The sequence below is a fragment of the Prescottella sp. R16 genome, from assembly GCF_030656875.1.
In the GTDB taxonomy this organism is placed as follows: Bacteria; Actinomycetota; Actinomycetes; order Mycobacteriales; family Mycobacteriaceae; genus Prescottella.
The window spans coordinates 3559493-3788941 of record NZ_CP130943.1; the positions used below are offsets into that span (position 1 = coordinate 3559493).

The 229449-nt window shown below is 69.0% G+C and carries 216 protein-coding genes, 4 tRNA genes and 1 riboswitch (2 of these 221 only partly in view); of the genes, 58 read left to right on the top strand and 162 right to left on the bottom strand.

Annotation, left to right across the window (positions count from 1 at the left end; translation table 11 throughout):
• Positions 1 to 15352, bottom strand: the 5' portion of a protein-coding gene (locus Q5696_RS16675) for a non-ribosomal peptide synthase/polyketide synthase (protein ID WP_305092377.1). Its footprint begins 19907 nt before the window's first position; only the first 15352 of its 35259 coding nucleotides appear in the window; its start codon is at positions 15350 to 15352; the stop codon falls past the left edge of the window.
• 417 nt (positions 15353 to 15769) lie between these two features.
• Between Q5696_RS16675 and asnB the strand changes: the two genes are divergently transcribed.
• Complete coding sequence (gene asnB / locus Q5696_RS16680; RefSeq protein WP_305092378.1) at positions 15770 to 17461, top strand: asparagine synthase B; 1692 nt, start codon at positions 15770 to 15772, stop codon at positions 17459 to 17461.
• A gap of 101 nt (positions 17462 to 17562) precedes the next feature.
• Positions 17563 to 17949, top strand: a complete 387-nt coding sequence (locus tag Q5696_RS16685; protein WP_305092379.1) for a VOC family protein — start codon at positions 17563 to 17565, stop codon at positions 17947 to 17949.
• 19 nt (positions 17950 to 17968) lie between these two features.
• Here the strand turns inward: Q5696_RS16685 and Q5696_RS16690 are convergent, their stop codons facing one another.
• From Q5696_RS16690 to Q5696_RS16715, 6 genes are read right to left on the bottom strand one after another with little or no spacing between them, the layout of a single operon-like run.
• Positions 17969 to 19921 carry an acetoacetate--CoA ligase gene (locus Q5696_RS16690; RefSeq protein ID WP_305092380.1) on the bottom strand — a complete coding sequence of 651 codons (1953 nt, stop codon included), beginning with the start codon at positions 19919 to 19921 and terminating at the stop codon, positions 17969 to 17971.
• On the bottom strand, positions 19918 to 20751 hold the full coding sequence (locus Q5696_RS16695; RefSeq protein WP_305092381.1) for an HpcH/HpaI aldolase/citrate lyase family protein: 834 nt from the start codon (positions 20749 to 20751) through the stop codon (positions 19918 to 19920). Before Q5696_RS16695 ends, Q5696_RS16690 begins: the two co-directional genes overlap by 4 nt.
• Entirely contained in the window at positions 20748 to 21218 is a 471-nt protein-coding gene (locus Q5696_RS16700; protein WP_305095344.1) for a MaoC family dehydratase, read from the bottom strand. Before Q5696_RS16700 ends, Q5696_RS16695 begins: the two co-directional genes overlap by 4 nt.
• Before the next feature lie 2 nt (positions 21219 to 21220).
• Positions 21221 to 22390, bottom strand: a complete 1170-nt coding sequence (locus Q5696_RS16705) for an acyl-CoA dehydrogenase family protein (RefSeq protein ID WP_305092382.1) — start codon at positions 22388 to 22390, stop codon at positions 21221 to 21223.
• Positions 22387 to 24447 carry an acetyl/propionyl/methylcrotonyl-CoA carboxylase subunit alpha gene (locus Q5696_RS16710; RefSeq protein WP_305092383.1) on the bottom strand — a complete coding sequence of 687 codons (2061 nt, stop codon included), beginning with the start codon at positions 24445 to 24447 and terminating at the stop codon, positions 22387 to 22389. Before Q5696_RS16710 ends, Q5696_RS16705 begins: the two co-directional genes overlap by 4 nt.
• A gap of 7 nt (positions 24448 to 24454) precedes the next feature.
• Positions 24455 to 26011: a carboxyl transferase domain-containing protein gene (locus tag Q5696_RS16715; protein WP_305092384.1), complete on the bottom strand. Its 1557-nt coding sequence runs from the start codon at positions 26009 to 26011 to the stop codon at positions 24455 to 24457.
• 128 nt (positions 26012 to 26139) lie between these two features.
• On the opposite strand from Q5696_RS16715, the gene Q5696_RS16720 reads away from it, so the two are divergent.
• Positions 26140 to 26751, top strand: coding sequence for an SACE_7040 family transcriptional regulator (locus Q5696_RS16720; RefSeq protein ID WP_305092385.1), 612 nt, complete (start codon positions 26140 to 26142; stop codon positions 26749 to 26751).
• 135 nt (positions 26752 to 26886) lie between these two features.
• On the opposite strand, the gene Q5696_RS16725 is transcribed toward Q5696_RS16720, so the two are convergent.
• The 10 genes from Q5696_RS16725 to mftE all read right to left on the bottom strand — a co-directional run bounded on the left by Q5696_RS16725 (position 26887) and on the right by mftE (position 39535).
• Positions 26887 to 27999: an NDMA-dependent alcohol dehydrogenase gene (locus Q5696_RS16725; RefSeq protein WP_305092386.1), complete on the bottom strand. Its 1113-nt coding sequence runs from the start codon at positions 27997 to 27999 to the stop codon at positions 26887 to 26889.
• A gap of 37 nt (positions 28000 to 28036) precedes the next feature.
• Positions 28037 to 29536, bottom strand: a complete 1500-nt coding sequence (locus tag Q5696_RS16730; protein WP_305092387.1) for an aldehyde dehydrogenase family protein — start codon at positions 29534 to 29536, stop codon at positions 28037 to 28039.
• A gap of 141 nt (positions 29537 to 29677) precedes the next feature.
• Positions 29678 to 30328, bottom strand: a complete 651-nt coding sequence (locus Q5696_RS16735) for a zinc ribbon domain-containing protein (RefSeq protein WP_305092388.1) — start codon at positions 30326 to 30328, stop codon at positions 29678 to 29680.
• A gap of 201 nt (positions 30329 to 30529) precedes the next feature.
• A complete protein-coding gene (locus tag Q5696_RS16740; protein ID WP_305092389.1) occupies positions 30530 to 32188 on the bottom strand; it encodes a sigma-54-dependent Fis family transcriptional regulator in 1659 nt (552 codons plus the stop codon).
• A 15-nt stretch (positions 32189 to 32203) separates the two neighbouring features.
• Positions 32204 to 33844: an AMP-binding protein gene (locus tag Q5696_RS16745; RefSeq protein WP_305092390.1), complete on the bottom strand. Its 1641-nt coding sequence runs from the start codon at positions 33842 to 33844 to the stop codon at positions 32204 to 32206.
• Positions 33845 to 33970: 126 nt separating this feature from the next.
• On the bottom strand, positions 33971 to 34528 hold the full coding sequence (locus Q5696_RS16750) for a hypothetical protein (RefSeq protein ID WP_305092391.1): 558 nt from the start codon (positions 34526 to 34528) through the stop codon (positions 33971 to 33973).
• Between the two features lie 60 nt (positions 34529 to 34588).
• Positions 34589 to 35911, bottom strand: a complete 1323-nt coding sequence (locus Q5696_RS16755) for a GAF domain-containing protein (protein WP_305092393.1) — start codon at positions 35909 to 35911, stop codon at positions 34589 to 34591.
• A 63-nt stretch (positions 35912 to 35974) separates the two neighbouring features.
• A complete protein-coding gene (gene mftG / locus Q5696_RS16760; RefSeq protein ID WP_305092395.1) occupies positions 35975 to 37456 on the bottom strand; it encodes a mycofactocin dehydrogenase MftG in 1482 nt (493 codons plus the stop codon).
• 1 nt (position 37457) lies between these two features.
• Positions 37458 to 38855 carry a mycofactocin biosynthesis glycosyltransferase MftF gene (gene mftF / locus Q5696_RS16765; protein ID WP_305092396.1) on the bottom strand — a complete coding sequence of 466 codons (1398 nt, stop codon included), beginning with the start codon at positions 38853 to 38855 and terminating at the stop codon, positions 37458 to 37460.
• Entirely contained in the window at positions 38855 to 39535 is a 681-nt protein-coding gene (gene mftE / locus Q5696_RS16770) for a mycofactocin biosynthesis peptidyl-dipeptidase MftE (RefSeq protein WP_305092397.1), read from the bottom strand. The genes mftF and mftE overlap by 1 nt, the downstream gene beginning before the upstream one ends.
• A 131-nt stretch (positions 39536 to 39666) precedes the next feature.
• On the opposite strand from mftE, the gene Q5696_RS16775 reads away from it, so the two are divergent.
• Positions 39667 to 40503 (top strand): tyrosine-protein phosphatase, encoded by an 837-nt coding sequence (locus Q5696_RS16775; protein WP_305092398.1) that lies wholly within the window; start codon positions 39667 to 39669, stop codon positions 40501 to 40503.
• Here Q5696_RS16775 and helR read toward each other — a convergent pair.
• The 8 genes from helR to mftA all read right to left on the bottom strand — a co-directional run bounded on the left by helR (position 40481) and on the right by mftA (position 50557).
• Positions 40481 to 42676, bottom strand: coding sequence for an RNA polymerase recycling motor ATPase HelR (gene helR / locus Q5696_RS16780; RefSeq protein ID WP_305092399.1), 2196 nt, complete (start codon positions 42674 to 42676; stop codon positions 40481 to 40483). The two genes, Q5696_RS16775 and helR, sit on opposite strands and share 23 nt — an antisense overlap.
• Positions 42677 to 42855: 179 nt before the next feature.
• Positions 42856 to 44817, bottom strand: a complete 1962-nt coding sequence (locus tag Q5696_RS16785; RefSeq protein ID WP_305092400.1) for a mycofactocin system FadH/OYE family oxidoreductase 2 — start codon at positions 44815 to 44817, stop codon at positions 42856 to 42858.
• A 13-nt stretch (positions 44818 to 44830) separates the two neighbouring features.
• On the bottom strand, positions 44831 to 45643 hold the full coding sequence (locus Q5696_RS16790) for a mycofactocin-coupled SDR family oxidoreductase (RefSeq protein WP_305092401.1): 813 nt from the start codon (positions 45641 to 45643) through the stop codon (positions 44831 to 44833).
• Positions 45644 to 45652: 9 nt separating this feature from the next.
• Positions 45653 to 47542, bottom strand: a complete 1890-nt coding sequence (locus tag Q5696_RS16795) for a mycofactocin system FadH/OYE family oxidoreductase 1 (RefSeq protein WP_305092402.1) — start codon at positions 47540 to 47542, stop codon at positions 45653 to 45655.
• A gap of 13 nt (positions 47543 to 47555) precedes the next feature.
• The gene (gene mftD, locus Q5696_RS16800; RefSeq protein WP_305092403.1) at positions 47556 to 48731 is read right to left on the bottom strand and encodes a pre-mycofactocin synthase MftD; all 1176 of its coding nucleotides are present in this window, start codon (positions 48729 to 48731) and stop codon (positions 47556 to 47558) included.
• A gap of 105 nt (positions 48732 to 48836) precedes the next feature.
• Positions 48837 to 50054, bottom strand: coding sequence for a mycofactocin radical SAM maturase (gene mftC, locus Q5696_RS16805; protein ID WP_305092404.1), 1218 nt, complete (start codon positions 50052 to 50054; stop codon positions 48837 to 48839).
• Positions 50055 to 50159: 105 nt separating this feature from the next.
• Positions 50160 to 50480, bottom strand: a complete 321-nt coding sequence (mftB, locus tag Q5696_RS16810) for a mycofactocin biosynthesis chaperone MftB (protein ID WP_370654812.1) — start codon at positions 50478 to 50480, stop codon at positions 50160 to 50162.
• Positions 50465 to 50557 carry a mycofactocin precursor MftA gene (gene mftA, locus Q5696_RS16815; RefSeq protein WP_305092406.1) on the bottom strand — a complete coding sequence of 31 codons (93 nt, stop codon included), beginning with the start codon at positions 50555 to 50557 and terminating at the stop codon, positions 50465 to 50467. The genes mftB and mftA overlap by 16 nt, the downstream gene beginning before the upstream one ends.
• A gap of 126 nt (positions 50558 to 50683) precedes the next feature.
• Here mftA and mftR point away from each other — a divergent pair, with 126 nt between their 5' ends.
• The 5 genes from mftR to Q5696_RS16840 all read left to right on the top strand — a co-directional run bounded on the left by mftR (position 50684) and on the right by Q5696_RS16840 (position 54445).
• A complete protein-coding gene (mftR, locus tag Q5696_RS16820; protein ID WP_305092407.1) occupies positions 50684 to 51313 on the top strand; it encodes a mycofactocin system transcriptional regulator MftR in 630 nt (209 codons plus the stop codon).
• Positions 51310 to 52119, top strand: coding sequence for a mycofactocin oligosaccharide methyltransferase MftM (mftM, locus tag Q5696_RS16825; RefSeq protein ID WP_305092408.1), 810 nt, complete (start codon positions 51310 to 51312; stop codon positions 52117 to 52119). The genes mftR and mftM overlap by 4 nt, the downstream gene beginning before the upstream one ends.
• Before the next feature lie 147 nt (positions 52120 to 52266).
• Positions 52267 to 53322: a ferredoxin--NADP reductase gene (locus Q5696_RS16830; protein WP_305092409.1), complete on the top strand. Its 1056-nt coding sequence runs from the start codon at positions 52267 to 52269 to the stop codon at positions 53320 to 53322.
• A 216-nt stretch (positions 53323 to 53538) separates the two neighbouring features.
• On the top strand, positions 53539 to 53901 hold the full coding sequence (locus Q5696_RS16835) for an SPW repeat protein (protein WP_305092410.1): 363 nt from the start codon (positions 53539 to 53541) through the stop codon (positions 53899 to 53901).
• Positions 53885 to 54445, top strand: coding sequence for a TetR/AcrR family transcriptional regulator (locus Q5696_RS16840; protein WP_305092411.1), 561 nt, complete (start codon positions 53885 to 53887; stop codon positions 54443 to 54445). The genes Q5696_RS16835 and Q5696_RS16840 overlap by 17 nt, the downstream gene beginning before the upstream one ends.
• A gap of 54 nt (positions 54446 to 54499) precedes the next feature.
• Here Q5696_RS16840 and Q5696_RS16845 read toward each other — a convergent pair whose 3' ends face one another.
• Together Q5696_RS16845 and Q5696_RS16850 are read right to left on the bottom strand one after the other, a co-directional pair.
• Positions 54500 to 55267 (bottom strand): glutamate racemase, encoded by a 768-nt coding sequence (locus tag Q5696_RS16845; protein WP_305092412.1) that lies wholly within the window; start codon positions 55265 to 55267, stop codon positions 54500 to 54502.
• 46 nt (positions 55268 to 55313) lie between these two features.
• A complete protein-coding gene (locus Q5696_RS16850; RefSeq protein WP_305092414.1) occupies positions 55314 to 56510 on the bottom strand; it encodes an NAD(P)/FAD-dependent oxidoreductase in 1197 nt (398 codons plus the stop codon).
• Positions 56511 to 56702: 192 nt separating this feature from the next.
• Here Q5696_RS16850 and Q5696_RS16855 point away from each other — a divergent pair, with 192 nt between their 5' ends.
• From Q5696_RS16855 to Q5696_RS16875, 5 genes are read left to right on the top strand one after another with little or no spacing between them, the layout of a single operon-like run.
• Complete coding sequence (locus Q5696_RS16855) at positions 56703 to 57152, top strand: Asp23/Gls24 family envelope stress response protein (RefSeq protein WP_305092415.1); 450 nt, start codon at positions 56703 to 56705, stop codon at positions 57150 to 57152.
• Positions 57149 to 57472: an Asp23/Gls24 family envelope stress response protein gene (locus tag Q5696_RS16860; RefSeq protein ID WP_305092416.1), complete on the top strand. Its 324-nt coding sequence runs from the start codon at positions 57149 to 57151 to the stop codon at positions 57470 to 57472. The genes Q5696_RS16855 and Q5696_RS16860 overlap by 4 nt, the downstream gene beginning before the upstream one ends.
• Positions 57469 to 57648 carry a DUF2273 domain-containing protein gene (locus Q5696_RS16865; protein ID WP_137724939.1) on the top strand — a complete coding sequence of 60 codons (180 nt, stop codon included), beginning with the start codon at positions 57469 to 57471 and terminating at the stop codon, positions 57646 to 57648. The genes Q5696_RS16860 and Q5696_RS16865 overlap by 4 nt, the downstream gene beginning before the upstream one ends.
• Positions 57641 to 58570, top strand: a complete 930-nt coding sequence (locus tag Q5696_RS16870) for a DUF6286 domain-containing Asp23/Gls24 family envelope stress response protein (RefSeq protein WP_305092417.1) — start codon at positions 57641 to 57643, stop codon at positions 58568 to 58570. The genes Q5696_RS16865 and Q5696_RS16870 overlap by 8 nt, the downstream gene beginning before the upstream one ends.
• Positions 58567 to 59157: an Asp23/Gls24 family envelope stress response protein gene (locus Q5696_RS16875; RefSeq protein WP_305092418.1), complete on the top strand. Its 591-nt coding sequence runs from the start codon at positions 58567 to 58569 to the stop codon at positions 59155 to 59157. Before Q5696_RS16870 ends, Q5696_RS16875 begins: the two co-directional genes overlap by 4 nt.
• 10 nt (positions 59158 to 59167) lie before the next feature.
• Here Q5696_RS16875 and Q5696_RS16880 read toward each other — a convergent pair whose 3' ends face one another.
• Positions 59168 to 59560, bottom strand: a complete 393-nt coding sequence (locus tag Q5696_RS16880; RefSeq protein WP_305092419.1) for a YybH family protein — start codon at positions 59558 to 59560, stop codon at positions 59168 to 59170.
• Between the two features lie 98 nt (positions 59561 to 59658).
• On the opposite strand from Q5696_RS16880, the gene Q5696_RS16885 reads away from it, so the two are divergent.
• Positions 59659 to 60531 carry a LysR family transcriptional regulator gene (locus tag Q5696_RS16885; RefSeq protein WP_305092420.1) on the top strand — a complete coding sequence of 291 codons (873 nt, stop codon included), beginning with the start codon at positions 59659 to 59661 and terminating at the stop codon, positions 60529 to 60531.
• A gap of 80 nt (positions 60532 to 60611) precedes the next feature.
• Here Q5696_RS16885 and tuf read toward each other — a convergent pair whose 3' ends face one another.
• The 5 genes from tuf to Q5696_RS16910 form a co-directional block, all read right to left on the bottom strand.
• Positions 60612 to 61802 carry an elongation factor Tu gene (gene tuf / locus Q5696_RS16890; RefSeq protein ID WP_305092421.1) on the bottom strand — a complete coding sequence of 397 codons (1191 nt, stop codon included), beginning with the start codon at positions 61800 to 61802 and terminating at the stop codon, positions 60612 to 60614.
• An 87-nt stretch (positions 61803 to 61889) separates the two neighbouring features.
• Complete coding sequence (gene fusA, locus Q5696_RS16895; RefSeq protein ID WP_305092422.1) at positions 61890 to 63992, bottom strand: elongation factor G; 2103 nt, start codon at positions 63990 to 63992, stop codon at positions 61890 to 61892.
• Positions 63993 to 64144: 152 nt separating this feature from the next.
• On the bottom strand, positions 64145 to 64615 hold the full coding sequence (gene rpsG, locus Q5696_RS16900) for a 30S ribosomal protein S7 (protein ID WP_305092423.1): 471 nt from the start codon (positions 64613 to 64615) through the stop codon (positions 64145 to 64147).
• A complete protein-coding gene (rpsL, locus tag Q5696_RS16905) occupies positions 64615 to 64989 on the bottom strand; it encodes a 30S ribosomal protein S12 (RefSeq protein WP_127915634.1) in 375 nt (124 codons plus the stop codon). The genes rpsG and rpsL overlap by 1 nt, the downstream gene beginning before the upstream one ends.
• A gap of 364 nt (positions 64990 to 65353) precedes the next feature.
• Positions 65354 to 65977, bottom strand: a complete 624-nt coding sequence (locus tag Q5696_RS16910) for a TetR/AcrR family transcriptional regulator (RefSeq protein ID WP_305092424.1) — start codon at positions 65975 to 65977, stop codon at positions 65354 to 65356.
• Positions 65978 to 66142: 165 nt separating this feature from the next.
• On the opposite strand from Q5696_RS16910, the gene Q5696_RS16915 reads away from it, so the two are divergent.
• Entirely contained in the window at positions 66143 to 66280 is a 138-nt protein-coding gene (locus Q5696_RS16915) for a hypothetical protein (RefSeq protein WP_305092425.1), read from the top strand.
• A gap of 54 nt (positions 66281 to 66334) precedes the next feature.
• On the opposite strand, the gene Q5696_RS16920 is transcribed toward Q5696_RS16915, so the two are convergent.
• The 34 genes from Q5696_RS16920 to rplJ all read right to left on the bottom strand — a co-directional run bounded on the left by Q5696_RS16920 (position 66335) and on the right by rplJ (position 109189).
• The gene (locus Q5696_RS16920; RefSeq protein ID WP_305092426.1) at positions 66335 to 67120 is read right to left on the bottom strand and encodes an enoyl-CoA hydratase family protein; all 786 of its coding nucleotides are present in this window, start codon (positions 67118 to 67120) and stop codon (positions 66335 to 66337) included.
• Positions 67121 to 67130: 10 nt separating this feature from the next.
• A complete protein-coding gene (locus tag Q5696_RS16925) occupies positions 67131 to 68294 on the bottom strand; it encodes an acyl-CoA dehydrogenase family protein (protein WP_305092427.1) in 1164 nt (387 codons plus the stop codon).
• Positions 68291 to 70318, bottom strand: coding sequence for an acetyl/propionyl/methylcrotonyl-CoA carboxylase subunit alpha (locus Q5696_RS16930; protein ID WP_305092428.1), 2028 nt, complete (start codon positions 70316 to 70318; stop codon positions 68291 to 68293). Before Q5696_RS16930 ends, Q5696_RS16925 begins: the two co-directional genes overlap by 4 nt.
• Before the next feature lie 23 nt (positions 70319 to 70341).
• Positions 70342 to 71940 carry an acyl-CoA carboxylase subunit beta gene (locus tag Q5696_RS16935; RefSeq protein WP_305092429.1) on the bottom strand — a complete coding sequence of 533 codons (1599 nt, stop codon included), beginning with the start codon at positions 71938 to 71940 and terminating at the stop codon, positions 70342 to 70344.
• Positions 71937 to 73085: an acyl-CoA dehydrogenase family protein gene (locus Q5696_RS16940; protein ID WP_305092430.1), complete on the bottom strand. Its 1149-nt coding sequence runs from the start codon at positions 73083 to 73085 to the stop codon at positions 71937 to 71939. Before Q5696_RS16940 ends, Q5696_RS16935 begins: the two co-directional genes overlap by 4 nt.
• Positions 73082 to 74830, bottom strand: a complete 1749-nt coding sequence (locus Q5696_RS16945; protein ID WP_305092431.1) for an acyclic terpene utilization AtuA family protein — start codon at positions 74828 to 74830, stop codon at positions 73082 to 73084. The genes Q5696_RS16940 and Q5696_RS16945 overlap by 4 nt, the downstream gene beginning before the upstream one ends.
• A complete protein-coding gene (locus Q5696_RS16950; protein ID WP_370654813.1) occupies positions 74827 to 75660 on the bottom strand; it encodes a TIGR03084 family metal-binding protein in 834 nt (277 codons plus the stop codon). The genes Q5696_RS16945 and Q5696_RS16950 overlap by 4 nt, the downstream gene beginning before the upstream one ends.
• 151 nt (positions 75661 to 75811) lie before the next feature.
• Positions 75812 to 76369 carry a DUF7676 family protein gene (locus Q5696_RS16955; RefSeq protein ID WP_305092433.1) on the bottom strand — a complete coding sequence of 186 codons (558 nt, stop codon included), beginning with the start codon at positions 76367 to 76369 and terminating at the stop codon, positions 75812 to 75814.
• Positions 76366 to 78156: an ATP-binding cassette domain-containing protein gene (locus Q5696_RS16960; RefSeq protein WP_305092434.1), complete on the bottom strand. Its 1791-nt coding sequence runs from the start codon at positions 78154 to 78156 to the stop codon at positions 76366 to 76368. Before Q5696_RS16960 ends, Q5696_RS16955 begins: the two co-directional genes overlap by 4 nt.
• On the bottom strand, positions 78153 to 79280 hold the full coding sequence (locus tag Q5696_RS16965) for an iron chelate uptake ABC transporter family permease subunit (protein ID WP_305092435.1): 1128 nt from the start codon (positions 79278 to 79280) through the stop codon (positions 78153 to 78155). Before Q5696_RS16965 ends, Q5696_RS16960 begins: the two co-directional genes overlap by 4 nt.
• A complete protein-coding gene (locus Q5696_RS16970) occupies positions 79277 to 80476 on the bottom strand; it encodes an ABC transporter substrate-binding protein (protein WP_305092436.1) in 1200 nt (399 codons plus the stop codon). Before Q5696_RS16970 ends, Q5696_RS16965 begins: the two co-directional genes overlap by 4 nt.
• A gap of 240 nt (positions 80477 to 80716) precedes the next feature.
• Positions 80717 to 80911: riboswitch (cobalamin riboswitch) on the bottom strand.
• Between the two features lie 51 nt (positions 80912 to 80962).
• Entirely contained in the window at positions 80963 to 81544 is a 582-nt protein-coding gene (locus tag Q5696_RS16975; protein WP_305092437.1) for a hypothetical protein, read from the bottom strand.
• Positions 81541 to 82353, bottom strand: a complete 813-nt coding sequence (locus Q5696_RS16980) for a MerR family transcriptional regulator (RefSeq protein WP_305092438.1) — start codon at positions 82351 to 82353, stop codon at positions 81541 to 81543. Before Q5696_RS16980 ends, Q5696_RS16975 begins: the two co-directional genes overlap by 4 nt.
• 245 nt (positions 82354 to 82598) lie before the next feature.
• Complete coding sequence (locus Q5696_RS16985; RefSeq protein ID WP_370654814.1) at positions 82599 to 83018, bottom strand: hypothetical protein; 420 nt, start codon at positions 83016 to 83018, stop codon at positions 82599 to 82601.
• Between the two features lie 220 nt (positions 83019 to 83238).
• Positions 83239 to 84759, bottom strand: a complete 1521-nt coding sequence (locus tag Q5696_RS16990) for a DHA2 family efflux MFS transporter permease subunit (protein WP_305092439.1) — start codon at positions 84757 to 84759, stop codon at positions 83239 to 83241.
• Positions 84756 to 85175 (bottom strand): MarR family winged helix-turn-helix transcriptional regulator, encoded by a 420-nt coding sequence (locus tag Q5696_RS16995; RefSeq protein WP_305095346.1) that lies wholly within the window; start codon positions 85173 to 85175, stop codon positions 84756 to 84758. Before Q5696_RS16995 ends, Q5696_RS16990 begins: the two co-directional genes overlap by 4 nt.
• Positions 85176 to 85379: 204 nt before the next feature.
• Entirely contained in the window at positions 85380 to 86345 is a 966-nt protein-coding gene (locus Q5696_RS17000) for an NADPH:quinone oxidoreductase family protein (protein WP_305092440.1), read from the bottom strand.
• A gap of 60 nt (positions 86346 to 86405) precedes the next feature.
• The gene (locus tag Q5696_RS17005; RefSeq protein WP_305092441.1) at positions 86406 to 88112 is read right to left on the bottom strand and encodes an FAD-dependent oxidoreductase; all 1707 of its coding nucleotides are present in this window, start codon (positions 88110 to 88112) and stop codon (positions 86406 to 86408) included.
• Positions 88113 to 88209: 97 nt separating this feature from the next.
• The gene (locus tag Q5696_RS17010) at positions 88210 to 88410 is read right to left on the bottom strand and encodes a hypothetical protein (RefSeq protein ID WP_305092442.1); all 201 of its coding nucleotides are present in this window, start codon (positions 88408 to 88410) and stop codon (positions 88210 to 88212) included.
• A 128-nt stretch (positions 88411 to 88538) separates the two neighbouring features.
• Entirely contained in the window at positions 88539 to 92498 is a 3960-nt protein-coding gene (locus tag Q5696_RS17015; protein WP_305092443.1) for a DNA-directed RNA polymerase subunit beta', read from the bottom strand.
• A 131-nt stretch (positions 92499 to 92629) separates the two neighbouring features.
• Entirely contained in the window at positions 92630 to 96136 is a 3507-nt protein-coding gene (gene rpoB / locus Q5696_RS17020; RefSeq protein ID WP_305092444.1) for a DNA-directed RNA polymerase subunit beta, read from the bottom strand.
• A gap of 384 nt (positions 96137 to 96520) precedes the next feature.
• On the bottom strand, positions 96521 to 97300 hold the full coding sequence (locus Q5696_RS17025; protein WP_305092445.1) for a mammalian cell entry protein: 780 nt from the start codon (positions 97298 to 97300) through the stop codon (positions 96521 to 96523).
• A 29-nt stretch (positions 97301 to 97329) separates the two neighbouring features.
• The gene (locus Q5696_RS17030) at positions 97330 to 97974 is read right to left on the bottom strand and encodes a mammalian cell entry protein (RefSeq protein WP_305092446.1); all 645 of its coding nucleotides are present in this window, start codon (positions 97972 to 97974) and stop codon (positions 97330 to 97332) included.
• A gap of 41 nt (positions 97975 to 98015) precedes the next feature.
• Positions 98016 to 99266 (bottom strand): MCE family protein, encoded by a 1251-nt coding sequence (locus tag Q5696_RS17035; RefSeq protein ID WP_305092447.1) that lies wholly within the window; start codon positions 99264 to 99266, stop codon positions 98016 to 98018.
• The gene (locus Q5696_RS17040) at positions 99266 to 100519 is read right to left on the bottom strand and encodes an MCE family protein (RefSeq protein WP_305092449.1); all 1254 of its coding nucleotides are present in this window, start codon (positions 100517 to 100519) and stop codon (positions 99266 to 99268) included. The genes Q5696_RS17035 and Q5696_RS17040 overlap by 1 nt, the downstream gene beginning before the upstream one ends.
• Positions 100520 to 100524: 5 nt before the next feature.
• On the bottom strand, positions 100525 to 101751 hold the full coding sequence (locus tag Q5696_RS17045; RefSeq protein ID WP_305092450.1) for an MCE family protein: 1227 nt from the start codon (positions 101749 to 101751) through the stop codon (positions 100525 to 100527).
• Positions 101751 to 102746, bottom strand: coding sequence for an MCE family protein (locus Q5696_RS17050; RefSeq protein ID WP_305092451.1), 996 nt, complete (start codon positions 102744 to 102746; stop codon positions 101751 to 101753). Before Q5696_RS17050 ends, Q5696_RS17045 begins: the two co-directional genes overlap by 1 nt.
• Positions 102743 to 103819: an MCE family protein gene (locus Q5696_RS17055; protein WP_305092452.1), complete on the bottom strand. Its 1077-nt coding sequence runs from the start codon at positions 103817 to 103819 to the stop codon at positions 102743 to 102745. The genes Q5696_RS17050 and Q5696_RS17055 overlap by 4 nt, the downstream gene beginning before the upstream one ends.
• Complete coding sequence (locus Q5696_RS17060; protein ID WP_305092453.1) at positions 103816 to 105153, bottom strand: MCE family protein; 1338 nt, start codon at positions 105151 to 105153, stop codon at positions 103816 to 103818. Before Q5696_RS17060 ends, Q5696_RS17055 begins: the two co-directional genes overlap by 4 nt.
• Positions 105150 to 106010, bottom strand: a complete 861-nt coding sequence (locus Q5696_RS17065) for an MlaE family ABC transporter permease (protein ID WP_305092454.1) — start codon at positions 106008 to 106010, stop codon at positions 105150 to 105152. The genes Q5696_RS17060 and Q5696_RS17065 overlap by 4 nt, the downstream gene beginning before the upstream one ends.
• A 4-nt stretch (positions 106011 to 106014) precedes the next feature.
• Entirely contained in the window at positions 106015 to 106809 is a 795-nt protein-coding gene (locus Q5696_RS17070; RefSeq protein WP_305092455.1) for an MlaE family ABC transporter permease, read from the bottom strand.
• Between the two features lie 11 nt (positions 106810 to 106820).
• Positions 106821 to 107867, bottom strand: coding sequence for an ABC transporter ATP-binding protein (locus tag Q5696_RS17075; protein ID WP_305092456.1), 1047 nt, complete (start codon positions 107865 to 107867; stop codon positions 106821 to 106823).
• A gap of 291 nt (positions 107868 to 108158) precedes the next feature.
• A complete protein-coding gene (rplL, locus tag Q5696_RS17080) occupies positions 108159 to 108548 on the bottom strand; it encodes a 50S ribosomal protein L7/L12 (protein WP_305092457.1) in 390 nt (129 codons plus the stop codon).
• 83 nt (positions 108549 to 108631) lie between these two features.
• The gene (gene rplJ, locus Q5696_RS17085; protein WP_305092458.1) at positions 108632 to 109189 is read right to left on the bottom strand and encodes a 50S ribosomal protein L10; all 558 of its coding nucleotides are present in this window, start codon (positions 109187 to 109189) and stop codon (positions 108632 to 108634) included.
• A 405-nt stretch (positions 109190 to 109594) separates the two neighbouring features.
• Here rplJ and Q5696_RS17090 point away from each other — a divergent pair, with 405 nt between their 5' ends.
• The gene (locus Q5696_RS17090; protein WP_305092459.1) at positions 109595 to 111196 is read left to right on the top strand and encodes an MFS transporter; all 1602 of its coding nucleotides are present in this window, start codon (positions 109595 to 109597) and stop codon (positions 111194 to 111196) included.
• Between the two features lie 100 nt (positions 111197 to 111296).
• On the opposite strand, the gene rplA is transcribed toward Q5696_RS17090, so the two are convergent.
• From rplA to Q5696_RS17145, 11 genes are all read right to left on the bottom strand, one after another.
• Positions 111297 to 112010 (bottom strand): 50S ribosomal protein L1, encoded by a 714-nt coding sequence (rplA, locus tag Q5696_RS17095; protein ID WP_305092460.1) that lies wholly within the window; start codon positions 112008 to 112010, stop codon positions 111297 to 111299.
• 115 nt (positions 112011 to 112125) lie between these two features.
• A complete protein-coding gene (gene rplK, locus Q5696_RS17100; protein WP_031937663.1) occupies positions 112126 to 112560 on the bottom strand; it encodes a 50S ribosomal protein L11 in 435 nt (144 codons plus the stop codon).
• Positions 112561 to 112649: 89 nt separating this feature from the next.
• Entirely contained in the window at positions 112650 to 113450 is an 801-nt protein-coding gene (nusG, locus tag Q5696_RS17105; RefSeq protein ID WP_305092461.1) for a transcription termination/antitermination protein NusG, read from the bottom strand.
• Positions 113451 to 113510: 60 nt separating this feature from the next.
• Positions 113511 to 113966, bottom strand: coding sequence for a preprotein translocase subunit SecE (gene secE / locus Q5696_RS17110; RefSeq protein WP_305092462.1), 456 nt, complete (start codon positions 113964 to 113966; stop codon positions 113511 to 113513).
• A 34-nt stretch (positions 113967 to 114000) separates the two neighbouring features.
• A tRNA-Trp gene (locus tag Q5696_RS17115) sits at positions 114001 to 114073 on the bottom strand.
• Between the two features lie 142 nt (positions 114074 to 114215).
• The gene (gene hadB / locus Q5696_RS17120; RefSeq protein ID WP_305092463.1) at positions 114216 to 114641 is read right to left on the bottom strand and encodes a (3R)-hydroxyacyl-ACP dehydratase subunit HadB; all 426 of its coding nucleotides are present in this window, start codon (positions 114639 to 114641) and stop codon (positions 114216 to 114218) included.
• Positions 114628 to 115113, bottom strand: a complete 486-nt coding sequence (gene hadA, locus Q5696_RS17125; protein WP_305095347.1) for a (3R)-hydroxyacyl-ACP dehydratase subunit HadA — start codon at positions 115111 to 115113, stop codon at positions 114628 to 114630. The genes hadB and hadA overlap by 14 nt, the downstream gene beginning before the upstream one ends.
• A gap of 159 nt (positions 115114 to 115272) precedes the next feature.
• The gene (rpmG, locus tag Q5696_RS17130) at positions 115273 to 115440 is read right to left on the bottom strand and encodes a 50S ribosomal protein L33 (RefSeq protein WP_031937658.1); all 168 of its coding nucleotides are present in this window, start codon (positions 115438 to 115440) and stop codon (positions 115273 to 115275) included.
• Positions 115441 to 115503: 63 nt separating this feature from the next.
• A tRNA-Met gene (locus tag Q5696_RS17135) sits at positions 115504 to 115576 on the bottom strand.
• Between the two features lie 45 nt (positions 115577 to 115621).
• Positions 115622 to 115694: transfer RNA gene (locus Q5696_RS17140), tRNA-Thr, on the bottom strand.
• A 326-nt stretch (positions 115695 to 116020) separates the two neighbouring features.
• Positions 116021 to 116103, bottom strand: a tRNA-Tyr gene (locus Q5696_RS17145).
• Between the two features lie 168 nt (positions 116104 to 116271).
• Here Q5696_RS17145 and Q5696_RS17150 point away from each other — a divergent pair.
• A complete protein-coding gene (locus Q5696_RS17150) occupies positions 116272 to 116763 on the top strand; it encodes a YajQ family cyclic di-GMP-binding protein (RefSeq protein WP_305092464.1) in 492 nt (163 codons plus the stop codon).
• A 103-nt stretch (positions 116764 to 116866) separates the two neighbouring features.
• On the opposite strand, the gene htpX is transcribed toward Q5696_RS17150, so the two are convergent.
• Positions 116867 to 117772 carry a zinc metalloprotease HtpX gene (htpX, locus tag Q5696_RS17155; RefSeq protein WP_305092465.1) on the bottom strand — a complete coding sequence of 302 codons (906 nt, stop codon included), beginning with the start codon at positions 117770 to 117772 and terminating at the stop codon, positions 116867 to 116869.
• Between the two features lie 116 nt (positions 117773 to 117888).
• On the bottom strand, positions 117889 to 118917 hold the full coding sequence (locus Q5696_RS17160) for a polyprenyl synthetase family protein (RefSeq protein ID WP_305092466.1): 1029 nt from the start codon (positions 118915 to 118917) through the stop codon (positions 117889 to 117891).
• Positions 118918 to 119048: 131 nt separating this feature from the next.
• On the opposite strand from Q5696_RS17160, the gene Q5696_RS17165 reads away from it, so the two are divergent.
• Complete coding sequence (locus Q5696_RS17165; protein ID WP_370654815.1) at positions 119049 to 120311, top strand: geranylgeranyl reductase family protein; 1263 nt, start codon at positions 119049 to 119051, stop codon at positions 120309 to 120311.
• Positions 120312 to 120317: 6 nt separating this feature from the next.
• On the opposite strand, the gene Q5696_RS17170 is transcribed toward Q5696_RS17165, so the two are convergent.
• Genes Q5696_RS17170 through menD form a run of 4 tightly spaced genes read right to left on the bottom strand, consistent with a single transcriptional unit; the run spans position 120318 to position 123829 of the window.
• Complete coding sequence (locus Q5696_RS17170; protein WP_305092468.1) at positions 120318 to 121016, bottom strand: demethylmenaquinone methyltransferase; 699 nt, start codon at positions 121014 to 121016, stop codon at positions 120318 to 120320.
• Positions 121017 to 121039: 23 nt separating this feature from the next.
• Entirely contained in the window at positions 121040 to 121699 is a 660-nt protein-coding gene (locus Q5696_RS17175) for a phosphatase PAP2 family protein (protein ID WP_305092469.1), read from the bottom strand.
• Positions 121700 to 121734: 35 nt separating this feature from the next.
• Positions 121735 to 122181, bottom strand: a complete 447-nt coding sequence (locus Q5696_RS17180; RefSeq protein ID WP_305092470.1) for a DUF3592 domain-containing protein — start codon at positions 122179 to 122181, stop codon at positions 121735 to 121737.
• A 7-nt stretch (positions 122182 to 122188) separates the two neighbouring features.
• The gene (gene menD / locus Q5696_RS17185) at positions 122189 to 123829 is read right to left on the bottom strand and encodes a 2-succinyl-5-enolpyruvyl-6-hydroxy-3-cyclohexene-1-carboxylic-acid synthase (RefSeq protein WP_305095348.1); all 1641 of its coding nucleotides are present in this window, start codon (positions 123827 to 123829) and stop codon (positions 122189 to 122191) included.
• Between the two features lie 120 nt (positions 123830 to 123949).
• On the opposite strand from menD, the gene Q5696_RS17190 reads away from it, so the two are divergent.
• Positions 123950 to 124777 (top strand): siderophore-interacting protein, encoded by an 828-nt coding sequence (locus Q5696_RS17190; protein ID WP_305092471.1) that lies wholly within the window; start codon positions 123950 to 123952, stop codon positions 124775 to 124777.
• A gap of 54 nt (positions 124778 to 124831) precedes the next feature.
• Here Q5696_RS17190 and Q5696_RS17195 read toward each other — a convergent pair whose 3' ends face one another.
• From Q5696_RS17195 to Q5696_RS17205, 3 genes are read right to left on the bottom strand one after another with little or no spacing between them, the layout of a single operon-like run.
• Positions 124832 to 125278, bottom strand: a complete 447-nt coding sequence (locus tag Q5696_RS17195; protein WP_305092472.1) for a DUF6918 family protein — start codon at positions 125276 to 125278, stop codon at positions 124832 to 124834.
• Positions 125279 to 125325: 47 nt separating this feature from the next.
• Positions 125326 to 126327: an o-succinylbenzoate synthase gene (locus Q5696_RS17200; protein ID WP_305092473.1), complete on the bottom strand. Its 1002-nt coding sequence runs from the start codon at positions 126325 to 126327 to the stop codon at positions 125326 to 125328.
• The gene (locus tag Q5696_RS17205; RefSeq protein WP_305092474.1) at positions 126324 to 126944 is read right to left on the bottom strand and encodes a PaaI family thioesterase; all 621 of its coding nucleotides are present in this window, start codon (positions 126942 to 126944) and stop codon (positions 126324 to 126326) included. Before Q5696_RS17205 ends, Q5696_RS17200 begins: the two co-directional genes overlap by 4 nt.
• Positions 126945 to 126995: 51 nt before the next feature.
• Here Q5696_RS17205 and Q5696_RS17210 point away from each other — a divergent pair, with 51 nt between their 5' ends.
• Positions 126996 to 127889: a 1,4-dihydroxy-2-naphthoyl-CoA synthase gene (locus tag Q5696_RS17210; RefSeq protein WP_305092475.1), complete on the top strand. Its 894-nt coding sequence runs from the start codon at positions 126996 to 126998 to the stop codon at positions 127887 to 127889.
• Between the two features lie 81 nt (positions 127890 to 127970).
• On the opposite strand, the gene Q5696_RS17215 is transcribed toward Q5696_RS17210, so the two are convergent.
• The gene (locus tag Q5696_RS17215) at positions 127971 to 129074 is read right to left on the bottom strand and encodes a lipid II:glycine glycyltransferase FemX (protein ID WP_305092477.1); all 1104 of its coding nucleotides are present in this window, start codon (positions 129072 to 129074) and stop codon (positions 127971 to 127973) included.
• Between the two features lie 161 nt (positions 129075 to 129235).
• On the opposite strand from Q5696_RS17215, the gene Q5696_RS17220 reads away from it, so the two are divergent.
• The 10 genes from Q5696_RS17220 (at position 129236) to Q5696_RS17265 (ending at position 136840) form a co-directional block, all read left to right on the top strand.
• Positions 129236 to 130411, top strand: a complete 1176-nt coding sequence (locus Q5696_RS17220) for an alkane 1-monooxygenase (RefSeq protein WP_305095349.1) — start codon at positions 129236 to 129238, stop codon at positions 130409 to 130411.
• A gap of 69 nt (positions 130412 to 130480) precedes the next feature.
• Complete coding sequence (locus tag Q5696_RS17225) at positions 130481 to 130915, top strand: hypothetical protein (RefSeq protein WP_305092478.1); 435 nt, start codon at positions 130481 to 130483, stop codon at positions 130913 to 130915.
• Positions 130916 to 130933: 18 nt separating this feature from the next.
• Complete coding sequence (locus Q5696_RS17230; RefSeq protein ID WP_305092479.1) at positions 130934 to 131314, top strand: VOC family protein; 381 nt, start codon at positions 130934 to 130936, stop codon at positions 131312 to 131314.
• Between the two features lie 189 nt (positions 131315 to 131503).
• Positions 131504 to 132733, top strand: coding sequence for an inorganic phosphate transporter (locus Q5696_RS17235; RefSeq protein WP_305092480.1), 1230 nt, complete (start codon positions 131504 to 131506; stop codon positions 132731 to 132733).
• A gap of 13 nt (positions 132734 to 132746) precedes the next feature.
• A complete protein-coding gene (locus Q5696_RS17240; RefSeq protein WP_305092481.1) occupies positions 132747 to 133013 on the top strand; it encodes a hypothetical protein in 267 nt (88 codons plus the stop codon).
• Positions 133014 to 133056: 43 nt separating this feature from the next.
• Positions 133057 to 133425: a DUF3349 domain-containing protein gene (locus Q5696_RS17245; protein ID WP_305092482.1), complete on the top strand. Its 369-nt coding sequence runs from the start codon at positions 133057 to 133059 to the stop codon at positions 133423 to 133425.
• A 23-nt stretch (positions 133426 to 133448) separates the two neighbouring features.
• Positions 133449 to 133748, top strand: a complete 300-nt coding sequence (locus tag Q5696_RS17250; RefSeq protein ID WP_305092483.1) for a DUF3349 domain-containing protein — start codon at positions 133449 to 133451, stop codon at positions 133746 to 133748.
• A gap of 21 nt (positions 133749 to 133769) precedes the next feature.
• Positions 133770 to 134957 carry an o-succinylbenzoate--CoA ligase gene (gene menE / locus Q5696_RS17255; protein WP_305092484.1) on the top strand — a complete coding sequence of 396 codons (1188 nt, stop codon included), beginning with the start codon at positions 133770 to 133772 and terminating at the stop codon, positions 134955 to 134957.
• An 81-nt stretch (positions 134958 to 135038) separates the two neighbouring features.
• On the top strand, positions 135039 to 136013 hold the full coding sequence (locus tag Q5696_RS17260) for an efflux ABC transporter ATPase subunit, DrrA-related (RefSeq protein WP_305092485.1): 975 nt from the start codon (positions 135039 to 135041) through the stop codon (positions 136011 to 136013).
• Positions 136010 to 136840 (top strand): ABC transporter permease, encoded by an 831-nt coding sequence (locus tag Q5696_RS17265; protein WP_305092486.1) that lies wholly within the window; start codon positions 136010 to 136012, stop codon positions 136838 to 136840. The genes Q5696_RS17260 and Q5696_RS17265 overlap by 4 nt, the downstream gene beginning before the upstream one ends.
• Positions 136841 to 136844: 4 nt before the next feature.
• Here the strand turns inward: Q5696_RS17265 and Q5696_RS17270 are convergent, their stop codons facing one another.
• Positions 136845 to 140141 (bottom strand): ATP-binding protein, encoded by a 3297-nt coding sequence (locus tag Q5696_RS17270; protein ID WP_305092487.1) that lies wholly within the window; start codon positions 140139 to 140141, stop codon positions 136845 to 136847.
• A gap of 78 nt (positions 140142 to 140219) precedes the next feature.
• Between Q5696_RS17270 and Q5696_RS17275 the strand changes: the two genes are divergently transcribed.
• Positions 140220 to 141089, top strand: coding sequence for a 1,4-dihydroxy-2-naphthoate polyprenyltransferase (locus Q5696_RS17275; protein WP_305092488.1), 870 nt, complete (start codon positions 140220 to 140222; stop codon positions 141087 to 141089).
• Positions 141090 to 141138: 49 nt separating this feature from the next.
• On the opposite strand, the gene Q5696_RS17280 is transcribed toward Q5696_RS17275, so the two are convergent.
• On the bottom strand, positions 141139 to 141489 hold the full coding sequence (locus tag Q5696_RS17280; protein WP_305092489.1) for a VOC family protein: 351 nt from the start codon (positions 141487 to 141489) through the stop codon (positions 141139 to 141141).
• Position 141490: 1 nt separating this feature from the next.
• Entirely contained in the window at positions 141491 to 141871 is a 381-nt protein-coding gene (locus tag Q5696_RS17285; protein WP_305092490.1) for a phage holin family protein, read from the bottom strand.
• A gap of 92 nt (positions 141872 to 141963) precedes the next feature.
• Between Q5696_RS17285 and Q5696_RS17290 the strand changes: the two genes are divergently transcribed.
• A complete protein-coding gene (locus tag Q5696_RS17290; RefSeq protein ID WP_305092492.1) occupies positions 141964 to 142296 on the top strand; it encodes a succinate dehydrogenase in 333 nt (110 codons plus the stop codon).
• 9 nt (positions 142297 to 142305) lie between these two features.
• Here the strand turns inward: Q5696_RS17290 and Q5696_RS17295 are convergent, their stop codons facing one another.
• The 3 genes from Q5696_RS17295 to Q5696_RS17305 all read right to left on the bottom strand — a co-directional run bounded on the left by Q5696_RS17295 (position 142306) and on the right by Q5696_RS17305 (position 144182).
• Positions 142306 to 143043 (bottom strand): lysophospholipid acyltransferase family protein, encoded by a 738-nt coding sequence (locus Q5696_RS17295; protein WP_305092493.1) that lies wholly within the window; start codon positions 143041 to 143043, stop codon positions 142306 to 142308.
• A 66-nt stretch (positions 143044 to 143109) separates the two neighbouring features.
• A complete protein-coding gene (locus tag Q5696_RS17300) occupies positions 143110 to 143943 on the bottom strand; it encodes an SDR family NAD(P)-dependent oxidoreductase (RefSeq protein WP_305092494.1) in 834 nt (277 codons plus the stop codon).
• A 77-nt stretch (positions 143944 to 144020) separates the two neighbouring features.
• Positions 144021 to 144182, bottom strand: a complete 162-nt coding sequence (locus tag Q5696_RS17305) for a hypothetical protein (protein WP_305092495.1) — start codon at positions 144180 to 144182, stop codon at positions 144021 to 144023.
• On the opposite strand from Q5696_RS17305, the gene Q5696_RS17310 reads away from it, so the two are divergent.
• Together Q5696_RS17310 and Q5696_RS17315 are read left to right on the top strand one after the other, a co-directional pair.
• Entirely contained in the window at positions 144172 to 144471 is a 300-nt protein-coding gene (locus Q5696_RS17310) for a hypothetical protein (protein ID WP_305092496.1), read from the top strand. The genes Q5696_RS17305 and Q5696_RS17310 overlap by 11 nt on opposite strands.
• 14 nt (positions 144472 to 144485) lie before the next feature.
• Positions 144486 to 145013 (top strand): GNAT family N-acetyltransferase, encoded by a 528-nt coding sequence (locus Q5696_RS17315; protein ID WP_305092497.1) that lies wholly within the window; start codon positions 144486 to 144488, stop codon positions 145011 to 145013.
• Positions 145014 to 145019: 6 nt separating this feature from the next.
• Here Q5696_RS17315 and cds1 read toward each other — a convergent pair whose 3' ends face one another.
• Positions 145020 to 146114 (bottom strand): L-cysteine desulfhydrase Cds1, encoded by a 1095-nt coding sequence (gene cds1 / locus Q5696_RS17320; RefSeq protein WP_305092498.1) that lies wholly within the window; start codon positions 146112 to 146114, stop codon positions 145020 to 145022.
• Positions 146111 to 146458, bottom strand: coding sequence for a DUF4229 domain-containing protein (locus Q5696_RS17325; RefSeq protein ID WP_305092499.1), 348 nt, complete (start codon positions 146456 to 146458; stop codon positions 146111 to 146113). The genes cds1 and Q5696_RS17325 overlap by 4 nt, the downstream gene beginning before the upstream one ends.
• Positions 146459 to 146727: 269 nt before the next feature.
• On the opposite strand from Q5696_RS17325, the gene Q5696_RS17330 reads away from it, so the two are divergent.
• Together Q5696_RS17330 and Q5696_RS17335 are read left to right on the top strand one after the other, a co-directional pair.
• Positions 146728 to 146940: a BldC family transcriptional regulator gene (locus Q5696_RS17330; RefSeq protein ID WP_005518137.1), complete on the top strand. Its 213-nt coding sequence runs from the start codon at positions 146728 to 146730 to the stop codon at positions 146938 to 146940.
• Between the two features lie 66 nt (positions 146941 to 147006).
• A complete protein-coding gene (locus tag Q5696_RS17335; RefSeq protein WP_305092500.1) occupies positions 147007 to 147231 on the top strand; it encodes a hypothetical protein in 225 nt (74 codons plus the stop codon).
• Between the two features lie 143 nt (positions 147232 to 147374).
• On the opposite strand, the gene ccsB is transcribed toward Q5696_RS17335, so the two are convergent.
• Genes ccsB through hemL form a run of 6 tightly spaced genes read right to left on the bottom strand, consistent with a single transcriptional unit; the run spans position 147375 to position 153552 of the window.
• Positions 147375 to 148349, bottom strand: coding sequence for a c-type cytochrome biogenesis protein CcsB (gene ccsB, locus Q5696_RS17340; RefSeq protein WP_305092501.1), 975 nt, complete (start codon positions 148347 to 148349; stop codon positions 147375 to 147377).
• 38 nt (positions 148350 to 148387) lie between these two features.
• Positions 148388 to 150067, bottom strand: a complete 1680-nt coding sequence (resB, locus tag Q5696_RS17345) for a cytochrome c biogenesis protein ResB (protein WP_305092502.1) — start codon at positions 150065 to 150067, stop codon at positions 148388 to 148390.
• A complete protein-coding gene (locus Q5696_RS17350) occupies positions 150064 to 150891 on the bottom strand; it encodes a cytochrome c biogenesis CcdA family protein (RefSeq protein WP_305092503.1) in 828 nt (275 codons plus the stop codon). Before Q5696_RS17350 ends, resB begins: the two co-directional genes overlap by 4 nt.
• Positions 150888 to 151508, bottom strand: coding sequence for a TlpA disulfide reductase family protein (locus tag Q5696_RS17355; RefSeq protein ID WP_305092504.1), 621 nt, complete (start codon positions 151506 to 151508; stop codon positions 150888 to 150890). The genes Q5696_RS17350 and Q5696_RS17355 overlap by 4 nt, the downstream gene beginning before the upstream one ends.
• Positions 151505 to 152170, bottom strand: a complete 666-nt coding sequence (locus Q5696_RS17360) for a histidine phosphatase family protein (protein ID WP_305095350.1) — start codon at positions 152168 to 152170, stop codon at positions 151505 to 151507. Before Q5696_RS17360 ends, Q5696_RS17355 begins: the two co-directional genes overlap by 4 nt.
• Before the next feature lie 44 nt (positions 152171 to 152214).
• Positions 152215 to 153552 (bottom strand): glutamate-1-semialdehyde 2,1-aminomutase, encoded by a 1338-nt coding sequence (gene hemL, locus Q5696_RS17365; protein ID WP_370654816.1) that lies wholly within the window; start codon positions 153550 to 153552, stop codon positions 152215 to 152217.
• Positions 153553 to 153699: 147 nt separating this feature from the next.
• On the opposite strand from hemL, the gene Q5696_RS17370 reads away from it, so the two are divergent.
• Entirely contained in the window at positions 153700 to 155619 is a 1920-nt protein-coding gene (locus Q5696_RS17370; protein WP_305092505.1) for an acyl-CoA dehydrogenase family protein, read from the top strand.
• A 4-nt stretch (positions 155620 to 155623) separates the two neighbouring features.
• Here the strand turns inward: Q5696_RS17370 and Q5696_RS17375 are convergent, their stop codons facing one another.
• Complete coding sequence (locus tag Q5696_RS17375; protein WP_305095352.1) at positions 155624 to 156793, bottom strand: PQQ-dependent sugar dehydrogenase; 1170 nt, start codon at positions 156791 to 156793, stop codon at positions 155624 to 155626.
• 162 nt (positions 156794 to 156955) lie between these two features.
• Between Q5696_RS17375 and Q5696_RS17380 the strand changes: the two genes are divergently transcribed.
• Entirely contained in the window at positions 156956 to 157921 is a 966-nt protein-coding gene (locus Q5696_RS17380) for a LolA family protein (RefSeq protein WP_305092506.1), read from the top strand.
• On the opposite strand, the gene Q5696_RS17385 is transcribed toward Q5696_RS17380, so the two are convergent.
• The 12 genes from Q5696_RS17385 to Q5696_RS17440 all read right to left on the bottom strand — a co-directional run bounded on the left by Q5696_RS17385 (position 157903) and on the right by Q5696_RS17440 (position 166571).
• Positions 157903 to 158079: a heavy-metal-associated domain-containing protein gene (locus Q5696_RS17385; protein WP_305095353.1), complete on the bottom strand. Its 177-nt coding sequence runs from the start codon at positions 158077 to 158079 to the stop codon at positions 157903 to 157905. The two genes, Q5696_RS17380 and Q5696_RS17385, sit on opposite strands and share 19 nt — an antisense overlap.
• 78 nt (positions 158080 to 158157) lie before the next feature.
• Complete coding sequence (locus Q5696_RS17390) at positions 158158 to 158439, bottom strand: metal-sensitive transcriptional regulator (RefSeq protein WP_305092507.1); 282 nt, start codon at positions 158437 to 158439, stop codon at positions 158158 to 158160.
• Complete coding sequence (locus tag Q5696_RS17395; protein ID WP_305092508.1) at positions 158436 to 158696, bottom strand: hypothetical protein; 261 nt, start codon at positions 158694 to 158696, stop codon at positions 158436 to 158438. Before Q5696_RS17395 ends, Q5696_RS17390 begins: the two co-directional genes overlap by 4 nt.
• Positions 158693 to 159184: a transport-regulating membrane protein Mce1N gene (gene mce1N, locus Q5696_RS17400; RefSeq protein ID WP_305092509.1), complete on the bottom strand. Its 492-nt coding sequence runs from the start codon at positions 159182 to 159184 to the stop codon at positions 158693 to 158695. Before mce1N ends, Q5696_RS17395 begins: the two co-directional genes overlap by 4 nt.
• Positions 159156 to 159587, bottom strand: a complete 432-nt coding sequence (locus Q5696_RS17405) for a hypothetical protein (protein ID WP_305092510.1) — start codon at positions 159585 to 159587, stop codon at positions 159156 to 159158. The genes mce1N and Q5696_RS17405 overlap by 29 nt, the downstream gene beginning before the upstream one ends.
• A 66-nt stretch (positions 159588 to 159653) precedes the next feature.
• Positions 159654 to 160271 carry a hypothetical protein gene (locus Q5696_RS17410; RefSeq protein ID WP_305092511.1) on the bottom strand — a complete coding sequence of 206 codons (618 nt, stop codon included), beginning with the start codon at positions 160269 to 160271 and terminating at the stop codon, positions 159654 to 159656.
• Positions 160268 to 161245 (bottom strand): porphobilinogen synthase, encoded by a 978-nt coding sequence (hemB, locus tag Q5696_RS17415; protein ID WP_305092512.1) that lies wholly within the window; start codon positions 161243 to 161245, stop codon positions 160268 to 160270. The genes Q5696_RS17410 and hemB overlap by 4 nt, the downstream gene beginning before the upstream one ends.
• Positions 161246 to 161326: 81 nt before the next feature.
• Positions 161327 to 162892 carry a bifunctional uroporphyrinogen-III C-methyltransferase/uroporphyrinogen-III synthase gene (locus Q5696_RS17420; RefSeq protein WP_305092514.1) on the bottom strand — a complete coding sequence of 522 codons (1566 nt, stop codon included), beginning with the start codon at positions 162890 to 162892 and terminating at the stop codon, positions 161327 to 161329.
• 72 nt (positions 162893 to 162964) lie between these two features.
• Complete coding sequence (gene hemC, locus Q5696_RS17425) at positions 162965 to 163915, bottom strand: hydroxymethylbilane synthase (RefSeq protein WP_305092515.1); 951 nt, start codon at positions 163913 to 163915, stop codon at positions 162965 to 162967.
• A complete protein-coding gene (locus Q5696_RS17430; RefSeq protein WP_305092516.1) occupies positions 163912 to 165282 on the bottom strand; it encodes a glutamyl-tRNA reductase in 1371 nt (456 codons plus the stop codon). The genes hemC and Q5696_RS17430 overlap by 4 nt, the downstream gene beginning before the upstream one ends.
• Entirely contained in the window at positions 165279 to 166097 is an 819-nt protein-coding gene (locus tag Q5696_RS17435; protein WP_305092517.1) for a redox-sensing transcriptional repressor Rex, read from the bottom strand. The genes Q5696_RS17430 and Q5696_RS17435 overlap by 4 nt, the downstream gene beginning before the upstream one ends.
• A 210-nt stretch (positions 166098 to 166307) precedes the next feature.
• Positions 166308 to 166571, bottom strand: a complete 264-nt coding sequence (locus Q5696_RS17440) for a glutaredoxin family protein (protein WP_305092518.1) — start codon at positions 166569 to 166571, stop codon at positions 166308 to 166310.
• Positions 166572 to 166752: 181 nt separating this feature from the next.
• Between Q5696_RS17440 and Q5696_RS17445 the strand changes: the two genes are divergently transcribed.
• Positions 166753 to 167874, top strand: a complete 1122-nt coding sequence (locus tag Q5696_RS17445) for an HAD family hydrolase (RefSeq protein ID WP_305092519.1) — start codon at positions 166753 to 166755, stop codon at positions 167872 to 167874.
• Between the two features lie 27 nt (positions 167875 to 167901).
• Here Q5696_RS17445 and Q5696_RS17450 read toward each other — a convergent pair whose 3' ends face one another.
• The 7 genes from Q5696_RS17450 to Q5696_RS17480 form a co-directional block, all read right to left on the bottom strand.
• Complete coding sequence (locus tag Q5696_RS17450; RefSeq protein ID WP_305092520.1) at positions 167902 to 168891, bottom strand: lysophospholipid acyltransferase family protein; 990 nt, start codon at positions 168889 to 168891, stop codon at positions 167902 to 167904.
• Positions 168888 to 169940, bottom strand: a complete 1053-nt coding sequence (locus Q5696_RS17455) for an NAD-dependent epimerase/dehydratase family protein (protein WP_305095354.1) — start codon at positions 169938 to 169940, stop codon at positions 168888 to 168890. The genes Q5696_RS17450 and Q5696_RS17455 overlap by 4 nt, the downstream gene beginning before the upstream one ends.
• 197 nt (positions 169941 to 170137) lie before the next feature.
• The gene (locus tag Q5696_RS17460) at positions 170138 to 170239 is read right to left on the bottom strand and encodes a 30S ribosomal protein bS22 (RefSeq protein ID WP_003402602.1); all 102 of its coding nucleotides are present in this window, start codon (positions 170237 to 170239) and stop codon (positions 170138 to 170140) included.
• A 207-nt stretch (positions 170240 to 170446) separates the two neighbouring features.
• Positions 170447 to 170707, bottom strand: coding sequence for a helix-turn-helix domain-containing protein (locus Q5696_RS17465; RefSeq protein ID WP_305092522.1), 261 nt, complete (start codon positions 170705 to 170707; stop codon positions 170447 to 170449).
• Between the two features lie 137 nt (positions 170708 to 170844).
• On the bottom strand, positions 170845 to 171660 hold the full coding sequence (proC, locus tag Q5696_RS17470) for a pyrroline-5-carboxylate reductase (protein WP_305092523.1): 816 nt from the start codon (positions 171658 to 171660) through the stop codon (positions 170845 to 170847).
• An 81-nt stretch (positions 171661 to 171741) separates the two neighbouring features.
• Positions 171742 to 172590, bottom strand: coding sequence for a thioesterase family protein (locus Q5696_RS17475; RefSeq protein ID WP_305092524.1), 849 nt, complete (start codon positions 172588 to 172590; stop codon positions 171742 to 171744).
• A complete protein-coding gene (locus Q5696_RS17480; protein ID WP_305092525.1) occupies positions 172587 to 173240 on the bottom strand; it encodes a MerR family transcriptional regulator in 654 nt (217 codons plus the stop codon). Before Q5696_RS17480 ends, Q5696_RS17475 begins: the two co-directional genes overlap by 4 nt.
• A gap of 108 nt (positions 173241 to 173348) precedes the next feature.
• On the opposite strand from Q5696_RS17480, the gene Q5696_RS17485 reads away from it, so the two are divergent.
• Positions 173349 to 173765, top strand: a complete 417-nt coding sequence (locus Q5696_RS17485; protein WP_305092526.1) for a hypothetical protein — start codon at positions 173349 to 173351, stop codon at positions 173763 to 173765.
• A gap of 17 nt (positions 173766 to 173782) precedes the next feature.
• Here Q5696_RS17485 and Q5696_RS17490 read toward each other — a convergent pair whose 3' ends face one another.
• The 3 genes from Q5696_RS17490 to Q5696_RS17500 are packed head-to-tail and all read right to left on the bottom strand — an operon-like array spanning position 173783 to position 176614.
• Complete coding sequence (locus Q5696_RS17490) at positions 173783 to 174625, bottom strand: sugar phosphate isomerase/epimerase family protein (RefSeq protein ID WP_305092527.1); 843 nt, start codon at positions 174623 to 174625, stop codon at positions 173783 to 173785.
• A gap of 31 nt (positions 174626 to 174656) precedes the next feature.
• The gene (locus tag Q5696_RS17495; protein ID WP_305092528.1) at positions 174657 to 175664 is read right to left on the bottom strand and encodes an Rv0497 family membrane protein; all 1008 of its coding nucleotides are present in this window, start codon (positions 175662 to 175664) and stop codon (positions 174657 to 174659) included.
• Entirely contained in the window at positions 175661 to 176614 is a 954-nt protein-coding gene (locus tag Q5696_RS17500; protein WP_305092529.1) for a Ppx/GppA family phosphatase, read from the bottom strand. The genes Q5696_RS17495 and Q5696_RS17500 overlap by 4 nt, the downstream gene beginning before the upstream one ends.
• A 66-nt stretch (positions 176615 to 176680) precedes the next feature.
• Between Q5696_RS17500 and Q5696_RS17505 the strand changes: the two genes are divergently transcribed.
• Positions 176681 to 177478, top strand: a complete 798-nt coding sequence (locus Q5696_RS17505) for a DUF3109 family protein (protein ID WP_305095355.1) — start codon at positions 176681 to 176683, stop codon at positions 177476 to 177478.
• A gap of 92 nt (positions 177479 to 177570) precedes the next feature.
• Here Q5696_RS17505 and Q5696_RS17510 read toward each other — a convergent pair whose 3' ends face one another.
• The 9 genes from Q5696_RS17510 to Q5696_RS17550 all read right to left on the bottom strand — a co-directional run bounded on the left by Q5696_RS17510 (position 177571) and on the right by Q5696_RS17550 (position 186405).
• On the bottom strand, positions 177571 to 178260 hold the full coding sequence (locus tag Q5696_RS17510) for a winged helix-turn-helix domain-containing protein (protein WP_305092530.1): 690 nt from the start codon (positions 178258 to 178260) through the stop codon (positions 177571 to 177573).
• 31 nt (positions 178261 to 178291) lie between these two features.
• Positions 178292 to 179521, bottom strand: coding sequence for a sensor histidine kinase (locus Q5696_RS17515; protein ID WP_305092531.1), 1230 nt, complete (start codon positions 179519 to 179521; stop codon positions 178292 to 178294).
• A gap of 339 nt (positions 179522 to 179860) precedes the next feature.
• Complete coding sequence (locus Q5696_RS17520; protein WP_305095356.1) at positions 179861 to 180616, bottom strand: phosphoglyceromutase; 756 nt, start codon at positions 180614 to 180616, stop codon at positions 179861 to 179863.
• Positions 180617 to 180737: 121 nt separating this feature from the next.
• Positions 180738 to 181067 (bottom strand): transglycosylase family protein, encoded by a 330-nt coding sequence (locus tag Q5696_RS17525; protein ID WP_305092532.1) that lies wholly within the window; start codon positions 181065 to 181067, stop codon positions 180738 to 180740.
• Positions 181068 to 181477: 410 nt separating this feature from the next.
• Positions 181478 to 182020: a type III secretion system chaperone family protein gene (locus Q5696_RS17530; protein ID WP_305092533.1), complete on the bottom strand. Its 543-nt coding sequence runs from the start codon at positions 182018 to 182020 to the stop codon at positions 181478 to 181480.
• A complete protein-coding gene (gene mshA, locus Q5696_RS17535; RefSeq protein WP_305092534.1) occupies positions 182017 to 183378 on the bottom strand; it encodes a D-inositol-3-phosphate glycosyltransferase in 1362 nt (453 codons plus the stop codon). The genes Q5696_RS17530 and mshA overlap by 4 nt, the downstream gene beginning before the upstream one ends.
• The gene (locus tag Q5696_RS17540; RefSeq protein ID WP_305092535.1) at positions 183375 to 184259 is read right to left on the bottom strand and encodes an alpha/beta fold hydrolase; all 885 of its coding nucleotides are present in this window, start codon (positions 184257 to 184259) and stop codon (positions 183375 to 183377) included. The genes mshA and Q5696_RS17540 overlap by 4 nt, the downstream gene beginning before the upstream one ends.
• 5 nt (positions 184260 to 184264) lie before the next feature.
• The gene (locus tag Q5696_RS17545) at positions 184265 to 185473 is read right to left on the bottom strand and encodes an MFS transporter (protein WP_305092536.1); all 1209 of its coding nucleotides are present in this window, start codon (positions 185471 to 185473) and stop codon (positions 184265 to 184267) included.
• Positions 185470 to 186405: an HAD family hydrolase gene (locus tag Q5696_RS17550; protein WP_305095357.1), complete on the bottom strand. Its 936-nt coding sequence runs from the start codon at positions 186403 to 186405 to the stop codon at positions 185470 to 185472. Before Q5696_RS17550 ends, Q5696_RS17545 begins: the two co-directional genes overlap by 4 nt.
• Here Q5696_RS17550 and Q5696_RS17555 point away from each other — a divergent pair.
• The gene (locus Q5696_RS17555) at positions 186347 to 187648 is read left to right on the top strand and encodes a lipase family protein (RefSeq protein WP_305092537.1); all 1302 of its coding nucleotides are present in this window, start codon (positions 186347 to 186349) and stop codon (positions 187646 to 187648) included. The two genes, Q5696_RS17550 and Q5696_RS17555, sit on opposite strands and share 59 nt — an antisense overlap.
• 25 nt (positions 187649 to 187673) lie before the next feature.
• Here Q5696_RS17555 and Q5696_RS17560 read toward each other — a convergent pair whose 3' ends face one another.
• Positions 187674 to 188975, bottom strand: coding sequence for an ROK family protein (locus Q5696_RS17560; RefSeq protein ID WP_305092538.1), 1302 nt, complete (start codon positions 188973 to 188975; stop codon positions 187674 to 187676).
• Between the two features lie 276 nt (positions 188976 to 189251).
• On the opposite strand from Q5696_RS17560, the gene Q5696_RS17565 reads away from it, so the two are divergent.
• Positions 189252 to 190001, top strand: coding sequence for an SDR family NAD(P)-dependent oxidoreductase (locus Q5696_RS17565; RefSeq protein ID WP_305092539.1), 750 nt, complete (start codon positions 189252 to 189254; stop codon positions 189999 to 190001).
• A gap of 7 nt (positions 190002 to 190008) precedes the next feature.
• On the opposite strand, the gene Q5696_RS17570 is transcribed toward Q5696_RS17565, so the two are convergent.
• The 8 genes from Q5696_RS17570 to Q5696_RS17605 all read right to left on the bottom strand — a co-directional run bounded on the left by Q5696_RS17570 (position 190009) and on the right by Q5696_RS17605 (position 196941).
• On the bottom strand, positions 190009 to 191484 hold the full coding sequence (locus Q5696_RS17570; protein WP_305092540.1) for an LCP family protein: 1476 nt from the start codon (positions 191482 to 191484) through the stop codon (positions 190009 to 190011).
• Between the two features lie 121 nt (positions 191485 to 191605).
• Positions 191606 to 191740 (bottom strand): hypothetical protein, encoded by a 135-nt coding sequence (locus Q5696_RS17575; protein ID WP_305092541.1) that lies wholly within the window; start codon positions 191738 to 191740, stop codon positions 191606 to 191608.
• Between the two features lie 300 nt (positions 191741 to 192040).
• Complete coding sequence (locus Q5696_RS17580) at positions 192041 to 192874, bottom strand: WXG100-like domain-containing protein (RefSeq protein ID WP_305092542.1); 834 nt, start codon at positions 192872 to 192874, stop codon at positions 192041 to 192043.
• Positions 192874 to 193188, bottom strand: a complete 315-nt coding sequence (locus Q5696_RS17585; RefSeq protein ID WP_305092543.1) for a WXG100 family type VII secretion target — start codon at positions 193186 to 193188, stop codon at positions 192874 to 192876. The genes Q5696_RS17580 and Q5696_RS17585 overlap by 1 nt, the downstream gene beginning before the upstream one ends.
• On the bottom strand, positions 193181 to 193708 hold the full coding sequence (locus tag Q5696_RS17590) for a YbaB/EbfC family nucleoid-associated protein (protein WP_305092544.1): 528 nt from the start codon (positions 193706 to 193708) through the stop codon (positions 193181 to 193183). Before Q5696_RS17590 ends, Q5696_RS17585 begins: the two co-directional genes overlap by 8 nt.
• 29 nt (positions 193709 to 193737) lie before the next feature.
• Positions 193738 to 194520 (bottom strand): ESX secretion-associated protein EspG, encoded by a 783-nt coding sequence (locus tag Q5696_RS17595; protein ID WP_305092545.1) that lies wholly within the window; start codon positions 194518 to 194520, stop codon positions 193738 to 193740.
• 50 nt (positions 194521 to 194570) lie between these two features.
• Positions 194571 to 195758 carry a L,D-transpeptidase gene (locus Q5696_RS17600; RefSeq protein WP_305092546.1) on the bottom strand — a complete coding sequence of 396 codons (1188 nt, stop codon included), beginning with the start codon at positions 195756 to 195758 and terminating at the stop codon, positions 194571 to 194573.
• A gap of 61 nt (positions 195759 to 195819) precedes the next feature.
• A complete protein-coding gene (locus Q5696_RS17605; RefSeq protein ID WP_370654817.1) occupies positions 195820 to 196941 on the bottom strand; it encodes a UDP-N-acetylmuramate dehydrogenase in 1122 nt (373 codons plus the stop codon).
• Positions 196942 to 196964: 23 nt separating this feature from the next.
• Here Q5696_RS17605 and Q5696_RS17610 point away from each other — a divergent pair, with 23 nt between their 5' ends.
• The 3 genes from Q5696_RS17610 to Q5696_RS17620 are packed head-to-tail and all read left to right on the top strand — an operon-like array spanning position 196965 to position 198805.
• Entirely contained in the window at positions 196965 to 197462 is a 498-nt protein-coding gene (locus tag Q5696_RS17610; protein ID WP_305092547.1) for a DUF2505 domain-containing protein, read from the top strand.
• Positions 197463 to 197513: 51 nt separating this feature from the next.
• Complete coding sequence (locus Q5696_RS17615) at positions 197514 to 198020, top strand: DUF2505 domain-containing protein (RefSeq protein ID WP_305092548.1); 507 nt, start codon at positions 197514 to 197516, stop codon at positions 198018 to 198020.
• A gap of 5 nt (positions 198021 to 198025) precedes the next feature.
• Positions 198026 to 198805: a class I SAM-dependent methyltransferase gene (locus tag Q5696_RS17620; RefSeq protein ID WP_305092549.1), complete on the top strand. Its 780-nt coding sequence runs from the start codon at positions 198026 to 198028 to the stop codon at positions 198803 to 198805.
• A 6-nt stretch (positions 198806 to 198811) separates the two neighbouring features.
• On the opposite strand, the gene Q5696_RS17625 is transcribed toward Q5696_RS17620, so the two are convergent.
• A complete protein-coding gene (locus Q5696_RS17625) occupies positions 198812 to 199423 on the bottom strand; it encodes a type IV toxin-antitoxin system AbiEi family antitoxin domain-containing protein (RefSeq protein WP_305092550.1) in 612 nt (203 codons plus the stop codon).
• 113 nt (positions 199424 to 199536) lie between these two features.
• Between Q5696_RS17625 and Q5696_RS17630 the strand changes: the two genes are divergently transcribed.
• Positions 199537 to 200301, top strand: coding sequence for an LmeA family phospholipid-binding protein (locus Q5696_RS17630; protein WP_305092551.1), 765 nt, complete (start codon positions 199537 to 199539; stop codon positions 200299 to 200301).
• Here Q5696_RS17630 and deoC read toward each other — a convergent pair.
• The gene (gene deoC, locus Q5696_RS17635; protein ID WP_305092552.1) at positions 200294 to 200980 is read right to left on the bottom strand and encodes a deoxyribose-phosphate aldolase; all 687 of its coding nucleotides are present in this window, start codon (positions 200978 to 200980) and stop codon (positions 200294 to 200296) included. The genes Q5696_RS17630 and deoC overlap by 8 nt on opposite strands.
• Positions 200981 to 201035: 55 nt before the next feature.
• On the opposite strand from deoC, the gene purU reads away from it, so the two are divergent.
• On the top strand, positions 201036 to 201923 hold the full coding sequence (gene purU, locus Q5696_RS17640) for a formyltetrahydrofolate deformylase (protein ID WP_305092553.1): 888 nt from the start codon (positions 201036 to 201038) through the stop codon (positions 201921 to 201923).
• 3 nt (positions 201924 to 201926) lie between these two features.
• On the opposite strand, the gene Q5696_RS17645 is transcribed toward purU, so the two are convergent.
• The 7 genes from Q5696_RS17645 to Q5696_RS17675 all read right to left on the bottom strand — a co-directional run bounded on the left by Q5696_RS17645 (position 201927) and on the right by Q5696_RS17675 (position 207416).
• Entirely contained in the window at positions 201927 to 202955 is a 1029-nt protein-coding gene (locus Q5696_RS17645; protein WP_305092554.1) for an alpha/beta fold hydrolase, read from the bottom strand.
• Positions 202956 to 203014: 59 nt separating this feature from the next.
• Positions 203015 to 203158, bottom strand: coding sequence for a hypothetical protein (locus Q5696_RS17650; RefSeq protein ID WP_305092555.1), 144 nt, complete (start codon positions 203156 to 203158; stop codon positions 203015 to 203017).
• A complete protein-coding gene (locus tag Q5696_RS17655; protein ID WP_305095359.1) occupies positions 203158 to 204042 on the bottom strand; it encodes an AurF N-oxygenase family protein in 885 nt (294 codons plus the stop codon). Before Q5696_RS17655 ends, Q5696_RS17650 begins: the two co-directional genes overlap by 1 nt.
• 241 nt (positions 204043 to 204283) lie before the next feature.
• Positions 204284 to 204577, bottom strand: a complete 294-nt coding sequence (locus Q5696_RS17660; protein ID WP_137725196.1) for a DUF2516 family protein — start codon at positions 204575 to 204577, stop codon at positions 204284 to 204286.
• A 74-nt stretch (positions 204578 to 204651) separates the two neighbouring features.
• Complete coding sequence (locus Q5696_RS17665) at positions 204652 to 205554, bottom strand: heparin-binding hemagglutinin (RefSeq protein WP_305092556.1); 903 nt, start codon at positions 205552 to 205554, stop codon at positions 204652 to 204654.
• On the bottom strand, positions 205547 to 206032 hold the full coding sequence (locus Q5696_RS17670; protein WP_305095360.1) for a helix-turn-helix domain-containing protein: 486 nt from the start codon (positions 206030 to 206032) through the stop codon (positions 205547 to 205549). Before Q5696_RS17670 ends, Q5696_RS17665 begins: the two co-directional genes overlap by 8 nt.
• A gap of 172 nt (positions 206033 to 206204) precedes the next feature.
• Entirely contained in the window at positions 206205 to 207416 is a 1212-nt protein-coding gene (locus Q5696_RS17675; protein WP_305095361.1) for a DUF445 domain-containing protein, read from the bottom strand.
• Between the two features lie 233 nt (positions 207417 to 207649).
• Here Q5696_RS17675 and Q5696_RS17680 point away from each other — a divergent pair, with 233 nt between their 5' ends.
• Genes Q5696_RS17680 through Q5696_RS17695 form a run of 4 tightly spaced genes read left to right on the top strand, consistent with a single transcriptional unit; the run spans position 207650 to position 211068 of the window.
• Positions 207650 to 208387, top strand: a complete 738-nt coding sequence (locus Q5696_RS17680) for a TetR/AcrR family transcriptional regulator (protein WP_305092557.1) — start codon at positions 207650 to 207652, stop codon at positions 208385 to 208387.
• Positions 208388 to 208427: 40 nt separating this feature from the next.
• On the top strand, positions 208428 to 208766 hold the full coding sequence (locus Q5696_RS17685; protein WP_305092558.1) for a DUF4873 domain-containing protein: 339 nt from the start codon (positions 208428 to 208430) through the stop codon (positions 208764 to 208766).
• 54 nt (positions 208767 to 208820) lie between these two features.
• Positions 208821 to 210197 (top strand): ABC1 kinase family protein, encoded by a 1377-nt coding sequence (locus tag Q5696_RS17690; RefSeq protein WP_305092559.1) that lies wholly within the window; start codon positions 208821 to 208823, stop codon positions 210195 to 210197.
• Between the two features lie 10 nt (positions 210198 to 210207).
• Entirely contained in the window at positions 210208 to 211068 is an 861-nt protein-coding gene (locus tag Q5696_RS17695; protein WP_305092560.1) for a polyphosphate kinase 2 family protein, read from the top strand.
• Between the two features lie 24 nt (positions 211069 to 211092).
• Here Q5696_RS17695 and Q5696_RS17700 read toward each other — a convergent pair whose 3' ends face one another.
• Entirely contained in the window at positions 211093 to 212133 is a 1041-nt protein-coding gene (locus Q5696_RS17700; protein WP_305092561.1) for an NAD(P)-dependent alcohol dehydrogenase, read from the bottom strand.
• A 194-nt stretch (positions 212134 to 212327) separates the two neighbouring features.
• Here Q5696_RS17700 and Q5696_RS17705 point away from each other — a divergent pair, with 194 nt between their 5' ends.
• Positions 212328 to 213833, top strand: a complete 1506-nt coding sequence (locus tag Q5696_RS17705) for an endoglycoceramidase I (RefSeq protein WP_305092562.1) — start codon at positions 212328 to 212330, stop codon at positions 213831 to 213833.
• Between the two features lie 66 nt (positions 213834 to 213899).
• Here Q5696_RS17705 and metE read toward each other — a convergent pair whose 3' ends face one another.
• The 4 genes from metE to Q5696_RS17725 form a co-directional block, all read right to left on the bottom strand.
• Positions 213900 to 216188, bottom strand: a complete 2289-nt coding sequence (gene metE / locus Q5696_RS17710; protein WP_305092563.1) for a 5-methyltetrahydropteroyltriglutamate--homocysteine S-methyltransferase — start codon at positions 216186 to 216188, stop codon at positions 213900 to 213902.
• Between the two features lie 89 nt (positions 216189 to 216277).
• A complete protein-coding gene (locus Q5696_RS17715; RefSeq protein ID WP_305092564.1) occupies positions 216278 to 217174 on the bottom strand; it encodes a 3-hydroxybutyryl-CoA dehydrogenase in 897 nt (298 codons plus the stop codon).
• A 90-nt stretch (positions 217175 to 217264) separates the two neighbouring features.
• On the bottom strand, positions 217265 to 218554 hold the full coding sequence (gene aceA, locus Q5696_RS17720; protein WP_305092565.1) for an isocitrate lyase: 1290 nt from the start codon (positions 218552 to 218554) through the stop codon (positions 217265 to 217267).
• A 372-nt stretch (positions 218555 to 218926) separates the two neighbouring features.
• Entirely contained in the window at positions 218927 to 219688 is a 762-nt protein-coding gene (locus tag Q5696_RS17725) for a hypothetical protein (protein ID WP_305092566.1), read from the bottom strand.
• 225 nt (positions 219689 to 219913) lie between these two features.
• Here Q5696_RS17725 and ramB point away from each other — a divergent pair, with 225 nt between their 5' ends.
• Positions 219914 to 221323 carry an acetate metabolism transcriptional regulator RamB gene (ramB, locus tag Q5696_RS17730; RefSeq protein WP_305092567.1) on the top strand — a complete coding sequence of 470 codons (1410 nt, stop codon included), beginning with the start codon at positions 219914 to 219916 and terminating at the stop codon, positions 221321 to 221323.
• Between the two features lie 4 nt (positions 221324 to 221327).
• Here the strand turns inward: ramB and Q5696_RS17735 are convergent, their stop codons facing one another.
• Both Q5696_RS17735 and Q5696_RS17740 read right to left on the bottom strand, forming a co-directional pair.
• Positions 221328 to 222941: a class I adenylate-forming enzyme family protein gene (locus tag Q5696_RS17735; RefSeq protein WP_305092568.1), complete on the bottom strand. Its 1614-nt coding sequence runs from the start codon at positions 222939 to 222941 to the stop codon at positions 221328 to 221330.
• Positions 222938 to 223669, bottom strand: a complete 732-nt coding sequence (locus Q5696_RS17740; protein WP_305092569.1) for a TetR/AcrR family transcriptional regulator — start codon at positions 223667 to 223669, stop codon at positions 222938 to 222940. Before Q5696_RS17740 ends, Q5696_RS17735 begins: the two co-directional genes overlap by 4 nt.
• A gap of 112 nt (positions 223670 to 223781) precedes the next feature.
• On the opposite strand from Q5696_RS17740, the gene Q5696_RS17745 reads away from it, so the two are divergent.
• Both Q5696_RS17745 and Q5696_RS17750 read left to right on the top strand, forming a co-directional pair.
• Entirely contained in the window at positions 223782 to 224351 is a 570-nt protein-coding gene (locus tag Q5696_RS17745; RefSeq protein WP_305092570.1) for a carboxymuconolactone decarboxylase family protein, read from the top strand.
• Positions 224352 to 224377: 26 nt separating this feature from the next.
• Positions 224378 to 225094 (top strand): GTP pyrophosphokinase, encoded by a 717-nt coding sequence (locus tag Q5696_RS17750; protein WP_305092571.1) that lies wholly within the window; start codon positions 224378 to 224380, stop codon positions 225092 to 225094.
• Between the two features lie 406 nt (positions 225095 to 225500).
• Here Q5696_RS17750 and Q5696_RS17755 read toward each other — a convergent pair whose 3' ends face one another.
• Complete coding sequence (locus tag Q5696_RS17755; protein WP_305092572.1) at positions 225501 to 226904, bottom strand: recombinase family protein; 1404 nt, start codon at positions 226902 to 226904, stop codon at positions 225501 to 225503.
• A gap of 60 nt (positions 226905 to 226964) precedes the next feature.
• On the opposite strand from Q5696_RS17755, the gene Q5696_RS17760 reads away from it, so the two are divergent.
• Positions 226965 to 227684 (top strand): efflux MFS transporter permease, encoded by a 720-nt coding sequence (locus Q5696_RS17760; protein ID WP_305092573.1) that lies wholly within the window; start codon positions 226965 to 226967, stop codon positions 227682 to 227684.
• An 89-nt stretch (positions 227685 to 227773) separates the two neighbouring features.
• Here the strand turns inward: Q5696_RS17760 and lpdA are convergent, their stop codons facing one another.
• Positions 227774 to 229177, bottom strand: a complete 1404-nt coding sequence (gene lpdA / locus Q5696_RS17765) for a dihydrolipoyl dehydrogenase (protein WP_305092574.1) — start codon at positions 229175 to 229177, stop codon at positions 227774 to 227776.
• 143 nt (positions 229178 to 229320) lie between these two features.
• Positions 229321 to 229449, bottom strand: the 3' portion of a protein-coding gene (locus Q5696_RS17770) for a hypothetical protein (RefSeq protein ID WP_305092575.1). The gene runs 24 nt beyond the window's last position; only the last 129 of its 153 coding nucleotides appear in the window; the start codon falls outside the window, past its right edge; it ends in the stop codon at positions 229321 to 229323.

Sequence of the window (229449 nt, forward strand, 5' to 3'; positions counted from 1 at the left end):
GGCCCGGCTGCGGCACCCGTCCCGCGACACGCTGGTGGTCGAGCGGGAGGTCGAGCACGTCCGGGAGACCGGCCAGTTGCTCGGTCCAGTACGCGAGCTGCGTGCCGATCGCCGAATGTGTGTCGTCGACGGAACCGAGCACGCTGCGCTGCCACAGCGCGACATCGGCCATCTGCACCGGCAGCGGCGCCCACGCCGGGGACTGCCCCTGCGTGCGACCGTAGTACGCGGTGAACAGGTCCCGGGCCAGCGGCGCGATCGAACCACCGTCGGCGACGATGTGGTGCAGCACCACCAGCAGCACGTGCCGCACCGGCTCGCCGTCCCCGACGCGGTACAGGCTCGCCCGCACCGGCAGCTGCTTCGTGACGTCGAACCCGGCCGTACCGTCCGCGAACAGGGCTGCGGTCAGTGCGGATTCGTCGGCGACAGTCGTCACCGACAGTTCCAGATCGACATCTGCAACATCCCGCACCACCTGGTACGGGCCGTCCGGCGACGACGGGAACACCGTCCGCAACGCCTCGTGCCGGGTCACGACGTCGGCGAGCGCGCCCCGCAGCGCGTCGACGTCGAGATCACCGTCCAGGCGCAGCGCGAGCGGAATGTTGTAGGAGGCCGAACCCGGATCGACGCGGTTGGAGTACCACATCGGTTCCTGCGCGAGCGTCAGCGGAATCCGCTCCGGACGCGGCTGCGGGCGCAGCGGCGGCCGCGAACCGGTACCGGTCCCCTGCGCGTCGATGCGCTCGGCCAGACCGGATACGGTCGAGGCCCGGAAGATCTCCCCGACCGCGAGATCGATACCGAGCGCGGCACCGACCCGGGCCGCGACCCGGGTCGCGACGAGCGAGTTGCCGCCGAGCGCGAAGAAGTCGTCGTCCCGGCCGACCCGGTCGATGCCGAGCACGTCGGCGAACACCTCGGCCACGACCCGCTCGGTGGCCGTCTCGGCCTCCCGGTGCTCGGCGGTGAGTGCCGACAGGTCCGGTGCGGGCAGCGCGGCCCGGTCCAGCTTGCCGACCGGGGTGAGCGGCACGTCGTCGACGACGACGAGCGCGGTGGGCACCATGTAGCCGGGCAGCGACTCGCGGCAGTGCGCGAGCACCGCGGAAGGATCGATCACGGCGCCGGCGACCGCCTTCACGTGCGCGACGAGGACGGGGTCGCCGCCACCGGTCTTCGCGACCGACGACGCGGCGAAGTCCACCGACGGATGCGATCCGAGCACCTGGTCGATCTCGCCGAGCTCGATCCGGAAACCGCGGATCTTCACCTGGAAGTCGGAACGGCCCATGTATTCGAGATCCAGTGCGCCCGAATCGGTTCGGGTCCAACGGACCACGTCACCGGTGCGGTAGAGCCGCGAACCGGGCTCACCGAACGGGTTCGCGACGAAACGCGACGCGGTCAGACCGAACCGCTGGTGGTAGCCGCGGGCCACACTCGGGCCCGCCACGTACAGCTCACCCGGGGTCCCCACCGGAACGGGGTTCAGGTGCGCGTCGAGCACCACGAGGCTCGTGCCGCGGACCTGCCCGGACAGGGTCGGGTTGACCCCCGGCATCACCGGATCGGACAGCGTGACCGCGATCGTCGTCTCGGTGGGGCCGTACACGTTGACCATCGACCGGCCCGGCGCCCACTTCGCGGACAGGTCCGCGAACCACGCCTCGCCACCGACGAGCACGTGGGTGAGCGAATCGATACCGGTGGCATCGGCCGACGCGAGCGCCGACGGGGTGACGAAACCGTGCGTGACCTGCTGCGCGCGCAGGAAGTCGGAGAACTCCTCGCCGCCGTACAGGTCGGCCGGCGCGATCACCATCGTGGCCCCCGCGCACGCCGCGAGCAGCAGCTCGAGCACCGACGCGTCGAAGCTCGGGGACGCGAAGTGCAGCGTCCGCGAGTCGGCGGTGACGGCGAACCGCTCCCGCTGCTCGTGCGCGAAGCTCGCGAGACCGCCGTGCGTGACGGCGACACCCTTGGGTTTGCCGGTGGTGCCGGACGTGTAGATCACGTACGCGACGTCCGCGACGCGCACCGGGGCGAGCCGCTCGGAGTCGGTGACGGGGGCGTCCGACCAGCGGTCGAGCGCGAGCGTGTCCAGGTCGAGCCAGTCGACGTCGGCGGGCAGCTCGGCGCGGGCCGTCGACACCGTCAGGCCCAGCAGGGCGCCCGAGTCGGCGACGACGTGCGCGATGCGGTCGGCCGGATAGTTCGGGTCCACCGGCACGTACGCGCCGCCGGCCTTGGCGACCGCCCAGATACCGAGCACGGATTCGATCGACCGCGTGATCCCCAGTGCCACGAACGTTTCCGAACGCACACCCTGCGAGATCAGCAGGCGGGCGAGCCGGTTGGAGCGGGCGTCGAGATCCCGGTACGTCAGCGACCGGTCGCCGTCGACGATCGCGACACCGTCCGGGTTCGCGGCGACGGCGGCGGCCAGCAGCTCGTGCAGCGGCTGCGCGGTGTTGCCCTGCGGGCCGTGCACCGGCACCAGCGCGCCGCGTTCGGTGTCGGACAGCACGTCCACCGCACCGACCGTGGTGTCGGCGTCCACGGCGACGGCCCGCAGCACCCGCACGTAACGCTCGGCGAGCGCCCGGGCGGTGTCGGCGTCGAAGATGTCGGTGGCGAAACCGAGGTGACCGGCGATACCGGCAGGTTCGCCGGCGGTACCGTGCGACTCCGCCAGGTCGACCGTGAGATCGAACTTCGCGAAGCCCACGTCGACGGCGTCGGCGGTGACGTCCAGGCCCGCGAACTCGAGCGCCGGGACCGCGTCGGCCTGATGCGAGAGCACCACCTGGAACAGCGGCGTGTGCGACGTGGTGCGCGGCGGCGCCAGCTCGTCGACGAGCTGCTCGAACGGCACGTCGAGGTTGCCGAACGCAGCCAGATCGGTGTCCTTCACCCGCGCCAGCAGCGCCGTGAACGGCTCGTCGGACCGCAACCGGGTGCGCAGGACGAGCGTGTTGACGAACATGCCGACGAGGTCGTCGACGGCCGCGTCACCGCGGCCCGACACGGCGGTGCCGATCGCGAGATCGTCGGTGGCCGCGACGCGTCCGAGTACGACGGCCAGCGCGGCGTGCAGCACCATGAACATCGAAACACCCTGTGCGCGGGCGAGTTCCGCGAGCTGCGCGTGCAGGTCGGCGGGCACCGCGAACTGCACCGCGTCGCCACGCATGTCCCGCACCAGCGGGCGCGGGCGGTCGGTGGGCAGCTCGAGCACCTCGGGCAGGCCCGCGAGCTCGTCGGCCCAGTAGCGGACCTGCCGGGCGGCGAGCGACTCCGGATCCGCGACATCACCGAGCAGCGTGCGCTGCCAGATCGCGAAGTCGGCGTACTGCACCGGCAGCGCCGGCCACGCCGGCGTGACGTCGACGGCACCCGGGTTCTCGGTGCGGGCCGCGTACGCGAGCATCAGATCCCGGGCCAGCGGGATCGCCGAGCCGCCGTCGGACGCGATGTGGTGCGTGACGACGACGAGCACGTGCTCGTCGTCGGACAGCCGCAGCAGCTTCGCGCGCACCGGGATCGACGTCGAGAGGTCGAATCCGGCGGCAGCGACGGACGTGACGGCCGCCGTGAGATCCGCCTCGGTGACCGGGGCCTGCTCCAGGTCCAGGGCCAGATCCAGCTGCACGTCACCGGCGGGCAGGATCACCTGGTGCGGCCCGTCCGCGGTGTCGTCGGCGACGGGGAACACCGTGCGCAGCACCTCGTGCCGCGCCACGACGTCCCGGACCGCGCCGGCGAGGGCATCGGCGTCGAGGGCGCCGCGCATCCGCAGCACGATCGGGATGTTGTAGGCCGGGGACGACGCGTCGATCCGGTTGAGCAGCCACATCCGCTGCTGCGCGAGCGACAGCGGAATCGTGGCGGGACGCTCGGCGGCGACCAGTTCGGGGCGCGGCGCCGACGTGCCGAGCGACTGTACGTGCTCGGCGAGCTCGGCAACGGTGGGGGCGTCGAACAGTTCCCGCATGCCGACGGTGGCACCGGTCGCGGCGGCGACGCGGGCCGCGATCCGGGCCGCGGCCAACGAGTTGCCGCCCAGGTCGAACAGCGACGTCGTCACACCCACCCGGTCGACACCGAGCGCGTCCGCGAACACCGCGGCCAGGGTCTCCTCGAGCGGGGTGCGCGGCGCGACGAACTCGACGTCGCGGGCCGTGAACTCCGGCTCCGGCAGCTGCTTGCGGTCGATCTTGCCGCTCGCGTTGAGCGGCATCTCGTCCAGCACCACCAGCGCCTCGGGCACCATGTGCGACGGCAGCGTCCGGCGCAGACGTGTGAGGACCGTGTCGGCGTCGAGCGCGACACCCGCGGCGGCCGTCACGTATCCGGCCAGTCGCGCCTCGTCTTCCTCGCCGAATACGACGACGATGGCCTGCAGCACCTGCTCGTCGTCGGTGAGTGCGGTCTCGATCTCCCCGAGCTCGATTCGCAGGCCGTGCAGCTTCACCTGGAAGTCGGTGCGGCCCAGGAAGATCGGCTGACCGTCGGCGCGTTCCCGCACCAGGTCGCCGGTGCGGTACATGCGGGCGCCGGGAGCCGCGAACGGGTCGGCGACGAACCGGGACGCCGTCGTCGCGGTCATGCCGCCGTAGCCGCGTCCCACCACCTGGCCACCGATGTACAGCTCACCGGTGACGCCGCGCGGCACCCGCCGCAACCGGTCGTCGAGCACGTAGTATTCGACGCCCTCGAACGCGGTACCGAACGGGATCGGACCGTCCTCGGCATCGACCGCCGACAGGTCCACCTCGTAGCAGGACGTGGTGTCCGACGTCTCCGTCGGCCCGTAGGTGTTGATCATGCGGGTCGACGACCCGATCAGCGGCGCGGTGGCCGCGGGACGGATCGACTCGCCGCCGAGCACCACCGCCGACAGCTTCGTCAGAACCGACCCCATACGGGTGTCCCTCTGCACGTCGGCGAGGACCTCGAACGCACTCGGCGCCATGTTCGCGATCGCGACCGCGCCGGTGTCGACGATCTTCAGGATCGCCAGCGGATCGAAGCCGTCCGGCGCGAGATACAGCACGCCCCCGAACCCGAGCGAAACCCAGATGTTCTTCTGCGTCTGGTCGAACAGCGGCGAATTCGCCACCAGCACACCGGTTCCGGCCTCGAACGCCAGTTCCCGGCGGTACCACTGGAACGTGTTGGACACGCCCAGCATCGGCACCATCGTCGGCTTCGGCCGGCCCGTCGACCCGGACGTCGTGATGACGTACGCGATGCGGGCACCCGCATGCGGACCCGACCACGGATCGGTCACCGGCAGGCCCTGCGGGTAGCCGGCCAGCGTTGCCACGGTGGCGGGGTCGTCGAGCACGATCGGATCGAACGTCGCCGACGGCAGATCCGCCCACGCCGACGTCGTCACGACCGCCTTGGCTCGGGTGTCCGCGACCAGGTCGGTGATCCGCTCGAGCGTCCACGACTGGTCGAACGGGCAGTACGCGGCACCGATCTTCCACGCCGCGAGCATGCCGACCACCCAGTCCAGCGACCGCGGCACCAGCAGGGCCACGACGTCGTCCGGGCCGACACCACGGTCGAGGAGCGCGTGCGCGAGCCGATCGGTGCGCAGATCGAGTTCGCGGCGGGTGGTGGTGACCCCGTCCGCCACGACGACGGCCGCGTCCGGATCGGCCTCGACCCGGCCGCGCCACAGCGCGACCGCGTCGGCGAGCGGCCAGCCCTCCCGGCCCGGGGCGTCGGTGTCCACGGTGGGTGCGGTCGCGACCGCGGTCGCCTCGATACCCGACAGGTCGACGTCGCCGACCAGGTCCGCGGCGTCCGCGAGCAGCCGATCGAGCACGACGGTGAAGCCGTCCCTGCCGTCCTCGGCCGGCGGCGCCATCATGATCGTCGGCACCAGGCCGGTGAGGACCACCGACACGATCGCGTCCGGGCTCATGCCACGTTCGGCCATCGGCCCGGACATCATCCGCAGCCGCTCGTCGAACTCGCGGTACGTGACCTGCATGCCGTCGTGTGCGACGGCCACCGCGTCCGGCGCGACCTCGACAGCCGCCGCGAGCAGCTGCGGGAGCTCCTGGACGGTCAGCGGACGGCGGGGTTCAGGCTTGGTCAACTGCATTCTCTCGTGCTCGGTGAAGATGTCGATGTCACCGACGACCGTGGTCGGGTCGGCGACGACTGCGTCGAGGACGCGGACGTACCGCTCGGCCAGGGCCGCCGCAGTCGTGGCATCGAACAGGTCGGTCGCGTACGTGACGCGTCCGGTGTACGCGATCGGACGCCCGGAGGCGTCGACACGCTCGGTGAGGGTGACCGTCAGGTCGTACTTGGCACCCTCGTCGAGGTCCTCGAGCACCTCGACGGTCAGTCCCGGCAGCTCGAGAGCGCCGACACGGTTGTTCTGGAACGAGAGCATCACCTGGAACACCGGCGCGTACGCCGAGGTCCGGCGCACGTTCAGGGCGCCGACGACGTCCTCGAACGGCACGTCGGCGTTCTCGAACGCGGCCAGGTCCTGCTCGCGGGTGTGGCCGAGCAGGCCGGTGAAGGTCTCCCCCGAGCCGACCCGGGTCCGCAGCGCCAGCGAGTTGACGAACATGCCGACCAGCGGCTGCAGGGCCCGGTCGGTGCGCGACGCGTTCGGCGTGCCGATCACGACGTCGCCGGTGTGCGCGAGCCGCGACAGCAGCGCCGCGAGGGCGGCGTGCGCGACCATGAACGTCGACGCCTCGTGCCGCGCGGCGAGCGCGTGCAGGCCCGCGGTCAGCTCGGCGCCGACCTCGAAGTCGACGAACGCGCCGGCTGCCGACGCCCGGGCCGGACGCGGCCGGTCGGTGGGCAGTTCGAGTACCTCGGGGGCACCGGCGAGAGCATCCGTCCAGTACGCGATCTGCGCGGCCGCCCGCGAGTCCGGGTCGGCGACGTCACCGAGGACCTCGCGCTGCCAGATCGCGAAGTCGGCGTACTGCACCGGCAGCGGCGACCATGCGGGCGCCTGCCCACGGGTGCGGGCCTGGTAGGCGGTCATCACGTCCACCGCGAGCGGGGCGAGCGACGCACCGTCCGCACTGATGTGGTGCACCACCAGCACCAGCAGGAACTCGGTGGGGGCGGTGCGCAGCAACCGGATCCGGACCGGCGGAGTCGTCGTCAGATCGAATCCGCGGGATGCGAATTCGACGACGGCCGAACGCAGTTCGGTATCGGTGACGTCGACGGGCGTCAGGTCGACGGGAATCTCGTCGACCGCCAGCACCCGCTGGTACGGGCCGTCGACCGACTCGGGGAACACGGTCCGCAGCGCCTCGTGCCGGCCGAGGACGTCCCGCACCGCGGCCGCCATCGCGGCCACGTCCAGGGCGCCGGACAACCGGACCGCGAGCGGAATGTTGTAGGCCGCCGACTCGACGTCGAGACGGTTGAGCAGCCACATGCTGCGCTGCGCCATCGACACCGGGATCCGGTCCGGGCGCGGGCGCGGCGTGAGCGCCGGACGGTCACCGCCGAGGCCGGCAGACTCGTCCAGCCGCGCGGCGAGCACCTCGACGGTCTTGGCCTCGAACACGTCCCGCACACCCAGCTCGGTGCCGGTCTCGGCGCGCAGCCCGGCGACCACCTTGGTGGCCAGCAACGAGTTACCGCCCAGATCGAAGAACGACTCGACGACGCTCACCTCGGCGAGCCCGAGGACGTCGGCGAACACGGCCGCGACGACCGCCTCGCTCGGGGTGCGGGCCGCGACCGACTCGCCCTGCACGGCCGTGAAATCGGGCTCGGGCAGCGCGCGACGGTCCAGCTTGCCCGCCGGGGTCAGCGGAAGCTCGTCGAGGACCACGATCACACTCGGCACCATGTGCGACGGCACCGAACGGCCCACGAACACCGTCAGCTCGGCCGGATCGAGCACAGCCGCACCGGACGCGTACACGTACGACACCAGCGCGGTCTCCCCCGCCGGCGTCGTCGCACCCGTCGTGACCGCGAACGCGACGTCCGGGTGCGCGTTCAGGACCGCGTCGATCTCACCGAGTTCGATGCGGAACCCGCGCACCTTCACCTGGAAGTCGGAGCGTCCCACGTACTCGAGGTCGAGACCGGACGTGTGCCGGGAGTCGGGCACGAACCGCACCACGTCACCGGTTCGGTACATGCGGGCACCGGGTTCGGCGAACGGATCCGCGACCATGCGCTCCGCGGTCAGGCCGCCGCGGGCGTGATAGCCGCGGGCCAGCTGCGGGCCCGACAGGTACAGCTCACCTGCGACCCCGACCGGGACCGGACGCAGACCGGCGTCGAGGACGTACGCGGTCAGGCCGCGGATCGGTCCGCCGATGACGACGGGCTCACCCGGAACCATCGGGAAGCTGACGTTGCTCATGACGGTGGCCTCGGTGGGGCCGTAGCCGTTGTACATCTTCCGGCCCGCACCCCAGTCGGCCACCAGTTCCGGCGGGCACGCCTCGCCGCCGACCACGACGGTCGTCAGCTCCGGCAGGCCCGACGGGTCCACCGACGCGAGCGCGGCCGGAGTGACGAACGCATGCGTGATGCGGTGCCCGGCCAGGAAGTCGTGCAGATCCGCGCCGCCGTACAGGTCGGCGGGGGCCACGACCATCGTTGCGCCGCAACCGAATGCGAGCAGCAGTTCGAGCACGGACGCGTCGAAGCTCGGGGACGCGAAGTGCATCGTCCGCGATGCCGGTGTGATGCCGTAGTGCTCGCGCTGCTCGGCCGCCAGGTTCGCCAGGCCCGTGTGCGCGACCGCGACGCCCTTCGGCTTCCCGGTGGTCCCGGACGTGTAGATCATGTAGGCGGTGTTCGCGATCCGCAGCGGCGACCGCCGGTCCGCATCGGTGACGGCCGCAGCCGAGGCCGACGCGCACGCGTCCGCGCACTCCGCGGAGTCCAGCGCCAGCCACTCGACGGCCGCCGGCAGCTCGAGGCTCTCCGCACCGACCGAAAGGCCCAGCACCGCACCGGAATCGGTGATCGTGAACGCCACCCGCTCACTCGGGTAGCGCGGGTCGACCGGCACGAACGCGGCACCGGTCTTCGCGACCGCCCACGTCGCCAGCACCGAATACGGCGACCGCGTCATGCCCAGCGCCACAGCGGTTTCCGGACCGGCACCGTGGTCGATCAGGACCCTGGCGAGCCGGTTGGAGCGCTCGTCGAGCTCCCGGTACGTCCACATGACACCGTCGGCGACCAGCGCCGCCCCGTCCGGGTTCGCCGCGACCGACGCCGCGAGGATCTCCGGCAGGGTCTGCGGCCGTTCCGCCGCCGGACCGTGCACGGCACACAGCCGGGCCCGTTCGGCCGGCTCGAGCACGTCGATGTCCCCGACCCGGACGGTGCCGTCGGTGGAGACCACGTCGAGCACCCGCACCAGCCGGTCCATGATCGTGGCGGCCTCGTCGGCCGTGAACAGCGACGGCAGGTACTTGGCGCTCAGGTGCAGCTGCCCGTCGGTGAGCGCGACGACCGCGAACGGGTAGTGGGTGGCGTCGTTCGACGTCACCCCCTCCACCTGCAGGCCGCCGATGCTGCCGGCGCGGGTGAGCGCCTCCCGGTCGAGCGGGTAGGACTCGTACACCATGAGCGTGTCGAACAGGGTGCCCAACCCGGTGGTGCCCTGGATCTCCGGCAGCCCCACATGGTGATGGTCGAGCAGACCGGTCTGCCGGCCCTGCAAGCGTTCGAGCAGTTCGTCGACGGTCTCGTCGTCGAGCACCGGAACCCGCACCGGGAGCGTGTTGATGAACAGGCCCAGGATGCCCTCGACGCCGTCGACCTCGGGGGGACGACCCGACACCGTCGTGCCGAACACGACGTCGCTGCGACCGGTCAACCGGCCCAGCACGACCGCCCACGCCGCCTGCACCAGCGTGTTCATGGTGACGCCGAGCGTGCGCGACCGCTTGGTGAGCGCCGACAGCAGCGCATCGGGCAGCGTCACGGTCAGCTCGGCGGGCTCGGACTCCACCGGGGAGTCGGAGGCGTGCGGCGCCAGCAGCGTCGACTCCTCGAGCCCGGCGAGTTCCTGCGTCCACGCCGCGAGCGACGCCCGCGTGTCGCGCGCCCCGAGCCACTCGAGGTAGCTGCGGTACGAGCGGGTCGGCGGCAACGCCGCACCGTCCCCGTCGAGCGCATACAACCCCAGCAGGTCCTGCACCAGGATCGGCAGCGACCAGCCGTCGAACAGGATGTGATGGTTGGTGACGACGAAACGGAAACGGTTGCCCGGCAAGCGGATCAACAGGAACCGCACGAGCGGCGGCGCCGTCATGTCGAACCGTTCGGTGCGGGCTGCGGCGATCAGCTCGTCGGTACGGGCGTCGCGGTCGGCGTCGTCGAGGGACGCATCACTCAGGTCCACCTCGGCCCACGGCACGTCCACGTCACCCACGACGATCTGCATGCCGGTGCCGGCGTCGTCGAGCTCGAACGCGGTCCGGACCGTCTCGTGCCGGGCCACGAACGCCTCGGCGGCCCGTCGCAGCCGCAGCGCGTCCAGCACGCCGGACAGGTCGAACACCAGCTGCGTCGTGTAGACGTCGGTGCCCGCGTCGGACATCGCGGCGTGGAACAGCAGGCCCGCCTGCAGCGGGGCCAGCGACCACACGTCCTGCAACGACGGGTAGCGCGCCTCGAGCTCCTCGATGCGGCGCTGCGTCAACCGCACCAGATCCAGTTCGGAGGGGGTACGTCCGCCCGCGCCGATACCGGCGCAGTGCGACGCGACCGCGGTCAGCGCCCGCACCCACAGATCCGCGAACTCGCGGACGTCGGCATCGTCGAGGACCCCGGTCGGGAAGTCGACGGTCGCGGTCAGCTGCGAGCCCGCCGCAGTCTTCGTGACCATCGCGTTGATGTCGAGGGCGAGACCGACGCGCATGTCGTCGCCGCGGGTACCGGTCATCGCCATCGTGTCGATGTCCGGCAGCCACGCCAGCGGGCGCACCTCGTCGGGGACGTCACCGACGTCGACCCGGCCCAGGTAGTTGAAGCCGATCTGCGGGCGGCGGGCGGCCGCCAGCTCGTCGCGGGTCTGCGGATCGAGATAGCGCAGCAACCCGAACCCGATACCCCGGTTCGGGACCGCCAGCAGCTGCTCCTTGACTGCCTTGAGCGCGCTGCCGGTGGCCGCGCCACCGGCGAGGACGTCCGCGGCGGACGCCCCGGCCAGGTCCAGCCGCACCGGGAACATGCTGGTGAACCAGCCGACCGTGCGATCCAGCAGGACGCCGGGCAGTGCGTCCTCCTCGCGGCCGTGCCCCTCGAGCAGCACCAGCGCCGAGTTCTGCGTTTCGCCGCGGGCCGCGAGCCACGCCGACGTGGCGGCGGTCAACGCGGTGAGCAGGCCGTCGGGCACACCCCCGCGGTAGGTGGCCGGGACGGTGGTGAGCAGCGCCTCGGTGACCTCGGTGGGCACCGTGACCTCGACACGACCGAGATGCTCGACGGTGTCGCGCTCGTCGAGGACGCGGCTGCCCAGGAGCGCGTCGTCGCCACCGAGGACGGAACGCCAGTACGGCAGTTCGGAGCGCCGGGCACCGGCGGTCGCGTTGGCGGTCAGACCGTGCGCCCAACGCCGGAACGACGTGCCCTCCGACGCCGCGGCCGGCTCGTGACCGGACCGGATCTGCGCCCACGCCGCGGTGAAATCGGGAACCAGGATGCGCCACGAGACACCGTCGACCGCGAGATGGTGGACGACGACGAGCAGTCGGGCGAACGCCCGGTCGGCGGGAACCGCGTCCGACGACGTGATCCACACGCAGCGCACCAGGTCGCCGGCCGCCGGATCGAGGGCGTCGCTCGCCCTGCGGAGCGCCGCGTCCAGCAGCGACGTGAACTCACCGCTGCCGACGGCCGCGTCGGTGACGACGTGCTCGACGACGGACGCCACGTCGACGCTGCCGGCGGGGCGGGCCTCGACAGCCCAGTCGTCACCGTCGCGCACGAGACGTGCCCGCAGCTGGTGGTGGCTGTCCAGGACCGAGCCGACGGTGCGCAGCAGGCCGGTGTGGTCGACGTCGGTGGGGATCTCGAGCAGCACCGCCTGCGCGAACCGGTGCACGTCGTCGCCCTGCTCGGTCATCCAGTACACGGCCGGGGTCGCCGGCATCGTGCCGACGCCACCGCCGGGAAGTTCCTCGAGGGACTCGACGACCGCGGCGGTGTCCCGGTACTCGGCGACCTCCGCGAGCGCGGCGACGGTCTTGCGTTCGAAGACGTCCCGCGCCTTGATCGCGATGCCCGCCTCCTTGGCGCGGGACGCGACCTGGATCGCGACGATGCTGTCGCCGCCGAGGGCGAGGAACGGGTCGCCGACACTGATCCGCTCGATCCCGAGGATGCCGCCGATCAGGTCGGCCAGCGCACGCTCCATCGGGGTGCGCGGCGCCACGTACTCGGTGGTGGCCGCCTCGAACACCGGTTCCGGGAGCGCCTTGCGATCGAGTTTGCCGCTGCTGCCGACCGGCATCTCGGCGAGCACCGTGATCGCGTCCGGAACCATGTACTCCGGGACCAGGGTCGCGACGTGCGTGCGCAGCCCCTCGATGTCGACGTCGACACCGGTACGGGGCACGACGTATCCGGCCAGCCGCTGCCCGAGGTCGCCCTCGTACACGACGACCGCGGACTGCGCGACCGACGGATGCGTGTCGAGCGCGGCCTCGATCTCCCCCAGCTCGATCCGCAGACCGCGCACCTTCACCTGGAAATCGGTACGACCCAGGTATTCGACGGTGCCGTCCGGACTCCACCGCACCAGGTCGCCGGTGCGATACAGCCGGCTGCCGGCGGGGCCGAACGGGTCGGCGACGAACCGGTCCGCGGTCAGGTCGGGGCGCAGCTCGTAGCCGCGGGCCGCCTGCACGCCCGCCAGGTACAGCTCGCCCGGCACCCCCACCGGAACGGGCCGCAGCCGCGCGTCGAGCACGTACGCGCGGCTGTTGCGGACCGGACGGCCGATCGGGATCACCGCCGGATCGTCGTCCTCGACCGCGAACTCGGTGGCGTGGACGGTGAACTCCGTCGGCCCGTACAGGTTGTGGATCTCGGCGTCGGACACGGCCCGGAACTCCGCGGCCAGCGACGTCGGGAACGCCTCACCGGCCACCAGCACGGCACGCAGGCTCGAGATCCGGCCGCGGGCGGCACCCGCCACGAACACCGCCAGCATCGACGGCACGAACGACGTCAGCGTCACCGCGTGCCGCTCGACGACGTCGGCCAGATAGTCGGGGTCGCGATGCCCGTCCGGGGTGGCGACGATCAGCCTGGCCCCGGAGATCGGCGCCGAGAACAGCTCCCACACCGACACGTCGAACGTCGTGGGCGTCTTCTGCAGGACGACGTCGTCGGCGCCCAGACCGTAGCGGTCGGCGAGCCACAGCACCTGGTTGAGCACCGCGGCGTGCGGCACCGCGACACCCTTGGGCTGCCCCGTCGACCCGGACGTGTACAGCACGTACGCGAGATTGTCGGGCCGCAGCGGCGCGATGCGGTCGGCGTCGGTGAGAGGGGTCCCGTCGCCGACGGTGAGATCGAGGGTGTCGAGCGCGACGGTGCGGACGTCGTCGGGCAGCGCGATCGGGTCACCGGTGCGGGTGAGCACGCACAGCGGTGCCGAGTTGCGGAGCACGTACGCGGTGCGCTCGGCCGGATGATCGGGGTCGAGCGGCACGTACGCGCCACCCGCGGCGAGCACCGCGTACATCGCGACCATCGCGTCGACCGACCGGGAGATGCCGAGCGCGACCTTCGTCTCCGGGCCGACCCCGAGCCCGACGAGATGCCGGGCCAACCGGTTCACCCGGACCCCGAACTCGGCGAACGTCCACGCGACGTGCTCGTCGACGAAGCCGATCGCGTCCGGGGTGGCCGCCACGCGGGCGTCGAACCGGTCCACGACCGTGCCCGCGGCCAGCGGTTCGACCGGGCCGTTCCAGCCGTCGACGACCTGCGCGCGCTCGCTGTCACCGAGCACCGGCACGGTACCGATCGCGACGTCGTCGGCCGCGACCTCGAGAAACCGGGTGAAGAATTCGAAGAAGCGGCCGTGGTGCCGGGCCAGTTCCTCCGACGTGTACAGGCTCGGGTTGGCCTCGAAGTCGATGTGTGTGCGGCTGTCCATCGACGCCGGGTAGATGTTGAGCGACAGGTCGTCGATCGGGCCGGTGGTGAGCACGTGCGACGTGCCGGTCACGTCCCCGAGCCGGATCTGGCCGTGGAACATCATGATGTTCACCGACGGTCCGAAGAAGCCCCGCTGATCGTTGGTGGAGCCGGCGTCGCGGCGGATGTCCTCGTAGCGGTACCGCTGCCGGCGCAGTGCACCCGCGATCTCCACCTGTGCGGCCGCGACGACGTCGCTGACCGTCATGTCCGGGGACAGAGTCAGGCGCAGCGGCACTACATTGGACACCATGCCGCCCGAATTGCGTAGCTTTGCGGTGGTGCGGGCCGACACCGGCAGGCTCAGCACCACATCGGTGACACCTGTGAGTTTCGCCAGATACGTGGCGAACGCGCCCACCGCGTACGGCGCCACCGACGAGTTGGTCACCTCGAGCCGCTCGGTGAGCAACGCCTCGGTCTCGGCGGGCAGCGGATCGGACGCCACCCGGGAGAACCGGCCGACAGGGGCGCTGCGTCCGGCCAGGCTGGGCGCGTCGGGCAGGTTCTTCGTCCGCTCCGCCCACGCGTCCCGGTCCCGCTCGAACCGGGGCGACGCCCGGTAGGCCCGATCGTCCTCGACGATCCCCTCGAGATCGACGGCACCCGACGGCGGCGGCTCCACCCCGTCCACCAGGGCGGTGTAGATGTCGGCGATGCGCTGTTCGAGGGCCATCGCACCGAATCCGTCGAGCACGATGTGATGGATGCACGCGTACCAGAGGTAGTGCCGGTCGGCGACCTGCAGCAGGTACACCGCGACGAGCCGATCGGTCAGGAGGTCGATCGGCGCGCTGTAGTTCTCCCGCATCCACCGGTGCGCGGACGCCATGGGATCCGCGTCACCCCGGAAATCGAGAAACTTCACCGAATCGTCGATCGACCGGTCCACAATCTGATACGGACGCCCGTCCACCTCGATCAGGCGCAGGAAACCCGAACCGAACTCACGCCCGGCCCGCACACTCGCCTCGGAGAGCAGATCGACGTCGATGTCCCCCTCGAGAGAGATGTATTCGGCGATGTTCAGGGGCACGTCACCCGCGGTGTGCTGGGCGAACCAGATGCCCTGCTGCGCCGCTGACAGGGGAAACGCCCCCTGCGGAAGGTCCCCGACCGCGGCGCTGTCGTCTCGTGCAGCGCTCGCCGAATCCACCACTAAATCTCCTGACACTCTCGTCATCAGCCCGTCCCCCACACACCCGTCGTCTCGACCGGGCGCCAGCGGGCGCCGCGCGGGCCCCGCTGAGAGCCTTTGCCATATTCCCCGCGGGTCGCCGGTAGATGCAAACTCGAGACCGTGCCGAAGCCTTCCTGCCTACCTGATCTATCGCGCCGGTGTTACAGACCGATCGGGGCGGCACCCCGCCGAATCTGCTCGACTGAAAGGGTACAAGGATTCGACCGATCTCCCCGGAAACGCGGACGGGTCGTGGCCTGCGCCTCGAATCGGCCGAGCGTGACAGAAACCTCACCCGGGCGCGAATCCCGGAGCCGAGACCCCGCCACCTTGTACTCTCCGTGAGCTGTCCGCGTCGTCGATGCGGCGGCGGCCTTCACGACCGTCTCCACTATGAGGAGTGTTCTTCCGGTGTGCTCGATCTTCGGCATCTTCGGCCTGTCGTCCGACGACGACCACACGACACTGCGAGCACACGCGGTGGAACTGTCCCGCCGGCAGCGGCACCGGGGCCCGGACTGGAGCGGGGTGTTCGCGGACGACGGCGCGATCCTGGTCCACGAGCGGCTGGCGATCGTCGACCCGGCCTCGGGTGCGCAGCCGTTGCGATCCCGGGACGGGCGGCTGGCACTCGCGGTGAACGGCGAGATCTACAACCATCGGCAGCTGCGTGACGGCCTCGGCTACGACTTCACGACCGGTTCGGACAGCGAGGTCGTCAACGCGCTGTACCGGAGCACCGGCGGCACCGGGTTCGTGTCCGAATTGAACGGTATCTTCGCGTTCGCGCTGTGGGACCGGGACCGGCAGGCCGCGATCATCGCCCGCGATCCGATCGGAGTCTGTCCTCTCTATTGGGGGCACGACGCGGCGGGCCGGCTGCTGGTGGCATCGGAGATGAAGGCGCTCGTCGACGTGTGCGACGACGTCGCCCAGTTCCCGCCCGGCCACGTGTACGACACCGCGACGGGCGAGTTGCGCCGTTTCCACCACCGCGACTGGCGCGAGCACGACGCGACGGCCGGGACGACGATCCCACCGGCGGCGCTGCGGGAGGCGTTCGAACAGGCGGTACACCGGCAGCTGATGACGGACGTCCCGTACGGCGTGTTGCTGTCCGGCGGTCTCGATTCCTCGCTGGTGGCAGCGTGCGCCGCGAAGTTCGCGCGGGACCGTGTCGAGGACGACGACCGCAGTGAGGCCTGGTGGCCGCGGCTGCACTCGTTCGCGATCGGGCTGGACGGCTCCCCCGATCTGGCCGCCGCAGCGACGGCTGCAGAGATGCTGGGCACCCAGCACCACGGGTTCGTGTACACGTTCGAGGAGGGGCTCGATGCACTGCCGGAGGTGATCCGGCACATCGAAACGTACGACGTGACGACGATCCGGGCGTCGACACCGATGTTCCTGCTCGCTCGCCGCATCAAGGCGATGGGCGTGAAGATGGTGCTGTCCGGTGAGGGGGCCGACGAGATCTTCGGCGGCTACCTCTACTTCCACAAGGCGCCGTCGGCGGAGGCGTTCCACGACGAGACGGTCCGCAAACTCGACGCACTGCACAACTACGACTGCCTGCGCGCCAACAAGTCGATGATGGCGTGGGGCGTGGAGGCACGGGTGCCGTTCCTCGATCTCGAGTTCCTCGACACCGCGATGGGTATCGACGCGACCGCGAAGATGGCCGGGGCCGGCCGCATCGAGAAGCACATCGTGCGGGAGGCGTTCGACGGAGCCCTGCCCGACGAGATCCTGTGGCGGCAGAAGGAACAGTTCAGCGACGGCGTCGGCTACGGCTGGATCGACGGCCTCAAGGATCATGCCGAACTCGTCGTCACCGACGCCGAATTCGCCGAGGCGGCAGCACGTTTCCCGCACAATACCCCGGAGACGAAGGAGGCGTTCCTGTACCGCAGCCTCTTCGAACGCCACTTCCCCGGCACCGCTGCGGCGGCGACGGTGCCGGGCGGCAAGTCCATCGCGTGCTCGACACCCGCCGCGCTCGAGTGGGATCCGGAGTTCGCCGCCCTCGCCGACCCGTCCGGGCGGGCCGTGCGCGGAGTGCACGACCAGGCCCTCGACGTGTGAGGCTTGCGGATCGGCACGCGACGCGGTAGTTCTGGAACCAGCGTCGCGTGCCGTTGGCGGACTGCGTCAGGCATGGAGGCGCCGGACCCGAGGAGCTTTCCTTGGCTATCTCACTCGACCACACGATCGTCGCCGCGAACGACAAACAGCATTCCGCATACTTCCTCACCACCCTGTTCGGGCTGCCGGACCCGGTTCCGGCCGGGCACTTCCTGAGTGTCGAACTGGAGAACGGTGTCACTCTCGACTACGCCGAACCGCCACCTGGGACGGACGTGCAACCACAGCACTACGCGTTCCTGGTGTCGGAGAACGACTTCGACGCCGTCTACGGCCGCATCGTCGACCGGAAGATCGAGCACTGGGCCGACCCGCGGCGGTCCGCGCACGGCATCAACCGGAACGACGGCGGACGCGGAACGTACTTCCTCGATCCGTCCGGGCACTTCCTGGAGATCATCACCCGGCGGTACGGGTCGAGCCGGTAGCCGGGGTTCGGGAAGCGGGTCACCGCTTCCCGAACCGGGCGTACCAGTCGACGAGATCGGGGTCGTCGACGGCGCTGCGGTCGATCACCCGCCCCTCGTCACCACCCTGGATCAGACGTTTGATGGGAACCTCGAGTTTCTTTCCGGTGCGGGTGTGCGGAACACCGGGTGCGACGACGATCTCGTCGGGCACGTGCCGCGGTGACGCGTGCGTACGGATCTCGGTGCGGATACGGTCACGCAGGTCGTCGTCGAGGGTCACGCCCGCAGCGAGGACCACGAACAGTGGCATCCGGTAGCCCCCGTCGGGCAGGTCGATGCCGAGGACGAGGGCCTCCGCGATCTCCGGCATCCGCTCCACCACCTGGTAGATGTCGGCGCTGCCCATCCGGATCCCGTTGCGGTTGAGCGTCGAATCGGACCGCCCGTGCATCACCACCCCGCCCCGCTCGGTGATCGTGATCCAGTCGCCGTGGCGCCACACCCCGGGAAAAGCGTCGAAATAGGCTTCCCGGTAACGGGAGCCGTCAGGGTCGTTCCAGAACCGCACCGGCATCGACGGCATGGGCCGGGTGATCACGAGCTCACCGACCTCGCCGCGCACCGGGCGGCCACCGGAATCGAACGCGTCCAACGCCACCCCGAGGTACGGCCTCGACAGCTCCCCCGCCCACACCGGCACGGTGCGGGTGCCGCCGACGAATGCGGACACCACGTCGGTGCCGCCGCTGATCGACGACACCTGCACGCGCTCACCGATATTGGCGGACAGCCACCACGACAGCGACGCCGGCAGGGTGGATCCGGTGATACCGACGGTCCGCAGCCGGCTCAGATCGTGGTCGACGGCGGGCACCAGCCCGGCCTTCTCACAGCCCATGACGTAGCCGGGGCTGGTACCGAGGACGGTGACGCCGTGCCGGGACGCCATGTGCCACAACCGGTCCGGTGAGGGGTGGGCGGGACTGCCGTCGTAGCAGAGAATCGTCGCACCGACGAGCAGCCCGGCCACCTGATAGTTCCACATCATCCAGCTCGGGCTGGTGTACCAGAAGAAAGTGTCGTCCCGTCCCAGATCGGTGTGCAGCGCAATCGCTTTGAGATGTTCGAGCACGACGCCGCCGTGCCCGTGCACGATGCCCTTGGGCAGACCGGTGGTGCCCGACGAGAACACCACCCACAGCGGATGGTCGAACGGGACCGTGACCGGCTGCAGCGGGGCGTCGCCGGCGGTGGCGCCGGCCCATGCCACGGTGTCCGGAAGTGTGACGGTTCCCAGCCGCGGCACCACGACGGTGGCCCGCAGGCTCGGCAACCCGGCGCGCAGCCGGCCGATCTCGGTGTCGCGCCGGTGTTCCCGGCCGGCGAAGCGGTAGCCGTCGGCGGCGATCAGCACGGTCGGCTCGAGCTGGCCGAGCCGGTCGAGCGCGGCGGGCGCCGAGTAGTCCTGCCCGCACGCCGACCACACCGCACCGAGACTCGCGGTCGCCAGGAACGCGACCACCGCCTCCGGGACGTTCGGCAGGTAGCCGACGACCCGGTCCCCCGGGCCGACGCCCAGCGAGCGCAGGGTCGCGGCCAGGGCACCGGTCTGCCGCAGCAGCTCCGCCCACGACAGCTCCTCGGTGTCGCCGGGCTCGTTCTCGTGGACGATCGCGGGACGGCCGTCGCGGGCGTTCCGCACCACCTGGTCGACGTAGTTGAGTCGCGCACCGGGGAACCACACCGCGCCGGGCATGGTGTCGTCGGCCAGCGCCGGCGACGGGCCGCCGGTGATCGGCACGTCGAAGTACTCCCGGAGGGCCTGCCAGAAGCCGTCGAGGTCGTCGATCGACCACCGCCACAGGGCGTCGTAGCCGGCCAGTGTCCGTCCGGTGCGCCGCTCCACGTACCGGGTGAAGTCGGTGATCCGGGCACGTTCGACGTCGTCGCCGGACGGCGTCCACTGCGGACCGCTCCGGGTCTCCGTCATCGGCCTGCTCCTTCGTGCGCACGTCGGACGATCTGCTCGGCGTGCCGTAGGACCGGCGCGTCCACCATACGTCCCTCGAACGCGAACACGCCGCGCTCGCGGTCGGCGGCAGCGAGAACTCTTTCCGCCCAGTCGATCTGCTCTCGGGTGGGCGTGTAGGCCCGCCGGATCGTGTCGACCTGCCCGGGGTGGATCGCGACCTTGGCGTCGAATCCGACGGCGACGGCATCCTCACATTCCGCGCCGAGCCCGTCGAGGTCCGGGATGTCGAGGAACACCGAGTCGAGCGCGAACCGGCCGTGCGCCTTCGCCGCCAGCAGCGCCGTCGACCGCACGTGCCGCGCCACGTCGCGGTACGCGCCGGCGGTGGTGCGACTGGAGGCCCCGCCGAGCGCCGCGACGAGGTCCTCGGCGCCCCACATGACACCGACGCAGTTCTCGGCGGTGACCGTGTGCGGGATCGTCAGCGCACCGAGCGGGGATTCGACGAGCGCGATCACCGACAGCGGCGCGAGGTCGACCACCTGATCTGCGGATTCGCACTTGGGCAGCATCACCGTGGTGTACGGCGTGCGGTCCAGTGCGGCGCAGTCGAGTGCGTGGTCCTCGGTGCCGTGGGCGTTCACCCGGACGACGGTGCGGGCCGGATCGAGCGGGGTGCCGGCCAGTGCCCGGCGGGCCGACGCCTTGTCGGCCGGCGCGACACCGTCCTCGAGGTCGAGGATCACGACGTCGGCGGCCGCGGCGGCCTTCGCGAACCGTTCGGGCCGGTCGGCAGGACAGAACAGCCACGCCGGTCCGGGAACATCACGTGCCCGACCGGTCGTCATGCCGGCTTCTTCCGGACGAGGGTGTTGCGGGTCGCGGTCGCGACGACGTCGCCGTGCTGGTTGCGGCCGATGTGCTCGAACGTCACGATGCCCTCCCCCGGCCTGCTCTTCGATTCCCGCACGGCTCGCACGACCGTCTCGGCGTACAGCGTGTCGCCGTGGAACAACGGTTTCGGGAACGCGATCTCGGTGAAGCCGAGGTTCGCGACGATCGTGCCCTGCGTCAGCTGCGCGACCGACAACCCGACGAGCGTGGACAGCGTGAACATCGAGTTGACCAGGCGCTCGTTGAACGGGGGCAGGGCGTCGCTGAACGCGGCGTCGAGGTGCAGCGCCTGCGTGTTCATGGTGAGCGTCGTGAACAGGACGTTGTCGGTTTCGGTGACGGTGCGGCCGGGCCGGTGCTCGTAGATCACCTCGGTCTCGAACTCCTCGAGCCACAGTCCCCGCTGAACGATCCGTCGCATCGTCACTGCCCCACTCCCAACTCGCGTGCGATGAGCATCAACTGCACCTCGGTGGTGCCCTCACCGATCTCGAGGATCTTGCTGTCGCGGTAGTGCCGGGCGACCGGGGTCTCGTTCATGAAACCGTATCCGCCGAAGATCTGTGTGCCGTCGCGCGCATTGTCCATCGCGGCCTCGCTCGCGATCAGCTTGGCGATGGCCGCCTGTTTCTTGAACGGCTTGCCGGACAACATGAGTGCGGCCGCGTCGTAGTAGGCGGTCCGGGCGGCGTGGGCCCGCGCCTCCATGCGGGCGATCTTGAACTCGATGGCCTGGTTCGCACCGATCGGCCGGCCGAACGCCTCCCGTTCACGCGAGTAGCGGACGCATTCGTCGACGCAGCCCTGCGCGGCGCCCACCGACAGGGCAGCGATCGCGATGCGGCCCTCGTCGAGGATGCGCAGGAAGTTCGCGTAGCCGCGGCCACGCTCGCCGAGCAGATTCGCCTCGGGCACCCGCACGTCCTGCAGCGTCAGCGGATGGGTGTCGGAGGCGTTCCAGCCGACCTTGTTGTAGGCCGGTTCCGCGGTGAAGCCGGAGGTGGAGGTCGGCACCAGGATGGTGGAGATCTCCTTGTGGCCGTTGTCCTTGGTGCCGGTGACCGCGGTCACCGTGACGAGCTTGGTGATGTCGGTGCCGGAGTTGGTGATGAACTGCTTGTTGCCATTGACGACCCACTGCTCACCATCCAGTTTCGCGGTGGTGCGGGTGCCGCCGGCGTCGCTGCCGGCGCCGGGCTCGGTGAGACCGAACGCGGCCAGTGCCTTGCCGCTCGTCAGCTGCGGCAGCCACTCCTGCTTCTGTTCCTCGTTGCCGAACCGGTACACCGGCATCGCACCCAGCGACACACCGGCCTCGAGGGTGATCGCGACGGACTGGTCGACCTTGCCCAGTTCCTCGAGCGCGAGGCACAGCGCGAAGTAGTCGCCGCCCATGCCGCCGTACTCCTCGGGGAACGGCAGCCCGAACAGGCCCATGTCGGCCATGCCGTCGACCACCGCATACGGGAAGGTGTGGTTCGCGTCGTGCTCGGCGGCAACCGGCGCGACGACGGTCTGTGCGAAGTCCCGGACGGTCTTCGCGAGCTGGGCGTACTCGTCGGGCAGCGATCCGGTGGACAGATATTCGGTCATGACGCGGCATCCTCCGTTGCGAGTTCGGGTGAGGGCTGTGATTCGGTGGCGGGAGTGACCCGCGCGAGCGATTGATCGACCTTGACCTGGTCACCGGCGGCGACGAGAACCTCGACGACACCGTCGATCGGCGCGGTGAGCGTGTGTTCCATCTTCATGGCCTCGACGACCACGACGGCGGTGCCGGCGTCGACGGTGTCGCCGGACGCCGCGGCCACCGCGATGACGGTGCCGGGCATCGGGCTGGTCAGTTCGGCGTCGCCGGCGTGGGCGTCGCCGCCGCGGACATTCGCCTCGCGCAGTTGCGAGACGATCCAGGTACCCCCGTCGCCGGCCAGCCACAGGGTGCCGTCGTCTTCCGCGAGTCGGTAGGTCGTGCTGCGGCCGTCCAGCACGACGGTGAGGTCGTCGCCGTCGAGTCCGGCTGCGAGCGTGTGATTCTCACGGTCCTCGATCCGTACGACGGCGCTCTCGGGCGTTCCGGTGACCAGGACGTGCTCGGTGCGCTCCCCTGCCCGTAGGCGCAGCGACAGCGGATGCACGCCCCCGACGCGCCACCCCGTGGGCGCATCCCACGGATCGGCACCGGGGCGGGTTCCCAGGGCCCACAGCCCGAGCCAGTGGTGCGCGGCGGCCGCGAACAGGATGCCGTCGCCGATCTCGGACACGTGGAAGTCGGCGACCCGACGGTCGAGCAGACCGGTGTCGAGGTGCCCGGCGCGGACGTCCTCGTCGGCGAGCAGGAACCGGAGGAAGTCGATGTTGGTCACCACACCGAGGACCGCAGTGTCCGCCAGGGCCCGGTCGAGCCGGCGCAGTGCCTCCGTTCGGTCGGCGCCGTGCGCGATCACCTTCGCGAGCATCGGGTCGTAGTCGCTGCCGACGACGGTCCCGTCCTGCAACCCCGAGTCGACACGCACACCGGCGCCGGTCGCCTCGGCGAGACCGAGGACCGTGCCGCCGGTCGGCAGGAAACCGCGGGCCGGGTCCTCGGCGTACACCCGGGCCTCGATCGCGTGGCCGGTGAGGGTGACGTCGTCCTGCGTGAAGCCGAGCGGCTCCCCGGCCGCGACCCGCACCTGCCACTCGACGAGGTCGAGTCCGGTGACCATCTCGGTGACCGGATGTTCCACCTGCAGACGGGTGTTCATCTCCATGAAGAAGAACTCGTCGGGCCGGTCCGCGGACACGATGAACTCGACGGTACCGGCGCCGGTGTAGCCGACGCTGCGGGCGGTGTCGCACGCAGCCGCACCGATCCGGGCGCGGGTCGCGGCGTCGAGCAGCGGCGACGGCGCCTCCTCGATCACCTTCTGGTGCCGGCGCTGCAGGCTGCACTCGCGCTCCCCCAGATGCACGACGTTGCCGTGACCGTCGGCGAGGATCTGGACCTCGATGTGCCTGGGCCGCAGCACGAATCGTTCCAGGAACAGCGTGTCGTCCCCGAAGGCCGAGGCCGCCTCACGGCGTGCACTCACCAGCGCACCGGGCAGATCCGCGGCGTCCTCGACCAGCCGCATGCCCTTGCCGCCGCCGCCCGCGGACGGCTTGACGAGCACCGGGTAGCCGATGTCGTCGGCAGCCGCGATCAGTTCGGCATCGGACAGTCCCGGCCTCGCGATGCCCGGCACCACCGGCACATCGAACGCCGCGACCGCGTTCTTGGCGGCGATCTTGTCGCCCATCACCTCGATCGCGTGCGCGGACGGGCCCAGGAAAACCACGGACGCGTCCGCACATGCCGCAGCGAACGCCGTGTTCTCGGACAGGAAACCGTAGCCGGGATGGATCGCCTGCGCGCCCGTGCGTTTCGCGGCGTCCAGCACCCGGTCGATGTCGAGGTAGCTCTCGCGGGCGGCGGCCGGGCCGATCAGCACCGCGGTGTCGGCCTCGCGGACGTGCCGGGCGCCGGCGTCGGCCTCGCTGTAGACGGCGACCGAGCGGATGCCCATGCTGCGCAGCGTGCGGATGACCCGGACCGCGATCTCACCGCGGTTGGCCACCAGGACGGTGTCGAATGTGCCGGCGCCGCCGGCGGTGTCCAACTGTGTAGTCATCTGGCCCTCACATCCGGAAGACGCCGTAGGAGACCGGCTCGAGCGGCGCGTTCGCACACGCCGACAACGCCAGGCCGACAACGGTTCTGGTATCGGCAGGATCGATCACGCCGTCGTCCCACAGCCGGGCGGTCGAGTAGTAGGGGTTGCCCTGCGCCTCGTACCGGTCCCTGATGGCGTCGGGGTCTCGTCCCGAATCGCGCCCGGACCCGACCGCGCCGAGCACGGACGCGGCCTGCTCACCGCCCATCACGGAGATGCGGGCGTTCGGCCACATCCACAGGAATCGCGGCGAGTAGGCGCGCCCACACATCGAGTAGTTACCCGCACCGTACGAGCCGCCGATCACCACGGTCAGTTTCGGCACCCGGGCGCACGCGACGGCGGTGACCATCTTGGCGCCGTGCTTGGCGATGCCGCCGGCCTCGTACTCGCGGCCCACCATGAACCCGGTGATGTTCTGCAGGAACAGCAGCGGGATGCTGCGCTTGTCGCACAGCTCGATGAAGTGGGCACCCTTCATCGCCGACTCGGCGAACAGCACGCCGTTGTTCGCGACGATCCCCACCGGGTGGCCGTGGATGCGGGCGAACCCGGTGACCAGGGTCTTGCCGTACTCGGCCTTGAACTCCTGGAAGCCCCCGCCGTCGACCATGCGCGTGATCACCTCGCGCACGTCGTACGGGATACGCGGGTCCGTCGGGACCACGTCGTACAGCTCACTCTGGTCCGCGACCGGGGCGACCGTCTCGGCCACATCCCACGGCCGGGGTGCGCGCGGACCGAAGGTGGAGACGATACCCCGCACAATTCTCAGCGCGTCGCGGTCGTCCTCGGCGAGATGATCGGTGACGCCCGAGACCTTGGAGTGCAGGTCGCCGCCGCCGAGTTCCTCCGCGGTGACCACCTCACCCGTCGCCGCCTTCACCAGCGGCGGACCGCCGAGGAAGATCGTGCCCTGATTGCGCACGATCACGGCCTCGTCGCTCATCGCCGGCACGTAGGCGCCGCCCGCGGTGCACGAGCCGAGCACCGCCGCGATCTGCGGAATCCCCCTGGCGCTCATGGTCGCCTGGTTGTAGAAGATGCGCCCGAAGTGCTCCCGGTCCGGGAACACCTCGTCCTGCATCGGCAGGAACGCGCCACCGGAGTCGACGAGGTAGAGGCACGGCAGGTTGTTCTGCAGCGCGATCTCCTGCGCCCGCAGATGCTTCTTCACCGTCATCGGATAGTAGGTGCCGCCCTTGACGGTGGCGTCGTTCGCGACGATCACGCACTCCCGCCCGGAGACGCGCCCGACACCGCCGATCACCCCGGCGCCGGGGCACTCGTCGTCGTACATCCCGTTCGCGGCGAGCGGTGCCAGCTCGAGGAACGGGCTGCCCGGATCGAGCAGGTCGTCGACGCGGTCCCGGGGCAGCAACTTGCCGCGAGCGACGTGGCGCTCACGGGACTTGTCACTGCCGCCGCGGGCCGCGGCGGCGAGCTTGCCGCGCAGTTCGTCGACCAGTTCGAGATGTCGTTCACGATTCGCCGACTGCGGCGGAGTCCGAAGTGTTGTCACGTCACCGTCCTCTCGGAGGGGTCCCGCTACCACGGGTTCGCAGCATCGAGTTAATCTCGACTAACTGAAAACAGGTTATCTGTGATTAACTGAGTTGTCCAGATCACATTTCTCGAAGGGTGTGTCGCATGACGGACATGCAGGCTGCCGACTCGACCAGCGCCCGGAGCCGAGCCAAGGCCGACCGCCGCCGGCAGCTACTGCACGCAGCCGCGCGGCTCGTCGCCGAACGAGGCTTCCCCGGTGTCCGGCTCGAGGATCTCGGTGCGGCGGTGGGCATCAGCGGCCCCGCGGTGTACCGGCACTTCCCCAACAAGGACGCCCTGCTGGTGGAACTGCTCACCGACATCAGCGACCGCCTCCTCGCCGGCGGCCGGGACGTCGTCGAACGCACGACCGACCCGGCCACCGCACTCACCGAACTCGTCGACTTCCACCTCGACTTCGCACTCGGCGAACCGGACCTGATCCGCGTCCAGGACCGCGACCTGCACTCGCTGCCCGACGACGCCCGCCGGAGCGTCCGCCAGAAACAGCGCCGCTACGTCGAGATCTGGGTGGGCGTGCTGCGTCGTATCGACCCCACTCTCGACGAGACCCGCGCCCGGATCGCCGCACACGGCGCGTTCGGGCTGCTGAACTCGACGCCGCACAGCGCCGACTCCCGTGCCGGGGCCGACGCCACCCGCACGGTGCTGCGGCAGATGGTGCTCGCGGCACTGCCGCCGCGCGCGAGTTGACGTCCCGCGCACACGACGGATCCCCCGTCCGCCGAAGGGGGATGCGGACGGGGGATCCGTGATCACACGGAGCGGGTGTTCCTGCCGACAGGGGGAACGGTCAGGGGCCCGGGCCGTGTGCGCCGGAGAGTCTGGTTACGGTGCGTGCACGATCACTCCACGAATGTTCTTGCCGTCCCGCAGGTCCTGGTAGCCCTGGTTGACGTCCTCGAGGCGGTACCGGGTGGTGACGAGTTCGTCGAGTTTCAAGATGCCCTGGTCGTACATGCGCAGCAGACGGACGATGTCGTACTGCGGGTTGGCGGATCCGAACAGCGTTCCCTTGATGGTCTTCTCGTTGAGAGTCAGATCCGCGCCGGACACGTGGACGGTCAGCTTGGCGGGGTCGGCGAGACCGGTGATGACGACGGTGCCACCCTTGCCGATCACCGCGGTGGCGGCCTGCACGACCTCCTCGTCGACCGTGCCCACCAGGATGAGCGCCTGGTCGGCGCCCTGACCCCAGCTGAGTTCGTTGACCTTCGCCGCCGCCTCGGCTGCGGACGCGAAGGCATGGGTCGCACCGAACTTCAGTGCCGTCTCCCGTTTGAACTCGAGCGGGTCGACGACCACGACGTAGCGGGCACCGGCCTGTACCGCACCCTGCACCGCGTTGATACCGAGGCCGCCGATGCCGTAGATCACGACGATGTCGCCGGCGCGGACACCGCCGGAGTACACCGCGGTCCCCCACCCGGACGGAACCCCGCAGCCGACCAGCACGGCCGTCTCGAGCGGCAGCCAGTCGTCGACCTTGACGACGGAGTGCTGCGAGATCGTTGCCCGCTCGGCGAACGTACCGAGCATGCACATGCCACCGAAATCTTTTCCACCGGAATGGAATCGGAACGACCCGTCGGGCATGGACCCTTCGAGGATGGTGGCGCCCATGTCGCACAGGTTCTGCCGGCCGGTGGCGCAGTACCGGCAGGTTCCACAGTTGGGGATGAAGCTGCACACGACGTGGTCACCGGGTTTGACCTTGGTGACGCCGGGGCCGACCTCCTCGATGATGCCGGAGCCCTCGTGCCCACCGACGATCGGATACCGCGGCGGCAGGTCCCCGTCCGTGAGATGCAGATCGGAGTGGCACAGGCCGGCGGCGGTGTACTTGATGAGCACCTCACCGGGGCCGGGGCCGTCGAGGTCGAGTTCCATGATCTCGAACGGTTTTCCGGCCTCGAGCAGAACAGCAGCCTTGGTCTTCATGACGCCTCCTTCGGGGGCGGGACGGAAGGGAAACGTCTCAGAGGGCGACGTTGACAGACTTGGTCTGGGTGTAGAGGTCGATCGCGGACGCACCGAGCTCGCGGCCCCATCCGGACTGCTTGTAGCCGCCGAACGGCATCGCGGTGTCGAAGCCGTTGTACTGGTTGATCCACACCGATCCGGCCTTCAGCCGCCGGGCGGTGCGGTGCGCCTTGGAGATGTCGCGGGTCCAGATACCGGCCGCGAGTCCGTAGATCGAGTCGTTGGCGGCGGTGACGATGCCCTCGTCGGCGTCGAACGGCATGGCCGCGACGACGGGTCCGAAGATCTCCTCGCGAACGACGCTGAACTCCGGTTGCACGTCGACCAGGACGGTCGGTTCGACGAAGTAGCCGGTCTCGCCCCAGCGGTTGCCCCCGGTGAGGGCGCGGGCGCCGTCGGCGAGGCCGTCGCGCAGGTAGCCGGTGACGCGGTCGAACTGTTCCTGCGACACCAGCGGGCCGAGTTCGGTGGTGGGGTCGAGCCCGGGGCCGATCTTGACGTTGCTCGCGGCCTCGGCGACGGCGTCGGTGAAGCGGTCGAAGATGCGGTCCTCGACGTACAGTCGGGTGCCGGCGACGCAGCACTGGCCGTGGTTGAACAACCACGCATTGAGGGATCCCTGTACGGCCACATCGAAATCGGCGTCCGCGAACACGATGTTGGGGCTCTTGCCGCCGAGTTCGAGGGTGACCTTCTTCAGGTTGCCCTTCGCGGCGTCGACGATCTTCTTGCCCACCTCGGTGGAGCCGGTGAACGCGATCTTGTCGACGTCGTCGTGTCCGGACAGTGCAGCACCGGCGTCGCCGTAGCCGGTGACGACGTTGACGACACCGGGCGGGAATCCGGCCTCCTCGAACACCTCGGCGAGCATGAGCGCGGTCAGCGGAGTCTGCTCGGCCGGCTTGAGGATCACCGTGTTGCCGGCCGCGAGTGCCGGTGCGAGTTTCCACGACGCCATCAGCAGCGGGAAGTTCCACGGCACGATCAGTCCGCACACCCCGATCGGTTCGCGCAGCGTGTAGGCGTGGAACTCGCCGCCCGGCGAGAACGGCATCGACACGTTGACGGTGCTGCCCTCGATCTTGGTGGCCCAGCCCGCGTAGTAGCGGAACACGTCGGCCGCCCACGCGGTGTCGACGGCGGACGCGATCGCGGCGGACTTGCCGTTGTCGAGGGCCTCGAGCTGACCGAAATCGGCGGCCCGCTCGGTGAGCAGATCGCCCACGCGCCACAGCATCCGCTCGCGCTCGTTGGGTTTCATCGACGCCCACGGCCCCTCGTCGAACGCACGGCGCGCAGCGCGGACCGCGCGGTCGACGTCGGCGGCCTCACCGTGCGCGACGTCGGCGAGACGCTCGCCGGTCGCGGGATCCTCGGTGACGAACGTGCGGCCCGACAGGGCATCGACGAACGCACCGTCGATGTACAACTGCTTTGTCCCGGTGAGGAATTCACGCACTCGCGGTGACACGGAGTGCTCTGCGGCGATAGTCATGCCCGTACCTCCTGAAGAACCATTCTATGTGATGTGGAACACACAAATGATGCAACGGGAGATCGAGAGGGAACTGTTCAAACTTTGGACAGCGGGGCCCACGGGGCACCCGCCCCCACGGACGTGCCGATCGCCGGATCGTCACTGCGCCCGACCGCACCCGCTGCAGAATGCCGCACCCACCTGCACCTGCCGGCCGCAACCGGCGCAGTCGGACCGCAGGTTGTAGGCACTCCCACACGTGCTGCAGAACGTGCCGCCGTCGGAATGCGCACCACACGTACCGCACGACACGCGCGCCGGTGCCCCGACATCCAGTTGCGCAGTCCAATCCTGCTCACGGGCGGCCCGACGGATCTGCTCGTCGCGGGCAGTGGCCTGCGCCCGCGCGATCTGGTGGGCGGCGAGAGGCGAACAGTGCGTGCACTGGCCGACCGGCTCGTTCCAGCAGATGCGGCCGCACACCCATGATCCGCATCCCCCACAGAGGCGGAACTCCTGCTGCACTTCCTCTACAGCGGCCGCGAACGCCTTGTCCTTGGTGCTCGATGCCGACGAACCCCAGGAGTTCGAATAGCTCTCGGCTGCGGAGGACGCCTTGTTCAGGGCACCGACCTGGTCGCCGAACAGGTTGCGCAGGACCCGCAGCACCCCACGTCCACGCGAGAACATGTTCTGCTTGAACGACGACCGGTACTCGGTGCGGCACCGCCCGCACCTGAACTTCCATTGGAACCCGTCGTCGTTGGACTCGTCGGAGTAGTAACTGGTGAACGCCACCGGCCCGGTCATGTCTGTTCCGCTTCCTTCGTTGCCGAGGTCGACCGGGAGGTCCCACGCGGACCCCCGTCTCCACATCTGATCCCAATCCGACCGACTGCCCTGAAATGTCGGAATTGGCGCGTATGCGGAATCAACTTACCGACAACGTGCCGCACCTCACACCGGGGTCCCGGATCCACCGGCCGGGGGATCGACAGGCGTGGGGCGCGATCACACGGTGATGTCGAGCGCCCGGATCCTGCTGTAGAGCGTCGTGCGGCTGATCCCGAGGCGTGCGGCGGCGTGCACCTTGTTGCCGCCGCTCTCCTCGAGCGCCTCGACGATCGCATCGCGTTCGGCCCGCTCCAAGCCCCCGAGCCGGGCGACCCGCCCGGACCCGCGATACTCCTCGGGCAGGTCCACCGCCCGGATCGCCCCGGCGGGCGGACGCTCGGGCAGGCCCGCGAGCACCGCCCGCAGCTCGGTGAGGTTGCCCGGCCACGCATGCTCGGACAGTGCCGTCAACGCACTCGGCCCCATCCGCACTCCGTCCCGGCCGAGATCGTGGACGAGTGCCGTCACCAGCGCCGGCAGCTCCCGGATCCGCTGCCGCAGCGCAGGCACCGAGACCTGGGCCCCGCAGCGGGCCAGCAGGTCCCGCACCGGACGCCGGACGGTGACCGGTGGATCGGACGTCAGCACCGGGCGGGGACCGACCACGTCACCGTCGCCCCCACCGCCACCGACGACGAGCGACGACAGCAGCGCCAGTACCGGTTCCGGGGCCAGGTGGACGTGTTCGATCAGTACCCACTGCCCGACGGGCATACCGAGCAGACGGGTACACCACGCCTGCTCCCCCTCCACGACGATGCGGGAGGCGTCGAGTACCGGAATGTCGATACCGGCGAATTCCCTTGCCGCCCAGCTACGCCCGCTACCGGATTCGCCGACGATCGCGAGTGAGGAGACGGACGTCCGCAGTTCCCGCAGCCGGGAACGCAGCCGTGTCGTGGCGTCCTGCGGCGACGCGGTACGCCGCACCGGCGCCCGCGTCTCGTCGACGTCGAGCAGGAACAGCGCGCCACTCTCCGCGCCCGCGACCCGGTCGATGCGCAGCCCGGTGTGCCCGCCCGTGGACAGCGTGAACTCGAGCGTCCGCGTCTCCCCCGCAGGCACCTCGGCGGCGAGTGCCCGCAACGCGACGTGATCGCCGGGTTCGAGCAGTTCGACGGCAGCCTTGTTGGTGAGCAGGATGTCCTGGCCCATCGCAGCGACCGCGATCCCGCGCTGCCGGGCCGCGAGCTGGAACGCGTCGACGACCCGCCGGTCGGATTCCCGCGCGCCCTCGAGCAGCCGGGCCTCGATGTCGCGCACGGCCCGCGCCAGGAACGGGACGAACAGCGGGTTCGCGGTCTTATCGGTGGCGGTGATGTCGAGGATGCCCTCGATGCGCCGAGTCACCGGGTGCACGATCGGCTGGCCGTAACAGCTGAACCGGCGGAACGGTTCGAGAAAGTGTTCGTGCCCGTGCACGACCACACCCTGCCGCACCTCGAGCGGAGTTCCCAGTGCGTTGGTCCCGTACGTCTCCTCGCTCAGGGCGACACCGGGCAGGACGCCGACATCCTCCATCGCGAGCCGCATCCCGTCGGAGTCGAACACCCGCGACACCACCCGGCAGTCCCGGTCCACGAGCAGGATGCCGCAGCCGGTACCGGCCAGTTGCACGCGCAGTTCGTCGAGCACCGGCCGGGCGGACCGCAGCAACCGCCCGGCCGAATCCGACGGGTCCAGCAGCGTCGGCTCGGGAACACGGGCCGGATCGATGCCGCTGAGCTTCGAACGCCGCCACGACATTTCGATTTCCGGTCGGAGACCCTCCCGCACCGCTGCTCCTTCCGGTCAGGCCTGCGCGAGCAGGGCGATCGACTGCTCCCGCATCTCGATCTTGCGGATCTTGCCGGTGACCGTCATCGGGAACTCGTCGACCAGATGCACGTACCGGGGAATCTTGTAGTGCGCGAGCCGGCCCGTGCAGAACTCCCGCAACTGCGCCGCGTCGAGCGGCTCGGCGCCCTCACGCAGCCGGATCCACGCCATCAGCTCCTCCCCGAACGTGTCGTCGGGCACCCCGATCACCTGCGCGTCGAGAATGTCGGGATGCGTGTAGAGGAACTCCTCGATCTCCCGCGGGTAGATGTTCTCCCCGCCGCGGATCACCATGTCCTTGATGCGGCCGGTGATCGCGACGTACCCGTCGGCGTCCATCACCCCGACGTCCCCGGTGTGCATCCACCGCGCCGAGTCGATCGCCTCACCGGTCTTCTCCGGATCCTCCCAGTACCCCAGCATCACGGAGTACCCGCGGGTGCACAGTTCCCCCGGCTCACCGCGCGGCACCGTCAGCCCCGTCGCCGGGTCCACGATCTTGACCTCGAGATGCGGGCCGACGCGTCCGACCGTCGACACCCGCTGATCGATGCTGTCGTCGCGGCGGGTCTGCAGCGACACCGGTGACGTCTCGGTCATGCCGTAGCAGATCGACACCTCGCTCATCCCCATCCGTTCGATGACCTGCTTCATCACCTCCACCGGGCACGGCGAGCCGGCCATGATGCCGGTCCGCAGACTCGACAGGTCGTACGAATCGAAGGCGGGGTCGGCGAGTTCGGCGATGAACATCGTCGGCACCCCGTACAGCGACGTGCACTGTTCGGCCTGCACCGCCGCGAGCGTGGCTTTCGGGTCGAACGCCGGAGCCGGAATCACCATCGCCGCACCGTGGCTCGTGCACGCGAGGTTGCCCATCACCATCCCGAAGCAGTGGTAGAACGGCACCGGGATGCACACCCGGTCGGCTTCGGTGTACCCGCACAGCTCCCCCACGAAGAACCCGTTGCCCAGGATGTTGTGGTGGCTGAGCGTGGCCCCCTTCGGGAAGCCTGTCGTCCCCGACGTGTACTGGATGTTGATGGGGTCGTCCATCGACAACTGCCGCTGCGCCCGCGTCACCGCGCTCGGATCCGCGGCGAGCGTGTCGCGTCCGGCGGCGGCCAACCGGTCCCAGCCGGGGGTGCCGAGCAGCAGCACGTGCTCGAGCGCCGCGCAGTCGGGGCGCACCTGCTCGATCATCGCCGCATAGTCGGACGTCCGGAACGACGGGGCCGCGACCAGCAGTCGGATCCCCGCCTGGTCGAGGACGTACTTCAACTCGTGGACCCGGTAGGCCGGGTTGATGTTGACCAGGATCGCGCCGATCTTCGCGGTCGCGTACTGCACGAACACCCACTCGGCACAGTTGGGTGCCCAGATCCCCACCCGGTCGCCCTTGCCGATACCGAGACCGAGCAGACCCGCGGCCACCGCGTCCACCTCGGCGGCCAGGGCCGTGTACGACCAGCGCCGGCCCGAAGCGTGCTCGACCAGAGCATCACGATCACCGTGCGCGGCGACCGTGCGATCGAAATTGTCGCCGATCGTGTCCCCGGGCAGCGGGGTGTCGCTGATCCCGGACGCGTAGCTCGGCACTGCGTTGGTGGTCATCGCGGTTCCTCTCCGGACGCCGAACCCGGCGCCCACGCGGGACTGCCGGCCGGGCCGGTAGTCCCCAACGTACTAGCTCGAGTGTGATGTAGGACATACTCGACGCCCGGAGGCCGCGACAACTGTTCAGACTTCGGACACCATGCCCTCGAGTTCACGGGCCATCTCGCCCCACACCGTCAGGTACGAATCGACGTCCGGGGCCGCGATCCAGGTGCGATCCCCGGACCGCACCTTCACCAGTGCCTCCGCGAACAGATCCTGGTACCGCGACAGGCGCGGCACGAACGCGGACACGTCGTCGAACACGTCCTGGGCCTTGCCGTCGAGCGCGGCCAGTGCATCGACGTCCGGGGCGTCCGTGTCGACCACTGCGACAAGTTCCCGGAGCGGACCGTCGAGTTCGAGGAAACGGTCCCGGATCTCGGCGATCGAATCCTCGTCGACGGAGACCCGCTCGGCGTCGAGCTGGAACCCGAGTTCGGCGACACCGGCGTCGGTGAGCGCGAACCCGCCGTCGGCCACCGTCTCCGCCTTCCCCTGGCCGAGCAGCGCGTCGCGGGCCGCCTCCGCCGACGCGACCGCGACCCCCAGATGGGCGGCGAGCACGTCGGCGGTCACCTGCCCCTTGAGCCGGATCGTCTGCAACAGTGCCAGTTCGTCGACGTTGCCTGCGAAAGCCATCGGGTTCTCCTCGTGTACGCGAAACGGATTCCCCGAAAACCTACAGCTCACCGGTGTGTGTCAGTACGCACCGGGCCCGAGGCGCCGATCCAGCAATCGCACGTGCGCCTCCACCTGCGCATGCAGCGTCGACTGCCGGTCGAGCGTCGACAGGTAGGCCGCCCACGCCGCGATGTCGTCCCGCCCGTGCACCGATCGGGCCCACCCCGAGAGCAGTGCGGGGTCGCTGCCGCGGAGCACGGTCGCCCGCACCAGCGACGCCAGGTCCTCCCGGATCTCCACGACACCGGGCGCATCCGACGTCGGCAGCACCGGGCCGCCGTAGAGACGCAGGGCCGTGGCCGTGTCCCCCCGATCGAGGCAGGCCCGGATCTCCGCGACATCGGTGTCCAGGGGCGCGAGCAGCCGGTAGGGCCGCGAGCCGAGCCGCTCCGCTCCGAATCTCTTGCGCAGCCGCGACATCTCGGCGCGGACCGTCACCGGGTCGAGGTCGTATTCGTCGAGCAGCACCGCCAGGTGGTCGGCCCCCAGCCCCTCCGGATACTCGGTGAGCAGCAGCAGGATCTCCGCGTGCCGGCGGGAGATCTCCCCCCGCTCACCGTCGATCACCAGTGCCGGTCGCCGCACCCCGAGCACCTCGAGCCGCGGTGCCACGGTGTCGGGGCGTCGGGGCTCGGCCAGTGCCATCAGCCGCAGTTCCGCCTCCGCGGCCGCAGCGGTCGCCCGCACCAGCGCCAGGGCTTCGGGGACCGCGACCCGCGGCCCCCCGGTGATGTCGATCGCCCCGATGACCCGGCCGGTGGCCGGGTCGTGCACCGGTGCGGCCGAACAACTCCAGGAGTGCATCGCCCGGTTGAAATGTTCGGCGGCGAAGAGCTGCACACTGTGGTCGAGCGCGAGCGCGGTGCCGGGTGCATTGGTGCCCACCCGCTCCTCGCTCCAGTCGGCGCCCTCGACGAAGTTGATGTCCAGCGCCCGGTCCTTCACGGCGGAATCGCCCTCGACCCACAGCAGACGACCGTTCGCGTCACTCATCGCGACGAGCAGTCCGGTGCCGACGATGTCCTCGATCAGAAGCTTGCGCACCACCGGCCGGATCGCGGCGAGCGGGTGCGCCGCCCGGTAGCGCTCGAGATCGAGCCCGCCGAGCACCACCTCGTCGTCGACGAGGTCGGGACTGACGCCGTTGCCGCGGCTGCGCAGCCACGAATCGAGGACGACGTCACGGACGGTGTCGGCACCGGTCTCCGGTTCGGCCTCCGTCTCGGGAGCCTCGACGAATCGCTGATGAGCAGTGGACGTACGTTCGGCGAGCACGACGACGTCGTCCCCCGGCCGCACCGCAATCCACGGGTTGCGCGGCTCGGGTTCACGATGTGTCATCGGCGCCTCCGTCCCGCACCAAAAACCGACTATTCCCGCAAACTCGCGCTCACTGTAGCGCCTTCACAGGAAGCATCCGGCACGTTCGGCCACCATGATCGCAGTCGCGTGCGGACCACGACTCGGAACGGCCGGAAAAATCGACGTGTCCACCACGAACAAGCCGTCGATTCCGTGGACGCGGCATCGCTCGTCGACGACGGAATCGTCGGCGCCCACACCGATCCGGCAGCTTCCCGACAGGTGCAGCGAGGTGCCCAGCCGGGCCCGCAACCAATCGTTCGACAGAGTGATCGGTTCCGGGTCGATCAACCCGTTCAGGGGACGCGCGTGCAGCAGGTCCGCGGCGTGGGACACTGCCTCCCGCATCATGACCCGATCCTCGGACGCTTCGAGATAGCGGTACGACACTCGCGGTGCGTCCCGCGGGTCGGCGGACACCAGGCGGATCTCGCCGCGGCTGCGCGGCCGCGTCAGCACCACACCGAGGCACGGTTTCCCGATACCCGATCCGGGGATCAGATCGCCGAATGCCGCCGTGTACGGGCGCATTTCGATGCCGTCGTCGTCGAGCGTCACCTGCAGCGCCGGCGTGCGTCGGGTGCGGGCGGTGCGGTCCACGGGGCGCCGGTAGCGGTACGACAGCACCACCTCGGGGTGGTCGGTGAACTGCGCCCCCACCAGCGGCAGGTCGGCGACCACCGGGATGCCCAGTTCCGACAGGTGGCCGGCGTCCCCGATCCCGGACAGCATCAGCAGGTGCGGTGTCGCGATCGCTCCGGCCGTCACGACCACCGTCGACGCCCGGATAGTGTGCGCCCGTTCCCCGTTCACCACCTCGATACCGGTCACCCGGTTTCCCTCGAAGACGATGCGGGTGACCGTCGTGTCGGCCCGGACGGTCAGGTTGGGGCGACCCAGATGCGGCAACAGGTATGCGGTGGCCGGGCCGACCCGGACCCCGTCACGAATGTTGAGCGGCACCGGGCCGACACCGTGCGCACCGGGCGCGTTCTTGTCCGGGTCCTCGGCATGTCCGGCGGCACGGGCCGCGTCGACGAATGCCGCGGAGATCGGATGCCAGTCCGATCGCGGTTCCCGGCGAACCGGAATCGGGCCCGTGCTCCCGTGCCACGGTCCCGCGAAGTCGGAGTCCGTCTCGATCGCCCGGTAGTACGGGAGCACCTGCTCGTACGACCACGACGCCGGCCAGGTGTCGAAGTCGTCGACGGCGGCCCGCACGAAGTAGCCGCCGTTGACGGCACCCGAGCCGCCGAGGATCCGCCCGCGCGCGATCCAGCCGGGGCGACCGTGGGCCAGCTCCACCGCGTACGGCCACACCCAACGACTGTCCGGCCCGACCGGCAGCACTCCCGCGTCCCGCAGCTCCTGGGGCAGTTCGGCGGGAAGACGGTGTCCGGGACCGGATTCGACGAGTACGACGCTCCGGTGCGGGTCCTCGCTCAGCCGGGCCGCGAGCACACTGCCGCACGAACCGCCGCCCACGACGACGACGTCCGCGAACTCGGGAACCCCCGCCGGCACGTCAGTTCCCGATGCGCGGCACCAGGGCGCGCAGGTCGCGGGACCGGATCGCGCCGAGCCACAGGCCCGCACCGTAGGCGAGGTCGTCGAGGCGCTTGAAGACGGTGTGCCGCACCGGGTCGAGGCCGCCGACGTCCCGATGCTCCGCCCAGTCGACGACACCCTCGACGACCGCGGCAACGGCCGTCAGATATCGGACGCGGCGCGAGAACAGCATCGCGACGAGCGTGATCGGCCAGTACGACCGGCACAACGCGGACGCGAGCTGCCGCGCCCCGTGCCCGAAGCCGCGGGCAGCGAGGATCGCGGCGATGCGGGTGGGCTCGTCGAGCCGGGTGAACGTGCGGCGCAGCCGGGCCGTCGTGACCAGGAACGTCACGACCGCGGCGAGACCGCCGAGCCGGGTGCCGCTCGCGGCGGCCAGCACGGACGCCAACGTCCACTTCGACATCGCGACCGGTGCGGCGAGGCCGGCGTGCCGGTCCGCGAGGGGTGCCGCCCCGGTGCCGTAGAACACCTTGCGGGCGAACCAGGTCCGCAGCGAGACCCGGTGGTCGTGCGCGACGTGCGCGACCGGCTCGTAGCGCAGCCGCCGGCCCGCGTCCTGCAGCCGCCAGCACAGGTCGACGTCCTCGGCGACGTGCATCGTCTCGTCGAATCCGCCGAGATCGGTGAGGACGTCGCGGCGCACCACCATCGCGGCGCTCGGCACGTACGACACGGGGCTGCCGGCGCGGACCGCGGACTCCTTGCGGCCCAGGTCCAGGGACGACCGGGTGTGCTCGTAGCGGGCCAGCACCGACCCGCCCGGACGGAGTGCCACGATGCGGGGGGCTACGAGCGCGACCGCCGGATCGCTGAAGTGCCCGAGCAGCAGCTCCAGCCAGCCCTTGCACGGCACCACGTCCGAGTCCAGGAACGCCACGAGAGGTGTCGTCGCCGACAGCAGTCCCGTGTTGCGGGCCGCGGCGGGACCGCGGGACGTCTCGTGCCGGACGACGGTGACACCGGTGGTGCCGTCCGGCGGCTCCGCTACCTCGAGCGGGACGACGGAGCCGTCGTCGACGACGATCACGGTGAGCCCGCGCAGCGCCGGCAGCAGCCGGGCGAGACCGTCGACGTTGTCACGGACCGGGACCACGACGGTGACGTCGGACGGAGCCGGGGAACTCATCGGGCGGGGGTGCGCGATCCCGGAGTCCAGGAGCCTCCGGGCGACGGCGGCGGTGCTGCGGTCGACGACCTCGAGATGCCCGTCGCCGATCATGTCGGCGGCGGCAGGAGCGAGGGTGAGCATGCGCAGCGGGGATCCGCCGATGAGGACCCGGCCGCCGGAACGGGTACGGGTGGTGGGGTCGATACGGACTCCGAATCCGTCGGGCAATCGAGCGTCGGACATCAGACCAGTCTCCCACCCGGCCCCGGGTGCCACCGCTCGACCGCCGCCCTCGCCCGGGTGACGAGGCCGTCGAACAGACGCTGCCCCTCCTCGGCGGACGCGCCGGTGGGGTCGCCGAGAATCCCGTTGGTGGTGGCCGCGATCATCCCCCCGGCCCGCAATCGCGGCATCAGGTCGGCGATCGGTTCGGTGTTCCCGACCTCGGCCCGGTCCGGCACGACGGCGTCCGGGTGCAGGTGCAGCAGCAGTGACGTCTCGGTACGGCCGGCGTGCGCGTCCGCACCGGGCACGGCGCACGGCCACCACGTCACGTCCCGGCCCTCGTAACGCAGCAGGTCGACGGCCTTCGCGAGGGACGGACCGTTGCCGCCGTGCCCGTTGACGAACACCACGCGCCGCGCCCACCGGCACACCGACCGCCCGTACTCGACCAGCAGCAGTTCGAGCGCGGCGCTGCCGATCGAGATCGTGCCCGCGAAACCCTCGTGCTCACCGCTCGCTCCGTATTCGATCGGCGGCGCCACCTCCACCTCGCCCAGCGCCTGCACGACGGCCGACGCGATCCGGGTGTCCGTGTCGAGCGGCAGGTGCGGGCCGTGCTGCTCGAACGAGCCCACCGGCACCGCGACCGTCAACTCGTCACGCGCGACGTCGGGCCAGGGAATGCGGGCGAGAGACATCGGTCGATCGTAGGTCCCGGCGCACCGGAGACGATCTCTCGCACCGCAGCACGATCCCACTGGACGAGAGTGTCCCCCGTCACAATCGGAGCTGCACCTACGTTCGTCCGAAACGACCGGAAAGGCTGCCCGTGAAACCTGGACCCACCGCCGAATCCGCTCCGACCCGGCAGTTCACGCTGCAGGGAGCCCACAACGTCCGAGACCTCGGGGGATACGCCACCACCGACGGGCGGTCGACCGTATGGGGCCGGGTGTTCCGGGCCGGCAGTCTCAGCGCACTCACGGCGGACGACGTCCGTGCGCTGGAAGGTGCCGGCGTGGGCACGGTCGTCGACTTCCGCGGCGCCGACGAAATCGCGAAGGCAGGCCCGGACATGCTCCCCGCCGGGGTCGCGCGGGTCGACATCCCGCTGCTCGACGAGAGCACCCAGCTCCTGTCGGAAGCCATCCAATCGGCGATGGCGACGGGAAACGGAACCGCGATGGAGAAGATGCTCGGCAACGGACGAGCACAGCGCATCGGGTACGAGAGCTTCGTCGACCAGCTCGGCAAGCCCGAGACCATGGCGGGCTATGCGGAAACGTTGCGGCTCATCGCGAACTCCGACGATGCGCTCGTCTTCCACTGCACCGCGGGCAAGGACCGTACCGGCATGATGGCTGCACTTCTGCTCGGGCTGCTCGGCGTCCCCGACGAGACGATCGTCGACGACTTCGTTCTCTCCAACGAGTACAACCGGGAACGCAACGACAAGACCTATGCGTTCCTCTCCGGGAAAGGCGTCGACGTCGAACTCGTCCGCCCGCTGACCGAGCAGAGCCCCGGCAAGATCCGCCCGGTGCTCGAGGCCGTCCACGATCGGTACGGCGGCTGGGACGAATTCGCGGCGACCGTCCTCGGCCTCGACCCTGCTACACCGGCGAGGCTCCGGGACACGCTGCTCACCCGGCGCGCATTCCGGTAGACCCCGGGACAGCCCTCGCCGCCGCCCCGTCCAGCACCGGCGGCAACGGTCCGCGATGCAGGATGCCGAGCCGCTGTGTGGCCCGGGTGAGCGCCACGTACAGGTCCGCGGCGCCGCGCGGGCCGTCGGCGAGGATCCGGTCCGGATCGACGACGAGGACCGCGTCGAACTCGAGCCCCTTCGTCTCCGACGCCGGCACCGCGCCCGGCACGTCCGGCGGCCCGATCACGATGCACGTACCCTCGCGGCCCGCCTCGTCGGCCACGAACTCCTCGACAGCAGCACGCAGTTCGCTCTCGGAGACCCGGCGGGACCACGGTGCGACGCCACATGCCCGCACCGACTCCGGCGCCGGAAGCTCCGGCGCGAACTCGGCGAGCACCGCCGCCGCGACAGCCATGATCTCCGCCGGTGTCCGATAGTTCACCGTCAGCGACCGGTACACCCACCGCCCCGGCACGTATCGGTCGAACACGTCCGCCCACGCGGAGGCTCCCGCCGCCGAACGGCGCTGCGCCAGATCCCCCACCACCGTGAACGACCGGCTCGGGCAGCGCCGCATCAGCACCCGCCAGTCCATCTCCGACAATTCCTGCGCCTCGTCCACCACGACGTGCCCGTACGTCCAGTCCCGGTCCACCGCGGCACGTTCGGCCAGCTCCCGGGTGTCGCGGTCGGCGAACCGCTCCGCCAGTCCCTCCGCGTCGAGCACATCGGTGGCGAACAGTCGCAGATCGTCGTCTTCCATGTGATCGGCCCGCGCGACGAGACCGTCGAGCACTGCCGCCGCATGCGCCGTGCGCCGTGCGTGTTCCCGTGCCGCCTCGACGTCGACCGAGGTGTCCCCACCGAGCAGTTCCGCGAGCTCGTCGAGCAACGGCACGTCCGACACCGTCCAGGCCGCACCGTCCGATCGACGCAACCGCGGGTCCGCGCCCGCCGCCCGCAGCCGCGACGGCGATGTATACAGTTGCGCGAGCACCGTTTCCGGCGTCAAGGTCGGCCACAACTCGTCGAGCAGCGCGGTGAAGGCGGCGTCGTCGGCGAGTTCGCCCCGCAGGTCATCGCGCAGCCGTTCCCACGCCGCCCGGTCCGTCCGGCTCAGCCAGCCCTTCCCGATCCGTCCGATCGCCCGCTCCGTGAGCGCCCACGTCACGACGTCCACGAACACGGCACGCGCCCGATTGTGCGGCAGCCCGCTCGCCCGCGCCTCGTCCCGCGCCCATCCCGCGATCTCGGCATCGAACCGCACCTCGACGTTCGACAGCGTCACCGGAACCGGACCGTCCGGTAACCGCTGCCGGTCCGCGACGGCCACCGCCAGCGCGTCGGCCATCGACAACGCCCCCTTGAGCCGGGCCACCTCCGCGGCGTCCGTCGCCGTCGCCGACAGCCCGGGCAGCAGCGTGCCCGGGGTCGCGAACACGACATCGGATTCCCCGAGCGACGGCAGCACCCGGCCGATGTGGTGCAGGAACGACCGGTTCGGCCCCACCACCAGGACACCACTGCGCTGCAAGCGTTCCCGCTGCGTGTACAGCAGATAGGCCACCCGGTGCAGCGCCACCACCGTCTTGCCGGTACCCGGACCGCCCTCGACGACCGTCACCCCCGGATGCTCGAGCCGGATGATCTCGTCCTGCTCGGCCTGGACGGTGGCGACGATGTCGCGCATGCCCTCCCCACGTGGCGCGGAGACCGCCGCGAGAAGTGCCGCGTCCCCACCGCTCTCGATATCGGGCCGACCCAACGTCTCGTCGGAGTAGGAGACGAGTGTCCTTCCCCGGCTGTGGAACTGGCGTCGCCGTCGCATCCCTTCCGGGTGCGCGGCGGTCGCCGTGTAGAACGGCCGCGCCGCCGGCGCCCGCCAGTCGAGCAGCAGCGGCTCGTACTCGTTCGCGTCGTCGAAGATTCCGATCCGCCCGATGTACCGCCGCTCCCCCGATTCGGTGTCCAACCGCCCGAAGCACAGGCCGGCCTCGGCCACGTCGAGCCGCCTCGCCTCCCGCGCCAGCGTGTGCACCTCGACGTCCCGATCCACCAGCGTCCCGCCGTCGCTGCGCAGCGCCGCCCGGTACCGGCCGGCCACCCGGGCCCGCTCGGCGTCCAGTCGCCGGTACAGGTCCTCGACACGGTCCCGTTCCGTGTCCAGCTCACCGTCGTGTCGTGTCATCCGTTCCCCACTCTCTCGTCCCCGCGATCGCATCGCCCCAGGTGGCGACCCCGGAGGAGAGAGTGTGCAGCACCACCGGGGCCTTGCCGCAAGGCCCCGGGTGCGCTATAGAGTGAAAGGGGAAAGGGAACGGTTCCCGACCGTGTCCTCCCTGTCCTCCCGTGTCCTCCGGTTCCCGGCTACAGGCTCACCGCCACGCGATGCCCCTCGAGCACGGCCGCGTGCGAGCGCCGCGGCGTCACCGCGTCACCGATCCGGTGCACCTCGAATGCGACGGTCTCGTTGCCGGACAGCGCTTTCCAGAGATCGTCGTCGGGTTCCTGATGCGTCGCGCACACCACGGCGTCGAAGATGTCCGTCCGCTCGGTGCCGGTGAGGTGGTTCGCGAGCGTCACCCGCAGACCCGCCTCGACGTTCTCGACCGGACACGCCACCGTCACGTCCGTCCACTGCTCGATCCCGGCCCGGTGGGCCCGCTGCTGCCAGCCCTCGGTGTCGAGGGTGATCCCCAGATCCTGTCCGACGATCATCGCGGGCGTCGCGATCGTCACCGCAGCGCCGCGTGCCGCCAGGGTCTCCGCCGTCGACGGCCCCTGCTGGAAACCGAGCTCGTCGACCACCAGCACCCGGCCGGTCGGGAACGCCTGCCCGTCCAGCACCTCCCGGGCGTGCACGACCGCCGGTACGTCCCCGGCCCACCACGGCCGCACCGGGCGCGCCCCCGTCGCCACCACGACGACGTCCGGGGCGTCTACAAGGACAGCCCCCACTGTTACCTCACTACCGGTCACGATTCGGACCCCCGCACGCACACAGGCCCGTTCGAGGTTGCGGGTCAGCTCCCCCAGCTCGCTGCGTCCCGCCGCCGACGCCGCGACCCGGTTCTGGCCGCCCACCCGGTCGGCCCGCTCGTACAGTGTCACCCGGTGCCCGCGTTCGGCCGCGGTCGACGCCGCCGACAGACCCGCCGGCCCACCCCCCACCACGACCACCCGCCGGCCCCGCACCGACGGCGCCGGCAGCGGAACGGATTCCCTTCCGGCACGCGGATTCTCGACACAACCGAGCCAGCGGCCCAGGCCCATGCGTCCGACGCACTCCTGATTGCACGACAGACACGTGCGGATCTCGTCGCCGACGCCGCGTCGCGCCTTCGCCACGAACTCCGGGTCGGCGATCTGGCCGCGCACCACCCCCACCAGATCACACCGGCCGTCCACGAGAGCCTGCTCCGCCTCCGCGGGTTCCTTGATCCGGCCCACCCCGATCACCGGCAGGTCGATCGCATCCCGGATCGCCTCCGCGATGTGCAGCGCGTACCCGCGCGGGGTCGCCATCGACGGTTCCACCAGGTGCAGGGTCGCGGTCGCCATTCCCATCGTGGTGTTGACGTAGTCCACCGCGCCGGTCGACTCGACGAGCCGGGCGGTCGCGACCGCCTCGTCCGGCACGATGCCACCGGGCAGCCGTTCGTCACCGGTGAGCCGCACCCCCACGATCGCCTCCGGTCCGATCGCGGCACGGACGGCCGCGATCACCTCGAGCAGGAACCGGGCCCGATTCGCGAGCGGGCCACCGTAGTCGTCGGTGCGCCGGTTGGTACCGGACGCCAGGAAACCGCGGATCAGCGACGACTGCGAGCACTGCAGTTCGACGCCGTCGAATCCGCCGTCGCGGCACCGGCGGGCGACCGCCGCATACGCGGCCACCAGTTCGCGGATCTCGGTGTGTACCAGCTGTTTCGGCACCTCCCGGAACAGCGGGTCCGGGACCGGACTGGGGGCGAGCAGCGGCCGCCGCGAATACATGCCCGACCCCTGGCCGCCGTTGTGGTTGAGCTGCGCGACGATCACCGCACCGTGGCCGTGCACGGCGTCGGTGATCGCCCGGTAGCCGGTGAGCACGTCCGGCCGATACCCGTGGATCACCTTCTCGTACGGCCAGTCCGACGGGTGGACGCAGTGCTCCTCGGTGACGATCATCCCCACCCCGCCCGCGGCCCGCGCCGCGTAGTACGCGGCGTGCTGCGCGGTGGGCAGGCCCTCCCGCGCACTGTTGGTCAGGTGCGCGGTGAACACCACCCGGTTGCGCAGCGTGTGCGCACCGAGGCGGAGCGGGGAGAACAACCGGGGATACTGCATACAGCGGACTGTGTCAGACCTTCGTGTTGCCCTGGTCCAGCGCCACCTGGCTCGCGGTCACCGTCTTGGCGCCGTCCCCGGCCAGCCACAGCACGGCGTCGGTGATGTCGTCGGGATCGGCGATCGGCTTCTCCATGAGGATCGGCGCGAAACTCGGGCCGTAGTGCGGGAACTTCTGCAGCATCGCTCCGGCACCCGGATCGGTGCCCATGTGCGTGTTCACGCCGTACGGATGGATCGAGTTGACCCGAATCCGGTACTCGCCCAGTTCCTTCGCCGCCGCCTGCGTCAAACCGACCAGGCCGAACTTGGACGCCGCGTAGTGCGCCTGGCCCGGCAGCGCCTTGATGCCCGCGACCGAGCTGACGAGAATGATCGACCCGCCGTTACCGGCCTCGATCATCGCCGGCACTGCCGCCTTGAGCGTCTTGAACGCGCCGGTCAGGTTGATGTCGATCAGCGTCTCCCACTGCTCGTCGGACATCTCCCAGAAGCGGTTCCAGTTGCACACACCGGCATTCGCGATCACGACGTCGAGCCGGCCGAACTGCTCCACCCCGGCATCGACGACGGCCTTCAGTGCTGCGCTGTCGCGGACGTCGGCCTCACGCGCGTAGATCTTGGCGCCCTCGGCCTCCACCAGACGGACCGTCTCGGCCAGATCGTCCGCGGTCGCGGCATCGTACGTATTGTCGGCCGCGACGCCCTTGCACACGTCGACCGCGATGATCGTTGCGCCCTCGCGTGCCAGCCGGACCGCGTGCGTCCGCCCCTGGCCTCGGGCCGCGCCCGTGATGAACGCAACCTTGCCGTCGAACTGTCCCACCGTGTTCTCCTATCCCGTGACACCGTCTGTGCGTGGCATGGACAGGGCCGCGAGTCGGCCCTCCCGGACCGCCTCGAGGGCGGTGCGCGGTGCGACGCAGTCGCCCACCCACGCCCCACCCATGCTCCCGGTCGACTGTTTGTTCGGTAACGGCAACGAACAGTCCACCAGCACCCTGCAGGCTACGGGGAAACGCTCCAGCGTGAACCGGTTTTCCAGGATCACCACGCCGTCCTTCCCGCTCACCGGAACGACCGCGAGATGCCGGACGATCCCGGCCCGCAGCACCCGCGCGTTCGCGTCCACCAGATCCCCCGTCGGGCCGAGCCGCGACCCCACGATCTGATCCGGCGTCACGATCGCCACGTCGTGGCCGCGCTCGGCGAGCAACACGGCCACCGACACCGCGACCGGACCGCCCACCGGATCGAACACCAGCACCGGACCCTGCCCGATGTCGCTGCCGCTCAACACGTCTACCGAGCCGAGCACCTGCACTCCCGGACCGACCGGGAACGACGGCGGCCGCGACACACCACCGACCGCGACGACGTCGGCGCTCCCCACTTCCGTGTCGAGCCGGACCCCCACCCCGAGCCGCCGGCACTCGCCCTCGAGCCAGTCCGCCAACAGGGCGAGCCGACCGCGTCCGGCACCTGCCGCCGCGATCCGCAACATGCCACCGAGCCGACCCGAACGCTCCGTCAGCGTGACGTCGAAGCCGCGCAGCGCGAGCACCCGCGCCGCCTCGAGACCAGCGGGCCCGCCACCGGCGACCCTGACCGTGCCGCCACCCGTGTCCGGTTCGGGTTCGGCGTCGACCGTCTCGAACCCGGACGACGGATTACCGATGCACGTCACCACCGGGTTCCGGGGGTCCCGCACCAGGCACGTCTGATTGCACAACACGCACGGCCGCGGCCGCAGTCCGGCTCGGACGTGTTCCACGAGATCGGGGTCGGCGATCTGCGCGCGCGTCATCTCCACCAGATCGGCGATACCGCCGTCGAGGGCCCGCTGCGCCGCACCCGGGTCGACGACGCTGCCCTGCAACACGACCGGCACCCGGCCCGCGACGACGTCCCGGATCGTCCGGCACAGCTCCACGTTGAAACCCGGTGCGGTGTGCCCGTCGGACCGGTACGACGCCACCGAGAACGGGCCACCACGCACCACCGTGAGCAGATCCAGCGAATCGGCCAGTGCCCGGGCATGTTCGACGGACAGCTCTGGCGTGATCCCGGCCCACGGGGCGTGCTCGTCGCAGCTCAGACGCAGCGCCAGGACCCGGTCACCGACCGCGTCGCGCACCACCGCGAGCACCTCACGCAGCAGCCGTAGCCGATCGGTGCCGTACCCGTCGGTGCGCCGATTGGTCAGCCCGGACAGGAACTGCCGCAGCAGCGACGACGGCCCGGCGTCGACCTCGACACCGTCCACTCCGGCCGCGGCCGCCCGTCCGGCCGCATGCGCGAAACCGTCGACGACAGCAGCGATCTCGCGCCTTCCCATCTCCATCGGCAGTTCACGGGAGACCGGGTCCGGGAATCGGGACGGCGCCCACAGCGCCGACTGCGACCACGCACTCGACCCCTGCAGGCCGGTGTGGCCGAGCCCCGCGAGCACCAGCGTCCCGAACGGACGGCACGCGTCGACGACGGCGCACCAACCCGATTCGCATTCGGCGGCGAGCGGCGCCCGCTCGTACGGCCAGTCGTCCGGATGTACGGACGCCGTCTCGGTGACGACGATCCCGGCGCCGCCGCGGGCCCGCCGCGCGTAGTACGCGACGTGCCGCGGCGACAGCCCGCGATCGTCCCCGAGATTCGTCTCGTGCGGACCGAACAGCACCCTCGCCGGCGCGGTACGACCGGCGAGGGCGAGAGGTCCGGTCAGCACGTGATGTCGGGTATCAGACGCCCAGGTCGCGGCGGAAGCCCTCGGGAACGATCAGGTCGGACGCGCTCAGGTCGTGAATCGACTTGTGCCCCAGACCCAGAACCGCCGAGTCGATACCGCCGCGCATGATGTCGAGAACGTTCTCGACACCGGCCTGACCGTTGGCCGACAGACCCCACAGGTACGCGCGGCCGATCATGACGGCCCGCGCCCCGAGCGCGAGCGCCTTGACGACGTCGCTGCCGCGGCGGATACCGCCGTCGAGCAGCACCTCGATCTCGTCACCGACGGCCTCGGCGATCGCCGGCAGCGCCCGGATCGGCGCCGGGGTGCCGTCGAGGTTGTTGCCGCCGTGATTCGACACCGAGATCGCGGAGCAACCGGCGTCCACGGCACGCTTGGCGTCGTCGACGCGCATGACGCCCTTGAGCATGAACGGGCCGTCCCACTGCTCACGCAGCCATGCGACGTCCTCCCACGTGGGCAGCGGCGTGCCCATCCACTGGCCGTATGCACCGAAGAACGTGGGCGGCTGCTGGCCCGGCGCCGCCAGGTTCGGCGTCGTCAGATCCGGCACCTTGCCGGTCTTGGCGAACTCCCACAGCCACTTCGGCCGGGTGATGCCCTCCGGGGCGAACTGGAACATCGCCTTGAGGTCCATCTTCTCCGGGATCGCCGGGCTGCCCCAGTCGCGGCCGTTGGAGAACGACCAGTCGAGCGTGATGATCAGGCCCGTCGCACCGGCCTTGCGGGCCCGCTCCATGCGCTGCAGCAGCGTATCCCGGTCTCCGACCCAGTACATCTGGAAGAAGGTCTGCGGATTCGCGGCCGCGACCTCCTCGATCGACTTGCTCGCGAACGACGACAGCCCGATCGCGGTACCGCGGGCCGCCGCAGCCCGCGCCACCGCGACCTCACCGTCCGGGTGCACCGCCTGCACACCCGTCGGCGAGATCATCACCGGCATCGAGATCGGCTGACCCATCACGGTCGTCGACAGATCGCGCTCACCGGACAGGCCCGCGACGTGCGGGGCGAAACCGAGCTCGGAGAACGCCGCGATGTTGTCGTCGACGGTCAGGCCCTTCTCGGAGCCGGCGACCAGCGCCGCGTACACCGACTTGGGCAGCCGCTTCTGGGCGCGACGCTGCGCCTCGGCAACCGTCTCGAACCACGTGTTCTTGGCCATGGGTGGAACTCTCTTCTTCGATCGAGCAGTGCGGGACGTGTGGCCGAATGTCACCTGCGTTCAGTGCAACTGAACCGATGTGACATTCGGCCACACGAAAGGGGACTACATGCCGGCGAGCGGGTTCTCGTCGCAGATCTTGGCCGGCGGGCGGGTGAGCAGGGTCAGCGGGACCGGCGCCTGCGGGACGCGTCGTTCGGCACGTTTGCCGGTGCGGGAATGGTCCTGGCTGGACTTCGGGACGGTGCGCTCGGCCTCGAGCGCCGACGTGCCGTAGCCCTGCACGCATTCGGGATCCGGGCCGTCCATCGGCAGGCCGGTGAAGAACTTCGCCGCCATGCAGCCGCCGCGGCACGAGTCGTAGTGGTCGCACTTGGCGCACGCACCACCGGTCTGCGGCGACCGCAGATCCCGGAACAACTCGGAGTTCTGCCACACCTGCTGGAAACCGCCGTCCGAGACGATGTTTCCGGCGAGGAACTGGTCGTGGATCGCGAACGGGCACGCGTACACGTCACCGATCGGGTCGATCAGGCACACGACGCGACCGGCGCCGCACAGGTTCAGGCCCGGCAGGGCGTCACCGTACGCGGACAGGTGGAAGAACGAGTCACCGGTCAGGACACCCTCGCCGTTGGCGACGAGCCAGTCGTACAGCTCACGCTGCTGCGCCTGCGTCGGATGCAGTTCGTCCCACACGTCGGCGCCACGGCCGGACGGACGCAGCCGCGTGATCCGCAGCGTCGCACCGTACTTGTCGGCGAGCTCCTTGAACTCGTCGAGCTGGCTCACGTTCTCGCGGGTGACGACCACCGAGATCTTCGCGTCCCGGTACCCGGCCTCGGACAGGTTCTCCAGGGCGCGGACGGCCATCGCGAACGAGCCGGGGCCGCGGACCGCGTCGTTGACCTCGGCGGTCGCGCCGTCGAGGGAGATCTGGACGTCGACGTAGTCGGACGCGGCGAGCCGCTCGGCGACCTTCTTGTCGATCTTGACTCCGTTGGTGGAGAACTTCACTCCCACCTGGTGCGACGTCGCATAGTCGACGAGTTCCCAGAAGTCCGAACGGACCGTGGGCTCACCGCCACCGATGTTGACGTAGAAGACCTGCATCTTCTGCAGTTCGTCGATGATCGACTTGCACTGTTCGGTGGACAGCTCGCGCGGATCACGGCGACCCGACGACGACAGGCAGTGCACACACGACAGGTTGCACGCGTAGGTGAGTTCCCACGTGAGGCAGATCGGCGCGTCGAGACCGAGTTCGAACTGGTCGACGAGACGCCCCACCTTCGGCGCGGGTGGCTCGAGAACTGAGGTCATGGGCTGTGTCCTCGAATCTGGAATGTCGGGAGATCCGGACGGGTCCGGTTCGGGTACAGACGATTTCGGGAACCTGGTTCCGGAAACCGAGGGACGAGACGATGCTCAGGCCGGCACGATCATGTGCGACTCGGCCAGGGTCTCGAGGGCGCGCAGATACGGGCGCGCCGCGTCCTGGTCGACGCCGTGCGCGGCGAGAGCCGCACCGATGTTCGGATGCTGGGGCAGTGATTCGACGATCTCGACGATGGTCCGGTTCTTCAGGAACGACAGTTTGCGTGTCCCGAAGTGGTAGAGCAGCGCCCCGAAGGGTTCGGGGCGCAGCGCCACCTGCGGGTGAAGCTTCCACGCCGCGTCCGGATCGATCGTGCCGACCGACGAGGGTGCGTCGACGGCTTGTTCGGACACGGTCAGTACACGCCGCACATGCCGTCGATGGACACCTCTTCGACGAGGGACTCCTCGACGAGCTGGTTCTCGGTGACGTTATCGCGATCGGACATCGGTTCCTCCTCCACAATCGACCCCGGTCGCGGGGCCTGCCGGCCACAGGGACCTGTTCACTGTGACTCGGTTCACCACTGTAATGGCATCCGGTGCACAATGGCCAGTGAAGGAGGTCACGAGCAGTGCGCACCCGTAGGAACCCGTCGTCCCGCATCGGCCGACGCCCCACCACCACCCGCGACCGCATCGCGTCGGCCGGCCTCGAGCTGTTCGTCACGCGCGGATTCGACGACACCAGCGTCGACGACATCGCCGAGGCCGCCGGCATCGCACGTCGCACGTTCTTCCGGTACTTCCCGTCGAAGAACGCGGTCCCGTGGGGCGACTTCGATGCCCACCTCACCGAGATGCGCACGATGCTCGCCGAGGTGCCCGACGACGTCCCCGTCCTCGACGGCCTCGTCTCGGCACTGTTGGCGTTCAACACGTTTCCGCCCGAGGTGGCGTCCGACCACCGCGAGCGGATGCGCCTGATCTTCGTGGTACCGGCCCTGCAGGCGTACTCCGTCGTCATGTACGCCGGCTGGCGTCGCGTCGTCGCCGAATACGTGGCCCGCCGACTCGGCATCCCCCCCACCGACCAGCTACCGCGCACCGTCGGCTACCTGCTGCTCGGCGTCGCGCTGGCCTCCTACGAGAGCTGGCTCGCCGACGACTCGTCCGACCTGATCGATCTGCTCACCCGCGGCAGCCACCTGCTCTACACGAGCCTGTCCGATCTGAACTCACTCGCACCGAACGAGGACCGATGACCACGACGCTCGACTCCCTCGCCCCCTGCCCGCCCGGCCGCTGGACCCACGACCACGTCACCGTCGAACGGGTCCCCTCCGGCCCGATCGAACTCGTCCGCGACGGCGACCGGCTGCACGTGCGGCACTCCCTGGGCCCCGAATCGCTGAGCGAGCGTCTCGTCGCCGAGGTGACCGCATCCATCGGCGACGCCGACTTCGGGCAGACCGAATTCGAGCTCACGATGGTCGGCCTGGTGCGCTCGACGGTGCCCGGCGCCCTCGAATCGTGGACGACGTACTACCGCAACTCGCTCGACGAACTCCAGGGCGGCACTGCCGACTTCGCCCCCATCCACGACAAGGCCGCCGAACTGGTCCGCGGCAGCGTCCTCGACCTCGGCTCGTGCTTCGGGTTCCTGCCGTTGCGTCTCGCCCGAGCCGGCGTCCCGGTGACCGCGACCGACATCCTGCCCGGCACCATGACCCTGCTCGACGCCGTCGCCCCCACCCTCGGCCTCGAACTCGACACCCTCGTGTGCGACGCCGCGCACGTCCCCGTGCCCGACGACCACGCCGACACCGTCACCGCCGTCCACCTGCTCGAGCACGTCGACCCGGCCACCGGGGCCGCCGTCGTGTCCGAGGCCCTGCGGATCGCCCGCCGGCGGGTCGTCGTCGCGGTGCCGTACGAGGACGTCGCGACGGCCTGCCACGGGCATGTACGTACATTCGACGCCGACGCCCTGCATGCTCTGGGCGCGTCCACCGGGCATCCGTTCGAGGTGTTCGACCACCACGGTGGCTGGCTCGTCCTCGAGGCCTGAGACCTCGAGTGCTCTAGCATGCTCCCGCTGATCGGGAGCCGGAACCGGAGAATTACGCTCTCCCCGGTAGCGTCGCTACGCTGCTACGCTGAAACTAGAACACGTTCTACACATGCAGGCGTGATCCACGAGAGGACCAGAGTTCGCATGACCACAATCGACGTGCCGCACAGCTCTCGATCCGCGGTGCTCACCGTGTCCGGGGTGATCGAGGAGACCCCCGACTCGCGATCGCTGGTCTTCGACGTCCCCGCGGACATGAAGAGCAAGTTCGACTACAAGCCCGGACAGTTCCTGACGCTGCGCATCCCCAGCGACCGGACCGGCTCCGTCGCCCGCTGCTACTCCCTGGCGAGCTCGCCGTTCACCGACGACGCCCCCAAGGTCACCGTCAAGCGCACCGCCGAGGGCTACGGCTCCAACTGGCTGTGCGACAACCTGAAGGCGGGCGACCAGATCGAGGTGCTGCCCCCGGCCGGCGTCTTCACCCCGAAGTCGCTCGACCACGACTTCCTGCTGTTCGGCGGCGGCAGCGGCATCACGCCCGTCATGTCGATCCTGAAGTCGGCGCTCACCCAGGGCGACGGCAAGGTCGTCCTGCTGTACGGCAACCGCGACGTCGAGTCGGTGATCTTCGCGGCCGAGCTGCGCGAGCTCGCCGCCAAGTACGCCGACCGCCTCACGATCATCCACTGGATCGAGACGGTCCAGGGCCTGCCGAGCGCGACGCAGCTCGCGACGCTCCTGGCGCCCTACACCTCGTACGAGGCGTTCATGTGTGGCCCCGGCCCGTTCATGGACACCATCCACGAGGCCCTGGCCCAGGCCGGGATGCCGCGCGCGCAGGTCCACGCCGAGGTGTTCAACTCCCTGAGCGGCGACCCGTTCGCGGACGTCGAGCTCGAGGAGGTCACCGCAGAGGAGGCCGCCGACGCTGCCACCGTCGAGATCGAACTGGACGGCGAGACGCACAACCTCAGCTGGCCGCGGAAGCAGACGCTCGTCGACGTCATGCTGTCGAAGGGCCTCGACGTGCCCTACTCCTGCCAGGAAGGCGAGTGCGGCTCGTGTGCCTGCACCGTCCTCGAGGGCAAGGTCGAAATGGAGCACTCCGGTGTCCTCGACCAGGAGGACATCGACAACGGGTACATCCTGGGCTGCCAGGCCCGTCCCGTCAGCGACACCCTCAAGATCGAGTTCTGACGCTTCTCCCTTCTCGCGCTGTGGCCGCATGTCACACGCGTTCGGTCGAACCGAACGCGTGTGACATGCGGCCACAGGCGTGTCCGGCCCCGAGTCGTTTCCGCGTCCCGATCTGCACGCATCCGTGACCGGAGTGCAATCCGGACAATATTGATCGATCGGTCGGTCAGGGTGACACTGAAGCCGGGAGGGGACTTCTCCTCGAGGAGGCGCGCCATGAAGGCTTCAACTCGTTGGCAGGACTACGCGGCCGTGATCATCGGCGCCTTCGCGGCGCTGTCCCCGCTGTGGCTGTCCACGAACACCGGCGCCCGCTGGTCACTGATCGTGCTCGGTGTGCTGGTCGCACTGTCCGGTCTGGTGCACATGGCCCGTCCCGGCCTGGCCGCAGCGGACTATGCGATGGGTGTGCTCGGTGTCCTGATGTTCATCTCGCCGTGGGTGATGAACTTCCACGCGATGACATCGGCGGCGTGGACGGCGTGGGTCGTCGGCGCCCTGACCGTCGTGGTCTCCGCGATCGGCCTGCCCGCCCTGAACGCCCGCATGCACGGCCACGGTGGTGTCGCCGCGCACTGATGCGCGGGCGGCGATCCTCGATGCGGCCGAGGACCTCATCGCCGCACGCGGATTCGACGCCACGTCCACCGCCGCCGTCGCGGCGGCGGCGGACGTCCCGAAAGCCCTGGTCTTCTACTATTTCCCCACCAAACCCGACATTCTCACCGCGCTCGTCACCGAGCGGCTGCCGGCCGTACCGATCGACGACGTCGCCCCGCTCGTGGCACCCGGTGATCCGGCGACGAGCCTGGTGAATCTCGACGACGCCCTCACCGCCCGCGACCGGCACGCCCGCGCGATGCAGGTGATCCTGTGCCGGGAAGCCGGAACCCACCCCGACGTCCGTGCCCATCTCCGCCGCTTCCGGACCGGTCTGCGCGACGCGACCGTGCGGATCCTGCAGGCCAGCACCGTCGCACCCATCCGTCCGGGAACCCTGCGGGACTGCGCCGACGCGTGGGTCGCCGTCATGGTGGCGATCACCGGAACCCGCACCCGTGACCGAGAGGAGATCGGGGCCGTCGCCCGCGTCGTCGCCGCCGGCATGGCCCAGCTGGGATGACAGCCCAACCGGGACGACAGCCCAGCAAGGACGACGCGGACGGGCCGGAACGGTTCAGCGGGACGGCGCCGCGAGCAACAACCGTCCGGCGTCGAACCGGGCCGCACCCACCGGCAACTCCCCCCGCGTCCCACTGAGCAGGACCTCGACCGTGCCGCTGCCGGTCGTGTCGCGGCCCAGCGCGTCGATACGTCGCAACGTCTGCGCCGCAACCGCCTCCGCACTGTCGAACAACAGCACCCCCGCCGGCAACCGCGCCGCGATCTCGTCGGCCATCAGCGGGTAGTGCGTACATCCGAGCACGACCCCGGTGACGTGGTCCGGGGTGCGGGCCGCCGCGGACGCGATGGCATCCACCGCCGCCTCCGTATCGCCGCGATCGATGGCGTCCGCCAATCCGTGGCACGCGACACCGACGACCGAACTGCCGTTCGCGAACCGCTCGACCAGCCCCGCCTGATAGGCACTCGCCGTGGTGGCCGCCGTCGCCCAGATCGCCACCGAATCACACATCGCGGCCGCCGGTTTGATCGCCGGAACGGTGCCGATCACGGGAATCCCGGGGCCGAGATCCGCCCGCACGTGCTCGAGCGCGGTGACGCTCGCGGTGTTGCACGGCAGCACCACCACCTCGGCGCCCCGGGCCACAGCCCGGCGCGCGGTGCCGACGACCCGGTCGATCACCCACTGCGGATCCCGCGGACCCCACGGCGCGCCGTCCGGGTCCAGCAACAGCATCAGATCCAGATCGGGCCGCAACCGGCGCAGCCACGCGGACGTCGGGAGCAGTCCCAGACCCGAGTCGATGAGCGCAACGATCACCCGACAAATCTAGCCCGCCCGGACGGCCGCCTCCGACGCAGGTGGATCAGGCCGGGGCCAGCAGATCCGCGACCGGCACCTCCGCCGCGACCTTCGCCCGCATCTTCATCACCGCACCCGCCGACCCCAGCCCGACGACCGCCGTCAGCGCCCCGCCCCGCGAGTAGTAGACGACGAACTTGCGGCCGTCGTCCTTGACCACGTGCACGTCGTCGGACGCCGACACCGTGCCGAGTGCCTGGATCTTCATGCCGTACTGGTCGCTCCAGAAGTACGGGACCTGCGCGGGCGCCTCCGGATCCCCGGTCCCGGTGAGCGCCCCGGCGAGGATCTTCGCCTGGTCCCCGGCATTGCTCCAGTGCTCGACCCGCTTGTGCCCGCCGACCGTGTGCCGCCACGCCGCGACGTCACCGATCGCCCACACGTGCGGGTCCCCGGTCCGCCCGACCTCGTCGCACAGCACACCGTTCTCGACGGCGACCCCGGATCCGTCGAGCCACTCGGTGACCGGCACCGAGCCGATCCCGATCGCCACCACGTCCACCGAGAGTTCCGTGCCGTCGGACAGGACGGCCGTGCGCACCCGATCGTCCCCGGACAGCGACGCCAGTCCGACACCGGCCCGCACGTCGACGCCCTCCTCGGCGTGCAGCCGCCCGACCAGCGCCCCGACCTGCTCTCCCAGCACCGATGCGAGCGGTGCCGGCTGCGGCTCCACGAGGACGACGTCGAGACCGAGCGCCCGCATGCTCGCCGCGAGCTCGCAGCCGATGAAACCGGCACCCACGACCAGCGCCCGGGCACCCGGGCGCAGGTCGGCGCGCAGCGCACGGGACTCGTCCACCGACCGCAGCACGTGCACGCCCGCGAGATCCGGCAGACCCGGGATCCGGCGGGGCCGCAGCCCGGTCGCGACGATCAGATCGCCGTACGCGATCTCGCTGCCGTCGGCCAGCAGCAGCACCTTCCGCTCCCGGTCCAGACCGGTCGCGGCGGTTCCGAGCCGCAGGTCGACGCGCTGCTCGTCGTAGAACTCCTGCGGGCGCAGCGTCGTGTCGTCGTTCTCGCCGCGGACGACGTCCTTCGACAGCGGCGGCCGGTCGTACGGCAGATGCGTTTCGTCACCGACCAGGACCAGGCCGTCGTCGTACCCCGACTGCCGCAGTTCCTCGATCGCACGGACGGCGGCGAGCCCGGCCCCGACGATCACGACCGGCCCGTCGGCCCCTGCACGATTGCTCATTACCGTCCACCCTCCGTCACTCGGCGCCCTCGCACGAGCCACGCCACAACTGGAACATGTTCTACCAAAGTTCCGGGGTTCGCCGATAGCCCCTCGTCCACGGTGCGGCGGACCGACGGCGACGCCGCGAACTCACTAGAGTTGACCACGGACCGGCGTCGACGCTGGTGCGGTGCCGAACGAGGAGCAGCGATGGCGACAGATCCCGAACGAATCCGATTCGGGGCGAGCGCGTCCCACGACCTGGTCGACACGCACGGCAAGACGATCATCGCCGACGCCGTGGTCGCCAAGATCGCCGGAATCGCCACCCGCGAGGTCAGCGGAGTCCACGACGTCGGCGGCGGCACGGCCCGCGCTGTCGGCGCCCTGCGCGACCGTATCCCCGGCGCCCGCGTCAACCACGGGCAGGGCATCGCCGTCGAGGTCGGCGAGAAACAGGCCGCGATCGACATCGGCATCGTCGCCGAATACGGTGTCGCCCTGCACGAACTGGCCGCCGGGATCCGCCGCAACGTCATCGCCGCCGTCGAGACCATGACCGGACTCGAGGTCACCGAAGTGAACATCACCGTCTTCGACGTCGTCCTCCTCGACGAGGAACCGGGCGCCGACACCGAGACGCGGCCCCGGGTCCAGTGACCGCACCGGCACCCGGAACCGACATCGACCGCGCAGCCGCGGCCGTATCCGCCGTGCCCGGCGTGACCGGCCTGCACGGCGGCGAATTCGGTACCGTCGCCACCTATCTGCCCGGACGGCGCATCACCGGCCTCCGCGTCGACGACGGCCACTGCGACGTCCACGTGACCGTCCGCTACCCCGTCGACCTGTTCGCGACCGCCGACCGGATCCGCACCGCCGTCCACGCGATCCTCGGCATCCCCGTCGACGTCACCATCGAAGACGTCACCATCGAAGACGTCACCACCGACCAGCACGACAAGGAGAGCCTGCCATGACCAGCACCAGCATGGGACTGCTCGCGGGCCTGCTCCTGGCACTCGCCGGGATCCTCGGCGGCTTCAGCGGATTCGTCTTCGCCGTCCTCCTCGGCGCCGTCGGCATGGCGATCGGAGCCCACCGCGACGGCCACCTCGACCTCGGCGCCATCCTGCGGTCCCGCGGCCGTGGCTGACGACCCCGGCGACCGCGGCCGACTCGTCGTCAAGGACCGCGCGATCGCGAAGATCGCCACCACCACGGCACTGCAGGTGCCCGGCGTCGTCCCGCACGGCAGCAGCCTCACCCGGTTCACCGGACGCGACCTGCCCCGCGCCGACATCTCCGCCGGCAGCCACTCCGTCGCCGTCAACCTGTACCTCGGTGTGCAGTGGCCGTGCGACGTCGCCGAACTGACCCGGCGCGTCCACGGCGACGTCGCCGAACGCGTCGAACACCTCGCGGGACTCCCCCTGCACCGCCTCGGCGTGTACGTCGCCGGCACCGTGCCCACCCCGTCCGACGACGCCACCACCGGCCCGGCCCCCGTCGCCTCCGAGACCGTCGTCGCGCCCCGCCCGCCCACCGCCGCACCGGCCGCCGTCCCCGCAGCCGTCGTGCTCGCCGTCGGACTGCTCGCACTCGCCGGTGCCGTCGGCCGGGAACTGCTCATCGTCCGCGGCACCATCTCCGGGGCCCCGTGGATCCGCAACAGTGTCGAATGGGTGGCGCGCCTGCACTGGGAACAATGGCTCCTCCCCGCAGCCCTCGCAGCCCTGACCGTCGGCGTCCTGCTCGTCCTCCTGGCCCTCGCGCCACGCACTCGCACCCACGTCCCCACCCGGCGCCGGCCCTCTGACTCCGCATCGACCGTCTGGCTGCGGCCCGTCGACATCGCCCGCCTGTGCAGTGCACGCGCCGGAACCCTCGCCGGCGTGCACACCGCCCACACCACCGTCGACCGGCGGCGCGCGAACGTCCACGTCACCACAGTGCCCGACGGGTCCCCACCCGGCCTCGAGGCTGCGGTGGCCGACGCCGTCACCGACACCCTGACCGTCCTCGACCGGCCCCTGCGGGTGAAGGTGACGACGCGTCGCGCACGGAGCACACCGTGAAACGCGGACCCGCAGCCCTGAACCGGATCCTCGTCCTCGTCGTCGGGCTCGCCCTCGCCGCCGTCGGCGCCGCCGCCCTCGCCTGGGACCGGGACGTCACCGCCGTGCGGGACGCCGTCGGCCGCGTCGACCGGGAGCGGGTCACCGCGCTCCCCGACCAGTCCTGGTGGACGTGGGCGCTGGGCGCCACTCTCGCCGTCTGTGTCGTACTGGGTGTCACCGTGCTCGCCGTCGATCTGATCCGCCGCCGCGTCGCCGCCGGCACGATGCTCGAAACCGGCACCGGCACCCCCGTCGCGATCGACCTCGGCGCCGTCGCCACCGGGGTCGCCGTCGAACTCGAACGATTCCCCGGAGTCCGGCGCACCCGCGGACGCGCCCTCTCCGACCGCGGCCTCGCCACCGTCCAGATCACCGTCGACGCCGACCCGTACGCCGACGTCCCGGCGCTGATCGCGGCCGCCGAACGGATCGCTGCCACGACCACCACCGCGCTCGGTGGCGCCGACGTCACCGACGTCGCCGTGCGGGTGCTCCTGCATCTCGACCCGGCCGGTCAGGTGCCGCCGCCCGCCCGCGAGGACTGACGCTCGGCGGTCAGGGAGCAGCGTCGGGGCGGACGAACTCCGGCTGGTCCAGCACCCGCAGCCAGCTGCCGTCCGGCTGCCGGCGCACCACCTGCGCCCGTGCCCCGGACCCGTCCCGCGGCGGCGTCGAGGTCAGGGCCAGATCACCGCTGACGAGCGTCGGCAGCGGCGGCTCGGGCTCGAAGCGCGGAGCATGCGCGAGCACCTGCGCCCACATGTCCCGGATCGCGGCCCGTCCGACGGTGACCGATCCCGGCGGGTAGGCCACGACCGCATCCTCCGCATACAGGGCCGCCACTCCGTCGGCGTCCCCCGCGTTGGAACGTTCGACGAACAACCGGGTGAGGTCCTCGGGGGTCATCGCCTTCTGCCGCTCGAGCGGTGCCGTGTCGTGCTGTGTCATGTCCGGGTTCCTTTCCTCGAAGTGCTACCACTCCAGGATCGAACGCCCACAGCCAGAAGTCCAACAGTTGGTTATTGTCGAAGCTAGAATTAAAAGTTATGGAACTGCGTCAGCTCGCCTACTTCGTCGCGGTCGCCGAAGAAGCCAACTTCACCCGCGCCGCGGCCCGCGTCCATATCAGCCAATCCGGGATCAGCGCCCAGATCCGACAGCTCGAGAACGAACTGGGCACACCCCTGTTCGAGCGGGCCGCCCGCTCCGCCACACTCACCGTCGCCGGGAAGGCCGCCCTGCCGCACGCCCGCGCCGCACTCGCCGCGGCACGATCCGTCCACGAGGCCGTGGACGAGGTCAATCAACTGGTCCGCGGACAGCTGTCGGTGGGCATGGTCACCGCCTGCACCGTGACCCCGCTGTTCGACGCCCTCGCCGCCTGCCGGCGCGCCCATCCGGGCATCGGCGTCGACCTCGTCGAAGACAGCTCGGACGTCCTGCTCGAGCAGGTCCGGACGGGACACCTCGACGTCGCACTCGTCGGGCTCGCGGGTGGGCCGCCGACGGACCTGGAGGCCCTGACGATCGTGTCCGAACGGATCGCGGCCCTCGTCGCCCCCGGCCACCCGCTGGCGACGTCGGCACCGGCATCCCTGGCCGACGTGTGCACACATCCCCTGATCTGCATGCCCGTCGGCACCGGTGTCCGCACCGCGCTCGACCGGGAATGCGCCGCATCCGGTGTCGTGGGCGAGATCGTCATGCAGGCCAGCGCCCCGGACGCGGTGGCCGACCTGGCGGGACGCGGACTGGGCGTCGCGATCCTCAGTACGTCGATGGCGGACGCCTATCCGCATCTCGTCCCGGTCCCCATCGTCGACGCCGCCGTCGACGCCGTCCTCGCCCTGGTGTGGAAACCGGCGCCGTCCCCGGCGCTGCGCGAGTTCCTCCGACACGCCCACCGCACATTCCGGTAGGGCCACGACGACGGCCCCGAAACGCCGAACGGCGCCCACTCCCGAAGGAGTGGACGCCATTCGCGTCAGTGAGAACTAGCTCACTTGATGATCTTCGTGACGCGACCGGCGCCGACGGTGCGGCCACCCTCACGGATCGCGAAGCGCAGGCCCTCGTCCATGGCGACCGGCTGGATCAGCACGACGGACATCTCGGTGTTGTCACCGGGCATGACCATCTCGGTGCCCTCGGGGAGGGTCACAACGCCCGTCACGTCAGTCGTACGGAAGTAGAACTGCGGACGGTAGTTGTTGAAGAACGGCGTGTGACGGCCGCCCTCGTCCTTGGACAGGATGTACGCCTGGCCCTCGAACTCGGTGTGCGGGGTCGTGGTGCCGGGCTTGACGACAACCTGGCCACGCTCGACGTCCTCGCGCTTGATGCCGCGCACCAGCAGACCGACGTTGTCGCCGGCCTGGCCCTGGTCGAGCAGCTTGCGGAACATCTCGATGCCGGTGACCGTGGTCTTGGTGACGTCGGGACGGATACCGACGATCTCGACCTCTTCGTTGACGTTGATCACGCCACGCTCGATGCGGCCGGTGACGACGGTGCCACGACCGGTGATCGTGAAGACGTCCTCGACGGGCATGAGGAACGGCTTCTCGGTCTCACGGACCGGGTCCGGGATCGACTCGTCGACAGCAGCCATCAGCTTCTGCACCGACTCGACCCACTTCGGGTCACCCTCGAGCGCCTTCAGCGCCGAGATCGGGACGACCGGAGCGTTCTCGTCGAACTCCTGGCCGGCCAGCAGCTCGCGGACCTCCATCTCGACGAGCTCGAGGATTTCCTCGTCGTCGACCATGTCGGCCTTGTTCAGGGCGACGAGGATGTAGGGCACGCCGACCTGGCGAGCGAGCAGCACGTGCTCGCGGGTCTGCGGCATCGGGCCGTCGGTGGCGGCCACGACCAGGATCGCGCCGTCCATCTGGGCAGCACCGGTGATCATGTTCTTGATGTAGTCGGCGTGACCCGGAGCGTCGACGTGAGCGTAGTGACGCTTCTCCGTCTGGTACTCGACGTGGGAGATGTTGATCGTGATACCACGAGCCTTCTCCTCCGGCGCCTTGTCGATCTGATCGAAAGCGAAGCTCTCGTTCAGGTCGGGGTACTGGTCGGCCAGCACCTTGGTGATCGCAGCCGTCGTGGTGGTCTTGCCGTGGTCGACGTGACCGATGGTGCCGATGTTCACGTGCGGCTTGGTCCGCTCGAACTTCGCCTTCGCCACTGGTGTCCTCCTGGACTGATTGTGCTTGCGGTATGCAGCAGTGCGGTTGTTATTACGTGGTCGTGCTAGCGGTCGACGAGACCGAGGTTACTCGCCGGTCGCCTTGGCGATGATCTCCTTCGAGACGTTCGAGGGAACCTCTGCGTAGGAGTCGAACACCATGGAGAAGTTCGCCCGGCCCTGGGTCTTCGACCGCAGATCACCGATGTAGCCGAACATCTCCGAGAGCGGAACCAGCGCCTTCACGACACGGGCACCACTGCGTTCCTCCATGGCCTGGATCTGGCCACGGCGGGAGTTGAGGTCGCCGATCACGTCACCCATGTAGTCCTCGGGGGTGGTGACCTCGACAGCCATGAGGGGCTCGAGAATGACCGGGCCGGCCTTGCGGGCAGCTTCCTTGAGCGCCTGCGAACCGGCGACCTTGAAGGCCATTTCCGAGGAGTCGACGTCGTGGTATGCGCCGTCGAGCAGGGTCAGCTTCATGTTCACGAGCGGGTAGCCGGCGAGAACACCGTACTGCATCGCGTCCTGGGCACCGGCATCGACCGACGGGATGTATTCGCGCGGAACGCGACCACCGGTGACCTTGTTCTCGAACGCGTAGGACTCGCCTTCCTCGCCGACGTACGGCTCGAGGGCGATGATGACCTTCGCGAACTGGCCCGAGCCACCCGTCTGCTTCTTGTGGGTGAACTCGTGCTTGTCGACGGTCTTGGTGATCGTCTCACGGTACGCAACCTGCGGCTTGCCGACGTTGGCCTCGACCTTGAACTCGCGACGCATACGGTCGACGAGGATGTCGAGGTGCAGCTCGCCCATGCCGCCGATGACGGTCTGGCCGGTCTCTTCGTCCAGCTCGACCGAGAAGGTCGGGTCCTCTTCCGCGAGCTTCTGGATCGCGGTGCCCAGCTTCTCCTGGTCGGACTTGGTCTTGGGCTCGATCGAGACCTGGATGACCGGGTCCGGGAACGTCATCGACTCGAGGACGATCGGGGCGTCCTGCGCGCACAGGGTGTCACCGGTCGTGGTGTCCTTCAGGCCGATCATCGCGTAGATGTGGCCGGCCACGGCCTCGTCGACCGGGTTCTCCTTGTTGGCATGCATCTGGAAGAGCTTGCCGATGCGCTCCTTCTTGCCCTTCGTGGCGTTGAGCACCTGGGTGCCCGACTCGACACGTCCCGAGTAGACGCGCACGAAGGTGAGCTTGCCGAAGAACGGGTGCGCAGCAATCTTGAAGGCCAGAGCCGAGAACGGCTCGTCCTTGCTCGGCTTGCGGGTGAGGTCGGTCTCCTCGTCGTTCAGCTTGTGACCGTGAACCTCGCCGATGTCCAGCGGGGTCGGCAGGTAGTCGATGACCGCGTCGAGCATGGGCTGGATGCCCTTGTTCTTGAACGCGGTGCCACACAGCACCGGGTACAGCTCGGAGTTGACCGTCATCTTGCGGATGGCGCCCTTGATCTCCTCGACCGTGAGCTCCTCGCCGCCGAAGTACTTCTCCATGAGAGCTTCGTCGGACTCGGCAACGGTCTCGAGCAGCTTCTCGCGGTACTCGGCAGCCTTGTCGGCCAGCTCCGCGGGGATCTCCTCGATCGTCGCGTCGGTGCCGATCTCGGTGACGCCACGCCAGGTCAGCGCGCGCATCTCGACGAGGTCGACGACGCCGTCGAAGGCATCCTCGGAACCGATCGGCAGCTGCAGGACCAGCGGCTTCGCACCGAGGCGGTCGATGATGGTCTGCACGGTGAAGTAGAAGTCCGCGCCCATCTTGTCCATCTTGTTGACGAAGCAGATGCGCGGAACGTCGTACTTGGCAGCCTGGCGCCAGACCTGCTCGGACTGGGGCTCGACGCCTTCCTTACCGTCGAACACCGCGACGGCACCGTCGAGCACGCGGAGCGAACGCTCGACCTCGACCGTGAAGTCGACGTGGCCGGGGGTGTCGATGATGTTGATCTGGTTGTTGTTCCAGAAACAGGTCACAGCAGCGGAGGTGATGGTGATACCACGCTCCTTCTCCTGCTCCATCCAGTCCGTCGTGGACGCACCGTCGTGGGTCTCACCGATCTTGTAGTTCACACCGGTGTAGAAGAGGATGCGCTCGGTGGTGGTGGTCTTGCCGGCATCGATGTGCGCCATGATGCCGATGTTGCGGACCTTGTTCAGGTCGGTCAGCACTTCCTGTGCCACAGGATTCTTCCCCGCTCGTCGATCGTGTCGGCCCTTCTGGGGCCACGTCTCTTGTTACTTGTCCAGCCGGCCCGCGGACGGGACCGACACAGTAGTGACAACGCCAGGCCGAGAGGGTTCGTGCCCGTAGGCTCTCTCGGCCCGGCGTGGTATCACCAGCGGTAGTGCGCGAACGCCTTGTTGGCTTCAGCCATCTTGTGGGTGTCCTCGCGACGCTTCACGGAAGCGCCCAGGCCGTTGCTCGCGTCCAGAAGCTCGTTGGCGAGACGCTCGACCATGGTCTTCTCACGACGTGCGCGCGAGAAGGTCACCAGCCAGCGCAGGGCCAGCGTGGTGGAACGGCCCGGACGAACCTCGACCGGAACCTGGTAGGTGGCGCCACCGACACGACGGCTGCGGACCTCGAGGGCCGGCTTGACGTTGTCGAGTGCACGCTTGAGGGTGACGACCGGATCGGTGCCGGTCTTCTCGCGAGCCTGCTCGAGGGCACCGTAGACGATGCGCTCGGCGGTGGACTTCTTGCCGTCCATCAGGATCTTGTTCACGAGCTGGGTCACCAGCGGCGAACCGTAGACCGGATCGGCAACCAGGGGGCGCTTGGGAGCGGGGCCCTTACGTGGCATTAGCTCTTCTCCTTCTTGGCGCCGTAGCGGCTGCGAGCCTGCTTGCGGTTCTTGACACCCTGGGTGTCGAGCGAGCCGCGGATGATCTTGTAGCGCACACCCGGGAGGTCCTTCACACGACCACCGCGGACGAGCACCATCGAGTGCTCCTGCAGGTTGTGGCCCTCACCCGGGATGTAAGCGGTGACCTCGACGGAGCTGGTCAGGCGCACACGGGCGACCTTCCGCAGCGCGGAGTTCGGCTTCTTCGGGGTGGTGGTGTACACGCGGGTGCACACGCCACGGCGCTGCGGGCTGCCCTTCAGGGCCGCGGTCTTGACCTTGGCGGCCTTGTCGCGGCGGCCCTTACGGACCAGCTGGTTGATGGTTGGCATGTATCGGCTTTCTTCGTCGGTTCCAGTTCTGCTCGGCCGAGCAATCCTGGCTGTTCTGAAATTAGGGATCCATCGGTTGGGGCAAGAAAGCTGCTGCCCCGCACCCCCTCGCGTGCACACGAGGTCGGGCGTGTCGCGCACCCCTACACAGGCAACCGGATGCTCGCACCTGCGGAAACTGGCCGGAAACCGACCGGAATGCCACAGCAACACGCGCACGCCAATGCCTCGCATAGGCACACATATCGGCCCGAGCATGCAGAAGTAATGCCTGCGTAGCGACCCCTGCGGTCGGACACGACCCCCGACGATACCCGGCCGCTCCTGGCCAGGTCAAAGTGAGCTGCGCAGCATCACGTGCAGGTCACGCCGTGTGATTCGGGATCGGATCGGCCGACAGGGACCCGAGGGCCACGTCGAGCTGGGCGGCCCAGCAGCGCACGATCTCGGCACGCCGGCGCGAGTCGTCGGTGAGCACGTCGGCGAGACCGAGCCCGCGCGCGAAGTCCAGGGTGGCCTGCACGAGCCGTCGGACACCGGGATCCGAGTCGTCGACGCCGAGGCTCTCGACGGCGGCGCGGTGCGCGACACGACCGAACCGCTCCTCGAGCGGCAACACCCGCGCCCGCAGCGCCGGATCCGCAGCCGCCGCCGTCCACACCTGTAGCGCCGCCTTGAAAAGGCTGCCGGTGTAGTAGTCGACGAGCCTGGCGACCACGGCCTCCGTACGCGCCTCCCCACCCGGCAGCTCGGTGACCTCGCGACGCGCCTGCTCCATGCGGCCGTCGAACATGAACTCGAGCGCGGCGGTGATGAGGTCTTCCCGGGTCGGGAAGTGGTGTTGCGCCGCACCTCGCGAGACGCCGGCCCGCTGCGCGACCACCGCCACCGTCGTAGCCGACCACCCGAACTCGGCCAGGCAGTCGACCGTCGCCTCGAGCAGCCGGTGCCGCGTCAACCGGCTCCGATCCTGTTGCGGTGCGCGCATTCCACATCCTCCCGCGGGGCTCCCTCGCCGTTATTCCCCCGACCTCGGGAACTTAGGGTAACCTTCATCACAGTTCCATTGCGAATCAGCGTCGAACCCACTACTAATTCTCTCAGGGAAAGGGTTGCCTTCCCTTCCCTTACCACCACGAATCAAGGAGTAATCATGGGTTCCGCTGAGGTCCTGCCCTACGTCAAGTTCTTCTCCGATCTCGCCAGCAACGTCAGCGGCTCGCTCAAGGCTGCCGTGTTCTTCACCGGTTCGCTCGAGGAGCTCGGCGCGCTGGGCCAGGGCCAGGCGTAACCCAAGCATCCCGACGAGGGCGGTGACCGTGACGGTCACCGCCCTCGTTGCGTCTCATGCCCCGGTCTCCCACGAGGGCGGCCGCTTCTGCAGGAACGCCGTCATGCCCTCGACCGCCTCAGGGGATCCGAACAGGCGGGCGGACTGGGCCGCGAGATCGTCGGCCCAGCGATCGAAGTCGGCGAGCATCCGCATCGTGGTGAGTTTCTTCGATTCGGCGAGTCCCTGCGGGGAACATGCTCGCAGGGTCGCGGCCAGGTCGTCGATCGCCTTCTTCGTGTCGGGAACGGCCTCACTGATCAGGCCGATCGCCTCCGCTTCGTGGGGTCCGAACTTCTCCCCCGTGAGAAAGTAGCGTCCGGCAGCTCGGGACGTGAGCCGCGGAATCACCGTGAGCGAGATGATCGATGCCGCCAACCCGAGCCGGGCCTCGGTGAGCGCGAACGTGGTGTCGGGTCCGGCCACGACGATGTCGCACGCGCCGACCAAGCCCATACCGCCGGCGCGGACGTGGCCGTCGAGGCATCCGATCACCGGCTTCGGCAGTTCGACGATCGATCGCAGCAGTTCGGTCGTCCGGGCCGTGCGCTGCGCGGCGAGTTCCTGCGGGGTGGCGTCGGCGGCCGCACTCGCCTCCGTCAGGTCGGCTCCGGCGCAGAACGTGCCGCCGGTATGGGTGAGGACGACGGCGCGGACAGCGGCGTCGGCGGCGGCGTCCGACAGGCACTGCCGCAGCTCGTCGACGAGCCGGGTCGAGATCGCGTTGCGGTTGTGCGGCGAGTCCAGGACCACGGTGGCGAGAGCATCCGCAACCTCGTAACGGACGAGACGATCGGTCACGGGTGTCCTCCTAGTACGACTTGGGCAGGCCCAGCGAATGCTGGGAGACGAAGTTGAGGATCATCTCGCGGCTGACGGGTGCGACACGGGCGATACGGGCCGCACCGAGCATCGCGGCCAGGCCGTATTCGCGGGTGAGTCCACCACCGCCGTGGGTCTGGATCGCCTGGTCGAGGGTCTTGATGCTGGCCTCGGCGGCCGCGTACTTGGCCATGTTGGCGGCCTCGGCGGCCCCGAAGTCGTCGCCGCTGTCGTAGAGGACCGCGGCCTTCTGCATCATCAGTTTGGCGAGCTCGAGTTCGATCTTGCACTGCGCCAACGGGTGGGCCAGGCCCTGATGCGCACCGATCGGGGTCGTCCACACGGTGCGTTCCTTCGCGAACTGCACCCCCTTGTCGAGCGCCCAGCGCCCCATTCCGATCGCCATCGCGGCACCGAGGATGCGTTCGGGGTTGAGGCCCGCGAACAGTTGCATCAGCGCCGCGTCCTCCGATCCGACGAGGGCGTCCGCCGGCAGCCGGACGTCGTCGAGGAACAGCGTGAACTGGTGGTCCGGTTCGACGATGTCCATCTCCATCGGTGTCGCGACGAGATTCTCGGTGTCGGTCGGCACGATGAACAGGGCCGGCTTCAGCTTTCCGGTCCGGTGGTCCTCGGTGCGGGCGACGATCAGGACCGCGTCGGCCTGGTCGACACCGGAGATGTAGACCTTGTTGCCACGCAGGAGCCAGTCGTCACCGTCCCTTCTCGCGGTGGTGGTGATCCGGTGCGAGTTGGATCCGGCATCGGGTTCGGTGATCCCGAACGCCATGATCTTCGACCCGTCGGCGAGCGCCGTCAGCCACTCCTGTTTCTGGGCGTCGGTGCCGTACTTGCCGATGATGGTGCCGCAGATCGCCGGGGAGACGACGACGAGCAGCAGTCCGGCACCCTGCGCGGCGAGTTCCTCCTGGACGAGGGCGAGCTCGTAGATACCTGCTCCCCCACCCCCGTATTCCTCGGGGAGATTGACCCCGAGGAATCCGAGCTTTCCTGCCTCGGCCCACAATTCGGTGAGCGGTTCACCTCTGCACGCCTTGGGCAGGACGTAATCGACGTAGTTGTAGCGTTGCGCGAGGGTGGACACCGCGGACCGCAGCGCCTTCTGCTCGTCGGTCTCGATGAAGCTGCTCATGCGGACTCCTCTCGGGATGCTTCTGTTCCGGTCGTATCCGGGTCGACGACGGCCAGGACGGCCCCGACGTCGACCTGTCGGCCGACCTCGACGGACAGGTCGGTGAGCACGCCCGAGACAGGGGCCCGGACGGCGTGTTCCATCTTCATGGCCTCGAGCCACAGGACCGGCTGTCCGGCCTCGACCCGGTCCCCTGGCGCGGCACCGAGCCGGATCACCGCACCGGGCATCGGCGCCAGCAGCGACCCTTCGGCGACGGCCGTCGACGGGTCGGTGAACCGCGGAAGGGCGGTGAGCGTGACGGGGCCGAGCGGTGAATCGACGCACACGGTCTCGCCGTAGCGGGCGACGTCGAAACGGCGTCGGACGCCGTCGATGTCGAGGACGACGTGGTCCGGTGCCGAGTCGACGAGAGTGACGTTCTCGTATCCGTCGGCGTGCATCCCGGACCGGGTGAGCAGGTAGCGGACGTCGTGGTCACCGTGGATTCCGTTGTACTGCTTGGACTGTGGCTGCGACGGCAGATTCCGCCACCCGCTCGGCAGTCCCCGGTTCACCGGTGCCGCGGCCCGGTTGGCGGCGGCGTCGGCGAGGGCGGCGGCGAGCGCGGACAGCGCTTCGGCATCCGTGTCGGCGAGCGGCCGGGCGAGTACGCCCAGGCCGTGGGTGTCGAAGAACGCGGTGTCGGTGTCCCCGGCGAGGAACGCGGGATGACGCAGGACACCCACGAGCAGGTCCCGGTTGGTGGTCAGGCCGTGCAGGCGCATCCGGGTCAGTGCGGACGCCAGCACCTGCGCAGCCTGCGCGCGGGTCGGCGCGTACGAGATCACCTTCGCGAGCATCGGATCGTAGAAGACGCTGACGACCGAGCCGTCCTCGACACCGGAGTCGAGTCGCACTCCGGTCCGGTCGAGGATCTCGAATTCTGCCGTGGTGCCGGGGAGTTCGATGTGCTCGACGGTGCCGCTCTGCGGACGCCAGTTGTGCGCGGGGTCCTCGGCGTAGAGCCGGACCTCGATCGAATGACCGCGGGCCTCCGGGGGTTCGGGTGGCAGCTGCGCACCGGACGCCACCTGCAGCTGCAACTCGACGAGATCGAGACCGGTGGTGCACTCGGTGACCGGATGCTCCACCTGCAGGCGGGTGTTCATCTCGAGGAAATAGAATTCGACCTCCTCGCCTGCGTCGTCCCCCGTCGCTTCGCTCGCCCTGGCCAGGAACTCGACCGTGCCCGCACCCTCGTACCCGATCGCCGTGGCGGCGAGTTCGGCGGCGCGGAAGAGCTCGTCCCGCATTCCCGGAGTCCGCTGGACGAGCGGCGACGGGGCCTCCTCGACCACCTTCTGGTGCCGGCGCTGGATGGAGCATTCGCGTTCGCCGATCGCCCACACGGTGCCGTGGCCGTCGGCCATCACCTGCACCTCGATGTGGCGTCCGGTCTCGAGGTAGCGCTCGCAGAACACCGTCGGATCACCGAACGCGGACCGGGCTTCGCGGCGGGCGGCCTCGATCTCCCCGGCCAGCGCCGACAGTTCCCGTACGACGCGCATACCGCGTCCGCCACCACCGGCGGACGCCTTCACCAGCACCGGCAGGTCCGCTTCGGTGACCGCGTCCGGATCGAGTTCGGCGAGGACCGGGACACCGGCGTCGGCCATGATGCGTTTGGACTCGACCTTGGAGCCCATCAGTTCGATCGCCTTGGCGGGCGGACCGATCCAGGTGAGTCCGGCGTCCTGCACGGCGCGCGCGAAATCGGCGTTCTCGGAGAGGAATCCGTAACCGGGATGGATCGCGTCGGCACCGGACGCCTGCGCGGCGGCGACGATCCGCTCGATCTGCAGGTAGGTGTCCGCGGGTGTCGCCCCGGGGAGCCGGACCGCTGCGTCCGCGGCGGCGACGTGCGGGGCGCCGGCGTCGGGATCGGAGAAGACGGCGACCGTGCCGACCCCGGTGCGCCGGCACGTCGCGAAGACGCGACGGGCGATCTCACCGCGGTTGGCGACCAGAACGGAGTGGATCATGTTCGTACTCATTTCCCGGTGCCTCACATCCGGAAGACACCGAAGTTGGCGGTGCCCTCGATCGGGGCGGTGGCAATGGCCGACAGGCACATTCCCACCACCGTGCGGGTGTCGCGGGGGTCGATGACGCCGTCGTCGTAGAGCATCCCGGACAGGAACGTCGGCAGCGACTCGGCTTCGATCTGGTTCTCGATCATGGCGCGCATGCCGGCGTCGGCCTCGGGGTCGAACGCCTGCCCGCGGGCCTCGGCGGCGGCGCGGCCGACGATGGAGACGACACCGGCGAGCTGGGCTCCGCCCATGACAGCGGATCTGGAGCTGGGCCACGCGAACAGGAACCGGGGATCGAACGCGCGCCCGCACATGCCGTAGTGGCCGGCGCCGTACGAGGCGCCGAGCAGGATCGAGATGTGCGGGACGGTGGAGTTGGAGACGGCGTTGATCATCATCGACCCGTGTTTGATGATGCCGCCCTCCTCGTATTCCTTGCCCACCATGTAGCCGGTGGTGTTGTGCAGGAACAGCAACGGCGTGTTCGACCGGTTGGCGAGCTGGATGAACTGGGTGGCCTTCTGCGATTCCTCGCTGAACAGCACGCCGCGGGCGTTGGCGAGGATGCCGATCGGATAGCCGTGCAGTTCGGCCCATCCGGTGACGAGCGAGCTGCCGTACAGCGGTTTGAACTCGTCGAAGTCGGAGCCGTCGACGATGCGGGCGATCACCTCCCGCGGATCGAACGGGATCTTCAGGTCTGCGGGCACGATGCCGAGCAGATCCTCGGAGTCGTAGAGCGGTTCGATCACGTCGGCGCGCGGAGCCGGCCCCTGTTTGCGCCAGTTCAGCCGGGCGACGATGCTGCGGCCGATACGGATGGCGTCCGGCTCGTCCTGCGCGAAGTAGTCGGCCAGGCCCGATGTGCGGGCGTGCATCTCGGCGCCGCCGAGGGATTCGTCGTCGGACTCCTCGCCGGTGGCCATCTTCACCAGGGGCGGGCCGGCGAGGAACACCTTGGACCGTTCCTTGATCATCACGACGTGGTCGGACATTCCTGGAATGTAGGCGCCGCCGGCGGTGGAGTTGCCGAACACCAGTGCGATGGTGGGGATTCCGGCCGCGGAGAGCCGGGTGAGGTCGCGGAACATGCGTCCGCCGGGAACGAACACCTCCTTCTGGGTGGGCAGGTCCGCGCCACCGGACTCGACGAGGGAGATCACCGGCAGCCGGTTGGCAACCGCGATGTCGTTGGCGCGGAAGCCCTTCTTCAGGGTCCACGGATTCGACGTGCCGCCGCGGACCGTCGGGTCGTTCGCGACGATCAGGCATTCGACGCCGCTGACCGTGCCGATGCCGACGATCGTGGACGCCCCGACCGGGAACTGGCTGCCCCATGCGGCGAGCGGGGACAGTTCCAGGAACGGCGAATCCGGGTCGAGGAGCAGTTCGATGCGTTCGCGGGCCAGGAGCTTGCCCCGCGCGTGGTGCCGTTCGACGTACTTCTCTCCGCCGCCGGCCAGGGCTTTCGCATGTTCGGTCTCGAGTTCGGCGAGCTTGGTGGTCATCGTCTCGGCCGCCGACACGTACTCCGGGGAGGCGGTGTCGAGAGTGGATCGCAGGATCGTCACGCGTGGTACCCCAATCGCTTGGCGGCCAGGGCGGTCAGGATCTCCGTGGTCCCGCCGCCGATTCCCAGGATGCGCATGTCGCGGTACTGCCTTTCCACCTCGGATTCGCTCATGTAGCCCATGCCGCCGAACAACTGCACGGCCTGGTTCGCGACCCATTCCCCGGCCTCGACGGCGGTGTTCTTCGCGAAGCACACCTCGGCGACGAAGTCCTCGTCGGAGGTGAGCGACCGTTCGACGAGGCTGCGGGTGTAGACGCGGGCGACGTCGGTGCGGCGGGCCATCTCCGCGAGGGTGTTCTGGACGGCCTGCCGGGAGATGAGCGGCCGGCCGAACGTGTCGCGGTCACGGCACCACTGCACGGTGAGGTCGAGGCAGCGCTGCGCGCTCGCGTACGCCTGCGCGGCCAGCGCGATACGTTCGGTGAGGAACGCCTGCGCGATCTGCGCGAAGCCCGAATTCTCCACGCCCACCAGGTTTCCCACGGGGACACGGGCGTCGACGAACGACAGTTCGGCGGTGTCCGACGCCCGCCAGCCCATCTTGTCGAGTTTGCGGGCCACCTCGAATCCGGGTGTGCCCTTCTCGATCACGAGCAGCGAGACCCCGCCCGCTCCGCTGCCGCCGGTGCGGACCGCGGTGACCACGAAGTCGGCGCGCACCGCGGACGTGATGAACGTCTTGGATCCGTTCACGACGTAGTGGTCGCCGTCGCGGACGGCGGTGGTGCGCAGGTGCCCGACGTCGGAGCCGCCGCCGGGTTCGGTGATGGCGAGGGAGCCGATCTTCTCACCGGCGAGGGTGGGCCGCACCCACTTTTCGATCTGGGCCGGGTCACCGGCCGCGACGAGGTGCGGCAGCGCGATCCCACACGTGAACAGGGAGGCGAACAGGCCGCCGGACGCGCCGGCCTGGTGCATCTCCTCGCAGATGACGACGGCGTCGACGAGATCCCCGCCCTCGCCGCCGACCTGCTCGGGGAAGCCGGCGCCGAGCAGACCCAGTGCCGCGGCCCTGCGGTGCAGTTCGCGGGGGAGTTCACCGGCGCGTTCCCAGTCGCCGAGGTGCGGCAGGATGTCCTGCTCGACGAACGCGCGGACGGTCTTGCGGAGTTGTTGTCGTTCCGGGGTGTCCCACACGGTCATGCGTGGCCCTCCTCGAGTTGGTCGGAGTAGATGGGCACGAGTGCCACCGGGATCTCGAGATGCCGGGACCGCAGCCATTCGCCGAGTCCCTTGGCCTGCGGATCGAAGCGGGCCTGGGAGGCGACGCCGCGACCGAGGATGCCTTCGACGACGAAGTTGACGGCGCGCAGGTTGGGCAGCACGTGCCGGGTGACGGTGAGGTGTTCCGTCTCGGGCAGGAGTCGTTTCAGTTCGTCGACGGTGAGGGTGTGGACCAGCCAGCGCCAGGCGTCGTCGGTGCGCACCCACACCCCGATGTTGGCGTTGCCGCCCTTGTCACCGCTGCGGGCCGCCGCGATCGTCCCGAGCGGCGCACTCACCGTCTCGGATTCCGGAAGTGGCTCCGGCAGAGCAGGCTCCGGCAGATCCTCGAGTGATCGCGTCTCGGTACTCGGCGCGATGTCGGCGCGGGTACCGTCGGGCCGGACCGCGACGTGCGGAACCTCGCCGGCGTCGACGTATCCGGGGGTGAACACCGCGTACGGCTGGCCGTGCGACGGCGGCGCGGTGAGTGTGAAACCCGGGTAGCTGGCGAGGGCGAGTTCCACGGCGACCGACGAGAAGGCCCGCCCCACGACGTCCTGGTCGGTGTCGCGGACGGTGCACCGCAGCAGTGCGCTCGCGGTCTCCTCGGTGGCGGCGTCCGGGTGGTCGGTGCGGGCCAGTGTCCAGTCCAGCTCCGCAGGCTTGACATGCAGCCACGAATCCAGCTGTCGCCGCACGAGTTCCGCCTTGGCGTCGATGTCGAGTCCGGTGAGCACGAATGTGACCTCGTTGCGGAACCCGGCGAGCGCGTTGAGCGACACCTTGTACTGCGGCGGCGGCGCCTCCCCGCGCACCCCGCCGATCCGGACCCGGTCGGGGCCGTCACCGGACAGGGCGATCGTGTCCATGCGCGCGGTGACGTCCGGGTTCGCGTAGCGGCCGCCGGTGATCTCGTACAGCAACTGCGCGGTGACGGTGTCGACGGTGACCGCTCCCCCGGTGCCCGCGTGTTTGGTGATCACCGACGTCCCGTCGGCGTGGATCTCGGCGATCGGGAATCCGGGGCGGGTGAGGTCGCCGATCTCGGTGAACCACGAGAAGTTGCCGCCGGTGGCCTGGGTGCCGCATTCGATGACGTGTCCCGCGACGACCGCACCGGCCAGTCGGTCGAAATCTTCACGGCCCCAGCCGAAGTGGGCTGCGGCCGGACCGACGATGACGGAGGCGTCGGTGACGCGGCCGGTGACGACGACGTCCGCGCCGGCGTGCAGGCAGTCGACGATGCCCCACGCGCCCAGGTAGGCGTTCGCGGTGAGCGGTGTGATATCGCGGTCGAGGCCGAGTTCGGCGGCGCGGGTGATGAGGTCGTCGCCCTCGACATGCGCAATCGTCGCGTGCAGGCCGAGCCTGTCGCTGACCTCGCGCAGCGCGTCGGCGAGCCCGGCCGGGTTGAGGCCGCCCGCGTTGGCGACGATCTTCACCCCCTTCTCGAGGGCGAGTCCGAGACAGTCCTCGGCTTGACGCAGAAAGGTTTTCGCGTAACCGCGGGACGGGTCCTTCAACCGGTCGCGGCCGAGGATGAGCATCGTCAGCTCGGCGAGGTAGTCGCCGGTGAGGTAGTCGAGGTCGCCGCCGGTGAGCATCTCCCGCATCGCCGAGAGCCGGTCGCCGTAGAAGCCGGAGCAGTTGCCGATCCGCACCGGGGCTGTCCGATCTGTCATCGGCCTGCCTCCGTCGTAGTGGTGGTGGCCCGCCCGGCGCCGGGCAGGCCCGCGAACGCCTGCGCGATGTCGAGCCAGCGGTCGGCGTCGGCACCGGCCGCGGTGAGCGCGGTGTCGCTGCGGTGGATGCGCTGGGTGACGAGCAGGCAGAAGTCCTCGGCCGGGCCGGTCACCGACTGGGCGGCATCGTCCGGCCCGAAGGTCCACACGGATCCGTCGGGCACGGTGAGCACGACACGCACGTCCTCCGTGGGATGGGGCAGCTGGTGGACGTCGAACGCGAAGTTGCGGGTACGGACGCCCAGCCGTGCGATGTGCCTCAGGCGTGCCGTCGGTGCGGGGCGGGCCCCGAGTGCGTCGGCGACGTCGCGGCCGTGTGCCCATGTCTCCATCAGCCGGGCCGTGGCCATCGAGGCTGCACTCATCGGCGGCCCGAACCACGGAATTTTGGTGCCCGGCGGAACGTCGCGCAGAACGTCGGCGAGCCGCGAGCGTCCGGCACGCCAGTCGGCGAGCAGGTCTCGGGCCGGCCGGGCCGCCTCGGCGTCGGCCCCCTCGTCGACGAAGCCGGCCGGGTTCTTCCACGCCTCGGCCACCTGCGCGGCGAACGCGTCGGTGTCGGTCGCCGCCAGCAGTGACGCCCGATCGGTCCAGTGCAGGTGCCCGATCTGGTGGGCGATCGTCCACCCGGACGCCGGTGTCGGCGCCGCCCACTGTTCGTCCGTCAGGTCCGCGACCAGCGCGTCGAGCACATCGCCCTCCGCGCACAGGTCGCCGACTATCTCGTTCAGGTCCGCCACACAGCCCTCCTCGAATGCTGAGACGAGCATCACAGGTGAACGGATAAGAATCAAGCATGAATGATTGTTTGTGGGGTGTGTCGGGGTGACAGGCGATCGAGAACGGCCCCGGGGACCGCAGTCGTACTGCGGTCCCCGGGGCCGTCACGCAGGGCCGTTCTCGAATCTTCCGGCAGGTGGATCAGCCGTGCCGGAATCCCTTCCCGGTGCGGTCCAGGTCGTCCGGTCCCAACTCCAGGAACTCGGCGCGGAGTCGATCCCACAGCGCGAGCCGGGTCCAGTCCGGCGCGTCGCGCAACTTCTGCCGGTCGGTGAGGAACGGGTTGGGCAGCATCGCGGTCATCATCTGGTCGTCCCGGCCGTTGAACAGGCGCAGCCCCCACGAGGTCGGGGCGCCGTCCTTGCCGAGCATCCGGTACATCTCCGCGCGCGAACAGCGCCGGATCCGGCCCAGCTCTGGTCCGCTCGCGGTGTGCTCGCCGATGCACAGGTGGAAGTGCCAACGTCCGAAATCGACGGTGACGTACCCGTCGAACATCGTGATGCGCTCGGGCGCGTTGGGCGCGGCCACCTCCCATGCGGCGCCCTCGGCGAAGTTGCCGAACCAGATGTCGTCCCAATGCTCCTCGAAAAGGATGTGGACGAGCTTCAGCAGCGAGTCCTCGTCGACCGGGAACGGCCAACGCTGTTCGCGGCCGCCACTCTCGGTGGTCACGTCGACGGGTCCGGTGACGGTCATGCGGTTTCCTCCTCGTTACCGGTCGGACGGGTGAGCGCGCAGTCACCGCAGTAGCCCGACCCGGGGGTGCGATAGAACAGACAGCAGCTCCGCCGGCGGTAGCCGTCGCCCTCCTGGACGACGGTGTCCACGAGACGCGGATCACGCAGGATCGTCTCGGCGAAACCCTGTGCACGCAGCGCAGTCTCGGGATCGGAGCCGTCGCCGATCACCCGTGCCGCGCCCAGAAGGGCCGCTGCGGCATTGCCCCACAACAGTCGGGCCGACATCGGCTCGACGTCGCGGACGGCGTCGATCATCGGTGCGAGGTGACGGTCCATCACCATGACCCGGGCCAGGTCGACCAGCTCCGCGTGGTCGGCGCAGGACCAACCGCGGGGATCTCGGAGGTTGAGGCCGATCGTGCCGTCGTCGCACATCCACTCGAGATCGTCGGGATCGAGATCGGGGAGCCGTCCGGTCAACACCACCCCGCCCAGCGCCGACTTCCACAGCCGCGCGGCGTAGCCGAAGAACAGCGTGGAGGCGGCCACCCGCCACTCGGTGGGGCCGATCCGCCGACGGACGGCGTCGACGGTCTCCGCGAGGGCACCGGGGTCGTCGTACAGATCACGTGCGGGCCGCCACCGACCGGGTCCGGGAGTGCCGGACGTCGTCGCGAGATACGGACTGACCGCAGCAATTTCGGCCAGTGTCGCCGCGACGTCGTCCGGCCGCGTGACACGCAACGTCGAGCCGGGCAGCCCGCGAAGCACCTCGGGGACACCGTCGACGCCGGGGAGCCGCAGTGTGCGTCCCGCATGCCGAAGCGCGACACCGGTGTTCGTGACGTCCACCGACAGTTCCGCGTCCGCCCCGCCGGCCTCTGCAACACCGAAGCCCTCGCGTCCGAGCAGCCGGCACGCCGCAGACACCGCCGGATCGGATCCGAAGACTCGCACCTGTCGTTTGTCGCCGACCGCCGCGTCCAGCACGAAGACGCCCGTTGCGGCATCGAATCGCAATGCCTGCGAATCGAATACGGCACCGATTCGTCCGTCGAGCGCGAGCTGTTCGGGGGTTCCGGTATCGAGACGGCCGGTGCGGTCGAGCAGCCACACGTGGTCGGCGACGCGCAACGCCAGTTCGAGGTCGTGCGTCGACATCACGACAGCCAGGTCGTGCTCGCGGGCCGCGCGCCGCAGCAACTCGACCAACGCGACCCGCGACGGCACGTCGAGGAACGCCGTCGGTTCGTCCAGGACCAGCAGTGTCGGTTCCTGCGCGAGAGCGCGGGCGGTGAGGACGCGCTGGCGTTCGCCGTCGGACATCTCGGATACCGGCCGGTCCGCGAGATGGGTGGCGCCGACCGCGTCGAGAGCCCACGTGACGACGGCGTGATCGCGCGGACCCATACGGCCACCGAGGCCCAGATGCGGAGTACGGCCGAGCCCGGCGAGTTCGCGCCCGGACAACATTCCCGGATCGACGCGTTCGGTGAGCACCACCGCGATCGCGCGAGCCACCTCGTCGGCCGCCATGTCGCGAATGTCCCTGCCGTCCAGCGTGGTCGTGCCGTCGAGTGCCGGCTGCAGACCGCAGATCGTCCGTAGCAGCGTCGACTTGCCGCTGCCGTTGGGACCGAGGAGCACCGTCAACTCGCCACGTCGGGCGGTCGCCGACAACCGGGTGGCCACGGGCCGGGCGACGGCCGGACGCAGCGCGCGACGCACCGGGTACCCGGTGGTGACTCCGTCGAGGCGGAGCGCGACATCCGAGTGTCCCGGGTTCACTGCATCGGTACTCACAGGGCGGCTCCATCGACTCCACGGCGGGCCCGGATCAGCACGGTGATCACGATCGGCGCTCCGATCATGGCGGTCACCGCGTTGAGGGGCAGGACCCGGTCACTGTTCGGTACCTGACTCACGATGCCGCATGCGAGGGCCACAGCGGACCCCATCAGCATCACCGTCGGCACGAGAGCGCGGTGATCGGATGTGCCGACGGCCAGCCGGGCCAGGTGTGGGACGGCCAGACCGAGGAAGCCGATCGGTCCGCAGAACGCCGTCGTCGCACCGGCGAGCAGCGACGCCGCGAGCAGGGTGAGCAAGCGGGTCCGGCGGACGTCGATGCCCATCGTTCGGGCGTATCCCTCGCCGAGCAGCAGTGCGTTCAAGGGGCGCACGGTGGCCAGCGCGACCACGACCGCGGCCAGCACGATCGGCGCCATGAGCGCCAGATCGGCCCAGGTCGTCGACGCGAAACTGCCGAGACCCCACAGCAGGAACAGTTGGGCGCGAACCGGATCCGCGTACACCAGCAGCACGCTCACGATCGCGGTGGTCGCGGAGCCGACCATGACCCCGACCAGCAGCAGCGTCACCGACGACCGCACCCAGCGCGACAACGCCAACACCAGCAGCAGGACGATCGCCGCGCCGCTCGCGGCCGCGAGCACGACACCGGCGCGGCCCATGCCGGCGAGCCCGGCGGTGAACGAAGCCGATCCCGCGGTCCCGGCGGTGATCACGACCAGAGCGACACCCAGGCTCGCACCCGAACTCGCGCCCAGGACATAGGGATCCGCGAGTGCATTGCGGAACAGCGTCTGCATCTGCAGGCCCGCAACACCCAATGCTGCGCCGACCAGGACCGCGGTGATCGCGCGGGGCAGGCGCAGTTCGTGCACGACGACCTGCCAGCGCGGATCGGACGGTGCGGCGCCGAGGACGACGCGGATCGTGTCGGCGAGCGGGACGCGGACCGGGCCGAGGACCAGGGCGAGCAGGAACAGCGTCACGGTCGCGGCCGTGAGGCCGACCGTGACGAGGACCGCCCGGCGGGAGAATGCTCGGGGAGCCGGCGTGGCGTCCCGCCCATCCGCGATCCCGGTGTCGGGGGCCGGCGGGCGGGTCAGGACGACCGTCATGCTCGCGGAACCTCTCGGTAGAACGCGAACTCGTGGTTCGGTGCGAGCTCCGGATGCACGATCGCGACCAGGTCACCGAGGATCAGGTCGGGGCGCAGCACACCCAGCTGGTAGAAGTTGTTGCCGCCGGTCGGACCCATGTCCTCGGTGCCGGACCACACCCGGCCGTCCTGGACGGCGGTCAGCTGTCCGTAGCGCTGGTCCTCGGCGACCGCGTCGCCGGTGGTGGCCCAGTCGCTCATGACGATCCACAGCGGCGCGGTGCCGTTCTCGGTGTAGACGGTCTCGAAGTTCAGCTGGAGGCTGCCGGTCGCGGGGTCGCCCGCCCACGGGTAGGTGGCGCCGGCGTCGTGCATCAGCCGGCCGATGTAGCTGCCACCGGCCGGCATGTACCACGTGCCCTGGTACATGGTGCCGTTCAGGACGGGCCTCTTCTCGGCCCCGGCGGCGACCTCGGCCACCTTCGCGTAGTCGCTGCGGATCCGGTCGTACAGCGTGGCCGCCTGCGCCTCGGTGCCCGTCAGCGCGGCCATCATCTTGACCCACTCGGCGCGGCCGAGGGCAGTGCTCTCGAGGTATTCGGCGTTCGCGACCACCGGGATGCCCGCGGCGCGCAGCTTCGCATAGGACGGGTCGTCGGTGCCCTGTGTCATCAGGACGTCGGGATTCTCCGCGACGACCTTCTCGACGTTCACGGCCTTACCGGACGCGTACTCGGTGATCTTGCCGTCCGCGATGCGGGCCCGGATGTCGTCGCCGTTGACGTTGGCCGCGTTCGCGACACCGGTCAGGACGTCGAGCCGACCGAGTTCGGTGATCAGCGGCAGGTGCGTCGTCGACGCCGAGTACAGGCTCCGGATCGGTGTCGTGATCTTCGGTGCCGAGGCCAGGTCACCGGACAGTTCCGGGTCCGGCGCACCGCACTTGACCAGTACATACGACTCCGGGGAGGCGCCCGGGAACGGCTGCTCGATGGTCAGCACCTGATAGCTGTCGTGGTAGTCGACGGTGAAGTTCTTCGCGTCGAACAGGATCGACTTGTCCGGGAAGTAGTCGATGCTCGCATCGAAGTCGGTGATGCACCCCCGCGCGTCGAGCGCGGAGTCGACGTCGGTAGGGCTCGACGAGCAGGCGGTGGCGGTCAGTCCGACCGCCACGAAGGCGGTCAGGGCAGCGGTCGTGGACCGTTTGAGCATGGGTTCTCCACAGTGAGCGGGCGAATGGCTTTCGGCTCGAATCGGATCCGAAAAGACACCGATCGAGGCCAGCCTGATACGACGGCGTCGACACGCCGAACGAGCGGTGAGGCGTCAGGCGTGGATGTGGAGAGAGTTGTCCCGGAGGAACTCACGGAGTCGCTGTCCGGCGAACTGTGGAGACGATGTGGAGCGCAGCATGGTGGACCTGCCACCTCTCTCGGGGAAATCCGCCCCGAATAGGAGATCGCGACGACGGGAGTCTCCTGGCTCTCGGATCATCGCTTCCCCCCGGCCTTCCGGCGTGTGGGCCGTGGCAGTGTGGAAGGTCGCTCCCCGAATACAGTGGCGGGACCGCGCCGGCATCGCACCGGCTTCCTCTTTCGTCATCACCTGACCGGTGCATTCTTACATGCCGTCTCCGACAACCGAAAACGGCCCCGCCACCCGATTGCCATCGGTCCCGCGACGCCCGAGAACCGGAGGTCACCGGGCGACGGCCGACGCCTCCCCCGCGCCGCGCAGCCGCCCGACCAGTCGCACCGGATCGTCGACGAACACGCTGACACCGGTCACCGACACAGCCTTCCGTCGACTCGGCAGCAGCGCCGGCAGGCGCACCGGCACGGGCGTCTTCAGCACCACGTCCACTGTGGTGCCGTCGGAGTTGGGGAGGAACAGACGCCGATCCACGACGGTCGGCGCTGTTTCCGTGAATCGTGAACTACAGGAGGACGATTCGATATCGTCCAGGTCGATCGAGGCGACGACCGATCCGAAGTGCCGCAGCACGAGACGACGACCCGCCGTGTAGTGCGGGTGAGTGCGATGCACCGCCAGGAAACCGAACAGCGTCAGCAGCGACCACACGGAGCCGACAGCGAGCACGATCTGCAACCACAGCCACGGCACGACGAGGTGCAGGACGACGGTCTCGATACCCGTCGCGATCGCGAAGGCGACCGGAACGGCAAGTGTCCCGCGTTCCGCGGTGAAGACGTCGACATCACCGCCCGGAATCGACTTCCGACCACGTACCCACATCCACAGGGCTCGTGACGTTCTCACGTTTCCTCCATGCGGGACAGCACGACTCGTGAGGCCCGGAGCACCACTTCACGTTGCGCAGGGTCGGGGACGACATCCTCGAGCGTGAGCGGCCAGTCCCCCGACTCGTCGCCCGGATCCGGCCCCGACAGCGCGATCCGGTTGCGGTCGAAGCTGTCGACCAGCCGGTCGACCAGAGCGTCGATCTCGTTCTCGACGGATTCCGGGCGTCGACCTTCGAGTGCCGACCAGGCGACGAGAAGCTCGAGATACTCGGATCGTTGCCCGGGATCGGCCACGACCGCGGTGAAACCGTCGAGCAACGACGGCGGTGCGGCACCGGTGACGGCAAGCATCTCGAGCAGGTCACGCTCACGTTCCAGTTCCGCTCTCACCGAACGTGTCTCGGCCCCGTCGATCGCATCCCGGAACGCGGCGGCGAGCACGGTGGGCAGCGCCGAGATCGGATGCCCGGCCTCGGCGTCCGACAGCATCGCGGTGAGCAGCGCGCTGCGCCGCGCGAGCGTCGCCTGCTCGCGGCGGATCCCGTCGATCAGTGCCCGCAGGTCGGCCACCACGTCCCGAGCGTCCGCCTCGGCCGGATCACCGTTCAGGACGGCAGCGATCGAACCGAGCGGAACACCGCTGTCGGCGAGCCACCGGATCCGCATCAGCCGGACGACGTCGTCGACCGTGTACTCGCGGTACCCGTTGGGCAACCGCTCCGGCTCCGCGAGCAGACCCAGGCGGTGATAGTGCCGCACCGCTCTCGGCGTCGTCCCCGCTGCCTCTGCCATCCGACCTATCCGCATGATCCGAGTGTCGACCATGACGCTGCGTCAAGGTCAAGAATCCCGAGAGGCACCGGTCCGGTCGGTGAACGATACGAGAGTGGTTGCGATGACGTCGACGTCGCGGACGTAAGCCGACAGCATCCTTCCACCGGCCGAGACCGGTTCCGGGACGGTGGTCGCCGTGGCCACGGTGCCCAGCGGGGTCGACGGGATCAACTACCGGGTATTCGTCAGCACACCCGGCGCCGGCGTCTGAACGGTCCCCTGACCGGGGCCGTCGTCTACGGCACGTGGACGGTCACGACGCCCGGTGTGTACGGGGCGGTGGCGGAAGTGGCGGCGATGACGACCTGTCCGGTTCCGGTCGGCAGGGTGGCTTCCGGATATCCGTCGATTCCGGCCGACATCCGTGCAGTACCGGAGGTGCCGGTGGACAGGTTCAGCCAGTGCATGTCGCCCGGGAGCAGGCATGCCCTCATGCCGTCCTTCGGGCCGGTGATCGTCACCGTGCCGGGCTGGTCGCCGACGACGGCCCAGCAGCGGATCGAGGGGACGTCGAGGCTGCCGTTCGGGTTTCCGAACGGCGCCGGGTCGATCTGGAACGGAACGGTGACTGCGGCGGAGGCGACGGTCGTCGTCGTCAGAACCGCACCGGCCACGATCGCGGCGCAGGCGACCGATCGGCGAACGGCATCGATCACGGCGACCTCCACGAACCGTCGGGGCCGGGTTCGGTCACTCCAACTGCTGTTGGCGCCACCCGACTCCACGAGAACCCTGCCACCTGTCTCCGAGGATCGCACCCTCACGAATCAGGGCACCCTCGCCCTCGATGTCCGGACCTGCTTCCCGCTCCCCCGACACACCCGTGCCCCCGAGCGATCGGATCACTCGGGGGGCACGGGCAGGGCGTCGAACCGGTCAGTGCATGGCGACCGGAACGTCCTTGGTGGCCGGGATGGTGAGCTTGCGCGGCAGGAAGAACGCCGGGATCAGCGTGCAGAGCAGCAGGATGAACGCGATGGTGAAGGTGTTACCGAACGCGTCGGCCGCGGCGCTGAGGATCTGCTCGGGCATGCCGGGCGGTTCCTGCGCGACGACGGCGTCGATGTGCTGCATCGCCACCTTCTCGTTGGTGAGATTGCGGTCGAGGAGCTGGTTCGTCAGGATCACCGACATGGTGGCGGTGCCGATGGAACCGGCGGTCTGCTGGACGATGTTCATCAGGGTCGAGCCGCGGGCGATCATCTCGTTCTTGAGGGTGACCATCGCGGCCGTCATCAGCGGCATCATGGTGCAGCCCATGCCGAGGCCCTGTACGAACAGGGCGCCGAGCAGCAGCCAGTACGGCGAGTCCGCGGACAGCTGGGTGAATGCGAACATGCCGAGCGCGATCAGCGGCAGACCCGTGAGCACGATCTTGCCGGGGCCGATCTTGTCGACGAGCCGGCCGGCGATCGGCATGGTGACCATCGCACCGATACCCTGCGGCGCGAGCAGCAGACCGGCGGCGAGCGTCGACTCACCACGGACCTGGATGAAGTAGCTCGGGAACAACAGTCCGGCACCCATGAACGCGACGATGAACGTCGACGTCGTGAGCACGGCGACGGTCAGCTGCCGGTTCTTGAACAGGTGCAGGTCGATCAGCGGATGATCCTTGCGCAGGGCGTGGAACACGAAGCCCACGATCAGCACCAGGCCGACGCCTGCGGACACCAGAACCCGCGCCGACGCGACGGTGCCGGTCTCGGGAATCGACGACACACCGAACAGGAACAGCGCCAGACCCGGCGACAGCAGCACCATGCCGACGACGTCGAACGCCTGCGACGGGCTCGCCTCGTCCTTGGGCAGCAACTTGAACGCCGCCACCAGGGCGATGATGCCGACGGGCAGGTTGATGAGGAAGATCCAGTGCCAGCTCGCGAAGTCGATGAGCCAGCCGCCGAGGATCGGGCCACAAATCGGGCCGAGCAGCATCGGGATACCGAGGACGGCCATGACGCGGCCGACCCGCTCGGGGCCCGCGGCACGGGTCATGATCGTCATACCGAGCGGCATGAGCATGCCGCCACCGAGGCCCTGCAACACTCGGAACGCGATGAGCGACGTGATGTCCCACGCGAACGCACACGCCACCGAACCGGCGACGAACAGGATCAGTGCACCGATGTAGAGACGTTTGGTGCCGAACCGGTCGGCCGCCCAGCCCGTGACCGGGATGACGGTGGCCAGGGCCAGCGTGTACGCGGTCATCGTCCAGGCGACGACCGCATAGCTGGTTTCGAAGGTCTCGATGAACGTGGGCACCGCAACGCTGACCACGGTGACGTCGAGAATGGACATGATGGCGCCGAGCACCACCACGGAAGCGATCTTGAGGACCGCCCCGTCGATTTTGTCGGACGCGGGCGGTCCGGCGGTCGAATTGGTCGTCATCCGCAGAATTCCTGACTTCGGGCCCGCAGGGCGTTGCCCGCGAGTATCGGTTGAAGTGCCTCGAGCAGTCGCACACGATCCGGCTGGTCGAGCCGGCCCGCAAACGCGCGGAGCTCGTCACGCTTGTCCTCGAGATGACGGGAGACCAGGGCACGCCCCGATTCCGTCAGCGAGACCCGTTTGATCCGGCGATCGTCGGGGTCCTCGCGGCGCAGCACCAGCTCCTGGGACACCAGCTGGTCGACGTTGCGACCCGCGGCGGCCACCGAGATCCGCAGACAATCGGCGACCTCGTTGATCGCGATCGGCTCGCCGTGCTGCGCCAGCACGAACAGGGCACGAACCTGCGAGAACGTCAGGTCCATCGCGACGAGGGTGTCCATCGATTCGGACTCCCCCATGCCCAGGAGACGCATGATGAACTCCTCGAGAACCGTGTAGACGTCGTCCGGAGTCACCTCTGCTGCCACGCACGAGATGCTAACGCTGTCGCAACTATTGCGACAACGCAATAAACCCCCGGGCCGCTCCCCACAGCGACCCGTTCACGACACCACGCGCCCACGACCTGCGGCAACAGGTTTTCCGCAGTGACCTGCACCAAGTGATGAGGAACACACTCACTCCTGGGTGAGGACGGCCTTCCCGATCACCCGACCGGCCTCGAGGTCCGCGAGAGCCTGCGCGGCCTCGGCCAACGGATACCGGGCCTCGACGAGCGGACGCAGCCCCCCGCGCACATGTTCGACGAGCGCGGCATGCGTCTGCCCCAGCGCACCCGGATCGTGCCGCAGGAACTCGCCCCACGCAGCGCCGACGATGCTGATGTTGCGGAACAGGACCCGGTTGAGCTTCACCGACGGGATGCCGCCGCCCGCGAATCCGATCACCACCAGCCGGCCCTCCGGGGCGAGCGCCCGGACGGCGTCGTCGAACGCGTCCCCACCGACCGGGTCGACGACGACGTCCGCGCCGCGACCACCGGTCAGTTCGTGGACCCGCCCCGCCCACCCGTCGGCCAGACGGAGCACCTCGTCGGCACCGACCTGCCGCAGGAAGTCGTCGGCACCCTGCCGGCGCACCACCGCGATCACCCGGGCACCGTGCGCCTTCGCGAGCTGGATCGCAGACGTCCCGATACCACCGGCCGCGCCGAGGACCACGACGGTCTCCCCCGGCTGCAGCCGGGCACGGCGACCGAACGCGAACTCCATCGTCTGATAGTTGATGATCAGCGACGCCCCCTCGGCGAACGTGAGCTCGTCCGGCATGGGCAGCACCAGACGCGGGTGCACGGCGACCCGTTCGGCGTAGCCGCCGAGGCTCGACACGGCGAGCACCCGCTGCCCGGCCGTGAAACCACTGTCCGCGGGGGCGTCGAGCACGACCCCCGCCACCTCGGTGCCCGGCACGAACGGCGGCTCCGGCCGCAGCTGATACTTGCCGTAGCTGATGAGCAGGTCCGGGAAACACACCCCGGACGCCTTCACGTCGACGAGGACCAGGCCCGACGCCTCCGGTTCCGGCACGTCCCGGACGGTCATGGCCGACGGCCCCGCCAACTCGGTGACCACCACTGCGCGCACGTACCCCACCTCCACGTCGTCCGGGCTCCGCCCGACTGCGGTCCACCCGTGCCGGGGACGCTACCTGGCGAACAGCCCGCGGCGCCTGCGTCCGACGTCGATCATCTCGGCCGTGTCGGTCATCTTCACCCGCGGACGGCCCTCGACCGCACCGCGGCCGCGTTCGACGGCATCGATGGCCTGCCAGTCGCGTCGGGTGATCTGCTGCGGCTGCCGTTGCGCCAGCAGCTTGCCCAGCTCCTTGCCTCCCGCGGAGGGTGCGGGCAGGCGACGGGCCTCGAAGTCCTCGAAGAGACGGGCGACGGTTTCCTTGGCACACGTCTTGTTGGTGCCGATGACACCGCTGGGGCCGCGTTTGATCCAGCCGGTGACATAGACGCCGGGCAGGGCGTCCCCGCCCGCGAGGACGACGCGCCCCCGCTCGTTGGGGACGATGCCGCGACGCTCGTCGAACGGAACCCCCGGGACGGGGCGACCTCGATAGCCGATCGAACGCAACACCAGCGACGTGTCGATGCGTTCGGTGCGGTCGGTGGGACGCGCGGCGAGTCCGCCGTCGGCGCCGTCCACGAGTTCGTTGGCGACGACGGTCAGTCCCTGAACCCGCTTCGGGTCCCGGTCGGTGCCGTCGATCTCCGTCGGCGACACCAGGTAGCGGAACACGATCCGCTTGTTGCCGGGAGTGGGCGTGCGCTGCGAGAACTCCCGAGCGAGACGCACCTTCATGGCAATCGCCGGTTCGACGTCGTCGCTGTCGAGGAGGGCCTGCGAGCGGGCGTCGAGCTGCATGGCCGCGGGATCGACGACGACGTCCACCCCGGGAAGGTCGCCGAGCGCCAGGAATTCGGGATTGGTGTAGGCGGCCTGCGCGGGACCGCGACGACCCAGGAGGACGACTTCACGGATATTGCTGTCCCGCAATGCCTTCAACGCATGATCGGCAATATCGGTCTTGGCGAGCTCGTCCGGATCCATCGTCAGGATGCGGGCGACGTCGAGGGCGACGTTGCCGTTGCCGACGATGACGGCACGCTCACCGGACAGGTCGAAGGTGCGGTCGGCGTAATCGGGGTGGCCGTTGTACCAGGCGACGAACTCGGTGGCGGCGTGACTGCCGGGCAGATCCTCGCCGGGGATACCGAGGGACCGGTCGGCGGACGCACCGACCGCATAGATCACGGCATGGTGGTGCGCGAGCAGGTCGGCGTGGCCGAGATGCTTGCCGATCTCGACATTGAGGTGGAACCGGAACGCGTCACGGCCCAGGGACCAGTCGAACATCTCGGTGACGGTCTTGGTACCCGGATGGTCGGGGGCGACGCCGGCACGGACGAGCCCCCACGGGGTGGGCAGTTTCTCGAACATGTCGACCTCGACGTCGGACCGCTTGAGCAGCTCCTCGGCCGCATAGCAGGCGGCGGGACCGGCACCGACGATCGCGACCCGCAACGTCCCGAGGTCCCGCACCGGCGGCGTCTCCGGGGTGAGCGGAATCCACGTCTCCGGCATGGGGTGCCGCGTGTAGTAGTCGGCGTTGATCTCCTTGTACCGCTGCAACGGCGCGGTGAGCTGATCCTCGGGGAAGATCGCATCGACCGGGCACGCGTCGACACAGGCACCGCAGTCGATGCAGGCCTGCGGCTCGATGTACAGCATCTCGGTGGTGGCGAACTCGGGCTCGTCGGGCGTGGGGTGAATGCAGTTCACCGGGCACGCGGACACGCAGCTCGCGTCGTTGCAGCACGCCTGGGTGATGACGTAGGCCATGTTCGATTCCCGTCCTTCGTGTGACCGAGAGTTACAGCTACAAGACTGTAGTCGGCATCACACGGTCCGACAAGAGCGGCCGAGGCACCCGGCCCGATTACCGCAACTTCTTGACGAGCACCGCCAGACCGGCGAGAACGAGAGTGATCAGCAGGGCCGTGCCGAAACCGGTCGCCCACCACAGCACACCGAACACGACGACAGCCGGAGCGGCCACGATCGCAACGATCGCCGGACTCTCCCGCACCACCTCGAGCGCCGACTCCGCCTTCACCCGATCGATGTTCTTACCGGCCATGACGTCCTCCACAGGATCGGCTCCGACAGTGATGCTTCCAGCATGCCCGAAGGTTCCACCCCCGAACAGGGGGACATACGACTGTGGCCCCACATCCCGAAGGATGTGGGGCCACACGCCGTTGGTGGCTAGCGGTAGTCGCTACCGAACCCGTAGTCGTCCAGCGGAACCGCAGCACCGGTACCGGTGCCGAAGCCCTCCGGGCTGTAGTACTGGTCGTCGTACGACGGGACCGCGTACGCGGCCGCACGCGCCTCCTCGGTCGGCTGCACCTGGATGTTCCGGTACCGGTTGATGCCGGTGCCGGCCGGGATCAGCTTGCCGATGATCACGTTCTCCTTGAGACCGATCAGCTTGTCCGAGCGGCAGTTGATCGCCGCATCGGTCAGCACGCGAGTGGTCTCCTGGAACGACGCCGCCGACAGCCACGAATCCGTCGCCAGCGACGCCTTCGTGATACCCATCAGCACCGGGCGGCCCGAGGCCGGCTCGCCGCCCTCGGAGACGACCCGACGGTTCGCGGCCTCGAACTCGGCACGCTCGACCAGCGAACCGGGCAGGAACTCCGTCGCACCCGAATCGATGATCGTGACGCGCCGCAGCATCTGGCGCACGATGACCTCGATGTGCTTGTCGTGGATCGACACACCCTGGCTCCGGTACACCTCCTGGACCTCGTTGACGAGGTGGATCTGCACCTGACGGGGGCCCATGACACGCAGCACCTCGTGCGGATCGGCAGCACCCTCCATGAGCTGCTGGCCGACATCGACGTGGTCACCGTCCGCCAGCAGGCGCTCGGAACCGTCGTCGTGCTTGAACACACGCAGACGCTGACGCTTCGACAGCTTGTCGTACACGACCTCTTCGCCACCGTCGTCCGGGACGATGGTGATCTTGTAGAAGCGCTCGCCGTCCTCGAGCTGCACCCGGCCGGAGACGTCCGCGATCGGCGCCTTGCCCTTCGGGATACGTGCCTCGAACAGCTCCTGGACACGCGGCAGACCACCGGTGATATCGGCCGCACCGGCCGCACCACCCTGGTGGAAGGTACGCATCGTCAGCTGGGTACCGGGCTCACCGATCGACTGGGCGGCGACGATACCGACGGCCTCACCGATGTCGACGAGCTTGCCGGTCGCCATCGAACGGCCGTAGCAGGTGGCACACACACCGGTCGCGGTGGTGCAGGTGAGCACCGAACGGACCTTGACCTGCGTGATACCGGCCGCGAGCAGCGCGTCGATCGCGGGGTCACCGAGATCGTGGCCGCGCTCGACGATCACGTTGCCGTTCTCGTCGACCGCATCCGACGCCAGCGTGCGGGCGTACGTCGAGGTCTCGACGTGCGCGTCGCGGATGATCGTGCCGTCGGGCTGCTTCTCCGCGATGTGCGTGACGATGCCGCGCTCGGTGCCACAGTCGACCTCGCGGACGATGACGTCCTGCGACACGTCCACCAGACGACGGGTCAGGTAACCCGAGTCGGCGGTACGCAGAGCGGTATCGGCCAGACCCTTACGAGCACCGTGCGTGTTGATGAAGTACTCGAGGACCGTCAGGCCCTCCTTGAAGGAGGACTTGATCGGACGCGGGATGAACTCACCCTTCGGGTTCGTCACCAGACCCTTCATGCCGGCGAGCGACCGAACCTGCGTCATGTTGCCGGCCGCGCCGGACTTCACGATCATCGGGATCGGGTTGTCGTCGGGGAAGTGGGCCTCCATGGCCTTACCGACCTCGTCGGTGGCCTCGGACCAGATCTTCACCAGGGCGCTGTTGCGCTCGGTGTGGTTGAGAGCACCGCGCTGGTACTTCTTCTCGATCTGATCGGCCTGCGCCTCGAAGGACTCCATGATCTGGGCCTTCTCCGGCGGCACGAGCACGTCGGAGATCGAGACCGTCACGCCCGAACGGGTGGCCCAGTAGAAGCCGGTGTCCTTGAGCTTGTCGACGGTCTGCGCGACCACGATCATCGGGTAGCGCTCGGCGAGATCGTTGATGATCGTCGCCTGGCGCTTCTTCGGCATCTGCTCGTTGACGAACGGGTAGTCCGCCGGCAGCAGATCGTTGAACATGATCCGGCCCAGCGTCGTCTCCGCGATCCACGCGTCACCGTAACCCCAGCCCTCGGGGAACAGCTCCGCCTCGACCTCGGCCGACGGACGCTGATGCGTCAGACGGATCTTGATCTTCGACTGCACCGACAGCACGCCACGATCGACAGCCATCTGTGCCTCGGCCGGCGACGAGTACACGCCCTGCTCGGCCTGATCGGTGGCAGCCGGCCGGTACTCGCCCAGACCGTCCTCCACCAGGCGGGTCAGGTGGAACAGACCCGTCACCATGTCCAGACGCGGCATGGCGAGCGGACGACCCGACGCCGGCGACAGGATGTTGTTCGACGACAGCATCAGGATGCGGGCCTCGGCCTGCGCCTCCGCGGACAGCGGCAGGTGCACGGCCATCTGGTCACCGTCGAAGTCGGCGTTGAAGGCCTCACACACCAGCGGGTGCAGCTGGATGGCCTTGCCCTCGACGAGCTGCGGCTCGAACGCCTGGATACCGAGACGGTGCAGCGTAGGTGCACGGTTCAGCAGCACCGGATGCTCGGCGATGACCTCTTCGAGGACGTCCCACACCTGCGGGCGCTGACGCTCGACCATGCGCTTCGCCGACTTGATGTTCTGCGCGTGGTTCAGATCGACCAGACGCTTCATCACGAACGGCTTGAACAGCTCGAGCGCCATCAGCTTCGGCAGACCACACTGGTGCAGCTTGAGCTGCGGGCCGACGACGATGACGGAACGACCCGAGTAGTCGACACGCTTACCGAGCAGGTTCTGACGGAAACGACCCTGCTTGCCCTTGAGCAGATCGGACAGCGACTTGAGCGGACGGTTGCCCGGACCCGTGACGGGACGGCCACGACGACCGTTGTCGAACAGGGCGTCCACCGACTCCTGCAGCATCCGCTTCTCGTTGTTCACGATGATCTCGGGGGCACCGAGATCGATCAGACGCTTGAGGCGGTTGTTGCGGTTGATGACGCGGCGGTACAGGTCGTTGAGGTCCGACGTGGCGAACCGGCCACCGTCGAGCTGCACCATCGGGCGCAGCTCCGGCGGGATCACCGGAACAGCGTCGAGAACCATGCCCATCGGCGAGTTGCCCGACTGCTGGAACGCAGCGACGACCTTGAGACGCTTGAGCGCACGCAGCTTCTTCTGGCCCTTGCCGGACCGGATGATCTCGCGCAGCGACTCCGCCTCGGCCTCGATGTCGAAGTTCTCCATCAGCTTCTGGAGGGACTCCGCGCCCATCGCACCGGTGAAGTACTCGCCGTAGCGGTCGACCAGCTCGCGGTACAGCGACTCGTCGACGATCAGCTGCTTGACCGCCAGCTTCGTGAAAGTGGTCCAGATCTCGTCGAGCCGGTCCAGCTCACGCTGCGCCCGGTCGCGGATCTGACGCATCTCGCGCTCGCCGCCGTCCTTGACCTTGCGGCGGACGTCCGACTTGGCCCCTTCGGCCTCGAGCTCGGCGATGTCGGCTTCGAGCTTCTGGGCCCGCGCCTCGAGATCGGTGTCGCGCTGATCGGCGACGGTCTTCTTCTCGACCTCCATCTCGGCTTCGAGAGTCGAGAGCTCGTTGTGGCGCAGCTCCTCGTCGACACCGACGATGACGTAGGCGGCGAAGTAGATGATCTTCTCGAGATCCTTCGGCGCCAGATCCAGCAGGTAGCCGAGCCGGCTCGGCACACCCTTGAAGTACCAGATGTGCGTGACCGGAGCTGCGAGCTCGATGTGGCCCATGCGCTCACGGCGAACCTTCGCACGCGTCACCTCGACGCCACAGCGCTCACAGATGATGCCCTTGAAGCGGACGCGCTTGTACTTGCCGCAGTAGCACTCCCAGTCCCGGGTGGGGCCGAAGATCTTCTCGCAGAAGAGGCCGTCCTTCTCGGGCTTGAGCGTGCGGTAGTTGATGGTCTCCGGCTTCTTGACCTCGCCGTAGGACCAGTTGCGGATGTCCTCCGCGGTCGCCAGACCGATGCGGAGTTCATCGAAGAAGTTGACGTCGAGCACGTAACTTCCTTTCCCCAGAGGGATTGTGGATCAGCGGTGGAGGTCCGCCATTCCTGACTGCCAATTCATATGTGCTCTAGCGCCCCCGGGCCGTGGGTGCCGTAGCGTCCCACGGCCCGGGGACCGGAAACCTAGTTCGCGAGATCGTCCACGGTCGCGGCCTCGTTCCGGGACAGGTTGATGCCCAGGTTCGCGGCGGCACGCTCGAGGTCCTCGTCGTCGCCGTCGGCCATCGCGATGGCGGCACCGTCCGACGACAGCACCTCCACGTTCAGGCACAGCGACTGGAGCTCCTTGAGGAGCACCTTGAAGGACTCCGGAATGCCCGGCTCGGGGATGTTCTCGCCCTTGACGATCGCCTCGTACACCTTCACGCGGCCGACCACGTCGTCCGACTTGATGGTGAGCAGCTCCTGCAGCGTGTAGGCAGCGCCGTACGCCTGCATCGCCCAGCACTCCATCTCACCGAAGCGCTGGCCACCGAACTGGGCCTTACCGCCGAGCGGCTGCTGGGTGATCATCGAGTACGGGCCGGTCGAACGCGCGTGGATCTTGTCGTCGACCAAGTGGTGCAGCTTGATGATGTACATGTAGCCGACCGACACCGGGTACGGGAACGGCTCACCGGAGCGACCGTCGAACAACGTCGCCTTACCGTCCGACCCGACCATCCGCTCACCGTCACGGTTCGGCAGCGTCGAACCGAGCAGACCCGTGAGCTCGTCCTCCTTGGCACCGTCGAACACCGGCGTCGCAATGTTCGAGTTCACCGGAGCGGACAGCATCTCCTCGGGCAGCGTCGCCGCCCAGTCCGGTCGGGTGCCGTCGGCCGCGATCTGCACGTTCCAACCGGCCTTGCCGATCCAGCCGAGATGCGTCTCGAGGACCTGACCGATGTTCATACGACGCGGAACACCGTGCGTGTTCAGGATGATGTCGACCGGGGTGCCGTCGGGCAGGAACGGCATGTCCTCCTGCGGGAGGATCTTGCCGATGACGCCCTTGTTGCCGTGGCGGCCGGCGAGCTTGTCGCCGTCCTGGATCTTGCGCTTCTGGGCAACGTAGACGCGGACCAGCTCGTTGACGCCCGGAGGCAGATCGTCGTCGTCCTCGCGCGAGAACACGCGGATACCGATGACCTTGCCGGACTCACCGTGCGGCACCTTCAGGGAGGTGTCGCGAACCTCGCGGGCCTTCTCACCGAAGATCGCGCGCAGCAGCCGCTCCTCCGGGGTCAGCTCCGTCTCGCCCTTCGGGGTGACCTTGCCGACCAGGATGTCGCCGTCGCGGACCTCGGCACCGATCCGGATGATGCCACGCTCGTCGAGGTCGGCGAGGACCTCGTCGGAGACGTTCGGGATGTCCCGGGTGATCTCCTCGGCACCGAGCTTGGTGTCGCGGGCGTCGATCTCGTGCTCCTCGATGTGGATCGAGGTGAGCACGTCCTCCTCCACGAGGCGCTGCGACAGGATGATCGCGTCCTCGTAGTTGTGGCCCTCCCACGGCATGATCGCCACGAGCAGGTTCTTGCCGAGCGCCATCTCACCGTTCTCGGTGCAGGGACCGTCGGCGAGGACCTGACCGGCCTCGACCCGCTGACCCTCGTCCACGATCGGACGCTGGTTGGCGCACGTGCCCTGGTTCGAGCGGGCGAACTTGCGCAGACGGTACGTCTTGCGGCTCGCGTCGTCGGCCATGACGGTGACGTAGTCGGAGGAGACCTCCTCGACGACACCGCTCTTCTCGGTGACGATGACGTCGCCGGCGTCGACCGCGGCACGCAGCTCCATACCGGTACCGACCAGCGGAGCCTCGCTGCGGACCAGCGGCACCGCCTGACGCTGCATGTTCGCGCCCATGAGGGCACGGTTGGCATCGTCGTGCTCGAGGAACGGAATCATCGCGGTGGCGACGGAGACCATCTGGCGCGGCGAGACGTCGATGTAGTCGACCTCGGAAGCCGACACGAGCTCGGCGTCACCGCCCTTACGGCGGACCAGCACCCGGTCCTCGACGAAGTGACCGTTGACGTCGACAGCCGAGTTGGCCTGCGCGACGACGTACCGGTCCTCCTCGTCGGCGGTCAGGTAGTCGACCTGATCGGTGAGGGTGCCGGCCTCGACCTTGCGGTACGGGGTCTCGATGAAACCGAAGGGGTTCACGCGGGCGTACACCGACAGCGAACCGATCAGGCCGATGTTCGGGCCTTCCGGAGTCTCGATCGGGCACATGCGGCCGTAGTGCGACGGGTGCACGTCGCGCACCTCGAGGCCGGCACGCTCACGCGACAGACCACCCGGGCCCAGCGCCGAGAGACGACGCTTGTGCGTCAGACCCGACAGCGGGTTGTTCTGGTCCATGAACTGCGACAGCTGGGAGGTTCCGAAGAACTCCTTGATCGCGGCGACGACCGGGCGGATGTTGATCAGGGTCTGCGGCGTGATCGCCTCGACGTCCTGAGTCGTCATACGCTCACGAACGACGCGCTCCATGCGGGACAGGCCCACACGGATCTGGTTCTGGATGAGCTCGCCCACGGTGCGCAGACGACGGTTGCCGAAGTGGTCGATGTCGTCGACCTCGACCGGAACCTCGACGCCGCCCGGAGCGGTCATCACGGTGTCACCCGCGTGCAGGCGAACCAGGTACTCGATCGTCGTGACGATGTCGTCCTCGGTGAGGGTGGACGCCTCGATCGGCAGGCCGGAGTTCAGGCCCAGCTTCTTGTTGATCTTGTAGCGGCCCACGCGAGCGAGGTCGTAGCGCTTGTCCTTGAAGAACAGGTTCTCCAGGAGGGTCTGCGCGCTCTCCTTGGTCGGCGGCTCGCCCGGACGCAGCTTGCGGTAGATGTCGAGCAGCGCCTCGTCGGTGCCGGCCGTCGGATCCTTCTCCAACGTCGACATCATGATCTCGGAGAATCCGAAACGCTCGGTGATCTGCTCGGTGGTCCAGCCCAGCGCCTTGAGCAGCACGGTGACCGGCTGACGACGCTTGCGGTCGATACGCACACCGACGGTGTCCCGCTTGTCGACGTCGAACTCGAGCCACGCACCGCGGCCCGGGATCACCTTGACGCTGTGCAGCGTCTTCTCGGTGCTCTTGTCGATCGTGTCGTCGAAGTAGACACCCGGCGAACGGACCAGCTGCGACACCACGACACGCTCGGTGCCGTTGATGATGAAGGTGCCCTTGTCGGTCATCATCGGGAAGTCACCCATGAAGACCGTCTGGCTCTTGATCTCACCGGTGTTGTTGTTGATGAACTCCGCGGTGACGAACAGCGGCGCCGCGTACGTCATGTCCTTGTCTTTGCACTCGTCGACCGAGGCCTTGACCTCGTCGAAGCGAGGATCGGAGAAAGACAGGGACATCGAGCCCGAGAAATCCTCGATGGGAGAGAGCTCGGCCAGGACCTCGTCGAGACCACCCATGACCGCGCCGTCACCGCGTGCGGCCACGCGCTCGCGCCAGGCCTGTGAACCGACCAACCATTCGAACGAATCGGTCTGTAGATCGAGGAGCCCTGGGACCTCGAGGGGTTCGCGAATCTTCGCGAACGACACCCTTCGGGGGGCTCCGGGGATTCCGGCAACTGCCTTGGTCTGGCTAGAGACTGCCAAGATGCGTCCTTCCAGCACCTCACGCGGGCCGCTCTTGCAGGTGCGACCGCCGCTGTATCTGCTTCTTCATGTGGGGCGAATTCGCTGGTTACAACCCGAACGAATCCTCGCCACAGGAGCAGGAAGCGAATCACTTCACCGCAGTGAGGTCGAGAGGTGGACAGGAGGCAGCCAGCGCAACGTCCAAAATTACACCCAATCTCGAGAGATGTCGAGTCGGGTCACGGAAAAGACACCCCCAACGGGTGCTGCGCGCGGAGTTCCGCGCGAATGTTCACGGATAGAGTGACGCGTGATCATCGCTCCGTCAAGCCAGGATCCCGAGATTCGGCATCGAACCCGATCCGGAGCGATCCGCACACCGGGCGACAGGAGGCGCTGACCGACCTGTCACACACCCGGCTACTGATCCGCGATATCAGACAATAGCCACACACCGTCCACTTTTTCCATCTGGACGATCAACGGCCCCGACGCACTGTCCTGTGCGGCACCGTTCGACTCCGCACTCACCGTCATGTTCACGATCAACTCGGCACGGTCCCCGTCGAGCACCTTCACTCCGATGTCGCTCAACTGGACCGTCGTGCTCGTCCCCATCTGCTTCACCGCCGACACCGTCGGATCGACGGTCTTGTCGAACTCCGTCCGCATCGACTCCGTCAGCACCGCCCGCGCCCGATCCGGGTACTGGTCGATCGAATCCGGTGCATACGCGTACAGCGTCTCCAACGCACCCCGGACCGCCTCGGTGACCTGCGACGTTCCCGCCACGTCCACGTAGGCGGTGTTACTCACCTGCGCACCCGGACGCAACGCCGCCACCCCCGCGAACCCGGCCAGCACCACCGCCGCCGCCCCCGTCACCGCGACCAGCTTCCAGCTCGACCGGAACCGGGCCGGCGGCGAATCCACCGACCCGAGCGCGGCCTGTTCACCGGTCGGGGCCGGCGACGCCACGGCGGCCGCCTCCTTCACGAGGGACGGCGTCTCCGCGGGGACCGGTGTCTCGGCAGGAACCGACGTCTCTGTGGGGGGCCGGACCTCGGCCGCGGTCGGCGCCGCCACCGTCTCCCCCGCTGCCGCGGACACGGTCTCCGCCACCGGACGGGCCGCGGAACCGGCGATCTTCGGACGCCGCGGCGACGCGCCCGGCCTGGTGGTACGACGAATCGGGGGCACTGCACATACTCCTTCGAAAACTGTCGCCGCTACCGGCCGCCGGCATCGGGCGCCGGAGCATCGGTCGCGGCGTCGGCGTCGGTGTTCGACTCCGGTGCGGGCGCGGGCGCCGGGGTCTCGTCGAGCACCGACGCGTTGCCCAGGTTCACCGACTGCGACGCCCGCCAGACGCCGTCGTCGCCCTCGACCATCGTCAGCCGCATCGTCACCCGCACCTTGCGCGACGACTCGTCCGGCCACGTGGTGGTCGTCGCGAGAACGACGAGCGCGTCGGCGGTGCCGTCGTCGGTGTCGAGCGACGTCAGCGTCGCCCCGATCACCTCCGCGGTGCTGCGGGCCCCGGTCTGCCGGGTCTGCTGGGTGAGCTGGTCCCGCGTCGACGACAGATCCTCGGTCAGGTCACCGGTGATCGACGACTCGATGTTCGCGAACGACTCGTCCAGATTTTCGGCATCGAACGAGTTCAGGTTGACCGCCGCCTGCCGGGCATCCGACAGTGCCGACTCCCGGGCGTCCGCGCGGGGTTTCTCCACGATCGCGGCACGCCCCCAGCCGACACCGAACACCACCGCCGCCACCAACGCGGCGAGGAGCAGCACGGCCGTCACGGCGGTTGTCGCGACGAGAACCTTGTTGTTCTCGGCCGCATCGTTCTTCGTCGTGGTGTCCGTCACACGGCAACCTTACTCTCAGGTAACGAGGGGATACCGAAACGCTACCGGACCGGCGTGACACCCATGAGGGTCGCGAGCTGGGTCGCGATCGGATTCAGGTTCAGTTTGTCCGGATCGACCTTCGGTGTGCTGTCCCACGGCTGCGGCACCTCCGGATCGGCGTAGACGATCCGCTCGGCGCTGCGCACACCCGTCGGATTGCCCTGCTCGACCGCGCATCGCACGTTCGTGTTGAACGGGAAGCTGTCGACCGTGTCGTCGAAGTTCGGGTTCTGCGCCTTCATCTGTTCGAGGATCTCGTACGTGCCCTCGTAACCCTTCGTGCACGGCGGCGGATTGTTCGTCTCGAGTACCAGCCCGAAGTGGATCGTGCCGTCCCCCGGCGCCACCGCCGACGCACCGGCCGACAGAGCCGGCAGGAACTGCAGGAACGGCTGCAACGCGATGGCCCGCGGGCCGATCGTCTTCAGCGTCGTCGCCAGATTCGTCAGATCCGTGGTGAGCGCCGCACCGCTGTCGGCGACGAGTCGGCCGACCGTGTCGGTCGCGTCCTTACCGGTGCCGATCAGCCGGCGCACGTCCGGATCACTCGACTTCAACTGCGCGGCCACCTGCAGCAGCCCGTCGCTGAACTCCCGGATCGCACCCGACTGCTCGGCCTGCGTGTCGAGCGCGGTGCGACCGTCGGAAATCAGCGTCAGCGTCTGCGGCAGCGCCTCCGTCGCCGTCTCGGTGAACCGGCCGAGCGAATCCACCAGGATCTGCAGATCCTCGCCCTTGCCGCTGAACGCCTTGCCCAGTTCCACGACCGTCGTGTGCAGGGCATCCACCGGAACCGACCGGGACAGCTTGTCGATACTGCCGATCAGGTCCTCGACCGGGATCGGCGTCGCCGTGTTCGGTTCCGTGATCACCGAACCGTCGTGCAGGAACGGGCCCTCGTCGGTGTCGGGCTGCAGATCGACGTACTGTTCACCGATCGCCGACCGGTTCGCCACGACAGCCCGCGCGGACGCCGGAATCTGTGGGGCACCGTTGTCGATCATCAACGCCACCGACACCCCGTCCGCGGTGAGCGCCAGATCCCCGACCCGGCCGACCGGGACTCCCCGATACGTCACCTCGGCATTGGTGAAGATGCCGCCGGAATGCGCGAGCTGCACATCCACCCGGTACTCCCCGAACCCCAGCAACGAATCGAGTCGCACATACTTGGCGCCGACGTAGCCGATACCCAGCACCGCCACGACGATGAACGCCACCAACTGCCATCTGGCCAGCCGCGAGACCACTACTCACCCACCCCCAGCTGGTTCAGGAACGCGTCGAACGGATTACGCGGCGCGTTCCCCGGTTTCGCGGCCGCGGCCGCGGCCGTCCCCGGCTCGGGCACCGGATTCGGCACGATCGGCGGCAACGGCAGCAGCGACACCGTCGGCCAGCCCGGCCGCGGACCGTTGCCGTTGTAGTACGGGTTGCTCGGGTTCACCGGAACCGGTGGACCGTACTTCGGCGGCAGGTACACCGGATCCGGCTCGCCCACACCCAGGTTCGACAGGGTGTCACCGATCTGCAGGTCGATCGACAGGAACACGTTGGCCTGGCCGCCGTGGATCGACGGGATGATCGAGTCCGGGAACGGGAACGTCGGCACGATCGGCAGCGACGTGATGATGTCCGGTGTCGCCTCACCCAACTGCTGCAGCGTGGGTCGCAGTGCCCGCAGATCCGCGATCAGATCGTCCTTCGAACGATTGATCACATCGGATCCGACCTGGCCCAGACGATCCACCTGGGCGAGCATCTCGACCAGCTGCGGCCGCTGCTCGGACAGGATCTGCACGCCCTGCGGCAGCTCGTCGAGGATCTTCTCGAGCTTGCCCGTCTGATCCGCCACGCGGCTGCTGAGCGTGTCGAGGCCGTCGAGTGCCCGCGTGATCGAATTCCGCTGCTCCTCGAGACCGGCGATGAGCGTGTTCGCCTGTTCGAGGAGGCTCCGCACCTTCGTCTCGCGGCCGTCGAGCGCCTTCTCGAGTTCCGAGACGATCGGCTGCAACTGCGCGACACCGCCGCCGTTGAGCAGCAACGACATCGCACCGAGCACCTGCTCGATGTCGGTGGCGTGCCGGGTGCGTTCCACCGGAATGGTCGTCCCGCTCGTCAGCCGCTCCGACGACGGATTCTGTTCGGGCGCCGAGATCGCGATGAACTTCTCACCCAACAGATTCGACTGCTGTACCTCCGCCGTCGCGTTCGCCGGCAGATCCACCGAACTGTTCACCAGCGTGTCCACCTGCGCGGTCCATCCGTCCGGGCCCACCTCGATCTTCTCGACCCGGCCGACCGGCACGCCGTCGACCTTGACGGTCGACTGCGGCACCAGGTCGAGGACGTCGTCGAACTGGATCGACACGTGCATCGGATCGCCGCCGATGTCGGCGCCGCCCGGCAACGGGATCGAATAGATGCCGCCCGACCCGCACGCGCTCACCGTCACCGCTACCGCGCACACGCCGGCGGCCACCGCCGCCGACCTCGTTCCCACAGCCCTCACGGCGTCCCCCCCAATCGCGGCGACGGCGTGCCCGGCACCGTCCCCGGAACCGTGCCCTGCTGCAGATTGTCGCCGCTGAGAATGCCCAGCGGCAGATTCAGTGTCGGGCTCTTCACACCGGCCGTCATCTGATCGGTGATCATCTTGCAGTTGTCGATCACCGGCTTCATCTGCCGGCCCAGCGCCTCGAACCGCGGATCACCCGGCATCAGCTTCGCGACATCGATGAGCTTGCAGCCCAACCCGAACGGATCCTGCAGATCCGGCAGGTCGACGCGCATCTGCAGCGTCCCCGACTCGGCGTCGTGGGCGTTCACCAGGTTGCTCAGCGCCAGCGGGATCGTCACGAGCGCCTCGGCCAGCTCGTCCCGGCGGTTCGCGACGGTCTGCGTGACCGTCGTCAACCCGTCGATGTTCTGCGTCAGCAGTTCCCGGTTGTTCTCCACGAACCGGGCCACGTCCCCCAGAGCCAGCGACAACTGGTTCAGGGCGAGCCCCAGGTTGTCCTTCTCCCCCGCCAGGAAACCGCTCAGATCCGCCAGCTGCGTGTTGAACTGGCGCACCTGCGCATCGTTGTCGGCGAGAGCACTGACGAACACCTGCAGGTTCTTGATCGTGTCGAAGATGTCCGTGCGCGAATCCGACAGCGTCCGGGCCGCCTCCGACAACTTCGTGAACGTGTTGCCCATCGCGTCGCCGTTGCCGTCGAGGTTCGCGGCCGCACTCTCGACGAGATTCGACAGCGCACCGTCCTTGTTGGCCCCGTCCGGGCCCAACGCCTCCGACAGCTCCGTGACACTCGCGTACAGCTGGTCCACCTCGACCGGGGTCGCGGTGCGCTCCCTCGGGATCTCCGCGTTCGACGCCATCTTCTCGCCGCCCGTGTACACGGGCGTGAGCTGGATGTAGCGGTCGGAGACCACCGACGGCGTCACCTGGGCGGCCTTCGCGTCGGCAGGGATGTCGACACCCCGCTGCACCGTCATCGTCACCTGCACCTGGTCGCCCTGCGGATCCACCGAGTCGACCCGGCCCACCTTCACACCGAGGACCCGCACGTCCGACCCCGAGTAGATGCCGACCGACTTGTCGAAGTACGCGGTGATCTTCGTGGTGCCGGCGTTCTGGAACAGCCACCATCCCGTACCGGCCGCCACGACGGCCACCACCGCGATCAACGCGACCGGAATCCACCGGCGACGGCTGCGTCGGGTGTCACTCATCAGTTACCCCCCAGGGTGCGGAAGGGCGCTCGCTCACCGGGGACGTCCGGCAGCCCGGGCGGGGTCAGGTTCGTCACGACGGTGTCGAACCAGCGGCCGTTGCCGAGCACGTTCGCGTAGATCCGGTAGAACGGCGCAGCGTATTCGAGGGCCTTGTCCAGGTTCTGCTGGTTCTCGTTGAGGATGTCGATGACGCCCTGCAACTGGGTGAGCGCCGGCGTGATCTGTTCCTCGTTGTCCGCGACCAGTCCGGTGAGCTCCCGCGACAGCGTCTGCGTGCTGGTGAGCAGTTGCGAGATCGCCTGCTGCCGGTTGTTGAGTTCCGCCAGCAGTGTGCCCCCGTTGGCGAGGATCTTCTCGAACTGCTCGCTGCGGTCCGCGAGGATCTCCGACGTCTGCTTCGTGGCACCGAACAGATGTTTCAGATCCTGGTCACGCTTGGCGACCGTCTCCGACAGCCGGGCGACACCGTCGAGGGACGCTCGGATCTCGTCCGGGGTGCCCTCGAATGCCTGGGACAGCACATCGAAACTCGACGCCAGCTGCGTGGTGTCGATCTCCTCGAGCGTCGTCGCGGCGTCGCTGAACGCATCGATGACGTCGTACGGCGACGTGGTCCGCTCGAGCGGGATCCGCACTCCCGGATCGAGCACCTCGGTGCCCCGCGGATCGAGCGCCAGATACTTCTGCCCGAGGATCGTCTTGATCTGGATCGACGCCGTCGTCTGGTCCCCGACCCACGTGTCCTTCGTCTGGAACGCCACCAGCACCCGGTCGCCGTCGAGGTCCACGTCCGTCACCTTGCCGACCTTCACACCCGCGACCCGCACCTCGTTACCGGACTTGAGTCCCGCCGCCTCCGAGAACTCGGCGGTGTACCGGTTCGACGCACCGAGAATCGGCAGGCTGTCGAGGAAGAACGCCGACATCGTCGCCAGCAGGACCACGACGATACCGAGAGCACCGGTGACCGCCGGACTGCGCTTGTTCGTCATCGCACACCGTCCGCATAGCAGCGCGGGGCCGTGTTCGTGTAGATCGGCTGATTCACCGTCGGCAGGTTCGACGGCAGATTCAACTGCGGCGCCGTGCCCGGCCCGGCCACGATGTCGATACCGCACAGGTAGAACTGAAACCACGAACCGTAACTGCCGGCCCGACCCAGTTTCTCCATCTTCACCGGCAGGTTCGCGAGTACCTGGTTCACGTCACCCGAACGTTCGTTGATGTGACCGGCCACCGTGTTCAGGCCGGCGATCGACCCCTGGATCGACGGGCGCGTCGGCACCAGCAGATCGGCCGTGGCGCTGGTCAGCTGCGACAACGACTGCACCGACTGCCCGATGACGCCGCGGTCGGCGTTGAGTCCGCTGACCAGCCGCTCGGTGTTGTCGATCAACTGGTCCACCTGCTCGTCCCGGTCGTTGACGGTGTCGAGTACCCGATTCAGGTTGGTGACGAGTTCACCGATCACCCGATCCTTGTCCGCGATCGTGTTCGTCAACGACGCCGTGTTCGCCACGAGCTCCTCGATGGTTCCGCCCTCCCCCTGGAACACCTGGATGATCTGGTAGGACAGCTTGTTGACGTCGTCGGCGCTCAAGGTCTGGAACAGTGGCCGGAACCCGTTGAACAGCGTCGTCAGGTTGACGGCCGGTTTGGTCCGATCGAGTGGGATGGTCTCCCCCGCCGTCATCTTGTAGCCCTGCTGTCCCGTGCCCTGTTCGAGCGCGATGTACCGCTGCCCCACCAGGTTGCGGAACCGGATCGTCGCCGTCGTACTGGCCGGCAACCAGTCCCGGTCGCTGAGCGAGAACTCGACCTGGGCCTCCCGGTCGTCGACGATCTCGATCTTCGTCACCTGACCGACCCGCACCCCCGCGATACGGACCTCGTCACCCTTGTTGAGGGACGTGACATCGGTGAACCTGGCACTGAACTTCGTACCGCCGGTCGACGTCGTGTTCGCGATCGTGAGCGCCAGGAAGCCCGTCGCCAGGATCGTGACCACCGCGAAGATCACCAGCTTGGTGAGCGGGGCGACCACTCCTCGCAGCTGTCGCTTCATTTGACGCTCACCTCGTTTCCACGCAGTGCGGGCGCACCGATCTTCGCGGCCCACGACGGCACGTCCTGCGGGGCCACCCCGGTGGCCTGGCTGTACACCACCGCGAGCGTGTCCCGCTCCAGCTGCGACCCCACATAGGAGACGGGAGCCGTCGCCGCCGGGACCATCGAATACTGGGGTGCCGGCATGTCCGAGATCGTCTGGTCACCCGGGTTACGGCTCGGCACCTGGTAGGACCCGTCGTGGATGGCACCACCCGGGTACTGACCGATGTCCGTACCCAACGGCGGCGGCGTGTAACAACGCGGGCCGCGGGTGTCGAACAGTCGCGGCTCGTCCTGGTTGGGCAGGTAGCGTCCACGCGGATTGACCAGTTCGATCGTCGCGCGGGCACCCGGCAGCTCCGACCCCTCACCGGTGATCGCACCGGACCGGCGCATCACGTCGGCGAAGTTCGCGAACGTGCACCCGAACGTGCCCGAGAACCGGGCCAGGATCTCGAGTGCCTCCCGCGAATCCGCGGCGATCGAGATGAGCGAATCCCGGTTGGTGGTGAGCAGGTCCGCCGTACTCGCCCCCGTTGCGGTGACCGACGCCATGAGCGCATCGATCGACTTACGCTCCTGCACGATCGTGGCGTTGGTGGTGCGCAGGTCGTCGAGCGCGTCGATCAACTGCGGCGCCGCATCCGCATATGTCTGCGTGAACGTCGCGAAGCTCTGCAATCCGGCCGTCAGGTCGGGCATGCGGGTGTTCACACCCGCGAAGATCGTGTCGAGCTGGTCGAGTGTCACACCGATCTGCTCGCCCCGGCCGTCCAGGGCCTGGGACAGCGCCCCGAGCGTCGACGCCAGGCTCTCCGGTGGGATCGCCTGCAACAGCGGCAGCAGACCGTCGAGCATCTTGCCCAGCTCGACCGCGTTTCCGCTCTTGTCCTGATGGATGGTGCCGCCGGCCTCGATCGGGTTGGGGCTCGGATTCGACGGAATCACCAGATCGACGTACCGCTCACCGAACAGCGTCTTCGGCAACAGCCGGGCGGTCGTGTTCGACGGGATCAGGTCGACCTTGTCGGGCTGGAGCGCCACGACCGAGGTGACCTTGCCGTTCGTGGTGGACGCCGACCGCACCTCGCCCACGATCAGGCCACGGACCTTGACGTCCGCGTTGCGCGGTAACGCGTTCCCGACGGTGTCGGTGACGAGATCGACTTTGACGACCGGGGTGAACGTCTTGTTGTAGCTGGCAATGGTGCCGCCCAGGAACAAGGCCAGGACCAGGAAGAACGCGACTCCCAGGATTCGACGGCGCAGCTTCGACGGGTGCTCGATCATCCGGCCACCCGCACCGTGGTCGTCGTGCCCCAGATCGCGAGGCTCAGGAAGAAGTCCAGGACGGCGATGGTGACGATGGCGGTGCGCACCGCGTGGCCGACGGCGACACCGACGCCTGCCGGGCCACCGCGGGCGTGGAACCCGTAGTAGCAGTGGATGAGGATGAGGACGAACGCGAACACCAGCACCTTGCCGAAGGACCACAGCACGTCCGCGGGCGGTAGGAACAGGTTGAAATAGTGGTCGTACGAGCCGGAGGACTGACCGTTGAACACGGTGCTCACGACGCGCGAGGCCAGGTAGGCGGCGAGCAGGCCCACGATGTACAGCGGGATCACCGCGATGAACCCGGCGATCATGCGGGTGGTGACGAGGAACGGCACGCTCGGCACCGCCATCACCTCGAGCGCGTCGATCTCCTCCGAGATCCGCATCGCGCCGAGCTGCGCGGTGAAACCACAGCCGACCGTGGCGGACAGGGCGAGCGCCGCGACGATCGGGGCGATCTCCCGGGTGTTGACGTACGCGGACAGGAAGCCTGTCAGTACCGAGCTGCCGAGCTGGTCGAGGGCCGCGAAGCCCTGCAACCCGACCACGACGCCGGTGAACCCGGACATCATGACGATCACGCCGATGGTGCCGCCGATCACCGCGAGCGCGCCGCTGCCGAAGGTCACCTCGGCGAGCAGTCGCAGCAGCTCCTTGCGGTAGCGGCGCAACGTGCGCGGGGTCCACGCGATGGCCCGCGAGTAGAACGACATCTGCTCGCCGGCGTTGTCGAGCACATCGAGCGGTTTACGCGCCCATCGGCGAGCCCGCATCAACGCCAGGTCGCCGCGTCCACGTGCGATCGTCATCGACTCATGCCCCCTTTGCCGGGACGATCTGCAGGTAGACCATCGTCAGGATCAGATTCGCGAAGAACAACACCAGGAACGTGATGACGACGGCCTGGTTCACCGCCTCACCGACACCCTTCGGGCCCCCCTTCGGAGTGAGTCCCTTGTAGGCGGCGATGACACCCGCGATGACACCGAAGATCGCGGCCTTGATCTCCGCGATGTACAGGTCCGGGAGTTGGGCGAGCGCCGAGAACGACGCCAGGTAGGCACCCGGGGTACCGCCTTGCAGGATGACGTTGAAGAAGTAGCCGCCCGCGATACCGACGACCGACACCAGCCCGTTGAGCAGCACTGCCACCAGCACCATCGCGAGCACCCGGGGCACGACGAGACGCTGGATCGGGTTGATCCCGAGCACCTCCATCGCGTCGATCTCCTCACGGATGGTCCGTGACCCCAGATCCGCGGTGACGGCCGAGCCGGCGGCACCGGCGATGAGCAGGGCCGTCACGATCGGACTGCCCTGCTGGATCACGGCCAGCACGCTGGCCGCACCGGTGAACGCCTCGGCACCCAACTGCTTGATCAGCGAACCGGTCTGCAGCGACACGACAGCGCCGAACGGAATCGCGACCAGTGCCGTCGGCAGGATCGTCACGCTCGCGATGAACCACGCCTGTTCGATGAACTCCTTGAACTGGAACGGACGCCGGAACGTGTTGCGGACGACGTCGACGAACAGTTGGACGATGTTCCCTGCCTGAGTCAACGCTCCGGTGACAGGCTTCATCATCGATGCGCGGGTGCCCCCCATGCGCGGCCCCCCTAACCGCGCTCGAAGGTGGACGAACCGTGTCCTCCGTCGTCGTAGGCCGGGATCACCTGGGTCGCCTGATCGCCGTCGAGGCTCTCGAGGATCGCCTGCTGCGCGTCGTACGGGAGCGTGTGCAGGATCTCCCGCACCCGAGCCTGACGACGGCCGACGGCCTGACGTTCCGGCAGCCCGGGTGTGGCCTGCATCTGCGGCACGACACCGTAGACGTCGTCGGTGCCGCCGTGATGGTGTCCGGCGTCGACGAGCGCCTGCTCCTGCGCCATCTGGGCGTCGTCCTTCTCCTCCGACATGCCGATCGGGCCGATCTTGCTGCCGTTGAGGAACTGGTGGACGACCGGCTCGTCGCTGGTGAGCAGCACCTCACGCGGACCGAACATGACGAGCTGCTTGCGGAACAGCATGCCGAGATTGTCGGGCACCGTACGGGCGAGGTTGATGTTGTGGGTGACGATCAGAATCGTCGCGTCGATCTGCGCGTTGATGTCGATCAGCAGCTGACTCAGGTAAGTGGTTCGGACCGGGTCGAGGCCGGAGTCCGGCTCGTCGACGAGGATGATCTGCGGGTCCAGCACGAGTGCCCGTGCGAGGCCGGCACGCTTGCGCATACCGCCGGAGATCTCGCCGGGAAGCTTGTTCTCCGCGCCGATGAGACCGTTGAGCTCGAGCTTCTCCATCACGATCTTGCGGATCTCGGACTCGGGCTTCTTGGTGTGCTCCCGGAGAGGGAACGCCACGTTGTCGTACAGGTTCATCGAGCCGAACAGCGCGCCGTCCTGGAACAGGACACCGAACAGCTTGCGGATCTCGTACAGCTCCTTGGAGGAGCACTGCAGGATGTCGGTGCCGTCGATGACGATCGACCCCTCTTCGGGGCGCAGCAGTCCGATGAGGGACTTCAGGAACACCGACTTACCGGTGCCGGACGGACCGAGCAGTGCGCTGACCTCACCGGACGGCAGCGTGAGTGTCACGTCCTGCCAGATCTTCTGAGAGCCGAAAGACTTCGTGAGTCCCTCGACCGCTACCTCGACTCCCACCTTTACCTCCTGCGTCGGGCACGTCCCCCAACGTCGAGTCCGCTGTGGGTTGGGTCACTCTATCGCATTGGAGTGTTACGCGTAACTCCGAACCCTACTACTGAGTAGGTACGGGCACCCCGCCGGCGATCGTGACAACCCCGACTTGCCTATCACGCCTCCCGAGCAGCACACAACGCCCCTGCTCGCGGCACATACGGACCCACCCGGATACGACGAAGAGGACCGCCCCCGCACGCGGGAACGGCCCTCTTCTCGATGCTTCGTCAGGAAGCAGCGCGGAAGAACCCCTTACTTGAGGGTGATCTTCGCGCCGGCAGCCTCGAGCTTCTCCTTGGCGGCCTCGGCGGCCTCCTTGGCGACCTTCTCCAGGATCGGCTTCGGAGCACCCTCGACGAGGTCCTTGGCTTCCTTCAGGCCCAGGCCGGAGACGACCTCACGGACGACCTTGATGACCTGGATCTTCTTGTCGCCGGCCGACTCGATGATGACGTCGAACTCGTCCTGCTCCTCGGCAGCGTCGCCGCCGGCAGCCGGGGCGCCCGCAACAGCCGCGACGGCGACCGGAGCAGCAGCGGTGACCTCGAAGGTCTCCTCGAACGCCTTCACGAACTCCGAGAGCTCGAGCAGGGTGAGCTCCTTGAACTGGTCCAGCAACTCTTCGGTGGTGAGCTTCGCCATGGTGGCGTCCTTCCTCTAAAGTCCTTGTCGCCGATCCGCGACCGGACAGGTGGTGATGGTTGTGATGCGCAGGTGCGGATCAGCTATTCGGCAGCGGCGTCGGCGGGAGCCTCGACGGCCCCACCCTCCGCAGCCTTCTTCTCCTGCAGCGCGGCGGCCAGACGGGCCACCTGCGAAGCGGGAGCGTTGAACAGGCCGGCGGCCTTTGCCAAGTTGCCCTTCATCGCGCCGGCGAGCTTGGCCAACAGAACCTCGCGGGACTCGAGATCCGCGATCTTGTTGACCTGATCCACGGACAGCGCAGCGCCGTCCATGTAGCCGCCCTTGATGACGAGCGCCTTGTTGTCCTTCGCGAAGGTCTTCAGAGCCTTCGCAGCGTCGACCGGCTCGCCCTTGATGAATGCAATGGCGGTCGGTCCGACGAACAGGTCGTCAAGGCCCTCGACGCCCGCCTCCGCGGCGGCACGCTTGACCAGGGTGTTCTTGGCGACGGAGTAGGTGGCACCCTCTCCGAGAGCGCGTCGCAGCTGCGTCAGACTCGTGACCGACAGACCACGGTATTCCGTGATGACTGCGGCAGACGACTCCTTGAACTGCTCAGTGATCTCCGCAACCGCGGAAACCTTCTCAGGCTTTGCCATACTTCGCCTCCTCTCGTGACAGTCGTTGTTCCACTGTGACCACCGCCGTCCGACGTGACGTCGTCCGACGTGGGCCGTGACATGCAAAACGCCCCGGTGCAGGGCACACGGGGCGTACACGAGGAGATCGACCGGCCGATCGAAATCGGGCGCAGACAAACATCCCCCACCTCGTCCTCCTGCGTGGGTCGCCGGGCAATCCCGGACCTTCAACCGATCCCCGGAGGAGAACGGTGACCAACGGTCTTGGGTAGAACATTTTTCGGGGCGGAGTCCGCATCGAACACCGAACTCCGCAGAGAAGTGTAGCGAGGCGCACCCTGAGACGCAAAACGCCCCTTGCCCATCCCGACATCGACGCTTGAGCGTAACTGCAAGTTACATGTAATGGGCTACATTCCTGCCATGACTCTCACGACCCCCACCGTCACCGACTCCGGTCCGGGACGACAGCGCAGGATCCTCGCACTGGCGGTGATCTGCCTCGCCGAACTGCTCGTCGTCCTCGACAACACGATCGTCAACGTCGCCCTGCCGTCGATCGGCGTCCAACTGCGCACCGACGTCAGCGGTCTCCAATGGGTCGTCGACGCCTACACGCTGACCTTCGCGGGCCTGCTCCTCGCGTTCGGCAATCTGGGCGACCGGCACGGCCGCCGCCGGGTCATGACGATCGGCCTCGCCGGTGTCGCGGTGATGTCCGTCGTCGGCGCCTCCGCCTCGTCGCTCGAGCAGGTGATCGCGGCCCGCGCAGCGATGGGTATCTTCGCGGCCGCCGTCTTCCCTGCGACGCTCGCACTGATCATCAACATCTTCACCGACGTCCGGGAACGGGCACTCGCGATCGCGGCATGGACGGCGATGGCCGGATTCGCGATCGCGATCGGACCGATCTCGGGAGGCTGGCTCCTCGAACACTTCTCGTGGCACGCGGTGTTCTGGATCAACGTCCCGGTGGCACTCCTCGCTCTCGTCGCGACCCGACTGTTCGTGCCCGAGTCGAGAGCCGAATCGACCGGCCGCCTCGACATCGTCGGCATCGTCACCTCCGTCGTCGGCATCACCGGGCTGGTGTGGGCGATCATCGAGGCACCCCGGTACGGCTGGCTCTCCACCGTCACCGTCGGAACGGCCGCCGCATCGATCGCGGTACTCGCCGGCTTCGTCCTGTGGGAACTCCGGGTCGACTCGCCGATCCTGGACATGCGCCTGTTCCGGATCCGACGGTTCTCGCTACCGGCTCTGGCGATCGCCATCGCCTACTTCTCGATGTTCGGGTTCCTGTTCCTCATCACCCAGTACTTCCAGGGTGTACGCGAATACTCCCCGCTCGAGTTCGGTATCGCATCACTACCGTTCGCGGTGTCCGTCGCGGTGGGCGCACCGATCGCGACTCTGTCGGCCCAGCGGATCGGTACCACCGCGGTCCTCGTCGTCGGGCTGCTGCTGACCGGGCTCGGCCTGTATCTCGGCGGGCAGGTCGACGTCGACAGCAGCTATCTCACCGATGTCCTGCCGTCGATGGTGTCGATGGCTCTCGGGCTCGCGATCGTCCAGGGACCGGCGACCGAGTCGATCATGTCGTCGCTGCCCCTGGACGAGGCCGGTGCCGGTTCCGCCGTCAACGACACGACCCGCGAGGTGGGCGGGACCCTCGGTGTCGCCGTGCTCGGGTCGATCGTCGCGTCGTACTACGTCGGGAAGGTGGCACCGGTCATCGACAGCGTCCCGGCGTCCCTCATGAACGACGACGAGAAGAGCTTCGCGCGGTCCACGATCCTCAGCGTGCTCGAGATCCGGAACCGGGAACTCCCCTCGATGCTCGAACCGCAGCGTGAACAGCTGATCACGACGATGAAGACCGCGGTCCTGCAGGGCGCGCACACCGCGTCCCTCGTCGCGACGGGTGCCGTGGTGCTGTGTGCGATCGTCGTCGCACTCTTCCTGCCGTGGGCGCCGGCGGAGGGGCGCGGGACGATGCTCGCATGGCGGCGCGCCGAGGACTGAACCCTGTTCCCCCGGGAACGAACCCGGGGAACGCCGAAGGCCGGCACAGAGAGAACTCTGTGCCGGCCTTCGATGTCGATCAGGTCGCGAGAATCGCGACTTACTCGCTGTCCTCGAGGAGGTTGCGGGTACGGTTCGGGTCCACCGGGATGCCCGGTCCGGTGGTGGTCGAAACCGTGATCTTCTTGACGTAGCGGCCCTTCGCCGACGACGGCTTCGCACGCAGGATCTCGTCCAGCGCGGCGCCGTAGTTCTCGACCAGCTTCTCCTGGTCGAACGACGCCTTGCCGATCACGAAGTGCAGGTTGGCCTGCTTGTCGACGCGGAAGTTGATCTTGCCGCCCTTGATGTCCGAGACGGCCTTCGCGACGTCCGGGGTGACCGTGCCGGTCTTCGGGTTCGGCATGAGGCCACGCGGTCCGAGGACACGCGCGATACGGCCGACCTTGGCCATCTGGTCCGGGGTGGCGATCGCGGCGTCGAAGTCGGTCCAACCGCCCTGGATGCGCTCGATCAGGTCCTCGGCACCGACGACGTCTGCGCCGGCAGCCTCGGCCTCGGCGGCCTTCTCGCCCACCGCGAACACGACGACGCGTGCGGTCTTACCGGTGCCGTGCGGCAGGTTGACCGTGCCACGGACCATCTGGTCCGCCTTGCGGGGGTCGACGCCCAGACGGACGGCAACCTCGACGGTCGCATCCATCTTGGACGACGCGGTCTCCTTGGCCAGCTTCGCAGCCTGCAGGGGGCTGTAGAGCTTGTCCGCGTCGATCTTCTCAGCGGCGGCGAGGTACGCCTTGCTGCGCTTTGCCATTTCTTCTGTCCTTACGTCTCACCCGGGATACCGGGTGAATGGTTCAGTTGTGGTTGCGGGCCTGGCCGGCCCTCCCACAGTGGAGAACCCGCTGACGGAGCGGGCTTCGCGGCGATCAGCCCTCGACGGTGATACCCATCGAACGCGCGGTGCCGGCGATGATCTTCGCGGCGGCGTCGATGTCGTTCGCGTTGAGGTCTTCCTGCTTGGTCTTCGCGATCTCGCGCACCTGATCCATGGTCACGGTGGCGACCTTGGTCTTGTGCGGCTCGCCGGAGCCCTTCTGGACGCCTGCAGCCTTGAGCAGCAGCTTGGCGGCCGGCGGGGTCTTCAGCTTGAAGTCGAAGGTCCGGTCTTCGTAGACGGAGATCTCGACCGGGATCACGTTGCCGCGCTGAGACTCAGTCGCCGCGTTGTAAGCCTTGCAGAACTCCATGATGTTGACGCCGTGCTGACCGAGCGCCGGACCCACGGGCGGAGCAGGATTGGCCTGACCAGCCTGGATCTGAAGCTTGATGAGCCCTGCGAGCTTCTTCTTCTTGGGGGGCATCTTCGTTCCTTGTTCTTACGGGGTGTGTTTCTTGCGTACTGCGTGCAAGTGTGTGGGTCCCGGGTCGGCGATGGTCGCCGCGGGACGCGCTAGATCTTCTGGACCTGGTTGAACGAGAGTTCGACCGGGGTCTCACGACCGAAGATCGAGACCAGAACCTTGAGCTTCTGCTGCTCGGCGTTGACCTCGCTGATGCTCGCCGGCAGGGTCGCGAACGGTCCGTCCATGACGGTGACCGACTCGCCGACCTCGAAGTCGACCTCGATGGCCGGCTTCGCGGTTGCCGGTGCGGCGACGTCGCCGCCGGTCGCTGCGGCACCTGCGGCAGCGGGCTTCTTCTGGCCCTGCTGCGGCATGAGGAACTTGACGACCTCGTTCAGCGTCAGCGGGGACGGACGCGACGTCGCACCAACGAAACCGGTGACACCAGGCGTGTTGCGCACCGCGCCCCACGACTCGTCGTTCAGTTCCATGCGCACCAGGATGTAGCCGGGCAGGATCTTGCGGTTGACCTGCTTGCGCTGGCCGTTCTTGATCTCGGTGACCTCTTCGGTGGGAACCTCCACCTGGAAGATGTAGTCGCCGACGTCGAGGTTCTGGACGCGGGTCTCGAGGTTGGCCTTCACCTTGTTCTCGTAACCGGCGTACGAGTGGATGACGTACCAGTCACCGGGAGCGCGACGGAGCGCCGCCTTGAACTCGGCGACCGGGTCGACCTCTTCTTCGGCGACGTCGGCAGCCTGCTCTTCCACGGCACCGTCCTGGGCGACCTCGCCGGCGGTGTCGTCGTCGGCCGTCGTGTCGGCAGCCACACCGTCTTCGGTTACCGCCTCGGCCGAAACGCGCTCCTCGGCCAGGGCCTTGTCAGAGTCGTTCTCGGGGGTGCTCACTGGAGGCACTCTTCCTCTCGTCAATCACATCGTTCGGGAACGCCGACGGGCGTCCCCGGATTAGCCGAACAACCAGGTGACGCCCTGGCCGAAACCAAGGTCGATAAGGAAGACGAACGTCACCATGAAGACGACGAACGTGAGAACCACACTGGTGTAGGTGATCATCTGCTTGCGATTGGGCCAGATGACTTTACGGAGCTCGGCGATCACTTCGCGCAGGAAGCGGCTTATCCGCTTGAAGATGTTCTCCGAGGGGGCCTTGCCCGCACTCTTACCGGAGTTCTTGGTGGCGGATCTGGACGCCTTGACGGACGAGGCCGTGACGGCCGGCCCGGAGGCTTCGGTACGACGGGTGCCACGCTTGCCGCTCGGCTTTCCTGCTGGGGCCGCGCTCGTGGGGCTCTCTTCAGCAGGATTCTGGGCATCCCGACCGGAAACGACTGATTCGTCGACAGGTGTGGAGTCCGAAGACCCGGCAACGCTGTCGTCGCGGTTACCGCGCTCCTCGCTCACCGTCGTTCCTCTCAGTCGCTGGCCGATCCGGGTGCAGGGGCGACAGGACTTGAACCTGCAACCTGCGGTTTTGGAGACCGCTGCTCTGCCAGTTGAGCTACGCCCCTTTGGCCGACCGATCGAGTCGATCGACCCATCTGGGTTCACATGACATGCGCGCCACCCTCATTGGGCAGCGCGCAGCGCCTGAGTAACCACAGAAACTCTAGTGTACTTCAATGCCCGGATCAAACCCAATCCGTGAGGCCGTCAGGCCAAACGGACCGTTGCGGTGGCCCGACCGAAGATCTTCCGACCCTCGGACCGTGCCACAATCGCGACTACTGCGGTCTTGCTTTCGGCGTCCACCGACTTGATCTTGCCGGTGAACTCCACTTCGGCAGCCTTGTCAGCCGCCACGTACACCGGGCTGGTGAACCGAACGTTGTATTCGGTCACGGCACCCGGATCACCGAGCCAGGAGGAGACGAAACCTCCACCCAGCCCCATAGTGAGCATCCCGTGTGCGACGACGTCCGGCAAGCCGGCCAGTCGAGCCACATGGTCGCTCCAGTGAATCGGATTGGGATCACCCGACACACCGGCGTAGTTGACGAGATTGCCACGAGTCAGCGTGACGACGCGCTCGGGAAGTTCGTCACCGACGGCGACGTCCTCGAATCTACGGAGCGTCATGCATCATCACATCCTTGACGGCGTGGGCGATGTTCTCGTCCACCTCGCCCCCGGAACGAGCGACGAGCGTCGTCCAGGTGGTCTGCACCAGCTCGCCGTTCACATCGGAGATGATGTTCTTGGTGACGATGATGTCGCTGCCCGCGACCTGACGGAACGACTCGAGGTAGACGTCGCAGATCAGCCGGTCACCGGCCTGCAGCGGCCGATGGAACTCCAGCCGCTGATCGGTCTGCATGATCTGGCTGAGGTCGTATCCGGTGACGATCTCCTCGAACAGCTTGCGCTGCGCGATCATCCCCACGATCGACACGAAGGTCAGCGGGGCGATCAGGCCGTCGTAACCGAGGCCCTTCGCCGCAGCCTCGTCGTGATGAGCCGGGTGCATGTCCAGGACCGCGCGAGCGTACTCGCGGATCTTCTCCCGGCCGATCTCGTAGAAGTCGGTGACGCGGTAGTGATGTCCGACCATCGCGGCCGCATGCACGGCGGGATCGAACACCTCGTCGGCCACCCTCACGACTGTTTCCGTCACAGCGAAACACCCCTGCCCTGTTGACGCATTCGTTAGGGCAGTGTGACAGCGAACCTAACGCGCGCATCGACTCCAGTAAGACTTACGGAGAAGAACTTACTTGGACTCGCGGTGCGCCTGGTGGGTTCCGCAGTTCGGGCAGAACTTCTTCAGCTCGAGGCGGTCCGGGTCGTTGCGACGGTTCTTCTTGGTGATGTAGTTGCGGTGCTTGCACACCTCGCAGGCGAGAGTGATCTTCGGCCGAACGTCAGTCGAGGAGGCCACGGGGATGCCTTCTTTCGCGTGAATCTGATCAGTGACCGATCAGGGTGGATCATTCGTCTTGTGTAGCGATGGCCGGACTTGAACCGGCGACACAACGATTATGAGTCGTTTGCTCTACCAACTGAGCTACACCGCCTCGGTGTCGAGTGTCGCGCGGAACCGGCGACACCACAATCCAGCGAGCCCCCTGACGGAATCGAACCGTCGACCTTTTCCTTACCATGGAAACGCTCTGCCGACTGAGCTAAGGGGGCGTGGCTCTGCTGAGCATCTCTGCTCTCTGAAGCCTCCAGAAGATTACACAGACCTTCGCGTCAGATACAAATTGGCTGGTCAGCACGGATAAAACGGCCCCCACGAGACCTGTTCCCGCAGATCTCCGGCCACTCCGGACGACCCCGCCCCCCGGGGGGCGTCCCGCAGCCGGCCGGCGCGCTCACCGGCCACACGGACGACCCCTGGAGACCTCGGACCCATGAAGACCCGATCCATGGAGACCCACGGAAGGGACAACCAGGGAGGCAGCGACCCCGGAAAGCAGTTCAGCCCCGGTCCTGTGCAGGACCGGGGCTGAACTGTGTGGCAGGTGTAGGATTCGAACCTACGTAGGCGTAAGCCGACGGATTTACAGTCCGCTCCCATTGGCCGCTCGGGCAACCTGCCTGGTTCGCGTTCACGGCACCGCAGCGCCCTGATTGCGTATCGAAGAATACAACGAAGCACCCCCCGAAATGCAAACCGGGTGGATACGGGCGGTTGCGAACCGATAGCGTCGACCTCGACCGCCGCTGTCCGCGGCGGGTCCGACCGCTAGTGAATTGGGAGTGTGCAGTGGCTGATTCGTCCTTCGACGTGGTGAGCAAGGTCGACCGTCAAGAGGTGGACAACGCTCTGCATCAGGCTGCGAAGGAGCTCGGCACCCGGTTCGACTTCCGTAACACCGGGGCGAGCATCGAGTGGTCCGGCGAGGAGTCGATCACGCTGACCGCCGAGACCGAGGAGCGGCTGCTGGCCGCCCTCGAGGTCTTCAAGGAGAAGCTCATCCGCCGCGACATCTCGCTCAAGGCGTTCGACGCCGGCGAGCCCGCGCAGTCCGGCAAGATCTACAAGCTCAGCGGCACCCTGGTCCAGGGCATCAGCAGCGAGAACGCGAAGAAGATCTCGAAGAAGATCCGCGACGAGGGCCCCAAGGGCGTCAAGGCCCAGATCCAGGGCGAGGAACTGCGGGTGAGCAGCAAGAAGCGCGACGACCTGCAGGCCGTCATCTCGCTGCTCAAGGGCGAGGACTTCGGGATCGCCCTGCAGTTCGTGAACTACCGGTAGGCAGCGGCCGGCCACGGGCCGGTACCGCACGTCGAACGGGCCGCACACCTTCCGCAGATGCGGAGGTGGCGGCCCGTTTTCCGTCGTTCGGAGGACGCCGGGGTCAGTACTCGCGATGGGTGGGCGGGAGGCCTCCGTCCGACGGCCCGCCCCCGGCCATCCTCTCCAGCCGAGCGATGCGGTCCGCCATGGGCGGGTGGGTCGAGAACATCTTGCCGACCCGATCACCGGCCCGGAACGGGTTGGCGATCATCATGTGCGACTGGGCTGCGATCCGCGGTTCGGGTGGTAGCGGTGCGGCCTGGGTGCCGCGTTCGAGTTTGCGCAGCGCCGATGCGAGCGCCAGCGGGTCGCCGGTGAGTTCGGCGCCGGACTGGTCGGCCTGGTACTCCCGGGAGCGGGACACCGCGAGTTTGACGACGGTCGCGGCGACCGGGCCGAGCAGGGAGACGAGCAGCAGTGTGAGCGGGTTGGCGTTCTGGCCGTCGCGTCCGCCGCCGAACATGTTCGCGAACATCGCCATGTTCGCGAGCCCGGAGATGACGGCGGCCATGGCGCCGGCCACCGACGAGATGAGGATGTCGCGGTTGTAGACGTGCGACAGTTCGTGGCCGAGGACGGCCCGCAGTTCCCGTTCGTCGAGGATGTCGAGGATGCCGCTGGTGCAGCACACCGCGGCGTGCCGGGGGTTGCGGCCGGTGGCGAACGCGTTGGGGGCGGCCGTCGGGCTGATGTACAGCCGCGGCATCGGCTGGTGCGCGGTGGTCGCGAGTTCGCGCACGATCTTGTAGATGACGGGGGCCTGGACCTCCGTGATCGGCTGCGCGTGCATGGCCCGCAGGGCGAGCTTGTCGCTGTTGAAGTACGCGTACGCGTTGGTTCCGACGGCCAGCAGGATCGAGAAGATCAGGATGGTCTGATTCCGGAACAACGAGCCGATGAAGATGATCAGCGCCGACATGCCGACCAACAGGCCGAACGTCTTGGCACCGTTTGCGTAACCGTGCACCACTCGCCTCTTCCCTGTTGGCCGCCCGACCGGACCCGCAGCGGCTCCCGACACGACAACGAGCCGGCCCGGAGTATCGGTTCCCGGGCCGGCTCGAACGCTACGTCAGTGTGGCGTCATCCCACACGTCGAACGGTGTAGTCGATGAGCCGGACGAGGGCGTCGTTGGCGGGCCCCTGCGGCAGCTGCGCGAGTTCGACGCGCGCCCGCTCGGCGTACTCGGCGAGCGTGGCCTTGGCCGCCGCCATGCCCGGGGACCGTTCGAGCAGGACGATCGCCTCGGCCACGTCGGTGTCGTCGGTGACGGGGCCGTCGAGCAGGACGCGCAGCCGGTCGGCGTCGGCGTTCTCCTCGCGGAGCGCGTACAGCACCGGGAGGGTGTGGACACCTTCGCGCAGGTCGGTGCCGGGGATCTTGCCGGACTGTTCGGACTCCGACGAGATGTCGATGATGTCGTCGGCGATCTGGAAGGCGGTACCGACGGCGTCGCCGAGACGTTCGAGGCACGCGATCTGGTCGGCGTCGGCGCCGGAGAAGGTGCCGCCGAACCGCCCGCTGGCCGCGATGAGCGACCCGGTCTTCTCCCACACGACCTTGAGGTAGTGCTCGATCGGGTCCTGGGTTACGCGGGCACCGATGGTCTCGCGCATCTGGCCGGTGACGAGTTCGGCGAACGTCTCGGCGATGATCCGGACGGCCTCGGGGCCGAGGGTGGACACCAGCCGCGACGCGTGGGCGAACAGGTAGTCGCCGGCGAGGATCGCGATGCTGTTGCCCCAGCGGGCGTTCGCACTGGGTGCGCCGCGCCGCATGGTGGCCTCGTCCATGACGTCGTCGTGGTAGAGCGTCGCGAGATGCACGAGTTCGACGACGGTCGCGGCGGTGACGACGGCCGGGTCGGAGCCCTTCGGGCCGAGTTGTGCGGTGAGGATCGTGAACAGGGGACGGAACCTTTTGCCGCCGGCCTTCGCGAGGTGCAGGGCCGCCTCGGTGAGGAAGTCCTCGCCGTCGGACAGCTCGCTGACCAGGAGCTCCTCGACACGAGCGAGCCCGTCGCGCACGACGTCGGCGAGCTGCTGGTCACCGAGGTCGACTCCGGCGACGACCGTGCTGGGCATCTCAGTGCTCACGATGTCCGTACCCATTCCTGTAGTCGGTGCCGCACCCGTGGGAGCGGAAAACGCTGAAACCACGGTAGTGAACCTAGCGGTAGTACCGGTATTCACCACACCTGCCCTCGGGGGCGGTCGACGCGTCGGCCTGAGAACATGGTGACGTGGTGGTCGATCCTTCTCCGAACCCGTCCGATCGTTTCCCTTCGCATGCCGAGGTTCTCGTCGTCGGTGCCGGTCCGGCCGGGTCGTCTGCCGCGGCGTGGGCGGCCCGGGACGGCCGCGACGTCCTGCTCGTCGATGCGGCCGAGTTTCCGCGGGACAAGACGTGCGGGGACGGGTTGACGCCGCGGGCGATCGCCGAGGTCGACCGGCTGGGGCTCGGCGAGTGGGTGCGCGGGCGTGTCGTCAATCGGGGTCTGCGGCTCACCGGCTGGGGACAGGAGCTGGAGTTGCCGTGGCCGGGCGGGGCCCTGCCCGCGGTGGGCAGCGCGGTCCCCCGCACCGAACTCGACGACCGACTGCGCGGGGTCGCAATCACATCGGGTGCCCGAATGATCCAGGGCACCAAGGCTGTCGGCGTCGACACCGACGGCGGCCGGGTACGGTCGGTGACGGTGCGGACGTCGTCGGGCACGCACACGGTCACGTGTTCGAAGCTGATCGTCGCGGACGGGGTGCGGTCGACGCTCGGCAAGCAGCTGGGGCGGCAGTGGCATCGGGACACGGTGTACGGGGTCGCGGCCCGCGCGTACGTGCGGTCGGGGCGCAGCACCGATCCGTGGATCACGTCGCATCTGGAACTGCGTGACGCCGCCGGAACGCTGCAGCCCGGCTACGGCTGGGTGTTCCCGCTCGGCACCGGCGAGATCAACATCGGGGTGGGGACGCTCGCGACCGCGAAACGTCCGGCGTCGGGGGCGTTGCGACCGCTGCTCGACCTGTACACGGCGCAGCGGCGCGACGAGTGGCGGTTGGACGGGGAGGTGCGGGCGGTGGCGTCGGCGCTGCTGCCGATGGGCGGGGCGGTGTCGAACGTCGCGGGACCCAACTGGGCGCTGGTCGGGGACGCGGCCGCGTGCGTGAACCCGCTCAACGGCGAGGGCATCGACTACGGGCTCGAGGGGGGCCGGTTGATCGCCGGGCTCGTCGACGCCGACGACTGGACCCGGGTCTGGCCCGAACTGCTGCGCGCCCACTACGGTCGCGCGTTCTCGATCGCCCGTCGGCTCGCGAACCTGCTGACCGTGCCACGGTTCCTGCCGGCGTCGGGGCCGGTCGCGTTGCGGTCCCGCGCCCTGATGGCCGTCGCGGTGCGGGTGATGGGCAACCTCGTCACCGACGCGGACGCCGACCTCGTGGCCCGCACGTGGCGGACGTCCGGTGCGGCGTCGCTGCGGTTCGATCAGCGGACGCCGTTCAGCTGAGCGGACTCACCGGGTGGCGCGGTGCAGGGCGACGATGCCGCCGGTGAGGTTGCGCCACTGCACGTTCCTCCAGCCGGCGGCCTCGATGCGCCGGGCCAGTTCCTCCTGCGTCGGCCACGCCCGGATGGATTCGGCGAGGTAGACGTAGGCGTCCGGGTTGCTGCTGACGGCGCGCGCGACCCGCGGCAGCGCCTTCATCAGGTACTCCATGTAGATCGTGCGGAACGGCCCGAACACCGGGGTGGAGAACTCCGACACGACGAGGCGTCCGCCGGGCTTGGTGACGCGGGCGATCTCGCGGAGACCGGCGTCGAAGTCGGAGACGTTGCGCAGCCCGAACGAGATGGTGGCGGCGTCGAACACGCCGTCCGCGTAGGGCAGGTGCATGGCGTCCCCCGCGACCATCGGCACGTTGCGCCCGGTACCGGCCTTCAACATGCCCTTGGAGAAGTCGGTGGCGACGACCCACGCGCCAGACCGTCCGAGTTCGACGGTGGACACCCCGGTACCGGCGGCGAGGTCGAGGACCCGCTCCCCCGGCTTCAGGTCGAGTGCGGCGCGGGTCGCGGTGCGCCAGCTGCGGTCCTGACCGAACGACAGGACGGTGTTCGTCAGGTCGTAACGCTCGGCGACGTCGTCGAACATCGACGCGACCTCGTGCGGTTTCTTGTCGAGCGACGCCCGCGATCCGTGAGTGTGTGCCACGGTCCGAGACGCTATCAACCCGCTCACGACTCGACGTCCGCCGCCGGTTCCCGGCTGCGCAGCGCCTGCGCCTTGCCGCGCGCCCACGGCACGAGGAGCACGACGACGGCGATCGTGACGGTGGAGCCGACGACGGCGCCGGCGAGCACGTCGTGCGGGTAGTGCACACCCTGCAGGACGCGGGCCAGGCCGATCAGGGCCGCGAGTGCGACGACGAGCCAGCGTTGCAGCGCCGACAGCACCTTCTCGGAGGCGAGGACGATCACGGTCGCGATGCCCACGGCGATGACGGTGTGGTTGCTGGGGAACGACCAGTCGCCGGGTGCCGGGCAGTCCGGTAGCGCCACCTGGGTGCGGCACGGCCGGTCCTCGCTCACGAAGGCTTTGACGACCTCGCTGAGCACGTACGCGACGACGACGCCGACGCCACCGACCAGCAGGTCACCGAGCTGGGTGGGCCGGTTGCGCCACAGGTACACCGCGAGGACCGCGTACAGGGCGACGAGGACGAGCAGGCCGCCGTCGGCGATCAGCCCGACACCGGGCAGTTCCGCCGTGTGCGGGACGATCGCGCGGTAGAGCGCACCGCTGACTCCTTTCAGCAGGTAGAGCCCCACGACGACGACCGCAGCCGCGATCAGCATCATTCCGGCGCGTTCCGCCGATCTCGCACTCGTTCGCATCCGACGAGAATAGAAACCCTTCCTGAGTGAACGTCTCAGGAACCGTCGGTGTCGCCGTTTTCTTCCGGTTCGGTCGTCGCCCGGCGGCGCAGCACGAACAGGATCGGGGCCGCGACCAGCCACGTTCCCACGATCACCGATCCGGCGGGCACGATCGCGACGGACGCGTCCCGGCCCGCGACCCGCACCAGGTCCGGGTCGCTGCGCGCGTACTCGACGTCGATGCGCTGCCCGGCCGTCAGGTGCGTCGGATACAGCACACCGAGTTTCGGGTTGTGGGTGACACCGTCCGGGGTGACGAAGCTGACCGCCGACCGCAGCGATCCCGCCGACAGCACTTCCGCGGTGGCGGTACCCATGTCGGATTCGATCGTGTGGTCGTTGCGCCACGCCGCGAGCACGAGCAGTACCGCCAGTACCGAGATCCCGGCCGCAGTGGAGACGACCCCCACGAAGGTGCGGCGGGCGGTGCGCGGGCTCACGCCGGCCTCACAGCTGCGCCCGGACTGCGGCGTGCAGATCCCGCAGCCCGGAACGTTCGGTGGACACCTCGAGTACCCGGATACCGGTGTTCCCGGCGGCGAGCGCGGCCGTCAGGTCCGGCAGTGCGACGTGACTGTGCGGAATCCGGTAGGCGGCGCACAGGGCGGCCAGATCCATGCCGTGCGGGGTACCGAAGACCCGCTCGAACACCCCCGCGTACTGCGGGTCCCCCTGCTCGAGCAGTTCGAAGATACCGCCGCCGTCGTCGTTGGCCACAACGATCGTCAGATCCTCCGGACGCGGCTCGCCGGTGCCGATGAGCAGGCCGGACGCGTCGTGCAGGAACGTCAGGTCCCCGAGGAGGGCGACGGTGCGACCCGGGTACGCGAGCGCGGCACCGACCGCGGTGGACACGGTGCCGTCGATGCCGGCGACACCACGATTGGACAGCACCCGCACCCCGGTCCGTGGATAACTCACCAGGGCGGCGTCGCGCACCGGATTCGATGCCCCCAGCAGCAGCTGGTCGCCGTCACCGACCGCGTCGAGCACCGCGGCCGCGACGTGCAGGCCGGTGGTCGTCGGATGCGCCGCCAGCTGGGAGCGGACCGCCTTGTCGGCGTGCGTGGACAGGTGCCGGCAGCGGTCGAGCCACGCCGGGTCCGGGGTGCCGGACACCACCGCGCGCGTGCCGGTGGCCAGGACGTTGCCGGACACGTCGGGCCAGCGCGGCCCGGTGGTGAGCGCGTACACCGCGACGGACGGGTCGGCGAGCAGTTTCGACACCGGGCGGTGCAGCGTCGGACGTCCGGTGATGATCGCCTGCCGCGGCTTGAGCTGCGGCAACGCGAGCGGATGCAGCGGGATACCGTGCAGCGGCGCGGTGGGCTCGGCGACCGTCGGCAGCCCGGCCAGTTCGGGCCGGTACGCGGCGCCGTGCCCGGAGATCACGACCGTGTCGGCGGTGATGTCGACGTCCATCGGGACGTCGAGGGTGGCGTGCGTCGTCGTCGTCCACGCCGCGCCGTCCGGGCGGCCTCCCGGGACGAGACCGCGGGCCTGCAGATCGGGGACGAGGGGTTCACGCAACGGAATGTCGAAGTGCACGGGGCCCGCGTTGCCGGAGCGGGTGCCGCGGGCCGCGGCCAGCACGCGGCACACCGCGGAACGCCATTGGCTGTTCTGCTCGTCGAACCGGATGCCGCGCTGCGATTCGTCGCCGGCCTCCTCGGCGAGTCCGAGACTGATCGCGGCCCGCACCTGGCTGCCGAACAACCCGAACTGTTCAACGGTCTGGTTGGCACCGGTGCCGAGCATCTCGTACGGCCGGTTGGCGCTGAGCACGATCAGCGGGAGACGCGCGTAGTTGGCTTCGAGGACGGCCGGGCCGAGGTTCGCGACGGCGGTCCCCGACGTCATGACGACCGGGACCGGGTTGCCGCCGGACGCCGCGAGCCCGATCGCCAGGAATCCGGCGGTCCGCTCGTCGATGCGCATGTGCAGACGGATCCGTCCGGCAGTGTCGGCGGCCTGCAACGCGAATGCGAGCGGCGCGTTGCGCGACCCGGGGCAGAGGACGACCTCGCGTACCCCGCCGCGGATCAGTTCGTCGACGACGGCGGTGGCCTGGGCAGTGGACGGATTCACGTCGTCCAGATTGGCAGACGCGGCGGGCATCGGCCCACGCGGCATGGGGACGGGGTCGCCGCGCCCACACCAGTCATTTAGGGTTGGCTACACTTACAACCGATTCGTGGGGTGGACACCATGGCCAAGACCTCCAAGTTCGTCAAACCGGAACAGCGCGAGATCGTCTCGGCGCACGTACTCGGCAGCAAACAGATCAGCCCGAACTTCATCCGCGTCACCGTCGGCGGCGACGAACTGCGCAACTTCGTCCCGATGGGCTACGACCAGTGGTTCCGAATGTTCGTCCCCGACCGGGAACGAACCGGCTTCCGGCTGCCCACCGCGTCCGGCAACCTGCTCTGGTACGCGCAGATGAAGACGATGCCCAAGGACGTCCGCCCCGTCCTGCGGAACTACACCGTCCGCGAATACCGGCCCGGCGGCGGGATTTTCGGCGACGGCCCCGAACTCGACATCGACGTCGCGGCGCACGGCGACCTCGGGCCGGCGTCCGCGTGGGCCGGATCGTGTGCGGCCGGCGATCCGCTCGGGCTGCTCGACGAGGGCCTCATCTACAACCCCACCCCCGACGCCCACTGGCACCTGCTCGTCGGCGACGAAAGCGCGCTGCCCGCGATCCTGGGAATTCTGCGCTCCGCCGACCCGGACCTACCGATCCGCGCCTACGTCGAGATCGCCCACCCCGACGACCGGCAGGACGTTGCTGTCGGTGACCGGGCCGAACTGCACTGGCTGGTCCGCGACGATCCGTCCGCGAAACCCGGGGAACTGGCACTCGCAACCGTGCGGGCCGCCGACCTGCCTGCAGGGAAACCGTACGTGTTCGTCGCCGGCGAATCCGACCTCGCGACCGGACTGCGCCGCCACCTCGTGAACGACCGCGCAATCGCCAAATCCGACATCGCCTTCACCGGCTACTGGCGGTACGGACACGCCGCGTACTGAGCCCGAACGACAGCGAGCCCGCCCGGATCATCGGGCGGGCTCGCTGCTGTGCGACTAGGCCGCGTGCTTCTGCACCAGATCACCGAGGCGCGGGAGCGCCTCGATCACGTGCTTCTTGGCCGACGGGCGCAGCGTCGAGTAGACCTTCTTGATCGCGCCCTTGTCGCTGCCTTCGATGCGCTCGTCGGTGACGCCGAGGAGGGCGTCGGCGACCGCATCGCTGCGGGCGGCCAGGAATGCCGAGAAGCTGCTCTCACCGCTGCCGGCGAATTCCTGCCAGAACGGGTCGAGCCGCACGACGAACTCCGGCAGGAGTCCTTCGATGGCGTCCGGGACGATCGACGGCCCGACCTTCTTGACGGCGCCGTAGCCGCCCTTGAGCGCCAGCCCGGACGCGCCCTTCTTGTCCGAGACCTCCGCGTCGACGAGCGCCTCGACGTCCGCGCGAACCGCGGGAATTCGAGCGTCGTCCAGCAGGGTGTCCTTCAGCGCTGCAACCACTTTCCATGCCTCCGTTATCGACTGGTCCATTTCGGGCGGCCACGACACTATACGAACGGGGGATCGATGCTGGTGACGAGCAGTTCGTGACAGCGGCGAATCCGGTCGAGCCACCAGTGCGTGCGGTCGGGTGCGGCGGCGAGTTCGTCGAGCAGACCCGGGTCGGGAACTACGGGAGACACGTCGAGCATGCCGTCGGACATGCGGCGGGGACGTGCGGTGACGTCGGCGGCGAGCAGTCCCCCGGTGCCGAGTCCGCACGCGTGCCGCAGGTCCGGAAGTGCCGCTGCCGCAGCAAGTCCGGCACCCATTCCGACAGCGGTGTCGAGGGCACTGGACACCACGACCGGCACACCGTGACCGGCGAGTTCGTCGGCGAGCGACAGCAGTCGACGCATCCCGCCGAGCGGCGGCACCTTCACGACGGCGATGTCGGCGCCGCCGGCCCGCACCACCTTCAGGGGATCCTCGGCGCGGCGGACGGATTCGTCGGCGGCGATCGGCACGTGCCGGACACGTCGCCGGACGGCAACGAGTTCCGGGACGCTCGCGCACGGTTGTTCCGCGTATTCGAGGGGGCCGTCGGCGGTCAGTGCGGTCAGTGCGGTCACCGCGTCGTCGACGCTCCAGCCGCCGTTCGCGTCGACGCGCACGGTCGGGACCAGTTCGCGTACCGCGGCGACGCGGGCGACGTCGTCGGCGAGGCTCTGCCCCTTCTCGGCGACCTTCACCTTGGCGGTCGTCGCGCCCGGGAAGCGGGCGAGGATCTCGGGCACCCGGTCCGGGGCGACGGCGGGCACGGTCGCGTTGACGGGGATCCGGTCCCGCACCGGCGGCGGGGCACCCACCCAGGCCGCTTCGAGACCGGCGCGCAGCCAGTGCGCGGCCTCGGCGTCGTCGTATTCGGGGAACGGCGCGAACTCCCCCCACCCGGCGGGACCGTCGAACAGGGCCGCTTCGCGGACGGTGATGCCGCGGAACCGGACCCGCATCGGCAGGCTCACCACCCGCACGCGGGACAGGACGTCGTCGAGGGCAGGCAGGTTCACGGCTGCCCCGGCAGCAGTTCGACCATGAGGGCCTCGCAGTCGGCGAGCACCGTGCCGTCGAGGTCGCGCAGTTCGGCGGTGCAGAAGATCTTGCGGCCCGAGGTGCGTTCCACCCGGCCCTCGACGACCAGCTCGGTGTCGATCGGGGTGACCTTGCGGTAGTTGACGTGCAGGTATCCGGTGCGGGCGATGGGATGCCCGGCGGCGTGCACGATCATGCCGAGCATGTCGTCGAACAGCAGCCCGATGGTGCCGCCGTGGGCGGCGTCGTTGCCGCCGCGGTGGAACGTGCGGAACCTGCCGCGGGCCCGGACGCCGTCCGCGTCGACCTGTTCGAACAGCCACGGCAGAAGCAACAGGCTGCCCCGCCCGGGCAGGTGCCGGTTGAAGCCGGCCGGTGAGCGTCCCTCCGGCACCGTGTACGGCTCGAGCAGATCGCTCACCTCGTCGATGCGGGCGGTGACGGCGGCGAGGTCCGTGTCGGGCAGGTGCGTGGAGACGGCCAGATCCTGCAGGCGGCGCAGCGATTCGACGAACCGCCCGTAGTTCGGTCCGGCCTCGGTCGGCGTGAAGTCGAGGAAACCGATCCGGCGTTCGTTCTGCACCTGTTCGCTCATTCCTGCACGGTAGCGCCGAGCCGTTCCCGTCCGGCGCCTATCCTCGGGTCCGTGACTTTCGACCCGCAGCTCTGGCGCCCTGTCCCCGGCTTCGAGGACCTCACCGACATCACGTACCACCGTCATGTCACCGAGGGCATCGTCCGCATCGCGTTCGATCGCCCCGAGGTCCGAAATGCCTTCCGCCCGCACACCGTCGACGAGCTGTACCGCACGCTCGACCACGCCCGGACGACGTCCGACGTGGGCTGTGTCCTGCTCACCGGCAACGGCCCCAGCGAGAAGGACGGCGGTTGGGCGTTCTGTTCGGGCGGCGATCAGCGCATCCGCGGCCGCAGCGGCTACCAGTACGCGTCGGGAGAGACGGCGGAGACGGTGGATCCGGCGCGCGCCGGGCGGCTGCACATCCTCGAGGTGCAGCGGCTGATCCGGTTCATGCCGAAGGTCGTCATCGCCCTCGTCAACGGCTGGGCCGCGGGCGGCGGGCACAGCCTGCACGTCGTGTGCGATCTGACGCTGGCGTCGCGGGAGCACGCCCGGTTCAAGCAGACCGACGCCGACGTGGGCAGCTTCGACGGCGGCTACGGCAGCGCCTACCTCGCGAAGATGGTGGGCCAGAAGTTCGCCCGCGAGATCTTCTTCCTGGGCGACACCTACACCGCCGAGGAGATGCACCACATGGGTGCGGTGAACAAGGTCGTCGACCACGACGAACTCGAGAACGTCGCGATCGAGTGGGGCACCAAGATCAACGGCAAGTCACCGCAGGCGCAGCGCATGCTCAAGTACGCGTTCAACCTGCAGGACGACGGCCTGGCGGGCCAGCAGCTGTTCGCCGGCGAGGCCACCCGCCTCGCCTACATGACCGACGAGGCCGTCGAGGGCCGCGACTCGTTCCTGCAGAAACGGGACCCGGACTGGTCGCCGTACCCCTGGTACTACTGATCATTTCGCACTGCACGTCGTCGAGGTTCGCGTAGCAGGGAAGCCCGCTACGCGAACCTCGCGGTGCCCGAGGCGGCAGTCTCATTCGTACAACCACACATGATCGGGATTGGGCCGCACACTCCGGCCCAGAATCCGATTCACTGCCACGGAGTGTTCGAGCCGTCCGCGCAGCACCTCGGCACGACGAATGGCATATCCGGATATCTTCTTCGCGGAGATCTGATAGGTGCCGATGTAGTCGACGACGTCTTTGGCGAAGGCCGTCTTGAACTGGCCGACGCCTTTCCGTGGATGATTCGGGTCGGCCATGTTCCACGACGCGGGCGTTCCGTCCAGGTCGTACCGGAGGCAGCCTTGTTCCCGCGCCCATTTCATCGCCTCCCACTGCAGTGCGTATGCAGCGCGTGAATCCCCCAGGCCGCACAGCCGAGGGTCTCCGGGATTCTTTCGGACGGATCCGGCACCGAAGTACAGGGCGTTCTCACCGAAGGTGGTGACGAAGGACGAGGCCACGACCTCACCGTCGTGGACGGCGAAGAACATCTGCCCGTTCCCGGAACTCGCGTAACGCTGGAGAATCGCGGACGAGGCCTGCTCTCCCGGAATCCAGAAACGTCCACCGCTGGTCGCGGACAACATTCCGTAGAAGATTCGACAGTTCTCGTCCGTGGTGTCGACCCGAACGGCCCGGACCCCTTCCCGCTCGGCACGATGAATGGACTTTCTCGCACGTTTCTTGAAGCGCGCCGCCACCTCGTCCTCGGACCCGGTCAGATCCACGACGACGGTGTGGTCCTCCAGCCAGGATGCGGTGCGGTGGAGACCGTTCTGCTCGAGGTACGCGATGCTGTCGGGATCGTGCCGGAGCAACGTCTTCATCCTGACGGCGGACACGTTCTGCGCGGCAGCGAACTGCGCCAGGGCCCGTGCGGCGCGAACCATGTCCTCGGCCGTCGTGACCGGCGGCCCGATCAGCACCCACATCGTGCCCAGGAACGGGACCCGCACAGTGAATCCCGTGACCGCTTGCCCGTCGACCACGAGGTGGACCGGCGAGTATCCCTGCAGTTTCATTCCGTCGATATTTGCTTGCGAACGGTAGACGGTCCCCTCGTCGGGGCTCGCCAGCACGAGCCGGTCCCACTCGAGAATCTCGTCCGCGTCGGCGAATCGAATGTGCACTACCGGCCTCCTGTCGGCTACACGGGCAGGAATCGGCGCCTCCCGTGCGCCGACCGGTCGAGCCGTCCCGTCCGACGTGCAGTCACACGAGTAGGCCGAACCCCCTCCACATCCGGCCACCTTACCGATGTTACAGTTCACGCGTGGGGGCACAAGAAACAATGAAAGACAATGTTTTCCGGTGGCGCGATCCTAAACGTTATCTCTGGCCGTTCGGACTGGCAGCGGCGGCGGGACCGTTCATAGCCTGGTTTCTCGGCACTTATGTCTGGGGACTGCTGTGGGGATTCGGCGGCTACTTGTTCGTGGTGGTCGTACCGTTGATCGACGCATTCACCGGAGCGGACAAGAGTAATCCGCCGGAAGAAGCGATGCGCACACTTTCCGCGGACAAGTACTATCGCTGGTGCACTTTCGCCTATCTTCCCCTCCAGTACGCCTCCTTCTTTTTCGGATTCTGGTGCATCGCATTCGCGCCGATGACGACCGGGGAGAAGACCGGCATGGCCATCACTCTCGCCGTGAGCGCCGCCATCGGCATCAACGTGGCCCACGAACTCGGACACAAGAAACCTCGGCACGAGAAGTGGCTCGCGAAGATTGCGTTGGCGCAATCGTTCTACGGGCATTTCTACATCGAACACAACATCGGCCACCACGTGCGTGTCGCCACTCCGGAGGATCCGGCCAGTGCCCGATTCGGTGAGTCCGTGTGGGTCTTCTTCCCCCGCGCGATCTTCGGTGGACTCGTGAGCGCCGTGCGATTGGAATCCGCCCGCCTGCAACGCCGGGGTCACCGGTTCCTGAGCGTGCACAACGACATACTGCAGTCGTGGACCCTGAGCGTGCTGATGTCCGCGGCGATCGTCGTACTGTTCGGAATCGACATGATTCCGTGGATACTGCTGCAGGCATTCCTCGCCATGCTGCTCCTGGAAACCGTCAACTACATCGAGCACTACGGCCTGCTCCGCCCCGTCGGCCCGAACGGCAGGCCCGGCCGGGTCCTTCCGGAGCACAGCTGGAACAGCGATCACTCGTGCAGCAATCTCTTCCTCTTCCATCTGCAGCGGCATTCCGACCACCACGCCAATCCTCGCCGGCGCTACCAGACGCTGCGGTCCTTCGACGATGCTCCCCAGCTGCCCGCGGGATATGCCGTCATGGTGGTGCTCGCGTTCGTTCCTCCGCTGTGGCGTCGAGTCATGGACCCCCGGGTGCTCGCCCACTACGGCGGCGATATCCGGCGAGTGAACGTGCAGCCGTCGAAAAGGGACAGGATCCTGCGGAGATACCCGGTCCCGCCCGAACAGGAATACGTCCGGCAGTCCACGTGAATCGCCGATAGTCGCCGCGCATCCCTCGAGAACCCGGCGCGGTACCGCCACGACCCGCACACTGGATCCATGACGGACCGTGAACGCCCGGCACCGGAGCACCGCCGCCCGGACGGCGTCACCGACGCCGAGGTGGAGGCTGTCGGCAGGGTGTCGGAGGCACTCGAGACCGTCGAACAGGCCCGCGGCCATCTGTATGCGTTCCATCAGCTCCTGGGCCGGGCGGACCGCCAGCTCGGGGACGCCGTCGACAAGTTGCGCGACGCCGGGCACGACGAGACCGCGGACCGGCTCGAAACGGACCTGGTGGGACGCAACGTCCTCGACGGTCGCTGGACGTTCCAGGTGGTCGAGGAGTTCGACGACACCTACTGGTCGGTGTTCCGGGACCACGAGCGCGCCGTCCGGGACGAGATCGTGGCCGGCCACCGGCACGTGTTCGAGGCGGAGATGAAGGAGGCCCGGCGCACACACGGCCGCCGCGGTCACGAGTCACGCCCCTGACGGCAAGGAAGGACGACCGTGGAAATTCTCAGCAGCCGGACGATCCTGCGTCCCCGCGACTACGAGGTGACGCTGTCGTTCTACCGGGACGTGCTCGGCCTGGCGATCGCCCGCGAGTATCCGGGCGGGACGGTGTTCTTCGCGGGCCAGGGCCTGATCGAGGTGACGTCGCACGGCGGGTCGGGGCTGGAGTGCCGGTTCACGGGCGCCCTGTGGCTGCAGGTACGCAACCTCGCCGACGCCCACACCGAACTGGTGCGGGCGGAGATCCCGATCGTGCGGGAACCACAGCTCGAACCGTGGGGCCTGCGCGAGATGTGGATCGCGGACCCCGACGACATCCCGATCGTGCTGGTGCAGATTCCGGAAGATCACCCCATCCGACGCGACCTGCGCTGACGCCCCGCCGTGTGCCTCTTCGGCAGTGGCGGCCACCGAAAAGACGCCCGGGTACCGAAGGCGCCCGGAGTGAGTGTCGACACACCCCCGGGACCGTCGGTCCTGGTGACCGGAGAACGGAACCCGGTGTACCGCCCGTTCATCTGATGCTCGCTGTACTTTTACGCGTTCGATACGCACAATTCGCTTGTGACCGCAGAGCTTGTCGTTCTCTTGGTGGTGGTCGTCACTGCCCTCGCATTCGACTTCACGAACGGCTTCCACGACACCGGGAACGCGATGGCCACATCCATCGCCACCGGCGCGCTCCGCCCCAAGGTGGCGGTGGCACTCTCGGCAACCCTCAATCTGATCGGCGCATTCCTCTCGGTGGAGGTTGCGGCGACGGTCGCGAAGGGTGTGGTCAATCTCGGTACCGTCAGCGGCGAGGCTCTGCTGTTGATCGTGTTCGCCGGACTGGTCGGCGGCATCCTGTGGAATCTGGCGACGTGGCTGTTCGGTTTGCCGTCGAGTTCGTCGCACGCCCTGTTCGGTGGCCTGATCGGTGCGGCGATCGCGTCGATCGGCATGAACGGTGTCGAGTGGGGTGGGGTGCTCGGCAAGGTCATCGTTCCGGCACTGCTCGCCCCCGTCGTCGCGGCGCTCGTCGCGGCGGTCGGCACGAAGCTGATCTACCGGATCACCCACGCCGTCCCCGAGAAGACCCGCAGCAAGGGGTTCCGGGTCGGCCAGGTCGGCACCGCGTCCCTCGTCTCGCTCGCGCACGGCACCAACGACGCCCAGAAGACGATGGGCGTCATCTTCCTGGCCCTGGTAGCGCACGGCTCGATCACCGCGGACGCCGAGATGCCGTTCTGGGTCAAGTTCAGCTGCGCGGTCGCGATCGCGCTCGGCACCTACCTGGGTGGCTGGCGCATCATCCGCACGCTCGGCAAGGGCCTGGTGGAGATCTCCGCACCGCAGGGCATGGCCGCCGAATCCTCGTCCGCCGCGATCATCCTCACCTCGAGCCATTTCGGGCTGCCGCTGTCGACGACGCATGTGGCGACCGGCTCGATCCTCGGTACCGGGCTCGGACGCAAGGGCGCCGAGGTGCGCTGGGGTGTGGCCGGGCGGATGGCCGTCGCATGGCTGATCACTCTGCCGTCGGCCGGTATCGTGGGCGCGATCTGCTGGGCACTGGCCCACGTGATCGGTGGTCTTCCCGGCGTTCTCGTCGTGTTCGCCCTGCTCGTCGCACTGTCCGCTTTCATGTACGTGCGCTCGCGCCGCGAGCCGATCGACCCCGACAACGTCAACGCGGAGTGGGACGGCGGGTTGACGCCTGCCGCCGACACCTCCGGATCGGATACGCCGGCGGCCGTGACGAACCGTCCGGGGCGTTCCCTCGACACCGACCATCCCGCCAGCGGCACCTGAGAGGAGAGGACCGATGGATCTACTCACGGATACCGTGAACTCGCTGTGGCAGGTCGTCCTCGTCGGACTGTTGTTCGGCGCCGGGCTGCCGGCGATCTTCGCCCTCGGCCTGAAGTCCCTGTCGGTGGGTGCGGAGCCCGGGACGGACGGGCCGCCGTCGGCGGCCGGCAAGCTCGGCGCGGTGGCGTGTTTCGCGGTCGTACTGATCGCGATCACCGCTGGGATACTGATGTTGATGCAGGACTTCCTCGCCAGCAGCTTCAGCATCCACGTTTTCTGAACGCGGTGACGGGCGTACCCGTCTCCGCTGTTCCTTCGTGAAAGTGATCGCACCGGTGAACAACAAGTTTTCGCTCCGCTCGGTCCTGGACTGGCTTCGTGCCGGTTACCCGGAGGGAATTCCTGCCAAGGACCATTTCGCGCTGCTCGCCGTACTCGGACGTCGGCTGACGGACGAGGAGATCAGCGAGATCATCGAGCTGTCCATCGCGACCGCACACGAGCATCCGGATCGGCACGTCGACTACGACACCCTCCAGAAGATCATTGCCGGGGTGCTCCGTGAGGAACCCACCGAAGAAGACATCGAGCGGGTCACCGAACATCTCGTGGCGGGCGGGTGGCCCGTCGTCGATTCCGATGCGGCGGCGTCCACCGACGACCGTCAGGACGCGTCCGACAGCGAGCACTGACGGACCGAGACCGGGAGCATGATGTGAGCCTGCCTCCTTTCCTCTCCTCGATCGTCGACTGGTTGCGCGCCGGATACCCCAACGGTGTCCCGGAGCAGGACTACGTGCCGCTGTTCGCGTTGCTGACCCGCCGCCTGTCCGAGGACGAGGTGGACGTGGTCGCCGCGGCCCTCGTCGAGCACGGGGACCTTCCGATCTCCAAGACCGACATCCAGGTGCTGATCACGAAGATCACCAACGAGATGCCGCTCGAGTCGGACGTGGACCGGGTGCGCACCCATCTCGCGGAGGGTGGCTGGCCGCTCGCCGGACCCCGGCCCTGACCGCCGTGACACGATCGGGTGGTGAGTTCGGTGCTGCGTGTTCTCCCCGTCCCGTCCGGCCCCGCGGTGGTCTCGATCCTGCCGGCACTGGGGCGCGCCCTCGGCGGTGACGGTCCCCCGCTGCTGCCGGTCCCCGAGGGGGACGCGAAGGAGACGGGCCGGTTGACGGCGGCGCTGCGTCCGGGCGAGCCGATCGACGAGACCGACGACGGCGTCGCGCTCGTACCGGCGACGTCGGGGACGACGGGGGTACCCAAGGGGGCGCTGTTGTCGGCGCGGGCGTTGCGGGCGAGCGGCACTGCGACACACGACCGGCTCGGTGGCCCGGGGGCGTGGCTGCTGGCGTTGCCGGCGCATCACGTCGCGGGCCTGCAGGTGCTGTTGCGGAGTGTGCTGGCTGGGACGACGCCGGTGGTCGTCGACGTCGCGAACGGTTTCGATCCGCGGCTGCTGCCGGCGGCGGTGGATGCCCTGTCGGGTCCGCGCCGGTACACGTCGCTGGTGCCGACGCAGCTGGTCAAGGCGCTCGACCATGCCGACGCGACGGCCGCGCTGGCCGACCTCGACGCTGTTCTGCTCGGTGGTGCGGCGACACCGGCACCGGTGCTGCGCCGCGCCGTCGACGCCGGGATCACGGTGGTGCGCACCTACGGGATGAGCGAGACGTGCGGCGGCTGCGTGTACGACGGCGTCCCGCTGGACGGGGCGAAGGTGCGGCTCGACGACGGTCGGGTGCTGCTCGGCGGCGACATGGTCGCGTCGGGGTATCGCGGTCTGCCGGGGCATCCGGCGTTCGCGGAGCCGGGCTGGTTCCGCACCGACGACGCGGGCCGGTGGGACGACGGCGTCCTGACCGTCGTCGGGCGGCTCGACGAGGCGATCTCGACGGGCGGGCTCACGGTGGTGCCGCAGGTGGTGGAGGCGGTGCTGGCGGAGCATCCGGGGGTGCGGGAGTGCGCGGTTCTGGGGGTGCCGGACGATCGGCTGGGGCAGCAGGTGGTGGCGGTCGTGGTGCCGGAGGCCGGGTGGGTGCCGTCGGTGCCGGAGCTGCGGGCGCACGTGGGCGCAACCCTGGACGTCACCGCGGCGCCGCGGGAGGTGCGGGTGCGCGAGTCGCTGCCGGTGCGGGGGCCCGGCAAGGTGGATCGGGCCGGTCTGCGCGCGTGGTGGCTCGCACACGACACCGCAGGTGGTCGAACGGGCAGTTGACGGGCCCCTCCGGCACCGCGCTTGCACCGCGTGCAAGTGCGGTGCAAGGCCTCTGCAAGCCGGCGCCGTCACAGTCGGGGCATGAACTTCGACACCTCGTCCCCCGCCATCGAGGCCGTGGGACTCGTGAAGACCTTCGGCCGGCAGCGCGCCGTGGACGGCGTCAGCCTGACCGTGCCGACCGGATCGGTGTACGGCGTACTCGGCCCGAACGGCGCCGGCAAGACCACCACGGTGCGGATGCTCGCGACGCTGCTGCGCCCCGACGGCGGGCAGGCCCGGGTTTTCGGGCGCGACGTCGTCCGTGAATCGACGGCCGTCCGGTCCCTCGTCGGGGTCACCGGGCAGTACGCGTCGGTCGACGAGGATCTCACGGCCACCGAGAATCTCGTGATCTTCTCGCGACTGCTGGGGCTGAGCCGTGGCTCCGCGAAACGCAAGGCCGCCGACCTGCTCGAGGAGTTCGCGCTGACAGAGGCGGCGTCGAAGCCGCTGAAGAACTTCTCCGGCGGCATGCGCCGGCGCCTCGACCTCGCGGCCAGTCTCATCGCGCATCCGCCGCTGCTGTTCCTCGACGAGCCGACCACCGGCCTCGACCCGCGCACCCGCGCCCAGATGTGGGAAACGATCCGCCGACTCGTTGCCGAGGGGTCGACGGTCCTGCTCACGACGCAGTACCTCGACGAGGCCGACCAGTTGGCGGACCGGATCGCGGTGATCGACCGGGGCCGGGTGATCGCCGACGGCACCGCCGACGAGTTGAAGGCGTCGGTGGGTACCTCGGCCCTGCAGGTGACGCTCGCGGACCGCAGTCGCCTCGACGAGGCCCGGACGCTGATCTCCACGGCTCTCGGTACCGCGGCGACCGTCACCCCCGAGTCGGGCCGGATCACCGCGCCGCTGCAGGATCCGTCGGTCACCGCGGATCTGCTGGTGCGGCTGCGGGACCGGTCCATCGCCGTCGACGAGCTCACGGTCTCGAAGCCGAGCCTCGACGAGGTGTTCCTCACCATCACCGGACACGACACCGCCGAGACCGAAGGAAGTGCCGCATGACCACCACCCTGAATTCCCCTACCCGGCAGGCACATTCCCGGACCGTCGAGGCAGTCGACCGGATCAGCCTGCGGGACACGTTCGCCCACAGTTTCACGATGGCGTATCGCGGGATCCTCAAGTTGAAGCACAATCCCGAGCAACTGTTCGACGTGGTGATCCAGCCGCTCGTCTTCACCGCGATGTTCACGTACATCTTCGGTGGCGCGATCTCCGGTGACGTGCAGTCGTACCTGCCGATCATCATCCCCGGCATCCTGGTGCAGACCGTGATCACGGCGTCGATCGTGACGGGCACCCAGCTGCGCGAGGACATGGACAAGGGAGTGTTCGACCGGTTCAAGTCGTTGCCGATCGCCCGCATCGCACCGCTGTCGGGGGCGTTGCTCGCCGATGTCGTGCGCTATCTCATCGCGACGACGCTGACGATCGGTGTCGGTATCGCGATGGGGTACCGGCCGGGCGGCGGGTTCGTCGGGGTGGCGGCCGCGGCACTGCTGGTCCTGGTGTGTGCGTTCGCGATCAGCTGGATCTTCGCTCTCATGGGCGTTCTGATGAGCAAAGCATCTGCGGTGCAGGGCATTTCGATGCTGGTCCTGTTCCCGCTCACGTTCATGTCGAACGCGTTCGTGCCGGCCGAGACGATGCCCGGTTGGATGCAGGCGTTCGTACAGGTCAACCCGGTGTCGCACCTGGTGACGGCGGTCCGCGACCTCGCGAACGACGGGTACGTCGGGATCTCCGTGGTGTGGGCGCTGCTCGGGGCCGCGATCCTCGTCGCCGTCCTGGCACCGCTGACGGTGCGCACCTACATGCGCCGGACCTGACCGGTCACGGGATCTCGGCGAGCAGGTCGAGGATCTCACGGTGCGCGGCGGCGCGCGGCGTCCCCTGCACGGACGTCAGCGCCGCCGCGACGGCGTCCGGGCCGACCACGGATCGGGCGGCGTCGAGGTGCCGGACGAGCTGCATCGACGGATAGTCCTGTCGGGCACGCACTCTCGTCGCCAGAGCGAGGAGGCGCAGCGCCCGACCGCCGCCGGTACCGGTGACGATCCGATGGCCGGCGACCGCGCACGCCACGGCACCGGTCTGCGGCAGGTCCGGGTAGCCGGACGGTCCGAGTCGCTGCACCGACGCGGCCGTGAGCTGCTGTACGAGGGCCGCGACCGGTTCCGGACGGTGTGCGAGCACGTGGGCGTCCACGGCGGCCGCGGCGAGCATGATCTCGAGCGGGTCGGCGGGGAGCGTGCTCTCGAGACCACCGGTGTACTCGACCGCACGACGGTACTCGGCGAGTCCCCGATCGACTTCCCCGACAGCGAGTTCGGCCTCCGCGGTACTCGCCGACAACGACGCGCGGTCGGGGGTGTTCTCGTTCGACGCACCACCGGCGGCCTGCGCACGGAGCGGGACGAGGGCCGCGAGTTCGGCGCGCGCATCGGCGATCCGGCCGTCCCCGACGAGGGCGGCCACGAGGAAGGCCCGCACCTGCAGCCCCTCGTCGTACAGGTGCAGCTCCCACAACCCCTCGGCGGACGACCGGAAGAGATCCACCGCCTCGCCGTACCGGGCCGCCTGCGAGCACAGCCCACCGAGATGCTGGAGCACCATCGCCAGGCCCCACGTGTCGTTCAGTTCCTGCGCGAGCTCGAGTGCTTGCCGCGCATCGGCTTCCGATCCGAACAGATCCCCGTTGTTCTCCCGGAGGGAGGCACGCGCCATCAGTGCCGCGCTGCGGGCCCCCGGATCGGGCGAACGGACCGCCGTCGCGAGCATCCGGGCGAGACCCCGGCCGGAGCCGGGCATCAGCACGAGCGAGAGGTTGACGCGCGACGACGGACCGAGGTCGGTGCGGCCGGCCGACAGCCGGCGCATCCGGGTCCGGGCCACCGCCGTGGCACGCAGGTTGCGACCCATCGCCGCGTGGGCGGCGATCAGCACGTACGCCGACGCCAGCAGGTCACCGGGCACGTCCGCCGGGCCGAGGCCGGAACCGTCGAGTTCGAGTACGCGCGGCGCCCACGCGAACACCTCCGAATGCGCGCCCCGCAGCGACCACGTGCCGCCGAGGACCGGGAAGATCGTGTAGACGGCGGCCGGCAGGTTCGCCGACAGCGCGTACCGCATCACATCGAGCAGGTTGTCGTGTTCCGCCTCCACCCGGTGCGCCGCCGCAACCTGACGCCCGGACACGAAGTCGTGGAACGTGTTCCGTGCCAGGTCCTCCGCCCACTGCACCGTCCGGCGGTGCACTTCGGCGGTTTCGGCGGCGTCCGAGCGGTCCTCGCCGAATTCTCGTACCGTCTCGAGCATGTGGTAGCGCACACCCACTGCGCCGGCAGCAGCGGCGTCGGCGTCGGCACTGCCGCCCGGTTCGACCACCGACAGCATCGACTGGTTCACCAGCCCTTCGAGGGCGTCGTCGACGTCGAGGACCTCACCCCACTGCGCGACCGATACCGCCGCGTCCGACGTGAATCCGGCAGGGAACCGGCACAGTCGGCGCAGCGTCGCACGTTCGGCGTCCGCGAGGAGGTTCCAGCTCCACTCGATGACCGCCCGCAGCGTGCGATGCCGTTCGGGGGTCGTCCGGTCGCGGGACCGCAGCAGTGTGAAGCGGTCGGCGAGACGGGTGTTGATCTCCTCGACGCTCATCGTGCGCACCCGGGCGGCGGCGAGTTCGATCGCGAGCGGCAGCCCGTCGAGGGTGCGGCACAGTCGCGTCACCTCGACGTCGTCCAGCCGCACCGACGGGCGCACCGCCTGCGCGCGGGCCCGGAACAGTTCGACCGCCGGGGAGCCGTCGTCCTCGATCGCCAACGGCGGCAACGGATACACCGACTCCGCGGTGAGGGCCAGTGGTGCCCGGCTGGTCGCGAGCACCGTCAGGTGCGGGCTCGCCGCGATCAGGTCGGACACCACGTCGGCGACGTCGTCGATCAGGTGCTCGCAGTTGTCGAGGACGAGCAGCGACGGTCGCACCGCCAGGGCGTCGCGCAGCCGGCGGCGGGCGTCGTGGATGCGGGTGCGGGTGAGTCCGCCGGGCGTCAGATCGTTCTCGCTCAGGCCGAGCGTGCCGCTGATCGCCGCGATCAGGTCCTCGCCGCTGCGCAGCGGCGCCAGCTCGACCAGCGCGACCGGCATCCGTGCGGCCACCGTGTGACCGAGCGCGTGCGCGACCCGGGTCTTGCCGGTGCCACCGGGCCCGAGGACCGTCACCACCCGCGACGACGCCAGCAGCCGTTCGAGCGCCGCCAGATCCGATGCCCGGCCCAGCAGCCGATTGGGTGCCGCCCGCAACCCGACCGCGCCGGCCGGCGACCGCGGCGGCCGGGACTCGCCCGTCTCCGCCGCATCCTCCCCGCGCAGGATCGCGGCGTTCAGTTCGGCCAGGTGCGGCGACGGGTCGGCGCCCAGCCGGCCCGCCAGCCGGACCCGCAGGGCCGCGAACACGTCGAGTGCCTCCCCCGAACGCCCCACCCCGCGCAGGCACTCCATCAACCGGGCGGCCGCGGTCTCGTCCAGTGGGGACGCGGTGGCCGCGGCCCGTGCGATCGGCAGCGCGTCGTCGAATCGGCCGACGGCGATCAGCGCGCCGAGTTCCGCCCCGGCGAGGAGCCGGCGGTACGACGCCGCCTCCCCGGCCAGTGCGTCGGCCAGGCCCCCGACCGGAAGGTCCGCTCCCGGTTCACCGCGCCACAACCGTCGCGCATCCTGCACGGCGTCCAGCGCGGCGGGGGCGTCACCGTCGGCCAGATCCTGTCCCGCCCGCCGGGCGAGTACCCGCGCCAGCGCCACATCGACCTGTTCCGGTGCCAGCACCAGCCGGTACCCGGACGGCCCGGCCTCGATCGCGCCGTCCGGCAACGCCGAACGCAGCCGCGAGATCTGGGTGTGCAACGCGTTCGCCGGTGACCGCGGCGGCGTGTCACCCCACACGTCGTCGACGAGCGAACCCGCGCTGCGGCTCCTACCGGGACGCAACGCGAGCGCCACCAGCAACGCCCGCGCGCGAGGACCGGGCAGCGGCACCAGCTTCCCGTCACGACGTGTGGCGACGTCCCCGAGCAGCGCCACCTCGACCGGTGGCCGCACGGGTGCCGGAGTCGTCGGATCGCTCGTCACGGGATACACCGGCGCCCAGCCTATGGGAGCACTCGACCGCCGAGCCACCCGATTCGGTGGAGGTGAAAGGATCGCCGCATGGCTTCTGTGTCCCAGTGGATCGAGGGCGCTCGTCCGCGCACCCTCCCGAACGCGATCGCCCCGGTGTTCGCCGGTACCGGCGCGGCCGCGTCGCTCGACGGCGCCGTGTGGTGGAAGGCGCTGCTCGCGCTGGTCGTGTCGCTCGCGCTGATCGTGGGCGTGAACTTCGCCAACGACTACTCGGACGGCATCCGTGGCACCGACGACGAGCGGGTCGGCCCGCTGCGCCTGGTCGGGTCGAAGGCGGCGTCCCCGGCATCGGTGAAAGCTGCTGCGATGGGCTGTTTCGCGGTGGCCGCGGTCGCCGGTGTGGCCCTGGCGCTGGTGTCGGCGTGGTGGCTGATCCTCGTCGGCGCGGTGTGCATCCTGGGCGCCTGGTACTACACGGGCGGCAAAAAGCCCTACGGCTACAGCGGTTTCGGTGAGATCGCGGTGTTCGTGTTCTTCGGGCTCGTCGCCGTCCTCGGCACCCAGTTCGTGCAGGCCGGGCGCGTCGACTGGGCGGGCCTGCTCGCCGCGATCGCGGTCGGCTCGTTCTCGAGCGCGGTCCTGGTCGCGAACAACCTGCGCGACATCCCCACCGACACCGAATCCGGAAAGATCACGCTCGCAGTCACTCTCGGCGACGCCCGCACCCGGATCCTGCACCTGGTGCTGCTGGTCGCCCCGTTCGTCGTCACGCTCGCGCTCGTCGTGCGGACGCCGTGGGCGCTGGTGGGCCTGCTGGCCCTGCCCCTGGCGGTCAAGGCCAACACCCCCGTGCGTACCGGAGGCCGCGGCCCCGCACTGATCCCCGCCCTCGCGGTCACCGGTCAGTCGATGCTGGTGTGGGCCACGGCCACCGGGCTCGCCCTCGGTCTGGGCTGACCCCGGCGGCCCCGGCCCCTGATGCCCGGTCGGCCGGTCGCTCGACTGCTCAGGCGCGGTGGCCGAGCACGTTGACGACCGTGCCGTCGGGATCGCGCACGAAGAACCGTCGCACCCCCCACTCCTCGTCCTGCAGCGGGTGCACGATCTCGGCGCCCCGCGCGACCATCGCCGCGTGGACGGCGTCCACGTCGTCCACCTCGATGCTCACGTCCGGGTGGACGGGGGCGGTCGCGTCGTCGCCCATGAACGTCACCTGCGCGGTCGGGTTCGACGGCGACGCCATCGTCGCCACCCACCCCTGGTTCATGACCTCGACGAATCCGAGGTCTCGGTAGAAGTCGCGGCTCGCCTCGAACGACGCGGACCGGATGTCGGGTACCACCCGCCGGATCGTCATGTCAGCGCTTGTCGGAGACGAGGGCGCCGAGCACGACGTTCACGATCGAGATGATGAGCGCACCCCACACCGCCGTCCAGAAGCCGTCGACGCTGATCCCCCACTGGGTCTGCGACGTGATCCACGACGTCAGCTCGAGCATCAACGCGTTGATCACGAGAGTGAACAGGCCGAGGGTGAGGATCAACAGCGGCAGCGACAGCAGTTTCACGAGCGGCTTCACGAACGCGTTGACGACGGTGAACACGAGCGCGATGCCCAGGAACACCAGAATGTCGCCGCCGGTGCCGTGCCCGGACGACGCGATGTCGATGCCGGTCACCCACTGGGCGGCCAGCCAGATGGCGATCGCGTTGATCACGAGTCGAATCACGAAGGTCATGCCGTTCATGCTGACATGTCCCGGTGGGTGGCGGCGGGCACCGGACCCGGAGAACGACGACAAACCACCCATTCCTCCACTAGGGTCGCGGCATGACGACACGCCGCACCACCTGGTGGATCACCCTGGGTGTGGCCGTCGTCGTCCTCGCCGCCACCGGCTATCTCGCCTACCGGCTCGCCGGCGGTCACGACGACTCGTACCACGCCGGCGTCGAGTACGGGGAGAGCCAGGCCCTGATGTACAAGCAGCACATCCCGTACCGTCCGAGCGACGACGAGATCCACAACTGGTGCCGGCAGGGCGCGGACCTGGTGGCGTCCGGACCGGTCTGGCTCCGCGGCGGCGTCGTCGCGGTCGGCGAACTCGACCGGAACCTGTTCACCGAGGGCTGTTTCGACGCCTACCGCGCCGCCACACAGTGACCGGCCGGGTCAGCGCACCGCCCGCACGTCGTCCACCGCGGCCTGCAACTGCTCGGCGACGGCCCGGGTGATGTCCATCGGCGTCGTCGGCAACTCGAGAACAGGGTCGCCGACGTAGACGTCGGCACTGCCACGCACCGACGGATCCGGCCCGTACGCGATCCCGAGCGCCAGCAGCGCCGGCGGGGCACCGAGCTTGCGGGCCTTCACCGCAATGTGCCCGACACCGGTGTTCAGCCGCTGGATCCGGCGTGGATCACCGTCGTTGCACGTGCCCTCCGGGAAGATCGCGAGCACATCGCCGCGCTGCAGCCGCTGCGCCGAGACGTCCATCATCCGGCGACCCGCGTCGGCCACGGCCCGCAGTCCGTGGTTCTGGCTGCGGAACACCGGAATCGACCCCATCAGATCGATCGCCCGCCGCAACCGCGGATCGGTGAACAGTTCGTCCTTCGCGAGCACCCGGGTGCGTCCGATCACGCTCCGCAGCGGCGTCTGCCACGCGGTCGCGGCGAGCGTGTACTGGTCCCGGTCCGTCAGATGGTTGGCGACGACGATCAGCCGGGTCCCGGACGCGAGCAGCGCCTGCAACCGCTCCCGCGCCCCGTCCGCGTAGTGCACCCGCGGCCGGAACCGGGCACTGAGCGCCGCGTACGCGATCCGCGCCGACAGCAGATTCTGCCGATGATCCAGGTAGTAGCGGTAGACGTCGTCGTAGTTGTCGAGCGTGACCGCGGGCCGCGCCATGTGTGCACCTCTCGTCCGGATGTCCCCCATCCGAGCCCGAGAGTACACAACCTACGGTTGCGTAGGTTAAGCGTGACGGGGCCGATTCGTCCAGCCGCCCTCAGGCTTCGCGAACCACCCGCCCGCCGCGAACGTACCGCCGTCCACGTGCACCGTCGTCCCGGTCGTGTACCGGCTCAGATCCGACGCGAGGAACAGCGCCGCCCCCGCGACGTCGTCCGACTGCCCCGGCCCACCCAGCGGCGCCCACGCCGGCCACTGCTCCCACTCCGCCTCCGACAGCATGTCCGTGTACGGCACCTGCACCGACTCGATCAGATCCGGCGCGATCGCATTGACCCGCACCCCGATCGGACCGGTCTCCACGGCCAGACTGCGACCGAACTGCGTCACCGCCGCCTTGTACGCGGCGTACACGCTGTGCCCGGGAATCGCGCGATGCGCCTCGACGGTCGTCAGGTTGACGACCGAACCGCCCCGGCCGCGCTCCGCCATCCCCGGCAGCACCGCATGCGTCCACCGCAGCACGTGATCGAGGTTGATCGCCCCCATCTGCGCCCAGAAGTCCGGTTCGGTCTCCGCGAACAGCCGCGGCGGACGCAGGAAATGACCGACATTGTTGACCAGCACATCCGGTTCGAACCCGGTGACCGCATCCGGCACCGTCGTCTCGCGGACGTCGTGACCGAGCACCTCGATCGACCCGCCGGCACCGGCGTCGAATGCCAGTGCACCCGCGGCCGTGTCGTCGATGTCCACGACCAGCACCCGTGCCCCGTGCGCCGCGAACGACCGCGCGATCGCCGCCCCGATCCCGTGTGCACCCCCCGTGACGACGGCACTCTTCCCAGTGAGCAGCGGTCCCGGACGGAATGCCGGGCGCGACGACGATGACGACACGCTTCCTCCTCACGGCCCCCTGGCGGCCGAATGTCACATGCATTCGGTCCGACTGGACCCATGTGACATTCGGCCACCTACGGGGCGTCGGGGACAGTCCCCGTCCCGCACAACGAGAACCGGCGTCCGGGAATGTTCTTCCGACGGGCACGATCGAGGCTGCCGGTAGCCTCGACACGGATCGCCCCGAACGCGGCGATCAGGACACGGAAACGGGAGAACACGCCCATGCTGAACAAGACCGCCACCTCCGCCCTCGCTGCCGCCGGCCTCGTCGGCGGATACGCCGTCGCACGACAGAGCGGCAACCGTCAACTCGGTGGCGCGGTCCTCGCGGCGGTCGGCGGCGTCTGCACCTACAGCTGGGCCAAGAGCTCCGGGCCGGGCCGGGCGGCTGCACTGCTGGGCACGTACGTCGGCGCGTTCGGGGCGTCGCATCCGCTGGCGAAGAAGATCGGCGCCTGGCCGTCCGTCGGTGCCGTCGCGGCCGGAACCGCGATCGCGTCGCAGGTCGTCGCGCGCGGCTGACCGGGTTCAGACGCATGATCCGACTCGCCGAACCGGCCGACCTGTCTCGTCTCCAGGAGATCGAGGTGGCGGCGGGCTCGATCTTCCGGAGCCTCGGCATGGACGTGATCGCCGACGACGAGGCACCCCCGCTCTCATGGCTCGAGCAGTACCGGGCCGACGGCCGCGCCTGGGTGTGGGCGCACCGCGATCGGCCCGCGGCCGCATTCTGCCTCGTGGACATCGTCGACGGCTGCGCCCACATCGAGCAGGTGTCGGTGCATCCCGATCACGCCCGCCGTGGAATCGGCGCACACCTGATCGACCACGTCGCCGAATGGGCCCGCGACCGTGGACTGCCGGAGATCACCCTCACCACGTTCACCGACGTGCCGTGGAACGCGCCCTACTATGCGCGGCTCGGTTTCGCCGAGGTCCCCGACGACGACCTCGGCCCCGGCCTGCGCACGATCCGGGAGCACGAGACCGCCCGCGGACTCGACGACGTCGCGCCGCGGATCGTGATGACCCGGCACGTCCCGATCGACCCGCCGCGGAACTGACCCGTTCTACGCCGTCCAGCGGCCGGTGCGTGCGAACTCGGCCAGCACCGCCGTCGGGCCGGTCAGATCGATACCCTCGGACGCCACCCACGCGTCGTCGAAGTAGGTGTCGGTGTAGCGTTCGCCGCCGTCGCACAGCAGCGTCACGACGCTGCCGCTGCGGCCCTGCGCGAGCATCTCGGCGACCAGCCCGAACGCACCCCACAGGTTGGTGCCGGTGGAGCCGCCGACCTTGCGTCCCAGCACGGTGCTCGCGTGCCGCATCGCGGCGATGGAACCGGCGTCGGGCACCTTGATCATGCGGTCGACGACCTGGCCGATGAACGACGGTTCGACGCGCGGGCGGCCGATGCCCTCGATCCGCGACCCCCGCTCGGACGCCGGTGCCGGCGCGCAGTTCCCGCTGCACCACGCGTCGAAGAACACCGAATGCTCCGGGTCGACGACGCACAGGCCGGTGTCGAACATGCGGTAGCGCAGGAACCGGCCGATCGTGGCGCCCGTGCCGCCGGTACCGGCGCCCACGACGATCCATTCCGGAACCGGGTGGTCCTCCCGCTCGAGCTGCGTGAAGATCGACTCGGCGATGTTGTTGTTGCCGCGCCAGTCCGTCGCCCGTTCGGCGTGCGTGAACTGGTCCATGTAGTGGCCGCCGGTCTCGTCGGCGAGTCGCTGCGATTCGGCGTAGATGCTCGACGGGTCCGTCACGAAGTGGCAGCGGCCACCGTGTGCCTCGATCAGTGCGATCTTGGCGGGGCTCGTGCTCGCCGGCACGACGGCGACGAACTCGAGGCCGAGGAGTTTCGCGAAGTACGCCTCACTGACCGCCGTGGACCCGGACGACGCCTCGATCACCGTGGTGCCCTCGGTGATCCAGCCGTTGCAGAGCGCGTACAGGAACAGTGAGCGGGCGAGCCGATGCTTGAGGCTGCCGGTGATGTGGGTGGACTCGTCCTTGAGGTACAGCTGGACGTTCCATTCCTGCGGCAGCGGGTAGCGCAGCAGGTGTGTGTCGGCGCTGCGCTGGGTGTCGGCCTCGATGAGCCGGACGGCCCGCTGGACCCAGCCTCGGGAGCTGTGCCGATCGACGACAGCTGTCACCGGCGGTCCTCGCCACGCAGCTTGGCGTGCAGGTCGGCCTTGTCGGCGCGCCGCCGCGCGTCGACCACTGCGATGTCCGCGTTGACGCGCTTGCGGAGCTTGGCGAACAGCACCAGTGACAGCGGCAGTGCGATGAGGACCGCGAACAGGGCGGCCACGATCAGCGGGACGTCGACACCGAACGCCTTGCCACCGAACAGGATGACGGCGGCGAGGACGACGACGAGTCCGAGGCGGGCCACCGAGTACAGGGCGACGTCACGGACGAGGGTGCCGGTCGTGACGGCCGGGGCGGCGCCGGTACCACCGGCCTGGTCGGGACGATTCTGCGCTGCATCACTCACGTTGTCAGCCTACCGTCGGGAACGCACAGGTCACGATCCACCATAGGAGAGCAACGGACACATGTCCGGCGTTCACGGGTTCTCGTGATCACACCGGTGAAGAGGCGCCCAACACGTCCGTTTTGTCTATTACCTCCGCTTTACCATCTTTAGATTGTTCGAGTACCTGGGGGGTTTGGTGTCACGATGTCGAAGCCGGGTCGGAAACCGAACCGGTACCGAATCCCCTCGGCCGCCCGTCCTGGACGGCCCCGAACCTTGGAGGATCGATGAGCGCACCCACCTACAACGGCGCCAAGGAAGCCCTGCTGACCCCGGGCCAGGTCGCCGCACTGTTCCATGTCGACCCCAAGACCGTCACGCGTTGGGCACACGCCGGCCGACTCGGATCTCTGCGCACCCCCGGAGGACACCGGCGGTTCCGCGAGGCCGAGGTGATGGCGTTGCTGTCCTCCCTGACGACCGAAGCCCACCACTCCTGACGAGCAGCCGACAGGTAGGTGCCGGGACCGCCCGGACACGGCTACCCTCGTGAGTGGAGGTGCACCGTGATCTACCTGTTGGCTCTCATCGGCCTGGTAACGCTCGCTGTCTTGTTCTGGAAAGCGTTCGGACCGACCGCCACCACTGCCACCCTCCGTGGCGGCAGAGGTACGCGCACGGACGGACGCGTCGTCGGACCGGACGACGACCCCGAGTTCCTGTGGCGTGTGGATCGAGACAACCACCGCCGCCAATCGGGAACCGATCGTCCGACCGATCCGGACGCCTGACCCCCGGGTCGGCGCCAGGACAGCCGGTCGGGACGGTCTGTCGAGTCGACTGAAGGGACCCTTCGTACGCTCCCAGCGTGCGAAGGGTCCCTTCAGCCGTTTCCGGGCCCGGGCACCCGAACCGGGCACCCGGGCCGGCGTGGTCAGTTCAGGCCGGCGTAGGAGTGCAGACCGGAGACCACCATGTTGATGATGAACAGGTTGAACAGCATCGCGACGAAGCCGACGACGTTGATCCAGGCGGCCTTGGTGTCGCGCCAGCCCGACGTTGCGCGGGCGTGCAGGTAGGCGGCGTAGACGACCCAGGTGATGAAGGAGACGGTTTCCTTCGGGTCCCAGCCCCAGAAGCGACCCCATGCGGCTTCGGCCCAGATCGCACCGAGGATGATGCCGGCACCGAACAGCGGGAACGCGACGATCGTGGTCTTGTAGGCGAGCCGGTCGAGGGTCTGCGCGTCGGGGAGCCGCTGCGCGAGTCCGCCGAACCAGCCGTCACGCTCTTCTCCCGGGGGGAACTTCAGGCGGTACAGGAACAGCAGGCTCGCGACACCGGACACCAGGAAGATGCCGCTGCCGACGCTGATGATCGTGACGTGGATCGGCAGCCAGAACGACTGCAGGGCCGGGACGACGGGGGCCGCGTCGGCGTACAGCACGGTGGCGGCGAGGAACATCAGGATCAGCACGGGCGGCAGTAGGAACACGAACAGGTCGGAGTTCTTGCGCAGTGCGACGATGCCGGAGACGACCGCGGCCGCGCACGCCATGGTGACGAACTCGTACATGTTGCCGAGCGGGAAGCGTTCGGTGGCGAAGCCGCGCAGCACCATCGATGCGATGTGCAGGACGACGCCCACGACGAGCAGCGCGTAGCCCATGCCGCCGAACTTCTCCGACCAGGTCTTGCCGCCGCCCTGGTCGACGACGCGTCCGGGAACATCGGCGCTGTCGGCGACCGTGGCGCCGCCGCCGGCGGAGACCATTTCGCGTTCCTGCACGATACGGGCCCGCATCGACGCGTATCGGGCGACGAGCAGCACGGTCGCGAGGACATAGATCGCGAACGCAGACTCGAACGACCAGTCGCTGTAGCGAGCGAGGGTCTCGTTGATCGTCATCTATTCATCTCCTGCGCACTGTGCGCTCGTGTGGTCGGTCATGCGTGGTCCCCCAGGAGCCGGGCACGCAGTCGGTCGAACTCGTCACCCCAGCCGGCCTGGTCCGTGCGGGCCAGACCACCCAGTTCTACTACAGTCCGTCGTTCACCCTCGATCAATGTAGCCGACACGGTGTCGGGATCCTTACCGGGGGCGGTGGCGGGGTAGATCCGCACCCACACACGCCGCCGCTTGACCACCAGCGACAACAGCAGGCCCGCCATCATGGTCAGCGCCGACACCAGCACCCACTGCTGGGCCGGATCGTGCGACACCTGCAGGTTCACGAAGTCGACGGCGCCGTCGAATCGGACCTGGGTGCCGTCGGCGAGGGTGACGCTCTCCCCCGGGTACAGGTTGACGCGGTCCTGCTTGACGAGCCGGCCCTGGTTGACGAGTTCCTTGTTCAGCGAGAACAGGCTCTGCGGCAGGCCGGTGTCGAGGCCGGTGTCGCCCTTGTAGACGTCGATGGCGACGGCCGGATCGGTCAGCGCGGGGAAACCGGAGGACAGCAGGTTGCCGTGGAACACGGCGGTCGGCGCGAGCAGGCCTTCGATCGCGATCTGGTTCTTGCGGCGTTCCTCGTCGTCCGGGTACATGCCGCCGGGCGGGTCGAAGCGCATCGCGCCGCTGGACAGGAACGTCGTCGCTTCTTCGGGCTGCCACTGCAACGTCTCGGTACGGGTCTCCCCGTTCGGGAACGTCACGGTGAACGTGGGCGCGTAGCCGTGGCCCTGCAGGTAGACGCGGTCGCCGTCGACGCGGAGCGGATGGTTGACCTTGATCTGGGCGTCGCGCCACGTGTTCGACGCGATGTCGCCGCCCGACTGGTAGGAGATGTTCGACGTGAACATCTCGGCCTGACCGTTGTCGAGGTAGTCGGCGGAGAAGTCCTTCACCTTCACGCACAGCGGGTTCATCCCGGTGCCGTCGCGCTGGTTGCCGGCGATGAACGAGTCGAAGATCGCGGGCGAGGTGGTGCAGATGCCGGGACCGCCGTCCGCGACGATGATGACGTTGCCCTCGTAGCTGTTCAGTTTGCCGATCGCGACAGACGCGAGCAACGCCACGAGCGACAGGTGGAACACCAGGTTGCCGGCCTCGCGGAGGAAGCCCTTCTCCGCGGACAGCGTGATCTCGTCGGGGTGTTTCGCGCGGGCGCCACCGGTCCGCTGCACGACGCGCCAGCCCCGCAGCTGCTTGCGCACGCGGGCGGCGACGGCATCCGGATCCTCGTCGACGGTGTCGACATGGTGGTGCGGCAGCCGGCCGAGGTTGCGCGGGGCGGCGACGGGCTGGGCGCGCAGGGCCTTCGCGTATTCGATGCAGCGCGGCACGATGCAGCCGACCAGGGAGACGAACAGCAGCACGTAGATCGCGGTGAACCAGAAGCTGCCGAACACGTCGAACAGTTCCAGCTTGTCCATCAGCGGGCCGAGGGTGGGACGGCTCGCGATGTACTCGTTGACCTTGCCCTCGTTGAGGCTGCGCTGCGGCAGCAGGGCACCGGGGATCGCGGCGAGCGCGAGCAGGAACAGCAGCACCAGCGCGGTGCGCATCGACGTCAGGCCACGCCACGCGTTGCGGAACGCGGCGACGACGCGGCCGCCCGCGGACTGCCGCGGCGGGGTCGAACCGCCCGCGGGCGGCTCGGTGGTCACAGTGTCCGGGGCCGTCATATTGGTAGAACCACCTCTGAGATGAAGGCGTCACGGACCCAGCCGACGAACTGGTCCCACGCTCCGGTGACCAGTGCGATACCGACCACGATCAACAGGATTCCGCCGAACACCTGGATGGTGCGGCTGTTGCGGCGCAGCCAGCCGACACCGCGCAGTGCGCGGGCCGAGCCGAGTGCGACGAGGACGAACGGCAGGCCGAGGCCGAGGCAGTAGGCGACGATGAGGGCGATGCCGCGCAGTGCGGTGGCGCCCTCGGTGCCGGCGGCGACCGACATGACACCGGCGAGGGTGGGGCCCAGGCACGGCGTCCAGCCGAGCGCGAACACGCCACCGAGCAGCGGGGCCCCGATCAGCCCGGACACCCGCCGCGGCGCGAACCGGGTGTCCTTCTGCAGTGCGGGGATGAGCCCGACGAAGGCGAGTCCCATGACGATGGTGACGACACCGCCGACGCGCTGAAGCACTTCCCGGTTGATCGTCAGCGCTTCGATGGCACCGAAGATCGTGGCGGTCGCGAGCACGAACACGACGGTGAAGCCGGCGACGAACAGTCCGGCCGCACCGGCGACGCGCAGGCGGCCGTCGCGCAGGGTCCGGGTCTGTGTCTGCGCCTCGGACGCGGTGACGGCCGGGGCGTCGGCGCCGACGACACCGGCGAGGTACGACAGGTAGCCGGGGACGAGCGGCACGACGCACGGCGACGCGAACGACACCAGGCCGGCGAGCACGCATGCACCGAGGGCCAGCAGCAGCGGTCCGGTGGAGGCGGTGTCCTGGAACGTCTGTCCGATGTCGGCGAGCAGCAGAGTGTCGGGCGTCATCCCTGGTCCTGGGGTTCTTGTGCGACGCGTTCGACGACGGGCTGCAGGTCGTCGGCGAGCAGTTCCTTCAGGTAGACGGCGGCGACGCGGTGCTGCCGGTCGAGGACGATCGTGGTGGGCACGACGCTGGTCGGATAGTTCTTGCCGATCGCGAGCAGCGTGCGCATCTCGGGGTCGTAGATCGACGGGTAGGTCACGCCGTAGTTGACGACGAAGTCCTGCGCCTTGCTCTGGGTGTGGTCGCGGACGTTGATGCCGAGGAACGCGACGCCGAGGTCCTTGGTGTTCTCGTAGACCTGTTCGAGGTCGTCGGCTTCACCGCGGCACGGTCCGCACCACTGGCCCCACACGTTGAGGACGACGACCTGTCCCTCGAAATCGGAGAGGGACGTCGTCTTCCCGTCGGTCATGAGATCGGGTCCGGTGACGTTACCGGCCTTGCCGCGTTCGGACGGGGTGTCGTAGAAGTACTCGGTCTTTCCGCCGGGCGAGATGAACTCGAACGTGCCGCCCTGGGCGACGGCGTCGGTGCCACCGGCGCAGCCGGACAGCAGCAGGACGGTGGCGACGGCACCGCCGAGTGCGGCTGCCACCCGGCGGGGGAAACGGAACGTCATGCGCCGGTCACCCTCGGGTCCGACGATCCGGCGGGCTCGGAGTAGACGATGTCGACGAGGGTGTCGCCCTCGTAGACGAGCGAGGTGAGCGACGCGAGCCCGCACTGCCGGTGCCGCGGATCGTGCCAGAGACGTTCGCCCTGCAGGAAGCGGCGCAGGGTCCAGACCGGCAGCTGGTGGCTCACGCACACCGCTTCGTGGCCGACGGCGGCGACGCGGGCGGCGTTGACCGCGGCGAGCATGCGGTGCGCGATCTGCAGGTACGGCTCGCCCCACGACGGGGTGAACGGGTCGCGCAGCTTCCACCAGTGCCGCGGCCGACGCAGGGCGCCGTCGCCGACGGCGACCTTGAGTCCCTCGAAGTCGTTGGCGGCCTCGATGAGGTTGGCGTCGGTGGCGATCGTCAGGCCGTGCTTCTCGGCGATCGGGGCCGCGGTCTCCTGCGCACGCTGCAGCGGCGACGCGACGACATGCGTGATGTCGTGGCCGGCGAGGGCGGACGCGACGGCCCGGGCCTGCGCTTCACCGTTCTCCGACAGCCGGAAGTTCGGGAGACGTCCGTAGAGGATGCCGCTCGGGTTGTGCACCTCGCCGTGCCGGAGCACGTGCACGATGGTCCGGGTATCGGAGTTGTCGGAGCGCGGGCGGTCGGCAGCACTCACGTTGTCGGCGTCGGTCACGATGATCGTCCCTGGGTGTCGGTGGGTCAGTGCGAAACGGCGGCGGCCGCGGCCTTCGCGGCGTGCGGGGCGGCGGCGGCGATCTTCGCGAAGGCGTCGTCGTCGAGGGCGGACGAGACGAACCACGCCTCGAACGCGCTCGGCGGCGCGTAGATGCCGCGGGCGAGCAGGGCGTGGAAGAAGTCGGGGAACCGCCACGTGTCGGCGGCCTTGGCCTCCGCATAGTTGGTGACGGGGTTCTCGGTGAAGAACACACTGACCAGGGTGCCCGCGTACTGGACGCGGTGCGGGACGCCTTCGGCGGTGAGAGCGTCGCCCAGGATCGTGCCGAGGGTCTGCGCGTTGCGTTCGAGGGCGGCGTACACCGCATCGTCGGCAGCCTGCAGGTTCGCCAGTCCGGCGGCGACGGCGACGGGGTTCCCGGACAGGGTGCCGGCCTGGTAGACGGGGCCGTTCGGGGCCAGCTTCGCCATGACGTCGGCGCGGCCGCCGAACGCGGCGGCCGGGAGGCCACCGCTCATGACCTTGCCGAACGTGTAGAGGTCTCCGGCGACGCCGTCGCGGCCGTACCAGCCGGAGCGGCTGACCCGGAATCCGGTCATGACCTCGTCCATGATCAGCAGTGCGCCGTGCTCGGTGGTGAGCGCCCGCAGGCCCTCGTTGAAGCCGGGCAGTGGGGCGACGGCACCCATGTTGCCGGCGGCGGCCTCGGTGATGACGCACGCGATCTCGCCGGGGTTCGCGGCGAACGCGGCACGGACCGCCTCGAGGTCGTTGTAGGGCACGACGATGGTGTCCTCGGCCTGCGCGCCGGTGACGCCGGGCGAGGTGGGCAGCCCGAAGGTGGCCAGGCCCGAGCCGGCGTCGGCGAGCAGGGCGTCGACGTGGCCGTGGTAGCAGCCGGAGAACTTGACGATCTTGGAGCGTCCGGTGAAGCCGCGGGCCAGGCGCACCGCGCTCATGGTGGCTTCGGTGCCGGAGTTGACCAGGCGGACCTGTTCGACGGGCGCGACGCGGGAGACGATCTCCTCGGCGAGCGCGATCTCGCCCTCGGTGGGCGCACCGAACGACAGCCCGCCGGTGGCGGCCTTCTGCACGGCCTCGACGACGGCGGGGTGCGCGTGGCCGAGGATCATCGGACCCCACGAGCACACCAGGTCGATGTAGTCGTTGCCGTCGACGTCGGTGAGGGTGCAGCCGGACGCCTTCTCGATGAAACGGGGCGCGCCGCCGACCGAACCGAACGCGCGGACCGGGGAGTTGACGCCTCCGGGGATCACCTTGGACGCCCGATCGAAGAGTTGAGCGGAACGGACGTCACGAAGATCGGGTCCCAGGCCGGACCCGCTGGAGGCAGCAGTCACGGTTTCCAGTGTCCCAGTTCTGTCGAATTCGACAACGACAGGGTGTAGGAGGTGTCGGGAATCACACGGCGTCGGCGTGTCGGTTCGTGCAGGTCGCCGGTGTCCGCTTCCCGAGCGGTCGGCGCGGCAGGGCCCTACCGTCGGATCATGGCGACGACGGCGGATTTTCTGCGGACCACTCTCGACGGCCGGTGGGCGGAGGTGCGGGCGAAGACGCGGGCCACGCTCGTGTCCGACGAGTTCCGGCCCCATGTCACCCCCGATCCGGACCGGGCGCGGGCGAAGACCCTCGAACAGTTGCGGGTGCTCGCGGCCGGCGGGTTCGTCGACCGCGGGTTCGGAGTGGACATCGGCAGCGGCGCCGATCCGGGCGCGGCGGTGACGGCGATCGAGATGCTGGCGATGTCGGACCTGTCGCTCATGGTGAAGGCGGGCGTGCAGTGGGGCCTGTTCGGCGGGGCGATCGAGAACCTCGGCACCGAACGGCACCACGCCGAGTTCCTGCGTCCGATGATCGATCTGGACCTGCTCGGGTGCTTCGCGATGACCGAGACGGGGCACGGCAGCGACGTCCAGAGCCTCGAGACCACCGCAACGTACGACCCGGCGACCGACGAGTTCGTGGTCCACTCCCCCACCGCGTCGGCACGCAAGGACTACATCGGTGGCGCGGCCGAGCACGCGAGGACGGCAGCGGTGTTCGCGCAGCTGATCGTGGGTGACGAGACGCACGGCGTGCACTGTCTGCTGGTGCCGATCCGCGACGCCGACGGCAACGACCTGCCGGGGGTGACGACGTCGGACTGCGGGTACAAGGGCGGTCTGCCGGGCGTCGACAACGGCCGGATCGTGTTCGACCACGTGCGGGTGCCGCGCACGAACCTGTTGAACCGGTACGGGTCGGTGGACGCGGACGGCGTGTACTCGTCGCCGATCGAGAACAAGGGACGCCGCTTCTTCACGATGCTCGGCACGCTGGTGCGCGGACGGGTCACGGTCGGCGGTTCGGCGGCCGCGGCAGCGCGGGTGGCACTCACGATCGCGGCCCGGTACGCGTTGCAGCGCACCCAGTTCAGCGCGCCGAGCGGCGACGACGCGACACCCGATCCCGAGGTGCCGATCATGGACTATCTGGTGCACCAGCAGCGGCTGCTGCCGCACATCGCGCGGGCGTACGCGCTGGGGTTCGCACAGAACGAACTGGTGTCGGCGATGCACGACATCCAGACGGCCGACGAGGTCGATCCGGCCGCGCAGCGTGAACTCGAGTCCCGCGCAGCCGGATTGAAGGCCGCGAACACGTGGCATGCGACGCGCGCGATCCAGGAGTGCCGGGAGGCGTGCGGTGGTGCCGGGTACATGGCCGAGAACCGGCTGACCGCACTGAAGGCGGACACCGACGTGTTCACGACGTTCGAGGGTGACAACACGGTCCTGACGCAGTTGGTGGCGAAGGAACTGCTCACCAAGTACTCCGACGAGGTGCGCGGGATGAGCCCGGTGGAGTGGATGGCCTTCGCCGCCAACGCGTTCGGCGACGAGGTCCGCAAACATACGGCCGCACAACAGATCATCCAGACGATCCTCGACACCCGCCAGGACAACGAGGAGGACGGCAGCCTCTTCAACCGTGGCACCCAGTTGACGATGTTCGAGGACCGCGAGGAGTACCTGCTCTCCACCGCGGCCCGGCGCCTGCAGGCGGCCCGCAAACGGGAGGACACCCCGTTCGACGCGTTCAACGTGGTGCAGGACCACGTACTGCACGCTGCCCGGGCCCACATCGACCGGGTGGTGCTCGAGGCGTTCATCGCCGGCATCGACGCGTGCGACGACGAGGACGGGTGCGCGTTGCTCGGCGAACTGTGCGACCTGTTCGCGCTCACCGTGATCGAGGACGACAAGGCCTGGTTCATGGAACATCGGATGCTGTCGGTCGAACGCGCCAAGGCCGTCCGGCGCGGCATCAACGAACGGTGCCGCACCCTGCGCCCACACGTGGCGACGGTGGTCGACGGGCTGGGGGTACCGGACCTGTTCGCGGAGGCGGCGATGCTGGAGCAGTGACGCTCTACTCTTGCGGTGTCACCCGCAGCACCTTGTCGCCGGAGCCGTTGTCGATGGTGACGAGGAGGCTGCCGTCGGGCATGCGGGTGGCCGAACGGAGTCGGCCGTACTCGTCTTCGAGCGCCGACCGGGATTCGACGACGCTGCGGCCGTCGTCCGAGAGACGCAGCAGCAACAGCTTCTTCGCCTGCTGGGCGGTGACGACGAGCGCTCCGTCCCACGCGCCCCAGGCGGCGTCGTCGACGAAGGTTCCGCCGGGGGTGGCGAGGGTGGGTTTGCCGGAACTCCACACGGCCGGGGTGGCCCCGGGCACCCGGACGGGATCGGTCATGGGTACCGATTCGTCGTACACGAACGGAGCCCGGTCCGGACGCCACCCGTAGTTGTCGCCGGATTCGAGGAGGTTCACCTCGTCGTCGCGGTCGGTGCCCTGCTCGACGTTGTAGAGCCGGCCGGTGTCCGGCTGCAGCGCAAGGCCCTGCGAATTGCGGTGCCCGAGCGTGAACACCGGACTGCCCGGGTCCGGGTTGCCGGCAGCGGGACTGCCGTCGGCGGAGATGTGCAACACCTTGCCGCCCAGGCTGTTCCGATCCTGCGGCACCGTCGGATTCGCCGAGTCACCGGTGCCGACGTACAGGGTGCCGTCGGGGTGCGCGAGGATCCGGCAGCCTCCGTGCCGTCCGCTCGCACCGGCGGGGATGCCCGTCAGCACGTCGCCGGTGCGGGTGAGTGCCGTCCAGCCGGGGTCGACCGTCCACGACACGACGCGAATGTCGTTGCCGCTGCCGGTCGTACTGCCGAGCGATCCGGGGTCGACGGAGCCGCCGCCGGTGCCGTCGGTGCCGCGATGCCCCTGGCACGTGTACACGGTGCGACTGGACGCGAAGTCGGCGGCGAGCGCGATGCCCATGAGCCCGGTCTCGCCCTCGGCGTACAGGTCCGACAGGTCGGCGGTCACGTCGCCGCTGCTGCCGTCGGCCCGTTTCACGACGAACCGGCCCGCCCGCTCACCGGTGAGGATCGCGCCGTCCGGGGCGACCACCACGTCCCACGGCCTGGCGAGACCGTCCAGGACCGTGGTCACCTCGAGATCCGGCAACGGCGCCGCCGGTTCGGCGCACGCGGCCGACGCCGAGCCGATCCCCACCACGGCCGCTGCCGCGACGACTCCCATGCCTCGGACCACTGCGCGCACGATCGCCCCTCTCACCGTCGGTGTCGCGGCTCACGCTACGACGGAACTCCGGCGCTCGCTCGACACCCGAACACGAAAATCGTGTGGCGACAGGATGTTTCCGGATACACGGGGCACACTGGACACCGTGGAGCGACTGCGATGACGACGTGGGTGGAAGTGCTGGTGACCATGGCCGACGGGCCGCGCCTCCCGATCCGGGGTGTGATCCGGAGAACACCGGACGAGCCGGAGCGGGTCAATTTCGCGTACGCCGGTCCGGCACCGGTGTTCGTCGGTATCGGTGACATCGTCCGGATCTGGCGCGACGGCGCGAAGGTGCGCATCGAAACCTCGGACGGGCGACCGACCTTCGTCACGGACGGGGAGACCGTGTGGAGATTCGACGACACCGACCGGCCTCCCCTGAGCAGTACCCCGGACCGCGTCCGCTACCTGGGCACCGGCAGCGAGCTGGTGTTCGCTCGGGACGCCCGCGACTGGGTCGGCGACGACTACACCCGCCCGGCCGGTCCGATCGGGGACACCGAGTTCCTCGGCCGGGACTGCTGGGTGGTCGATCTCGCACCACCACCCCGCAAGCAGGGGCTGCTGCGCCTGGTGGTCGACCGGGAGAGCGGGGCCGTGCTCTCCGAGAGCAACACCGAGGGCGGGCACCGCATCGCCTACACCGAGGTCACGGTCGGCGAACCGATCGATCCGGCGGTGTTCACGTGGACCGGGCCGTCGCGTGACTTCGACGAGGAGGGACGCGCCCGCTCCGAGCGGCACCGCGCCGAGCGTGCGAACGCGCTGGACTGGTTCCGTACCCATGTCGCGGACGCGCTACCGACGCTGCGGATTCCGGCCATGCTGTCCGTCGATCGGATACTCGAACTCGACGAGGACAGCGGCGCCTTCCAGGCCGCCGTCGGGGCCGGACCGATGCATCTGATGCTGGCCCGCCGCCCGGCATCCGGCGGGCCGTGGACGCTGCACTGGCACGGCACGATCCACCGCTGGTCGGCCGACGGCTTCGACTGGGCGGTGAATCTACCGGGCGGGGAGCTCGACGCCGAGTCCCTCGACGTCCTGCAGCGGGCCCTGGGTCAGGGCACGAGTTCGTAGCCGGCTTCCTTGACGGCGGCGGCGACGGAGATCGTGTCGAGCGGACCGGTGCTGGTGACGACGACGCGACCCGAGTCGACATCGACGTCGACGTTCTGCACTCCGGCGATTTCGCGTAGTTCCTCGGTGACGGCGGCGGCGCAGTGCTGGCAGGTCATGCCGGTGACGGTGTAGGCGTGTTGCACGACGGTCTCCTCCCTGAGTTCCCCTGCGGGGTTCCGTTTCAGGATGCCACTTCAGGACTTCACGAGACGGGCGATGGCGTCGGACGCTTCCTTGACCTTCGCGTCGGCTTCGGGGCCGCCCTTCTTCGCGGCTTCGACGACGCAGCCTGCGAGGTGCGCCTCGAGCAGTTTCAGCGACACCGACTGCAGGGCCGAGGTTGCGGCCGAGACCTGGGTGAGCACGTCGATGCAGTAGCGGTCGTCGGCGATCATGCGGGAGATGCCCTGCACCTGTCCCTCGATGCGCCGCAGACGTTTGAGGAGGTCGTCCTGCTGCGGGGTGTATCCGTTCATGACCCCATGATACCCCCTACGGGTACCTTCCGGGAGGGGGCGAGACGGCGTCCCGCGTCGAGTGCGAGCAGGCCCGCTACGAGGACCGCCCCGAAGGCGGCGCCGATCCAGCTGCCCGAGTACTGCGTGACGGTGTACGACGGCGCCCCCGGCAGCAGCGGCCCGAACTCGGCGGTCGTCGTGCCCTGCCGCCAGCACATCACCGCGAGCACCACGGCCGCGGCGACGGCCACGATCTCCACCACACCCCGCTTCACGGCCGCGTCCCCGTCGTGCAGGCGACGAGCGCGCCGCGCAGACCGTCGGCGTCCCGGGCCCAGGCCTGGACCAGGGAACCGTCCCGCAGCCGCAACCCGATCCCCGTGCGCCGGCGCGGCACCCCCGACAGTTCCCCGAGGCTGCGGGCGCTCTCCCAGCGTTGTGGTTCGTCGGCGTACAGGTCGGGTTCCGGGAGGACGGCCGCGATGTCGGCGACCGGCAGGTCCTCGGCGCCCTGCCGCAGTGTCTCACCGGTGAGGGACACACTCACGTGCCGGCGGGCGGCCGTCACCTGCACGGCGACGATTCCGGCGAGGATCACCGCGAACAGCGGCAACGCGAACCAGTGCACGACCGGCCCGGTGAACAACTCGATCACGAGTGCGACGCCACAGATGACGGGGCCGTAGGCGACGGTCCGCCAGCGTCCCCCCGATTCCTGGAACAGGACGCCCGGTTCAGTCGGAGTTGCTGCGGTACCACTCACGCGCACCCTCCCGGTACACCAGTACGTCGGCGACGATCAGCAGCACCGGCAGCGGCAGCAGCGCCGGAGTGAGCATGCCGAGTGCGATGAACACGGTCACCGCGGCCGCGAATGCCCCGGACAGGGCCACCACGGCGTTCCGCATGCGGGGCCGTCCGCCACTCGCCGGCGCCGCGAGGAACCCGACGACGATGCCCGCCAGCAGCGACAGCACCCCGAGGATCCGCAGCAGCCACACGAACGAGTCCGCGGACGAACCGATCCGTTCCTCGATCGCCGCCGACGACGTGGTGGCCGCGAGCAACCCGATCAGCACCATCGCGGCACCGCACAGCACCCAGATCCAGTAGGCGACGACGACGGTGCCCGGGGTCCGGGAAGTCGGCGGGGGCGGAGTACTCACCATCTCATCTTGAACCATGACTCAGGTGCCGAGGAACACACCCGGCACGATCACCGGAACCGGGGGTCACCGGGCGGGCGGCAGGTTCAGGAAATACGCGTTGGATTCCTTGCGGTGCATCAGCACGATCGCCCCGACCGCGACGACGGCCTGCAGAATCCCGGCACCACCCATGACGAGCGCCGCTCCCCCGGTCGCCGCCCCCGCCCCGAACAGGGTGGGCAGCGCCGAGAACACCGTGAACACGCCGGCCATCGTGAGCAGCATCCGCGCCCAGTTGCGGCCTTTGCGCATCTTGAACGCCAGCAGCAGTGTCAGACCGCCCAGCACGAGCGTCATCAGGATTCCTGTGCCGACGAGCCCGAACACCAGCAGCTGTTCGGCCTGCTCCCGCGTCACCTGCACGTCGGGCCGCTTCGCGAACTCGTCCATCAACTGGTCGACGAACGTGGTCCGGTCGCTGTACACGAACAGCAACGCCGAGATCAGATACACCACACCCAGCGCCGCAACCCCCAGCCACAGCTGGAACGCGGTCGTCACATCGGTGGGCACCGGCTTGTGTTCCTGTGTCACCGGCGGCATCCCGGCCGGAGGGCCGCCCGCCGGGTACTGCGGCGTGCCCGGCCACGGGTCCGGCGTCCGCCCCGGTTCCCGGGGCGGTCCGGGCCACTGTTCGCTCATACCAGCCATCCCGCCGCCTCGGCGGCCCAGTAGGTGAGGACGATGTCGGCGCCCGCGCGGCGAATGCTCAGCAACGATTCGAGGACGGCGGCGTCCCGGTCGATCCAGCCGTTCTGCGCGGCCGCGGTGATCATCGCGTATTCGCCGGAGATCTGGTAGGCGGCCACCGGCACCGTCGACCGGTCGGCGACCTCCCGCAGCACGTCCAGGTACGACATGGCCGGCTTGACCATCACCAGGTCCGCGCCCTCCGCCAGATCGAGATCCACCTCGAGCAGCGACTCGCGACGGTTCGCCGGATCCTGCTGGTAGGTGCGCCGGTCCCCCTCGAGCGACGAGCCGACGGCCTCCCGGAACGGCCCGTAGAACGCGGACGCGTACTTCGCCGAGTACGCCAGCTGGCCCACGTCGACGTGCCCCGCCGCGTCCAGCCCCTTGCGGATCGCGGCGACCTGGCCGTCCATCATGCCGCTCGGACCCAGCAGATGCGCTCCGGCGTCGGCCTGCGCGACCGCCATGTCCACGTACCGGGCCAGGGTCGCATCGTTGTCGACGCGACCGTCGTCGGTCAGCACACCGCAGTGTCCGTGCGCGGTGAACTCGTCGAGACACGTATCGGCCATCAGCACCGTCGCATCACCCAGCTCGGACCGCAGAGCCGCCAGCCCCCGGTTGAGGATGCCGTCCGGATCGGACGCCCCCGATCCCTCGGTGTCCTTGTCCTCCTCACGCGGCACCCCGAACAGCATCAGCCCGCCCACCCCGGCGGCCACGGCGTCGGTCGCAGCCGCCCGCAACGAATCGAGAGTGTGCTGGACGACGCCCGGCATCGACGAAATCTCGCGCGGCGCATCGATACCGTCCGCGACGAACATCGGCAACACCAGATGCCGTGGCTCCAAAGAGGTTTCGGCAACCAGTCGGCGCATCGCCGACGTCCCCCGCAAACGGCGGGGACGACGAGTGGGGAACATGGGGGCCGCAGCCCTCCCTTCGGTCGGGCCTTGTGTGCCTTTCCGGTAGTAACCGACTACCGGAAAGGCACACAGGGTGCGTCAGCGCCGGGCGCGGGACTTCTTGCGCGGCGGGGGCAGTGCGCCCTCGGCACGCAGTCGGGCGGCGTGCTCGGCGAGGGCCTCGACGAGGGGACCCATCTGCGCGGTCTCCGGCTGGACGTCGACACGCAGACCGAACTCGATGGCGGTCTCGGCGGTCTTGGGGCCGATGCACGCGACGATCGTGCGGGCGTGCGGCTTGCCGGCGATGCCGACGAGGTTGCGCACGGTCGACGACGACGTGAAGCACACGGCGTCGAAGCCACCCGTCTTGATCATTTCGCGGGTCTCGGCCGGCGGCGGCGCAGCCCGGACGGTGCGGTAGGCGGTGACGTCGTCGATCTCCCAGCCACGTTCGCGCAGGCCTTCGGCGAGGGTTTCGGTGGCGATGTCGGCGCGCGGCAGCAGGACCCGGTTGACGGGGTCGAACACCTCGTCGTACGGCGGGAAGTCGGCGAGCAGGCCTTCGCTGGACTGCTCCCCGGACGGCAGCAGTTCCGGGGTGATGCCGAACGAGCGGACCTTCTCCGCGGTGGCTTCACCGACGCAGGCGATCTTCACGCCGGAGAAGGCGCGGGCGTCGAGGCCGAACGCCTCGAACTTCTCCCACACGGCGCGGACCGCATTGGTGGAGGTGAACACCACCCACTGGAAGCGGCCGTCGACGAGGCCCTTGACGGCCCGCTCCATCTGGGCGGGGCTGCGGGGCGGTTCGACAGCGATGGTCGGCACCTCGATGGGGATGGCGCCGTGCGTGACGAGCCGGTTGCTCATGTCGGCGGCCTGTTCCTTGGTGCGCGGCACCAGGACGGTCCAGCCGTACAGGGCACGAGATTCCCACCACGACAGCTTGTTCCGCTGTCCGACGATCTTGCCGACCGTGACGATCAGCGGGCCGACCAGTTCGGAGCCGGCCTCGTTGAGGGTCGCGAGGGTGGCCTCGACGGTGCGCTGCTGGCGGGTGGTGCCGCGGACGGTGATCGCGGCCGGGGTCTGCGGGGCCAGACCGTGCTCGACGAGCGCGCTCGCGGTCTCGGCGAGGTGCGCGGCGGACGCGTGCAGCACCAGCGGACCGGGGGCGGCGGCCAGCGCCTTCCAGTCGACCTCGCCGCGCACGTCGGCCTCGGTATGCGTCGACCCGAAGGCCATACCGGCGTAGCTGGGGACGGTCGACCCGGACGGCAGGCCGGGCAGCACCTCGAACACCACCTGGGTGCGGGCGACGGCGTTGACCTCGGCGATCACCGAATCGGACGTGAGGGGATCGCCGGCGACGAGGCGGACCACGTCGTGGCCGTTCCTGGCCTCGGCGACGAGCGTCTTGGCGACCTCGGCGGGCTCGCCCAGAGCGGGCCGGACCTCGGCGATCGGCTCGCCGGTCTCGGGGTGGCGGCCGAGTTCGGCACCGACGAGTGCGGTCACACCCTTGTCGACGTCGGGGTCGGTGAATGCCAGCGCGGCCGACGCGAGGACGTCCCGCGCGCGGACGGTGAGCAGCGCCGGGTCGCCGGGACCCGATCCCACGAAGAGGATCCGTCCGGGGCTGTTCTTACGGACTCGGCTCATCGGTAGTTCTCCAGTGCGGTGTCATGTCGATGGGGACAACGTGCAATATCGGGCCGTCTGGGGCGGTACCGGTCAAGCATCGGCATCACCGTCCTCGGCGGCTGTCATCAGATCTCGTGCACCGAGGTCGAGGAGTTCGCGTGCGACGGCACGTCCCAGCTCGTCCGCACGATCGGGCGCCCCCACGGCACTCGCCCGAATCACATCCGAACCGTCGAGTGCGGCGGCGCAGCCGCGCACCGACAGTTCCTCGAACACCAGGCCGTTGTCGTCGAGCGATTCGACGACCTCCGCGATCGCGCCGACCGGGGCCGTGCAGCCGGCCTCGAGTTCGGCGAGCAACGCCCGTTCCGCGACGACGGCGGCACGCGAGGCCGTGTCGTCGAGCTGGGCGAGTATCGCGATCAGTTCCGGGTTGTCGGAACGACATTCGACGGCCAGCGCACCCTGCGACGGGGCCGGCAGCATCTGCACGGGCTCGAGGGTTTCGGTGATGCGGTCGGTCCGGCCGATGCGGGACAGGCCGGCGCGGGCGATCACGATCGCGTCGAGTTCACCGGAGCTGACCTTGCCCAGTCGCGTGTCGATGTTGCCGCGCAGTTCCTCGATCTCGAGGCCCAGACCGAGCGCCCGCAGCTGCGCACGGCGGCGCGGCGCGGACGTGCCGACGCGGGATCCGGGCGGCAGTTCCCCGAGGACGAGTCCGTCGCGGGCGACCAGTGCGTCCCGCGGGTCCTCGCGGGTGGGGACCGCGGCCACGACGAGGTCGTCGGGCTGCGCGGTCGGCAGGTCCTTGAACGAGTGCACGGCGACGTCGACGTCCCCGGCGAGCAGTGCCTCGCGCAGTTCCGCGACGAAGACACCGACACCGATCCGCTGCACCGGGCCAGGGGTGACATCGCCCTTGGTCTTGATGATCACCAGTTCGGCGGGATGTCCGGCCGCGATCAGGGCGTCCCGCACGGTACCGGCCTGTGTCGTGGCCAGCAGGCTGCCACGGGTTCCGATTCGCAGGACGCTCATGCCTGCACATCCTTTCCAGCGACATCGCCCTCCACGGGGAAGTCACCGAGATCGATGGGGGCGGCGACGGCCTCGGCCACGCCGGGCCTCAGTTCGAACAGTTCACGCAGCGCGGCCGCGTACGAGTCCCCGCCGGGGGTGGACGCGAGTTGCTTGACCCGCACGGTCGGCGCGTGCAGCAGTTTGTCGACGACGCGGCGCACCGTGTTGGCCACCTCGTTGCGCTGCGGGTCCTCGAGGGGCAGCCGTGAATCGAGTCGCATCAGCTCCGCCTCGACCACTTCGGCGGCCCGGCGGCGCAACGCCGTCACCGTCGGGGTGATCTCCGCGAGCCGCTGCGACGCCAGGTACTGGGACAGCTCGGACGCGACGATCGCCCGCGCCGCATCGGCGTCGGCGGCGGCCGCACCGGCAGCCGGATCTCGTTGCAGCGCAGCCATGTCCAGCACGACGACATCGGGCAGGCCGGCGACTGCCGGTTCCACGTCACGGGGCAGGCCGAGGTCGCAGATCACCAGCGGGCGGCCGGTGTCCCGGCCCGCACCTGCGAGCGCACGGTGGGTGTCGGCGAGGGTGACGACCGAGCCGACCGACCCGGTGCAGGTGACGAGGACGTCCGACGACGCCATCGCATCCGACAGCTCGTCGAAGTCGATCGCGGTGGCGTCGACACCGTTGCCGGCGGCCGTGGCGGCGAGGTGCTCGGCGCGGGCACGGGTGCGGTTGACGACGAGGATGCGGCCGATGCCGGCGCGGGTGAGGTGCGCGACCGACAGGCTGCCCATCGCACCGGCACCGAGGACGACGGCGGTGCGTCCGGCCAGCCCGCCGTCACCGAGGATTCCGGCGGCCCGGTCCAGCGCGACGGAGACCACCGAGGATCCGGCGGCGTCGATCCCGGTCTCCGAATGCACCCGCTTGCCGACTCGCAGTGCCTGCTGCGCCAGCTCGTGCAGCGCCCGGCCCGCCGCCTGCTGCGCGTCGGCGGCGGCGTACGCGGTCCGGATCTGTCCGAGGATCTGCTGTTCGCCGACGACCATCGAGTCGAGGCCACCGGCGACCGCGAACAGGTGCTCGGCAGCGGCCTCGCTGTAGCGGACGTACGCGTGCTGGTGCAGATCGGTGAGAGCGAGCCCGGAATGCGCCGAGAGCAGTTCGCTGATATCGGTGAGCGCGCCGTGGAACGCATCGACGATCGCGTAGATCTCGATGCGGTTGCACGTCGAGACGATCATCGCTTCGGAGATGTGGGCCGAGGCCAGCATCTTGTCCGTCAACTTGGGGCGGTCGGTGTCCGTGACCGCGATCCGCTCGAGGACGGAGACGGGAGCGCTGTGATGCGAGATCCCGACGAGAAGCACACTCACGGCCTGATCACCGATCCATTTCCGGTCGAAACACCGACCGCCGCTGCCGCGACGGCACCCTGAGAACCACCCGATTCGTCCGGCGGCGTGTTGCGCGCCATGTTGAACGAGAGGACCTGCATCTCCATCGCGAGATCGACCCGACGCAGTTCCACGTGGTCGGGGATCTCGAGCGTGAGCGGAGAAAAACTGAGGACGCAGCGCAGACCGGCCGCGACGAACCGATCGCACACGTCCTGCGCGGCGTCGTCGGGGGTCGCGATGACGCCGATCGTGGCGTCGAGCGCACGGCAGGCGTCGGTGAGTTCGGCGACGTCCCGGACCGTGAGTGCACCGATGCGGGTACCGATGCACGCCGGATCGCTGTCGAAGAGGCCGACCATCGAGAACCCGCGGCGATCGAATCCGCCGTAACCGGCCAGCGCACGACCCAGGTTGCCGACGCCGACGAGGACGACGCGGTGACCGCGGTCCAGACCCAGCGCCGATTCGATCCGGGCACGCAGCCGGGTGACGTCGTAGCCGACGCCGCGAACACCGTTGGGGCCCAGGTACGACAGATCCTTGCGGAGCTTGGCCGACCCCACCCCCGAGGCGGTGGCCAGTTCCTCGCTCGACACGATGAGCACACCGTCGTCGGCGAGCACTCCCAGGACCCGCAGATACGTCGCCAAACGCGTCACCGTAGCCTGGGGGAGAGCCCGCTGTGTGAGAACCGGCACCTCGGCCGAGGTTTCCTTGCGGCGGGAGGTGGACGGAGCAGCCCCGGCGACGCTGCGGGCAGAGGCCCCCTGCGCCTGGTGCTGTTCGGTCACGTCGATGGCTCCTCGTCCGGTCGGCCGTGTACCCCGACCTTCCACGGAAGCGTCGGGGGATTTGTTGAGACCACGGTAACCGCTTGTGAAGCCATGCACAAAGTTGCCGGGAGACCGCTGCACGTGCTCTCACCTGCGCAGTGATCATTTCCGGCCGTCGAGGGTGACCCTCCCCACTCCCCCGGCCGGGCGCCCGCACCGGGCCGGGTTTCAGCCCGCGGACAGGTCCGCGCGCAGCCGATCCTCGTCGACTTCCCAGTAGCTGTGCTCCTTGCCGTCGAGCAGAACGACAGGCAACCGGTCGCCGTACTCGGCCCGCAGATCCGGCTGCTCGGAGGCGGCTTCGTCGACGTCGATGCAGGTCAGTTCCAGATCGAACTCACCGCAGATCACGTCGAGCACTTCCCGTGCCGGCACGCACGCGCCACAGCCCGCACGGGTGAGCAGAACGATCCGGTGTCGCGACTGTTCCATGCGGTCCAGTCTCCCCCACACCGCTCCGGGATCGACGACCGGCGCAACGACAGCCGGGTTCCCGGCCGGCACGATTTCGAGACGAACATCACACACCCCCGGTGGGACCCGCGTCCGACGGGATCGGCACGGTTCGTCCGGCTAGGGTGAGCGGCAGGTGTCTGCGACACAGGAGGTGCGTGTGCCTGGGCGATCACTGCCGATCGGCGCGAGATTCGGGGTGGGTCTGTCCGGGATCCTGCGCCCGGGCCGCCGCCGGATCCGGAATCTGCTGGGACCGAGCGAAGCCGAACTACGCGCCAACGTCGCCGGTGAGGCCAGCGCCGATGCCGCCCTCGCGCTGCAGGAAGCCGAGGCCCCGGCCGTCACCGAGACCCCCGAGCCCACCGAGGCCGTGAAGGTTGCGGAGTCTTCGGAGTCTTCGGATGCTGTGAAGTCTTCGGAATCTCCGGAAGACGCCGAGCCCGGCGAACCGGCCGAGCCGACCGAACCCATCGAGCCCGTCACACCCACGGTTCCCCGCGACCTGACCGCCGCCGCGTTCTTCGACGTCGACAACACGATGGTGCAGGGCGCGTCGATCATCCACTTCGCCCGCGGCCTGGCCGCCCGCAAATACCTCCGGACGTCGGACCTCGCCGATTTCGCGTGGAAGCAGGTCAAGTTCCGGGTCACCGGCAAGGAGAACAGCGACGACGTCGCGCAGGGCCGGGAGAAGGCACTGTCGTTCGTCGCGGGCCGGTCGACCGCCGAACTCGCGCGACTCGGCGAGGAGATCTACGACGAGGTCATCGCCGACAAGATCTGGGACGGCACCCGGGCGCTCGCACAGATGCATCTCGACGCCGGTCAGCAGGTGTGGCTGGTGACCGCGACCCCCGTCGAACTGGCGCAGGTGATCGCGAAGCGCCTCGGGCTGACGGGTGCGCTGGGCACGGTCGCCGAGAGCGAGGACGGCGTGTTCACCGGCCGACTCGTCGGCGACATCCTGCACGGACTCGGCAAGGCGCATGCGGTGCGTACCCTCGCCATCCGGGAGGGCCTCAACCTCAAGCGCTGCACCGCGTATTCGGACAGTTACAACGACGTGCCGATGCTGTCGCTCGTCGGCACCGCCGTCGCCGTCAACCCGGATGCGGATCTGCGGGAGCTCGCGAAGACCCGCGGCTGGGAGGTGCGGGACTTCCGCACCGGCCGCAAGGCCGCGAAGGTCGGTATCCCGACGGCGCTGTTGATCGGTGCGGCCGGGGCCGCGGTGGGCGCGGCCGTCAGCCGGCGTCGCACCGTGGCGGCCGCCGGCTGATCCGACGGGACGCGCGCCCGCCGAGGCTCAGCCCAGGAAGACGTTGTGTCGGCGCGCCAGCAGCCGGTAGAGGGTCTGCTGGATGGTCTCCCGCACATGGTCGGTGACCTCGAACAGCACCATCGGATCGTCGGCCTCGGCGGCGTCGTACGTGTCGGTGACGATCGGGGCCCCGAACTCGATGTACCACTTGGACGGCAGCGGCACGATTCCGAGCGGCCCCAGGTGCGGGAACAGCGGGGTGACCGGAAAGTACGGCATGTTCAGCAGCCGGGCCAGCGGTGCGATGTCACCGATCTTCGGGTAGATCTCCTCGGAGCCGACGATCGAGCACGGGATGATCGGCACCCCTGCGCGCATCGCGGCGGACACGAACCCACCGCGACCGAACCGCTGCAGCTTGTAGCGCTCGGAGAACGGCTTGCCGATGCCCTTGTAGCCCTCGGGGAACACGGCCGCCACCTCACCGCCGCGCAGGAGCCGCTCGGCGTCCGGGTGGCAGGCGAGGGTGTGCCCGGCCTTGCGGGCGATGTTCCCGACGACCGGCATCTCGAACGCCAGATCCGCGGCGAGCATCCGTAGCGCCCGCTGCTGCGGATGGTGGTCGTGGACCGCGACCGATGTCATGAGCGCGTCGATCGGGACGACACCGGCATGGTTGGCGACGACCAGTGCACCCCCCTCCGCCGGAATGTTCTCGACACCGATCGTCTCGACCCGGAACCACTTCTCGAACAGGGGCCGCAGCGCCGGCAGGAACACCGCGTCCGCGAAGTGCGGGTCGTACCCGAACTCGTCCACCTCGTAGTCCCCGGCGAGACGGCGTCGTACGAAACCGGCCGCGCCGGCGACCTGGCCGAGAACCCGGCTGCGCAGCCCGTCCGGCTCGTGTCGCTCGCTCGCGGCGGCGATGCCCTCGGGCTCCGGCGCGGGCGGCGCCGGACGCTGCGGGGCCCGTCGGCGTGCCGTCCGATCCGGCCCGCCGTGCAACGGGATCACCTTCGCCACTTCGTTCACGAGAGTCCCCTGACCATCGTCGACTCGACCCGGTCGACCCAGCCGGGGTCGATCACCGGTTCGAGTCCGGTGCCGCGGACGAAGTCGTCGAGCGCCTGCATCGTCGTCCACCGCGGTTCGAAACCGAGTTCGGTGCGCATCCTGGTGGTGTCGAGTCCGCATCCGAAGTGGAAGTAGTCGAGCTGTTCGCGGGTGAACGAAAGCATCTGCGAGCCGGTGAGCGCCCGCCCGACGCTGCGGAACAACGCGAACGGCATCGGCACCTCGACGCGGCCGGCCCGGCGGATCGCCTGCGACATCATCACCGCGCCGTCCCCGGCGACGTTGAAGGTTCCGGACGGTCCGGTGATCGTCGCCCGGTGCAGTGCGGCGAGCGCGTCCTCCTCGTGCAACAACTGCATGCGGGCGTCGCGGCCCAGGATGCTCGGCACGATCGGCGACGACAGGTACCGCGCCACCCAGCCGTGCCGGTTCGGCCCCATGAGCGGCGCCAGGCGCAGGATCGACACCGCGATGTCGGGGCGCCGGCGGCCCAGGCCGCGGGCATAGCCTTCGATGTCGATGCAGTCGCGGGCCCACGCGCCCTGCGGGGGGCGGCGCGCACTCATCTCCTCGGTGAACTTGGCCGGGTCCTTCGAGCTGCTGCCGTAGACCGCCGACGCGGACCGCAGTACCACCTTCCGGACGCTCGGTGCCTTCTGGCAGACCGCGAACAGCTGCATCGCACCGATGACGTTCATGTCCTTCATGGCCGCACGGCTACCGGATTTCGGTGCCTGCGCGACGGTCGACGCATGGACGACGGTGTCGACTTCGGCGCCGCGGATCACCTTCCCGATGAGCGGGTTTCGGATGTCGGCGCGAACGAATTCGGCGCGGCCCATCCGCCGCATCATGTCCTTGCTGGGTGAGACGGCGTCGACTGCGACGACCCGTTCGACGGACGGATCCTGCGCGAGCCGTGACACCAGGAACCCGCCCGGAAACCGGCTGGCACCGGTCACCAGCACCACCTTCGGTGGCTGCACCCCACGCTCGTCCGGACTCACCGTCACCCCCGTCCTCGTCGTCTCGAGGCGAGCCTAACGAAATCCGGGGACCTTGGAAGGGTTCGGCTCGAGCCTTTACACGGCGGCAACACGGGTACGACCGGTCTGTCCCGCCCCGAATGCGAACCGTCCCCGAAACACGCGGATGCCCGCCACCGATTCGGTGACGGGCATCCGTGCTCGTGAGCCGCTGGGGCTTACTTACCGAGCTTCCGACGCTGGACGCGCGTGCGACGGAGCAGCTTGCGGTGCTTCTTCTTCGACATACGCTTGCGGCGCTTCTTGATCACTGAACCCATGGTGGGTGTCCCTCTTCTCTAGCGTTCAGCGCACGCCGGTCACGTACGCCTGTGTCATTTACTGGCGCTTCAGGCCTCGTTTGCCACTGGCCGCTCTCACGGCCCCAGCGCCTGACGGACACCGGCTGGCTGGTACGACGACTCACGATCGTACCGGGGCGGGTGGGCTCGGCGGAAACCGAGGTTCCCCACCCGTGCGTCGGCAGGTCAGCCGACGTCGAAATACGAGGTCTCGAGGTAGTCGTGCACGGCTTTCGCGTGTACCCGGAACGAGCGTCCGACGCGGACCGCCGGGAGCTCACCACTGTGCACGAGTCGGTACACGGTCATCTTCGATACCCGCATCAGGGCCGCGACCTCCGCGACCGTGAGGAACTGCGTCGCGGCGAGACCCGCTCCACCGACGGCGTCCTGATTTTCCACTTTGGCCGGCTTTATCGGGTTTGCCGGGTTCTCTCCAGATCCCATCTGTCCACTTACCTCCGGCACGTGTCGCGCCGCCGGCTTCCCCTCCGGCGGAACAGACACGCACGTGCTACCTCGAGCTTAGCGGGACCAGAGGGGTGGATGCGACGGGTGTGGCAAACAAGATCGCCAATCGAGACCTAGTCGGTCACGGTCCCCAACTCGGCCGATCGGTCCCGGGCCGCGGCGAGGGCGTCGTAGAACGCGGTCCGCAACCCACCCTGCTCCAGTCCACGGACGGCCGCCGCCGTGGTGCCGCCCGGCGAGGTGACCGCGGCCCGCAACTCGTGCGCGCTCTCCCCCGACTCCGTGAGCATCGCCGCCGACCCGACCATCGTCTGCGCCACCAGCTCGCTCGCCGTCGCCCGCGTCAACCCGAGCGACACACCGGCGTCGATCATCGCCTCCGCGACCAGGAAGAAATACGCCGGACCCGAACCGGACACCGCGGTGACCGCGTCGATCTGCGATTCCGGGACGGTGGTGACGGTGCCGACCGTCCCCAGGACCGACCGCACCAGTTCGAGGTGCTCCGGCTTGACGTGCCGGCCGGGCGCGATGACGCTCGCGCCCTGACCGACGAGCATCGGGGTGTTGGGCATGACCCGGACGACGGGGAAGCCGGCCGGCAGCTTCACCTCGTACCGGGCCGTCGGGATACCGGCCGCGAGCGAGACCAGCATCTGATCCTGCTCGCCGTCGAGATCCACCTTGCCGAGCGCCGTCAGCACGGAGTCGACATCACCCGGCTTGACCGCGACGACGATGACGTCCGCGCCCTCGGCCGCATCCTCGATCGTCGTGACCCGGATCGAATACGCCGCAGCCAGCTCCCGCGCCCGTGGCTCGTACGGCTCGGCGACGACCAGGTCCCGCGTCGCATGCCCGCCCTGCAACAGTCCCGAGATCAGGGCCTCGCCGATCTTGCCGCCACCGATCACCGCAATTCTCGTCATACGGACAGCTTAGGCACTGCGTGCCGGTGCGACTTTCCGGTAGTGGGTACTACCGGAAAGTCACACCGGCGCCCCCGCCGCTCACCTCGGGATCATCGCGAGTTGGCGGCTCTGGACGACGACGGCACCGGTGGAGTCGAGGACGGTGTGGTCCTCTTCGAACCAGGTGTCGCCGAGGACGGTGGAGCTCGCCATGACGCGCAGCCAGCCGGGGGCGGGGCGGCGGCGCAGGTAGGTGGTGAGCTGCACGGTGGGTGCCCATCCGAAGAGTCCGCGGTTCATGACGACCGGGGCGCAGATGTCGCCGGTCATGATCGCGAACAGGGACGCGGTGGCGGGGTCCTGTTCGTCGGCGGGCCACGGTCGCGCCCACATGCGGACCTGCGGTTCACCCTGTCGGCCGTGGAGGAAGTGCGCGGAGGAGCCGTCGATGCTGAGCTCGCAGCCCTGGGAAACGTGCACGACCTGCGCCATCGGATGGTCGGCGGACATCGCCTGGGCGTCGGCGGACGGCTCGGCCGGGAGCCCGTCCAGGTCGTGGGCGCCGACATAGTGCGGGTCCCCGGAGTCCGGGACGCCGAGGGTGACGGCGGCGCGTACGGCGGGCCGGCCGGCCTGCGACAGTTCGACGTCGACGAGCGACACCTGCCGGCCACGTTTGCGGACGACGGCGGTCATCTCGACCTCGCCGGGGTCGGGGGCGGTGAGGTAGTCGGCGCTGACGGCGAGGGGTGCGACGGCGGGGTCGACGGGGAGGGCCGCGGTGGCCGTCCCGGTGAGTTCACGCACGGCCGCGGCCGCGCACACGGCCATCATGCTGCCGCCGTGCACTTTGGGCCCGATGGTCCAGATCGGGTCGATGTGGGCGGCGTAGCGGCCGGCGCCGTGGCCGGTGAGGGTGGTGAGGTCCCGGAAGGGGTGGTCGGTCACGATCGGTCCTGTCTGTCGGCGGATGCGAGGTCGTCGAAGGTGTCGGTGCCGAACCGTTCGGCACCGATGTCCTGGTGGGCGAGCCGGCGGAGTGCGGCGAGGACGGGTTCGTAGATGGCGGTGCCGAGGACGGCGTACTCGATCGCGTTCTCCACGGAGTCGGTGGGCATGAGGTCGAGGTCGATCTCGGCGACGGCGCGGACGTGCCGCGCGTACACGTCGAGGCGGTCGTCGGTCATGGGCAGGCCGACGGATTCGGCGGCGGCGAGGGCCCGCTCGAGTTGTGCGACAACGGGATACGACGGGTCGTACACCTGGCCGATCCGTTCCAGGACGGCGCGGGCGCGCGGGTGGTCGCCGTCGTCCCCGCCCGCGGGATACGGCGGCAGTGCGGAGAGGGCGCGTCCGACGGTCTCGAAGACGGTGTCGGCGGGACGGTCGATCAGCCCCACGACGACGCGGATCTTCCCGAGCGGCAGGCCGACGCCCGCGAGGGCTTTGACGAGGGCGAGGCGCCGCACGTGCTGCTCGCCGTACTCGGCCTGCGTGGCACTGCTCGATTCGCCGGGCATGAGCAGTCCCTCGCGCAGGTAGTACTTCACAGTGGCCAGCGGCACCCCGCTGACCGCCACCAGTTCGGACACCCGCATCGACGTCTCCTACTTGACAGCACCGTGGCCGGCACCGACGATGAACATCATTGGATAGTTGAACTATCCAGATTTGGATTCGAGACTACCGCACGTCAGGAGCTCGTCATGGATCCGCTTCTCACCATCGTCGTCGGCGTCACCGTGCTCACCGTCGTCGGCATCGTCTCCGGCGGCGTGTTCCTGTTGCGCATCGTGACCGGCCGCCACGGCGCCAACGACCTACAGAAGAGCTTCTTCCGCGCCGGTCACGCCCACGCGGGCGTACTGGTGATCCTCGGTGTGCTGCTCGCCGTTCTCACCACGGTCGTCGACGCGAGTCCCGGCTGGTCCGCAGCCGGGGCGATCGCGGTGCTGGTGGCCGCGATCCTGATCCCCGCAGGATTCTTCCTGTCGGTGCTGGGACGGGATCCCGCGGCGCCGGGGCCGATGATCGCGTCGATCGCAGCCGGTGCGGTCAGCCTCGTCGCCGGACTCGTGATCTCCGGGATCACGGTGATCGCGGCGGGAGTGACTGCGCTGTAACCGGCGACCGCACCGCGTCAGCGCAGGTTCTCGCGCGCGAAGCCGAGGGCCTGCCCGAGCATCGCGGCACGTTCGGGTCGGGTCCGCGCGTTCTGGGTGTTGATCTCGACGACGACCTGGCCCGAGAATCCGCTGCCGGCCAGGTGTCGGCACACCTCGACGCACGGCTGCGTGCCGTGGCCGGGAATCAGGTGCTCGTCGGTGGACGCGCCGCGGCCGTCGGCGAGGTGCAGGTGCGACAGTCCCGGACCCATGCGTCGCGCGAGGTCCATCGCGTCCATCCCCGCGGTGGCGGTGTGCGACAGGTCGAGCGTGTAGTGCCGGTAACCGACGTCGGTGGGATCGTAGGACGGGCTGAACGCCGACAGTGCCGCACCGGGTCCGCCGCGTCGGCGCAGGCGTTCGGCGGTGCGCTCCCGCCCACCGAAGAAGCTGTCCGCCCGCATCGGGAACATGTTCTCGACTGCGACGACGACGCCGGTCCGCTCCTCGAGTGCGGCGACCTGGTCGGAGAACCCGTCGGCGTAGCGGCGCTGCCATCGGAACGGTGGATGCACCACGACGTTCGATGCCCCCAGGGCTTCGGCCGCCTCGGCGGACCGGTCCAGTTTCGTGACCGGATCCGATCCCCACACCCGCTGCGAGATCAGCAGGCACGGCGCGTGCACGGCCTGCACCGGCACCGCGTACTTCCGGATCAGCCGCTGGACGGCCGAGAGGTCCTGGCTGACGGCCTCGGCCCACACCATCAGTTCGACGCCGTCGTAGCCGACCTCGGCCGCGTACCGGAACGCGGCTTCCGTGTTCTCGGGGTAGACGGACGCGGTCGACAGCCCCACCAGGATCTTCCGGTCGGGCATGCGCGTCCCCCTTCTCTCGGCCGGTGTCGGGTCAGCTCGTGCTGAGCAGGAACGCCAGCGGACCGAGGGTGACGAAGACGCCCGCGACGAGCGCGATCACCAGGCTGGTGATGTCGTCGGTGCGGCGCAGGATCCGCACCATCGCGACCAGGCCGACGATCACCAGCACCGCAAGGACCAGCGCCACCATCGGCAGCATGTCCCACAGCTTCTCGAAACCCTTGAACATCAGGGCACCGGCGACGACGGCGACGACGCCCTGACCGAGCAGGACCGCCCACTGCTTCATGCCGTTCTGCTCCGGTTCCGGCACGACGAGGTCGTCGTCGGATTCCTCGGCGGCCGGGGTCTCGGCTGCGGGGGTGTCGGTGGAGACGGTCTCGGTGGCGGCTCTGCGGTCCTGCCGCATCAGCTCACCGGCGATCGTCTGCCCGGACAACAGTTCGGGCTCGGGGTTGCTGCTGTGGGCGAGCGCAGGCACCTGCGGGATGACGGTCGTCGCGGACGCGTCCACGCTCGGAGTCTCCGCCGGGGCTGCGGTCCGGGACGGCGAACCGAAAGCCGCGGTCACGGCCGGAGTGACGACGGTCGGGGCCTCCACCACCGGGGCCTTCGGCTCGGGTGCCTTCGGCGGCTCGGGCGTCTTCGGCGGCTCGGGCGTCTTCGGCGGCTCGGGCGTCTTCTGCAGCCCGACGTCCGTCCGGGACTCGGGTTCCTGCACCGGTTCGGGAGCCGCGTCCTCGACCACCGGAGTCGTGACGGTCGGCGTCGCGGCTGCCGGGCTCGCTGCGGCCGGCGTCTCGGTGGCCGACTTCGCGGCAGCAGTGTCGTCGGCGGTGGTGTCGGTGTCGGTGTTCGAGACGGCCCGCGACTTGCGGACGATCGGGAACTCGCCGGTCAGTTCGGCGACGGAGATACCACCTGCGACGCCACGGCGTCGGCGTCCACCACTGCTGCTACCGGAGCCGACGCTCTGCCCGTTGCGGGCCAGCAGTTCCGCAACCGAAATCGCTTGGCTGTCACCTTCGGGCTCAGTCATCGAGCGCTCACCACCAGTTCTCCACCCATGTCCGTATCGAGCTTGCGAAGAATCAGACCTTCCCGCAACGCCCACGGGCAAATCTCGAGCGTGTCGATTCCCAGGGCGCGCATGCTGGCCTCCGCAACGAGAGCGCCGGCCACGATCTGTTGGGAGCGGTCGGAACTCACGCCCTCCAATTCTGCACGGTCGCTCGATGTCATCCGCGAGATGAAGGCGATCAGCTGCCGCAACCCGCTCGCGGTGAGCGTCCGTTTGACACGCAGACCGGCCCCGGACGGGGCGGCACCGGTGAGCCGGGCGAGCGACCGGAACGTCTTCGACGTGCCGACCCGCAGGTCGGGAGTGCCGGCTGCTCGCAGTTCCTTGGCGGGGCCGACGAGTTCGGCGTCGAGCCAGTCCCGCAGGACGGCGACGCGGCGCTTGCCGGGCGGGTCGTCGTGCAGCCAGTCCCGGGTGAGGCGTCCGGCACCGAGTTGCAGCGAGAACGCCACTTCGGGGTCCTCGTCGCCACCGCACGTCAGCTCGAGCGAGCCGCCGCCGATGTCGATGTTGAGGATGTGGCCGGCGCTCCAGCCGTACCAGCGTCGGACGGCGAGGAACGTGAGCCGCGCCTCGTCCACCCCGGACAGCACCTCGAGATTCACGCCGGCCTCGGCCCGCACCCGGGACAGGACGGCGTCGGAGTTGTTGGCGTCGCGCACCGCGGACGTCGCGAACGCCATCAGTTCCCCGCAGCCCGAGGACCGGGCGATACCCGCGAAGTCCTGCACCGTCTCCACCAGACGGTCCGCGCCGGCAGCAGTGATGTCGCCGCGGTCGTCGGTGTTCTCGGCCAGCCGCAGCGCGGACTTGGTGGAACTCATCGGGGTGGGATGCCCACCACGATGTGCGTCCACCACGAGCAGGTGGACGGTGTTGCTTCCGACGTCGAGTACCCCAAGGCGCACACGGCTACGGTACTGGGTCTACCGTCGGGCACTGTGACAGCAGGTAGTACCGGCGGCCCCCACAAGATCGTGCCGGCCCCGGAAGTAGATCTCGATTTCCCGCGCGAATGGGTGCAGTTCGTCGACCCCGAAAACCCCGAGCACACCGTCAAAGCCGATATGACGTGGCTGCTTTCGCGCTGGACCTGCGTGTTCGGCACTCCGGCCTGCCAGGGCACGGTCGCCGACCGCCCCGACGACGGTTGCTGCTCGCACGGCGCGTTCCTGTCCGACGACGAGGACCGCGAGAAGCTCGATGCCTCCGTGAAGATGCTCACACCCGACGACTGGCAGTTCATGGAGAAAGGTCTCGGGAAGAAGGGCTACGTCGAGGAGGACGACCTCGAGGACGAGCCGGCGCTGCGCACCCGCCGCTACAAGGGGGCGTGCATCTTCCTGAACCGTCCCGACTTCGCGGGCGGCATCGGCTGCGCGCTGCACGGGATGGCACTGCGCAAGGGCATCGAACCGCTCGAGGTGAAACCGGACGTGTGCTGGCAGCTGCCGATCCGCCGCACCCAGGAATGGGTGGACCGCCCCGACGGCGAACAGATCCTCGAGACCACGATCACCGAGTACGACCGCCGCGGCTGGGGCGAGGGCGGCGAGGACCTCGAGTGGTACTGTTCCGGCTCCCCCGACGCGCACGTCGGCGCCCGCCCGGTGTGGCAGTCGTACGCGCCGGAACTCACCGAACTGCTCGGCAAACCCGCCTACGACGAACTCGCATCACTGTGCCGCCGCCGGGAAGGTCTGGGCCTGATCGCAATTCACCCCGCGACCACGATTGCGCAGGAGAAGTCCGCGCAGGAGAAGTCGCAGTAGCCCCCTGCGGCCGAATGTCACATGCGTTCGGTCCGAGTGAACGCATGTGACATTCGGTCAGGCAGGTGAGGCGGGCCGGTCGAGCCGAGCGCTCACTCCTCGAGCTTGTATCCCAGCCCGCGGACGGTCACCAGGTGCTTGGGCTTGCCCGGGTCGGATTCGATCTTGGCGCGCAGTCGCTTGACGTGGACGTCGAGCGTCTTGGTGTCGCCCACGTAGTCGGCGCCCCACACGCGGTCGATGAGCTGACCACGGGTGAGGACTCGTCCGGAGTTGCGGAGCAGGTATTCGAGCAGGTCGAATTCCTTGAGCGGCAACGACACCGGTTCACCGTCGACGTGCACGAGGTGCCGTTCGACGTCCATGCGGACGGGGCCTGCCTCGAGGACGCCGTCCTCGACGACGGTGTCCCCGTCGGCGTCGGCGCCGCGGCGCAGGACCGCGCGGATGCGGGCGATCAGTTCGCGGGCCGAGTACGGCTTGGTGACGTAGTCGTCGGCGCCGAGTTCGAGTCCGACGACCTTGTCGATCTCGCTGTCGCGGGCGGTGACCATGATGACGGGCACCGAGGAGCGGAGGCGCAGTTGCTTGCACACGTCGGTGCCGCTCATGCCGGGCAGCATGACGTCGAGCAGGACGATGTCGGCGCCGGAACGCTCGAATTCGGCCAGTGCGGACGGTCCGTCACCGACAACGGTGGTGTCGAAGCCTTCCTTGCGGAGCAGGAAGGCGAGCGGCTCGGCCAGCGATTCCTCGTCCTCCACGATCAGCACACTCGTCAACGGTTGCCCTCCAGGCTCGTGCCGCGTCGTGTCACGATGCGGCATTCTTGTCGATCATTGCGGGTCGGTGGGGCTCGGGCGTGGGGACGCCGTCACCGGGGCTCGACGCGGCAGCGGCGGTGGCCGTCGTGTCGAAGTGGCCGGGGATCTGCAGGGTGAACGTCGACCCGGTGCCGGGGCGGCTCCACAGGTCGATGGTTCCGTTGTGGTTGGCGGCGACGTGCTTGACGATCGCGAGGCCGAGGCCGGTGCCGCCGGTGGCGCGGGAGCGGGCCTTGTCGACGCGGAAGAAGCGTTCGAAGACGCGTTCCTGATCTTCCTTCGCGATGCCGATACCGCGGTCGGTGACGGCGATCGCGACGTCGTCGCCCCGCACCGTTCGACTCACCGAGACGGGGGTTCCCTTGGGCGAGTAGGCGATTGCGTTGGAGACGAGGTTCGTCAGCGCGGTCACCAGCAGCGCCCGGTCTCCCATCACCTCGAAGCCGCTGGGTGCGTCGGTGTGGACGGTGATCTCGGCGGTCTCGGCGGCGACGGCCGACCTGCGCAGCGCCTCGTCGACGACGTCGTCGACGTCGACGACCTCGAGGTCGGGCAGTTTCTCGGCGCCCTGCAGCCGGGACAGCGCGATCAGTTCGGTGACCATGTTGCCGAGCCGCGCCGATTCGCTGAGCACCTTCTGCCCGAAGTAGCGGACCGAGTCGGGGTCGTCGGCGGATTCGAGGAGTGCTTCGGCGAGCAGTCCCATCGCACCGACGGGCGTCTTGAGTTCGTGACTGACGTTGGCGACGAAGTCGCGGCGGGTCGCCTCCATGCGGACCTGTTCGGAGTCGTCGTCGGCGAACACCACGACGAACCGCCGGTCCTCCTCGGTGAGCAGCCGGACGACGGCCCGGACGGCCATCCGTTCCCGGCCACGCGGCGCGGCGCGCATCGTCAGATCCACCTCGACCGGCTCCCCGGTCTCGAACACGGTGGTGGCCGCGACCCAGGCCCGGTCGTCGAGCATGCGGTTGCGGACCAGTCCGAGCTCGTCGGCCCGCGGATTGGCCAGGACGACGTCGTTGAACGTGTCGACCACCGCGATCCCGCTCTCGGAGGTGCGGACGATCAGGTCGAGCGCCTGTGACAGCGTCAGCCCCGCCTGCGACTGCTGACGCCGTGTGTGCCGGGCCGCGAGACGCGGGACGACCACCCCACCGACGATGCAACCGGCGACAGCGGCTACAACGGCGAGCAGTACGGCCTGAACAACAGTCACACGAGAATCGTACGTTCGACCAACGCGTCCCCGAAGCCGGGTTCGACGGTTGTCCCGCCCGTCACAGGCCCGAGAGCTGGCGTTTTCCGATCGTTCACCGTTTGTTTGCCCGCCCCGCTTCCCCGCTTTGCCTCTCCCCGCTTCGGCTCTCTGTCCCCCCCCCCCCCCGCGTTTCGCGCACCTGTCGCGCCCTGGAACACCGAAACCCCGCGTTTCGCGCACTTGTCGCGGTCCCGGGCACGGGAAACACGACAACAAGTGCGCGAAACGCGGGGTGGTCTCGGGCTCGGCGCCCGAATACGGGCCTACGAACGCAGGCCTACGAACTCCGGGACCGGCCTACTTGGCGCCCTGGTTCGCGACGGCGGCGGCGCCGGCAGCGGCGGCCGCCGGGTCGAGGTAGGTACCGCCCGGGTTGAGCGGCTTCAGGTTCTCGTCCAGGTCGTAGCGCAGCGGGATACCCGTCGGAATGTTCAGGCCCGCGATGTCCTCGTCGGAAATACCGTCGAGGTGCTTGACGAGGGCGCGCAGCGAGTTGCCGTGCGCGGTGACCAGGACGGTCTTGCCGGCCTTCAGGTCGGCCGCGATGGTCTTCTCCCAGTACGGGATCAGACGCTTCACGACGTCGAGCAGGCACTCGGTGAGCGGGACCTCGGGCAGGTCCGCGTAGCGCGCGTCCCGGTCCTGGCTGTACTCGCTGCCGGCCTCGATGGCGGGCGGCGGGGTGTCGTAGCTGCGGCGCCACAGCATGAACTGGTCCTCGCCGAACTCGGCCTTGGTCTGGGCCTTGTTCTTGCCCTGCAGTGCGCCGTAGTGGCGCTCGTTGAGACGCCAGTCCCGCACGACCGGGATCCAGTGCCGGTCGCACGCGTCGAGGGCGAGGTTCGCGGTGCTGATCGCGCGACGCAGCAGCGACGTGTACAGCACGTCCGGGAGCAGGTTGTGCTCGGCGAGCAGTTCACCGGCCCGCTTGCCCTCGGCCATGCCCTTGTCGGTGAGGTGCACGTCCACCCAGCCGGTGAACAGGTTCAGCGCGTTCCATTCGCTCTCGCCGTGGCGGAGCAGCACAAGTGTTCCGGTACTCATGGCGTCAATCCTGGCATGACGCCCCCTGCGACGACTGAAGGGTCCCTTCGTGCGCTCGGAGCGTACGAAGGGACCCTTCAGCTGAGGAGACGGAGGCTCAGCCCAGCCCGACCGTCGGGTGTGGGGCGGCTCAGAGGTACTGGCCGCAGACGGGCCAGGCGCCGCGGCCCTGGCCGGCGAGGACGTTTTCGGCGACGCGGATCTGTTCGGCGCGGGAGTTCTGGTGGGCCATGCCGGTGCCGCCGTAGGCCTGCCAGGTGCTGGCGGTGAACTGGAGGCCGCCGTAGAAGCCGTTGCCGGTGTTGGCGGCCCAGTTGCCACTGGATTCGCACTGTGCGACGGCGTCCCAGTTGCCGGAGGCCGCGTTGGCGGTGCCGGTGCTCATGGCGAGGGGTGCGGCGACGAGGGCTGCGGTGGCGGCGACGGTGCCGAGGGTGCGCTTGAGGGTGAAGGTTGCCATGTCGGGGGTGGATCCTCTCCGTGTTGCCGGCGGGACGGCTCTCGGACGACGTGACGGTCGATCCGGGCTCTGGGGTCTCGCCTCTGCCCCTCGTGGTGTTCCGGTTCCGATTCCCGCGGGGCAGATCAGCGAATGCGGGTCGGGGTCTTTCGTGGTGGGTTCCGAGTTCGTGTCTCGGTCTGGTTACAACCGTAGGAGGGGATCACGGGAACGTCACGGGCCGTTTTTGTGGGACGCCCGTTCGTAAAAATGGCCATGCGCTGGCAAAATACGCAGCTCACACCCCATGAACGGGGAATCGACCCGCATATCGTTGCATAGTTGTTATGTGATTCAGATCACACAAAAGAAGTGGTTTCGACCACGAAATCTCGATGAGATAACAACCCGAACCGGTCAGCGCGAACCGGTCAGTCTCGCGTCGGGGGCTCCCAGACCGAGGTGTCCTGCGGCCCGTCCACGAGGTGTTTGAACGGTTGCAGGTTCGCCAGGGACTCGCCCCGGGAGACACGCCATGCCCACTCCCGCTTGATCGACGACGCGAACCCGAGCTCGAGCAGCACGTTGAAGTCGCCGTCGGCCGCCTCGAGGACCTGACCGAGGACGCGGTCGAGTTCGTCCCCGGTCACCGCGTGCGCCGACAGGCGTCCGACGAGGTAGATGTCGCCGATCTTGTCGATCGTGTAGTGGACGCCGTAGAGCCGGCGGTTGCGGCGCAGCAGGTACTTGTAGACGCCCTCGAAGTTCTCGTCGGGTTTGCGGCACACGAACGCCTCGATCCGCACGCCGTGGTTGCCGACGGTGAGCAGGGTCGTCGTCTTCAGCTTGTGTTCACCGGGCAGTTCGACGACGAACCGGTCGTCGCCCGTGCGGCTGTAGTCGAGTTCGCGCTCCCGCAGCGCCGTATCGATGACGTCCCGCAGATTCTCCGACGTCCCGTCCTGCTGGTTCATGCGCGTGCTCCGCTCGTCCGTCGTAGTTTCCACAGTCCCCGCGGGCGCCGCGGAACGAAGTCCGCGACGACGTCGACAACGTCACTGCCGTCCCCCGCCCCCGTCCGGTAGCCCGCGATCGCGGCCCGATAGCTGCCGAGCAGTCCGTCCGCGGTGTGGGCCCACGAGAAGTTCTCCGCGTGCCGGGGGGCGCGGGCGGCCAGTTCGTCCAGCCGCGCGGGCGTCGTCACCAGCGACTGCAGCGCGGACGCCCAGTCGTCGATCCGGTGCCCCTGGACGAGCAGACCGGTCCGTCCGTCCTGGACGGCGGTGCCGAGGCCACCGACGTCGGCGGCGATCACGGGCGTCCCGCAGGCCTGGGCCTCGATCGCGACCAGGCCAAAGGATTCCGAATAGCTCGGCACGGCAACAAGATTCGACGCCCGGTAGACGTCGACCAAACGGTCGGGCGGCTGCGGCGGCAGGAACGTCACCCGGGCGTCGATGCCGAGCGCGCCGGCGAGTTCGATGAGCGAGTCGGGACGTTCGAGCCCGCTGCCGGACGGTCCGCCGACGACGAGGATCCGCAGCGGCAGACCGGGTTCGCGGGCGATCACCTCGGCGGCCGCACGCAGCAGCACGTCGGGTGCCTTGAGCGGCTGGATGCGTCCGACGAACGTCACGATCGTCTCGGCCGGGTCGAGGCCGAACGCGGCCCGGGCGGCGAGCCGGTCACCGGGCCGGTAGCGGGTGAGGTCGGCGCCGGGAGCGACGACGTCGATCCGGTCGGGGGACGCCCCGTAGATCGAGGTGAGCTGGGCGGCCTCGTCGACGGTGTTGGCGGTGAGCCGGTCGGCCTCGTCGACCACCTGCCGTTCCCCGATCTGCCGGGCGACCGGCTCGGGGGTGTCGCCGTCGGCGAGGGACGCGTTCTTCACCGCGGCCAGGGTGTGCGCGGTGTGCACGAGCGGCACCCCCCACCGGTCCCGGGCGAGCCAGCCGACCTGCCCGGACAGCCAGTAGTGCGAGTGCACCAGGTCGTAGTGGCCGGGCTCGTGCCGCACCTCCTCGCGCAGCACCCCGGCCGCGAACGCGCACAGCTGCGTGGGCAGCGCATTCTTGTCGAGGCCCTCGTACGGTCCGGCTGCGACGTTGCGGACCCGCACCCCGGGGGCGGCGTCCTGCACCACCGGGTCGGCCGACGACGTCGCGCGGGTGAAGATGTCGACCTCGACGCCGCGGCGGGCCAGTTCGATCGACGTCTGCAGCACGTACACGTTCATTCCGCCCGCGTCGCCGGTGCCCGGCTGGGCCAGCGGCGACGTGTGGACGGAGAGAACCGCGACCCGCCGGGGGGTCGCGCTGCGCTTGGGTGTCACGCGTCCATACTGCCCTGTCGCCCGGACACGCCCGAACCCACGGGGCGGGTGGCGACGGTCGCCGTGAACTCCCGCACCTCCCGCACGAAACGCTGCGGGTCCTCCACGAACGGCCCGTGCCCGCAGCCCTCCCAGTACGACGTGCGCGCGTCGGGAACGAGGGCGGCAGCGTGCTCACCGGCGGAGACGTCGACGACGGTGTCGGCGGTGCCGTGCAGCACGAACACCGGCACGTCGAGGGTGCGGAGCAGGTCGTCGTGGCCGATCGCCCGGGCGAACAGCGCGGACCGCACCCGCGGCGGCGTGGACAGGCCCGCCCCGAGCAGCGCCTGCGCCCGGACCCCGACGGCGGCGTCGCGGATCGGCCCGGTGAGAGCCGGCCCGAATCCGTCGAGGGCGGCGAGGGCGACGGCCGGGTCGTCGGACATCGCGGCCGGGATCGCGGCCTTCATCGCGGGTCCGACCCGGCCGCCGGCCTCCCCGCGGCCGATGCTGGTGATCGCACCGACGAGGACGACGCCGTCGACGGCCGCGGTGCCGCGTTCGGCGAGGTAGTCGCAGATCACGAGGCCGCCGTACGACCAGCCGAGCAGGATCGCGCCCGACGTGACGTTCTCGGCGGCCAGGACGGCGTCGAGGTCGGCGGCCCACGTCGCGGGATCGTCGTAGCCGGTCGCTGGGGCGTCCGAGCAGCCATGGCCGCGCAGGTCGACGGCGATCACCCGGTGGTCGGTGGCGAGCGCGGCGAGCACGTCGTCGCTCCAGCAGCGCGACGACTGCGCCCAACCGTGGATCAGGACGAGCGGACGCGCGGTCGGCTCGCCGAACGTGCGGTGGACGAGGGTGGTGCCGTCGGCGCCGACGGTCTCGCGAATGGCCATGGGAGTCACCCTAGGAACCGGCCGGCGGGGCCGCCACCGCGCACCCGGTTCGCCAGGTGGGTGCTGCCGGCCGCGGCGAGCGCCACCACACCGGCGGCCACCGCGACGGTGAATCCGGCGCGGGCACCGAACGTGTCGATCAGTTGCCCGGCTCCGGCCGAGCCGACGGCCACCCCGACACCGAGGCCGGTCACCGTCCACGTGATGCCCTCGGTGAGGGCCCGGTGCGGGACGACCGTTTCGACGAGTGTCGTGGCGACGATCATGGTGGGCGCCACCGTGATTCCGGCGACACCGAGAGCCAGGATCAGGGTGGGGACGGAGCCGGCGAGCAGCAGCGGCCACATGAGCACCGCGACCGCACCGGTCGCGACGACGAGTTGCCGCCGCAGCGCGGACGCCGGCCGCAGGGCACCGAACACGACACCGGCGAGCGCCGACGCCCCCGCGAACAGGGCCAGCCCGGCGGTGGCGGCGAAGCGGTTGCCGTGTTCACCGGCGAACGCGACGGTCGTGACGTCGACGGTGCCGAAGACGGTGCCCATCGCGAGCATCACCACGAACAGCGCCCACATCGCGGGGATGCGGATCACCGATCGGCCGGTGTGGGTGCCACGGTCGGCGACCGGTGGTTCGGTGCCGCGTTGCGCGACGAGCGCGAGGGTCCCGGTCACGAGCAGGATCAGCGCGACGAGGGGCCCGGCCTCCGGGAACACCGCCACCGACAGGCCCACCGAGATCACCGGCCCGGCAACGAAACACACCTCGTCGAGCACCGATTCGAATGCGAACGCGGTCCGCAGTTCGGGTCGGCCGCGGTACAGCTCGGTCCAGCGGGCCCGGACCATCGCCCCGATCGTCGGCATGGCGCCGGCCGGGATCACGAGCACGAACAGGACCACGTCCGGTGTCTGCAGGCGCACGCACAGCAGCAGTGCGGCGAGGGCGGTCGCACTGATCGCGGCCGCGGCCGGTAGGACCCGGCGCTGCCCGTACCGGTCGACGGCACGGGACACCAGCGGCGAGATCGCGGCGTTGGCGAGCGCGAACACGGCGGCGAGCGCCCCGGCCACGCCGTACGATCCGCGCAGCTGCGACAGCATCGTCACGATGCCGATGCCGACCATCGCGATGGGCAGCCGGGCGACGAACCCGGCGGCGGAGAACGCGGCGGATCCGCGGGCGGCGAAGATCTCGCGGTAGGTGCCGATCATCGGCGGGGTGCACTCGTCGAGCGCACGGCGCGGACCGCATCGGGGACGCCGGACAGGGAATCGACGACGGGCACGGTGTCGTCCCGGACCGCCGCCGGCGAGCCGACGAAGACGGCGTGCATTCCGGCCGCGAGCGGACCCTCGACGTCGGGTCCCCAGCTGTCCCCCACGAACACGACGTCCCGCGGCTCGGCGCCGACGGTCCCGGTCGCGAGCCGGAAGATCTCGGGATGCGGTTTCCGCCATCCGACTGCCACGGAGGAAACGATCGCATCGACGTGATCGGCGATCCCGAACCGCGCCGACAGCTCCGGGACGAGGTTCGGATCGTGGGCGTTCGACACGATGACGAGGCGGTGGTCGCGCGACAGGTCCTGCAGGCACGATTCGAGTCCGGGCGCCGGTGTCACGGCCTGCGTCCAGGTTGCGAGATAGACGTCGATCGTCTCCTGCGTCGGCGCGAACGCCCGCGACGGGCGGCCGAGGCGACTCCGGTACCGGTCGACGACGTCGGCCATCGCCCATTCCCGCCCGGTCGTGTCGGCGTGTGCGTCGAGTTCGGCCCAGGATCTCGCCCACAGTGCGTCCGCCGCGTCGGCGGTGATGTCGATCCCGGCGTCCGCCGCATACGCGAGTGGCGCGTTGTGCGGCGTGCCGACGGGGCGGGGGTCGTAGTCGACGAGCGTTCCGAAGAAGTCGAAGAAGACGTGCGTGACGATGGTGTTCTCCGATCGTGCGGTTCGCGTCTCACGGTCTCCGCGGAGAGTACCCGGCCCCGGTACCCCACCCTTGTCGTCGCCCTCTGCGCCACGATGATCGAATGATCGTTTGTCGCGTGGATCACACTCGGGCGACTCGACCTCAGGAGGAAATGTGCGCAGGACCCGTTCGGTACTCGCGGCTGTCGTGACCGCCGCGGCAGCACTGACGATCGGTGCACCGTCGGTGTCGGCGGGCCCGGTCGGTGTCGACGACGTGTTCGGCCCGTTCGTGCTCGGCGCCCTGCGGGACGGCCGGTTCACGCCGCCCGAGCAGTGGACGCCCCGGCATCCGGTCACCGATCCCTGGTACGACGCGCCGGACGTCTCCGGTCTCGCTCCGGGCACGCTGATCCGGTCGCGGCCTGCCACGGTCCAGGTGTACGGGGTGCAGCCCGGCCACGTCCGTGCACACCAATTGATGTATGTCACCACCGATTTCGACGGTTCGGCGGTGACGTCCACCGGTATCCTGCTGGTCCCCGAGGACGGCACCGCGCCGGCCGACCGCAAGCTGATCGGCTATTCGGAGGCCAACGACAGCCTCGGCCCCGGCTGTATGCCGAGCACGCAGTGGACCGGCGGCGATCAGCTCGATCCGGGACTGCTCACCGCCCTCGGCCCGGTCGCGCAGATGTTCGGCCACGGGTGGGCCGTGATGATGAGCGACACCGCCAACGACGGTGACGCCGCCCCCAACGGGTTCTCGATCGGCCGGTTCTCGGGGGCCGCGACGCTCGACGGGCTGCGGGCCGCGATCGCGCTGCCCGACGCCGGTCTCGCGGCCGACGTCCCGATCGGCCTGTACGGGGTCGCGGGCGGCGGTGTCGCGGCCGGTTTCGCCGCCGAGAAGCACGCTGAGTACGCGCCGGAACTGAACATCGTCGGCGCCGCGCTGCAGGCGATGCTCACCGACAGCGCGTCGTTCGAGCGCAAGGCCGACGGCGGGATCGGTGCCGGGTTCGTGTTCGCGAATTCGCTCGGGTTCGCGGCCCGCTACCCCGAGATCGACCTGGACGTCGAGCTCACCCCGCTCGGCAGGCAGGTCGCGGACGTCTTCAATTCCACGTGCCAGCAGACGTACACGCTGCTGCCGTTCGTGCCGCTGGATGCGCTGTACGTGCACGGCCGGCCCGCCGACAATCCGGTGTTCGCCCGCGCGTACGCCGAGAACCGGATGGGGCAGCAGGCCCCGAAGGCTCCGGTGTTGGTGTCGTCGTGTCGCGACGACTTCCTCGTCCCCTATTCGGATGTCGAGGATCTCGTCGCGGCGTACCGGGCCGGCGGCACCGATGTCACGGTCGAGCCGAGCCACTGCGGCCCGATCGATGTGCTGACGGATCCGGTCCGGGTGGGTACCGAACTGCTCGGCATGCAGAACGTCGACTGGCTCGCCGACCGGTTCGCCGCCGGATAATGTTTCCCGGCAGCCACATCCGGGGTCACACCCGGACCGTGGCCTTCCGCATCGCCGCCTGCGGGTCGGCGTACAGGGAGCTGAGTGCGACGGCGGCCGCCGCGTGTTCCTGCACGCGGCTCCCGAACCCGGTGACCTGCACCCCCGTCCCGCCGTTCCGGGAGGCGCCGGACAGTGCCTGCGCGACGTGCGGCACGGCCTCCGGGTAACCGGTGAACGCCTGCCCGCCGAGCGTGACCCGGTCCGGGTTGAACAGGTCCCGCAGCATCGCGACGGCCCTGCCCAGGGTGTGCGCCCGGTCGATCAGGATCTGCTGCGCCGCTGCCGATCCCGCACGCGCCGCGGTGTGGAGAGCGGCGATCGGGGGCAGCGTGTCGCCGGGCGGCAGCACACCCGCCTGCCGTGCCGCGAGCAGGACACCGCGATCACCGACGGCCGCCTCGAGGCAGCCGGTGGCGCCGCAGTCGCAGCGCACGTCCGCACCGGTGGGCAGGTGTGCGACCGACCCGGGACCGGCCGCGGGGGTGTGCACCCGGCCGTCGAGAGTTACTGCCAGGCCGACGGTTTCACGTGCGTAGACGTACAGTCCACTGCCCCTGCCGCCGGAGTGGTCGGCCGGTTCGGAAGCGAACAGCAGTTCCGACGCGGCCATCGCCTCGACGTGCGTGGCCACCGACACCGGCACCCCGAATCCGGCACCGACGATCTCGCCGACGCGGGCACCGGACCAGCCGAGCCGATCGTGGTCGGCCACCCCGGTGTCGGCGTCGACCCGTCCGCCGAGTGCGACCCCCACCCACAGCAGGCGGCGTCGCTGCCAGCGGGCGGCGAACCGCCGGGCGCTGGCAGCGACGGCTACGAGTGCGGTCGCCGATTCACCTCGTGGGGTGGCGATTTCGACGGATCCGAGGATGCGGCCACGCAGATCGGCGGCGACGACACTCGTTACCCGGGCACCGATGTGGATGCCGACGGTGACGTACGGCTCGTGGTCGACCTCGAACGGAATCCGGGGCCGTCCGATCGCACCGGACACCGCGAGGTCGGGGCGTTCACGCAGTAATCCGGCGGCGAGCATCGCGGACACGTGCCGGTTGACGGTGGCGACGCTGGCCCCCGAGGCCCGGGTGGCCTCGTCCCGGTACAGCGGGCCGCGGATCGCGGCGGCCCGGAACACGGCCGCCGACGGTCCGTCGGCCAGGCCCAGGGTGGGTGCGACGATGCGGGACCGGGTGATGCGGGCGGCCGGTCGTGTGGCGGCGGCGGGCCGGGCCGGGCGGGCGGCACCGGTCCGGGTGTGGTGAGGGTACGGGGTCGCGGTGAGCATGGGTGTCCTTGCCTCGTCCCTGCGGGGACGGCTGTCGACGCGGTCGGGGACGCACTGCCGACAGGCGATCGGAACCGACGGGTCGTCGGACGATCAGCGTGGAACGGAGGCCGGGCAGCGCGGAATCAGCGGCGGAAGTGACGGCAGGGACAACAGAGTTCCCGCGGGTGCGGCAGCCGGGAGCCCAGCGCGGCGGTCACGTACGTGACCCGCGGCGGGAAGACGGCGGCTGACGACATGCCGAACAAGCTAGCACCCCGGCACTACGATCGGGGCATGAGCCTGTCACCGGACACCCGTGTCGCCGTCGTCACCGGAGCCAGCTCCGGCATCGGCGAAGCCACCGCCCGCACCCTCGCCCAGCAGGGCTTCCACGTCGTTCTCGGCGCCCGCCGCGTCGACCGGATCGAGGCGATCGCCGCGGAGATCGGCGGTACCGCACTCGAACTGGACGTCACCGACGACGACTCGGTGGACGCCTTCTGCGCCGTCGTCCCCCGCGTCGACGTCCTGGTCAACAACGCCGGCGGCGCGAAGGGGCTCGCTCCGGTCCTCGAGGCCGATCTGGACGACTGGCGGTGGATGTGGGAGACCAACGTCCTGGGCACGCTGCGGGTGACGAAGTCGCTGCTGCCCAAGTTGATCGAGTCCGGTGACGGCCTGATCGTCACGATCACGTCGGTGGCCGCGTTCACCGCGTACGACAACGGGTCCGGCTACACGTCGGCCAAGCACGCGCAGGCGGTGCTGCACCGCACGCTGCGCGGCGAACTGCTCGGCACCCCGGTCCGGCTCACCGAGATCGCGCCCGGCGCGGTGGAAACCGAGTTCTCGCTCGTGCGGTTCGACGGCGACGCCGACCGTGCCGCGAAGGTGTACGAGGGCATCACCCCCCTCGTCGCGCAGGACGTCGCCGAGATCGTCGGGTTCGTCGCGTCGCGTCCCGCGCACGTGAACCTGGACCAGATCATCGTCAAGCCGCGGGATCAGGCCGACACCGGCCGCTTCCACCGCACGACACCGTAGCCGGAGATCAGTCGACGCACGGGATGCCGCCCGAGACGTCCGCGGCGATCGGCGCGCCCTGCGCGCCCGCCGTCGGGGCGGGGGCGTCCCCGGCGGCGCTGTCGGATCCGCTGCCGGACGACCCACCGCCGAGCAGACCGGGAACCTCGTCGCCCAGGTCGCGTCCGACGACGATGCGGACACGATCGGCCGCGACCGACGTATCCGACCGCGCCGTCACCCCGAGTTCGGCGGCAAGGGCGGCAGCCGTGGCCTCCCCTCCCGGCCCGTAGTCGACGGTCGTGACCCCTGTCCCGGCCGTGGTCGCGACGGATCCTGCCGGATGGCCCCGCGACTGCAACACCGCGAGGGTGGACGCCGCGAGCCCGTCGATGCCGGTGCCGTTGTGCACGTCCACGGTGATCCGCGGGTCCGGTGCCGTCGGAGCGGGTGGCTGCGCCGGCGTCTGCTGTGACACGGACGTCCCCGCGAACAGTCGGCCGACCTCGCGGCGGAGCCGAGCCGGGTCGACGACGTTGACGGCCTGGCCGTCGACGGTGTCGAAGCCCTCGATCGGCAGCGTGTAGAAGTCGACGCCGCCGGACGTGAGATTGCGGTGACGCATCGCGAACGCGACCGGATCCATCCGGGCGTCGACGACGATGTCGTTGCGGACGGCATCGGCCAGTCCGCGCAGCTTGCCGACGTTGCCGAACACACCGGTGGACTTCAGATTCGCGATCACCGCGCTGAGGAACGCCTGCTGCCGGTGGGTCCGATCGAGGTCGCCGTTGTCGAGGCCGTGCCGTTGCCGCACGAACGACAACGCCTGCGACGCGTCGAGGAACTGCCGCCCGGCCGGGAACCGTGCCCCCGAGTACGGGTCGTCGACGGCCGCGTTGAGGCACACCTCGAGCGGGCCGAGTGCCTTCGCGATGTCGTAGAACCCGACGAGGTTGACCTCGGCGAAGTGGTCGATCGGCACCTGCAGCAGATTCTGCACGGTTTTCAGGGTGGACCTGCGGCCGGCGTCGCGGGCCCTCCGTTCCCGCTCGGCGGGGTCGGTGACGCCCTGCGCGAGCAGTTCGCTGTCGGCGTCGGCCTTCGCCAGCCCGTACGCCTCCTTGATCTTCCGGTTGCCGTAGCCGGGCACCGCGACGTAGTCGTCGCGCGGGATCGCGACCGCGGTAGCGCGGCTGCCGTCACCCGGCACGTGCAGCAGGATCAAGGTATTCGTGTTGTAACCGCCGACGTCGCTGTCACCGGCGTGCAGTTCCTCGGTGACGAACTGGGCGGGAAGATCGTTGCCGTCCATCCCTTTTCGACTGTCGAGGCCGATCAGCAGAATGTTCGTGTCACCGTGATCGGACGCGTCTGCACCGACCGCGTCGATGGCCTCGGAGCGGATGAGCCCGGTCGTCAGTTCCCGCTGGGCGCCCCACGCCAGCCCGGTCGAGACGAGCACGAACACCGACGCGACGGCGCCGGCCGATCGTGCGAACACGACCGACCGACGCCGACGCGGGTGAGAACGGTGTCCGGCGTTCCCGGACCCTCGGCGCGGATTCACCGCGCCAAGGTAGCCCACCGACCCGGGAACCGGTGAAGAACGCGGCGGTACCGGATCAGAACCGGCCGCCACCGAGCGACGCAGCGACGACGGCCGGCGGCGCGTACGACGCGCGCAGGTTGGCCCGCTCCTGCGGGGTCAGGTCGTAACGCGCCCAGAACTTGCGCAGAGTAGAGACGATCGACATCATGGCCTCCTCCTTGGACGGAAAATGAACCGGGGCAATAACTTCTGCCCGTCGGCGTCGGCCGGAAACGCGTCGGCACGTACACCGAAGAATGATCTGAGGTCGGGTCGGATCGACGAAATCAGATCGGAAAGAACGATGCCCGAACGGATTCGAGGATAGGATGGTTTTCGAGAATCGACGGGTGGCAGTCGCTGCTGTTCATCGGCTTCCCTCACCTCCTCGAACCGTGACGCCTGTGGGCGTCGCACCGTGTTACGGCCATTGTACCAGGGAAAACGGCGCTGTGTCGGGAATGCGACATCAGTTCATGTTCAACGATCCTGTGCCGGCGGGTTTTTCACCGGCGTCCGGTGGTGGCGACGACAGACCGTTCTTGGCCGCGTCACCGATCCGGGTGCCTGTCGGAGCAATCAGGGCGTCGACGATGCCGTCACCGACCTGTACGCCGGTGAACGCGTCGAGGTCCCGGGCCGCCGCCCGCGCGCCCGGCAGTGCACCGAGCCCCTGTGAGACGACGGACGACACCGCACTCCCGTACGCGTCCCGGCCGAGCGCACCCCAGTCGAGCCCGACGCGGTTGCCCTCGGCGATCTGTCCGACCTGGATGAGACCGGAGACCGTGGTGTCGACGAGGACGTCGGTGAGCACGCCACGGGTCAGGCTCGTGATCAGTTGCCGCAGGATCGCCCGCACCGTGATCTGGGTGGCCAGTTCGGCAGCCACGACCCCACCGGTGCTGATCCCTGCCGTCAGCGGCGCGGTCGCCAGGAGCACCGCGATCTCCGCGGCGAGCGCCACGAGTGCGGCGATGATCGACAGTTTCGCGTGCTCGACATCGGCCGCTGCGGCGTCGCACGCGTCGGCGAGTTGCCGGCACGCGGCCGCGAGATCGTCGACCGAGGCCCCGATCTCCTGCCACTTGCCGGCGACCGCGTCGTTCACGATCCCCGACACCGCCGCCAGCGCGGGCCCGATCGCCCGGTCACCGTCTGCGCCCACCCGGTCGCACGCGACCGCCGCGAGATCCCACGCATCGGCGATGCGCCGCAGCGACGTCTCGTCCCCCTCCGGCCAATCCTGGCCCACCGCAACGGAAGCCACGGTGCGCAGTGCGCCCGGAATCTCGATTCCCATCAGTTTCCTCCCCCGAGCGTGCCCGCGAATCCGTCGTCGGCGGCCGTGAACGCGGCACCGGTGTCCCGCAGTCCGGTCGCGACGGCCGCGAACGTCTCGACCAGGTGCCCGAGGGCGGTCGCCGCGGTGTCCCGGCCGGGCGTGTACTGCGCCGCGAACGTCGCGCCGGGACCGTCGGCACCCCAGCTCGCCCCTTCGGCGTCGAGGGCCGCGGCGAGGTCGGTGAACGCCTTGGCCACGCGTTCGGACAGCATGTCGAATCCTGCTGCGGCGGAGACGAGCTGCTCGGGATCGACCCGCACTCCCTCAACCACGGTGGGCCTCCCGCAGGATCGGCGCCCGCCAGTCGTACAGATCGTCGTCGGCCCCGGCATCCGGAACCGTGCTGCCGGACGGCGCGAATTCCGTTGCGACGGTGGGAACGAGGTTCCGCAGACTCGGTGCACCGTCGACGATGTCGGACAGGTCCGGCAGGCTCGCGGCGGCCGCAGCCACGGGGGCCAGCAACTGTGCCACCCGCTCCCGCGCGTCCGCGGCGGCGACGACCGACGCGGCCGTGACCGACGCCGCGAGCCGTTCGGGGGTGGTGCGCCCGAACGCGTCCGGCGCGATCGACACCGATCGGACGGCCCCGGCCGCGTCGACGGTGACCCGCACCGACCCGTCGGGTGATTCGGCGGTCGCGGTGAGACCGGCCACCGCTCCCTGTGCCTCCGCGAGCGCCTCGGTCTGTGCCTGCAACACCCCCAGCATGTCGTCGACCTGTGCGCGCAGTTCCGTGTTGCGGCTCCGGTGGTGGCCCCGCGCTTCGTCTCGAGTACCGCTGTCGGTCATCGGATCCTCTCCCCCCCTGTGTCGTGCGTTCACAGGGTTGGACGCGGACGACCCCCGATCGGTTCCGCGGCGTCGACGAGCCGGGTGATCTGCTGGGCCGTCCGGGCGTCGGTGGCGGGCTCGAGGGTGGCATCGGGGTCGCCGTGCATCAGGTACCGTCCGTCCCCGTCGACGTCGATCCAGTGCAGGCCGGTGCCGTCGGCGGTGGGGCGGCTGTCGTACGACGGCCCCGTGAACACGGTGATCTCCCCGATCCCGGTACGCCGGCCCGCGAGCAGGGCGCGCGCCGCGTCCCGGCCACCGACGGCCCCGGCCGGCGCGAGCAGTGGCCCTCCCGTCTCCAACTCGTCGCGCCGGAACCGCAGCACCGGCCGCGAACCGGCCACCGACCGGGGCAGAGCCGCCGCGATCGCGCCCGCGAGCGCGGCGGCCGCGACATCCGACAGATGGACGTCGCCGACGGCCGTCTGCACTGCGAGCACGCCGACGCTGCCGCGGATCCCGGCATGCATGCGGACCGGTTCCGCACCGGAGCCGGACCAGCCCGCGACCTCGATCCGGACGTCGGGTTCGGCGAGCACCGTCAGCCGATGGTGCAGGTCCTCGGTCACCCGCGGCAGCACCGCGGCGACGGTGGCGCGGCGGTGCGCCTCGAACTCGTCCTCGAAGACGGCGCTCGGGCTGTACCGCAGCGGGTACGGCAGCCGGTCACGTCCCAGCCGCGTCCACAGGAGGTGGAACTCGGCGTCCGTGAACCGCCATCGCTCACCGCCGCCGGAACGTGCCGTCGAATGCCCGGAATACACAGTCATACCGGGATGGACGCGCCGGACCCACGGACGGTTCCGTTCCCGCCGGGACGTCAGGCCAGCGCGGACATCGACTGCCAGGTGGGCCAGTCGATCACCCAGTCGTAGACGTCGCCGTCCGCGGACGACAGGTCGATGCGGGTGCCGGTCACCTCCACCGGGTCGCCGTACAGTGCGGTGCCGAAGTACTCCTGGGCGTCCGACAGCGACAGGTTGATGCAGCCGTTGGTGACGTTCGACGCGCCCTGCACGCCGACGGTGAGCGGGTTGGCGTGGATGAATTCGCCGTTGTTGGAGATGCGGACCGCCCACCGCTCCCGCACGTTCTCGTAGTACGGCGGGTTCGACATGAGGAAGTCCTCGTGCTTCTCGGTGACGATGTGGACGCCGCTGCGGGTGACGTTGCGGTTCTCGTTGCCCTCGCCGTAGCTGACGGGGATGTCCATGATCGTGGCGCCGTCGCGCACCACCTGCATGCGGTGGCTGGGGGCGTTCGCCTTCACGATCTGGCTGCGGCCGATCGAGAAGTTCAGCGACAGATCGCTCGCCCCGTAGGCGCCGCCGCCGAAGTCGAGGCCGTACAGTTTCGCGTCCACGTGCACCGTCGTGCCCGGCGCCCAGTAGGCCGCCGGACGCCAGTGCGCGCGGGCACCGTTGTCGTCGGGCAGCCACGCCCACGATCCGATCGTGGGCGGATCGGTGGTCACCGTCAGCGCCTTCTCGACGGCGGCCTTGTCTGCGATGGGTCCGTCGAACTGCAGGATGATCGGGGCGGCGATGCCGACGACCTGGCCGTCGGCGATGTTGGTGCGCACCGATGTCCGGGTGTCGGGGGCGAGTGTGGTGAAGCTGCCCGTGATCGGGACCGGCGTGCCGTCGACACCGACCGCGGTCCCCGACCACGTGTACGTGGCGTCCCAGCCGAGGGGCTCGGTGATCGTGTACGACGTACGGTCCGGGCTCAGCTGTCCCTGGACGGCCTTGCCGGCCGCGTTGGTGAGCGCGGCGTCCTGGAGCGTGCCCTGCGCGACCGTCACCGAGATCGGTGCGGCCGGGTTGACGCCGCGACTGCCGGACGCCGGGCTCTCCGTCACCGCGGCGACGGGCTCCGACGCCGCCGGTGCGACGTCCGCGGCCCCTCCGGTGGCGATGGTGCATCCGGCGAGCAGAAGTGTCCCGAGGAGTGCTGCCACCACCACCGACAGCCGCGCCCGTTTTACCCGAATACCCAGTTCACGCACGAAAACCACGGTACTCCCACCGGCACAGTGACTTCCGCCACATGAGAGAAAGTCGTGGCGGTCAGACCGAGCAGCCGACGGTGACCGGCTCCGGTTCGAGCCGCACCCCGAACGCCTGCTCGACGCCGTCGCGGACGGTCCGGGCGAGCGCGATCAGATCGGCGGTCGTCGCCGCCCCACGATTGGTGAGGGCCAGAGTGTGCTTGGTGGACAACCGGGCCGGGGCATCGCCGGCCGGGTACCCCTTGCCGAAGCCGGCCCGCTCGATGAGCCACCCTGCAGACAGCTTGGTCGACTTGGCCGGCTCGGTGCCCGCGGCACCGGGGAACTGCGGGATCCGCACGTCCGCACCGACCTTCGCCCGGATCGCGTCCAGCACGGCGGGCAGCCGATCGTCCGGCACCACGGGGTTGGTGAAGAACGAGCCGGCACTCCACGTGTCGTGGTCGGCGGCGTCGAGCACCATGCCCTTGCCGCGGCGCAGGCCCAGCACGGTGTCGCGGACGTCGGCGGCGGGCCGACGCTCCCCCTCGACCGCCCCGAGTGCGGCCGCGAGTTCGCGGTAGGCGAGCGGCGCGCTGGATCCGTCCGGGCGGACCGTCATCTCGACGGCGAGGACGAGCGCGTCGTCGCGGTGCTTGAGGATGCTGGTGCGGTAACCGAGCCCGAGGTCGGACGGCGCCACCCACCGGACGTCGCCGGTGGTGCGGTCCAGCAGTTGCACCCGGCGCAGCAGCGAACCGACCTCGACGCCGTACGCGCCGACGTTCTGCACCGGGGTGGCGCCGGTGGAGCCCGGGATGCCGGACAGGCATTCGAGCCCGCCGAACCCGGCCGCGACGGTCTTCGCGACGACGTCGTCCCACACCGCACCGGCCTGCGCCAGCACGGTGTTCTCGCCGGCCTCACCGATGGTGACACCGGCGTCCGCCACCCGGACCACGACACCGTCGAACCCGGCGTCGGAGATCACCAGGTTGGAGCCGCCGCCGAGGATCAGGGTCGGGACACCGGCGGCGTCGAGGAGCCGGACGGTGTCGACGAGGATCGCGGTCGTGGGACAGTCGGCGAGGACCGCGGCGGGGCCACCGAGCCGCAGCGTGGTCAGGCTCGACAGCGGTACCTGCTCGGACAACTGTGCGCCGACCTGGTCGAGGCGCCCCCGGATGAGTGGATCCAACACGGGAAAACGGTAGCGTGCCGTCCATGTCCCGACACATCGAGCATTCCGCCCGTCTCCCCCGACCGGTCGCGGCCGTGCACGCCGCACTCACCGACGAGCGGTACTGGCAGGCCCGTCTCCGGGAGATCGGCGGTCCGGGAGCGTCGGTCGACGAGACGACCGTCGGGGACGCCGCGATCGACGTGGCGATGACGCAGGCCGTGCCCGCCGAGCATCTGCCGCCGATCGTGACGAAGATCCGCCCGGGTGATCTGCGTATCACGCGCACCGAATCGTGGGGTCCGCTACAGGACGGCCGCGCGTCCGGCACGTTCACCGCGGCGGTCGACGGGGTGCCCGGGCAGCTGCGCGGCACCCTGGCGCTGACCCCGGACGGGGACGGATCGCTGCTGGTCGTGGACGGTGTGGTGGAGGTGAAACTGCCGCTGATCGGCGGAAAGATCGAGGAGGTCATCGCCGCACAGGTGATCGAACTGCTCGACGCCGAGCAGGACTTCACCGGCCGCTGGCTCGCGTCGTAGGCGCCTCGGGTTTCGCCTCCACGTTCACCATCGGCCGGTAATCTGCAGGTCATGGCTCGTCGTATCGACTACTCCGCCACGTTCACGTATCCCGCCGAGACGGTGTACGCCGCGTTCGGCGACCGCGGCTACTGGGAGGCGCGGATGGCGGAGATGCGCAAGTTCTCGGCCGACGCCGGAAATCTGGTGTCGCACGAGGTCGGCGACGACGGTATCGACCTGGTCCTGCACCATGTGCTGCCGCGGACCGAGCTGCCGGAGATCGCGCAGGCGGTCCTGAAGAACGACCTGGTCATCACCCGCACCGAGCGGTACACGCCGTTCGGGGATCCGGTGACCGGCACGTACGAGGCGACGATCCCGGCGGCCCCCGGCAGCCTCACGGGCACGATGGAACTGTTCGGCACCGACACCGGTTGCACGCTGCGGACCGTGTCCCAGGCGCAGGTGTCGATCCCGTTCGTCGGCGGGAAGATCGAGGAACTGATGCTCGCGAACCTGGTGGAGCTGTTCCGCAACGAGGCCGCGATCACCGCGGCCTGGCTCGCCGCCCGGTGAGCGGGGTGCGCGAGAGCAGACCCGTCGGCGTCGTCACCCGCGGCACCACCGGCATCAACCGGTTGCGGCGCAGCGACCGCTGGCTGATCCACGATCCGCTCGTGCGACGCACCCTGCGGGACGCGTCCGATCCGCTGATCGTCGACCTCGGGTACGGCGCGATGCCGGTGACGACGCTCGAACTGGCCTCCCGGATGCGGACCGTGCGACCGGACGTGCGTGTCGTGGGACTCGAGATCGACCCCGCCCGCGTGGTGCCCGGCCGGGACGGGGTCGTGTTCGCGCGCGGCGGTTTCGAGCTCGCGGGCCTGCGGCCCACCCTGATCCGGGCGTTCAACGTGCTGCGGCAGTACCCGGAGGACGCCGTCGACGACGCGTGGGGGCGTCTGCGGTCCGGGCTCGTGCCGGGCGGGCTGATCGTCGACGGCACGTGCGACGAGCTCGGCCGCCGCTGCGCGTGGGTGCTGTTGGACCGGGACGGCCCCCGATCCCTGACGATCGCGTGGGATCCGTTCGCCGTCGACCGTCCGAGCGATGTCGCCGAACGCCTCCCCAAGGCCCTCATCCACCGCAACGTCCCCGGGGAACGCATCCACGACCTGCTCGTCGCCGCCGACCGGGCGTGGGCCGTCGCCGCCGGGCTCGCCCCGTTCGGGCCGCGCGTCCGCTGGCGCGAATCACTGCGACTGCTGACCGATCTCGGACACCCCGTCGCCCCGCAGCGCCGACGCATCCGCGACTGTGTGCTCACGGTGCCGTGGGGGCACGTCGCGCCGGGGCGGTAGCCGGGTTCACCCGTACGCGCCGAGCGCGCGCTCGATGCGGTCGACGATCTGCTGCGGTTGCAGCTCCGCCGCCGCCCGCAGCTCGTCGGGGTCGATGCGGCCGATCGCGACACCGTCGCCGACGACCTCGTCGAACAGGTCCTGCGCGATCCCACCGGACGCGAGGTCGAGCGCCGTGCACAACGGTGTGGTGATGCGCAGCGGACCGGCCCGCTCACAGTCCTCGTCACGCAGGCGGCGCCGGTGCAACGCGAGCCGGCGTGTCGGGGCCGGCGCGGACCCGGGCGTGGTCAGGTGCACGAAGCTCGGGTGCAGGTGCCCGAGCCCGTGCAGTTCGGCCGCACTCTGATGCGACACCACCGCGTTGCCCTCGAACCACGCACACCACTTGGCGTACTCCTCGAGGTCCGTGCGCGGGAACGAGGCGAGGCGGAACAGATCCCGTTCGATCCGCAACCAGGACCCCTCGGCCAGACGGCCGCCGATGTCCTCGGTGGTGCAACCGAGCCGCAGCGCCTGCCCGGTCGTGAAATACCCCGCTTGCCGGAACGCAAGACGACGCAGATCCTCCCCCGCCTCGGGAGTCGGGTCGCGTCGCGGATCTGTCCTGCCCGCCATGCCCACACCCTACTGCCACAACGTGGTGCGGATCACAGTTTTGCGGACCACGATCTCCGTGCCGAATGCTGTTTCACAGAAACCACTCAGAGTCTTCCGGGAGAATCCCTGTCATGTCGGCACCAGTGAACGCACCTCAGACGCCCGCAGCACCGAAGCCCCCGCGACGCAAGGCGCTCGTGATCTCCCTGATCGTGGTCGCCGCGCTCGTCGTTGCCCTGGTCGGCGGTGAACTCTTCGTCCGGCAGCGCGCCACCAGCTGCATGGAGTCCCAGTTGCAGAGCCAGCTCGGCACCCCCGTGGACGTGAGCCTCAGCTGGAAGCCGATGCTGCTGCAGATGACGAGCAAGAACGTGCCCTACATGACGATCGACAGCTCCGGAGACTCGTTCGGTCCGGCCAAGGGCATGCAGGTGCACGCCCGCGCCGACGACATCGACATGACCACCACCGACGACAGCAGCGGCACGATCGGCAGCTCCACCGCCGACGTGACGTGGAAGACCGACGGCATCCTCGCGACCGTGCAGTCGGAGTCGATGGGCCTGATCACCGGCGTCACCCCCGACCCGGCGACCGGCACCCTGAAGTTCAGCGTCGGCGGACTCGCCGACCTCACCGTCCGGCCGACCGTCCAGAACGGGCAGGTCGACGTCGAGACCGTGGGCGCCGAGATCCTCGGCCTGGGCCTGCCGACGTCGCTCGTCGACGGGGTCGTGCAGATCCTCACTGCGAGCCTGCAGCAGTACCCGCTCGGGATGACCCCGACGTCGCTGACCGTCACCTCCGACGCCGTCCAGCTGCGTCTCGAGGGTGGCCGTTACGTGATGCCGCCGCAGGATCCGAACGCGCCGAACGCCGGCTGCAGCATCATCTGACCGGCAGACCGTCCAGCACCGCCCGGCTGCGGGACAGTCCCAGCCGGGTGGCGCCGGCATCGATCATGGCGAGCGCATCGGCGGCGGTGCGGATACCGCCGCTGGCCTTGACCCCGAGCCGGCCGCCGACGGTCCGCGCCATCAACTGCACCGCGTGCACGCTCGCACCGCCCGCAGGATGGAAGCCGGTGGACGTCTTCACGAAGTCCGCGCCCGCCCGCTCGGCGGCCCGGCACGCCCCCACGATCGCGTCGTCGCCCAGGGCCGCCGACTCGACGATCACCTTGAGGACCGGGCCGGCGCCGATCGCGTCCCGGACCGCGAGAATGTCGGCGTACACGGCGTCGAACTCGCCGCACGCGGCGGCACCGACGTCGATCACCATGTCGATCTCGGCGGCACCCTGATCGACGGCGAGCCGTGCCTCGGTGGCCTTCACGAGCGAATGATGTTTCCCCGACGGGAAACCGACGACCGTCGCGACCACCGGGCCGACCGAGGTGTCGGGCAGCGGCAGCATCGACGGCGACACGCACACGGCGTACACCCCCAGCTCCCGCGCCTCGTCGACGAGGGCCGCGGCGTCGGCGTCCGACGCGGCCGGATCCAGCAGGGTGTGATCGATCATCGCGGCGACCCGGATGCGGTCCGGTGTGCGGCCGGAACTGTGGTCCGTCATGTCCCGCAGGATGGCACAGCCCACCGTGTCCCGCCGACCTGCCACACTATGGCCCATGAGTTCTGCTGCCTCGACCGACGACCGTCGTTACGTTCTGTCCCTGGGCTGCCCCGACCGCACCGGCATCGTGGCCCGTATCTCCGCATTCCTCGCCGAGGTCGGCGGCTGGATCGTCGAGGCCGCCTACCATGCCGACGCCGACACCGGCTGGTTCTTCACCCGGCAGGCGGTGCGGGCGTCGTCGGTGAACCTGAGCCTCGAGGAGATGCGGGAGAAGTTCGCGGCCGTCGCCGCCGATCTGGGCCCCGACACCGAGTGGACGCTCACCGACACCGGGGAACGCAAGCGGGTCGTGCTGCTCGTCAGCAAGGAAGGCCACTGCCTGCACGATCTCCTCGGCCGGGTCTCGGCCGGCGAGCTGCAGTGCGAGGTGGCCGCGGTCATCGGCAACCACCGAGACCTCGAGCCGGTCGCCCGGCGGCACGGTGTCGACTTCCACTACGTGTCCTTCCCGAAGGACCCTGCCGAACGGGGTCCGGCGTTCGAGCAGGTCCGCAAGCTCGTCGACGTCCACGACCCGGACGCGGTGGTCCTGGCCCGGTTCATGCAGGTGCTGCCCGCCGAGTTGTGCGAGCACTGGGCCGGCCGCGCCATCAACATCCACCACAGCTTCCTGCCGTCGTTCATCGGCGCCCGCCCCTACCATCAGGCGTTCACGCGCGGCGTGAAGCTGATCGGCGCGACCTGCCACTACGTGACCGCGGAACTCGACGCCGGCCCGATCATCGAGCAGGACGTGATCCGCGTCGACCACACCGATCAGGTCGCCGACATGGTCCGGCAGGGCCGCGACATCGAGAAGCTGGTGCTGGCACGCGGCCTGCGGTGGCACCTGGAAGACCGTGTCCAGGTGCACGGCCGCAAGACCGTCGTGTTCAGCTGACCGTCAGCCGAGGGCGCGCAGCCGCTCGATCTCGGTGTTGAACTCGTCGACCGCCTCGACGGACGTCATGTGGCCGATGCCCGGCAGGACGATCAGCCGGTCGAGGTGCTCGGTGTCGTCGAGGAGTTGCGCGAGCCGTCGGGCATGGGACGGCGGGGTGAGCCGGTCCGCGGCGCCGACGAGGACCGTGGTGGGCACGGTGAGATTCTTCAGCCCGTCGGTGATGTCGAGGGTGCTCAGTGCCGCACCCCACCCGCCGCGGGTCTGCCGCGGGCACGCGTTCACGATCTGCTCGCAGAAGGCGATCTCGTCGCGTGCCGAGCCGGGCGCCAGGGCGATGTACTGGATGGCACGGGTGGCCATCGGGGATGCCGGCATCGGCAGTGTCGAACCGAGGATCGCCCGGCCGACCGGCATCGGGACCCGCGGAAAGCGTTGCGGCAGTGGGATGATCGTCGTCTCGGCGACAAGTTTGTCGGTGCCGGTGCTGGCCAGCAGGATCGAGCTCGCATACTGCTCCACCTGCTCGGGGTAGCGTCGGGCCCACGCGACGATGCTCATGCCACCCATGCTGTGCCCGACGATCTCCGCCTTGTGCCCGTCGCGCACGGTCGCGGCGAGGACCGCAGCCAGATCATCGGCCAGCACGTCGGGGCTGAGCGGCGCGGTACCGATGCCGCTGCGGCCGTGCCCGCGCTGATCGTAGGTGACGACACGGTATTTGCCGGCGAGCGCGTTGACCTGCGGATTCCAGAACTCGGTGGAACACACCCAGCCGTGACTGAACACGATCGGCTCGGCGTCGGGGTCACCGAACACCCGCACGTGCAACTCGGTGCCGTCGGCGGAGACGACCGACAGGACCTCCGGCTCGAAGCGCGGGGTGGAGAACACGTCGGAGCGGTCCGGCGCCGCCGCCTCGGCGGATCCGGCCGATCTGCGGCGCGCCGCGACGGCGGCCGCCCCGGCGACTCCGGCGAGACCGATCACCGTCCACCATCCCTTGCGGGATCCGAAAACACCCACTCCCATTCCCCTGTTCTATCCGGTGCGTGCCGAGTCCGTCTCGGCCGCAACATGTTCGAGTCGACTCACGGTCTGCTCGGAGTCTGGTCCGGGAAGTTGCCGTCCACCCCGAGAATGTCCCGCACGCTGACGCCGGCCCCGCGGGCGAGGTCGGCGGTTCCGGCGCGGCCGACGGACCGGCGGCAGTCCATCGCGGTGAGCGTGACCACTAGACGACGTGCGCCCGGCGCATGAGGAACTTCGACGGCCCGCCGATCAGTCCGCACTCGTCGAGGAATTCGACCGTGCCACGGCATCCTTCGCGAATCGTCTCGTGGTAGTGCCGATTGCCGCGGGCAGCCTTCCTGGCCTCGTCGACGTCGAGTCCGGCGGCCGCGTAGACCTGGTCGTTCACGAGACACGTGACGACGAAGTAGGTGCTGACACCGAGCACGAGTCGCTGGTACGCGCGCTTGACGCGGGACAGGTGCGCGGCGCGGCGCACCGTCTCCTCGCGCGCGAACTTGATGTGCCGCGCCTCCTCGAGGACGTGGATCCGGCTGACGGTGCGGGTGATGGGCTGAACCCGCTCGTCGCGCATGAAGTCGCGCTGCATGACGTCGAGAAGTTCCTCCACGAACAGGGTGCCGCCGTACGCGAGGGCCCCGGACGCGGTCGCCTTGAAGAGGCGGGAGGAGTTCATGATCCACTTCTTCGGCCGGTACGACGGGACCCCGAACCGCTGCGCGGATCGCGCGAACATCGTGGAGTGCCGGCACTCGTCGGCGATTTCGGTGAGCGCGAACTGGACGTGCGGGGTGGCGGGGTCGTGCGAGTAGATGTCACGGATGAGCATCTGCATGAGGATCATCTCGAACCAGATGCCGGCACCTGAGATGCTCGCGGCCTCGTGCAGGGTGAGAGTGATCCGCTGTTCCTCGGTCATCGACTCCCACAGTTCGGTGCCGTACAGGCTGCACCATTCGGGGGTCATGCCGTAGAGGTCGTCGGGGATGGGTGCCGTCCAGTCGACCTCGACGAGCGGGTCGTACGACTTGCGGGCGGAGGAGGCGAGCAGACGCGACGCGGTGTCCTGCCGGTCCCCGGTCCGCATGCGGCGGGACGGGGGACGCGGGGGCCGTGGATCCACTGCGGAGCCGCGACGGAAGCGCGGACGGGTGATCGACATGGTCACCTCCTGCTGATCGGCCGCTCGCGCACGGACGCGCTCACGGGATCATCTGCCGCAGAAGTGGCAGATCAGGCCCGGTTTCGGACCTGATTCCACCGTACCGCCACAATGACTGTTGTCAAGGTTTACATGTAACTTCCGGTCACCGAATACTTCGGTCCGGTCACCAGCGCGGACCGCGCTGGATGTCGTCGACCCGCGGGCGCACGTCGACGAGGTAGACGCACACCGCGACCACCGCGATGAGGCCCAGCATGTGCACCGCACCGAACAGGAAGATCACCAGCAGGGACGCGGCGAGGATGCCGATCCAGATCGGCTTGGTGAGCTTGTCCACGGCGGTGAAGGCATCCTTGCGCTGACGAGCGGCATGGAAGATCGCGAATGCCGCCCCGGCGAGTGCCAGCAGCTGCAGCGCGAACAGGATCAGCCCGGTGATGCCGTGAATATTGACCACAGGACCATCCTACGAAGCCGGGCGAGCCCCCGCGCAACCTCGTACGCGGGAGCTCGCCGGCAATCGGGCATCGATCAGTTGGTGGCCTTCTTGGCCGGCGCCTTCTTCGCCGGGGTAGCGGTCTTGGCCGCCGCCGTCGCGGGCTTCGCCGCCGGAGCGGCCTTCTTGGCAGCCGGAGCCGGGGCGACCTTCTTCGCAGCCGGGGCCGGGGCCGCCTTCTTCACGACCGGCTTCGGCTCCGCGGCCTCAGCCTTCGGGGCAGCCTTGGGCCCGGCAGCCTCGACGCGCTCGGCAGCGGCGTCGACCCGGCTCTCGGCGCGCTCACCGGCGGCCTCGACGCGGCTGGCGACCGAATCGCCGGTCTGCGACAGGCGCTCGGCGACGCTGTCGCTCGCCTCGGACAGGACGACGGCGGCCTCGTCGGCGACGTCGCTGATACGTCCGGCGGCACGGCCGGCGAGCTTGGCAGCCTGCTCACCGACGGCGCGGGTCTGGCGGGCCACGGTGCCGAGGGCCTCCTCGGTCAGCTCGACGGCGTCCCCGAACGCAGCCTCGGCGCGGCCGATCTGCTCCTCGACGGCGGGCTGCTTGCGGATCCGCTCGACGGCCTCCTCGCCACGCTCGGCGAGCGCGACGTACAGGTCGGACGCCACCTTGAGGTAGGCCTCGGCAACCTTGCGCAGCTCCTCCGCGGTGAACCGCTCGCGCAGCTCGGCGAGCTCCTCGGGCAGTTCGGCGGGCAGTGCGGCGAGACGCTCGCGCAGCTGCTCGACACCCTCGGTGACCTCGGTGGGCAGATTGGCCCAGCGCTCGCGGGCCTCGTCGAGACGGCCGGCCACGTCGGTGTTCGCGGCCTCCTCGGTGCGGGCCCGCACCTGGGACACGACGTCGGCGACGGCCTGGACGACCAGGTCACCGGTGCCGACGGCGGCGTAGAACGGCGTCTTCACGCTCTCGATGAACTTCGGATCAGTCATGCTCGGATCTCCTGTCGAGTGGTTCTGTGATCTCGCGGATCTCGTGGATCTCGCGGATCTCGTGTGCGTCGTCCGCGGCGGCCGTACCCCCCGGGGTCGTCACGGCCGTCCCGGACCGGTCCGGGTCGTTCTCCCGACAGAACGACTCGTAGATCTCGATCAGCACCTGCTTCTGCCGTTCGGTGAGGACACCGTCGGCCAGCAGTGCGTCCCGGACCGGGCTGTGGGGGCGCTTTTCGAGAATCCCGGCCTGCATGTACAGAACCTCGGACGAGACCCGCAGCCCCTTCGCGATCTGCGCGAGGACGTCGGCGGACGGCTTGCGCAGTCCGCGTTCGATCTGACTGAGGTAGGGGTTGCTGATCCCGGCGAGCTGGGAGAGCTGACGCAGTGACACCTGCGCGGCCTCCCGCTGGGACCGGATGAAGCTGCCGATGTCCTGAGCAGCTTCCGCGACCACCCGGGCCGTGACGCTCATGTCGGTCGCACCGTTCCCGGCCCCCTGTTCGACACTGCGGGGTTCCGCCTCGTTGGGTTCGTCGACCATCAGCACTCCCTGTTCCGTACGCAGAATCCACGGTAGGAGCGGGTGCTAACAATTGCAAGCACTTTGTTAGCACGTGATGGGTGTCACAGTGCGCGGGCCGGGATCAGGCGAACAGCAACTGCGAGATCGTGTAGATCGCCAGCCCGGCGAGGGCGCCGACGACGGTGCCGTTGATCCGGATGAACTGCAGATCGCGTCCCACCTGGAGTTCGATCTTGCGACTGGCCTCCTCGGCGTCCCAGCGCTGCACGGTCTCGGTGATGATCGCGGTGATCTCGCCGGTGTAGTTCTCGGCGACGTACCGGGTGCCGGACACGAGCCAGCCGTCGACCTTGCCACGCAGGTCGGCGTCGTCGCGCAGGCGGATGCCGAGGTTCGCGACGTTCTCGGCGATCTTGCGGCGCAGCGTGCTGTTCGGGTCGTCGACCGATTCGGTGATGAGGCGTTTGGCGACCCGCCACGTCGCGGATGCGAGCCCGGTGATCTCCTCGCGGCCCATGATCTCGGCCTTGATCGACTCGGCCTTCGCGATGGTGGCGGGATCGTTCTGCAGGTCGTCGGCGAAGTCGATCAGGAAGCGGTTGGCGGCCAGCCGGACCTCGTGCTCCGGGTCGGAGCGCACCTTCCACGTGAACTCGACGAGCTCGCGGTAGATCTTCTCCCCGAGCAGGGCGTCGACGAACTTCGGCGACCAGGACGGCGCGTCCCGGGTGATGATGCGGTCGATCGTGTCGCGGCTGCCGAGCGCCCACTGGTGGGCTCGTTCGGCGAGCAGGTCCAGCAGCGGCAGCTGCCGGTTCTCGCGCAGCAGTTCGGCGAGCACCTTGCCGATGGGCGGGCCCCAGTCCGGTTCGGCGATGCGCCGCACGATGGTGTTGTCGATGATCGCGGTGATGTCGTCGTCGGACAGCACCTCGACGACGCCGCGCAGCAGGGTCGAGGTCTCGGCGGCGACCCGCTGCGCGTGGACGGGTTCGGCCATCCAGGTACCCACCCGCAACGGGATCTGCGCACCGCTCACCTTCGCGGACACCACGTCGGGGGCGAGGAAGTTGTCGCCGACGAACGTGCTCAGCGACTCCCCCAGCTGGTCCTTCTTGCGTTTGATGATCGCGGTGTGCGGGATCTTCAGGCCCAGCGGATGCCGGAACAGTGCGGTGACGGCGAACCAGTCGGCGAGCGCGCCGACCATGCCCGCCTCGGACGCCGCCCGCACGTAACCGACCCACTCGCCGGCGCCGCGCGTCTCCTGCCAGCGACAGAAGAAGTAGACGACGGTCGCGAACACGAGGAACCCGGTCGCGACGGCCTTCATCCGGCGCAGGTCACGGCGCTTGGCGGGGTCGTCGAAGGAGGACTGGTCGAACTGCACACCGACATTGTGCCGAAGGCACGGATCGACACGGGGCCGAAGTCCGGCCGCGCCGGGGCCGAAGTCCGGCCGCGCCGGGGCCGAAGCCGACGCACATCCGGTTGCACTCGCCGAGACACGCTCCCCCGGAGCGGGCCCTGCGCACTAGGCTGATCCTCTGGATCAACCCCGAACGGATGTGGCGAACCCCAGTGCCGAAGCAAAGCGCAGATCTGCAGCAGACAACCGAAGAGACGACCACGGGCAGTGGCAAACCCGACGGCCGCAAGCGACGCTGGCGCGAGCACAAGATCGCTCGCCGCGAGGAGCTCGTGGACGGCACGATCGCCGCGATCCGGGCGCGCGGGCGGGACGCCGGGATGGACGACATCGCAGCGGAGATCGGGGTCTCGAAAACGGTGCTGTACCGGTACTTCACCGACAAGAACGATCTGACGAGCGCGACGATGATGCGGTACGTGGAGACGGTGCTGGCGCCGCGCATGTACGAGGCGATCAGCGAGGATCTCGACGAGTACGAGCTGTGCCGGGTCGCGATCTCCGCGTACGTGGAGACGGTTGCCGCGGACCCCGAGGTGTACCTGTACGTGATGGCGAACAGTGCGGGCCCCAATCGGGACGTGGTCGCCGATTCGGAGCGGATGATCGCCGAACTGTTGGCGACGCTGCTCGGCGAGCGACTGCGCGGCATGGACATGGATTCGGGTGGGTCGGTGCCGTGGGCGTACGGCGTGGTCGGAGCGGTGCAGTTGGCGACGCACTGGTGGATCTCGAACCAGTCGATGTCGACGGACGATCTCATCGACTATCTGGTGATGATGACGTGGGGCGGGATCGCCGGGATCGCGGCGGTCAACGGGTCGCCGACGCGGTTCAAGTCGCTACCGCATCCGTTGCGTGAATCGGACGACTGACCACCCTTGTGTAACCGTCGGTCACAGGTATTCTTGCGGTGTGACCGACTTCACCGAGGATGAACACGACGAGCCGGACGGCTACCGCGGCCCCGCCCACGTCACGGTCGGCGCGCACGCGCCGGTGATCGTGGACGTCGAACTGTCCGGCAATTTCGAGCCGATCAGTGGCCGGTTCGTGTGGCGTGGCCGGGTGCGGGAGCTGACGCGTGCGCTGGGCCTCGACGATGCGACCGTCGGGACCGAACTGACGATCACGACGCCGGACGGTTCCGGTGTCGCCCGGGTCAGCGGCCTGGACCTGTGGGGCAGTCACATGGTCGACGGGGTCACCCGGCCGCCGTTCCCGGTCATGGAGGACACCGAGGGCCTGCTCTAGTGTGACGTGCGGCACCGCGCCGCAGTTTCCATCAGCCCCGCCTCGGAGGTTTCCTTGACCGACAGGGTCCCCACGTCCCGCCTCGTGCGGGGATCGAAACTCGGCCAGGTCGCCGCCGGCCGTGCCCTGCGCGGCGTGGGCACGCGCGTGTCGATGCTCGGTCGGTCCGAGGAGGTCCGTGCCCGCCTGGCCGAGAAGTCCGCGATCGCGGCCGCCGACCAGCTCGTCACCGTCCTCGGCGGGATGAAGGGCGTGGCGATGAAGCTCGGCCAGATGCTGTCGATCCTGGATCTGGATCTGGTGCCGGAGGAGCATCGCGAGGAGTTCCAGCGCAAGCTCGCGGCCCTGCGCGACCAGGCGCCGACGACGTCGTTCCGGACGATGCGCGGCGTGATCGAGGCCGACCACGGGCGTCCACTCGACGAGGTGTTCGCCGAGTTCGACACCGAGGCGGTCGCGGCGGCGTCGATCGGCCAGGTGTACCGGGCCCGGTTGCACGACGGGCGCGACGTCGCCGTCAAGGTGCAGTATCCCGGGATCGATGCCGCGATCCGCGCGGACATGAAAAATCTGACGATGTTCCTGAAGATCTGGAAGTCGACGATCCCCACCCTGTCGACGCCGGGTCTGCTGAACGAGTTGCAACTGAACTTCGAGGGCGAACTCGACTACGAGCGCGAGGCCCGCACCCAACGCGAGATCGCCCGGCTGTACGCGGGTCATCCGTTCGTCGCGATCCCCGACAGTGTTCCCGAGCTGAGCACCCGCCGGGTGCTGGTGAGCGAGTTCTTCGACGGGGCCGGATTCGCCGCGATCCGCGAATTGCCGCAGGCCGAGCGGAATCGGGTCGGGGAGATCGTCTTCCGTTTCTATATCGGGTCGCTGTACCGGTACCACGAGTTCTGCGGTGACCCGCATCCCGGCAACGTGCTGCTCGGCTCCGACGGCCGGGTCGGTTTCGTCGACTTCGGCCTGTTCAATCGGATGGATGCGCGGCACGTCGAGTTCGAGAAGCAGTGCATGCGGGCGGCGACGGAGGGCCGCGCCGACGACCTGTTCGCGCTGATGGTGCAACGTGGTGTCATCGAGGCGGATTCGGACGTCACGCCCGACGAGTGCATGGAGTACGTGTACGCGGCCGCCGAATGGAACCTGGTGGACGACGACATCGCGATCACCCCGGAGATGGCGAGCACCGGCTTCCTGCTCGCGATCGATCCGCGGGCATCGGATTTCTCGGGAATGAAGAGCCAGAATCTGCCGCCCGAGCATCTGTTCTCCCGCCGCGCCGACTTCCTCACCTTCGGGGTGCTGGGGCAGCTCGACGCGTCCGCCAACTGGCACCGGATCGGTCGGGAGTGGATCTACGGCGACGCCCCGGAAACGGAACTCGGTGTGGCGGAAGCACAGTGGAGGGCTGCTCGGCCCTAGAGTTTCGGTCATGGCATCGGACGTGGCGGACCTGTGGCACACTCCCGCGACCGAGGCGCTGCGCGCCGGTCGGCACACGAAGGTCTCGAAGATCGACCCCAAGGCCACACCCGGGTTCGACGGGGACAAGGCCGATGGTGAGCGGCTGCTCGAGGAGCGCGGTGCGGTGCTGTCGGCGCTGCAGGAGAAGCTGTATGCGAACGGCCGTGCCGGTGACGAGCGGTCGGTGCTGCTGATCCTGCAGGGCATGGACACCGCCGGCAAGGGCGGGATGGTGCGGCACGTGATCGGGCACGTGGATCCACAGGGCGTCGACCATGCTGCGTTCGGGGTGCCGACACCCGAGGAGAAGCGGCACCACTACCTGTGGCGGATCAACAAGGCCCTCCCCCGCGGCGGGCAGCTCGGCGTGTTCGACCGTTCCCACTACGAGGACGTGCTGGTGGTGCGGGTCCACGATCTGGTGCCGCCGGACGTGTGGGCCGGCCGCTACGAGGAGATCAACCAGTTCGAGCGGGAACTCGTCTACAACGGAACGACTCTGGTGAAGGTCGCGATGTTCGTCTCCCTCGACGAACAGAAGCAGCGTCTCGCCGAACGTCTCGACCGCCCCGACAAGTACTGGAAGTACAACCCGGGCGACGTCACCGAACGCGCCCTGTGGCCGCAGTACCAGGAGGCGTATCAGGCGATGCTCGACAAGACGTCCACGGACCACGCACCGTGGTACGTGGTCCCGTGTGATCGCAAGTGGTACAGCCGGATCGCGGTGACCGAACTGCTGATCGACGCCCTCACTCGCCTCGATCTCGAGTGGCCGCCGGCCGATTTCGACATCGAGGTCGAGAAGGAGCGCCTGGCCCGGTCGTGAGCCGCCCGGGCGGGGATACGGGTATCAGAAGGTGGAGGCGTCGATCACGAACCGGTAGCGCACGTCGCTCGCGACGACCCGGTCGAACGCCTCGTTGATCCGGTCGGCGGAGATGAGTTCGATTTCGGCGCCGATGCCGTGTTCGGCGCAGAAGTTCAGCATCTCCTGCGTCTGCGGGATGCCGCCGACGAGGGAGCCGGCGAGACTGCGGCGGTTCTTGAGCAGGGAGAATCCGCGGACGCTGATCGGGTTCTCGGGCAGCCCCAGTTCGACGAAGACGCCGTCGAGGGTGAGCATCGACATGTACCGGTCGATGTCGAGATTGACGGAGACCGTGTTGAGAATGAGGTCGAAACGCTTGCGCAGTGCCTTGAACGTCTCCGGGTCGGAGGTGGCGTAGTACTCGTCGGCGCCGAACCGCAGGCCGTCGTCCTTCTTGCTCAGCGACTGGCTCAGCACGGTGACCTCGGCGCCCAGGGCGTGTGCGATCTTGACGCCGACGTGGCCGAGGCCGCCCATACCGACGATCGCGACCTCCTTGCCCGGGCCCGCACCCCAGTGGGCGAGCGGCGAGAACAGGGTGATGCCGGCACACAGCAGCGGTGCCGCGACATCGAGTGCGAGGGAGTCCGGGATCGAGAGCACGAAGTCCTCGGTCACCACAACGTGCGTGGAATAGCCTCCGGCGGTGCGCTTTCCGTCCCGTCCGATGGTGTTGTAGGTGTCGACGACACCCTTTTCGCAGTACTGTTCCTCACCGGCCTGACAGTTGATGCACTCGCGGCACGAGTCGACGAAGCAGCCGACACCGACCCGGTCGCCGACGGCGTGCCGGGTGACGTCCGAGCCGACCTCCGCGACGATGCCGGTGATCTCGTGTCCGGGAACGACGGGGTAGGAGGTTCCGCCCCACTCGTTGCGGGCGGTGTGGATGTCGGAGTGACAGATTCCGGCGTACTTGATCTCGATCAGCACGTCGTGGGGGCCGACGTCGCGGCGTTGGATCGTGGTCTTCTCGAGCGGGGCATCGGCAGCGGTGGCGGCGTAAGCGGAGACATCGATCATGCCTACATGCCTACTCGCTGTCGCCGATCGCCCGCAACGGACCCCTGACCTGGTCGGTATTTCGACCGTTTTCCCCGAAACTGCCCGAGCCGTGTCCCGTCCGCCTAACATCTCCCAAAATTGGACAGTAGTCCAGATTCAGGACGGTCGGTTGTGTCCGGGAGGCGAGGGACGACGTGGGCAGAAGAAGAACGATGGTGTCGGCAGCATTCACCGCGTGCGCATCGGCCCTGGCCCTGACCCTGGCGCCGACGGCCGCGTCCGCCGCACCGGTTCCGACGCCGATCACCCAGTTGCGTGCCGAGGGAACGCAGCTCGTCGACGGCTACGGGCGCACCGTCCTGCTGCACGGCGTCAACAACGTCGACAAAGAGGCCCCGTACATCGAGCCGGGCGACGGGCTGACGATCACGGCGGCCGACGCGGACCTGCTCGCCGGATACGGCTTCAACACCGTCCGGCTCGGGGTGTCGTTCGACGGGCTCATGCCCACCCGCGGCGTCGTCGACACCGTCTATCTGGACCGGGTGGCCGGCGTCGTCGACGTCCTCACCGCCCGCGGCATCCACGTCCTGCTCGACAACCACCAGGACGGGCTCTCGAAGCCGTGGGGCGGCAACGGTTTTCCCGAATGGTCGATCCAGTCGCGGCCGCAGTCGTGGGAACCCAATCCGGGTTTCCCGCTCTACTACGTCATGCCCAGCATGAACGCCGGCTGGGACGAGGTGTGGAACAACACGCACGGTGCACTCGACTACCTGGGCGACGCCCTCGGCGCCCTCGCGGCACGGATGGCCGGCAAGACCGGCGTCATGGGCATCGAGCTCATGAACGAGCCGTGGCCCGGTTCGCCGTTCCTGACGTGCTTCCCGAACGGTTGCCCGGACTTCGACCGCACCTACCAGTCCGCGATGCAGCAGCTGACCGACGCTGTCCGCGCCGAGAACCCCGCGATGCCGGTGTACTGGGAACCGAACGTCACCTGGAACCAGATGATGCCGTCGAACCTGGCGAACCCGCCGAGGACACCGACGATCGACGACGACGACATCGTGTTCGCGCCGCACGACTACTGCATTCCCAGCCAGCTCGCGATCTATCTGGGGTCGTCGCAGGCGCTGCGCGGACTGTGTGTCCCCCAGCAGGATCTCACGTGGTCGCACGTCGACGAATTCACCGGCCGCTCCGGTGTCCCGACGGTCGTCACCGAATTCGGGGACGGTGACCCGACGGTCCTGCGGAACACCCTGGCCCGCGCCGACGAACGGTTCGTCGGCTGGCAGTACTGGCACTACTCGTCGATCGAGGGCCCGGGGGCGACATCGGATCCGTTCCTCGGACCGGTCGGACGCCAGCTCGTACGCACCTACCCGCAGGCGACCGCCGGCGACCCCGGCCGGATGATCTTCGACCCCGACAACGGAGACTTCGCATACCGGTACACGCCGCACGTCTCGACGAAGCCGACCGAAATCTACGTCTCCGCACTGCACTACCCCGACGGCTACGACGTCGTCGTCGACGGCGGGCACGTCACGTCGGCACCGGGCGCACGCATCGTCACGATCGAGGCCGACGGCACCGGCCCGGTCACCGTCCACGTCCAGCGGCCGGGATCACCGGGCGCCGCGGTACCCGACGGTCCGATCACCACCGGATCGTCCGGCAGTACCGGTTCCCTGGACGGTTCCGGCTCCTGACGCACCGTGGGCCCCGGGCCCGGATCCGCAGACGATCCGAGCCCGGGGCCCACGTTCGTGCCGCACCTACCCCTGCGCGGCGCGGCGACGCAGCCGGCGAGCCGCCGCAACCAGGTTGCGCAGCGACGGCTCGAGCTGCCAGTAGTGGCGGGTCTTGAGACCGCCGTCGGGGTTGGCCCACAGCCGGTCCAGTTCGATGGACTCGGCTGCCTCGGTGAGGAGTTCGTCGAGTTCGTCGATGTCCGGGATGCGCGCCGACCGGGACTCGTAGACGCCCGGGCCGACACCGTGGGTGAGAGCCTTCTCCTTGAGGGCGTCCAGCACCCAGCCGATCGACCGGGTCGCGACGATCGCCGTGACGTCGGCATCGAGCCGCTCGATCGCGTCGACCACCGACCGCCGCCCCGAGTACGTCAGATGCGTGTGGATCTGCGTCTCGGGCCTGGCACCGCCGGTCGCGAGGCGGAACGCGTCGACCGCCCAGTCCAGGTACTCCTTCTGCCCGGCCTTCCGGGGCGGCAACAACTCCCGGACGGACGGTTCGTCGACCTGGATGATCGCGATGCCGGCCTTCTCGAGGTCCGCGATCTCGTCGCGGATCGCGAGCGCCAACTGGTCCGCCGTTTCGTGCAGCGGCTGATCCTGCCGCACGAACGACCGGGCCAGCATCGTCACCGGTCCGGTGAGCATTGCCTTGACCGGCTTGTCGGTGAGCGACTGCGCGTACGAGATCCATTCGACCGTCATGGCTTTCGGACGTCGGATATCGCCGTACAGCACCGGCGGACGAGTGCACCGTGACCCGTAGGCCTGCACCCAACCGAAGTGGGTGAACGCGTATCCCTCGAGCAGTTCCGCGAAGTACTGCACCATGTCGTTGCGCTCGTGCTCACCGTGCACGAACACGTCGAGCCCGATGTCTTCCTGCAAAGCAATGGTTTTCGCGATCTCTTCCCGGATCCGGGTGTAGTACTCGTCCCACGTGAGACGGCCCTCGCCCAGGGCGTAGCGCGCCTGCCGGATCTCGTCGGTCTGTGGGAACGACCCCAGCGTCGTGGCCGGCACGAGCGGCAGGTTCAGCCGCTCCTGCTGCGCGATGCGCCGCTCGTCGTACGGTGCCCGCACCCGGTGCTCCGGCCGGATCGCGTTGACCCGGGCCCGGACGTCCTGCTTCTGCTTGAAGTGCACCGACGTCGGCTTCTTGCGCCACCGGTCCGACGGCCCCTCGGTGAGTGCCTTCGCGAGCGACACCACCTCGCCGACCTTCTGCTTCGCGAATGCGAGCCGGTCCGCGACGTCACCGGGCATGTCGTACTCGGCGAGCACGTCGTACGGGACGTGCAGCAGCGTGCACGACGTCGACACGACGAGGTCCGGAACGACGTCCTTCAACTCGTTCAGGTAGGTGAGCGTGTCGAACCGGTCGACGCGCCACACGTTGCGGCCGTCGACGATGCCGGCGTAGATCCGCTTGCGGCGGATACCGGGCACCTTCGCCAGCTGCTCCGCGGTGATGCGTCCGTTGATCAGATCGAGTCCGATCGCCTCGACCGGGGTGGCGGCCAGGATCGGCAGCGCCTCACCGAGCGACCCGTACGGGCCGGTGACGAGGATCCGCGGCCGCAGCGGTGCGTGCGTGAGCGTGTCGTAGGCCCGCGCGAGTGCTTCCAGCTCCTCGGGCGAACGGTCCTCGGTGAAGCACGGCTCGTCCAGTTGGACGCACGTCGCACCGGCCTTCGCGAGCTGTGCGAACAGCTTCTCGTACTCCGGCAGCAGGCGATCGAGCAGATCGAGGGGCGTGAAACCCTCCTGTGTGGAGCCGGGCGCGGTCTTCGACAGCAGCAGCAGCGACACCGGCCCCAGAATCACCGGGCGCAGTTCGATGCCGACGGCCTTCGCCCGCTCGAACTCGTCGAGCACTGTCTCCGAACGCAATCCGAACACCGTGTGCTCGGACAGCTCGGGCTGGCGGTAGTGGTAGTTGGTGCCGAAGAAGCGCACCAGTTCGAGCGGCGGGAAGTCGGGGAGCCCGCGCGCCAGCGTGAAGTAGAAGTCGAGCGGGTCGAGGTCGCTCTCGAGCGGCGCGAACCGCTCCGGGACCGCCCCGAACAACAGTGCGTTGTCCAGAACGTGGTCGTAGTAGGAGAACGTGTTGCCGGGAACCTGGGTCAGCCCGGTCGCCGCCAGTTCGCTCCAGGTCTGCTCCTGCAGTTCCCGGGCGACGGACTCGAGTGCGGCCTTGCTTCCCGTGCCGTGCCAGTAAGCCTCGAGCGCGCGCTTGAGCTCCCGGCGGGGACCGATACGCGGGTATCCCAGGATGCTGGATCCGTACCCGTCGGTGGGTGCAGCGGACATGGGGATCGCCCTTTCGTAGGCGTCTACACCCGTGCGCCTTTCCGGTAGTGGCTACCACGGAAAAGGCGCACGGGTGCGGAGCGCTCGACTCAGCTTGCCTTCTTGGTGACGCGACCGTTGTCGACGTATTCGTAGAAGCCGGCTCCCGACTTCTTGCCGACGAGCCCTGCCTCGACCATCCGCAGCAGCAGGGGCGGTGCCGAGTACAGGGGTTCTTTGAACTCTTCGTACATGGAGTCGGCGATCGCCTTGACGGTGTCGAGTCCCACGAGGTCGGTCAGTGCGAGTGGCCCCATCGGATGGGCGCAGCCCAGGACCATCGTCTTGTCGATGTCCTCCTTGGTGGCGAATCCGGATTCGACCATGCGGATCGCGGACAGCAGATACGGCACCAGGAGTGCGTTGGCGATGAAGCCGGCGCGGTCGCTGGACCGGACCACCTGCTTGCCGAGCACCTCGCCGGCGAACGCTTCGGCGCGAGCGGTCACGGCGGGACTGGTCTTGAGTGTCGTGACCAGTTCGACGAGCGGGAGGACGGGGACGGGGTTGAAGAAGTGCATGCCGATCACGCGTTCGGGTGCCTTGGTGGCGATGCCCAGTTTCATGATCGGGATCGAGGACGTGTTCGACGCGAGCACCGCGTTGGGGTCGGTGACGATGGAGTCGAGTTCGGTGAAGATCTCGCTCTTGGTCTTCTCGTCCTCGACGACGGCCTCCACGACGAGCTGCCGGTCGGCGAAGTCTCCGAGGTCGGACGTGAAGCGCAGCCGCCAGGCGGCCTGTTCACGTTCACGTTCGGTGATCTTGCCGCTGCTCACTCCGCGATCGAGCGAGCGCAGGATGCGTGAGCGTCCCGCCGCAGCGAGTTCGCGGCTCGGCTCGTACACCAGCACGTCGACGTATGCGCGGGCGCACACCTCGGCGATTCCCGAACCCATGATGCCGGCGCCGATCACACCGACGCGCTGAATCTTTTCGCTGGTCACGTCAGCTCCTTTACGGAAGTGGAGGTCGGTTCCCGGGAGGGATCGAACCCGGAGGACACCCGGCCGATCCCTCCCGAGAGGTCGAAGGGTCTAGTGGAACTGGCCCTCTTCGGTGGAACCCTTGAGGGCGGCCGTGGAGGTGTTGGGGTCGACGGTGGTGGCGATGGAGTCGAAGTAGCCGGCGCCGACCTCACGCTGGTGCTTGATGGCGGTGAAGCCACGCTCCTCGGCGGCCTTGAACTCGCGCTCCTGCAGGTCGACGAACGCGGTCATACCCTCGCGGGCGTAACCGTGCGCCAGGTCGAACATGCCGTAGTTGAGGGAGTGGAAGCCGGCGAGGGTGATGAACTGGAACTTGAAGCCCATCGCGCCGAGTTCCTTCTGGAACTTCGCGATGGTGGCGTCGTCCAGGTGCGCCTTCCAGTTGAAGGACGGGCTGCAGTTGTAGGCGAGCAGCTGGTCCGGGAACTCGGCCTTGACCGACTCGGCGAACTTCTTGGCGACCTCGAGGTCCGGCACACCGGTCTCCATCCAGATGAGGTCGGAGTACGGGGCGTAGGCCTTGGCGCGGGCGATGCAGGGCTCGATGCCGTTCTTGACGCCGTAGAAGCCTTCGGCGGTGCGGGTGCCGTCGAGGAATTCGCGGTCACGCTCGTCGACGTCGGAGGTCAGCAGGGTCGCGGCCTCGGCGTCGGTGCGGGCGATGACGACGGTCGGGACGTCGGCGACGTCGGCGGCCAGGCGCGCGGAGGTCAGGGTGCGGATGTGCTGCTGGGTGGGGATGAGCACCTTGCCACCGAGGTGGCCGCACTTCTTCTCCGACGCGAGCTGGTCCTCCCAGTGCGAACCGGCGACACCGGCCGCGATCATGGCCTTCTGCAGCTCGTAGACGTTGAGCGCGCCACCGAAGCCGGCCTCACCGTCGGCGACGATCGGGGCGAGCCAGTTGTCGACGGAGGTGTCGCCCTCGACCTTGGCGATCTCGTCGGCGCGCAGCAGCGCGTTGTTGATGCGACGCACGACCTGCGGGACGGAGTTGGCCGGGTACAGCGACTGGTCCGGGTAGGTGTGGCCGGACAGGTTCGCGTCACCGGCGACCTGCCAGCCGGACAGGTAGATGGCCTTGAGGCCGGCGCGGACCTGCTGGACGGCCTGGTTGCCGGTGAGGGCACCGAGCGCGTTGATGTAGTCCTCGTTGTTGACGAGGTCCCACAGGATTTCCGAACCGCGGCGGGCGAGGGTCGCTTCCTCGACGACGGAGCCCTGCAGCTTGACAACCTGCTCGGCGGTGTAGTTACGGGTGATGCCCTTCCAGCGGGGATTGGTGTCCCAGTCCTGCTGGATCTGCTCTGCGGTCTTCGGAGTGCCGGTGGTCGACATCGATAGCTCCACTTCTTCTCTGCTGCTTCAGCCGGTACGGATGTACTGCTTCACATCGTTGCCAGGCCTTTCGGATGTACGAGTCGACAATGGCACAGCCGAAAACTGCCGTCTACCTGTTGCTAATGCCAATCTTCGCTAGCTTTTCAGACCAATCTGCAAAGCTTGCTAATTTTCCTACCGGCCAAGCAAATGCTTGGGTTACCCGCCGGTAGGCGAGAAAGTTACCGGCAAGTAGCCCCCGACCTCGGCGTTGCCGTGAAAATCGGACACAGCTATCCGGATCCAGAAATCGGTCGGACTCACCCGAATGCGACAGGAGGCCCCACGCTCACGCAGGGCCTCCTGTGGCAGCAATCACACACATGTCGGCTACGGATCGGCGGCGATGGACACCCGTGCGAACCCGTACCGCGCCGCGAGTGCGGACACACCGGACAGGTCGTACGAGTGCTCACCGAAGTTCGCGCATTCGAGGACCGCGCGACCGGTGACGACGGGCGACAGTCGCGTCACCTCCCAGCGGGTGCGGACGAGTTCTCCGACCCCACCCGACGCCCCGCCGACCAGATCGGCACGCCACGACTGCTCGGCCAGCCACTCGGGCGTCAGGCGTGTGGCGCCACCATCCTCGCCGTCCAGTTCGACGCGTCCCACCACTCCGCGGTCGTCCCCGTCGTCCGGCGAGATCGAGAACCCCATGCCGCCGACGCCGTTGACCAGACTCAGGGACGACTGCGCCATGGCGGGCAGCGCGAAGGGGTCGCGGTCGGCGTCGACGATCGGGGCGCCCACGAGCAGGTCCGACGTGAAGGCACTTTCGGTCCTCGCACCGGGCAGCAGGCCGCTGCACGACATCCCCGCGAACATCCGGCCGACCGGCACGCCGACGGAGTCCGACGTCGCGGACATCGGCTCGACCATCCACACCGCGAGCTGTGGGCACGAAGGCACCTCGAAGTGGCCGGGCAGCAGCGCCCGGGCGAAACCGGGGCCGACGGGCGTCGTGAGGACCAGCCACCGGGCCGTCACGGAGATCGCGTCCGGGCCGGCAGTGTCCCCGGCAGGTTCCAGCGACTCCCGGCTCACCGGCTGCGGTCCGCCGCGTGCGCGCCGCTTCGACGTGAAGATCATCGGGCCCTCTTCGTGTGCGCTGGGGTCCGAGCGGCCTGGGATGCTGCCCGAATCCAAACTGACTGGCCATCAATGCTTTACATAAACGAGCGTCGATCGTTGCCCAGCTTTTGCCACAGTCCTCGAGATGTCAAGCATCGTTCCTGAAACAACATGATCGGTCCGTTACCCGCTCTGCTAACTCGCCTCTTTGCACGGTTAACAACACGCTCGTACCCTGGCGTCATGTCCAAGACCTTCGTCGGAGCCCGACTGCGGCAACTCCGGACCGACCGCGGTCTCAGCCAGGCCGCTCTGGCGAAGACCCTCGAGATCTCCGCGAGCTATCTCAACCAGATCGAGCACGACGTGCGCCCCCTCACCGTGCCGGTGCTGCTGCGGATCAGCGAGGTGTTCGGCGTCGACACCACATTCTTCTCGTCGCAGGACGACACCCGCCTGATCGCCGAGCTTCGTGAGGTGGCCCTCGACAAGGACATCGGCATCGACGCGGATGCGCAGGAGATCGCGGAGATGGTGTCGTCGCACCCGGGGTTGGCGAAGGCGATGGTCAACATGCACCGCCGGTTCCGGAACACCAGCGCACAGTTGGCAGCGGCCACCGAGGACCGGTTCAGCGACGGCAGCGGCAGCGGGTCGATCACGATGCCGCACGAAGAGGTCCGCGACTACTTCTACCAACGACAGAACTACATCCACGATCTCGACACCGCGGCCGAGGACCTCACCGCACGGCTGCGGTTCCATCGCGGCGACATCGCCGACGGTATCGCGCGCCGCCTCGAGAACCTGCACGACGTGCAGATCGTGCGCCGCATCGATCTGGGTGAGAACGTCCTGCACCGCTACGACCCGGAAACCCGGGTCCTGGAGATCTCCCCGGCACTCTCCGGTGGGCAGCAGGTGTTCAAGTTCGCCACCGAACTCGCCTACCTCGAGTGCGGTGATCTGCTGCGTCGACTCGTCGACGAGGGCAATTTCACGTCCGACGACGCCCGCTCCCTCGCGATGCTGGGCCTGGCGAACTACTTCGCAGCCGCGACGGTACTGCCGTACGGGCAGTTCCACGAGATCGCCGAGGACTTCCGCTACGACATCGAGCGGCTGTCGGCGTTCTACGCGGTCAGCTACGAAACCATCTGCCACCGGCTCTCCACGCTGCAGCGCCCCAAGCAGCGCGGTGTGCCGTGGTCGTTCGTCCGCGTGGACCGCGCCGGCAACATGTCGAAACGACAGTCCGCCACCGGCTTCCACTTCTCGTCGAGCGGCGGCACCTGCCCGCTGTGGAACGTGTACGAGACGTTCGCCTACCCGGGCAAGATCATGACGCAGATCGCGCAGATGCCCGACGGCCGCAACTACCTGTGGGTCGCGCGCACCGTGGAGCGGCGTGCGCAACGCTACGGGCAGCCCGGCAAGACGTTCGCGATCGGCCTGGGCTGCGAGCTGCGGCACGCGCCGCGGGTCGTGTACGCCGACGGGCTCGACCTCGCGGGCAGCACCGCCACCCCGATCGGGGCGGGCTGCCGGGTATGCGAGCGGATGAACTGCCCGCAGCGCGCCTTCCCGCCCCTCGGCAAGAATCTCGACATCAACGAGCACCGGAGTTCGGTGTCGCCGTACACGATTCGCTGACCGTCTACGGTCGGCTTCCGCTGCGCAACCCGAGCCGCTGCGTCGCGAGGGCCTTCACCGCACCCTTGGCGACCTTGCCTCCCGCCGCGAGCGGCAGCTCGTCGGCGACGACGACGTACTCCGGCACGTACTCGCGGGTGACGCCGCGCGCCGTGAGCCACTCGGCCAGCCCGGTGACGGTGAGCGCGGAACCGTCCCCGGTCACCACGACCGCGCACACACGTTCACCGAACAGGTCGTCGGGCACCCCGACGACCGCGACCGCGGCGACCGCCGGATGGCCCTGCACCGACTCCTCGACCTCGACCGCCGAAATGTTCTTGCCGCCGCGGATGACGATGTCCGCCTTGCGGCCCACCACCCGGACCCGGCCCGCCACGTCGATCTCGACGACGTCGCCGAGCAGCATCCAGCCGTCGTCGGTGTACAGCTCGGCGTCGGCCGCCGGATCGTCCCAGTAGCCACGGCACACGAGGGGGCCGTTGACGCCGGGCTGCCCGCGCCGCACGTCACCGCGCACCTCGGTACCGCTGTCGTCGAACACCCGCACCCGCATGTCGTCGATGACGTGCCCGCACGTCCGCAGCCGGGTGTCGGCGTCGTCGTCGACGGTCGTGACGCTCACCGCGCCGGTCTCGTTCGACCCGTAGAACTGGAGGACCGCCGCACCGGTGCGCTCCTCGAACGCGAGCGCCTCCGAATACGGCACCGCCTCGCCGCCGGTGAACATCACCCGCAGCGCACCGAGATCGGCGTCGTGGGCTCGCGTCGACCGCAGCAGCATCTTGAACTGGGTGCTGACGCAGTGCAGGACCGTCACCCGCTCCCGCTCGAGCAGGTCGATCATCGTGTCGACGTCGAACCGGTCGAGCACCACGACGGGGGAACCGAGCAGCACCGGCAGGAAATGCGCTGTCCACAAACCGAATCCGAACGGTGCCGGCACGGCACCGAGGAAGACGTCGTCACCCGTGATGCGTCCGGCACGGATCGCGATCCGGCAGAACTCGATCCACCGGTGCTCGGTCTGGGTCACCAGTTTCGGCAGTCCCGTCGTGCCGGACGTCGAGTTGAGCATCGATACGTCGTGGATCGTGAACCGTGGTCCGGCGGCGCCGAACCGCCGCTCGGTCACCGGCAGCACCCGGCCACCGGCGTCCTCGGCGGTGGCCGACCCGTCGGTGTCGACGTAGACGATGCGGTCGAGGTCGGTGTGCGGCACCGGCTCCGCACCCGGAACGCCGGTGCCGGTGCCGGTGCCGGTGCCGGTGCCGTGCAGGCTGCGCGACGTGATCAGGACGCGGGCCCCGGAGCGTCCGATCAGGTGCGCCACTTCCTGTGCACCCGAACGGGATCCGATACCGACCGCGATCCGGCCGGTGCGCCACGCGGCGACCAGGGCGGCGTGGAAGACCATCGTGTCCGGCAGATACACCGCGACCGCACCGTCCGCGGCGCCGGCGAGCGCCGACGCGATCCGATCCGCTGTCGCGTCGTATTCCGCCCAGGAGACGCGGGTGTCGCGGGTGACGAATGCGGGCGCGTCGGGTGTGACGGTCGCGTGGTGGCGGACCAGTTCACTGACGCTCCGTACGGGGAGGCCCGGATCCTCGTTCACCGGGCCACCAGTCGGCGCAGGTCCCGGACCGCAGCCTGCAGCTCGCGCACGTCCCGGCGCAGTCCGTCGAGATCGGAATCGTCGTCACTGTGGTCGATCTCGGGTTCCGGTTCGACGACCCGAGCCGGAACCGGAGCAACAGGCGTGCCCGGCGTCCCGACCGCGAACCCGTCCAGGAACACGGTTATCAGGTTGTGTCGCAACCGATCCGAGTCCCGGTCCAGGGTCGGCCGACTGTTGCGGACCGTCGACCACACCGCGTCGCTGAGCATCCGGTGGAAATGCCGGACGTCGAGGTCCGCACGGAACTCGCCCGATGCGACCCCGGCCTCGATCGTGGCCGACCAGAGCTCGTGTGCCCGGCGGACGGCCGCGTTGATCGTGTCGTCCACCGGCTGCGACGACAACACGCTCTCGTTCTGGTAGATCTCGGTCGCGAACGGGTGGTCGATGGCTGCCGCGAATGCGACCGTCACCATGCGGTCCAGATGTTCGCGGGCACTGCCTCCGCTCGCGATCGCGTCCTCGTACCGGTGGTTCAGGTCGTCCACGAACGCGATCACGATCTCGAACGCGATGTCGTCCTTGGACGCGAAGTAGTGGTACAGGCTGCCGGACAGGATGCCGACCGCGTCGGCGATGTCGCGCACGGTGGTACCGGCGACACCGCGTTCGCTGAACAGCTTCGCAGCGTGGAACAGAATCTCTTCCCGTCGGGTCGATGCCACCCGTGGAACCTCCGCTCCTCAACCGATCGAGCGCTTGCTCGTTTTCGCGATGCTACCCCCCACGCGCGTGTTTCCCCGGTGTTTCCCCGCACTCTCCGTATGCTCGGCCGGCATGAGCGCAGACGACGCGACCGACGGTGACGGCCCCCTCCCCCGGGTCCGCCCGGGACGGCTCCGGGAACTGGGCCCCCTCAACTGGGTGGCATGGCGGGTGCTGTCGCTGGGCTCCGGCACGAAGGACGCGCAACTGTTCAGCACGCTCGGCCGGACCGGCGGTCTGTTCCGCGGCTGGCTGCACTACTCCGGGGTGCTGATGCTGCTGCCCGGGACGAAACTCACCCGGTTCGAGATCGAGGTCGTCGTGCTGCGGGTGGCGCATCTGCGCGACTGCCGGTACGAGATGGACCATCACCTCCGGCTCGGCCGCCGGGCCGGCGTCACCCCACAGATCCTCGACCGCATCCTGCACGGGCCGGACCACCCCGACTGGAGTCCCCGCTACCGGGCGATGCTCGCCGCGACCGACCGGCTCGTGACGACCGCCGCGATCGACGACGCCACCTGGTCGGCGCTGGCCGAGCACCTCGACGATCGCCGCCTCGTGGAATTCTGTCTGCTGGTCACCCAGTACGACGGTCTGGCCACCACGATCGGGGCGTTGCGGATCCGACCGGACTTCTGAACCGACCACGGTGGCACACTGGAGCCGTGGACCCCGAGCAGCTCCGAACCGACTTCTCCCCGTTCCTGATGACGTACCGGTTCGGCATCACCCAGCTGCTCACCAAGGTGAACATCCTCAAGGACGAGTTCACACACATCAACCGCTACAGCCCCATCGAGCACGTCACCTCCCGGTTGAAGACTCCCGAGTCCATCATCCGCAAGGCCGACCGCATCGGCTGCCCGATCACCCTCGACGACGTCCGCGACCAGATCCTCGACATCGCCGGCGTCCGGATCACGTGCAGCTTCATCTCCGACACGTACCGCATCGCCGAGATGATCACGAGCCAGCCCGACATCGAGGTCCGCGAGGTCGAGGACTACATCGCGAACCCGAAACCCAACGGCTACAAGAGCCTGCATCTGATCGTCACGGTGCCGGTGTACCTGAGCGATACCGTGCACACGATCCCGATCGAACTCCAGATCCGCACCATCGCAATGGATTTCTGGGCCAGCCTGGAACACAAGATCTACTACAAGTTCAATCGCGAGGTGCCGGAGCACCTGCTCGCCGAACTCACCGAGGCCGCCGAGACCGCGCACCGCCTCGACGTGAAGATGGAGCGGCTCAACGACGAGTTCGCGAAGATCAAGGCCCGGTCCGGATCCGACGACGACGCCGCCGAAGTGGCCCGGTCCACCCGCATGCTCGACGCCCTGCAGACCCGGCTGCACGGGCAGACGCCGCCCGACTGATCGGCGGACCGGAACCGAAACCCGTCCGTGCTCCCGATCCTGTAGGAACCCCATGTCCTCAGATGCCCAGGTGTCGTCGCCTCCGGACGTCCGGCCGCCACCCGTCCCAACCCCAACCACGATCCGCACTGACTCATCCTGTGATCCGAGGCTACGCGGCACCGACCAGAGTGGCGTGCCTGCTGCCTACACCCAGATCCAATTCACGTGCAGCCACATGAACGCCGCCCGTATCGCAGCTCCGACTTGCGGGCCGACGAACATCTCGAGGTCCAACATCTGGTCCACCACCTTCGACAACGAGCGCCCGACCTGCAGGCCACGGTACGCCGATGCCGCCGGTACAGATAGCAGAGCGCCCCGACTGCCTCGTCAGCAAGCCAACCGGGGCGCTCGTCGGCTCGTCCTAGTCCGTCGGGAACTTCTTCAGCGTGATCTTCACCAGGTCAGGGTCGAATACCTTGCGCGACTGCCCTTCCGGGATCGGCAGCACGGCCACATCGAACAACGAGGCCACCAGCACCCGGCGCTCGATCAGCGTCAGCTCGTCCCAATACCGTTGCGGGTCGTCTGTATCCACCGCGCCCACGGTCGGCTCAGGCGATGATTCCGCCTGCCGCCAAGCTGCCTCGAGCTTCGGCGTGATGCGGTCGCGGATCCGGTGAAACGTGTCCCGGTCGATCTTCTCGTCGGCGTAGTCGTCGGCTGCCTCGTCGAGCCGTGCCTGCAGCTGCCGGGCGGTGTCGAAGGCGCGTGCCTGCTCGTCGTCGGCCCGGTCACGTTTCGCCAGAGCGCGCCCTGCCTCGGTACCGAAGAACTCCACAACGGCAGCCGCTACCAACCCGTCCACGAGGTCGATACGCCGGTAAACGCACGAGTTCACGCTGCTGCAGGTGTAACTCGGTTTCGCCACCGTCGAGCGGGAAGACGCCGACAGCTTTGCCTTACACTTCCCGCACACACCGACAGCAGATAGCAGTGTCGAGGGCGCTCTGCCGAACGTCGGACGGCCCGGCGTCTTCGCGCTCAGCGCCACCACCAGACGATCATGGGTTTCGATGTCCCACAGCGGCTCCCAGGTACCGGGGATGTCGCGCCCCTTGTACCGGCGGATACCGGCATATACCGGCCGGGCCAGCATCTGGCGCAATGTTGCAGGACGCCAAGCGATCCCGGTCGGCGACGGCAGGCCGTCCTTGTTCAACCTCGTTGAGAGCGTGTACGCCGAACCACCGGAGAGGATGTAGTCGGCCCACTGGCGCACGAGCACGGCCGTCTCAGGATCCGTGCGCCATCCGATCAGCTTTCCGCTGTGCTCGTCCCGAACCGCACGGTAGCCGTAGGGGACTTTGCTACTCGGCTTCCCGGCCTCGGCGTGCGCCTTGATGCCGCGCATGGCTCGTCGGCGGATCTCGTCGGCCTCGTTCTCGGCAACCGCAGCGGAGAATGTGAGTGCCATCCGGTCGGCCGGGTCGGAGAGATCGTAGGTCCGGCCACCGATGCACCATTTCGACCCCAGCTCCGAACACAGGTCACGGATGTCGACGTACTGCTGTAGCCGTCGCGAGATCCGGGACGTTTCCCACATCACCAGCACCTGGCCGGGCCGGAGGGTTCGCCGGAGCTGTTCGTAGCCGGGCCGGTAGCCGTGCTTCGTGTGCCTCGATGCGCCGATGTCGCGGTCGGTGATCTCGGCCTCGATCTCCCAGCCGTTGCGCTCGCACACGTCGCGGCACTCGGTTACCTGCTGTTCTACCGAGCGCCCGATGCCGCGATCTCGGGACACTCTCGCGTAGATGACTGCTTTCACCAGGTCAGCGTATCGCGTAATGACAGTATTCGATTCCTGGCCTGGCGGTGGTGCCTGCTGGTGAACATCCCCATCGCGCTGTTCGCGCTCGCCGTCACCGCACCCGTCGTCGAGGAGACCAAGGCCCACGGCGACACCAGCTACGACGTCCCCGGCACCGTCCTCGTCGCGGTCGGTCTCGGTTCCCTCGTGTACGGCTTCACGCAGGCCGAGAAGCACGGATGGGCGTCGGCCCAGACGATCGGGTTCATCGCCGTCGGCTCGATCGCCCTCGTTCTGTTCGTGCTCGTGGAGAAGCGGGCCGCCAACCCCCTGCTGCCGATGTCGGTGCCGTGGCACCGCAACCGCGGACCCAGCTTCCTCGCATCCGTCACGGTCGGCGCCGCCCTGCTCGGCGGCACCCTGTACCTGACGTTCTACCTGCAGATCGTCCTCGGCTTCAGCCCGTTCGTCGCCGGTCTCGCCGCCCAGCTCAGCACCCGTGTCGGGCCGAAGCTGCCGATGACCGTCGGCCCCGTCGTCGCCGCCGCCGGACTGTTGCTGCTCTCCCGTATCGAGGTCCACGGCTCCTACTGGACCGGCGTCCTGCCCGGCCTGCTCGTGTTCGGCGCCGGACTCGGCCTGCTCATGGTGCCCATGCAGAACGTCGCCCTCGTCGGCTACTCCCAGGTCTTCCTGTGGTCGGCGGCCCTCATCGTCGTCATCGCCCCCGTCGTCGCCGCACTCGTCCGTGCCGAAAAGCACGACCTGCCCACCGAGGGCGCCGTCGGGGCGCACTGATCGCTTCCCCCTGAGACGAGCTGAAGGGTCCCTTCGTACGCTGCGAGCGTACGAAGGGACCCTTCAGCTGTTGCGACGGAGAAGAACCGTCAGAAGTTGATCATGTGACCGGCGAGACCGTGGATCGCTTCCTGCAGCGCCTCCGACAGGGTCGGGTGGGTGTGCACGTTGCGGGCCAGTTCGTTGACGGTGAGGTCCCACTTCTGCGCGAGGGTGAGTTCGGGCAGGAGTTCGGAGACGTCGGGGCCGATGAGGTGGCCGCCGATGAGCTCACCGTGGGTCTTGTCGGCGATGAGCTTGACGAAGCCGGTGGGGTCGGCGAGGCCGTGGGCCTTGCCGTTCGCCATGAACGGGAAGGTGGCGACCTTGACGTCGTAGCCTTCGGCCTTGGCCTGCTCCTCGGTGAGTCCGAAGGACGCGACCTGCGGCTGGCAGAACGTGGCGCGCGGCATCATCCGGTAGTCGCCCAGTTCCATCGTCTCGGCGCCGCCGATGGTTTCGGCGGCGACGACGCCCTGCGCCTCGGCGACGTGCGCGAGCTGCAGCTTGGCGGTGACGTCACCGATGGCGTAGATGCCGGGGACGTTGGTGCGCATGCGCTCGTCGATGGCGATGGCGCCGCGGTCGGTGAGCTGCACACCGGTGTTCTCGAGGCCGTAGCCGGTGACGTTGGGGGCGAAGCCGACGGACTGCAGGACCTTGTCGACGACGACGGTCTCGACCGCGCCGGACTTGTTGTCCTTGATGGCGACGGTGACCTTGGTGCCGTCGTCGTCGATGGTCTGGACGGCGGCGCCGGTCTTGATGGTGACGCCGAGCTTCTTGTACTGCTTGGCGATCTCCTTGGAGACGTCGGCGTCCTCGTTGGGCAGGGCCCGGTCGAGGAACTCGACGATCGTGACGTCGACGCCGTAGTTCTTCAGGACGTAGCCGAACTCCATGCCGATCGCGCCGGCACCGACGATGAGGATCGAGCCGGGCAGGTCGCGGGTGAGGATCTGCTCCTCGTAGGTGACGACGTTCTTGCTCACCGACGTGCCCGGAAGCAGCTTGGTGGTGCTGCCGGTGGCGATGATGACGTTGTCGAACGTGACCGTCTCGGTGCCGCCCTTGGTGAGGGTGACGGAGATCGCGTTGGGTCCGGTGAACGTGCCACGGCCCTCGAACTCGTCGATCTTGTTCTTCTTCATCAGGAAGTGGACGCCCTTGACGCGGCCGTCCGCGACCTGACGGCTGCGGTCGAATGCCGCGCCGAAGTCGAAGGTCGCCTCTCCGCTGATGCCGAAGGTCTTGGCTTCCTTGTGGAAGATGTGCGCAAGCTCGGCGTTGCGGAGAAGGGCCTTGGACGGGATGCAGCCGACGTTCAGGCAGACACCGCCCCAGTACTTCTCTTCGATGATGGCGGTCTTCAGTCCCAGCTGTGCCGCGCGGATAGCAGCGACGTACCCACCGGGACCGGCTCCGAGGACAACGACGTCATAGTGTGAGGTCACGAGGCCCTAGCCTAGTCCCGCCCGGATCGTGTGTCCCGAGATGGTCCCTACCGAAAAGTAAGATTCGAAGATCGTCTCCGGCACACCCCGGACACACCTGCAGCCCCAGCCGCCGGAGCGACTGGGGCCGGAGGTGCGAATGCTCAGCTGAACGAGATCGAGCTCCCGAGGTCTCCGACGGTGCTCCCGCCGAAGACGCTGCCCCTGCTGAGGCCGAGGACGATGTCGAGCAGACCCGACAGCGAACCTGTCGCCGACTCACCCAGGGAGCC

What these genes read in the sequence shown, in the direction of transcription:
- Q5696_RS17045 (WP_305092450.1), bottom strand. Translation starts at nt 101,751, where the DNA reads ATGAGTGACACCCGACGCAGCCGTCGCCGGTGGATTCCGGTCGCGTTG.
- Q5696_RS17495 (WP_305092528.1), bottom strand. Translation starts at nt 175,664, where the DNA reads ATGACTGAGCCCGAAGGTGACAGCCAAGCGATTTCGGTTGCGGAACTG.
- Q5696_RS17260 (WP_305092485.1), top strand. Translation starts at nt 135,039, where the DNA reads ATGAACTTCGACACCTCGTCCCCCGCCATCGAGGCCGTGGGACTCGTG.
- Q5696_RS17010 (WP_305092442.1), bottom strand. Translation starts at nt 88,410, where the DNA reads ATGGCCGGTAAGAACATCGATCGGGTGAAGGCGGAGTCGGCGCTCGAG.
- Q5696_RS17665 (WP_305092556.1), bottom strand. Translation starts at nt 205,554, where the DNA reads ATGACTGATCCGAAGTTCATCGAGAGCGTGAAGACGCCGTTCTACGCC.
- Q5696_RS17290 (WP_305092492.1), top strand. Translation starts at nt 141,964, where the DNA reads ATGACGACACGCCGCACCACCTGGTGGATCACCCTGGGTGTGGCCGTC.
- mftA (WP_305092406.1), bottom strand. Translation starts at nt 50,557, where the DNA reads ATGTCCGATCGCGATAACGTCACCGAGAACCAGCTCGTCGAGGAGTCC.
- asnB (WP_305092378.1), top strand. Translation starts at nt 15,770, where the DNA reads ATGAGGAGTGTTCTTCCGGTGTGCTCGATCTTCGGCATCTTCGGCCTG.
- Q5696_RS17005 (WP_305092441.1), bottom strand. Translation starts at nt 88,112, where the DNA reads ATGGCCTACGTCATCACCCAGGCGTGCTGCAACGACGCGAGCTGCGTG.
- Q5696_RS16865 (WP_137724939.1), top strand. Translation starts at nt 57,469, where the DNA reads ATGACCAGCACCAGCATGGGACTGCTCGCGGGCCTGCTCCTGGCACTC.
- aceA (WP_305092565.1), bottom strand. Translation starts at nt 218,554, where the DNA reads ATGTCGACCACCGGCACTCCGAAGACCGCAGAGCAGATCCAGCAGGAC.
- Q5696_RS17330 (WP_005518137.1), top strand. Translation starts at nt 146,728, where the DNA reads ATGAGCGCACCCACCTACAACGGCGCCAAGGAAGCCCTGCTGACCCCG.
- Q5696_RS16855 (WP_305092415.1), top strand. Translation starts at nt 56,703, where the DNA reads ATGGCGACAGATCCCGAACGAATCCGATTCGGGGCGAGCGCGTCCCAC.
- mftD (WP_305092403.1), bottom strand. Translation starts at nt 48,731, where the DNA reads ATGGCCAAGAACACGTGGTTCGAGACGGTTGCCGAGGCGCAGCGTCGC.
- Q5696_RS16690 (WP_305092380.1), bottom strand. Translation starts at nt 19,921, where the DNA reads ATGACGGAGACCCGGAGCGGTCCGCAGTGGACGCCGTCCGGCGACGAC.
- hemC (WP_305092515.1), bottom strand. Translation starts at nt 163,915, where the DNA reads ATGAGCGTCCTGCGAATCGGAACCCGTGGCAGCCTGCTGGCCACGACA.
- hadB (WP_305092463.1), bottom strand. Translation starts at nt 114,641, where the DNA reads ATGACGCTCCGTAGATTCGAGGACGTCGCCGTCGGTGACGAACTTCCC.
- Q5696_RS17240 (WP_305092481.1), top strand. Translation starts at nt 132,747, where the DNA reads ATGGATCTACTCACGGATACCGTGAACTCGCTGTGGCAGGTCGTCCTC.
- mftE (WP_305092397.1), bottom strand. Translation starts at nt 39,535, where the DNA reads ATGTCTCTCGCCCGCATTCCCTGGCCCGACGTCGCGCGTGACGAGTTG.
- Q5696_RS17280 (WP_305092489.1), bottom strand. Translation starts at nt 141,489, where the DNA reads ATGACGATCCGGCGGGTGGTACCCGACATCCGGTCCGCGTCGTTCGAG.
- Q5696_RS16915 (WP_305092425.1), top strand. Translation starts at nt 66,143, where the DNA reads ATGGGTTCCGCTGAGGTCCTGCCCTACGTCAAGTTCTTCTCCGATCTC.
- hadA (WP_305095347.1), bottom strand. Translation starts at nt 115,113, where the DNA reads ATGGTCGGACATCACTACCGCGTCACCGACTTCTACGAGATCGGCCGG.
- Q5696_RS17160 (WP_305092466.1), bottom strand. Translation starts at nt 118,917, where the DNA reads ATGGGTACGGACATCGTGAGCACTGAGATGCCCAGCACGGTCGTCGCC.
- Q5696_RS16970 (WP_305092436.1), bottom strand. Translation starts at nt 80,476, where the DNA reads ATGCTCAAACGGTCCACGACCGCTGCCCTGACCGCCTTCGTGGCGGTC.
- Q5696_RS17590 (WP_305092544.1), bottom strand. Translation starts at nt 193,708, where the DNA reads ATGACCGACAGCGGTACTCGAGACGAAGCGCGGGGCCACCACCGGAGC.
- Q5696_RS16835 (WP_305092410.1), top strand. Translation starts at nt 53,539, where the DNA reads ATGAAGGCTTCAACTCGTTGGCAGGACTACGCGGCCGTGATCATCGGC.
- rplL (WP_305092457.1), bottom strand. Translation starts at nt 108,548, where the DNA reads ATGGCGAAGCTCACCACCGAAGAGTTGCTGGACCAGTTCAAGGAGCTC.
- Q5696_RS16990 (WP_305092439.1), bottom strand. Translation starts at nt 84,759, where the DNA reads ATGACGACCAATTCGACCGCCGGACCGCCCGCGTCCGACAAAATCGAC.
- Q5696_RS16785 (WP_305092400.1), bottom strand. Translation starts at nt 44,817, where the DNA reads ATGCAGTATCCCCGGTTGTTCTCCCCGCTCCGCCTCGGTGCGCACACG.
- Q5696_RS17670 (WP_305095360.1), bottom strand. Translation starts at nt 206,032, where the DNA reads ATGAGCGTCACGGCCCGGGTGGTCGCGGAAGCTGCTCAGGACATCGGC.
- metE (WP_305092563.1), bottom strand. Translation starts at nt 216,188, where the DNA reads ATGTCCGCTGCACCCACCGACGGGTACGGATCCAGCATCCTGGGATAC.
- Q5696_RS16745 (WP_305092390.1), bottom strand. Translation starts at nt 33,844, where the DNA reads ATGACCACCAACGCAGTGCCGAGCTACGCGTCCGGGATCAGCGACACC.
- helR (WP_305092399.1), bottom strand. Translation starts at nt 42,676, where the DNA reads ATGACACGACACGACGGTGAGCTGGACACGGAACGGGACCGTGTCGAG.
- Q5696_RS16725 (WP_305092386.1), bottom strand. Translation starts at nt 27,999, where the DNA reads ATGAAGACCAAGGCTGCTGTTCTGCTCGAGGCCGGAAAACCGTTCGAG.
- Q5696_RS17295 (WP_305092493.1), bottom strand. Translation starts at nt 143,043, where the DNA reads ATGGCGCGGCCCGCGGTCACGCTCGACAACTACGACGACGTCTACCGC.
- Q5696_RS16695 (WP_305092381.1), bottom strand. Translation starts at nt 20,751, where the DNA reads ATGACGACCGGTCGGGCACGTGATGTTCCCGGACCGGCGTGGCTGTTC.
- Q5696_RS17420 (WP_305092514.1), bottom strand. Translation starts at nt 162,892, where the DNA reads ATGAGCCGAGTCCGTAAGAACAGCCCCGGACGGATCCTCTTCGTGGGA.
- Q5696_RS16940 (WP_305092430.1), bottom strand. Translation starts at nt 73,085, where the DNA reads ATGACCGTGTGGGACACCCCGGAACGACAACAACTCCGCAAGACCGTC.
- Q5696_RS17485 (WP_305092526.1), top strand. Translation starts at nt 173,349, where the DNA reads ATGGATCCGCTTCTCACCATCGTCGTCGGCGTCACCGTGCTCACCGTC.
- Q5696_RS17410 (WP_305092511.1), bottom strand. Translation starts at nt 160,271, where the DNA reads ATGAGCGAACAGTGGCCCGGACCGCCCCGGGAACCGGGGCGGACGCCG.
- Q5696_RS16925 (WP_305092427.1), bottom strand. Translation starts at nt 68,294, where the DNA reads ATGAGCAGCTTCATCGAGACCGACGAGCAGAAGGCGCTGCGGTCCGCG.
- Q5696_RS16945 (WP_305092431.1), bottom strand. Translation starts at nt 74,830, where the DNA reads ATGACAGATCGGACAGCCCCGGTGCGGATCGGCAACTGCTCCGGCTTC.
- Q5696_RS17065 (WP_305092454.1), bottom strand. Translation starts at nt 106,010, where the DNA reads ATGACGATCGCACGTGGACGCGGCGACCTGGCGTTGATGCGGGCTCGC.
- Q5696_RS17055 (WP_305092452.1), bottom strand. Translation starts at nt 103,819, where the DNA reads ATGAAGCGACAGCTGCGAGGAGTGGTCGCCCCGCTCACCAAGCTGGTG.
- Q5696_RS16705 (WP_305092382.1), bottom strand. Translation starts at nt 22,390, where the DNA reads ATGACCGAATATCTGTCCACCGGATCGCTGCCCGACGAGTACGCCCAG.
- Q5696_RS17370 (WP_305092505.1), top strand. Translation starts at nt 153,700, where the DNA reads ATGGCGACGACGGCGGATTTTCTGCGGACCACTCTCGACGGCCGGTGG.
- Q5696_RS17545 (WP_305092536.1), bottom strand. Translation starts at nt 185,473, where the DNA reads ATGATCGGCACCTACCGCGAGATCTTCGCCGCCCGCGGATCCGCCGCG.
- Q5696_RS16885 (WP_305092420.1), top strand. Translation starts at nt 59,659, where the DNA reads ATGGAACTGCGTCAGCTCGCCTACTTCGTCGCGGTCGCCGAAGAAGCC.
- Q5696_RS17525 (WP_305092532.1), bottom strand. Translation starts at nt 181,067, where the DNA reads ATGGCAACCTTCACCCTCAAGCGCACCCTCGGCACCGTCGCCGCCACC.
- Q5696_RS16850 (WP_305092414.1), bottom strand. Translation starts at nt 56,510, where the DNA reads ATGAGCAATCGTGCAGGGGCCGACGGGCCGGTCGTGATCGTCGGGGCC.
- Q5696_RS17315 (WP_305092497.1), top strand. Translation starts at nt 144,486, where the DNA reads ATGATCCGACTCGCCGAACCGGCCGACCTGTCTCGTCTCCAGGAGATC.
- Q5696_RS17175 (WP_305092469.1), bottom strand. Translation starts at nt 121,699, where the DNA reads ATGCGAACGAGTGCGAGATCGGCGGAACGCGCCGGAATGATGCTGATC.
- Q5696_RS17655 (WP_305095359.1), bottom strand. Translation starts at nt 204,042, where the DNA reads ATGCGGACCGGGGACCGGCAGGACACCGCGTCGCGTCTGCTCGCCTCC.
- Q5696_RS17460 (WP_003402602.1), bottom strand. Translation starts at nt 170,239, where the DNA reads ATGGGTTCAGTGATCAAGAAGCGCCGCAAGCGTATGTCGAAGAAGAAG.
- deoC (WP_305092552.1), bottom strand. Translation starts at nt 200,980, where the DNA reads ATGACGGACCACAGTTCCGGCCGCACACCGGACCGCATCCGGGTCGCC.
- Q5696_RS16735 (WP_305092388.1), bottom strand. Translation starts at nt 30,328, where the DNA reads ATGACCGGGCCGGTGGCGTTCACCAGTTACTACTCCGACGAGTCCAAC.
- Q5696_RS16955 (WP_305092433.1), bottom strand. Translation starts at nt 76,369, where the DNA reads ATGACCGTCACCGGACCCGTCGACGTGACCACCGAGAGTGGCGGCCGC.
- ccsB (WP_305092501.1), bottom strand. Translation starts at nt 148,349, where the DNA reads ATGACGATCAACGAGACCCTCGCTCGCTACAGCGACTGGTCGTTCGAG.
- Q5696_RS17480 (WP_305092525.1), bottom strand. Translation starts at nt 173,240, where the DNA reads ATGCGGGTGTCCGAACTGGTGGCGGTCAGCGGGGTGCCGCTGGCCACT.
- Q5696_RS17645 (WP_305092554.1), bottom strand. Translation starts at nt 202,955, where the DNA reads ATGGGAGTGGGTGTTTTCGGATCCCGCAAGGGATGGTGGACGGTGATC.
- Q5696_RS16965 (WP_305092435.1), bottom strand. Translation starts at nt 79,280, where the DNA reads ATGACGGTCGTCCTGACCCGCCCGCCGGCCCCCGACACCGGGATCGCG.
- mftM (WP_305092408.1), top strand. Translation starts at nt 51,310, where the DNA reads ATGACCACGACGCTCGACTCCCTCGCCCCCTGCCCGCCCGGCCGCTGG.
- Q5696_RS17725 (WP_305092566.1), bottom strand. Translation starts at nt 219,688, where the DNA reads ATGATCTTCACGTCGAAGCGGCGCGCACGCGGCGGACCGCAGCCGGTG.
- Q5696_RS17050 (WP_305092451.1), bottom strand. Translation starts at nt 102,746, where the DNA reads ATGACGAACAAGCGCAGTCCGGCGGTCACCGGTGCTCTCGGTATCGTC.
- Q5696_RS17595 (WP_305092545.1), bottom strand. Translation starts at nt 194,520, where the DNA reads ATGACTGTGTATTCCGGGCATTCGACGGCACGTTCCGGCGGCGGTGAG.
- Q5696_RS16750 (WP_305092391.1), bottom strand. Translation starts at nt 34,528, where the DNA reads ATGGCTTTCGCAGGCAACGTCGACGAACTGGCACTGTTGCAGACGATC.
- Q5696_RS17190 (WP_305092471.1), top strand. Translation starts at nt 123,950, where the DNA reads ATGGCCAAGACCTCCAAGTTCGTCAAACCGGAACAGCGCGAGATCGTC.
- Q5696_RS16910 (WP_305092424.1), bottom strand. Translation starts at nt 65,977, where the DNA reads ATGCGCGCACCGCAACAGGATCGGAGCCGGTTGACGCGGCACCGGCTG.
- Q5696_RS17285 (WP_305092490.1), bottom strand. Translation starts at nt 141,871, where the DNA reads ATGACCTTCGTGATTCGACTCGTGATCAACGCGATCGCCATCTGGCTG.
- Q5696_RS17070 (WP_305092455.1), bottom strand. Translation starts at nt 106,809, where the DNA reads ATGGGGGGCACCCGCGCATCGATGATGAAGCCTGTCACCGGAGCGTTG.
- Q5696_RS16830 (WP_305092409.1), top strand. Translation starts at nt 52,267, where the DNA reads ATGACCACAATCGACGTGCCGCACAGCTCTCGATCCGCGGTGCTCACC.
- ramB (WP_305092567.1), top strand. Translation starts at nt 219,914, where the DNA reads ATGTCCAAGACCTTCGTCGGAGCCCGACTGCGGCAACTCCGGACCGAC.
- Q5696_RS17225 (WP_305092478.1), top strand. Translation starts at nt 130,481, where the DNA reads ATGACGGACCGTGAACGCCCGGCACCGGAGCACCGCCGCCCGGACGGC.
- Q5696_RS17380 (WP_305092506.1), top strand. Translation starts at nt 156,956, where the DNA reads ATGACGACGTGGGTGGAAGTGCTGGTGACCATGGCCGACGGGCCGCGC.
- Q5696_RS17390 (WP_305092507.1), bottom strand. Translation starts at nt 158,439, where the DNA reads ATGAACGGATACACCCCGCAGCAGGACGACCTCCTCAAACGTCTGCGG.
- Q5696_RS17205 (WP_305092474.1), bottom strand. Translation starts at nt 126,944, where the DNA reads ATGAGCGAACAGGTGCAGAACGAACGCCGGATCGGTTTCCTCGACTTC.
- rpsG (WP_305092423.1), bottom strand. Translation starts at nt 64,615, where the DNA reads ATGCCACGTAAGGGCCCCGCTCCCAAGCGCCCCCTGGTTGCCGATCCG.
- Q5696_RS17350 (WP_305092503.1), bottom strand. Translation starts at nt 150,891, where the DNA reads ATGACGCCCGACACTCTGCTGCTCGCCGACATCGGACAGACGTTCCAG.
- Q5696_RS17625 (WP_305092550.1), bottom strand. Translation starts at nt 199,423, where the DNA reads ATGGCGGGCAGGACAGATCCGCGACGCGACCCGACTCCCGAGGCGGGG.
- Q5696_RS17385 (WP_305095353.1), bottom strand. Translation starts at nt 158,079, where the DNA reads ATGACCTGCCAGCACTGCGCCGCCGCCGTCACCGAGGAACTACGCGAA.
- mftC (WP_305092404.1), bottom strand. Translation starts at nt 50,054, where the DNA reads ATGACCTCAGTTCTCGAGCCACCCGCGCCGAAGGTGGGGCGTCTCGTC.
- resB (WP_305092502.1), bottom strand. Translation starts at nt 150,067, where the DNA reads ATGACGGCCCCGGACACTGTGACCACCGAGCCGCCCGCGGGCGGTTCG.
- Q5696_RS17530 (WP_305092533.1), bottom strand. Translation starts at nt 182,020, where the DNA reads ATGAACCAGCAGGACGGGACGTCGGAGAATCTGCGGGACGTCATCGAT.
- Q5696_RS17060 (WP_305092453.1), bottom strand. Translation starts at nt 105,153, where the DNA reads ATGATCGAGCACCCGTCGAAGCTGCGCCGTCGAATCCTGGGAGTCGCG.
- Q5696_RS17630 (WP_305092551.1), top strand. Translation starts at nt 199,537, where the DNA reads ATGTCGGCACCAGTGAACGCACCTCAGACGCCCGCAGCACCGAAGCCC.
- Q5696_RS17265 (WP_305092486.1), top strand. Translation starts at nt 136,010, where the DNA reads ATGACCACCACCCTGAATTCCCCTACCCGGCAGGCACATTCCCGGACC.
- Q5696_RS17310 (WP_305092496.1), top strand. Translation starts at nt 144,172, where the DNA reads ATGCTGAACAAGACCGCCACCTCCGCCCTCGCTGCCGCCGGCCTCGTC.
- Q5696_RS17700 (WP_305092561.1), bottom strand. Translation starts at nt 212,133, where the DNA reads ATGATCGATGTCTCCGCTTACGCCGCCACCGCTGCCGATGCCCCGCTC.
- Q5696_RS16720 (WP_305092385.1), top strand. Translation starts at nt 26,140, where the DNA reads ATGACGGACATGCAGGCTGCCGACTCGACCAGCGCCCGGAGCCGAGCC.
- Q5696_RS17375 (WP_305095352.1), bottom strand. Translation starts at nt 156,793, where the DNA reads ATGGGAGTCGTCGCGGCAGCGGCCGTGGTGGGGATCGGCTCGGCGTCG.
- Q5696_RS17465 (WP_305092522.1), bottom strand. Translation starts at nt 170,707, where the DNA reads ATGGGATCTGGAGAGAACCCGGCAAACCCGATAAAGCCGGCCAAAGTG.
- Q5696_RS16700 (WP_305095344.1), bottom strand. Translation starts at nt 21,218, where the DNA reads ATGCGACGGATCGTTCAGCGGGGACTGTGGCTCGAGGAGTTCGAGACC.
- rplJ (WP_305092458.1), bottom strand. Translation starts at nt 109,189, where the DNA reads ATGGCAAAGCCTGAGAAGGTTTCCGCGGTTGCGGAGATCACTGAGCAG.
- hemB (WP_305092512.1), bottom strand. Translation starts at nt 161,245, where the DNA reads ATGTTCCCCACTCGTCGTCCCCGCCGTTTGCGGGGGACGTCGGCGATG.
- Q5696_RS16930 (WP_305092428.1), bottom strand. Translation starts at nt 70,318, where the DNA reads ATGATCCACTCCGTTCTGGTCGCCAACCGCGGTGAGATCGCCCGTCGC.
- Q5696_RS16880 (WP_305092419.1), bottom strand. Translation starts at nt 59,560, where the DNA reads ATGACACAGCACGACACGGCACCGCTCGAGCGGCAGAAGGCGATGACC.
- rpsL (WP_127915634.1), bottom strand. Translation starts at nt 64,989, where the DNA reads ATGCCAACCATCAACCAGCTGGTCCGTAAGGGCCGCCGCGACAAGGCC.
- Q5696_RS17540 (WP_305092535.1), bottom strand. Translation starts at nt 184,259, where the DNA reads ATGGCCATTCGCGAGACCGTCGGCGCCGACGGCACCACCCTCGTCCAC.
- Q5696_RS17580 (WP_305092542.1), bottom strand. Translation starts at nt 192,874, where the DNA reads ATGGGAATCGAGATTCCGGGCGCACTGCGCACCGTGGCTTCCGTTGCG.
- Q5696_RS17610 (WP_305092547.1), top strand. Translation starts at nt 196,965, where the DNA reads ATGTCCCGACACATCGAGCATTCCGCCCGTCTCCCCCGACCGGTCGCG.
- Q5696_RS17705 (WP_305092562.1), top strand. Translation starts at nt 212,328, where the DNA reads ATGGTGTCGGCAGCATTCACCGCGTGCGCATCGGCCCTGGCCCTGACC.
- mftF (WP_305092396.1), bottom strand. Translation starts at nt 38,855, where the DNA reads ATGTCCGACGCTCGATTGCCCGACGGATTCGGAGTCCGTATCGACCCC.
- Q5696_RS17745 (WP_305092570.1), top strand. Translation starts at nt 223,782, where the DNA reads ATGAGCGCAGACGACGCGACCGACGGTGACGGCCCCCTCCCCCGGGTC.
- Q5696_RS16710 (WP_305092383.1), bottom strand. Translation starts at nt 24,447, where the DNA reads ATGACTACACAGTTGGACACCGCCGGCGGCGCCGGCACATTCGACACC.
- Q5696_RS16755 (WP_305092393.1), bottom strand. Translation starts at nt 35,911, where the DNA reads ATGACACATCGTGAACCCGAGCCGCGCAACCCGTGGATTGCGGTGCGG.
- rplK (WP_031937663.1), bottom strand. Translation starts at nt 112,560, where the DNA reads ATGCCCCCCAAGAAGAAGAAGCTCGCAGGGCTCATCAAGCTTCAGATC.
- Q5696_RS17440 (WP_305092518.1), bottom strand. Translation starts at nt 166,571, where the DNA reads ATGGAACAGTCGCGACACCGGATCGTTCTGCTCACCCGTGCGGGCTGT.
- Q5696_RS17490 (WP_305092527.1), bottom strand. Translation starts at nt 174,625, where the DNA reads ATGCCCGACCGGAAGATCCTGGTGGGGCTGTCGACCGCGTCCGTCTAC.
- Q5696_RS17565 (WP_305092539.1), top strand. Translation starts at nt 189,252, where the DNA reads ATGAGCCTGTCACCGGACACCCGTGTCGCCGTCGTCACCGGAGCCAGC.
- proC (WP_305092523.1), bottom strand. Translation starts at nt 171,660, where the DNA reads ATGACGAGAATTGCGGTGATCGGTGGCGGCAAGATCGGCGAGGCCCTG.
- Q5696_RS17275 (WP_305092488.1), top strand. Translation starts at nt 140,220, where the DNA reads ATGGCTTCTGTGTCCCAGTGGATCGAGGGCGCTCGTCCGCGCACCCTC.
- Q5696_RS16995 (WP_305095346.1), bottom strand. Translation starts at nt 85,175, where the DNA reads ATGCGTCTCCTGGGCATGGGGGAGTCCGAATCGATGGACACCCTCGTC.
- Q5696_RS17090 (WP_305092459.1), top strand. Translation starts at nt 109,595, where the DNA reads ATGACTCTCACGACCCCCACCGTCACCGACTCCGGTCCGGGACGACAG.
- Q5696_RS17220 (WP_305095349.1), top strand. Translation starts at nt 129,236, where the DNA reads ATGAAAGACAATGTTTTCCGGTGGCGCGATCCTAAACGTTATCTCTGG.
- purU (WP_305092553.1), top strand. Translation starts at nt 201,036, where the DNA reads ATGAGTTCTGCTGCCTCGACCGACGACCGTCGTTACGTTCTGTCCCTG.
- Q5696_RS17575 (WP_305092541.1), bottom strand. Translation starts at nt 191,740, where the DNA reads ATGATGTCGATCGTCTCTACTCTGCGCAAGTTCTGGGCGCGTTACGAC.
- Q5696_RS16980 (WP_305092438.1), bottom strand. Translation starts at nt 82,353, where the DNA reads ATGGTCGACACTCGGATCATGCGGATAGGTCGGATGGCAGAGGCAGCG.
- Q5696_RS17615 (WP_305092548.1), top strand. Translation starts at nt 197,514, where the DNA reads ATGGCTCGTCGTATCGACTACTCCGCCACGTTCACGTATCCCGCCGAG.
- rplA (WP_305092460.1), bottom strand. Translation starts at nt 112,010, where the DNA reads ATGGCAAAGCGCAGCAAGGCGTACCTCGCCGCCGCTGAGAAGATCGAC.
- Q5696_RS17355 (WP_305092504.1), bottom strand. Translation starts at nt 151,508, where the DNA reads ATGACGTTCCGTTTCCCCCGCCGGGTGGCAGCCGCACTCGGCGGTGCC.
- Q5696_RS16950 (WP_370654813.1), bottom strand. Translation starts at nt 75,660, where the DNA reads ATGCTCGTCTCAGCATTCGAGGAGGGCTGTGTGGCGGACCTGAACGAG.
- Q5696_RS17560 (WP_305092538.1), bottom strand. Translation starts at nt 188,975, where the DNA reads ATGCTCACCGCGACCCCGTACCCTCACCACACCCGGACCGGTGCCGCC.
- Q5696_RS16730 (WP_305092387.1), bottom strand. Translation starts at nt 29,536, where the DNA reads ATGACTATCGCCGCAGAGCACTCCGTGTCACCGCGAGTGCGTGAATTC.
- Q5696_RS17675 (WP_305095361.1), bottom strand. Translation starts at nt 207,416, where the DNA reads ATGAAGGCCGTCGCGACCGGGTTCCTCGTGTTCGCGACCGTCGTCTAC.
- Q5696_RS17680 (WP_305092557.1), top strand. Translation starts at nt 207,650, where the DNA reads ATGTGGCGAACCCCAGTGCCGAAGCAAAGCGCAGATCTGCAGCAGACA.
- Q5696_RS17695 (WP_305092560.1), top strand. Translation starts at nt 210,208, where the DNA reads ATGGCATCGGACGTGGCGGACCTGTGGCACACTCCCGCGACCGAGGCG.